Origin of the sequence: Bradyrhizobium sp. LA2.1 (assembly GCF_040547725.1) — a bacterium.
Lineage (GTDB): Bacteria > Pseudomonadota > Alphaproteobacteria > Rhizobiales > Xanthobacteraceae > Bradyrhizobium > Bradyrhizobium barranii.
Map to the genome: position 1 here is coordinate 1 of NZ_JBEPQI010000024.1, position 170,180 is coordinate 170,180.

The following is a 170,180-nucleotide window of genomic DNA, read 5'->3' on the forward strand; positions in this document are numbered from 1 at the left end:
AGGGCGACAACTACAGATCTTGGCAGGCAATTGCCGGGACCAAGGCATTCGCTCCTGACGTCTTCAGCCTCAAGAGCCGATAACGCAACGGGCCCACAAGGGGAGAAGGAAGAAGTCATCACCCCTTCAATCTTTCCGCGTGCCAGTGCAGATGATCGCCCATGAAGGTCGAGATGAAATAATAGCTGTGGTCATATCCCGCCTGCCGCCGCAGCGTCAGCGGGATGCCCGCCTTGGTGCAGGCGGCCTCGAGCAGCTCGGGCCTGAGCTGTTCTTTCAGGAAATTGTCGGCCTCGCCGACGTCGACGAGGAAGCCGGAATATTTCGCGCCGTCCTCGATCAGCGCCACGGTGTCGTGGTTGCGCCAAGTCTCCTTGTTCGGTCCGAGATAGCCGGTCAGCGCCTTGATGCCCCAGGGCACGAGCGAAGGCGCCACGATCGGCGCGAACGCGCTGGCCGCGCGATAGCGGTGCGGATTGCGCAGCGCGACCGTCAGCGCGCCGTGGCCGCCCATCGAATGGCCCATCACCGATTGCCGCTTGGCGTCGACCGGAAAATTCTCCGCCACGAGCTTGGGCAGCTCGTCGGTGACATAGCTCCACATGCGATAGTTGCGCGCGAACGGCTCTTGCGTCGCGTCGACATAGAAGCCGGCGCCGAGGCCGAAATCATAGGCATTGTTGGCATCGCCCGGCACGTCGGGCCCGCGAGGACTGGTGTCCGGCGCGACGAAGATCAGGCCGAGCTCGGCGCAGGCTTTGCGGAATTCGCCCTTCTCGGTGACATTGGCATGGGTGCAGGTGAGGCCGGAGAGATACCAGACCACGGGAAGCTTTGCGCCGGCGGCATGTGGGGGAACATAGACCGAGAACACCATGTCGGTTCCGGTCGCCTGGCTGGCATGGCGGTACACGCCCTGCACGCCGCCATAGGATGTGTTGGTCGAGACAGTCTGGATCGTCATGCCGTTATGCTCCGTGGCATCTAACCACATCAAGATTGCAACGCTTGTGTGACCGAATTCGTGGCGGTGTGTGCGTCAGGCGACGCCGCTGTCGATCGCCAGCCGCACCAGCTCGACCGAGGTCTTCACGCCGAGCTTCTGTCGCATGATCGAGGAGGTGTTGGCGACAGTCTTGTAGGACGACTGCACCAGCCAGGCGATCTCGGACAGGCTCTTTCCGGCGCTGAGCAGCCGCAGGATTTCCATCTCGCGCGCGTTCAGCTTCGACAGCGGGCTTTGCGCCAGCGTCGGTCCTGCAAACGCGATGCTGCGCGCGATCGCGGTCGGCAGATAGGTGCCGCCGCCCCCGACGGCGCGGATCGCCTCGACGAGGTCGTCGGGGTCGCCGGTCTTGGAGACGTAGCCCTTGGCCCCGCACTCGATCGCGCGCGCGGCGAATGCAGGGTCGTCGTTCATGCTGAACATGATGATGCGGGCCTCGGGCGCGCGTTCGAGGATGCGGCGCGCGAGCTCGAAGCCGGAGACGGTCGGCAGGTTGATGTCGATGATGCACAGGTCGGGGCGCTCGACAATGAAGACGCATTCGCCGTCCTCGGCGTCGGCGGCCTCCAAAATCTCGATCTCGCCCTCGTCGGCCAGCACGGCACGGCAGCCGGAGGCGACAATGGGATGATCGTCGACGATCAGAATGCGCATAGGCGTTCCCCGTGACAGCCTCGGCCTGCTTTTCCGCCGCATGATCCGAACAAGAACGCTGCGCGCGTCTCATGTCGCCTCATGCAACCCGGCCGGGATTGCTGTACGCTTTCGATTAGATATCGGGCGCTTCGCCCCTGTCAACGTCATCGGACAGGCGCGGACCAACCTTCGCGAGGCACGGGCGGCACCAATGTGGCAAAATCTATCGTTGCGCGCGCGCATCAACCTTCTGCTGGCGCTGCTGCTGGCGCTGGGGCTCGCCGTCAATATCGGCCGCCAGGTCGCGGAAGCCGGGCCGCGCGTGCAGGCCGAGGACCAGAGCGTGATCCGGCTTGCGCGCGAATTCATCGAGATGATCGTTGCGGATCTGAACGAGGCGCCCGATCCGGATGCCAGGTTGAACCAGATCGCGCGCGATCTGAGCCGCCTGCGCCATGTCAGCATCGCGCTTCAGGACGCCGGCGGTAACCCGCTGACGCCGCCCCGGCCTGCCGACGACGACGCGCGCGGACCGCCGGCCTGGTTCGTCGGCCTGGTTCATCCCGAGCAGACCACGGTGAGCGTGCCGGTCTCGGTCCATGGCAAGCCGGGCTCGCTGGTGATCACCGCGCATCCCGACGACGAGATCGCCGAGATCTGGGACGCCATCGTGACCCAGCTCGAGGTCGGCTCGGTGATCGCGCTCGCGCTGTTCCTGGTGATGATGACGGTGGTCGGCCGCGCGCTCGCGCCGCTGCAGTCGTTGACGCAGACGATGACCGCGATCGAGGGTGGGCATTATGACGCGCGCGCCACGCCGGGCGGTGCGCCCGAGCTGGCCGCGATCTGCGGCAAGCTCAATCATCTCGCGGCGGCGCTCGGCGAGGCGGTGGAGGAAAAGCGGCTCCTGGCCGAGCGTGCGGTGTCGCTCCAGGACGTCGAGCGCAAGGAGATCGCGCGCGAGCTGCACGACGAATTCGGGCCGTATCTGTTCTCGCTGCGCGCGCATGCGAGCGCGCTGGCGAAGCTCGCGGACGGGCGCGCGCCGAATGCCGACTCGGTCCGGAAGCACGGCAGCGCCTTGCTGGAACAGATCAACCAGCTCCAGCAGTTCACCCGCCGGGTGCTGGAGCGGCTCCGGCCCGTCGGCCTTGCCGAGCTCGGCCTGCGCCAGGCGCTGGAATCGCTCTCGCGGCTGTGGCGGGAGTCGCATCCCGACGTCGCGATCGAAACCGTGATCTCCGCCACGCTCGGGGTCACCGGCGAGACGGCCGACCTCACCATCTACCGCATCGTGCAGGAGGCGCTCACCAACGTGTTCCGCCACGCCGGCGCGACGTCGGTCAATGTCGTGATCGAGCCCGTCGAGCAGGCCGGCGGCCGCGGCTATGCGCGCGTGCGGGTCAGCGACAACGGCCGCGGCATGGAGCCGGGCCAGAAGCTCGGCTTCGGCCTCGTCGGCATGCGCGAGCGCATTCTGGCGCTGGGCGGCACGCTCAACGTCGTCTCCGGCGACGGCGGCTTGACCGTGGAGGCGCTGGTTCCGACGGCGGCGTCCTGATTGCATCGGGAAAAATTCCCGATTTGGTCGGGAAAACGGGTGCGGATAGTGCCAGACCTTTTGTGGCTGGCGGACTCACTGCCGCCGAATACACTCATCTCAACCAAACGGCGAAAATCAAAACAGCCGGTGGTCACGGATGGGAAGGCAGGGATGGGCAAGCCTCTTTGGTTCAAGCGTCGTTTGTTGATAGCCTCGGTGTCGACGGGGCTGGTGTCGGGCTTGGTCCTTGCAGGCCCCGCCGCAGCCGCGCAGGATGAGGAAACCAACGTCCAGAATCTGCCGGCGGTCGAGATCACGGCGCCACCGCCGTCGGCCGTGAGGCGCAGTGCGCCAACGCGGCCGGTCGCACGGGTAGGGGCGCCGGCGTCCGCCAGCCCCAGGACGCGCCTTTACGTCTACCCGACCTCACCGGGCACCGGCCGAGGTCTCGATGTCGACAAGGTGCCGTCCGCGATCAATGCGGTCGATGCCAGCCAGATCAGGCGTACCGCCTCGCCGGATATCGCCGTTGCCCTGCAGCAGTACGTGCCTGGTCTCAGCATCAATGAAGTGACCGGCAATCCATTCCAGCCCGATGTGCAGTTTCGCGGCTTCGTCGCTTCACCTCTGGCTGGCACGCCGCAGGGCCTCGCCGTCTACCAGAACGGCGTACGCATCAACGAGGCGTTTTCCGACACTGTTAATTGGGATCTGATCCCGACGGCCGCGATCCGATCGGCAGTGGTCGTAACTAACAATCCGGCATACGGCCTTAACGCGCTCGGCGGCGCCATCGATCTGCAGATGAAGAACGGCTTCAACTATCAAGGGGCCGAGATCGATATCATGGGCGGCTCATTCGGCCGCATCCAGGGCTCCGCACAATGGGGCAAGCAGGTCGACAATAATTGGTCGGTCTACGGAGCGCTCGAAGGCGTTCACGACAATGGTTTCCGCAATTTCTCGCAATCGGATGTCCGGCGCTTCTATGGCGATGTCGGGTATCGCTTCGAAGGCAACGAGTTTCACCTCAATGGCGGCGTCGCCAACAATTCCCTGGCAGGACCCAGCACTGTTCCGGCCGAATTGCTCCAGCAATATTGGGGGGCGACCTACACAACGCCGCAAACCATCTCCAACAAGGTCGGCTATCTCAACCTGACCGGCAAGGTGGAGGCGACGCCGACCTGGACCTTTGAGGGCACGGCGCATGTGCGGAGCTTCAAACAGAGCACCGTGGACGGAAACCCGACCGACGCCCAGGCATGTGCCGATCCAACGCTCCTGTGCTTTGGCAATGATACGGTCCCGGCTTTTGGCCTGAATGGCGTTCAGCTCGCCAATACCTTTGCGCCAGACGCCATCCTCAGCGAGATCGATCGCACCAGCACGAAATCGATCACGTTTGGCGTATCCGGTCAGGCAACCAACACCGACCAGCTGTTCGGTCATGAGAACCGCTTCGTAGTTGGCGCGAGCTATGATGTCAGCAGCACGCGCTTCACCGGCAGCGCTGAATTAGGAACCATAGGCACGAACTATGTCGTCACGGGTAGCGGCATATTCCTGGGTCCCTCCGGTGACCCGACATCGGTTGGTCCCGTGTCGCTTCGCACCGTCAACCAATATCACGGGCTCTATGCGCTTGACACGTTCAACGTGGACGATCGCTTTGCGGTGACGGCAGGCGGGCGATTCAATGCGGCCCGTGTCACGCTGATGGACCAGCTCGGCACCGCACTCAATGGCGATCATACCTATGATCGGTTCAATCCGATCATCGGCGGCACCTACAAGATCACCTCTGAAGTGACTGCCTATGCCGGCTATTCCGAAGCCAACCGGGTGCCCACGCCACTCGAGCTCGGCTGCGCCGATCCGGCGAGGCCATGCATCATCGGGCAGTTCCTGATCGCTGACCCCTCACTGCAGCAAGTCGTATCCAAGACCTTCGAAGCGGGCTTCCGCGGCACCAAGGAATTGAACATCGGCTCGCTCGGCTGGAAAATCGGTGCCTACCGTGCCACCAACTACGACGACATCCTCGCGACCCCAATTCCGGGCCTGACTGGCTTCGGCTTTTTCCAGAACGTCGGCCGGACGCGCAGGCAGGGTATCGAAGCCGAGGTGAGCCTGAAGTCGAATGTCCTTCAGTTCCAAGCGAGCTATGCGTTCCTGGACGCGCGCTTCCTCGACGCGCTGACGCTTGGATCAGAGAGCCCGTTCGCCGACGCCGGCAACATCCAGGTCTTGCCGGGCAATCACATTCCGCGCCTCCCTAGCCACCTTATTAAGGCGAGCATCGAATATGCGGTCACCGATGTCTGGAAGGTCGGGGGTGACGCGCTCTTTGTCTCGAGCCAGTATTTCGTCGGCGACGAGTCCAACCAGTTTCCGCAGTTGCCGTCCTACGCGGTGTTCAATCTCCACACCTCTTACCAGATCACCAAGAACCTGCAGATTTACGGTCGCGTCGCCAACATCTTCGACAACCGCTACTCGACCCTTGGCACCTTCTTCGATAGGGAAGCCTTGCCCAACTTCACCAATGGCGGTGCGCAATTCACCGACCCGCGATCGCTGAGCCCGGCAAGGCCGCGCGCGTTCTATGCGGGCATGCGGATGACGTTCTGAGTGTGGCTCCGTTGAGCCACTAGCGTCGGGCACCGGCGCAGGTTTTGCCCTCTCCCCCTTCTTGTGGGAGAGGGCTGATAAGCCATAGGCGACCTAGGAGTTGGGCGGCCCCCAAACCGTTTCCTCCGTCCAGCCCAGATCGGCAAACTCGGATGCCCTCAACGGCGCTTCGGCGGCCGAAAAGAACTCGTCGAGCTGCGGCGGCTTGATGCGCGTTCCCGATAACATCATATGCGCCTGCCCACGGTGGTGAATTTGATGCTGAATGAGATGCATCAGCAGCCGGTCGCGTCGCTCTATCTGGACACTGGGACCTCGATTGATCCGCACGTCTTCGTTCAACGAGGCGGGTGTCAGGGCATCGCAGACGCCGATGAAGCGGCGGTCCATCGATGCTTGAGCTTCCGAGAGCCCTGCAAGAGCTGGAAATGGGATCGGATCCTCCCAGGCCTTCGGCCCAAGCCATCCGCCCTCGAGTGCATCGACGTAAAAGAGGTCAACGACATAAATATGGTTCAGCGTCCGCTGCAGGCTCGGGAAGAAGCCCGTCCGCTCGACCTCAAATTCGCCTTGGCTCAGCTCGGCGCACGCGCGGAGCAGCCGGTGGTTCGCCCATGCATTGTTGTAGGCGAAGGCGCGATAGCTCTGAACGATCGACATTGCAAACCTCGCGACCTGCTCGGCGCCGCGTTCCTTTACCGATCAGAAACCATAGCAAATGATCTGAAAATTGTAACGAAACGACTTGGCTGTTTCCGGGTAGGTTTGCTGGAGGGCCCGTCCGATGACAGAGCACCAGTTGCGAGAGCAGGAATTCCAGATCGCGCGTTACAGGCTTCTGGAGCGCGAAGTCACCGATCCGCTTGCCGCGTGCCTGCTTCACAGCATCATCGAGGATCTGGAAGCCGAGTTGCGAAGGAACAGACCGGATTCGCACGGGCCGCGCGATTAACCGTTTCTTAGCGCTAATCATGCGGATTATTGGCGAGGGAATGTCAAGGGAGACTGCTCCCATGCTGAAGGACGGCACCTACGCGGCGTGGTACAAGACGCCACTCGACCAGGGTACCGGGATCGTCCATGTCGCAGACGGACAAATCTGGGGCTGCGACAGCCTGATGACCTATCACGGCTCCTGCAAGGTCGATGGAGATCGCTTCACCGCCACCGTGTCGACGAAGCGTCATACCGACGGACGTGCAACGGTCTTCGGCATCGACGACGAGCTCACGCTGGACATCGAGGGAAACTGCCCCGGCAAGGTCGCGACTTACACGGCGAAGGCAGCGCAGATGCCGGGAATGATCCTCCAGGGTACGCTCATTCTCACGGAACAGCAGCCGCCCGCGCGTGAGCGAACCGAGCAGGTAGCCGCGTTCAATCCCGACAAGCTTCCGAAGTTGCCCAAGCGTTCGCGCTGATCGAGCGAGCCGGCGCCCTGGCGCAATCGCGTTGAAAAGCCTTGGGCCACCGAGACCATCTAGGTAATGCCCGGACTGCACAGCTCGCAAAACGGGGGAAGTTAGTGCTATGCGGCTATAGGCGAAGTCGTCCGCTCCGAACCGCAGATTGAAATGCAACGCGGGCTGAGAGCATCCAAGTGGTATCGTATTTGCGTGGCCGGTCGGGGTAGTGTCGTGGTTCTTTGATCAACCGCCACACAGGGGCGAGGGGATCGGCCGGAGACAGGGTATCTAGGCGTTGCGGGTCACATTGCGTGACTAGATTAAATTCCAGCCATCGCAGCCAGCGATAGCCGTCCTCCAAAGGTGGTTCTTGCAAACCCATTGTGTTGGATGAAACGCTGCAAGCCAGGGTCATCGCGGCAGCGAGACTATTTTTGAATGCCAACTCGTTGCCGCTAAGATCCAGTTTGCGGCTTCTATAGCAATATTTTAACTCGCGGAGCGCAGCTATTGCTTGCACATCCTTCGCCGAGAGAAGGCCAAAATCGCGTAAGCGGTGGAACATGGACGAGAATGCAAAGTCGTAAATGCGCCTCGATGCAAGTAGCGAAATAGCTATGTTGCGCACGCTCACGTACGTGATGTCGGCTCCACATAAAGTAGTCCAGTCCACGGTGCGCTGGCCATTGAGGTAGTGTAGTAGCCAAACGCTGTCTTCCATTTCTCTGCGATAGTCCGATTTTGGTTTGAACGACCCCAAAACCTCTTTCAGAAACGCGCCTCCGTCCTCCAAGATGATCCCTTCAAGCTTGAGATGTTGGAGGAACAGCGACCCTCTTTCGCTCATCGAGGTTATCTGATGGTGCGCAAACGGAGAAACCGACCACCCGCCATTGCGCCACCATTTCGCCCGGCTTTCGGCTTCCGCGGCGGTCGGTGCAACAACGAGCAAATCTCGATCACTCAAGTCATCGCAACGCTCTCGGGCCATCGATCCGAAAACGCAAACTGAAATCATCTGTTGGCCCTCAAGGAAGGATTTTACGATAGATCATGGAGGCGAGAATGGCGAACAGCAGAAAACCTAGCATTCCTTCCGCTGCGACCGCGATTCGGCCGAGGTGAGTGCTCGGAGCAATGTCGCCATAGCCGATAGTCGTAAGCGTAATGATTGTGAAATAGAGGGCATCCCAAAAGGAGGCTGTGCCGTCCTTCACGGCCAGACTTAAGCCTAGCTCCTGAGCGAATACGTAATTTGCGAAAGCCAACAATACAGCGCTGGCTAATGCAGTCCGGCAGAAGCTGCCCACGCGTACGCCGAAGCCAAGCAGGATGTCTTCTACAAAATTTAAGCAGATAGCTTTGGCCAGCCGAGCTCGCGTTCTCCAGTCAGAGGCGGCCTTAAGGCGGTAGACTTCCTGATATCGCGTCCATCGTCGGAATAGAAATAGAGCATCTTGAGTGAAGTCCGGTTGCGATTGCCTACGACTGTTGTTGAGTAGTTCTTGGTAAAGATATACGCCTATGTTTTGGTACCTGCTGGGGTCCAGACACTGCTGAAATGACAGAGGATTTATGTAGGTATCCTCGAATTCGATACGATAAGTATTCGTATCGATAAACGAGCATTCCGTGAAGCGGCACCGCTTGATTCTTGTTCCGATAAAGAGGCACCGCAGAAAGGTGCACTTCTTAAACTCAATGTTATCGATGAGTGTTTTCGAGAAACTGAAATCCTCGAACTGACAATTATCGACGAGCGCGCGTTGAGGCTCGCGCGGGCTTATAAGAGTCGGAGGGCGATATATCTTTGAGGAAATCGTACCGCGCTTCGTTGTGAGCAAAAAAAACTGATCTTGATCAATGTCTGTGGGATTTCCTCCTAGTCTGAAGAAGTCTTGATTCGCCATTTCCTCCGCACCCCACCTTGAAAGAAGTACAAGACAGCTCGGAATGAAGCTGCAAGTACGTTCGGTCCATCCGATAGGTTGCGCACGAGTACGTGCTGCCTTCCCCCGGTTTGGTCGACAAAAATCCGACCCATTCAACCAGAGAGAGCGAACTTCGGCTAGTGCTGATCGGTATTCGAGGATTTTGCTGTAACTCAGCTCTTGCTTTTCGGCCCAGCCTCACCTCTCTGCTAGTCTACCCTAACCTCCCATAATCCGAAGGAGACAGTGCGTCCCATCTTTGCATCCTCATCCCCAGCCTCCGCTTCTCAAACGGGCCCGCGACTTGCTATTGTGCGCCTGCAACAAGTTACAAGCGGAGAAGCATCATGTCGGACAAGGCTTCGCGTCGCCAGGTTGACGGGATGTCCGCAGCCGGGCTCGCAATCACTCGGGACAACGCTTGTGAACGGACGTGTACGTCCTTGCGCCATCCCTGGAGGAGCGCCGGATCGTTCTATCGTCCAGAAATTCGATGATTTCGGACGATCGTTCCTGCATTCCCTCACCGTTGCAGATCATGCCTAGTGCGAGACGACGGCCGTTCGGCTTCGCGGTTTGAATCCTGCAATTGTTCTCGTAGCCCAGAAACGTCATGCCATGGAAGGTCAACAGGCCTTCGGTCTCGCCCGGTCTGCCCTTGCAGACGCCTTGATTGTCGAAATACCACTTGCCTTCCAGAGCTTGAACTGACGCAGCGGGTGTTCGCGCTGATGGTGCTGTGCCGGTCCTGAGGCAAGCTCGCAGAGCGTCTATCACCTGCCCGGGATTTTCCAGGTCGATGGACACTTTCTCACGTCCAAGCTCCGTGACCTTGATCTTCTCCGAAGCGACAAAGCTGCCGAGAAAGGCTTGATCCGCCTTCAGGACAACGCCGGGCGTCCCCCTGTATCCATAGGGACTGACGTTGCCCCGTCGGTAGTTGGCGAGAACGATCTCGATTGAGGACGCCTTTTCCTCTGTTCCATCCAGCTTGGTCGAAAACGATCTTGAATTGACGGTGATCAAGAGTGTCAGATCGTCGATGCGTTCGCCGCTGACGGACAGCTCATAACCATCTCCGTACTCCGTGCGAGCTACGCAGCCGGAGCCATGCAGAGCGGTCGATACACTCCACTTTCCCACGGACGCGACTTTCTTGTCCGGCTGCAATTGGGCAGACGCAGGCAGCGAAGCGATCGCCAGCCAGGACAATAGAACCATTGGTCGGAAAAGTAGCTTGGACACCGCTTCGTCGGTCCCGGTCGCATTGGCAGGGGTGCAGTGAGGCGGTGATGAAGAAAAGTACGCTGTGCTGACGTCTTGTTTGCAACGCAGCAGCCGTGCGACGAGGCGCACGGCAGCGCAACCTGACATTTCAAGCATAACCCGACCCCGATACCCCGATTGGATACAATCGCAATCAAGTGGCGAGATCAATAGACGCTCACGGCTCGTGGTCAGGCGAGCACTAGACGTTAGTCGTGTGCGTACGAATGAGTTTCATCTTGCAGCCGCGCAAGAGCGCGAGAAGAAAGGTGCGGGCCTGCTGTATTCTTGTGGGCCGCGAGGCGGCGGGCTTGCCGGGCAGGAGATTTGGGTGAGGCGCATATTTTGTACTTTATTTTTGCTTGTCCTGGCTGGTCCAGCGGCGGCCAAGGACTTCTTCGATGTGTTCGCGGGCGGTTGGAATATCGTCGGCCTTGGCACTGGGGGCCAGGAGATATTCAACTCCGTGAAGTTGGGTGAGGACGACAAGATCGTCTGCTCCGCCACGGCGTCCGGGGATGGCGGGCTTTCAATCTCGTTCTTCTTCGATCTTACCGACGACTACACCTTCATTGCGGTTCGAGAGCCCAAGTGGAATTTCAACGAGTTGAAATTCCCGCACGACGTCGATCTGCAGATTGAGGGCCTTCGCGATGGCATCGTCATCAGAGACGTAAAAGTGTCGGGTGTGTTCGACAAGGCCAACATCCTGGTTGTGCCCGTTCGCCGGGACATTCCTGTCGACATCCTGAGACAGGTCACGACCCTGAGAACCTCGCTACGTTCACTGGAGGGGGCGCAAAACCTCGCCTTCATCAAGAACGGCGATGCGGCTGCCGACAAGCTGCAGATGTGCCTGGCCCGAGGCCAGAAGCTTCTCGACGATCGTGCGATCGCGGCATTCTCAAGGTAGTTTCCAAGGGCTGATGATGCGTCTCTTCTTTGCGGTTCTGTTGCTGGTGTCGTGCCTTCCGGCCCATGCGGGCGAGTTCTATCGTGACAACAAGAACGTCCCGGAAGGGTGGACGGTTCGGGGGACAGACGATCTGGACGTCATGTGCTCGGCGGGCCTTAAGATGCAGAACGGCTCCAGCTTTTCTGTAACAAAGGACTTTTCGAACAAGGTCATTGGCGTTTTCCTGGGCGTCAGGAATGCCGAATGGAATTATCCGGCGACCGACAAGGCGGACAAGATCGACATGATGGGCCTGTCCTATGACGAGGACGGAAAACTTCTCGTCTCGGGAAAGCTGCTCGGCGTTTTGCTGAGCAAGGACACCGTCTCGTTTCCAGTTCCTCCGGCCACGGCCTACAGGATCTTGGGGCGCAGCGCGAAGCTGAAGATCATACCGCCCAACGGCAAGGACCGCGACTTCGTGGTGGATGGTCTGGGCTCGCGAGCTGTGATCAATTCGCTGCTGGCGTGCTTCGATGCGGCTCAGGGCCTGAAAGGCAAAAATAAGGGCAGGGGGTAGATCCGGGGGCGTTCTTCTGCATTTTTGCATCCGCAAGTCCCGGAACTCCCGCTTTTCAAGCCGCTTCCGACACGCCATTGTGCCGCCGCAACAATCGTCTGAAGGGGCAGTATCAATGTCGGACAAGGTCTCGCGTCGCCAGTTTGCCAAGCTGGCGGGATTGTCCGCAGCCGGTATCGCAAATCCGCTGGAGGCCGCCGAGGTTAAGCCGGCACCGGCGCCGCGCGGCATGGATGGCTTTCCGGCGGGCTTTGTCTGGGGCACGGCGACCTCGTCCTATCAGGTCGAGGGTGCGGTCGACGTCGACGGGCGGGGGGCTTCGATCTGGGACAAGTTCGTGCGCATCCCCGGCAAGATCGAGGACGGCACCACCGGCGATCGCGCCGTCGAGCATTATCAGCGCTACAAGGAAGACATCGCGCTCATCAAGGAGCTCGGCTGCAAGGCCTACCGCTTCTCGGTGGCATGGCCGCGGGTGTTTCCGGACGGCGACGGCAAGCCGAACCCGAAGGGGCTCGACTTCTACGATCGTCTCGTCGACGAGCTCCTCAGGAACGGCATAGAGCCGTGGCTGACGCTTTATCACTGGGACCTGCCGCAGTCGCTCCAGGATCGCTTCGGCGGCTGGCGCTCGACCGAGACGTGCAAGATCTTTGGCGACTATGCGGGCTATGTCGCCGAGCGCCTGACCGATCGCGTCAAGAACGTGTTCACGCTGAACGAGAGCGGACGTTTCGTCCAGTTCGGTTATGGCCTCGGCATCGACGCGCCCGGCGTGACGCTGCCGCAAGCGGAGGTCAACCAGGTCAGGCATAACAGCGCGCTCGCGCACGGGCTCGCGGTGCAGGCGGTGCGGGCGCACGGCCGCCCCGGCACCAGGGTCGGGCCGGCCGAGAATATCGACGTCTGCGTTCCCGCAATCGACACGCCCGAGCATGTCCGTGCGGCCGAGATCGCGCTACGCGAGATGAATGCCGGTTATCTCAACGTCATCATGACCGGCCGGTATACCGACGCCTTCCTGAAATACGCGGGCGCCGATGCGCCGAAATACACCGACGCCGAGCTGAAGATCATCTCCTCGCCGGTCGACTTCCTCGGCCTCAACATCTACGCGCCGCAGAACTATGTGGTGCCGTCCGACCAGGGCGCGGGCTTCATGCCGCTGCCGATCCCGAAATCGTTCCCGCACATGAACTCGAACTGGCTCCGCGTCGCGCCGGAGACGATCTACTGGGTGCCGAAGCTGGCCGCAAAGATCTGGAAGACGGATGCGATCTACATCAGCGAGAACGGCACCTCCGGCGACGACGTGGTGACGCCCGACGGCAAGATCTACGATACCGACCGCATCATGTACCTGCGCAACTATCTCGCGCAGCTCCAGCGCGCGACCGCGGAGGGCGTGCCGGTGCGCGGCTACTTCCTCTGGAGCCTGCTGGACAACTTTGAATGGGTGTTCGGGCTCAACAAGCGTTTCGGGCTCTATCACGTCAATTTCGACACGCAGGTGCGCACGCCGAAGCTCAGCGCGACCTTCTACCGCAACGTGATCGCGAAGAACGCGGCGGGGGCGTAGCTTTCTCTCCCTCTCCCGGATTTTCCGCCGCGCGTAAAATCCGACCTCTTCCCGCAGGCGGGGCGAGGTGACGCAAGATCGCGCGGCCACGGCCGTTTAGCCTGACAGGCCAATCGCTTCACCGGTATCACCGCGCCCCATGCGGAACCCGCGCTTCTACTGTGCATGGGGTTGTTTTTCAGCTTTTTGCAAGGAGGCCGCGCGGCACCGCACGTTGACTCCACTCTTCCCCTTATTCAGAAACGACATCAACACCCATAAACAAGAGGACAACGCCAATGGCTGACGCGCTGATCATCGATGCCTGCCGGACCCCGCGGGGCGTCGGCAAGGCCGGCAAGGGAGCACTCTCGGGCATTCATCCGCAGCAGCTCGGCGCGACCGTGCTGCGCGCGCTCGCCGATCGCACCGGCATCGACACCGCCGATGTCGACGACATCGTCTGGGGCTGCAGCGCGCAGGTCGCGACCCAAAGCGGCGACCTCGGCCGCATGTCGGCGCTCGATGCCGGCTACGACGTGCGCGCCAGCGCGGTGACGCTGGACCGCTTCTGCGGAAGCGGCATCACCAGCGTCAACATGGCGGCGGCCTCGATCATGTCGGGCACCGAAGACGTCGTCATCGCCGGCGGCTGCGAGATGATGTCGATGGAAGGACGCCGCGGCGGCGGTCCGATGATGATGGACAGCGGCAATCTGCGCCTGCGTGCGCGGCATCCGCAGTCGCATCAGGGCGTCTGCGCCGACGCGATCGCGACGCTGGAAGGCATCACGCGAAGCGACGTCGACGCGCTCGGTCTCGAAAGCCAGAAGCGCGCAGCGCAAGCGATTGCCGGCGGCCACTTCAAGAAGAGCCTCGTGTCCGTGCATCGCGAGGACGGCAGCCTCGCGCTCGACCATGAAGAGTATCCGCGGCCGCAGACCACGATGGAAGGGCTGAGCGCATTGAAGCCCGCATTCCCTGCGATCGCCGACTATGCGCTCGACGACAAGGGCACGACCTATCGCGGCCTCATCCTGCAGAAATATCCGGACCTCAACATCGACTTCATGCATCACGCCGGCAATTCGTCCGGCGTCGTCGACGGTGCCGCCGCGATATTGCTCGCATCGCCCGCTTATGCCAGCGCGCACGGCCTGAAGCCGCGCGCTCGCGTCGTCGCGATGGCCAACATGGGGGACTCGCCGACCCTGATGCTGAACGCGCCGGTGCCGGCCACGCGCAAGGTGCTGGCGAAGGCGGGGCTCTCCATCGACGACATCGACCTGTTCGAGATCAACGAGGCCTTTGCGGTGGTGGCGGAAAAGTACATCCGTGACCTCAAGCTCGACCGCGCCAAGGTCAACGTCAATGGCGGCTCGATCGCACTCGGCCATCCCATCGGCGCCACCGGCGCGATCCTGATCGGCACCGTGCTCGACGAGCTCGAACGGCGCGACCTGAAGCGCGGTCTCGTCACCATGTGCGCCGCCGGCGGCATGGCTCCCGCGGTCATCATCGAGCGCGTCTAGCCTTATTTTTCAGGGTGAATCGCGACCGGCCTCTCACAAAGAGGCCGGTCGTCGCTTGTCGAAAGCAGCGAATCAGCTTTAGCAAGGCGGCGTGCGGGCCTTTGAAACAAGGCAAAAACCGCTGCCGGAGGCTCCTTCCGCTCTGGAAGCCGCTGAAAAGCAGGGTTTTTTGCCTCAGAGGGCCAAAAAAGCCCGTAAAATCGCGACAAAACTGTGCAGAAGGCTCTGGGCCTTCAACGGTTGGTCTAATATGCAACCGGCAACGAATCAGAGGAGACACGATGCCAACCCAAATGTCCAAATCGCAGCTGATCGAAAAGATTGCGACCGCCACCGAGCTTTCCAAGCGCGACGTCAAGAGCGTCATGGAGACGCTGACCGACGTCGGTCACAAGGAGCTCAAGAAGAACGGCCTGTTCCTGGTGCCGGGCTTCGCCAAGTTCGTGGTCATCAAGAAGCCCGCGACCAAGGCGCGCAAGGGTACCAACCCGTTCACGGGTGAAGAGATGATGTTCAAGGCCAAGCCGGCCCGGAAGATCGTCCGCGCCCGCCCGGTCAAGGCCGCCAAGGACGCGGTGGGCTAACAACGCAAAGGCCCCCTCGGCTAGGAGGGGGCCTTTTGTTTGGGGCTGCCGCGAGGGCTTGAGACGGAGGGCTCAACCCTTGCGGCGCTTCACCCGGACCGGAACGGGCTGAAGCCGCGGCCCCGGTGCCGCCAGCGCATCGCGAACCCGGTCGATCGCACGATCGAGCAGCTGACGCAGCCGCTGCGTCCTCCGCGATCGCCTCGCTTTTTCCAGCAGTTTCTTCATCGTCTTCACTCCGCCGCTTCGACCTTGGCATCAGCCGGCTCGAGCGCTGCGGCGATGGCCTCGTCGACGCGCTCCAGCCAGATGAATTCGAGGTTGTCCCGCGCGCTCTTCGGGATGTCGTCGTAGTCCCGCTTGTTGCGCGCCGGCAGCATCACCCGCTTCAGTCCGGCGGCGGCCGCAGCCACCACCTTCTCCTTGATGCCGCCGACCGGCAGCACCAGACCGCGCAGCGAGATCTCGCCGGTCATCGCGGTGTCGCTGCGCACCGTGCGATTGGTGAGCAGCGACGTCAACGCCGTAAACATCGCAACGCCCGCGCTCGGTCCGTCCTTCGGAGTTGCGCCCGCCGGCACGTGAACGTGGATGTCGCTCTTCTCGAACACCGACGGATCGATGCCGAGCTGCGAGGCTTTGCTCTTCACCAGCGTCATCGCAGCTTGCACGCTCTCGCGCATGACGTCGCCGAGCTGGCCGGTCAGGATCATGCCGCCCCGGCCGGGCACGCGCGAGGCCTCGATGAACAGGATGTCACCGCCGACCGGCGTCCAGGCGAGCCCGGTGGCGACGCCCGGAATGCTGGTGCGCTGCGCAATCTCGCCCTCGAAGCGCGGCTGGCCGAGCACGGTGGCGATGTCCTTCGGGCTCACCACGACCTTGGCAGCCGTGCCCTCGGCGATTTGCACCGCGACATGGCGGAATACCTTGCCGATCTCGCGCTCGAGGTTGCGCACGCCGGCTTCGCGGGTGTAGCCCTTGACGACCAGCTTCAGCGCCTCCGGCTCGATCTCGGCCTGCTCGGCCGTCAGACCGTTGGCCTCGAGCTGACGCCGCACCAGGTAGCGGTGCGCGATCTCCAGCTTCTCCTCCTCGGTGTAGCCGGCGAGGCTGATCAGCTCCATGCGATCCAGCAGCGGACCTGGAATCTGGTCCAGCATGTTGGCGGTCGCGATGAACACCACGCGTGACAGGTCGAACGGCACGGCCAGGTAGTTGTCCCGGAACGTCCCGTTCTGCTCGGGGTCGAGCACCTCCAGCATGGCGGCCGAGGGATCGCCCTGCACACCACGGCCCATCTTGTCGATCTCGTCCAGCATCATGACGCAGTTCCGCGTGCCGGCCTTCTTGATGCCCTGGATGATGTTGCCGGGCAGCGCGCCGATATAGGTGCGCCGGTGACCGCGGATCTCGGCCTCGTCATGCACGCCGCCGAGGCTGACGCGCACGAAGGGGCGATTCATCGCCCGTGCGATGGACTGACCGAGCGAGGTCTTGCCGACGCCGGGCGGGCCGACGAAGCACAGGATCGGCGCCTTGCCATGCGGAGCGAGCTTGCGCACCGCCAGATATTCAATGATCCGGCCCTTGATCTTCTCCAGGCCAAAGTGATCAGCGTCGAGGATGCGACGCGCTTCCTTGATGTCGATCGGCTTCTCCGCGGGCAGCGCCCAAGGCAGCTCGATCAGCCAATCGAGATACGTGCGGACCATGCCGGACTCACCGGCAGCCTCCGGCATGCGCTCGTAGCGGCGCAGCTCCTTCTTGGCGTGCGCCTCCGCTTCCGGCGGCATGTTGGCCTTGGCGATGGCAGCGCTCAGCTCGGCAACCTCGGCCGCCTTGCCGTCGCCTTCGCCGAGCTGGCGCTGAATGGTCGCCATCTGCTCGCGCAGGATCGCCTCGCGCTGCCGCTCGTCGAAGGAGGCCTTGGTCTTCTGGCCGATCTCGTTGGAGATACGCAGCACCTCCAGCCGTTCGGCCAGGTGCTTCGACACCTTCTCGACGCGCAAGGCGAAGTCGATGGTCTCCAGCACCTCCTGCTTGTCCTGCGGCTTGATGTCCATGAACGAGGTCGCCAGGTCGGCCAGCGCGCCGGGCGCGGTGGTGCTCTGGAACATTGCGACCAGCTCGGGCGGCGCCTGCGGCAGCAGCTCGACCGCCTCGATGGCCTGGCGCTGCAGGTTCAGCGCGCGCGCCTCGATCTCGGGCGAGCTCGTAGTCGGCTCGGGGATCTGCTGGAAACGCGCGGCCAGGAACGGCGTTCCCGGCAGGAAGTCGAGGATGCGGGCGCGCTGCACGCCCTGGCAGACGATGTGATGGGTGCCGTCGGGCGCGGTGATGTAGCGCACGATGTTGGCGATGGTCGCGACCCGGTAGAGATCGTCAGGTCCGGGCTCCTCGATCTCGGGGCTGCGCTGCAGGACGATGCCGACCGGCCGCTGCTCGCGCAGCGCCTGCTGCGCGGCGGCGATGGACTTCGCCCGGCCGATCGCGATCGGCGCGATGGCGCCGGGAAACAGCACCATCTCGCGCACCGGGATGACGATCAGCGCGTCTTCGGGAATCTTCACGTCGGGATTATTTTGGGAATTGGTTTGTGCGGTATTCATCTGTTCGGTGGCCATGATCGACCTCAGGATTTGGCGAGGCGCAGCGCGACGCAGCCGTCCATCACGAAGCGGCTGATGGCGTAGCGGCCGACGGGAAGCGCGATGCGCCGCTCGAAGCGGCCCTGCGGCAGCTCGAGCCGGTGGATGCGGGCGTTGCGAAGCTCCGGCGGCAGCGTGCGCTGGCCGGAGATGACGAGCACGCCGTCATGGATCACCGTCTCGACATTGTCAGGATTGACGCCGGGAAGCGCGACCAGGATGAGAAGCTCATGCTCGGTTTCGAGCACGTCGATCGGCGGCTCCCAGCAGGCTTCCTGGCGGCCGAACTGCTGCCGCAGCCGTTCGGCGCGGGTCAGCGAGTCCAGGGCTTCGGACAGCATCCAGTCGAGGGGATTTTTGGGTTGCATGGCAAAACTCGGGGAAGGCGCTGCGGTTGGAAAACGAGCATATGGGGACGGTTCCCCAAAATTCCAGCATGGCGCGTTTGGAGCATGCCTGGCCTCTCCAACCGGAAGAGGCCCTTGTCGTCGCACGCTTCGACGCCGCGGGGATATTCCGCGGCATCGAAGGCAACAGTAGGGCGCGTCGCGCCGATCAGGCCGCGGCGCGGTACTCCTCTTCCGCTTCGAGGTTGATGACCGAGGTCGCAAGCTCGGTCAGCGTGTGATCGGTCGCCTCTTCCTCGTCCAGCGTCTCCTGGAGCAGCCTTGCCGCGTCCGGCATGCCGAGCTCCTCGGCCCAGGTGCGCAGCGTGCCGTAGCGGGAGATCTCGTAGTGCTCGACGGCCTGAGCGGCCGCGAGCAGGCCGGCGTCGAGGGCAGGGGCGTTCTTGAAATCCTTCATGATCTCGGCGCCCTCGTCGGTGATGCCGTTGATCGCTTCGCAGGGCTTTCCGCGGGCCGGCTTGCCCAGCATCTTGAAGATCTGGTCGAGCCGTTTGACCTGGCCCTGCGTCTCGCGCAGATGCTTGTTGAAGGCGGCGGCAAGGTCCTTTGAATGCGCGGCCTTGGCCATCTTCGGCAGCGTCTTGATGATCTTGTTCTCGGCGTAATAGATGTCCTTCAGCGTCTCCAGGAACAGGTCGCTCAACATCTTCGGTGCCTGACGCGGACGGCGCGCCGCGGTCTTTTTCGCGTTCGCACGTTTCTTCGCTCGTTTAGCCATAAATCCTCCTCTTGAGGCGACACGGGAAGGGCGATGCCCTCCTCAATCCTCGCGCGACCAAGACTCTGCGAGGGCAAATGTTCCTCGCGAAGGCCTCCTCCAGCGGTTATGGATTGCGGCTGCACCTCGCGTGAGACCCACCCGCATGCTCGACTTCGCCCTGTCCGCCTTCGTGACGCTGCTGCTGGTGGTCGATCCCGTCGGCCTTGCACCGGCCTTCCTGGCCGCGACCGGAGGCATGCCCGACAAGGTCAAGCGCACGATCGCGCTGCGCGCGCCGCTGATCGCGGCCTCGATCCTGGTGGTGATCTCGCTGGCCGGAAACTGGCTGCTGCGCCAACTCGGGATCGGCATCCCCGCCTTCCAGATCGCCGGCGGACTGCTGCTGTTCGGTGTCTCCTACCAGATGATCTTCGGCGACCGTCCGCATCGCGAGGCGCGCGAGGCCGACAAGGCGACCTCGGAGCACGCCTCCGACGTCGCGGTGTTTCCCTTGGCCATCCCGATGATGGCCGGTCCCGGCGCGATCGCGACCACTCTGCTGCTGACGGGCAATGCCGGCTATGGGGCCAAGCTCGCGATTATCATCGCGGTCGTCGTCTCCGTCTGCCTGCTCTGCATGCTGTGCTTCGTCTCCGCGAGCCTGATCGCGCGCACCCTCGGGCGGACCGGAAATGCCGTGCTCTCACGCGTGCTCGGCATGCTGCTCGCGGCCTATTCGGTGCAGTTCGTGATCAACGGAATTGCGGCCGTCCGGGCGAGCTTTTCGTAAACCTGCGACAATCTGCTAATATACTGATTTTACAACTGGTTTCTTGATGTAACGGTACAGCCGGCAAGGCAGCGGCCAATCCCGGCCGCTTTCTCTTGCACTGCCATATAGCTTTGACGTACTCCCGGTCTAACAAACGCCCATCGCCAAAAAGTCGAGATGAAATCGGGATGTCGATGACAGCGGACGAGCTCGCAAAGAGACAGGCCATCATCGACGCGTGCCGCCGCATGAACGCGCTCGGCATCAACCAGGGCACCTCGGGCAATATCAGCGTCCGGCATGTGGACGGGCTTCTGGTCACGCCGACCAGCGTGCCGTATGACGCCATGACGCCCGACCAGATCGTGTTCATGGCGATGGACGGCTCCCATGCCCCCGGTCAGAAGCCCTCCAGTGAATGGCGCTTCCACCGCGACATCCTGAAATCGCGGCCCGACGTCAACGCCGTCGTCCACGCTCATCCGACCTATTGCACCATCCTGGCGATCATGGGCATGGAGATTCCGCCCGTGCACTACATGATCGCAGCCGCCGGCGGTGACAGTATCCGTTGCGCACCCTATGCCACCTTCGGAACGGCGGAGCTGTCCGAGCATGCGCTGCGGGCGCTGGAGGGCCGGCTCGCCTGCCTGCTCGACCATCACGGCATGATCGCGGTCGGCAAGACGCTGGACAAGGCGATGTGGCTCGCCGTCGAGGTCGAGACGCTGGCGCGGCAGTATCACGGCTGCCTCCAGATCGGAAAACCGCCGCTGCTGTCGAGTGCCGAGATCGAACGGGTCAGCCAGCGCATGGCCGGTTACGGCATGTCGGAAGGGTAGGGCGGGCAAAAAGGTGTTCGCGCGGATCAGACACATCGCCGATCGCAAGGGATCGAACCGCGTCATGGTTCGCCTGCGCGCGCTCTTGCGCAGCAACGAGTTCTACCTGATCCCGCTGGCGCTCGTGATCGGCACGCTTACCGGCGCCATCGTGACGCTGATGGCCGAGATCGCGCAGATTGCCCATATGGTGATCTACGGCATTCCCGTCGACGTTCGCCTATCCGCCCACGCCCGGGTCAGCCCCTGGGCGGCCCTGCTCGCGCCCGCGCTCGGCGGACTGGCGCTCGGTATCATGGAATGGTGGCGACGGCGGCTGAAGATCTCCAACGCGGTCGACCCGATCGAGGCGAACGCGCTGCGCGGCGGCAATCTGTCGATGCGCGACAGCATGGTGGTGTCGAGCCAGACGCTGATCTCGAACGGCTGCGGCGCCTCGGTCGGCCTCGAGGCCGGCTACACCCAGATCGGCTCGGGCATCGCCTCACTGCTCGGCAAGTTCTTCAATCTCCGCCGCAACGATTTGCGCCTGATCGTCGGTTGCGGCGCCGCCGCTGCGATCGCAGCGGCGTTTGGCGCGCCGATCACCGGCGCCTTCTATGCCTGCGAGCTGATCGTCGGCGTCTATTCGGTCGGCAGCGCCGCGCCGATCCTGGCGGCCTCGCTTGCCGGCGCGCTGACCGCGCAATGGCTCGGCGGCGCGCCGTACTCTATCGAGATACCGAAGGTCAGCGCGGTCGGCGTCGAGCAATATCTGGCATTGATCGGGCTTGCGCTCATTACCAGCGGCGTCGGCATCGCCGTGATGCGGTCGTCTTCGATGTTCGAGCGCCTGTTTGTCTGGCTGCCGGTCTGGCTGCGCCCGGTGATCGGCGGCCTTATCGTCGGCAGCTTTGCCATCGTCACGCCGCAGGTGCTCGCGGCCGGCCACGGCGCCATGGTGCTCGATCTCTTTCACGACATGACGATCGGCCTTATCGCGATCATCATCGCCTTGAAGGTGACGGCCTGCCTGATCTCGCTCGCCTCGGGGTTCCGTGGCGGTCTGTTCTTTGCCTCGCTGTTCGTCGGCAGCCTGATCGGAAAGTTCTTCGCTGCGGTTCTTTTGCTCATCAGCCCGGAATTCGTGATCGACCCGCTGGTCGCGATGCTGACGGGTATGGCGACGCTCGGCGTCGCCATCGTCGGCGGTCCCCTGACCATGTCGTTCCTCGTGCTCGAGATGACCCGCAATGTCGACGTTACCGCCGTGGTGTTGGCTGGCTGCATCGTCACCTCGATCTGCGTCCGCTTCATGTTCGGCCATTCCTTCTCGACCTGGCGCCTGCATCTGCGCGGCGAGACCATCCGCAGCGCCAACGACGTCGGCTGGCTGCGCAACCTCACGGTCGAGCGGCTGATGCGCTCCGACGTCGGCAAGGTGCCATCGACCACGACGATCGCCGCCGTGCGCGGTGAATTCGCGCTGGGCTCGCGGCCCGGCATCGTCATCGTCAACAATGCGGACGAATATGTCGGCCTCGTCCTGCTGCCCGACCTGTTCTCCAGCGACCTCGACAGCATCGCCGACGACATCCAGGTGATCGAGCTCGCCCGCCTGACCGAGATCGTGCTGATCCCGGAAATGAATGTGAAGTCGGCGATGGCCGTGTTCGACGAAGCGGAAGCCGAGATGCTGGCGGTGGTCGATTCCACCGACAGCCGCAAGGTGGTCGGCTTCCTCACCGAGACGTTTGCCCGCCGCCGCTATGTCGAGGAGATCGACAAGGCAACGCGCGGCGTGCTCGGGGCGCTGTCGTAGGATCACTCCCGCAGGCGCATGGAAGCGGGACGGCGTGCTTCGTGTGCCGCCGTCCGCGCCGGCTATCGGCCTGGTTGAGATGGGGAAGCGACGACGCACGCCACGATCCGTCGGACCAGTGGCAGCACCATCAGCAGCGTGGGAAAGGCGACGAGCCATGACAGCGCCCAGGCGCCCGGCCAGGTCGCGAGGAACGCCGGCGTCGCGCCGAGGCTCCGGAGCGTCGAAATGACGGACACCACGGCCGTCATGAGGATGGACAGCACAAATGGCATCACGATCGGCGCATAGCGCGCCGGCAGTTTGCGAACCGCAATCATCTGATTTCTCTTGAGGAAAAGGACGCGTCAGTCACGTTGAACCTGCGAAAATGCATCGATCCCGACGGCGTCGGTTGATGCGTTGGTTCACGTGAAACGCTTACGGCGACCGAAAAACGGCGCGGCTGTTCATTATCCGCTCAGGTTGAGTGGTTCAAGCTGGATCTGGTCGTTCGGTTTACAATCGTTCGAAGCGTGGCAGATTGCCGCGATCACGAAACTTTTCAGTGGTTTGCACGTTGTGGATCGTTTCATATTTTGACTTTGGACAAGAACAAAGGACGCCGAGATGAGCGATAGGCCCGTAAATTCAAGGTTCGGCCGCAACACCGCACTGGCCGCGTTTGCGAGTCTGGCTCTGGCGACAGCTTCGGTCTCGCCCTCGTCTGCGGCGCCGGCCGGTTCGCCGACCGTCAGCGCGAACTCTGCGACGTCTGGCAGATCCGTTGCGACCGATTTCAGCGCCGCCCGCCGCCACCGCTACTATCGCCGGGGTCCAAATGCTGCAGGGCTTGCCTTCATGGGCGTGGCGGCAGGTCTGATCGGAGGTGCGATCGCAGAGAGCCGGCGCCAGGAGTACTACGAGAATCGCTATTATGACGGCCCGGGTCCTTACTATGGCGGTCAGGGATATTATGGCGGCGGTCCCTATTACGGTTCGCGTGGCTACTATCAGCCTTATTAGGCGCCTGTTCTCGCCGTAGCCCGGATTGCACGGAGCGTGTCATCGTGCGGCGGCTTCGCGCCGACCTGTTGGCTCCGTCCGGGCTAAGCGGCTCTGTGTTTGCCCGAGGGGTAAAACACCCGGCGGGCTGTCAACCCGCGCGCTATGAGACGAGCTAGCGACATTGAACGGCATGCTCGGGCTGTCGGAACAAGTTAGTTCGGTGTAGGATGGTGTCGCGAAGGAGAATTCACCCACGTATGGGATGAATGAGCCGCGCCATGGAAGACGCGCCATGGAAGAGAAATCTCCTCAAATGAGATTGGCACAGCCGCGGGGGACTGTGCTGACGAATATGGCCGTCGCAGCGTTGATAATTGCTGCGCTCTATTTCGGTCGTGAAATTTTTGTTCCCTTCGCGTTAGCAGTTCTCCTGAGTTTCGTTATGGCGCCCTTCGTGATGCGCTTACGTTCCTGGCGAATTCCGCGCACGATTTCTGTGCTGGTGGTCGTCTTCATCGGATTCTCGATCATATTTAGTCTAGGCGGTCTTATGGTTTCGCAGGCGACCCGGCTCGCCACCAAGCTGCCAGGCTATCAACAAACATTGAGTGACAAGATCGAAAGCCTGCGCGGCTTAATGGGCGGCGGCTCTGGAACATTGGAGCAGGCGTCGACAGTTCTGAAAGAATTGAAGACAGAGTTGCAGAATCGAGATGGGGCCGGTCGACCTACTGACGGCGAACTCACCAGACAGCCCTCAGACAAGCCGATACCCATACCCGTTGAGGTAAGGCAACCCGATCCTGGTGCTCTGTCGACGTTTGGCGCAATCATCCAGCCACTGATTTCACCTTTAACGACGACAGGGATCGTCGTGATCTTTGTTGTCTTTGTCCTGCTGCAACGGGAAGATCTGAGGAATCGGCTTGTCCGACTGGCCGGATCCGCGGATATTCAACGCACGACTGCGGCCCTGGACGACGCCGGTAAGCGTCTGAGCAAGCTCTTTCTTACCCAGATCGCGTTCAATGGCGTGTTCGGTCTTGCAATAGGCTTAGGTCTTGAATTCATCGGTGTCCCCTCGGCTCCGCTATGGGGTCTGATCGCGATGATTATGCGATTTGTACCGTATATCGGTGCATTGATATCTGCGGTATTCCCTCTCATTCTCGCGGCGGCGGTGGGCACGGGCTGGCAGATGCTGATACTTACGGCGGCATTGTTCGTCGTGCTTGAGTTGCTCGCAGGACAGGTCCTCGAACCCTTGATTTTTGGGCATAGCTCGGGTCTTTCCCCGATTGCAATTATCCTGTCAGCGTCATTCTGGACGTGGCTTTGGGGGCCGGTCGGACTGGTGTTGGCCACGCCCTTAACAATTTGTCTCGTCGTCCTTGGGCGGCATGTCGATCGCCTCAAATTTCTTGACGTTATGCTTGGCGACCGACCACCGCTGACGCCGCCGCAACTGGCTTATCAACGAATGCTGGCGGGAGATCCCATTGAAGCGGTGGAACAGGCACATGAATACCTGAATGACTCGTCGCTTGAGAATTATTGTGACGACATCCTCTTGAAAGGCCTGAGACTCGCGGAGGCCGACCGTCAATTGGGTCACCTCGATCAGGACCGATTAAATCGGGTAGTCTCAACGGTGGAAGAATTGGTCGCTGAGCTGGGGGCACGCCATGACGTGGAAGCAACAGGACCCAGTTCCCCGGATCTAAGCTCAAGCCCCGGAGCTGCCATTACCTTCGAGCGAGCAGGCTCCGAGCACGCTTTGATTCCGGAGCCGCCGACCTCGTCTATTTCGGTCGTTTGCATCCCTGGTGCCGGGCGACTCGATGAGGCGACGGCGCTTGTGCTGGCGCAGCTTCTGCGGTACCGCGGGATTCAGGCAATTGCGGAAAAGGCTGATGCTTCATCAATGTCGAAATTGCTTTCGCTCGAATTGGCGAACACCGCGCTTGTATGCGTCTGCTATCTGAGTCAGCCGTCCACCGCCAAGATTCAGCACGTCGTTCGAGGGCTCAGTAAAAGGATTGGCGCAACCCGTATCCTGTTCGCTTTGCTGGGAACGGGAGCCGCAGAAACGGTGGGAAACGCTTCCAACGCGTTGGTAGCAAGCGGGTCGTTCGGTGCAGCCTTGGAAGCAGTCGTTCACGTGACCTCCGCGCAACCTGATGCGTCGGATCAGGCGAAGGCAGCTGCTCCGGCGTAAAAACGAATCTTTTGCTCCTCTGGATTGCCGGGCGTCGCAGAGCGACCATCCGCATCGGTCACCGGGTCCTGTGGAGAGCAAAAGGATTGGCGGGGACCGCGCGACGGTGACCCTTGCGAATATTTGCCATCGCGCATTCCCGATTTTATTTAATACGAACCGGTAGACAAACGGCGGGCGCGATGTGGCGAATGCCGTAATCCGAGGACCGTAAGTGCAGCCCGTTTTGGCGCAAACCGCACATTTGGCCGGACCCAAAGCTTCAGCAGGGACAATAGCGATCATTGCGACACGCGCGTGGAATGTCCACTCACGCCTCACAAGCAAAACTTTCAGTTTGCACGGCCGCCATGACCCTTTGACCTAGGTCAATACTCTCAACGTGGGTTTACCTTGGAAGTAGCAACTATCGGAGCGACCGCACTCTTCGCCTGTATCTTCTGCGTAACGCCGATATCGCTCGTATGTCGCGCAAGGGAAACGTGTGGTTGTCTGTGGCAAGCAGCCTGAGCTAATCACGCAAGGAGGAGCTGTACATGGGTATCCTTGACGAGTTACTGGGCGGTGGGCAACGCCAGAAAGAGTATCGGGATTTCGTTGATCGATACGAACAAGGAAATCCGTCGGAGGGTTATTCCGATCAAGAGGTTCTCAAACGGTATGGTGATGTGTCACACGCCGTGCCGTCTGACCAGTACGCGCAGGCAGCGATAGAAGCGTTGGGCAAGCTTTCGCCGGAAGAACGGGCGGCGTTCGTGAAGATGCTGCAGGAGCGAGCCGCCGCGCGCGGCGTGGCGCTACCGGGACAAGTGGCCCCCGAACCGAAGGAACTGGGCGAGGTGCTCACCGATCTGCATGGGAGGCCCGGTCAGCTCCGGGATATCCTCGCCAGTGGCGATGCCCAGCCTCACGAGCAAGCCCAACCGTCGAACCCGATCATCGACATACTTGCGTCCCCGCAGGCAAAGGCCGTGCTCGCGGGGATCGCGGCCATGGTGGTCAAGCGTGTCATGCAGGGTTCATCCCGAACCGCGTAGCGCATGCGTGAGGCCCGCAGCCAAAGTCCGGTTGGGGTCATTCGGTTGACCTACCGGCAAGTCCGGGCAAGGTTCGCTATGCCGCCAAAAAAGCGGAAGCGAGTTATCCTGTCGCGACGCAACAGGAATGAACACGATGACCGAGAGCGACGGCCCGCCCATCGCCAAAGGTTCTGCGACTGTCAGCGCGTCGGCCATTGGTGCGTCTGCAGCACTCGCTGTCATCGCCCGGCTTGACCGGGCGATCTAGCATTCCAGAGACGGCTGTGATTGAGCCGAGAGGCCGCGGCGTACTGGATTCCCCGCTTTCGCGGGGAATGACAGTGACAATTGGCGGACGACGCCGATGCCTCACTTCCGTCATTGCGAGCGCAGCGCTCTTGCGGTGCGCTGCAGAGCCGGGGCCCATGTCTCCGCGTTCTACTCTCCGCATTGTACCGTGTCGCTTTCTGGGTCCCGGCTCTGCGCAGCAACGCTTGCGCGTTGCAGCGCGTCCGGGACACGAGAGACGTCGCAGCAACCGCGTTCTACGCCCGCATCACCGCCCCGCCGGTACCGACAGCGCGCCGTTGGTGTAGCGCTGCCAGTCGGGTGTGGTCGGCTGCGACGGCCAGAACGCGTTGGAGTCGCGGACCGACTGGGTGATCGGGGCGGGTTGTGCCTTGCTTCTGTGGTGGCGGTCGCTCGCGGCGGCGGTCTGGATGGTGGCGGCGGCAATCAGGGTGACGCCGAGAATGGCAAAGGTCTTTCGCATGGTTGTTTCTCCCGTGACGGCGATTCAGGCTGTGAGAAAAAGGTCGCCTGTGTTCGCGGTCGTGGCTGACATGGCGATGTGCCCTGCCGGATATCAGCCGGGCCGGTTTCACGATCTGAAGCGCGGCCATCACGTTGGGGCGAGCAAATTTTCTGGCCCCGGCCAAATATTCGGCAATCGCGCCCGCAGCGCCGGTGGACTTGCCCCTGGCAATCCGGTTCAATGACGCGAATTGAGTTCTCAGGCGACAACGATGTCGAAATATCTGCTGGTCCTTCTCCTGATCGCGTCGCCGGCGGCCGCGCAGGTGAAGCTCACGCCAAAGACCTCGGCAGCGCATCCAGACCCCTGCGCCCCGATCGGGCGGACCGCGGACGGCAAGCTGGTCTACTCCATGAAATGCGAGAATCTGCCGGCGCCGCCTCCACCTCCGCCACAGGCGGAACTGAAGGAGGCGCCCCCTTCGGCCGCGCCCGCCGCCGAGCCCGAGCCGGAGGTGCGGCGGAGCGGTATTTTCGGCTGGTCCTACGACCGCAGATGACGGGCCGCGCCACTTGCGTGAAGCCTTCTGGAATGCTCTTTGCTTGAAAATTCCCCGTGGGCCTTTGGCCCCCGATCCAGAGAGATGAGATGAGCAAACTCGTTATCCGCGCCGGCGACTTCACCTTCGATGCCCGCTTCGAGGAGCAACTGGCGCCCAAGACCGTCGCTGCGTTCCGCAAGGCGCTGCCGTTCGAAAGCCACATCATCCATGTGCGCTGGAGCGGCGAGGGCGTCTGGATGCCGCTCGGCGATCTCGATTTCGGCGTCGGCTACGAGAACCACACGAGCTATCCCGCGCCGGGTCAGATCATCCTCTATCCCGGCGGTATCAGCGAAACCGAGATCCTGCTCGCCTATGGCGGCGTACACTTCGCCAGCAAAATGGGCCAGCTCGCCGGCAACCATTTCATCACGCTGACCTCGGGCCTCGAGAATCTTGCGACCCTCGGCAAGAGCGTGCTCTGGAAGGGTGCCCTGCCGATCCGCTTCGAGGAAGTCTGAGTGACGGATACTCGCTACCCGCGCGATCTCCGCGGTTACGGCCGCAACCCGCCGCATCCGCAATGGCCTGACAACGCGCGGGTCGCGGTGCAGTTCGTCGTCAACTTCGAGGAAGGCGGCGAGAACAACATCTTGCACGGGGATCGCGCCTCGGAAGCGTTTCTGTCCGACGTCCTCGGCGCGCAGCCCTGGCCGGGCCAGCGCCACGCCAATATCGAGTCGATGTTCGAATATGGCTCGCGCGCCGGCTTCTGGCGGCTGTGGCGGATGTTCAACGAGCGGAAGTGGCCGACCACTGTGTTCGGCGTTGCCACCGCGCTGAAGCGGAATCCCGAAATTGTCGCGGCGATGAAGGAGTCAGGCTGGGACATCGCAAGCCACAGCCTGAAATGGATCGAGCACAAGGACATGATCGAGGCGCAGGAGCGTGCCGAGATCGCCGAGTCCATTCGCGTCCACACCGAGGCGACGGGCTCGCGGCCGCTCGGCTGGTACACCGGGCGCTCCTCGATCAACACCAACCGCCTCCTGATGGAGGAGGGCGGCTTCCTCTATCTCTGCGACTCCTATGCCGACGATCTGCCCTACTGGGTCAAGGGCGCGAACGGCAAGCAGCTCATCATTCCCTATACGCTTGACGCCAACGACATGCGCTTCATCAACCCGCAGGGGTTTGCCGAAGGCGAGCAGTTCTTCACCTATCTGAAGGACGCCTTCGACGTGCTCTATGCCGAGGGCGAGACCGCGCCGAAGATGATGTCGGTGGGGCTGCACTGCCGTCTTGCCGGCCGGCCCGGCCGCGCCGCGGGACTGATCCGCTTCCTCGACTATATCGGCAAGCACGATCGCGTCTGGGTGCCGACGCGGCTCCAGATCGCGCAGCACTGGCACGACAAGCATGCGCATCTTGCCGCCGACGCATTCGAGATCGGGTGAGGACGATGGCGCAAATCTCGCTCGCCGATCTCAATGCTGCTGATCAGGCCGGCTTTGTCGCGGTCCTCGCCAACGTCGTCGAATATTCACCGTGGATTGCGGAGAAACTTGCCGGGCAGCGGCCGTTCGCCGGTATCAACCAGTTGCACTCAGCGCTGATGGCGGCGATCCAGGCTGCCGAGCCCGACGTGCAGCTCGCGCTGATCCGGGCGCATCCTGATCTCGCCAACAAGACTCAGCGTGCAGCGGGGCTCACTGCAGAATCGACCGACGAGCAGAACAGCGCCGGCCTCGACCGTCTCTCAGATGCAGAATACGCCGCGTTCGAGCGCGTCAACTATGCCTATCGCGATAAGTTCGGCTTCCCCTACATCGTCTGCGTGCGCCGTCACACCAGGGATTCCGTGCTGCGCGACTTCGAGACGCGGTTGCGCAATATCGCCAAGACAGAGACGCGGCGCGCGATCGAGGAGATCGGTCGTATCTCCGCGCTGCGGCTCGATCAGCTCGTCGTCGCCGACGACAAGCTGAGAGTGCATGGCCGGCTTTCCACGCATGTGCTCGACAATCACGCCGGAAAGCCTGCAGCCGGCATCCCGGTGGAGCTCGTCGAGCTCGCGAGCCTCGGTGAGAGCCGCGTGATCGCGCGCGCAATCACCAATGCCGATGGCCGCACCGACCAGCCGCTGATCGGCGGTCGTCCGCTGCCGATCGGCCGCTACGAGCTCAAATTCAGCGTTGCCAAATATTACGCCGAGCGCAACGTGCCGTTGTCAGACCCGCCGTTCCTCGACGAGATCCCGCTGCGCTTTGCGATCAGCGAGCCGGAAAGCCACTACCACCTGCCGCTGCTGGTCACGCCGTGGAGCTACTCGACCTATCGTGGAAGTTAATTCCCAAACTTCTCGTGCAGCGCCGGAAACAGCCGGTCCGGCTTGAACGGCGGCGCGGTGAAGCGGATGCCGGTGGCATCCGCGATCGCATTGCCGAGCGCGGCGGTGACCGGATTGTACGGGCTCTCGCTCATCGATTTGGCGCCCAGCGGCCCGATCGTGTCGGACGTCTCGGCAAAGAAGACCTCCGTGCGCGGAACGTCTGCGAAGGAGGGCAGGTGGTAGTCGCGGAATTTCGGGTTGGTGACGCGGCCGGTCGCGTCGATCACCATCTCCTCGTAGAGCGCCGCCCCGATCGCCTGCGCGACGCCGCCCTCGACCTGGCCGCGGCACTGCATGGGATTGGCGACGACGCCGGCGTCCGCCGCCTGCACGCTCCGGAGAATCTTGATCTCGCCGGTGCCCTTGTTCACGGCAACGCGAAAGCCCTGGACGTTGAAGCCGACCGAGCGCGGCGTTCCCTCGGAATTGCCGGTGCCTGCGAACGGCTGCCCGCGTTCGCGCGCGAGCTTCGCCAGCTCCGCAAAGGACATGCGCCGGACGCCGCTGACGACGGCTTCGTCGTCGAGCGTGCAGCTCGCGGCGTCGCACAGCCAGGCGCTGGCGGTTGCAGCTTTTAGCTCGGTCGCAAGCTGCATCGCGGCTGCATGCGTTGCCTTGCCCGCAACGAAGGTGCCCGCACTGCCATAGGCGCCGGTGTCGTGGCCACCATGGGCGGTGTCGGACTGGCGCAGGCGGATGCGGTCGGCGGTGGTTGCCAGCGTCGTCGCCGCGATCTGCCGGTGCACGGTGCTGGTGCCGTTGCCGAACTCGGCGGTGCCGACGGTGAGGTCGAAGCCGCCGTCGTCGTTGAGCGCGATCATCGCATCCGCGAGATGGCCGGCCGGCGGCACCGTGTCGATCATGGTCAGCGCGACGCCGTCGCCGATCAGCCACTCCGGCGACAGGTCCAGCTGCGGGCCATCGGCCTGCATGGCGCGTTCGACAAGGTCGAGGCACTGGTCGAGCCCGTAGGAGCCATAGAGCACGTCGTGAAATTCGGACGGCGGCGGTGACAGCATGGGATCGCCTGGTTTGACGACGTTGCGCCGGCGCATGTCGTAGGGACTGATGCCGAGCTGCCGTGCCAATTCGTCGATCGCGGCTTCGATCGCGATCTGCGTTTGGGGCAGGCCATAGCCGCGAAACGCGCCCGATGGCACCGTGTTGGTGTAGACGGCGAAGCCGTCGACCTTCTTGTTCGGACAGTTGTAGACGGCGATGGACTCGGACAGCGAGTGGAACATCACGGGCCCGGCGTGATTGCCGTAGGCGCCGGTGTTGGAGAGCACCTCGAGCTGGAGCGCGGTGAGCCGGCCGTCGGCATCGGCGCCGGCCTTGATGTGGACCCGCATCGGATGCCGCGTCGAGGTCGCGATGAACTGCTCCTCGCGGGTCAGCTCCAGCTTGACCGGTCGTCCGGTCTTGAGCGTAGCCAGCGCCAGAATGTCCTCGACGAACATCTCCTGCTTGCCGCCAAAGCCGCCGCCGACGCGTTCGCAGAACACGCGGACCTTGTCCAAGGGGAGCTCAAAGATGTCCGACAGCGCGCGGCGGGTCAAGAACGGCACCTGCGTCGAGGTGCGGACATTGAGCACGCCGGAAGCATCAAGCCAGGCGAGGCCGCCATGGGTCTCCAGCGCGGCGTGCTGCACGCGGTGGCTGTGGAAGGTCGCCTCATAGGTGACGGCAGACGTGGCGAGTGCCGCCGCCACGTCGCCGTATTCGCCATGCGTCTCCGCCGCGAGGTTACGCTGGGGATCGGCGATGCGGTTCGCGGTGGTGCGGTCAGGATGAATGACAGGTGCACCCGGCGCCATCGCCTGCTCCGGATCGATCAGCGCAGGCAGGATTTCGTAATCGACCTTCAGCCGCCGGCACGCCTCCTCGGCGGCGGCCTCGCTCTCGGCGACGACGGCGGCGACCTTTTGGCCGATGAAGCGGACGACGTCATCGAGGATGCGGGTATCCTCCGGATCCATCCAGTCCTTCTCGTGCCGCGCGGTCGAGATCAGAACCGATGGCGCATCCTCATGCGTCAGCACCGCCTGCACGCCGGGCACGCGAAGGGCATCCGACTTGTCGATCGCGACGATTTTCGCGTGGGCGTGCGGCGAGCGCAGCAGCTTGATGTGCAGCAGGCCGTCGATGGCGGTGTCGAAGGTGTAGTGCGCCTTACCGCGCACGACATCGGGGCCTGCTGGGGCCGGAAGGCTGCGGCCGAAGGCGGCGCCGGGCTCGACGCTCTCCTCGACATTGGTCTTGCCGAGCAGTGCGTCCTCGATCGAGCGATAGCCGGTGCAGCGGCAGATATTGCCCTTCAGTGCCGATCCGAGATCAGTGCGCTGCGCCTGGTTCAGCGAGGCGCAGGTCAGGATCATGCCGGCGGTGCAGAAGCCGCATTGGAAGCCCTGCGCATCGAGGAAGGCCTGCTGCATCGGATGCGCGCCATGGTCGCCACCGAGGCCTTCGATCGTGGTGACGGCGTGTCCCTCGGCGCGGAACGCCGGGATCAGGCAGCTGTGCACCGGCTCGCCGTCGAGCAGCACGGTGCAGGCACCGCAATCGCCGGCATCGCAGCCCTTCTTCACGCCGAAATGGCCGAGCTCGCGCAAGAACGTGCGCAGGCACTGGCCGGCGCGCGGCTCTTGCGGGAACGTCTTGCCGTTGACCTCGAAGCTCATGACGGCATCGCCCCCAGGAGCTCGCCGCGAATCTCCTCGGCGAGCCGTAGCGTCATATGCTTGCGCCAGAGCGGCTTGCCGTGGATGTCGGTGTGGTACAGATCATCCGGGATCTGCTCTGCGATCGCGTCGCGAAGCGCGCCCGCGTCCGGAGCCTTGCGAAAGGACAGCTGGATCGGTCGCACGGTCGATGCGGTCACCGACAGCGTCAGCGTGCCATCGCTATCCAGGCTGCCGATCAGAAGCGCCGCAGAGCGGCCGACAGGGGCTAGCGAGATCTGGCGAAAGGCCGTGCGGCGCTTCAGCGCGGCAATCGGGATATCGATCTGCCGGATCAGGTCGCCTGGCGTCAGGCGGTTGCGCTGGTTGCCAATAACGAAGTCGACGACGGGTATCTTCTCTTCGCCGCCGCCGGCCCTCCAGATGGTGCAGACGCCGTCCAGCGCTGATGTGAGCGAGATCATCGGTCCCGCCGGCAACGACATGCAGAGATTGCCGCCGACCGTCGCGGTCTTCCAGATCTTGAATGAAGCAAGGAAAGCCCGGCAGCACTGGCCGATCAGCGGGGCTGCGAGCCAGTCGGGCGGGCAGGCGAAACCGTCGAGCTGCGTGATGGTGCAGGTGGCGGAGATGGTGAGATGGGTGTCGGTGATCGTCAGCGCCGGCCATTTCAGGTCAGTGAGATCGATCAGCCGCTTCAGGTGGACCTGGGGCTCCGAGAACAGCCAGGTGCCGCCCGCGAGCCAAGCATCACCTTCCGCCCAGGCGGGCAGTTGTGCGCGCGTTTGCGGATGGGCCACCGTCGTGATGGTATTCAAATCCATGGCTGCGCCAAAGCTTTCGCCCGTGAATCGTACAGATGAGTCTTGCAAGACCGGAGCCAAGTCGCAACAAGCAAGTCGTAGCATGAAGGTGATCGGGCCGGCGGCCGCCTTGCCGGCCTTGTCATCAGCGGATGTGAGGGGACCACGATCATGAGCGATGCAAAGCCGATCTGGATCAGGGATCCCCTCGCCATCCTCGCTGATGGTGCCGAGCGCGGGATCGTGGTGAGGGATGGCCGGATTGTCGAGCTCGTGCCGGCTGGCGGCAGGCCCGCGACGGCGGATGTCGCGGTGTTCGACGCGGGCGAGCATGTCGTGCTGCCGGGCCTGATCAACACGCATCATCATTTCTACCAGACGCTGACGCGAGCGCTGCCGGCGGCGATGGACCGCGAGCTGTTTCCCTGGCTCCAGGCGCTTTATCCGGTGTGGGCGAGGATGACGCCGGAATCGCTCGAGCTCGGCGTCACCGTGGCGATGTCCGAGCTCCTGCTCTCGGGCTGCACCACCACAACGGATCACCACTATGTGTTCCCGGCGGGGCTCGAGGAGTCCGTCGATATCGAGGTCGGAGTCGCAAAACGGCTTGGTGTCCGGGTGCTGCTCACGCGCGGCTCGATGAACCTGTCGCAGCGCGACGGCGGCCTGCCGCCTGACAGCGTCGTACAGGACGAGGACACGATCCTCGCCGACAGCGAGCGGGTGGTTGCAAAGCATCACCAGCGCGGCACGGATGCGATGGTGCAGATCGCGCTGGCGCCATGTTCACCTTTCTCGGTGACGACGTCGCTGATGCGCGCCACCGCCGATCTCGCCGACAAGCTCGACGTCCGCCTGCACACCCATCTCGCCGAGACCGAGGACGAGAACAAATTCTGCCAGCAGATGTATGGCTGCCGCCCGCTCGACTATCTCGAGCAATGCGGCTGGCTCAATGCGCGGACCTGGCTCGCCCACGGCATCTTCTTCAATGCGGAGGAGATGAAGCGGCTCGGCAAGGCCAAGACCACCATCAGCCACTGCGCATGCAGCAATCAAATTCTGGCGTCGGGCTGCTGCCCGGTGTGCGAGATGGAGGAGGCCGGTGTCGGCATCGGCATCGGCGTCGACGGCTCGGCCTCGAACGACGGATCGAATTTGATGCAGGAGGTGCGGGCGGCGTTCCTGCTGCAGCGGGCGCGCTACGGAGTGGCCAAGGTCAGCCACAAGGATGCGCTGCGCTGGGCGACCAAGGGCTCGGCGGCCTGCGTCGGCCGGCCGGAGCTGGGTGAGATCGCCGTCGGCAAGGCTGCCGATCTCGCCCTGTTCAGGCTCGACGAGCTACGCTTCTCCGGTCACGGCGATCCGCTGGCCGCGCTGGTGCTGTGCGGGGCGCATCGGGCCGACCGGGTGATGGTGGCGGGCCAATGGGCCGTGATCGACGGCGCGATCCCGGGACTGGATGTTCCCGATCTCATTCGCCGCCACGGTTCCGCGGCGCGGGCGATGCAGGCGGGATAATCCGGGCAAAAAAGAAAGAGGGGGCGACCACAAGTGCCGGGTGCTTCTGGCCACCCCCTCCGAACCTCCTCCGGGAGGAGCAGGTGATCTAGACAATGCAAGAAGCGTGCTACTTGCCCGGAAGCTTGTCGTCGATGCCTTTGACATAGAAATTCATGCCGAGGATCTGGCCGTCATCGAGGTGATCGCCACCTTTGCACTCGACCGGCTTGCCGTCCTGCCCAACGACCGGGCACTTGAATGGATGCAGCTTGCCCGCTGTGATCGCGGCCTGGGCATCCTCGGCGAGCTTCTTCACGTCGTCAGGCATGTTGGTGTAGGGCGCCATCGCAAACATATGGCTGTCGAGGCCACCCCAGCTGTCCTCGGACTTCCAGGTGCCGGCGAGCTCGGCCTTGACGCGCTCGATGTAGTAAGGGCCCCAGGTGTCCAGGATCGAGGTGAGCTGGGTCTTCGGCCCGAACTTGATCATCTCGGAATCCTGGCCGAAAGCGAGCTTGCCGCGTTCGCTGGCAATCTGCATCGCCGCCGGCGAATCCGTGTGCTGCATGATCACGTCGGCGCCCTGGTCGATCAGCGCCTTGGCGGCGTCGGCCTCCTTGCCCGGGTCGAACCAGGTGTTGGCCCAGATGATCTTGACCTTGATGTTCGGGTTGATGGTCTGCGCCGCGAGGATCGTCGCGTTGATGCCGGAGACGACCTCCGGAATCGGGAACGAGCCGATATAGCCGAGCACGCCGGACTTCGACATCTTGGCCGCGATCAGGCCCTGGATGTAGCGGCCCTGCCACCATTTGGCCGAGTAGGTCGACATGTTCGGGTTGCGCTTGTAGCCGGTGGCGTGCTCGAAATGCACGTTCGGATATTTCTTGGCGACCTTCAGTGTCGGGTCCATGTAGCCGAACGAGGTCGTGAAGATCAGCTTGTTGCCGGCGCGGACGAGCTGCTCGATGGAGCGCTCGGCGTCGGGACCTTCGGGCACGTTCTCGAGATAGGTGGTCTCGATCTTGTCGCCCAGCTCCTTCACCAGGGCCTGGCGCGCGAGGTCGTGCTGGTAGGTCCAGCCCAAGTCTCCGATCGGACCCAGATAGATGAAACCGACTTTCAGCTTGTCGGCGGCGGAGGCTGCACTGACGCTTCCGGCAAGCAAAAGCCCGGCAGCCAGCGCAAGAAGTGATTTCCTCATCATCAATCTCCAAACATCAGGGGAAAGCCACGATCCGCAAGGTGCACGCCCCATCGCGCACGCCGCGGAAATGAAACTCAGCGGTCGGGCACGAACACGGTACCGAGCGCAGCCGGCGCGGTCGAGCCGCCGGTGCGCGCGCGGGAGAGCAGGACCAGGACGATGACGGTTGCGAGGTAAGGCAGTGCCGACATGAACTGCGAGGGGATGCCGACACCCCAGCCCTGCGCGTGCAGTTGCAGGATGGTCACCGCGCCGAACAGGTAGGCGCCGACCACGAGCCGGCCCGGCCGCCAGGACGAAAACACGACCAGCGCCAGCGCGATCCAGCCGCGGCCCGCGGTCATGCCGGGAATGAAGAACGGCGTATAGGCTAGCGGCAGATAGGCGCCGGCGAGGCCTGCGCAGGCGCCGCCGAACATCACGGCGAAGGTGCGGATGCGCAGCACGGGATAGCCGAGCGCATGCGCGGAGACATGGTTGTCGCCGCAGGCGCGGAGGATCAAACCCGCCCGCGTGCGGTACAGGAACCACCAGACGCCGATGACGAGTGCGATGGAGAAATAGACGAAGGCGTCCTCGCCGAACAAGGCCCGGCCAATCAGCGGCATGTCCGTGAGGCCGGGAATATAGAGGTGCATCGCGGGCGTGATGCGCTCGCCGACGAAGCCGGCGCCGATCAGGCCGGACAGGCCGACGCCGAGGATGGTCAGCGCGAGACCCGTTGCAACCTGGTTGACGGCGAGCCCGAGCGTCATCAGCGCGAACACCAGCGACATCAGCGTGCCCGCGACGATGCCGAACAGCGCGCCGATGAAGATCGAGTCGGTGAGCCACGCACCCGCAAAGCCGCAGGCCGCACCAACGATCATCATGCCCTCGACGCCGAGATTGAGGACGCCGGAGCGCTCTGTGACGAGCTCGCCGGTCGCGGCGATCAGGAGCGGCGTCGATGCGGCGAGCACCGCGAGGATGATGGCTTCAACCAGTTCCACTGGCCACCTGTCGGTTCGGGAAAACCAGCTTGAAGCGATAGAGAATGAGCGAATCGCAGGCGAGGACGTAGAACAGCAGGATGCCCTGGAAGACCTTGGTGACGTCCAACGGGATCTTCATCGCGATCTGCGCCTGCTCGCCGCCGATAAAGGTCAATGCGAGAAAAAGGCCTGCAACTAGTATTCCAAGCGGGTTCAGCCGGCCGAGGAAGGCGACGATGATCGCGGTGAAGCCGTAGCCTGGCGAGATGCCGGGCTGGAGATGCCCGACCGGACCCGCGACCTCGATGATGCCGGCGAGCCCGGCGAGCGCGCCCGACACAGCGAAAGTCAGGATGACCAACTGGTTGGCGTTGAAGCCGCCGAACCGTGCGGCGCGCGGCGCCGCGCCGACCACGCGAATCTCAAAGCCCTTGATGGTGCGGCCGAGCAGGATCGCGGCTGCCGCGACGACGAGCAGGGCGATGATCGAGCCGAGATGCAGCCGGCCGCCTTCGATCAGCAGCGGCACCGTTGCGACAGGATCGAACTCCGCGGTGGTCGGGAAGTTGAATCCATGCGGATCGCGCCAGGGTCCACGTACGAGATAGTCGAGGAAGAGGTCGGCAACATAGACCAGCATCAGGCTGGTCAGGATTTCGCTGGCGCCGAACTTCACCTTGCAGATCGCCGGGATCAGCGCATAGAGCGCACCTGCGGCGGCGGCGAGCACGAGCATCGCCGGCAGCACCCAGGCCCCGGCATCGGTGCCCTGCGTCTTCACCGCGATCCAGCTTCCGGCCACCGCGCCGATCAGGAATTGCCCTTCGGCGCCGATGTTCCAGGCATTAGCGAGATAGCAGAGCGACAACCCGATCGCGATCATCACCAGCGGCGTCGCCTTCACCGCGATCTCCTGCAGCGAATAGCCGTCGGTCAACGGCGCGATGAAATAGGCATGCAGAGCGAGAAGCGGATTCTTGCCGAGGATCGCGAACAGGATGGTCATGGTGGCGATCGTCAGCCCGATCGCGATCAGCGGCGAGACCAGCGCGATCGTGTTGGAACGCTCGACGCGCTTCTCAAGCACCAACTGCATGCGCGGCCTCCTTCGGCTCCAGGCTGCTGCCCCCCATCAACAGGCCGAGTTTTTCGCGCGTGGCTTCGCTTGTTGCAAGCGGCGCCGACAGCCGGCCATGGAACATCACGGCGATGCGGTCGGCGATCTCGGCGAGCTCGTCGAGATCCTGGCTGGTGACGAGCACGGCGGCGCCTGCGGTTGCGAGATCAAGCAGCGCCTGACGGATCACGGCGGCGGCGCCGGCATCGACGCCCCAGGTCGGCTGGCTCACCACCAGCACCGCGGGGTTGCGCAGGATCTCGCGGCCGACGATGAACTTTTGCAAATTTCCGCCGGACAGGCTCGCCGCTTCCGGGTCCCGTTTGGCCTTGCGAACGTCGAACGTTTCGGTCGCGCGGTCCACGGTCTTTAGTGTCGCCGCGGTGTCGATGAAGCCGTGATGGACCATGCCGCTGGCGGCGTGCCCGGTCAGTAGCGCGTTCTCCGACAGCTTCATGCGCGGCGCGGTGCCGTGGCCGAGCCGTTCCTCCGGGACGAAGGCCGCGCCCAGCTTGCGGCGCCGGGTGATCGAGAGGTGGCCGGCGGCGATGCCTTCGATCACGACGGTGCCGGGGTCGTTCGACAGGCGCTCGCCGGAGAGCGCGGCGAACAACTCGTCCTGGCCGTTGCCGGCGACGCCGGCGATGCCGAGGATCTCGCCGCCCTTCAGCTCGAACGAGATGTGCTCGAGCCGCACGCCATGCGCCTCGCTCGGCGCGAGTGAAAGGTCGTTGACGACGAGTCGCGGCACGGTGGTCTTCCGGCCTGCCGGTGCCTTCACCTCCCTGATCTCGCCGCCGACCATCATCCGCGCGAGCGAGGCCGCGGTCTCGAGTCGGAGATTGCAGGTCTCGACCTTCTTGCCGCCGCGCAGGATCGTGGCGGTGTCGCAGAGCCGCTTCACTTCGTCGAGCTTGTGGCTGATGTAGAGGATGGCGCGGCCTTCGGCCTTGAGGCGTTCCAGCACGATGAAGAGCTGGTCGGCCTCCTGCGGTGTCAGCACGGCAGTGGGCTCGTCCAGGATCAGGAATTTCGGATCCTGCATCAGCGCGCGGACGATCTCGATGCGCTGGCGCTCGCCGACCGACAATTGCCAGACCTCGCGCCTGGGATCGAGCGGCAGTCCATAGGTCTTCGACACCTGCTCCAGCCGCGCCGACATGTCCTTGAAGGATTCCCTGCCGTCGAGGCCGAGCGCGACGTTCTCGGCAACCGTGAGATTGTCGAACAGCGAGAAATGCTGGAACACCATGCCGATGCCGCGGCTGCGCGCCTCTGATGGACCCGACAACACGATGGGGTGGCCCTGCCAGCGGATCTCGCCGGCGCTGGGCTGGATCAGCCCGTAGATCGCCTTGACCAGCGTCGACTTGCCGGCGCCGTTCTCGCCGAGCAGAGCGTGGATTTCCTTGGGCCAGATACCAATGTCGATGGAATCGTTGGCGAGGAAATCACCATAGCGCTTCGTGAGCCCGATCGTCTGAAGCAGAGGGGGCTCGCCGGAATGCAGGTCGTTGGACGTCTGATCTAACATTCGCGGATGCGCTGGCACGGGGTGAAGTGCCTCAATTGTGGGCTAGTTTGAACCGTCGCGTAAGATGTGAAAAAGCGTCATCCCTTGCTCAACGCTTCGGCAGGCGGTCTGTGTCGCGAGTCGCGGCCCTTGTCAGTCGATGATCGTCGTCAACCCACATTCGGGAGAGCCATTGCGGCGGCTCCTGCGAGAGACGCCTGTTGCAAATTTGTGACGGCTCAAACCAAATCGGAACCCGCTGTGCAGGCCTGACGTGAAGTTGAGCAAAGTCGCGCCGGCGCGCGTATGCAATTCCCGACCGGGCCAACGGTCGCTGTCGTCAATTGTGTCTGCATTCTTGCGCCGCCACGAAAGACAAATGAAATCAAACGGGAATCTTCGGCATCGCGTCACCGCACGCACGCAGCAGCGAAACGGAAAAAATCCTCGAATTCCCGGGTTGAAAGGCCGCCTCCTGCCGAAACAAGCGGCATGCCTTGAAAAAAGTTGAGGCTTCTCACTCCGGGAGATCGGCGCAAGTGTCGCACCCAAGGGGCGTTCATTTTTACGTGTCCAAACTTGGGGGTATTCAGGATGTCGTTTGGTTTCAAGGCAATCGCAGCCGCGGCGCTGTCGATTGCTACACTCGCTACCAGTGGCCTGGCTCAGGCAGCGGACCTGCCGGTCAAGGCTGCCAAGAAAGCGTCGGACGTCCCGTTCTTCCTGGTGATCGACAACCGCGTCACGTTCTCCTGGATGCCCAAGGGCACTGACCCCGGCATGTGGAGCGTCAATCCGAACGGCAGCATCAACGGTACCACCGCCAAGCAGGTCTATTCGTTCACGCACTTCGACCTCTGGGCCTACGGCACCAACTTCTTCACCATCTCCATGTTCAAGTCGGGTCATAACGACCCTGCTTCGCCCTGTATCGCACCTGGTCTGTCCTCCTCCTTCGGTGCAGCCGACTGCGCCGGCGCGACCGAGATCTACGGCCTGTTCCGCTCGACCTTCGGCTGGAACCAGCTCTTCAACACCAAGGCCTTCACCACGGGGCCGCTGCAGAACATCTCGTTTGAAGTCGGTATGGATGGCAATTCCGAGAACACCTTCTTGGCGCCCGCGAAGCGGGACGTCGTTGCCGGTCTCCAGTTCGCCTTCGATCTTCCTTACAAGGGCTACATCAACGTCGCGCCCTTGATGTACTGGGAGTTCTCCAACCACAACGCCTTCACTCAGTGCGGCAGCGGTTTTGCTGGCCCCCTCCCGGGTGTGAGCTGTAATTCCGATGGCAATGTCAGCTACAACCCGACCTGGGCCGTCGAAATCAATTACTACATGGACCTCGGCTTCCTGCCGCCGGGTATGCAGTTCTGGTCCATCAGCGGCCGCGCCGGCTGGTATGGAGCGAAGGGCGACTCGAACGGCCTTCCCGCGCTCTCCGGCCCTGGCCGGTTCTCTACTGCTTCCAAGGTCGAGTTGAACAGCGAACCGATCCGTCTGACCTTCGACGCTTCGAAGGCCGCCTGGGGTGACAAGTACTCGCACTTCGTCGACCTCTGGGTCGCCTACCGCTACTGGCAGAACAAGTTCGGCCTCGACCACAACGCCATGCCCGGCGTCTGCACGGTCGCCGCGACCGGCCAGAGCACCAACAGCTGCACCGAGTCGACGGTTTACGGGGGTATCACTGTGAAGTTCTGATCGGCTGAAGGTCTTCAGGTTAGGATGGCGCCGCGCAGAGATGCGCGGCGTCATCGGCGTTTGTGAGAGCGTAGGGTGGGCAAAGGCGCAACGCGCCGTGCCCACCATCTCTCCGAGCGGTTGGGATTGGTGGGCACGCTTCGCTTTGCCCACCCTACGAAGGCTACGAAGCCGAGTATGTGGCGGCGCCTACTTCGTCCACACGCCGTCGTGCAGCGCTTCGGCCTCGTCCCCCAGCAGCGGCCCCACAACCTCCGTCGGCCGCTGGCCGCTGGCAAAGACCTCGCGGCAGGGCAAATCGAGCGTGGGGTTCTCGGGATGGTTGCCGGTGACGCCGCGCAGCCGGTGCTCGCTGAGGCCGTAGACCACACGGCCGATGCCGGCCCAGTAGATCGCGCCGGCACACATCGCGCAGGGTTCGGCGGAGGAATAGAGCGTGGCCTTCGCCAGCACCTCGCGGTCGAACCTACGGCAGGCCTGCGTGGCCGCGAGGCGCTCGGCATGCGCAGTGCCGTCGTGGTCGGGCATGTAGCCGTTCTCGGTCTCGATCAGTACCTTGCCTGCGGCATCGACGACGACGCAGCCGAACGGATGGTTGCCATGGGTGAGGGAGCGGCGCGCGACCGTAAAGGACAGGCGGAGGAAGTGCTCGTCGCGCTCGGATCCGCCGCTCATCGCTCTTCCCTGGTCAATGCCCCGCCATATGCCGACCGACCACGGTGAGATCGGCTTCGCTGGTTCGTGCTTCATACACGAATTCGCCGTGGAACATCACCACCAGCCGATCGGAGAGTTCGAGCAATTCGTCGAGGTCCTCGCTGACGAGCAGCACGGCGGCGCCACGGTTGCGGGCGGCCATGATCTCGGCGTGGATCTGCGCCACCGCCGCGAAGTCGAGGCCGAAGCAGGGATTGGCCGCGATCAGCACCTCGACGTTGCCGCCAAGCTCGCGCGCCAGCACGGCGCGCTGGACGTTGCCGCCCGACAGCGCCGCGATCGGCGTATCGGGCGTGCGGGTCTTGATCTTGTACTGGGCGATCTTCTTCTTCGCGTCCTCCCGGAAGGCGCCGCGGTTGAGCCACCAGCCGCCGCTGGCGAAGGGCGCGCGGTCGAATTCGCGGAAGGCGATGTTGTCGGCGACGCTCATGCCGCCGACGCAGGCGTTCTTGAGCGGCTCCTCGGGCAGGAGCGACATCTTGTGGCGGCGCATTTCCTCGCGGCTGGCGTGATAGGGATCGCCTGCGACGCGGATCTCGCCGCTCTCGGCTTCGCGCTGGCCGGCCAGCACCTCGACAAGCTGACGCTGGCCGTTGCCGGAGACGCCAGCGATGCCGACGATCTCGCCGGCGCGCACGGTGAGCGAGACGTCATGGACGGCCATGGCGCCGGCATCGTCGAGCGCGCGGAGCTTTTCCAGCTCCAAACGCGCCTTGCCGGCTTCGCCGGTGCGCGGCGGCTGCACGGTCAGTTCTTCGGCGCCGATCATGGTTCGCGCCATCGCATCCGGTGTGAGTTCGGAAACCTTGCCGGCACCTGCGAGCTTGCCGCGGCGCAGGATCGTGACGTCGTCGGCGAAGGCCATGACCTCGCGGAATTTGTGCGTGATCATCAGGATGGTCAGCTCGCCCTTGACGACCATGTCGCGGAGCATGCCGAGCACTTCGTCGGCCTCCGCGGGCGTCAGCACCGAAGTCGGCTCGTCCAGGATCAGGAAGCGGCGCTTCAGATAGAGCTGCTTGAGGATCTCGCATTTCTGCCGCTCCCCGGCGGAGATGTCGGAGACCTTGGCGCCGAGCGGCACCTTGAACGGCATCCGCGCCAGAAAAGCCTCGAGCTCCTTCATCTCCTTTGGCCAGTTCACCACGGCCGGCACATCGTCGCGGGCCAGCACGAGATTTTCCGCGACCGTCATGGCCGGCACCAGGGTAAAATGCTGGTAGACCATGCCGAGGCCGAGCGCGTGGGCGTCCTTTGGATTTGCGACCGCCTGCTCGCGGCCGCCGACGAGGATGTCGCCTTCGGTCGCGTGGTAATAGCCCATGATGCATTTGACGAGCGTCGACTTGCCGGCGCCGTTCTCGCCGAGCAGCGCGTGGAACGAGCCCGGCCGCACCTTCAGCTCGACATTGTCGAGCGCGAGGAAGTCGCCGAAGCGCATGGTCATGGCGATGGCGTCGACGCCGAAGGCGCCTGCTGGCGGCGGCGTTTCGCCGATGATCACGAAATAGCTCCGATGAAGGCGTCCGACGTCGAGACCGCGCCGAACACGCCGCCCTGCATCTTGATCATCTTCAGTGCATGATCGTGATTGCTCTTGTCGGTCGCGCCGCAGCAATCGTGCAGCAGGACGCATTCGAAACCGCGGTCGTTGGCCTCGCGCATGGTGGTGTGAACGCAGACGTCGGTCGTGATGCCCGTCAGTACGATGTTCTCGATGCCGCGCACGCGCAGGATCAGCTCCAGGTCGGTCGCGCAGAACGAGCCCTTGCCGGGCTTGTCGATGATGGGCTCGCCCCGCAGTGGTGCAAGCTCTTCGATGATGTCCCAGCCCGGCTCGCCGCGCACCAGGATACGGCCGCAGGGGCCGGGATCGCCGATGCCGGCGCCGATCTGGCGCGAGCGCCAGCGCTTGTTGGCGGGAAGGTCGGAGAGATCGGGGCGATGGCCCTCGCGGGTATGGATGATGTGAAAGCCTTGGGCGCGCATGGCCGCGAGCAGCTTCTTGATCGGCTCGATCGGCGCCCGCGTCAGCGAGAGGTCGTAGCCCATCTTGTCGACATAGCCGCCGATGCCGCAGAAATCGGTCTGCATGTCGATGATGACGAGCGCGGTGTTTTGGGGGCGGAGATCGCCATTGTAGGGCCAGGCGTAGGGCTCGGACTTGATATATCGCTCGGGCATGATTTCGTTCTCTAACGGGTGATCGACAATTCGGCCGGGGCTCCGGTCAGTGTGCGTTTCGGCGAGCAGGTGATGATCATGATCGCCAGCGTCAGGATGTAGGGGGCGGCGTTGAAGAGGTGATAGCCGGAGGTGACGCCGACCGATTGCAGTGCAGGGCCCAGGGCCGCGGCACCGCCGAAGGCGAGCGAGGCCCACAGGCAGAGCAGAGGATCCCAGCGCGCGAAGATCACGAGCGCCACGGCGGTGATGCCCTGGCCGGAGGACAGGCCCTCGTTCCAGCTGCCGGGATAGAACAGCGACAGGAACGAGCCGCCGATGCCGGCAAGAAAACCTCCGACCATGGTCGCGCGCAGGCGGATCAGCAGCACGGAGTGGCCCATCGCGCGCGCTGCGTCGGAGCTCTCGCCGGCGGTGCGGATCAAAAGGCCCCAGCGCGTGGTGCGGAAGGCCCAATAGAGGATCGGCGCCAGCGCGACGCCGATCAGGAACAGGACGTTGACGCGCAGCGCGGCGCGAACCTGCGGGACGTCGCTCCACCAGCCAAAATCGATCGCGGGCAGGCGCGGCGCGGTGGGCTCGATCAGCGGCTTGCCGAGATAGAAGGCAAGGCCGGTGCCGAACAGCATCAGCGCGATGCCGACCGCGATATCGTTGACGCGCGGCAGCGAGCAGATACCGGCGTGCAGCGCCCCCAGCAGTGCGCCTGTGATGCCGGCGGCGAGCACGCCGAGCCAGGGCGATCCCGTGAGATAGGAGATGCCGTAGGCGCTCATCGCCCCCATCACCAGCGTGCCCTCGAGGCCGAGATTGATGCGGCCGGAGCGCTCGGTGATGCATTCGCCGAGACTCACGAACAGGAACGGCGTCGAGACGCGGATGGCGCCGCCGAGCACGGCGAGCGGGACAGTCCAGAGCCCGATCGATCCGTCTGCCATCTCAGGATTTTCCCTTCAACAATCCAATGCGGCCGTAAAGTGCATCGCTGGCCAGCACGAAGACGAAGATGATGCCCTGAAGCACCAGAACGGATGCGTCGGGCAATCCGAGACGGCGCTGGAGCAGGCCGCCGCTGGCGCTGATGCCGCCGAGCAGGATCGCGACAGGAATGATCGCGAGCGGATTCTGCCGGGCGAGGAAGGCGACGAGAATGCCGGTGAAGCCGTAGCCCGCCGCAAGGTTGGCGTTGGTGCGTCCCTGCACGGCGGCGACCTCGACCATGCCGGCAAGGCCCGCGGCGCCGCCGGCGAGGAAGCAGACGGTCGGGATCAGCTTGCTGACGCCGAGACCGACGATCTTTGCGGCGCGGATGTTGCCGCCGGCGACGCGCGCGGCGAAGCCGAACACGGTGTGATAGATCAGGACGTAGGCAGCGATCGCGGCGATCAGGCCGAAGACGAGGCCCCAATGCACGTCGGTGCCGGGAATGCTGCCGATCATGTTGGCGGCGCCGATCTCGCGCGTCGACGGCTTGTTGAGGCTGGCGGGATCGCGCATCAGCCCCTCAACAAGATGGTTGAGGATCGCGAGCGCGATGTAGACGAGCAGCAGGCTCGAGATGGTCTCGTTGACGCCGCGATACTGGCGCAAGCCGCCCGACAGCATGATCCACAGGCCGCCGCCGATCACGCCGCCGATGACCATGGCAATTTGAACGACGAGCGGCGGCATACCCTGAAGCGCCAGCGCGGCGCTGGTCGCCGACAGCGCGCCGATCAGGAGCGCGCCTTCGCCGCCGATGATGACCATGCCGAGCTGTGCCGGCAGTGCGGTGCAGAGCGCGGTGAGGATCAGCGGCGCGGCACGCGTCAACGTATTCTGCCAGGAGAACCAGGTGCCGAAAGCGCCGTAGTACATGTAGAAATAGAGGTCGAGCGGGTTCTTGCCGAACATCGCGACGAAGATGCCGAAGATCACGAGCGCGCCGGCCAGCGCCGCGCCCGGGATCAGGACGTATTCGATTGTCGCGCCGTGGCGCTGAAGAAAGCCGGGACCGGCGGCCGGGGCAATTGTCCCGGCCGCTTCAGTGGAATCCGCGGCTTCCGTTGTCACGAAGTCGCTCCGATCACGCCGTCGACCAGGTAGTCCATCTTCTCCAGTTCGGGATCCTTCTGGCAGCGATCGGTGCCGGCCGCGATCACCGTCTTGCCCTTGTTGTCGACCAACCCGCCCTTGAAGATGGCGTAGCCCTCCGCCGACAGGAATTTGGCCTTGACCTCGTCGGCGTGCTTGCGCGCTTCGGCGGAGACTGCCTCACTGTAGGGCGAGGTCTTGACGATCTCTTCCTTGAGTCCGCCGCGATAGAAGTTCGGGATGCTTTCGCCGGCGGCGATCATCTTGACGAACTTCGGATAGAGCGCTTCCCAATTCCACTCGGCGCCGGTGAGATACGCCTTCGGCGCCAGCGGCGACTGGTTGGTGTGATAACCGCAGACGAAGGCGCCGCGGCGTGCGGCGTTCTCGACCATGGTCTTCGGACCGTCGACGTGGCAGGTGAGTACGTCGACGCCCTGATCGATCAGGCTGTTGGTGGCTTCGGCCTCCTTGACCGGCATCGACCAATCGCCGGTGAAAATAACCTGGGTGGTGGCCTTGGGATTGGCGAGCCTGGCGCCGAGCGCGAAGGCGTTGATGTTGCGCAGCACCTGCGGGATCGGCTTGGCGGCAACGAAGCCGAGCTTGCCGCTCTTGGAGGTGTAGCCGGCAACGATGCCCGAGATGTACTGGGCCTCGTCGATATAGCCAAAATAGCTGCCGGCGTTCTTCGGATCCTTGTCGCTCCACAGGCCGCCGCAGTGCTCGAAGCGCAGCTTCGGGAACTTGGTGGCCATCTTGATCATGTGAGGGTTGTAGTAGCCGAACGAGGTTGGGAAGAGCAGGGTAGCGCCGTCGAGGTTGATCATGGACTCGATCGTCTTCTCGACCGCGTCGGTCTCCGGCACCTTCTCTTCCTCGACGACCTTCAGCCCCGGAATTTTCTTCAGTGCCGCCGCGCCCTGCGCATGCGCCTGGTTGTAGCCGTAGTCGTCGCGCGAGCCGACATAGATGAAGCCGATGGTGGTATCGGCCGCGAAGGCGGAACGGACGCCCGCCGCCGCACCGAGGGTCAGGGCCGCGCCGCCCTGCAACAAATGACGTCGTGAAATCTTGCCGAAATCCATTGCTCGCTCCCCTTGGCGGATGTCCCGCCTTAATCTCGCGGCCGCGCCGGTCTGGCGGAGCCCGGGGATAAGATGTCGCAAGCTTCGTGCCAGAGGCCACCGAGTGGTCAATTGATCTGAAGCCATTGAAAAATATCGTGTTTATAAATTTTCAGAATCCTGCCGAGTAAGCTGGCAGATTAATTTTTGAGCAAAATATAGAAGTTGTATGCAATGGAGTTGAGCAGCAGGCCAGCTCGCGTGTGCGCGTGACGGGAGCTGCGGTCTGCCGGCAACCCGCATTCATGCTACCCACGCGCGGATCGGGATCGCGTTCGTGATTTTTCGCTGGCACCGAACTTGTATCGATTGCCGCCAGGACCGCCGCCGCCGCGGTCCCAAGAGATGGGAAGCTCGCCGAGATGGTTGCTGGTAACGCCGTTCAGAATGCATCGCTCGGCGAGGAGATCGTGCGACGGATCGACGAGATCGCCGCGATCTCGGAAGACGGCGACAAGCTCACCCGCATCTATCTCACCAACGAGCTGCGCAAGGCCGCTGACATCATCCTGGGCTGGATGCGCGAAGCCGGCATGAGCGCGCATCTCGATGCGATCGGGAATGTCTGCGGACGCTACGAAGGCGAGCAGCCGGGGGCGCCCTGCCTGATGCTCGGCTCGCACTACGACACGGTGCGCGATGCCGGCAAATGGGATGGGCCGCTGGGGGTGATCACGGCGATCGCCTGCGTCGCCGATCTCAATCGCCGCGGCAAGCGCCTGCCGTTCGCGATCGAGGTGATCGGCTTTGCCGACGAAGAGGGGGTACGTTTCGCCTCGACGCTGCTCGGAAGCCGGGCGGTGGCGGGCACCTTCGACGAGAGCGTCCTGAACACGCGCGACCGCGACGGCGTGTCGATGCGCGATGCGCTCGTCGCGTTCGGCCTCGATCCCGATCACATCGGCGCGGCCGCGCGGGCCCGGCGCGAACTGCTCGCCTATCTCGAATTGCACATCGAGCAGGGCCCGGTGCTGGAAGCCCGGAACCTGCCCGTCGGGGTCGTCACTGCGATTGCGGGCGCGACACGGCTCGCTGCGCGGCTGACCGGCATGGCCGGTCATGCCGGCACCGTGCCGATGGCGCTGCGCCGTGATGCGCTCGCCGGCGCAGCCGAATGCATCGGCGCGATCGAGCAGTTTTGCCGCACCGACGCGGGCGGGCTGGTCGGCACCGTCGGCTATATCCAGGCGAGGCCCGGGGCGACCAATGTCATCCCGGGCGACGTGTCGTTCACCATCGACATGCGGGCACCGACCGACATGCATCGCAAGCGCGCGGTCGCCGACGTCGTCCGGCAGATCGAGGCCATCGCCAAGCGCCGGCATTTGGCGCTTCAGCTCGACGTCACTCACGAGAATCGCACCGCGCCTTGCGCACCCTGGCTGAAGGACCAGATCGCGCAGGCGATCGCCGCCGAAGGCGCGTCGGTGTTCGAGCTGCCGAGCGGGGCAGGGCACGACGGCATGGCGATGATCGATATCGCCGATGTCGGCATGATCTTCGTCCGCTGCCGCGGCGGCATCAGCCACCACCCGGACGAGCACGTCGAGCTCGCCGATGCCGACGCCGGCGCGCGCGTGCTGCTGCGGGTGATCGAGAATTTCAGGCCGCAGGAGGGCCGTGCCGGCGCGAACTGATAGCCCGAAGCCCGCAAGTCACCGGGTAGAGATACGAATCAGTCATGTTTAAAATGGTGACCGCCATCACGGGGTCACGAGACATCAGCCGATTGACGCATATGAACAGCGACATCTCTTTTCCATCGCATCGTGAAAACCGGTTCTACCAGGGGATGGCTGCGACCTTCGTCGCCAACGCGCTTCAGGCGGTCAATTTTCTCGGTGATCGCTTCCTGAGACAATCGCATCATGCGTTGTCGGACATCGAGGATCTCTACCGGCACTCGATGGACAGTGCCTTTTCGGTGACCGAGGCCTTCCTCGTCACGGGGGCGCCACATGCTTCCGCCTATTACCCGCGCGACTTCGCCTGGTTTTATCCCGACGTTCTCGATCCCGAAACCATCATGGATTCGCAGGACGCAGTGCGCCGGGCGCGCCTGCTCGAAAAGAGCGTTCGCCTGCTGCTGGAGGCGGTTCGCGCCGACGTGGTCACGACGACGATCGTTCCTGCGGGGCGCGGGCGGTACCTCGGCGTGAATTATTTCTCGCGGCCCTCGGACACGCTGCTCGGCATTCTCGCCGGTCTCCAGCAGATGATTGGTGCCGACGAGAGAGCGTCATCCTATCTGGCGATGTCGCAATGCGCACATGCCGGCCGCCTGCTGCTGGCCGAATATGGCGTCGACCTGAAGCGCGCGATCCTCCGGCTTGCGAGTGAGCTTGAGCCGTTCGACGCCGACGGTACCAGGTATTTGCTGTGCGATGCCGGCGGACCTCGCTCTGCGGCAACGGATACGCGGGCCGAGCGCAGGCGCTTCGTCACCAACGCCTGCGTCTACACGACGTTCGTGTGGGGCGTGCAGCTCGGGATCGTCGACGAGAACGAACTGAAGCGGCTGCTCGGTCGCGACCTTGCGCAGTACAAGAGAGATCTGCTCCGCTTGTTCGGCAAGGACGGCTATATCAGGCATTCGCTTGACGGCCCGGCGGGCGCACCGGTGTCCTTGGTGGCCCTGGATTTCGTCAGCGTGCATCGCGGCTTCTGGGACATGAACGATGCTAGCGAGCGGTCGCTGTTTGCGGCTACGACGGATCTGATCATCGCCGAGCCGCGCTTTCGCATCCCCAGCACGTTCCACTTCCTGGTGTCCGCGGATAATCCACGGAACAAGATGATCCACAAGATCGCGGCGCCGGCCTATCAGGGGCGTTCGTCGTGGCCGACATTCAATGTCGAATTCGCGGATCGGATGCTGGATTTTGATGAAGCCTCAGGGAGCGATACCTATCGGGCTTGCGCGCAGGGGATATTGAAGGACATTCGGACCGCGACCGAGGTCCATGGCGGCTATCAGGAGCTGATCTCGGAGCAGGGGCTCAAGTATCGCACCTGGGCCTATAAGGGCGCCGTGGCGCACTCCTGGTTTCCGCGCTTCCTGTCGGTCTGGAGGAGGGCGTATGGAACGCCGCTCCTCCAGTGGAATGATTGATCCGCGGCCTATCCCGCGGTCACGTCCACCAGTTCGCCGCCCTCCAGCACCTTGGCCGCCTTGGCGCGGTCGAGATCGCCTTCCCAGGCGGCCACCACCACCGTCGCCACGCAATTGCCGACGAGGTTGCCGACCGCGCGGGCCATGCCGATGAACCAATCGACCGACAGCACCAGCACGAGGCCGATGGCGGGAATGCTCGGCACCGCGTTGAGCGTCGCGGCCAGGATCACGATCGCCGAGCCCGGCACGCCGTGCGCGCCCTTCGACGTGATCAGCGAGACGCCGAGCACCAGCAGAAGGTCGCCGAAGGACAGCGGCGTGTTGGTCGCCTGCGCTATGAAGACGACGGCGAGCGTCAGGTAGATCGAGAAAGCGTCGAGGTTGAAGGAATAGCCGGTCGGGATGACGAGGCCGACGACGGAATCCTTCACGCCCATCCGCTCCAGTTTCTTCATGATCTGCGGCAGCACGGCATCGGAGGACGCGGTCGCGAGCACAATGGTCAACTCTTCGCGCAGGTAAGCGAGGAATTTGAGGATGTTGATTCCGGCGAGCGCCATCACGCCGCCGAGCACGCCCAGCACGAAGATGCCGACCGAGACGTAGAACAGCATCACCAGCGAAACGAGCTGCTTCAGCGAGCCGACACCGTATTTGCCGACGGTATAGGCGACCGCGCCGAGCACGCCGAGCGGCGCGACCCGCACGATCAGCCCCATGACCCGAAACAGCACGGTGGAGGCCGCGTCGATGATCGATGTGACCAGCGCGCCCTTCTCACCGCCGACGAGCGCAAGGCCGACACCGAACAGGATCGCGAAGAACAGCACCTGGAGCACGTCGTTGCGCGACAGCGCATCGAAGGAGGTGCTGGGGATCACGTTCATCAGGAAGGCGCCGATGCCGCCGCCGGACAGCTTGTGCGCGTTGTCGGCATAGGTGTTGAGCGCCTTGGCGTCGAGCGTCGAGGGATCGATGTTCATGCCGTGGCCGGGACCGAAGAGATAGGCGAGCAGCAGACCGACCACGAGGGCGACCGTCGTCATCACCTCGAAATAGACCAGCGCCTTGACGCCGACCCGGCCGACCTTCTTGAGGTCGCCGGCACCGGCAATGCCGTGCACGACGACGCAGAACACGATCGGGGCTACGATCATCGAGATCAGCTTCAGGAAGGCGTCGCTGAGGATCTTGAGCCCGATGGCGAAGTCCGGAACGGCCATCCCCAGGATGACGCCAAGCACCAGCGCGGCGAGGACCTGGACGAACAGCGAGGTGTAGAGCGGCTTCGGCTCGGCGGTAGGTGCCGCGGTGATGGTCGACATGGTGGACTCCCCCGGTTTGACGCGTCTTGGACGTCAAAAGGGGCAACAACCGTGCCAGATTGTCGCGGCTTGGTCCTGGAAGTCATCCAGGGCGCCGCATAATCGGGGATTCTTGTGCGCGCTCTTCCGTTTGCAAGTCGGCATCGCAACAGCTATGTCCCGGCTTTCGCAAGAGCCTGATATGACAATCTCGAATGAGAACGATCTGATCTGCCTGAAAGAGGTCGGGCGTATCGTCGCCAATGCCCTTGAGGGGATGGGGAAGGCCCTCGAGCCCGGCATGACCACCGCGGAACTCGACCGGATCGGACGAGCGCTCCTTGAGGTCGCCGGAGCGCGTTCGGCGCCGGAACTGGCCTATGCCTTTCCTGGCGCAACCTGCATCAGCGTGAACGAAGAGATCGCTCATGGCATCCCGGGTGCCCGGCGGATCGAGCGTGGCGACCTCGTCAACATCGACGTCTCGGCCGAGAAGAGCGGCTTCTTTGCCGATACGGGAGCCTCGTTCGCCGTTTCGCCCGTGACCCGTTCGATCGAGCGTCTTTGCAGGGATGGTCGGCGGGCGATGTGGACGGGCCTGCGGCAGGTCGGAGCCGGCAAACCGATTGCCGGCATCGGTCAGGCCATCGGGACGTTTGCGCGGAAAAACGGCTACATGCTCGTCAAGAACCTAGCCAGTCACGGTGTCGGCTTGTCGCTCCACGAGGAGCCGACGGAGATCGCGACATGGCTCGATCGCTCCGAGCGCCGCATCATGAGCGATGGCCTGGTGTTCACCGTCGAGCCGTTCCTGTCGCTTGGCGCGGAGTGGGCCGAGAACGGTGATGACGATCCATGGACGCTCTACAGCAGCCCCGAGGCGCCTACCGTTCAGTACGAGCACACGGTTGTCGCAACCCGAAATGGACCTTTGATCGTTACCTTGGCGGGTTGAGGTCGTCCCCGCGACGCGCTGTCAGCGGGAACGCAAGAGATTGTTTTTCAGGCGATCACGCAGAGCCGTTGCGGGCGGACAGTCTCGTCACGCCACGAGATCCAGTAGCCGGCACGATCCGCGCACCAGCACCTTGCGTCCGGTTGGCGTCATCGAAGGTACGCCGTCATTGACAACAACGAGACCGAGCTTGACGAGACCTTCGACGAGATAGGCCTTCGAGAGGCGACCATTCGACACGGGGTTGCGAAGCGCTTTCAGCGCTTCCCATTGGTCCGGCGAAAGATCGAAGTCGATGTCGTTGCTCATGTTGCCTCAAGCGATAGTCCAAGTTCGCGAGCCCCTGTTAGCGGCACCGCATGAACACCATGCGACGACAATGAGTCGGGAATTCGGTAAGCTGTTTAGAACCTCTCTTCACGAATTGCCGCACGTCATTGCGCCACAACAGTTAAGATCGTTCGCGCACGAAAATCGTCCCGGTCTCCGATCACTAATTGATGATGTGCGCTTGATCGTGCGGCGAGAGTTACCGCAGTGCACGGGAAGCATCACTGTCCCATTGCGCGTCGCGATATGCACAGAAATCGTGAAGCGAGGGCGATTGGACTCTGACTGGACTCTGCTACGTTGATTCGCAGGGGATTGGCTTCACACGACAGGAGTGTGAGTGCATGAACAGGCTGATGGCAATTCGCAGTCAGGAATTCCTCTGCCGAGAGCGGGCGGCGCTGGATTCGGAGCGACGGGCGTTCTGGCTCGCGCAGGCCCAGGAATGGGAGCAGCGCGCGCTCGACGAAATTGCGCATCACTTTCGGGAGTGCAACCTCGTCCAGGCCGAGCTGACTGCCGCCTGACGCCAGCGGCGGACGTGATTGCCGTCTACTGATAAGTCGCCACGATGTCGGATACGGCGCGCTCGAGCTGCTGTGCGGTGGCGCATTGGCGCACGACAGTGCAGAAGGTCGCGTAGCGCGGCATCTCGGAATCACCGAAGCCCCAGGCGAGCCGTCCTTCGGGATTGAGCCAGACCACGCGCTTCGAGCGTTCGGAGATGCGGCGCAGGATGTCGGCGCGCGGGTCGAGATTGTTGCTGCGGGCGTCGCCGAGCACGATCACCGTGGTCTGCGGCGTCAGCGTGCTCATAAACTCCTTCTCGAAATCGACGAGCGAAGAGCCGTAGTCGGATGAGCCGAAGCCGACCTTGGACATGATCTCGGCCATCGCCTCTTCCGGCGACTTCTTCTCCAGGATCTCGCTGACCTCGATCAGATGCGAGGAGAAGGCGAAGGAGTGGACGTCGTCGACCACCTCGTGCAGCGAGTGGATCAGGAGCAGGAAGAAATCGGAGACCTGCGCGACCGAGCCTGAGACGTCGCAGATGGCGACGATCTTCGGCCGGTCGCGGTGCTTGCGCTTCCACGCGGTGAGGAAGGGCACGCCGCCCCAGGCCGCGTTGCGGCGCAGTGTGCGGCGGACGTCGAGATGGCCGCGGCGCTGGCGCTTGCGCGGCTTCGAGTAGCGCTCGCGCAGGCGCCGCGCGATCTGGCGGATGAGCGCGCGCATCTCCGCGACCTGGCGCCGCTCGATGCGGGCGAGAGGCGCGTTGCGCAGGATCTCGTTGCGGAGGTTTTCGGCCTCCTCGCGGGCATAGAGCGCAAGGCCTTGCGAGACCGTGTCGCGGACTGCTTCGCGCAACGCGTCCAGCGCGCCGCGCAGACGCTCGGCCAGCGACGGATTGGTCGCGGTGAGCGCGTCGAGATCGTCGCGCAGGCGCTGAAGGCCCATGGCGTCGAGGATGCGGCTGGAAAAGATCCCGCGCTGAGTCGAATAGCGGATGTCGGACAGCGAAGCCGCACCGGAAGCGCTGGCGATCGCGGCTGCGATCGCGTTGCGATCCTGCGACAGCAGCATCTGCGCAAGCGGGCCTAATGCTTCGGAAGCCTGGCCTTCGCCTGCTTCACTGGCCGAGCCGGGTGAGGGGGTCTGATCCGCGTCCTGCGATGCGTCGTCGTTGTCGTCGGCCTCGGGTTGATCCTGCCGCGGCTCTGGTTGGCTGAAGAAGAGATCAAAGCAGTCGCCGAGGGCGAGCTTCTCGTCCTGCGACTTGGCGAGCGTCAGGAGCAGCGCATCGCGCAGGATGGCCCGGTCGGAAAAGCCGACCTGCTTGACCGCGCGCATCGCATCGATGCTTTCGGCGGGCGAGACATGCACGCCGGCACCGCGCGCCGCTCGAAAGAAACGATGAAGGTTCTCGCGCATCGGCGTCAACCGAAGACGTTGGACCGTGCCGCCTTGGCAATAAAGGTCGTAATCTGGGGCTGAGCCGCCTCGATATCGGCCTCGTATTTCAGGAGCACATTGAGCGTGTCCTTGACGATCTCCGTATCGAGCTCCGAGGCCTGAAGTAGAACCAGAACGCGCGCCCAGTCGATGGTCTCACTGACCGAAGGCAGCTTCTTCAGGTCGAGCGAGCGGATCTCGTGGATGAAGCCGACCATCTGCCGGCGCAGCGCCTGCGAGATGCCGGAGACGCGGCTCTCGACGATGCGTTCTTCGAGCCGCTGCTCGGGGAAGCCGATATGCAGATGCAGGCAGCGCCGCTTCAGGGCGTCGCCGAGGTCACGCTCGCTGTTGGAGGTGAGGATCACCGTCGGCGGCGTGATCGCCGCGACCGTGCCGAGCTCCGGGATCGTGACCTGGAAATCGGAGAGGATTTCCAGCAGCAGCGATTCGAATTCAGCGTCGGACTTGTCGATCTCGTCGATCAGCAGCACGCAGCCGCCCGGCTGCTCCAGCGCCTGGAGCAGCGGCCGCGGCTCGACGAACTCCTTCGAGAAGAACACGTCGCCGAAATCGTGGAGCTGATTGAGTGCGTCATGCAGCGTCTGCGCGCCGCCGAGGACTTCGCCGAGCTTGTCCTTGAGGATCTGGGTATAGAGAAGCTGCTTTGCGTATTTCCACTCGTAGAGCGCCTTGGCCTCGTCGAGGCCCTCGTAGCATTGCAGGCGGATCATCTTCATGCCGCGCCAGGCGGCAATGGCCTTGGCAAGCTCGGTCTTGCCGACGCCCGCGGGGCCTTCGACCAGAATCGGCTTCTCGATCTGCTGCGACAAATAGACGGCGGTCGCGATCTGCCGGCTCGCGATATAGCCTTGCGCGGCGAGGCCGCTCTCCACTGCCTCGATCGAGGTCGAGGCCTTCTGTTCAGCCACGAAAGGGCGCTCCCAAAGGTCTTGCTTGAGGCTTGTTCTGCCTGCGTTCCCGGCAAAGAACAAGCCTCGTTTGGGACGGCCTGACCCGCGCAGAACGTCGCTTTTTCCGTTCAGCGCAAATACTTAAGCGATGGCTGATCGTGCGGTCAGTGCCGCAGCTCCGGCTTGCGGATGGTCTGCCGGACTTCCGCGCCGCAGTCCGCGCATTCATAGACGAAGTCGATCCTGGCAAGGCCCCAATGCGGTTCGACCTCGCGGACGTACATCGGCAGGAACCCCATGCAGGCGGGACAAATTACAGGCGCGATTTCGATGTCCTGATGATGCTGTACATAAGCTGGCATCTCGGCTCTCCTTCGCAGGCGACCACCAAACCCCGCGAAAAGGCTACTGCCGGAACGCGCCGGTGCCGTCATCAACTCTTTCGAACAGAGGCGGAACGGCAGGCGTTTGTCGTTCGCTGTGACATTCTTGTTACGTCTCTGTACTGTAACGGGCCGACCGAATTCCTATTTCACAGGCCGATCCGTTTTCCACGGACCTTCACTGCAACAATAAGGGAGCAACGCCCATGACGCATGCCATTCGCTTTCACAAGACCGGCGGTCCTGAAGTCCTGGTCTGGGAGGAGGTCAGTGTCGGCAAGCCCGGACCTGGCGAGGCGCGCATTCGCCACACGGCGGTCGGCCTCAACTTCGTCGACATCTACAATCGCTCCGGCGTGTATCCGGCACAATTGCCGAGCGGTCTTGGCAGCGAGGCGGCCGGAATCGTCGAGGAAGTCGGCTCGGGTGTCACCGATCTGAAGCCCGGCGATCGCGTTGCCTATGGTGCCTCGCCGCTCGGTGCCTATGCCGAGGCGCGGCTGATCCCGGCCGACCGGCTGTTGAAGCTGCCTGATGGTGTCGATGACAAGACCGCGGCGGCCATGATGCTGAAGGGGCTCACCACCCAATATCTGATCCGGCAGACCTATCGCGTGAAGGCCGGCGACACCATCCTGCTCCATGCCGCGGCCGGCGGCGTCGGTCTGATCCTGAGCCAGTGGGCAAAACATCTCGGCGCGACAGTGATCGGCACCGTCAGCAGCGACGAGAAGGCAAAGCTCGCCAAGGCACATGGCTGCGATCATGTGATCATCTACACGCGCGAGGATTTCGTGAAGCGCGTCGACGAGATCACGGGCGGCAAGAAGGTGCCGGTGGTCTATGATTCCGTCGGCAAGGATACGTTCCTGAAGTCGCTGGATTGTCTTGCGCCGCTCGGTGTTGCCGCGCTGTTCGGTGCGTCCTCCGGCGCTGTCGAGCCGCTCAATCTCGGCCTGCTCGCGCAGAAGGGCTCGCTCTACGTCACCCGTCCGACGCTGTTCACCTACGCTGCCAAGCGCGAGGCCCTGGTCGCGATGGCGAACGAGCTGTTCGACGTCGTGAAGTCCGGCGCGGTCAAGATCGAGGTGCACCAGACCTACCCACTGAAGGATGCCGCCAAAGCGCATGCCGATCTCGCTGCGCGCAAGACCACGGGATCAACCGTTCTCACGGTGTGATATCCGGCCGGGCAGTGACGCAGGCCGTTTGGGCCTGCGTCAGGTCTTCTCGTGCTTACGCAGGTCGCGGTCGTGATCGAGACGGATCGCCTGGAGGTCGACTTCTTCAGGCGGAACCTGGGGGAGGGCGGCCTCGGTCAGGATCGCCTCGGTCACGTCCTCGACCGCATTCTCCGCGATTTCGTGGATGAACGAGATGTTTCGATATTCACCCGAGGCGACGCGGGAGATGACCTCGCGCCTTGTGATTTCGGGATCGACGACCGCCTCGCGTCCGCGCCGCCCATAGTCGATCATCACGACGAAATACTGCATGAAACGATCCTGCCGCGCCCCGTAGCCGGGAGCGCGGCAGAGTATTTTCGAAAAACAGAATTAAGTCAAGGGTGATTTCCAAAAATCGGAAATCGACCTTTATTTGCTCTTCTTGCGAGGGCGTGCCGATTTGGCGCGCAGCCGCTCGAGTTGGCCCTTGGGCATGGACAGGCAGATCTCGCCGACCCACTCGAGCTTGACGCCGACGATCGGCTTGGCGTTGAAGCTGTTGAGATTGACGACGGAGGGAGTTTTCCCGCGTTCGATGGTCTTCAAATAGCGTTCACCGGTCTTTAGCCGGACCACGGCCTCTTCACCGTAGAAGCTCGACAGCGGATGGCGCTGGTCCTTGTAGACGACGATCACGTCGCCGCTCTCGTATTTGGGCAGCATCGAATCGCCGACGATCTCGAAGGCGACGGTCTCTTCCATGATCGGGAACGGCAGCGCGATATCGCCGAGGCCTTCCGGGGGAACCTGTTCATAATCGGGCTCGATCACAGCGCCGGCCCCGACGCGGCCCATGATCGGCGCGAGATTGAGCTCAAGATATTCCATGATCGGAATGATTTCGGACGCCTTCACCAGGCGTTCGCCGCCCAGGATCTCCGACACCGCGCCCGGCCGCACGCCCATGGCCGCCGCCAGGCCGCCCTTGCTCTTGCCCGTCTTCTCCAGGCCCCGCTCGATCATTGCAACGTCCAACATGGTGATTCCCTCGATTGCCCATCGTCCCGCCTCTTGTAATCCGAAATTCGGAATTGATGCAATTATGAATATCAGAATTGTCGCTTGACAGTTGCTTCGGAATACCGGAATGTAGGATCCGCCTCGCGATCGAACGATCGGAGGAGGCGCATCACAGGACAGCAGCATGGAACCGGGTCATTGGCCGTCGGAGCACTCCGACGCGCTTCGCGACTATTTTCTCAAGGGAATGTCTTATGCGGAGATCGGAAGACAGATAAACGGAAGGTTTGGAACGGCTTACACACGCAACGCGGTGGCCGGCCGCGCCAAGCGGCTTGGACTCGCGGCGCCGGCGCGGATGACGAGTCCATCGATCGTGCCGTCCTTGCCGTCAGGAGCCTGTCTCATCGGGCCGCCCCGTGCGGCGGTGCCGAACCTGAACTCGCCACCGAAATCCGCAATGAAACCCGCGCGGGTCAAGTTGCGCTGTGTCGGCGTCCAGCCCCGCTTGGTCGCGCTAGGCGAACTCGGGCGCGACGACTGCCGCTATCCCTATGGTGGCGACAAGGACGGGGAGGGGATCGCCTTCTGTGGCCATCCGCGCCAACCGGGCTCCAGCTATTGCACGCCGCATGCCTGCCTGACGCGAAGGTCTGAGGCTGCGTCCGCTCGCGCCGCCGGTCCCGTCGTCCTGAGGCTGATCTCTGCCGCCTGACGGGACCGCTATTCATTCAATTTGCGAGGAGTATCCGGGTGGCAGGTGCACGACGTAACAAGTCCTACAGATTGACTGGAATCTACGATCGGCGCTCGCGCGAGGTGCCGTTCAATGCCGAGGTGGCGGAGGTCGAGGTCGACAATCCGCTGGCGCTCGATGCCGGCGAGAAGATCGTCGCCGTCCGCTCGATCCGCGGCGATCCGCTCGGCCGGTTGCACGCGCATCACCAGATCGACGAGGCGCAATATCGCGGCGGGCGCGCCTTCCAGAACGACTGGGAGAGGGCGGAGCGCGGGCCCCAGGCGGTGGACCCGACGCGCGAATATGTCGATGGCACGCGCTCGCGCGAGCCCGTCACCGAGGACCAGCGCCAGGCCGTGCTGCGCCTCAACCGGGTCGAGCGCGAACTCGGTACCGATGGCGCCGCGCTGGTGCACGACGTCCTGGTGCTGGGGCTGACCATGGATCAGATCGGGGAGCGGCGCGCTGTTCGTACCCAGCGCTGGAACGACTATTTCGCGCGGCGCTTTCGCGAATGCCTGGACCGGCTGGCGCTGATCTACGGCTTTGCGACGGAAGGCCGGGCTCGGCGCGCCAAGCAGCGTTGAGAGTAGTGGTGCGCCTGCGGGTCTCGCCGCAGGCGCGCCTGGGCCGCTTGTTACGGATGCGGCACGATCTGGTAAGGCGTCGTGTAGGGCTCGACACGGAGAGACGCGTTGGCCAAGAGCCCGATCTTCGCGGTCGGCGCCTGTTGCAATTCACCGTTCGGGCCGCGATGCACGTTGTACTGCCAGACCGTGAGATCGCCCTTCTGCGCCAGCGCGTGCGCAACCGCGCTCGCATCATTGCCGCCGAGCGCCTGGAGCTCCTCCGCCGACAATCCGACGACGATTTCGTCCTTGATGGTGACGATCTTGAACAGATTCATCCTGGTCTCCTGCGCCCATGCGCCTTGTATCGAGAAAGTGAGAAGCGCGATCGCGCCGCCCTTGATGAGATCGCAGCGGGAAAGCATGCTGTCGTCCTTTGGTGCTGAGGCGCGCCCGAATCGAGAAGTCCGTCAGCCATGGCGCCCGTGGTCTGCGTGGCCGCTTCGCAACCGCTTGGTCGTTCCACCTTGAACGACGGTTCATTGGCGGAGATATCTTCGGACCGATAAACCCTGGTGCGGGGAACCGCGTCCGAGCCGAGCAGCCCAAGGGGGCTACACTGGCGGACGGATCAAGACGCTGCAGGCCGGCTGCGAGGCTCGACGTTCATTTCGCCGACGATACAACCGCCGAGGTCGGACTCAACAATTACGTGTATACGCCGAGGAAGCTTTAATCTGGCCTCATTCACACCGGAAACACGGCGAAACGCCGCACCGATTGACAGCGACCGAGGCCGTGTGCGTGAGTGATGCCACTTCTTGACGCAGGTGGGTGACGACGGTCCATATTCCTGTTATCCGGAATTGCCGTGGTGCGATGCGGACGAAGCATCGCTACGGCGACGGATGGGCTTGCCGGAAGGGTTGTTTCTTGACATAATTGCAACCTGTTCGGTTGAGCCAGTCCGTATGGACATGTGGTTCAGAGTGTTAACCCACCGGGTGCCCCGGCCGAGATCTCAGGGTCACCATGGCGTCCGGTCATGGTGTTCGGTTCTCGAGCGAGACCTCGACGTCTGATCACGAGGGCCGATGCTTGTCATAGGTGCGAGATGAAAAACCTCAATTTCGCGGCTGAACTGCACCTTAAGCTCGGCGCGCCTGCGAGCAGCACCGTTGAAAGTCTGCGCCTGCTTCGCGCGTTCCTGAAGCTCGGGCCTCGACAGCGTTTCGAGGTCATCAAGCTGGTCGAAGACCTCGGCACCGAAGAAACCCTTCCCGAGCACCCCCTGTCCTGACCCCCGGCCGCGCGCCGGCCTTACGCCTCGTCCCTCGTTTTCCTGCCGGAGCGGACCGCCCGGCGACGTTTGTCCCCCAGGCTGCCGCTGGAATGCGGTCCGGCAAGTGTGGTATTCAGTTGGGAAAACGGGGAGGAGTATGACCATGATCGAACCGAAGCTCGAAGTCCCGGCCGAACTGCGCGACCTGGCCGAAAAGACGATCGACCAGGCGGAACAGGCATTCGGCATGTTTTTCGAAGCTGCCACCAAGTCGATGACGTCGGTTCCCGGAGCGGGTACCGAAGTGTCCAAGCAGGCGCTCGCGTTCACTGAGCAGAACATGAAGTCGGCGTTCGAGCACGCGCGCAAGCTCGTGCATGCCACCGACCTTCAGGAAGCGATGCGAATCCAGTCCGACTTCCTGCGCAGCCAGTTCACCAGCGCCGGCGACCACATGCGCCAGATGACCGGCAGTTTCATGCAGCCCGGCAAGGGAAAGTCCTGAGTTCCAGTGTGCGCCGCGTGCCCGCAAATTGATCCTGCGTGATGCCGCGCTCAGCCGCAGCACGATCCTGGAAATTGCGAGAGATCGATGCGGGCGATGATCGACCGCAGCAGCTTGCGGGTTGCACGATAGAGATGCCGTGCGATTGCCGGTGTCCTCGCAGCTGGCAGGCCAAGGCCTGCCGTCTCGAGACGTTTCGCATCAAGGCTTTCGATGGAGTGCGACACGTGCCTCTCCGGGATGGTGAGGCCCTTCCTATCGTCGCCGCCCTGGAGCTGCCTTGATCTGCCGCAAAGGGGGCCCGGCTAGTAGTCGCCGGGGTTCATGATCATCGGGCTTCTGGTGTCAGCCGGCGCGAGCGAGCTGCTGGCACTGTCACGTAGGAAGCGGTCGAGTGTCGCCTGGATCTTCTCCTTGACCGCATCGGGACCGCGATCGCTCATCTCGGTGTGCTGAGCACCGGTATGGACGATGTCGATGCCGCGCGCTTTGGCCTCTTCAGGCGTCGGCAGCACGCCCGGGTCGGTTTGGAAATGCGGATCCTTGGAGCGGAACGACAGGATCTTCAGGTTGTCGCTGAGCACGAAGGGCACCCGCAGATTGTCGAGCGTGATCACCTTCGACACGATCTCCGGGTGCTGATGGGCGACATACATCGAGACGTCGCCACCGTTGGAATGGCCGACGAGGGTGATGTGGTCGTAGTCGGTGTTTTCCTGCCGTCGCTTCAGTTCGGCCAGGGCGAAAAGGATGTTGGCCTCGCAGCGGATATAGACCTCGCGCCGCCCGACATATTGCTGACCGACATGGGTCATCAACGGCGGATCGCTCGGCAGGTCCTGCTGGATGCTGGCAACGAGATAACCGCGCGCCGCGAGCACGTTGGCGAGGAAGGAATACTCGGTCGCCTTGACGGTGTTGCCGTTGCTGATGATGGCGAGCGGGAGCTTCCAGAGCCCGAGATTGGCCTTGGTCTCGTAGTCGCGCCGCACCGCGATCTCGACCGAGATCGGCCGTTGGCGCGAGGCATCGAACAGGGTCAAAATCTCATGTCGGATCGCGAACCGGCTGACCACGAAATACTGGCCGACGCCGAGCACGCAGAGAAAGGCCAGGATTGCAAACACCCTCTTCATGGTTCCGTCCCAATCACTTTCGACTGAAAATGGTCATTGCAAGCCCCCGGATCGAGCGATCGTGAGCAGGTTACGGGATTAAATTTAGGCAAGTCTGTGAGCAAGGCCGCAAAAGGGCCGCATGCCGGGTGTGCTCAAAGCGCGGCAGCTAGAGGCAGCCGCCCAAGCCGCGTTCGGGGCAGAGCCGGAATGCGCTCGAGAGGGTGAACAGGAAGCGTGGGCTGCGGCGCTCGTTGTCTGGCGCCCGGTAGCTCAAGGGGACGGCTACGCCGAGATCGGCTTGAAGATCATCCGGCAGAAAGAACCGCACGCCGGCTCCGGCCGATGTCAGCGACAGGCCGTCGCTGAGGCGGTAGCCGTCGTTCCAGACTGCGCCGGCGTCGCCAAAGGCGTAGAGCTGATAGCCGGTCCAGTAGCGGAAATTGAGCTTCTGGTCGAAGCGCAGCTCGAGCGAGCCGGCAAGACCGTTGTCGCCGCTGATCTCGGCTGCGCCATAGCCCCGACCGAAAGCCGCGCCGCCGAGATAGAATTGCTGCGAAATGAACAGCGGCCGCGATGCCGTCTGGCTGGCGGCCGACAGCTTGAGCGACCAGGCGTCGTTGAGGGCCTGGTAGCGCGTGAACCAGAGGTTCAGCACCGAGAAGTTCGACGCGGCGCCGTCGCGCGAGAGCAGATCGTCGTCGAAATGCGAGGCACCGAAGATGTCGAGACCTTGGCGGTAGGTCAGCGTCGCGAAATTGGTGCCGCCGAAGCGATCCTGGAGCCGGTAATCGGCGGTCAGGCTCGCGGTCCTGATGTGGTCGTTGTACCAGGGGCCGTAAAGATCGTGCTCGGACACGTTGCTGAAGGTGCCGGCCAAGGTCAGCGTCAACGCCGATGATTGCGACATGAAGGGCACGGTGCTTGCCCGCAGCTCGAACGCCTCTGTCGTGGTGATGTCGCTGTCGAGGCGGCGGGCGTCACCCGGCCGGACCGCGCTGTACAGGACGGAAGCGCCGAGGCGCACGCCATCGACGCCGACGGGCGCGTCATAGGATAGTCGCGCAAAGCCAAGCTCACGCGGGTCGTTGGCAATCGTCGACAGGTTGACCGCCAGCGTATCGCCGGGCGTGAGGTAGGAGTTGAAAGCGCCGGTCGCGTAGGTCTGCCACGGGCCGACCGACGATGAGCCCAGATTATCCACGCCGAACGACGAGAAGACGTGCCAGGTTTTCAAATGGACGATGAGGCGAAAGCGGCCGGTGGCACCGCCGATCTCCTCGAGCGCGGTGTCGGTGATCCGGATGCCCGGCCCGCTGTTGATGAGGAAGAGCTGACGCTCGAGCGTTGCCAGGCGCGACGGCTGCTCGGCGAGAACCGGCCCCAGCATCGGCCTCACGCCAAACTGCTCGGCGCCGTCGCCTTTCAGCTCGGCCTGCACGATGGCGCCTTCAATCACCTGGATCCGGACGCGACCGTCGGCGATGTCCTGCGGCGGCACGATCGCCCGGCTCAGATGAAAGCCGTCTGCGCGGTAGAGATCGCTGATCGCGCCGGCGATCGCGGCGAGGTCGGCTTGCGAGACCTTCTTGCCGAGATAGGACTGATAGGCTGCGGTGATGCGATCGCGGGGAATGGCTTGGGCGCCGCTGACATCGATCCCGCGCAACACGAATTGTGGTTTCGTATCCCCGCCTGTGTTGGGCCGGCCGACCGCCGGCAGCGTGACCGGAGGACGGCTCAGCGATTCCTGCTCGGTTTGGTTTTCAAAGTATTTCTCGGGCTGCCGCGGATCGAAGCCGGGCTGGTTCGCCTGTTGAGCGAACGCCTGCGAAATTCCCGTGAAAATCGGTGCCGCCAGCACCAGTGCCATAAGGAGATGCCGCTTCTCAATGCGCGCAACGAGCCGCTCCCCGTAGTTTAACGGAGCAGTGCACAAGAGCCGGTAAGAGTTCGTTAGCTGCATGATTTTTCTTAGTTTTTTATGGTCAATGATTGGTTAATGCAGCCATTGGACTTGCCGGTTCCCGCTAATTCTCTCTTGAGTGATTTCGGATACGCCTCAGGACTGGCTGTAATGCGGGACTGAGGATCGTGATGCTGGGCAGAGTTGGAATGCGGTGCGCCTTTGTGGCCGCGCTGATCCTTGGTACGGCCTCGTTCGCATCTGCCGCGGACGATGGCGTCTGGTCAGTCAGCAAGTCCTCGGGTGAGGTCTGGCTTGCCGCCAACGGCGCGCAGCCTGTGTCATTGACCCAGGAAGGGACGCTGAGGGCCGGTGATACCATTCGCACCGGACGCAACGGACGCGTGCTACTCGTCCGCGGCGAGGAATCGATTTTGATCTCCCCGAACTCGGTGGTCGGTTTGCCGGCCGAGAAGAAGGAAGGGCTCTCGACCACCATCATCCAGCAGGCGGGTTCGATCCTGCTCGAGGTCGAGAAGCGCAACGTCAAGCATTTCGAGGTCGAGACGCCGTATCTCGCCGCCGTGGTCAAGGGAACGCAATTCAGCGTCACCGTGAATGCTGGCAGCACCAAGGTCGGCGTGCTCCGCGGCCAGGTTGAAGTCTCCGACTTCAAGTCCGGACAGATCGCACAGGTCATGCCGGGACAGGCCGCCACCTCCTTTGAGCACGGCAAGCCCGGCCTCAGCCTGAGTGGTGCCGGCACCTTCAATCCGATCGAGCACGGCAAGCCGCGCGCCTCGACGATCGAGCGAGTCCCGGTGCCGAAATCGGGCCTGTCGGCACCGCGCAATGCGGCGAGTGGCCATGCGATCCATGCGCTCGGTCCGATCGACAAGGGGACCAAGGCGGCCGGCGCGCCGGCGCAATCGCATCAAGCGGCCGGCGGTCAGGCGCCCAAAGGCGGCGTCGTGCGCATCTCCAGTTCGCTCGGCGAGGTCAAGCTGAACATCCACAAGGTCACGAACGGGCTCGCCCACGGCGCCGTGACAACGGGGCACGTGCGCAACGCGAACGCCAGCACCGGGACCGAGACGGTCTGGAGCGATACGAAGGCGAGCACGACGACCACGGCCGCCAACAGCTCCAACGTCACGGCGGTTACGGTGAGCAGCAGTGCACCCGCGGCCAGTGCCACGTCGACGTCGTCAAACACGACGACGACTGTTGCGACCACCTCTGGTTCGACCAGCGATGTGTCCGGCGGAAGCTCTGGGAGCGCAAGCAACGGGACTGGCGCGACCAGCAACGGAAGCGGTGGCACCGGCAATAATGGCAACAACGGCAACGGGAACAGCGGAAACGGGAATAACGGCAGCAACGGTAACGGCAATCATGGCCACCACTACGGTTGGTATTGGGGCAAAGGCCATCGCTAGGACCGTGTCGTCGGTATAGGGGGAGCGCCTGGCGGCAGGGACCGCCGGTGCAGGGGAGCAAAGTGAAACGTCATCGGCCGCATATTCTCGTCATGATCGCGCTTGCGGTCGTGCTGTCCACGGGGTGGCACGGCGCGCTTCGCAACGCGCTCACCGATCTGCGCTTCGCCTGGCAATCGCGTACGGCCAGCGGCAATGTCGTCGTGGTGGCCATCGACGCCCCCTCGATCGACCAGATCGGGATATGGCCCTGGCCGCGCCGGCTCCACGCGGAACTGTTGCACAGGCTCGAGGCGGCGGGGGCACAGGACGTCGCCTTCGACGTCGATTTCAGCACACCATCGGATCCGGCCTCAGACGAAGCCCTCGTCACCGCGCTTCGGGAGGTCGGCGGTTCGACGATCCTGTCCTCCTTCAAGCAGCCGACGCCGAATGGTGGCGCGGTTCACATCAATCGTCCACTGAAGCCGTTCAGCAACCAGTCGTGGCCGGCCGTCGTCAATGTTGCGATCGAGTCCGACGGGCTCGTGCGCCGCTATCCGGTCGGAGAGAAGCTTGGCGATGCCGTGATGCCGTCGATGGCCGTCGTGCTGGCCGGGCAGGATGCCAATCGGCGGCCACCCTTCCTGATCGATTTCGGCATTCGTGCGGCCTCCATCCCAAGTGTCTCCTATTTTGACGTGCTGCGCGGCGATGCGGCGACCTTGGACAAGCTGAGAGACAAGAAGATCATCGTCGGTGCTACTGCCCTCGAACTGGGCGACCGGTTCAGTGTTCCCAACGGCAAGATCGTCTCTGGGCCCGTCCTCCAGGCCCTGGCGGCGGAATCGATCCTCCAGAACCGGATGCTGCGCTGGACGTCCGATGTCGGCATGATCATTGGCTTGGGCCTGATCTGCCTGGCGATGATGTATTCGTGGCGCCGTTCCGCACCGGGCGTCCGTGTCACCATCCTCGTCGCCGCAGGAGCGGGCGTGGAACTTGCCGCTGCCCTCGTGCAGGCAAGCTGGCCGCTCATCATCGACACGTCGCTGTTTCACATTGCGATCATTGCCTATCTGACGGCGATTGCACTCGACGAGATCGATTTCCGTAGTCTCCTGGGACGTATTGCCGAGAGCCGCTTTCATCGTATCGCGATGTCGCTCGGCGACGGTCTGATCTGCACCGACGAGGATCACCGGATCACGGTGTGGAATCCGGGCGCCAGCGCGATCTTCGGCTACATGCCGACCGAAATGATCGGACGTCCGTTCGAAACGCTCTGTGCGGAGCCCGCCGGCGGTGGCGCAAAGGCATTTGCCATGCGCGATGCTGCGCGCCAGGCGCTGTTGGTGCCCGGCGGTGCCGTCGTCGTCGAGTTCCAGGGGCGGCGGAAGAACGGCGAGACGTTCCCGGTCGAAGCGAGCTTTTCGGGCTGGCAGGGCACGGACGGCTTCCAGTACGGAGCGATCCTGCGCGACATCTCGGTCCGCAAGCGCGAAGCCGAACGCGTCAGGTATCTCGCCGAACATGACGCGTTGACCGGTCTTGCCAACCGCAACATGCTGCATGCGAGCCTCGCCAATCTGATCGCCGCGGCGGAGCCGCGATCGTCCGACGTCGCGCTGCTTGTGCTCGGCCTCGATGGCTTCCAGCAGATCAACGACATGCTTGGACATTCGGCCGGCGACCTCGTGCTGCGGGCCGTCGCGGAGCGCCTCCGGACCAAGGTCGGTGGCAAGGCGGTCGTAGCCCGGCTCAGCGGCGACGAGTTCGCCATCGCGCTTGATTGTACGGAGGCTGGCGAGCCGATTGTGGAGTTTGCCGAGCGAATCGCGCGCGCGTTCGAAGCGCCGCTCGCAACGGGCGCGCGCCAACATCGCGTCAGGATCAGCATCGGCGTCGCCGTCTATCCGGAAGGTGGGCACAACGCCGACGATCTTCTCGGCAATGGTCATCTGGCGCTGAGCAAGGCAAAGATGACGCGGCGCGGCAGCCACGTGATCTTCGAGAGTGCGATCAGGCAGGAGCTGGAGAACCGGCTGACGCTGGAGAGCGAGCTGGCGCTTGCCGCGGATCGCGGCGAGTTCGAACTGTTCTACCAGCCACAGGTTCGGCTGGTCGACGGCAGCTTGCTCGGGGCCGAAGCGCTCATCCGTTGGCGGCATCCCGCGCGCGGCTATGTCTCGCCCGGGGAATTCATGCCGGTGGTCAACACCTCGTCCCTGTCCGAGCGGATCGCGAACTGGGTGATGGAGACCGCCTGCCGGCAGGCGCGAGCCTGGGAATTGTCCGGAAACAGCGTGCGCGTCGCGATCAACCTCTCGCCGTCGCAGCTCGAGTCCGGCGACCTCGCGCATTCCGTTGCGGCGCTGCTCGCGGAGACGGGGCTCACGCCATCGCTGCTCGAGCTCGAAGTCACCGAGGATATCCTGCTGCATGACGAAAGCCACGTGCTCGACATGTTCGAGAGGATCCAGCAGCTCGGCGTCCGCGTTCTGTTCGACGATTTCGGCACGGGCTATGCGAGTCTGAGCTATCTGAAGAAGTTTCCGCTCGACGGGCTCAAGATCGATCGGTCGTTCGTGCTTGACCTGCTCGCCGATTCCGACGACGCCGCGATCGTCGGCTCGACCATCGGTCTCAGCAAGCAGCTCGGGCTCACTGTCGTGGCGGAAGGCATCGAGAACCGTGCCACGGCCGACTTCCTGGTCAGCATGGGATGCGAGGAAGGGCAGGGATATTTCTTCGGCCGCCCGATGCCTGCCGAGGCGTTCGAGAGGCAATTCCTGCCGGCTGAACTCGAAGCCGTCAGCGCGGCCTGAACCGCTTCAAGTCCGACCGCTAGCGCCGGCGTGCGACGGCCACGCCAAAGAGGAAGGCGACGAACAGGCTGGCCAAGGGCGCTTCGCGCGTGATTGCCGCGACTGTCGCGAGCGGCCGGCCGGGTTTTCGTGCTTCGTCGATTGCGGCAGTGAGGCGATCGACCGCGGCGTGCAGGCCGCCTGCCACCTCGCCGATGGTGCGGGACACGTCGGTCGCGGCGTCGATGGCACGCTCGGCCATGCCGGGCGGGGGATTGGGCTGCGGTATGTCCGTGCTCAAGATCGCGACCTCCGGAATTGGCGAAGAGATGGAGGCCGGCACCTTTGGCTATCCGCGCGTGCGCTCGTTTTGAACAGCGGGTCGAGAGACCTTTGGCTATCCGCGACAGGCGCCGTTTTGAACGGCGGATGCCGGCCCTGTAAACAAAATGCGGCGTCCGGGAATTTGTTCCGGGCGCGCGAGCCCTTTCGTCCCGTAATCCCGGGAAACGACAGATGCGAATCTCTGTTAGGCTGGCGGAGGCTTGCTGATCTCAGGAGATTGCCGTGACCGATCGGATCATGACGGATCAAGGCCGGCGCATCGCCTTGCTTGGCGCGCCCATCGACATGGGAGCTTCGCAGCGCGGCACATTGATGGGCCCCGCAGCACTTCGAACAGCCGGCCTTGCGCCACTGCTCGAAGGCCTTGATTTCGAAGTCATCGATTACGGCGATCTCTCGGTGGCGGAGGTCAGGGACCTCGCTGACAGGCCGCCCGAAAAGGCCAATCACTATCGCGAAATCCAGCGCTGGACGCGTCTGCTGAGCCGCAGAGGCCATGAGATCGCGCAGACCGGGGCGTTGCCGATCTTCCTCGGCGGCGATCACACATTGTCGATGGGCTCGGTGAATGCCATGGCGCGCCACTGGCAGGAGCGCGGACGCCAGCTGTTCGTGCTCTGGCTCGACGCCCATGCCGATTACAACACGCCCGAGACGACGATCACCGCCAACATGCACGGCATGTCGGCGGCGTTCTTGTGCGGCGAGCCCGGCCTCGACGGATTGCTCGGCGATGATCCGCGCGCCTCGATTGATCCCGACAGGCTGGACCTGTTCGGCGCGCGTTCGATCGATAAGCTCGAAAGGGAATTGATGCGCACACGCCGGATCAGGGTTGTCGACATGCGTCAGATTGACGAGTTCGGCGTTGCTGTGCTGATCCGGCGCGTCATCGAGCGCGTCAAGGCGTGCGATGGCGTGCTCCATGTCAGCTTCGATGTCGATTTCCTCGATCCGTGTGTGGCGCCGGGAGTCGGCACCACGGTGCCGGGCGGAGCGACCTATCGCGAGGCGCATCTGATCATGGAGCTGCTTCATGATTCAGGCGTGGTCGGATCGGTCGACATCGTCGAACTCAATCCGTTCCTGGACGAGCGCGGTCGCACCGCGCGCACTGCGGTCGAGCTGATCGGTAGCCTGTTCGGACAGCAGATCACCGACCGCCCGACGCCGAGTAACGCGATCGCACCAGGCGAGTGACGCGGAGAGCTGTTTTGCATCGCGAAGAACGGAATGGCTGTCGGGGCTGGCTGATCTAGACCAGTCCTGGTCGAAATCGCCTGTTTTTGAAATATGTGCGGATTGCAAACGCCCTTCGCGGAGGGTTTGATGCGGGTCGCGCTTCGGGAGGATCCGCAATGAGCAGCACGATCGACGCCGCCGGAAAATCCGCGAGAACATCACGCCGTCGCTTCCTGCAGGTCGGCACCGCGGTGGCGGGTGGCGCCGTTCTGGGCGCTGGTACGTCGGCCGCGGCGGAGACGGACAACCTTCCGCCCAACATTCCCGAATGGATGAAGGCGCCGGGCGAGCCGATGGGAGCTCAGCCCTATGGCGCGCCGTCACCGTTCGAGAAGGGCGTCGTCAAGAACATCTCGAAGACTCTCAAGCAGTACATATCGGCCTCAAGCCGGACGCCATTGCAGGAGCTCGACGGCATCATCACGCCGAATGGACTGTTCTACGAGCGGCATCATGGCGGTGTTCCGACCATCGATCCGGCGCAGCATCGGTTGATGCTGCACGGCCTCGTCGAACGGCCTCTGATCTTCACGATGGACGATCTCAGGCGCTTCCCGTCGGAGTCGCGCATCCACTTCCTCGAATGCTCCGGCAATCCCGGTTACACCAAGCCCTATGGCAAGACGGCATCGGACCTCGTGGGTCTGGTGAGTTGCGCCGAATGGACCGGCGTGAGCCTGAAGCTGGTGCTCCAGGAGGCCGGATTGAAACCGGACGCCAAATGGGTCGTCGCCGAAGGCGCTGACGCCGCCGCGCTGACGCGCAGCATTCCGATCGAGAAGTGCCTCGAGGACGCCCTTCTGGTCTACAGCCAGAACGGCGAGCGGTTGCGTCCGCAGCAGGGCTATCCCTTGCGGCTGTTCCTGCCGGGCTTCGAAGGCAATATGAGCGTGAAGTGGCTGCGCCGCCTGCACGTGACCGCGGAGCCCACTTATTCGCGCGAAGAGACCTCGAAATACACCGATCTCTTGCCCGACGGCACGGCGCGCGAGTTTTCCTTCTACATGGAAGCGAAGTCAATCATTACGCGCCCCTCGGGCGGTCATCGCCTGAGCGCGCCCGGCTTCCACGAGATCACCGGCATCGCCTGGAGCGGACATGGCAAGATCAAGCGTGTCGAGGTGTCGGTCGATGACGGCAAGAGCTGGCAGGACGCGCGATTGCAGGAGCCGGTGTTGACGCGCGCCCTCACGCGCTTCCGCCTGCCTTGGCAATGGGACGGCAAGCCAGCCGTGATCCAGAGCCGTGCCGTCGACGAGACCGGCTATGTGCAGCCGACGCTGGCCGAGCTGCTCGCGGTGCGCGGGGAGAACTATTTCTACCACAACAACGCGATCTGGCCCTGGCGCATCGCGGCCGACGGCGAGGTGACCAATGCGCTGGCGTGAGACCTGCGGCGTTGCCGTCGCAATCGCGCTGGGTGCCTTCGCGAGCGAAGCGCAGGCGCAAAGCCCTTATGGCATCGGTCGCCCTGCGACGGCTGCGGAGATCGCGGGCTGGAATATCGATGTCGGACGTGACGGCCGCAATCTACCGCAGGGAGGCGGTTCGGTCAGCCATGGGCGCGAGGTGTTCGCCCAGCAATGTGCCTCCTGCCATGGCGATAAAGGCGAGGGTGGCTTGGGTGACCGGCTCGCCGGTGGGCAGGGCACGATCGGGACCGCCAAGCCGATCCGCACCGTCGGCAGCTATTGGCCTTATGCGCCGACGCTGTTCGATTATATCCGCCGCGCCATGACGCAGAACGCGCCGCAGTCGCTGAGTGACGAGGACGTCTATGCGGTGTCCGCCTATATCCTGAACCTGAACGGGCTGGTGGGAGCCGATGCGACACTCGATGCCAAATCGCTTTCGGCTGTCAAAATGCCGAACCGCGACAGCTTCGTCGGCGATGCGCGCCCGGACGTGAAAAAGTGATCGTATCGGGACGATCAGTTCCGCGCAGTGGCTCGGAACTTGCTTAAGCGAAGCGCGGAACTCGCAGGATGCGTTTGAGTTAACCCGCGAGAGGAAACAGCACGGGTCCTTCGATGACAACACATCGCTTCGCAAACTCCATGTCCTCGGCGCTTCGCCATCCCGGCGTGATCGCGCTGATCGTGGCCGGCTTGACGATTGCTGCGATGGTGATCGTCGATCACGGGCCGTGGAATCGCGCCAAGACGCAGCCGGCTCATGTTGCGATGTATGCAACGACGGGCGAGGCCGCACATGCCGCCGGCGCCAAGGTGCTTCCCACCGCACCGAAGTCGCCGGTCGAGCCGGAGCGGCCGGGGCCGAACACATCTCCGACCGTCAATCCCGTGACGCCGTAATACGGTCCATCAGCGTGCCGGCCGTGCTCGCGGCTTTCATCATCGTCGTCGCGTCGCAGATTTTGGCGCCGCAGATCTTGGCGTCGCAGATCTTGGCGTCGCAGATCTTGGCGTCGCAGGTCTCGTCGTCGCTGTCGCCGGTCCGGTCAGCCGATCGCGGACGAGCCGAGCAGAGCGAGGACGGCCAGCGCCATGATCGCGGTGCCGAGCCAGCCCAGCGCGACCAGCCGTGAGCGGGCCTTGAAGCGGCCCATGATCGCACGGCTCGAGACGATCAGCATCATCATTGCCATGATCGGCACGGCAACGATGCCGTTGAGCACCGCGCTCCATACCAGCATGTGTATCGAGTTGATGCCGGTGAAGCCGAGGCCGAAGCCGATGATGGTTGCGGCCGCGATGATGGTGTAGAAGCCGACCGCTTTTTCCGGCTTCGCCTCCAGCGTGGCGTGCCAGCCGAAAGTCTCCGCGACGGCGTAAGCCGCCGAGCCCGCCAGAACTGGGATCGCCAGAAGGCCGGTGCCGATGATGCCGAGCGCGAACAGAGCGAAGGTGAAGTCGCCGGCGAGCGGACGCAGCGCTTCGGCCGCTTCCGTCGCCGAATTGATCCTGGTGACGCCATTGGCGTTCAGCACGGCCGCCGTGGTCAGGATGATGAAGAAGGCGATGCTGTTGGAGAGCAGCATGCCGACGATGGTGTCGGCCCTGATGCGCGCGATCTCGGGGGCGCCCCCGCTCGGAAGGTCGCGCAGCGGCTTGTCGCGCTGGCCCTGGTTCATCTCCTCGACCTCTTGCGAGGCCTGCCAGAAGAAGAGATAGGGGCTGATGGTGGTGCCGAGCACGGCGACGACCATCAGGAAATAGTCGGCGCTGATCGTCGCCTTCGGCCATACCGCGGCGAGCAACGCGGTGCCCCACGGGATATTCACGGTGAAGGCGGTGGCGACATAGGCGAACAGCGTAAGGGTCAGGAATTTGAGCACTGGCGAATAGCGGCGATAGGGCACGAACACCTGGAGCAAGGTCGAGCCTGCCGCGAAGATCAGCGCGTGCTCGTGATTGAGCCCGCCGATGACCAGCGAGAGCGCCTCCGCCATTGCGGCGATGTCGGCGGCGATGTTGAAGGTGTTGGCGATGACGAGCAGCGAGACGAGCCCCAGCACGATCCAGCGCGGCGCGAGCTGCAGGACATTGGCGGCGAGCCCTTTGCCGGTGACCCGGCCGATGCGGGCGCTGACGAGCTGAATCGCGATCATGAACGGCAGGGTCAGAAACACCGTCCAGAGCAGCCCATAGCCGAATTGCGCACCCGCCTGCGAATAGGTGGCGATGCCCGACGGATCGTCGTCGGCTGCGCCGGTGATGAGCCCGGGCCCCAGCCGTTGCAGCAGCCCCGGTCCGGACTTCGCCGATCCTTCGGCGCTGGCGTGCTTGGCGGCGTGCTGCTTCGATCGGTTTGACAAGGGCTGACCTTCCGGCTTCTGGAATTACGAAGTGTGCTTCAAGCGCGTCATGGCCGCAAAGTTCCTGCCTCCGCCGGCGCCGCGCCGTCCGCTGATGCCAACGCCCCGTCATCCTTTGACACGTCGGGCAAAACACTTGTAGAGTGATACCATCACAGAGATCGTTCGAGCTCGCACCGTCACCGGTTGCGGGCTCTTCCTTTGCCTCCCGTTCAAAGCGGTCGCCATCATCTCGCACGAGAGCATGTCGCCGACGGTCGGCCGATCCCTGGACACGGAAGCCGTCGGCGATCAGGCCGCACTTGCTCCTCTGTCCGCCGTCGCGCAACACGGTCTGGTTCTCATGCCAGTGGCGCCCGCCGGCCGCCGGGGTTATCGTTGCTCTGATTCGCGCCTTCCGAAAACCTGGAACCAAAGATGGATGAGCGCGTTGCGGTGCCGGTTGACGGGCCGTTCCAACCCGCCCCGGCAGCAAAGTCACGGTGCGGTCCTGCCTTGCCCAAGGCGAGGCCGCTCGCCGTACGAGCAAAGAATTTGCAACGACAAAAGGGGGCACATTTGGCCGCCGATCTGGTTTTCAGAATTGCAATTGTCGGGCTGTTTCTGTTTTCAGCGGTGCTCGCTTCGATGCTGTGGCTGAACGTATGAGCCTCGACGCGTGAGCCTCGACCTATGAGTCTCGTCCTGCCGTTTGGAACGGCCGGTCCATGGTGGCGTTTGCTCTTCCATGAGGGAGGAAACGCGATGGACAATCTGACGAAGCGCGGGCAACCGGACCGCAGCAAGATCAACATGCACGAGGCCCACGAGGTCAAGTACTGGACGCACGCGCTCGGCATATCGAAGGAGGAGCTGCAAAAGGCTGTCGACAAGGTCGGCAATTCGGCCGCCGCCGTCCGCAAGGAATTGGCGACGTAACGCGTCCAACGCATGCGCGCCGGGGCGCGTGCTGCTACTTGATGCTGACGAACATGCCCCAGGCGGCGGCCAGCGCGCCGCCGGTGAAGACGACCACCGGGTTGTCGCAGAACGTGCTGCCATAGCTGCACACGTTCGCACCGAACTGGCCGAGCTCGTGATGGCTCGCGGAGTAGAACAGTCCCGACAGCACCAGCAATGCGGCGGCGACGTAATACATCGACGAAATCTCCAGCTTGCCCATGCGCCCTCGCAAGGGACATGTCCCAGCATGACGCGGAGAGATTTCATTCCGCCGAATCCGCTTCGCCGCATTTGGATAAAGTTTGACCCGTTGGGCCAACGATGCCGTGACGCAGAAAATCAACGCGGCTGGTTCAAAGGCCCGCAAGTCAGCGAAGCAATTTTGCCGGACGCATTGAAGGTGAGGATCGCGCTCACGACGCCATCGCGCGCGATATAGGAAATGGATGCTCCATCGTCGGAGCCAGTCAACCGCAGCGGCCATCGGGTGGCCTTATGAACTCGAGGTGAACATCTCCCCTCGTATTGACTTTTTGTTCATTATCTGTTCTTATTGGGCCGTGCCGTCGGTACTGGCCTGCTTCCGTCCTCAGTGGCCTGTTTTGATTTTGGGAGTGGCTTGTTTTGGCAATTAACCCGAGCGTTAATTGGCCATAAAACTGTTACCTCTGAGGGTAACTTCCACGACTCAGTTGCAAAAAGCTTAGATACGCGTATGCGCTAGCTTTTTGAGCACCCTACTGGGCGGCTCGTCGCGAGTCGTCCTATGTCCGTTCTTGCCCGTCACAAGGCTAGGTGTGAAGCTGACCGCTACAGTGCGCGGGCGCAGGCTGTTAAGAATTTGACGCCCCATCTCCCGGAATTCAACTTATCGGGATGGGGTGCGCGGGCCCGGGAGGCATATCTGGCTCAGTGGCGCGGCGGCCCCAAATGCAATTGGGATTGGGAGGACGTGGCGGTGACCGTTATTACCGCAAAGGGGTTTAACATGGTTGAGCTAGCCAAGAAGTTCTTCGGCTGGACCACTGTCCGGCTGGTAGACAAGCCGCTCCCTGAGCCGGAGCCGGTGAATGCTAACGCGCGCCCCATGACTGGTTTCTTTGCGGGCCTTACGCCGGAGCAGAAAAAGAGGGCGCTGGATTATCGCGGTGAGGAAGCCCACGGCGATAAGAGCTTTCTGCACGCATAATCACCCCATTCACCTGTATTTTGGATCAAAGGCCGCCAGAACTGGCGGCCTTTTGTTTCCAGGTACCTGCAATTTCCGGCCACCTCAGTCGGCGCCCTCAGCCCCCGTCTCGCGCCCCCGCATTTCTTTCGCATTGACTATTTGTTCATGATTTGTTCTTATCATGCCATCGTCAGGTGGAGATGGGCCGTGGACAACCGCATCAATGAAATCCGCAACATCGTCAGAGCGCTACGCGTCAGCATGCGAGAGGCCGAGGCCATCATGCACGAGCAGATCAAGCGCGACGAGGACTGCACCTTCGTGGCGGAAGAGATCATGAAGATGCGCGTCGTGATGAGCGGCCTGGTTCAGGAGCGGACACGGCTCGGCGACAGCGAGCCTATTCTCGTGCACAGCCTGTTCGTACCGCGCCGGCCGCCGACAACGCCGCGGACTGGTCTTGCCAAGCGCCGCCTCGTACCGCGCGGAATTGAGCAGCAACGGGGCCACGCACGCCCGTGATCATGGATGGACAATCTCAGGCGGTTTCCGGCGCCGTGGGTCATGATCGCGGAAGAGGAGTGCTTCCGAGTCAAGGACGCGAACGGCTTCACGATCTGCTGCGTTCTTCATCGCGATGATCTGCACTCGTGGGGCTACCAATATGCCCACCAGTATCTATCGCGCGACGAGGCGCGACGGATCGCAACGGCAATCGCGCGATTGCCGGAGCTGTTGAAGCGTCCTCAGTATTGAGCTGTTCGCTTTGCCAGGTCCCCTTTGGAACTTCTTGCTGCAAACTGGAATTAGTTTTGTGGTCGGCCCACCGCCGATGGCCGGCCTGGAATGGCGGCTCCGGCGCCCCCCAGCCCCCCGTCCCGCGCCGGGGCCGTTTTCAGGAGTTAGGGCTGGTCCGACAAAAACACCGGGGCAGGCCCTTTTGCATCGCCGGCAGACCTTCAGCAGGCAACCGTAGATCGTTTTCCGGAGATCGTTTTCGGTCTCGACGAAACACGCCTGAAACATTGCTGAAACCCGATTGTCCTGAACGCCGCGCCCGTTCGCCTCGACCAACGGAGCGAGAAGGAGACAAGTCATGATCCAGGTCGGTTCGAAAGAAGAAGTCGCGTTTCTGCTGGCGCTGTTCGGCACGCACACCCAGCCGGTCAAGCGGCCGAAGCCGAAATCGCAGCAACGCTGAAGGCGGAGCCATGCCCGGTTTGGCCGATTGCCAGAGCCTCTTGCGTCTCTTGATCGCAAGGGGCGATCCGAGGGCCATTCCGCTCGCCAAAGGCGCCATCGATCAATATTTGAACACCGCGCCGGCCAGCCTCCGCGGGCGAGGCCTGCGCGTGCTCCAGCGCGACGCGCTCGACCAGCACGGTGCCGCGGTCGGGGTGCAGCGCTCCTTCGCGGAGACGGTGGACGCCTATATCGAGCGCAAGCTTGCGGAGGAGTGACACCTTCCGGTGCGGCGGTTCAGGCAGCGTGGCTGCCGGTCAGGCTGCGATGGGCGGCGTGGCTTGCGCCAACAACAGCCCGATCTTCCGGTCGAGCTGCCAGACCTCGACGTTGCCCCGGCGCGTGAACTGTTGTGCGACGCGAAGCGCGGATGCATCGGAGTCAGCCTCGAACGCTTCGGCCGAGCGAAACACGCCGTTCTCGCCAACCAGATAGGCGCGGTATTGCCGGCTCATGTCGGCGCCCTCAGGCCCGGCGAATGCAGCCAGGACTCGATCTGCATGGCCGTCTCGTCCTGTCGCGCCCGGCGCAGCAGGATCTCACGGCGCCGTCCCGGCGCAAGCGTCTGAGCCTCCTCGCGAAGGCGAGCGGCCTCGTCAGCGAGCCGCTCCTTGAGAGTTTTGGACTGTTTGTAACGACGTCGCTTCAGCATGGCATTGCTCCCTCGTTCGAGTGGGGCGGGAGCGCAACTGGCGTTCTCATCACCGACCGATGCCAAGTGCCGTGCGGTGATATTTCAACTCTACGCCTCGGGCCGAGGAGAGTCTGTATCATTTGTTAATTGGTTCGAAGAATCTCTCGGGCGTCATCGCAGCTCGGTTTGAGCAGTTTTATTCCTATCGCGTGCAGGTAGTTCCTAAGTTCACTATTGAACGGAAGTGGCGTCGGCGATTGAAGGTCTATCCTCCTTGTCTGCGCCCCGCGCCACGATTTTAAGCGCTTGATCTGACAAAGGCCGTTGGAGCGCCTTAGCCTCGTCCCATGGCGCCCGCAGCCAAACATCTCGTTCTTCGGCCGTCGTCAGGATCGCCGGCATTGCCTTTGGATGAATGGGCTCGACAACGGCATTCGGCGCCGTCGTGAGAAAACCATAGACCTGATGAGGTCCAGGCACGGGCTTTGACTTCGTACCGCGATCGCCCTTGAAAGTTGTCCAGATACCGGCGAACGCGAACAGCGGCCGCGTCTCGTCTATCGCAAACCACACGACGTCTTTCTTCTTTGTTTCCGGATTCGGCTCAGGCGCATACTCAGCAAAACTGTTGACGGGCACGAGACAGCGATGCTCCGGCTTGAGCCATGCGCGCCAGTGCGGCGACGAGGTGTTGCGGATGTTGGTGACGGGCGGGCCGGGCTTGCTCGGTGGTGGCGGCATGCCCCCAACGCATCATCACAATCTCCCGTTCGCCCCCGCCTGCGTCGCGAATGACCGGTGCCGGGTAATCCGGAAATACGCCAGGCATTGGTGGCAAGTTACCCTCGTAGCGACGGACCACGCGGAAGAGCCCGGCGATGGCGGCCTGATTGGTGGTGATCGAATACAGATTGCACATGGAGACGATTATTCCTTATCGCTCGCCCGGCCAAAGGTAGTTTCGAGTGAGGGGGGTCGCTAGTCGTAATGATGTCTGTATTCGCATCAATGGGCAAACAGACGTCAGGTTGGCCTGTGCATTAAGGGCCAATTCCGGGCATTGCTTAGGGGGCCACGGTGCCTTCGTGTGACGCCACCTGTTTCCCGGATGCGTCAGGTGACGTAGAATGCCACTGCCCCTTGAAGCGGGACGTGCCGAAATCACCGTCCGGGCAAACGAGCAGCACTTGTGCCGTCGGCAAGCACGCTCTCTTAGAAGCCGTTCTTTTTTCGGTTTCGTACCACCGTTCACCACGAACTTTGCGCGCTGCTTATGCGGCGGCTCGTTCGGTAACGTCGGGAGAAAGCGATGAGCAAGATCGATCGAAGGTCCGCACTGGGAATCGCGTTGGCTGCAGTTTCGGCTGCCATGGTCAAGCCAGCCGCCGCTCAAGCCACAAGCTACAAGGATACGACGCCTTGGCCAGGTGTCGTGGTGCGTGAATATGAAGGCGAAACACCATCCTTGATCCCAGGTTTTAAGACCGTCTCAATGCGCGATATCATTATGCAGCCGGGGTCAAAGACCATGGGGCCCCCGATGATGAATGCCATGATCTGCCATATCACCGAAGGGGAGCTTCGGCTTGAGCAGGAGGGAAAGACCTTTACGGGCAAGAAGAATTTTGTCTGGACCTGCAACAAGGAAACAAAAGAACAGGCGTTCAACGATGGGAATGTGGTCGCGATTATGCGGATCACCGACCTGAAGGCTTAACGCTCGTTTCTTCGCAAGAGATCGATTGTGGGCGCGGATGGTGCATGCGACAACGCGCCATCCGCGTGCAGGACCGCCTCGGTCAATCGCATCGATCAGCGACCGTGTCGCCTATGTCCGGTCTGCCCAACACAGCGCATTTCTGTGATTGCTCGAGTGCCGCCGGGCTCGTCAGTTTCGGGTACCCCGACTACAAATCTAATGCAGGACCTTGAAGCAGAGTGAACCGTGTACCAACGCGCGGGCCGCGACCGCGCTTTGCGGCAAGGCAGAAGTGATGTAACCTCTCTTGCGAGCTGCCATGAGGACGTGCCGACAGTCCTGTATTCGCCAATTATCTTAGCGGCAGCGCTGATGCCGTCGGCGGGCAATTCCTAGACCTGTAATCTCTGGTCTGTTCAATCGCAGTCAAAACCAAGGCGCGAATGACGTGCACACCGCGTGAGGTGCGCGTGAAGGAAAATGCCGTATTTCACATCAGGAGCTTACAATGGATCGGAAAACCTTTCTGGTCGGCGTTATGGCCGCCGCATGCCTTGTTGCAACCTCTACACTAATACCGGGCACCGGGCACGCCCAAGCGGATCCGAGAGTAACGAAATCGATGGAAACCTTAAAAGCCATGACGGCGAAATTAGGAGCCCCCAAGCTCGAAGGAAGGGAAGCTGTTGGGGGTAAAGACGCACCAGCTCTGTATTTCGGCACGACTAAGATCAATAGCAACTTCGACATCGTCGACGCGGTTGGAAGCGAGGACGGCAAAGGGATGACTGCCACGCTGTTTGCAAAAGACGGAGGCGAATACGTCCGAGTATCTACAAGTGTGCCAAAACCCGATGGAAGCGGCCGAGCAGTTGGCACCGTCCTAGCCGGGCCAGCGCTTGAAGCGATCAAGGCGGGGAAGAGCTATCACGGCGAGGTGCCCATACTAGGTACGCCCTACATAACCGGATACGAACCGATCAAGGACAGTACGGGCGCCGAAATCGGCATCTATTACGTCGGCTACAAGAAGTAGTTGAGAGCCATAAGAAATCGTCTGGCAACACTGGACGCGCGGCCGTAGCTGTCGAGGTCCGAGTTGGGTCAAAACCGGCAATACTCTGGTTGAGCAGAGAATTTCTGCTCAAATCCCAAAAACCGACGTCGCCGATTTGCCGGTTGGAATGACGGCGCCGGCGCGACCCGCACCCGGAGCCGCTTTGGCGTCTTTGACACGTCGGGCAACACACTGGCATAATACTATCATTGAGACGATTTCGTTCGTACCCGCGCCGGAGATTCATCCGCCGCGGGTTTTTTTATTCCCGATCCAGGACTGGATATGATTGCAAAGGGTTTTTCAGATGACCGAATTGGTGAACAAGCGTTCTGAAGTGGCGTTGGCGAGGGAGGCGGCTCGCAGAACTTTGAAGCAGCGAACGATGACTGAGATCAAATCCTTGGCGCGGACGCATACTGTGCACGCCGTGAATACTCTCGTGAAGATCATGCTCGACAAGAATGCTCCAGCGCATGCACGTGTCTCGGCCGCCAATGCCATTCTCGATCGCGGATGGGGCAAGCCGTTGCAGCCCATCGCGAATGAAGACGGTAAGCCCCTTGAGTTCATTCATCGCATCGAGCGGGTCATTGTACATCCCGGCGACGGTCAAACGTTCGACGCCCATGTTGAGGAATCCGTGCTCCGCGAACCGCTAAGCGTTCTTGGAAGCATCGGCGCGACGGGCGATTTCGACGTCTCTCACGAAGAGCTTTGGCTGCGTTCGCAGGAGAATACATGAGCACTGACCTACAGAAGCCGCGCCAACCGCGGATTGAGCCAGATACCCCAGCTCAAGGCATTGCGGAATTGACCGGTTGGCCGCGCTGGATGGCCGACGCGCTTGCATACAGACCACAGAGCCCGGCTCTAGACGTCGGCTCGCCGGGTGAAACGGCTGCATTGGAGGGCAACGCGACCGGTTCGGTGGGCTTGGCGTCTCTCTAGTGCAAGTCTCAAAAGTCCCTGAAAACACCGGCGATCACTACAATATGTTAGGGGGCGTACCCCCCCAAAGGTCAAGTCGAGGCAAGCCGAATTGATGCGACCGTTGTGACAGTGCTGTGACCACAATTTGCCGACGCACGCGCGGCATGGGGGAAACTTGCAAGCGTCAACCTATCTGATGCCCCCACAAAAAAATCCGTCATTTTTCGCAAGCTTAAGTTGGCGCACATCCCAGCGTGTACTTGTCGGACACAGGAGAGCTCGTGCATGAACCCGAATCTTACTCCTGTTACTTCATAACGTGATCGACAACGTGCACCACGCGCACGACGAAGTATGCGAGAGGACGGACCTCGTCGAGCGCGAAGGCGAAATAGATCAGTTCTCAGTTGGTGCGCCTGAAGACATCGCGTTCGATCCACCCAGGATGAACGTGCGAAATGTTGAGGCAGCCCTATCGGTCATGAAAGTCGATCCGGCCAAGGTAAAATGCGTAGCGTCCCAATAAAGCCAATGGCCTGCGTGATACGTTGGGCACGTTTGGTCGCAGAGATAATCGACCGGTTTGAGCAAGTCGACCCTTCCGGGATACTTAGACTGAACGTGAAAGCGCCTGAGGCTGCTCATATGAAGGTGCTCACGCCAAATGACCCTCGGGAAGGGATCAGTTTAGCTGCGGCAGCTAGAAGGGCAGGAAAATCGGAGACCACGATCCGGAATTGGTGTCCTCAACATGGACTTGGCCGGCGGGTCGGTGGTGGCGTTTGGGTCGTCAGTCAAGTTGCACTTGCCATGTTCCTAGACGGGGATGAGGCGGCGCTCGCGGCTTACCATGCGGGCGATCATTCGAACTTGCGAGTGGTGCGGTACTTTGATCGCTTCGGCGTCCCCCTGCCCAAACCCTCCAAATGTCCAGAATAGGTGATTTTCGATAGCGGAATAGAAACGCTTGGAAATAATTAGACACATATCGAAAAACATGCCACGACGCACCTAGGGTGGAACGAGCGGCATGATCCATACTGTGGTTGGAGTGCTTCGCAACGCTACTCAGTTGCGACAGCATTATTCCCGGACGCGGATGCAAGGCGCCCGCAGACAAGCGGAGTTGCTCGACAGTTTTCCGCGAGACGCGCCAACAAAAACATTTGTCGAGTTTGGATCTTATCCAGGGCAGTTCAACCGCGCCGGACGCGCGCCGATCAACACAACTACGCTCGCCCAAAGCTATCGCCCCGATATCGACGGGTTGCGGGCGGTGGCTGTGCTTTTGGTGGTGATCTTCCATGCGTTCCCTAATGAAGCGTGGCTTCCTGGCGGCTTTGTTGGCGTTGACGTGTTTTTTGTCATCTCCGGATATCTCATCTCGAAAATCCTGTTCAGCGAAATCGAGCAGCACCGCTTCTCCTTGGCGGGCTTTTATGGGCGCCGCATCAGGCGCATCTTTCCTGCCCTCGCCGTATGCCTCACCGCCGTCTTGGTATATGGCTTCGTCGTATTGATGCCCTCGCAGCTTGCTAAACTCGGCAAGCAGGTATTTTTCGGGGCCAGCTTCCTGTCTAACATCGCGCTCTGGAGCGAGAGCGGGTACTTCGACGGTGCCGCTACTTCAAAGCCGCTACTGCATCTTTGGTCTTTGGGGATTGAAGAGCAGTTTTATATTCTCTGGCCACCGCTGCTTTGGGTTGCTTTCAAACTAAAGGCTACGATTGGGCGATTGACAGCTGGGTTGCTTGTGGCCTCCTTTGTGGTCAACTTGGCTCTCTCGCTCACTGACACATCGAGCGATTTCTACCTGCCGGTCTCCCGCTTCTGGGAACTACTGGCGGGTGCAGCACTGGCTTGGCGACCGGATATCAATCTCAAAGCAAGCCTCAGGCATGTAATTTCAATTACGGGCATTGCAGCCATTGCAATCTCTGCGGCTTCGTTCGCACCCGAGATGCGCTTTCCCGGATGGCTCGCTTTGCTACCTGTGGCGGGGTCGATCGCGGTCATCATGGCAGGACCAAATGCCATTGTTAACAAAACGATCCTTTCAAACCGCGCTGCGGTATCCATAGGCCTTATCAGCTATCCCCTATACCTTTGGCACTGGCCACTGATCGCTTTCTCCTATGTTATCCGAGGGAAGCCCCCAACCTCTCTTATGGCTTTCGGACTTGTGGTTGCGAGCTTGCTGCTAGCTTGGGCCACGTACCGTTTCGTTGAGCAGCCCGTTCGTCTTAATTCAAATCGCTTTCGATACACTTCCATTGCGGCGGCATGCGTCGCCGTGCTTGGCGCTTCTGGCTTGATGGTATCGATCATAGGTGGTGTGCCTCAACGGTTTCAGGCCAGCCTTGATCTGGAGAAGATGAATGCTGCCACTCTCGACGAGACCTACGCGCCGACGAAGGGCATGAACGTTCTTGAATTTGATCGCCGCAGAAATTCCGTAGTGGCGCAGATCGGACAAGGCGACCGTAAAGTCGCGCTGGCAGGCAATAGCACAATGTTCCACTACGGCCCTCGTTTGCAGCAACTCGAAGACCAAGGGCAGTTGGCGGTCAGCGCTTATTTTGTGACAGGCCCAGCATGCCCGTTGGTGCCTGGCGTGACCGCACGCGATGAATTTGCAGACTGCGGCGTCGTCGTGAACAGATTGTCGGAACTGGTACGAAGAGAGAAAGTGCAAGCGGTCGTTATCAGTCCTCATTATTGGCCAAGGAAACATGCCTTCATCGAACGGGCTGGCACGTCTATCCCTCTGGAGGGAGGAGACGAAGGCAGGCGCGCTTTCTATGCCAATCTCGAAGATTTTGTTCGCGAATTGAAGCGAAACGCGACGGTTTACCTTGTGCTAGGCGCGCCGCAGTCCCCTACCGCTCTAAATCCCCAACGCATGGTCACTCGAAGTGTCACTGGGATTCGTGCCGATCCGAATGCCCAATCATCCGTGCCAATTACCGATTTGCGAGCGCCTTTTGCTCAGCATGACGCAGATCTACGCACCGTCGCGGAGCGCACGGGCGCGAAGTTGCTAGATGTCTTTCCTGACGTTTGCGGTAACGGCGAGATGTGTTCACCCTTTTTTGGAGCGCGCGAGCCGATATTTTCGGACGGCGTCCATTTGCGTCCTGTGTTTGTACGGGAGCATTTGCACTTCCTGGATTTTCTTTTGATGTAGTGCCTCTCTTTTTACCGCAATGTCCGAGTGTCGTCCCTTCTCGGAAGAAGGCAGATCCGAGACCGGCCCAGATGCGCGCCGGAAAGTTCGCGGCTTTCACCAAACTCGTAACACCAGCAGCGTTGGCATGGCCACGCATCATCCATCTCGCGTATTTACAACCTCATGCAGAGCGCATGAGGACAAGAAATGGACGACCCCACCAGGTTTGAACAATTGGTGCAATTTCGTGCGCCGACTGGTTTGTCGGAAGCGATCGACGGCGCGGCCAGACTGAAGTGGCAGTCGAAATCCGAATACATTCGGCAGTCGGTAATCGTAAGACTGAAGGCGGACGGCATCGATCCGCGGCAGTTCGCTGGGGTGGCCTAATGGTGGCCCAAGGCGTAACCATAGCCATTGCTCGAGGATCTTCCACAAGCTGTCCGGTTGTCGCTCTGGGGGAATGGCTCGACGCGGCTGGCATTGAAGCCGGGCCAGTGTTCCGACCGGTCAACAAAGCCGGCACGGTGAGCGTGGGTAGGCTCACTGATCGATCGGTCGCCAACATCGTGAAGGTCTACGCTGGCGCCGCCGGCTTGGACGAAAAGCAATTCTCCGGGCACTCGCTGCGCCGCGGCTTCCTCACCTCGGCTGCTGCTGCGGGAAAGTCCATCTTCCGAATTCGAGACGTGAGCCGGCATAAGTCAATCGAGACGATGAGCGGCTACGTCCAAGAGGCGGAACTTTTTAAGGATCATGCTGGCGCCGGCCTGCTGTAGAGGTGTTCATGATTGTCACGGTCTTATTGGCAACTAGCGTTGCTCAGATGCCTCCTGCCCCGCGGCTTAATCCGGAAATTTACGCCAACGTCCAACGGACCGGCCCAGGCTACATTATCATGAAGGAAATGTGGGTGCTGCCCCGCCTGAAGTTGACTGCTGGTCAGCGCATCCTGCCCGGCCGAGAGGACATGAACGTCGCGGGCCGCCTGCTGACCAATTTGATAGAAAAGACCTGCGCAGCACCTGCCAGTTAGTCGATTTCCGCCCCAGGAATAGTCCCGCTCGCGCAATGGTTGCTCTCGTGTGCTCGTTACGCTTTATTGCCCAATGTTTCTGGGGGCGCTGGCCGGGCGCTGGGACATGGGCAATCAAGCTATTTATAGACCGCACATTGACGGGCTCCGCGCCATCGCGGTTTCGCTGGTCGTCTTGTTCCACGCCTATCCGTCCACCTTCCCAGGCGGGTTCATTGGCGTTGACATCTTTTTCGTCATCTCCGGCTACTTGATCACGGGCATTATTGCTCGGGACGTTGGCGCGGGCCGCTTCGATCTGGCTGGCTTCTACGCAAGGCGAGCTCGCCGAATATTCCCGGCGCTTCTGGTTGTGCTGGCCGCCGCATTGGCCCTCGGCTACAGGTTGATGCTTCCAGACGCCTATCGGCAACTTGGCATCGACACGGCGGCGAGCGCGGCGTTCTCTGCCAATATCGCGCTCATGATGCAGTCCGGCTACTTCGACGTGGAATCGGCGAAGAAGCCACTTCTGCATTTATGGTCGCTCGGCATCGAAGAGCAGTTTTATCTTTTCTGGCCATTGGTTTTAATTGTATTTGCCCGCAAAGGCCTGAGCCTGTTCCGGGCGTCGCTGTTCCTCGGCTTGGCTTCATTCGCGCTAAATTTGGCGCTGATCGGCAATCACCCCATTGCGGCTTTCTATCTGCCGGTCACCCGAGCCTTTGAGCTTTTCGCGGGCGCAGCGCTTGCTTTGGGCTGTCGCGAGGCCTCGGAAGGGCGATGGCAGGACATTCGAGCACTGGCAGGCGCACTGTTGATCGGCTGCACGGTGGCTCTATTCGATAGCGCCACTCCATTTCCTGGCTGGCGGGCTGCGCTGCCCGTTATCGGAACGCTGCTTGTGCTTTCGTCTCCCGGCGCGTGGGGGTGCCGAGTCATTCTTGCCAGCCGACCGATGGTGTGGGGTGGTTTGATCAGTTATCCGCATTACCTCTGGCACTGGCCGCTGCTTGTCTACTTCGCGATGATCAAAACCGCCTCACTGACCGAAATCGAGCGTGGCCTAGTCATCAGCCTCAGCTTGCTGCTGGCATGGGTGACCTATCGGTTCATTGAATTTCCAATCCGGTTCGGCCGCAGCCAACCACTCAAGACCTGCGGCCTAGTCGCGGGGATGATGGCAATCGCGGCCGCCGGCATAATTGTGGTTCGATCGGATGGCTTTGACGGGCGGTTGCCTCCGCAGGTCCGAGCGATAGCTTCCATCCGCACGGATGGCTCTGGCTGGCGAGTCGGCGAATGCCTTCTCGATCTGAGTCAAAAAACAGATTACGCCGAAACGTGCGTCGATCACGGCAAGCGCCCGATGGTTTTCCTATGGGGCGATTCGACGGCCGGTGCGCTTCTGCCTGGACTGCGCCGAGCCCAAGAAACGCGCGAATTTGGCATTGCGCAATTCACTGCCAGCTCTTGCATGCCCGATCTGGACGGCCCTGCGAATTGCCGTGAAAACAATGCACGAGTGCTCGAAATCGCGGTGAAGATGGACCCGGAGGTTGTGCTGCTGCATGCCTACTGGGGTCTAAACTTGGATGGCGTGGCCGGCATTGTCGCGGCCCTGAAACAGCGCACTCACGCCCGTATAGTGGTCCTCGGTCCCGTGCCGGTGTGGCGGCGCGGCCTACCGCAGGAGGTCATTTTGCATTACTTGCAACATCAGGAATTGATCCCCGAAAGATCCAATATAGGAGTTTCCCTGAATTGGCAGGATGCCCCCATGCGGGCGAAGCTGGAACAGCTTGGAGCTGAGTTCATCTCGGCACGGGATGCACTCTGCGACCATCGGGGGTGTTTGACGAGAATTGGACCAACGGCGGCCGATCTCACCTCAAGCGATACAGTTCACCTCACTGACCGCGCATCTATTCTTCTAATGGCGACGGTGATCGATAAGGTGCTTTGGGGTCCACGAGCGCTAGCCTATTGACCTATAGCTTGGGCTCGACCGCTTCAGCCCTGCGAAATCCGGCGGCTGGCTCCTTGTCCGACTCGCTCGTAATCTTGGGCCATGACCAAGGCAGAGAACAGAGCGGCGGCGAGGGATGGGCCTATCGGTGGCATGGGCTATCGCCACTTAAAAACGGCCCCGGCATGGCTTTTGAGGTGTGAAGGCCGGGGCCGTTGGAGTTACCTTGGCGGTAATGGGGTCGCCACGGTGATCACGAGCATAGGAAAAATTGGCATTCAGTTCTGTCCGCTTGTGGACAAAGCGGTATAGTTCCTCATCAGGAACGGAACCGATCGCAATGAAGACATGCAGGCCCAGTTGGAAAAGCTCCGCACGGATGCTGCCGAGTGCGCCTTGATCCGTGATCTGGCAACTGAACCCAAGAAGCGAGACCTGTTCACCAAGCTGGCCGAGCATCTGACGATCCTGGCCGACGAGGTTGAACGCGCCATCGCTGCCGCGGTGCCTGAGCTGAAGCGGAAGGAATGACCGAACGAAGCTGGGGTCGGCGTTTCGAGGATCCGATCAGGATCGGTGATCGCGTACTGGTGACACTACTCGACGCCGGCGAGTACATCGCGGCACTGCCTAAGAAAGAGCACGCCGCACCGGAATGGCAAGCCGCGATGCAAGCGCTGATCCTGGTGGCGGAAGGTGGCGGCCCGACGATGTTTGCCCGCATCGGGGTCATGCGGGCATTGAACCGCCACCACGTCCCCGAGCTTAACCCGAAGGGAAAGGAGCCCCATTGGGGCCGGCGCAAGCTCAAGAGGGATCAGTAGAGAGGCCGCCGACCGACGCGGCCTTACTTTTTGAATAGCAGAATGAACACTACGACGACTGGTATGGCCCCGGCCGCGCAGATGAAAAACCGAAAACCCCATTCCTCACGCATCACCCAACATAGCTGGGACTCTTTTCCTTGGCATGTGCAGCATTGTGCCAATGCGGCGCGAGACAGTGTCGAAAACCGGCAAGTAGGCCAACTGAGGCGGCCTTAATGTCGGCGCCACCGCAGACCAGAGGCCCCGGCCTCAATAGCTCGGCGATCTAGGTAGTTTGCCGCCAAGACGCAGGCCACCACCATCAAATTCGAAACGAGCGCCCAAAAGATCATTCTCTCCGCCTCCCGTTAGTGTCAGCCCCCCGCCGACGTGACGCCGGCGGGGATTCTTGCAGTGAATCGTTTTGGCTTATTCCGGATCAAACGAGAGTCAGCTCAACGGCTTAGACCGCGATTCCACTGACGAAGAGCCCGCCAGCGTGAGCCGGCGGGCCCTCTATACACATGCGGGCCCGCGGTAATTGCATCACCGTCTCCGCCGATCAATCTTACTGTGGCTAAGGAAGAACAAAGCGGCCAGCACGCCAATAGCGGCGGGTATAACAAGGCTGAGACAGTCCATGACGCACCGCCTTTCAGCAAAGGAATCGTCAACCACCGTGAGCAAGCAAAAACCGGCCAGAGGCTTGCAAGGAGCCAGAGCATCAGACCAAAACAGGCCCAAATGCCCATCAACGTAATGACCGCCTGAGGATTTCTGAAGATCATCACGTGCCAACTTAACACCGATCGGAAATCTCCGTACAGAGCCGAATGGGTAGAAAGCTGTGAGAACAAGCCTGCTTCAGTTAGCGGCCCGCCAGTGTCAGCTGACGGGCCCGCATTGTTGTCGATAACTAACGAATCTAGACCGGCTGGTTCACGACCAGAGGCTCTCCGAGACAATCTCGACGCGCGTCATAGTACCGTCGAGATACGCAGGCGCATCGAGCGGCAGCGGTGAACGAATGTCGCCATAGGCTTTCATTGGATTCTCTCTCTTATACTTTCCGACAATCTCCCGTGCCAGCGCGTTAAAGGGGTGATTTTTGAGCGACCCGCTGAGGTCGTGCCTGGCAGCGATATCCCGCTTTACATACCCGAAGACGGTGACTTCGAGTGGCTGTCCAGCTTCCCACCACGTAACCTCCAACAGGACACTCGCAACGATATTGTTGCCGACCTGTGGGTCGAGCTTCGGTGAGATGCGTGATGTCGTGAAGTGAGCCGATCGAAGTCGCGCGTACAAGAGACGCAGCGGCCTCCTGCAAGTCGAGCAAGACTTGCCGCTGAACCTCTATTTTGCGGGCTAATCTCTGCTCTCGCGCGACAGCTTGCCGATACGACCAGAGGGTGCTCGCTTCCGACGCAGGATCTAAACTCCCGTGTTAAATTGAAGGACTTGCAGTTCGCGCGCCGGTTGAGTAGCGTCCGGCGGGGCTGAGAAATGCATAGTCACACGCGCTTTTGGTGCGTGGGCATCCTTGCGATGCTCGCGTCGTATTTTTTGGTTTGGCCGGTCTGGCGGGCTCAATTCCCGATCGAGATTTGGTTCACCGAGTCGTGGAACGCGTTCCATCAGGATATCGCGGCCGCTGGGCTGCCTCTCTATCCAGGCAGCGATCAGCTCGTCGTTAACAACTACCCTCCGCTTTCCTTCTTAGTCATCGGCGAGCTCGGCAAGCTGTTCGGTGACAATCTCTATGTCGGACGGGTGCTCTCGTTCGTTGGGCTGCTAGCGCTGGCCGTGGAGATCACGCTGGCCGTAAGGATCTTGGCCGGGTCGTTCTCTGCCGGCGTCGTCGGCGGGATGTGGTTCGTCGCTCTGATGGCGCACAATGCCGCACTCTATGTTGGAGCGAACGACCCGCAGATTGCGGGGCAGGCGATCATGGGCGCTGCCCTGGTGTGGTTCCTCGCCCGAGAAAAGGCTGGCCGATCAGCGCTTCCGCCGCTGTTGCTGATGGTTCTGGCAGGCTTCTGGAAACACAACATCATCGCGATCCCGGCGGCGGCCGTTCTGTGGCTATGCCTGCGCGACTGGCGCTCTGCTGCACGGCCCGTGCTGATCAGTGGCGGGGCGGCAGCGGCGGGGCTCGCCCTCTGCGGCGCTGTCTTCGGACCTCAGTTCTTCGCCAATCTGCTCACTGCTCGCGCCTATTCGGTGGGGCATCTGGTGAGCCAGTTGGGGCATCTGCAATGGCTGGCACTCGCGGCGATCCTGTGGGGGTCGTGGGCGTGGTTCGACCGGGCCAGCTACGCCGCGCGCTTTACGGCGCTGCATTCCGCTGTTGCGCTGGCCTCCTGCCTCACGCAATGGCTCGGCGATGGCGTCTTCGGGAATGCTGAGTTCGACCTTACGATCGCGCTCGCGATCGGTCTCGGCGCGACCTTGGCGCGGATCGCCGCTTCGCCAATAGCCGCGGCGATCGGCCTAAACCGATCGCGAGTGATGGTGGTTGTCGCGTTGGCGCTGCGGTTGGTCTTGTCCGGCCGACAGGAAAGCGCCCAAGTGCTGCTTGATCCGCAATTCCGCGCCCGCTACGCGACCGCCGCCGCCGCCATGACCGCGGCGGCGGTGAGCGTCTCGAAGATCCCCGGGGCGGTCTACTGCATGAAGAACAACCTCATCTGCCGGGCAGCCGGCAAAAGCTTCGTGGTCGACGACTTCAAGACGGATCAGCTTTTGGCGACGGGGAAGGCGACCGAAGCCGATCTCTCGGCCATGTTCCAGAACCGCGGAATTACGGTGGTCGAAGGCGCGTCGCTGACTTACGCAGCAGCGCCTCTCTGGCAAACTCCTTAGCCTTCGCCATGGCTTGTTCGCTCGTGAGCTGCTCGGGCCGCAGCCGCGAAACTTCTGGGTTACGCAATGACGAATCAGCGAGCGGGCTCAACGTCCCGGGGAGCTAGCGCAGGGCAGGGATTCCGAAATGCACGGGCTGACGCTTTCCACCCATTCGGAAAGTACCACCTATTTGGAAAGAGGGGGGAGCGAAGTCGATCTCAAGGGCTTCGCTTTCGAGGCTGGCGAGGTGTCGAAGGGTTATACAAGCCGCCCAGTCTGGCTCGACATTGCTAAGCTCGCGGATCACTACCGTGAGGTACTCGCCCGCCGCCGCACTGGTCGCAGGACGCGGTCCTGCACATCATGCGAGGCCAGCGGGTTTTCTGGCTTGAAAGAGTTTCCCGTACGAGGCCGCATATAGGTGCCGGGACGGGGCTCAACTTGAGAAACTCTAAGGCCGCTCAACCAGGGTCTTTCGCGGTCGACCAAGCTTCGGACGGGGTGGCCTGGCCTTGGGCTCAGTCGACGGCACGACCTCCAGCCTGACCCGGAAAGTCTCAAAGAGACTTAGGACCCGGCTTAGCGGCGGATCGACGGTTCCTCCGAACGTCTTGTAAACCGTCGTCCGCATAATGCCGAGTTCGCGCGCGAGCGAGGTGACGTTCTGCGATTTGACGACGGTGCTCAGCTCCCGGATGGTGTCAGTCGGATCGTCGAAAGCGAAGGCTTGACTGAGCCGTGTAGCGATCGCGCTCGGGCTGGCGATCCTGGACGCAGGCGTAACCCGGGCCTTTACGTTCAGCGCTTCGAGCAGCCTAAGAACCCGGCTGAGCTGCGGGTCGATTCGACCGCCAAACGTCCTATAGAGGGTGTCGCGTCGAAGGCCCGCGTCCCGTGCCAGGATCTGTACGTTATGAGCTCGCGTGACGAGGCTGAGCGCCGTCTTAGCCTTTAGTATCTCGTTTTCTTCAAAATTATCAGATAGATAGATGGCGATAGCCGCTGGATTGTCGCGGACTAAATTGGCTATATCTTCTTCGTTGCCAGCCAGCATTTCCAGAGCGTTTGTCCGTCACTGTGGCCTTCCAGCTACAGCATTATCGAGCAATACGTCTAGATTACCTCACAGACATCGACGACGCTTCCACTTGGGGTAATTTTGACAATGAAAAAGACTTTGCTCGCTCTCGCCGCGGTTGTGGCGATGACCGGTTCAGCCTCGGCCGCTGACCTGGCTGCCCGTCCTTACGTGAAGGCTCCGATGCCGGCGCCGGTCGCCAACTGGACCGGCTTCTACATTTTCGGCGGTGGCGGTGGCGGCCTCTCGAATGCTGACCAGAGCGTTGTGGATACGGTTTCCGGTACGCCGCTGACGATCACCCAGCGCCAGGGCGGCTCGGGCTGGTTCGGCACCGTGGGCGCCGGTTACGACTGGCAGTTCAGCGGCACCTGGGTCGCTGGCGTCTTCGCCGACGGTCAGTTCGGCAGCATCCGCGCCACCATCCAGGATCCGCTCAACAATATCACGGGCAACCAGAAGCTGGAAACCTCCTGGGCCGCTGGTGTGCGCCTCGGCTGGCTGGCCGCTCCGAACGTTCTCACCTACGTCAACGGCGGTTACTCGGGCGCCCACTTCGGCCAGACCAACTTCACGGACCTCGCCGGCGTTCCCGTCGGTGCCCACCTCAACAGCTACAACCGCAACGGTTGGTTCATCGGTGGCGGCGTCGAGAACAGCCTGAACTTCTTCGGCATCAGCTCGCCGGGCTGGTTCATGAAGACCGAGTATCGTTCGGCCTTCTACGACCAAAAGACCCAGACCGAACTGCTCGACGTTGGCAACGTTCCGCTGGCCAACAGCATCCGTGCCAACAGCTGGAATCAGACGATCTCGACCTCGCTGGTCTACCGCTTCAATTGGACCGGTCCGGTCGTCGCGAAGTACTGATCTGAACTCAACTTCAGACGTCAAAGCCCCGGCATCGCCGGGGCTTTTTCGTTTGTCCTGAACGCTCGTGCAACACGAAGTGCGATGGGATCCAGGCAAACGCCTAGCGCTGGAATATGCAAAATGACCTGCACGATCACATTGAATGCCGAATTGCGCTCGCCCGGACCTCCGCGGCGGGCTTCGTCGTTTCGGCCGGTAATGAAGGTCGGGGGTGCTTCGGCCTCGGCTACGTTGCCGGCGGCTGTGGCTAAGCGTTCTTGGAAGCTTCGGCGCGACGGGCGATTTCGACGAAGAGCTTTGGCTGCGTTTGCAGGAGAATACATGAGCACCAACTGGTAGAGGCCGCATCAACCACGGGTTTCAAAAACTTGATGTCGATCAAGCCTGCGGAATGCCGCGGGCTCTGTTTGTTTCTAGGTGAGGCGCTCATGCGCTACGCCGCGGCAGCCGATCCAAACCAGATGATCAGCGCGTCCTCAAGTCCTCGCTGGCTTTCATCTCCGACCCACGCCACGTGCCCGTCTGGCCGAACCAGCACCGCTTCGGGCGCGGCGACCTGCCCGATGGCGGGGAGCTCCCACGCGCCGTCGTGGCTGGCGTTGATGACTCTGATGCGATCAGCCCTGGATACTATGTCGAAGCCGCCGGTATTGCCGAAATTGATCAGCAGGGCCTGCGCTCCGTGCAGCAGCGTGAACAATCTCTGCGGATGGCCCTCGACGATCAGGTCGAGATCGGGCATCCGGCGCCCGAGCAGCTCGTGTCCTTCGCCGAGATCATAGCGGATATCGAGTCCGCTCATCATCGCGCCAAAACGTTTGCGCGGCTCCTCCATGGCGAGCAGGTCGGACACCACATCGCGCGCTGCCTTGAGGCCGGTCTCGCCGCGGCGGAGCATGGCGATTTGCGCCATCGTGTTGCGCAAGACGCGTGCGGCTACGGGATGACGTTCGGCGTGGTAGGTGTCGAGCAGGCCGTCGGGCGCAATGCCCCTGACCACCTGCGCCAGCTTCCAGCCGAGATTGACCGCGTCCTGCACGCCGGTGTTGAGGCCTTGCCCGCCGACGGAGTGATGGATATGCGCGGCATCGCCGGCGAGCAGCACTCGCTCCCGGCGATAGGACACGGCCTGTCGCGCCGCATCGGTGAAGCGGGAGATCCAGGCGGGGTTTTGGACCCCGAAATCGGTGCCGTATACTGCGACGAGCGCATCGCTGAGATCGCGCAGTCCGGGTTCGCCGGTCTGGTCGAGCGTCGCTTCCGTCACGACGACCAGCACGCGACCGCTCTCCGCTTTGCTGAGGCCATGAAAGCCGATGGCGTCGTGGCGGAGGCCCCATACCGGCTCGTCCCGCATCTCGACTTCGGCCATGAGATTGCTGAGCGTTGGATCGGAGCCGGCGAAATCGATGCCGGCCCGCTTGCGCACCAGGCTGCGACCGCCGTCGCAGCCGACGAGATAGTTTGCGCGCAATGTCTTGCCGCCGGAGAGCGCAACGTCGATGCCGGTCGCGTCCTGAACAAAGCCCGTCACCTCGGAGTTTCGATAGATCGGCACCGCGAGCTCCTCGACCCAGTCGGCCAGGATGCGCTCGATGTGGCTCTGCCGCAGCGCGAGGCCATAAGCGTGCCGGGTGGGGAGATCGCCGATGTCGAGCCTGGTCCAGGCGAAGCCTGCGAGCTGGGTGACTTGCCCCTCGCGCAGGAAGCGCTCCGCGACGCCGCGCTGATCGAGGATCTCGATGGTACGCGCGTGCAATCCGCCGGCCCGCGTACCGACGAGCTCCTGATCCGGGCGCCGCTCGACCACGGCGACGTCGACATCGGCGAGCGCCAGCTCGGCGGCCAGCATCAAACCGGTCGGGCCGCCGCCGGCGATCACCACGGCATGGTGACTCGCGCGGCTGGCGCCGGCCCGCTCGGAACGGCCGCGCGGCCGGGACGACGGAAGCAATACAGGCATGTGGACCCCCTGCTTTGGATGTTCATTGGGTCGGGGGGTCTACGGCAGGGCGGGGGGCTTGAAGCAAGTCTCTTGCGCACCACATATCAAAGTGGGAGGGAGGGCTCCTTCTTCCGCGTTCGCCGCGTTGACACGTCGGGCAAAACACCGGCAGAATGGCATCATCGACATGAGTTTGGTTCGACCCGCGCGGGAGCCCCCGCCGCGGGTTTTCTTTTGGATCTGCGTTCAGCAAACGCCGGTGGTTCGCCGCATGGTGTCGGCGAGCTCCTAGAACGAAAACGGCTTCCGGATCATTGGCAGGCCTCCGCGCCGCGGCTCGCGCCCCGATAATTGCAGGATCTTCAATCCCGGGCGTAGCAGCTTCGCCAGTTCGGCCAGTTCGTGACCATCCATGCCCGGCATATTGATGTCCGTGATAAGGATGGAGATGTTCTCGTTCTGCCCGAGCTGATCGAGCGCATCTGGGCCGCTTTCGGCGCTTGTCACCTCGCAGCCGAGATCTTCCAACATGCCCACGATGACGTCGAGGACGCCGGGATCGTCGTCAACAACCAGTACAGTGTGGCTCATCGCATGCACGTTCCTTTGACTAAAGGAATGAACGCGACGCTCTTCGGGTAAGTTCCGGCACGGTGTGGTCGAACGAGGGATGTTTGACATGTCGAAACACTGGCAAATGACATCATCGAGACGAGTTTGGTTCACCCGCGCCGGAAGCACCCGCCGCGGGTTTTTCGTCTCGATTTTGAGATCGGACGGTGGCCGCGCATCCGGCCACGCACTCGCTAGACCACGTTCAAGGAACGCCGACCGGCGCGGCGCCGGGTCCGTTGCCCGCGCCGGCGCGGTCTCGGGGCTCAGGACATAGGGTTCGCGCCCGAAACGATCGCGCTTGGTCACGCGATCTGCCGCCTTTTTTCTTTTTCGTGGAGAGACGATGACCGCCTAACTGATATCGCTCGCACTCGCGGGCTTGGTTGCAATCGTGTTGTGGGAGACGTTTTCTTGAACGATGAGATCGAAGACGAGCTCGCGAGCGAGCCGGGCCGCCCGCCCGCGCGACGGAAGACGTCTAAGGCGCGGATGCTGACCGAGACTGATTGTATCCTTCTACTTCGCCAAGCGTGGTTTCGAGAACGTTGCAAGGATCATCAACCAGATGATGAAATCAGGGCGATCGTGGCTGAGACACTGGCCGAGCAACACAGGGTGCAACAGGAGAGCATCGATGCCTTCGTACTGAAGGCCGTCGCATCGGTGCTAACTTCCTTCGGAATCGAACATGACGACCGGAAGGAGCTAAGGGCTGATCTCCAACACGTGCGGAGGTGGCGAAAGAGCGTGGAGCAGGCGCAGAGCTACACCTTCAAGGCCGTTATCACGGTGATCGCGACCGGACTGATGGGGGCCGTTTTGCTAGGCGTTAGGGTCGTGCTGGGCAAGTGAGCTCCCACGGTGCCGACATCGCTGCACTTGCACGCACGCTATTTCCCGCAAACGGGCCGTACAAAATTCGCATCGTTGATGCATCCGATGACGACCTCGTCGATACGTTGGCTGATCTGCATCGGTCGACGTTCTTCGACGCGGCGGCCATGCCGCAATTCGAGTTGGGAGCGTGGTGGCTTGCCTAACATGGCGATGAGGCGGTCGCATTTGCCGGCGTCATACCGTCGACGCACATTCGAAACGGCGCTACTTCTCGAGGGTCGGCGTGCTGCGACGGCATTGGGAGCGGGGACTTCAGGGGGCCGCGTATCGAAAGGGATGTCATTGTCTTGAATACGACGGACAACTTCATCCAGGCGGGCTATCGGCTCTTCGAGCCAGAGGTGCCCGAGGCCTCGGCGCACACGCTCTATTGGCGGAAGTGGCTTCGCTGAGCAGGGTTTCCCGTAATGCGGAACGTACTTTTCTCGGCGTAGGATGGCCAATGCGAGACACAGCATAGCTCGCACTCCCAAAATGTTCGGAGGCCCGGCAGCTCGATGGCTGTCGGGCCCTTTTTGCGTATTGAAGCGATGCGGGTGAAGCACTTGCGAAGTTGGTGGTGCCGGGCTTTAAGTTTGCTCTTGCAGGAAATTCGGCAACCATAAGCCGATGTAAGGGAGCGCCGTCGATGCCCACCAAGCCTCAATTACCGGAACGTTCGTCGCGGGCGACGGGCGCGCCTACCGCGCTCGACGGTCTGTTGGTCGTCGATTTTACGCGGGTCGTGGCGGGGCCGGCCTGCACGCAGACGCTTGCCGATTTCGGTGCACGCGTCATCAAGATCGAGAATCCGGATGGTGGCGACGATACGCGGGCCTACGAACACGCCGAAATCGGCGGAGAAAGCGCCGCCTATCTGAGCCTGAACCGCAACAAGCGCGGCATCGCGCTCGACCTGACCATGCCGCAGGCTCGCGAGATCGCACTGGACCTGATCCGGAAGGCGGATGTGGTCGTGGAGAATTTTTCGAGCGGGGTCATGAAGAAGTTCGGCCTCGACTACGAGGCGGTCGCGCCGCTCAACCCGCGGCTGGTCTATTGCTCGATCTCGGCTTACGGACGCTCAGGACCATTTGCCGCGCGGCCCGGCTTCGATCCCATCACGCAGGCGGAAAGCGGCTTCATGTCCCTCAATGGGTTCGCCGATGGGCCTGCGGTTCGTACCGGCCCGCCGATCGTGGACATGGCGACGGGGATGTCCGCCTGCAACGCCATCCTGCTGGCGCTGTTGGCGCGCGATCGGCTCGGCCGTGGGCAGCATGTCGAGGTCGCCCTGTTCGACGTCGCCATGGGCATGACCGGCTTCTACGGCATGGCCTATCTGATCAACGGCGAAAACCCTGGCCGGTTCGGCAATTCGCCGAACGGGTCCCCCACTGTTGGTGTCTATGAAGCTTCCGATGGGCCGATTTACATGGCCTGCGCCAACGACCGGCTCTATCGCCGGCTGGTGGTCGAGGTGCTGAACCGGCCCGATTTGATCACTGATCCGCAGTTCGCGTCGCGCAAAGCGCGCTCTGAGAACAAGGAGCTCCTGCGGGCAGCCATCGCAGAGGTCTTTGCGAGCGATACCCTCGAGAACTGGATGGCGAAGATGAAGCTGGCCAATATCCCGGTCGGCTATCTCCGAACGGTCGAGGAGGGGTTCAATGCGCCCGAGGCCCGCGAGCGCCATCGCCTGAACAGGATTCCGCACCGTACTGCAGAGTGGGTCCCCAATATCGAACCTCCGATCAATATGAGCCTGACGGGAGCGATTGATCCCGTCGCTGCGCCCCTGTTAGGCGAGCATACCGAAGACGTCCTGCGTGATACGCTCGGTTACGACGAGCGCCGGATTTCGGAGTTCACTCAGAAGGGCGTCTTTGGATCAGGCAAGCCATCGACATCAGGCTAAGCCTGAGCGGTCAGCTCCATGGAGCCAGGCATCGCTAAGCTTGCGGATAGCTGCTTTGAGAAGACGGTATAGGCGACATCGCATTCCTGTGAACAGCCGGGGTGCGGGGCGACCACGCAACGTAAACGCTGCCCAGCTTGATTTGGCGAAGTTCCCGCCGCATAACTATGTGAAAGCGAGGGACTCGAATGGCGCCTGGTCAAGAGCCGAGCATGGGCGAGCCGACGGGGCAGGAAGCCGGCGAACGCGCCTATGCGGCCATGATCGCGAGGACCCGGGCGCTCGTGCCGCGGCTGCGAGAGCGGGCTGCCCGCACGGAGGAACTGCGGCATCTTCCGACGGAAACCGAGAAGGATCTCCACGACGCTGGCCTGTTCCGCATGCTGCAGCCGAAGCGCATCGGCGGTGCCGAGCTTGACTATGTCGCTCTTGTCGACTGCGCCGAACTGCTGGGAATGGCGGATGCGTCAGTGGCGTGGAATCTCGCGAACCTGGCGAGCCATCATTGGATGCTCGGCATGTTCGCGCAAAAGGCGCAGGATCTGGTCTGGGACCGCGATCCGGACGCGCTGATTGCGTCCTCGTTCATTTTTCCTGCCGGACGTGCCACGAGGGTCGAGGGCGGTTACAGGTTGCACGGGAGCTGGCCGTTCTCCTCGGGCGTTGCCTCCTGCGAATGGAACATGCTTGCAAGCGTTGTCTATTCTGACGACGAAGCGGACGGGATCGAGTATCGAATCTTCCTGTTGCCGAAAGTCGACTACAAGGTGCTCGACACCTGGAATGTTACGGGACTGCGCGGTACCGGCTCCTGCGACGTCGAAGTCAGGGACACTTTCGTGGCCGACCATATGACGGTCGCGGTTGGTGATCTTGCTGGCGGCCCGACGCCGGGAAGCAAGGTCAATCCCAATCCGCTGTATTCGCTACCTGTGTTCTCGCTTTTTCCTTACGTCCTCTCTGGCGTCGCGCTGGGGAACGCTCAAGTATGTCTCGACGATTATGCGGAGGTCGCGCGTCATCGCATCTCGACCTACAACCGTGCCAAGCTCAGCGACTTTCAAAGCACGCAGATCAAGATCGCGGAAGCTTCGGCCAAGATCGACGCTGCGCGCCTGATCATGCGTTCGGCCTGCGTCAATGCAATGGAAGATGCAAGGCGCGGCCGTATTCCTGATATGGCGACCAAGACCAGATATCGTCGCGATGGCGCATTTTCCGTGAATCTGTGCACCGACGCGGTCTCGATGCTGTTTGCGGCGAGCGGAGCGCGCGGTCTGTTCACGACGGGCGTGTTGCAGCGGCAGTTCCGCGATGCGCACGCGATCAACTCGCATCTTGCGTTCAACTTCGATGCGGCCGGAACCAATTACGGACGGGTGGCTCTGGGCCTGCCGTCCGAGAATCTCACGCTGTGAGGCCGGCCGATGAATGATCTGCCGAAGCAGCCGGCCATTTCCGATCCAGCCAACGAACTCGCCAGCGACAGCTCGCCGATCGATCCTCGTGATTTTCGCAACGCGCTTGGCACATACGGAACGGGCGTAACGATCATCACGGCCATGGCCGCTGATGGAAAGCCCTATGGCATCACCTGCAATTCGTTCGCGTCAGTCTCCCTGAATCCCCCTCTGGTCCTCTGGAGCCTCGGATTCTATTCCTCAAGCCTCCCCGTGTTTCAGAACGCCAGCCATTTCGCCGTTCACATACTCGGCACGTCGCAGCAAACGCTTGCGAACAAATTTGCAAAATCGTCCGAGGACAAGTTCGCCGGGGTCGACTGGACCCCGGGCCTCGGGAACGCGCCGGTGCTTGCCGAGAGTGTCGCCAACTTTCAATGCCGATCGGTCAATCGCTATTATGGGGGTGACCACGTGATCTTTCTCGGCGCGGTCGAGGCCTATGCCTACAGTGCCAAGGAGCCCCTGCTGTTTGCGCGCGGGGGGTATGGCCGGTTCCTGGCGGATGATGAACGCAAGAAGTCGCCATAAGGCGATAAGGACGCTCGTCGGCTCAGCGGTCTGTGGCCGAGAGCTTGTAGATTTCCAAAGCGTCCGCGTCGGCGCCGCGTGCAGCCTTGGCCAGCCTGAATATCTGTCCCGCGAGGGTCGCCATCGGCACCGGCGTTGACGTCGCCTGGGCGACATCGGCGACCGTGTCGAGATCCTTGAGCATTGTCGCGATATGGCCAAGCGGCGGCGAGTGGATGCCCTGGACCATGCGCGGCACGAAGAGCTGAAGCGGGATGGAATCCGCAAAGCCGCCGGCGAGCGCCTCGGGCAGCCGGCCTGCGTCAATCCCTGCATTCGAGGCAAGGCGCGTTGCTTCCGCCAGAACGGCCATCGCGCATCCGACGATCACCTGGTTGCAGAGTTTTGTGGTTTGGCCAGCCCCGATCGGGCCCATGTGGGTGAACCTGCGTGCCATGTGCAGCACATAGGGCCGTGCCCGCTCGATGTCCGCAGCTTCTCCGCCGGCCATGATGGCGAGCGAGCCTTCCTCTGCGCCCTTGGTGCCGCCGGACACCGGCGCATCTATCCAGCCCGCGCCATTCGCGTCTTTCAGCCGCGCTGCAAGATCGCGCGCGGCGTCGGGATGGATCGACGAGAAGTCGACGACGAGCTTGCCTGCGCCGGAAGCCGCTGCAAGACCGTCGGGCCCGAAGATCACTTCTTCGACGGCGGCGGCATCGGTCACGCACATGAAGACGATATCCGCGTTCGCCATCATGTCGCGGGGTGTGGCTGCGCGCCTGGCGCCGGCCGCGACGAGCGGAGCGACCTTGCCCTCCGAACGATTCCAGACAGCGACCTGATGGCCGGCTTCGAGCAGGCGCCGGGTCATCGGCGTTCCCATCAGCCCAAGGCCGAGATAGCCGAGCCTCTCGACGCCTTGCGGGTTTGTCTTGCTCGCATCAGCCATAGGTTGCCTCCGTCTGTCGCAGCGTAAACGCCGCCTTACCATACATTGCAGGTCGGACAGCGAAACCGTCCGGCTCGCATGGCTTGCCTGATTGTTTGAACCATGAAACATTTGAGTGGTCGGGTTGGGCGGCGCCGGTCGGCGCCGGAGCAGCGGAGTGGGCACGATGCGAACCGTTTCGAAGTGGATCCTGGCTTTGGGAGCGGCCGCGGCTGCGAGCGCGGGGGCAGCCCCGTCATGGGCACAGCAGACCATTCGCGTCGGCTGGACCATCCCGGCCGAGGAATCCAAGTACTGGATGATGCGCAGGCCGGCTGAGTTTCCCAATATCGGCAAGGCCTACAACATCGAATGGACCCAATTTCAGGGCACCGCGCCGATGACGCAGGCATTGGCGGCCGGCGCGCTGGATTGCGCGACGCAAGCGCCGCTGTCGCTGGCCAACGGTGTGGTCGGTGGCAATCTCAAGGCCTACATCGTGGCGCAGCACGTCTTCGAGAAGCCCGGCGGTTTCTCGGTCTATTGGGCGGTGATGGATGACTCGCCGATCAAGACGATCGCCGATCTCAAGGGCAAGACGGTCGGCATTTCCGTGATCGGCGGCGGCACGCAAGGCCCCTTCAACCTGTTGCTCAAGCAGAATGGCGTCGATCCGGCCAAGGACATCAAGCTGGTCGAGGTCGGCTTTGCCGTCTCCGAAGATGCGCTGCGCCAGGGCCGTGTCGACGCGGTCAACATGAACCAGCCCTTTGCCGCACGTGCGGAGGCGAAGGGTGGCACAAGAAAGCTGTTCTCATTGTCGCAGGCGATGCCGAACATCGTACACATCCTGGAAGCCTGCCGCGCGGATTTCGTCGACAAGAACCCCGACTTGGTGAAGGCCTACGTGCGTGACATTACCTCAGGTATGAAGAAAGCGCTGGCCAACCGCGAAGAGACGCTAAAGGTCGTGAATGAGGTTCTGAAGGCGCCTATTCCGGTGCTCGAGACCTATCTGCTCAAGGACAACGATTTCGGCCGCGATCCGGGTGCGGCGCCGAACTTCCCCGCGATCCAGAAGATGCTGGACATCTACGCGGAGACCGGAATGCTGCCGAAGCTGGATGCCATGCAGTTCAAGCACGCGACGATCGTCGCGCCGCTGGAATAGGCAACGGGCGAATTGTCCGAACAAGGGGGGCGCGGCGTCCCGGATCATCCCGGACGTTGCATGAAAAAGATGCGCGCATGAAGAAATTGCGATCACGGGTCACGACCGACGGCCTCGACCGGGCCCCGCACCGCGCTTTCATGCGCGCAATGGGGCTCGACGACGCCGCGATCGCCAAGCCGATGGTGGGCGTCGTCAGCATGAAGGGCGAGCAGACGCCCTGCAATATGACCCACGACTTCCAGGTGGCCGCGGCCAAGACGGGAATCGAGGAGGCGGGCGGCACGCCGCGCGAATTCTCCACCGTGTCAGTCTCCGACGGCATCAGCATGAATCACGAGGGAATGAAGTTTTCTCTCTTTTCGCGCGAGCTGATTGCCGATTCGATCGAAGCCGTCGTTCATGGTCTCGCCTATGACGCGCTGATCGGGTACGGCGGATGCGACAAGACGCTTCCCGGCGTGATGATGGGCATGGTTCGTTGCAACGTACCGTCCATTTTCATCTACGGCGGCAGCTCGCTGCCGGGCCGGGTGGATGGGCGGACTCTCACGGTGCTCGACTCCTATGAGGCTGTCGGCAGCTTCATGACCGGAGAGATCGACGGTGCCACGCTCGAGCGGATCGAGCGCGCCTGCCTGCCGACCATCGGCGCGTGCGCAGGCCAGTTTACCGCGAACACGATGGGGATGGTGTCGGAGGCGATGGGGCTGACCATTCCCAACGTCTCGATGGTGCCCGGTGTCTATGCCGAACGTGCACAGATCTCGCGCCGCGCCGGGCGACTGGTGATGGAGATGCTGGAACGTGGCGGCCCGCTGCCGCGGGACCTCGTGACTCGGAAATCCCTCGAGAACGGTGCGGCGATTGTTGCCGCCACGGGCGGCTCGACCAACGCCGCGCTGCATCTGCCGGCGATCGCGAATGAGGCCGGGATCGCATTCACGATTGATGACGTCGGCAAGGTCTTTGCCAGGACGCCGCTGATTGGAAACTTGCGGCCGGGCGGTAAGTACACTGCGAAGGATGTCTACGACATCGGCGGCGCTGCCGTCGTGATCCGCGAGTTGATCCAGAGCGGGCACATCGATGGGAGCTGCTTGTCCATCACGGGGCGCACGCTCGCCGAAGAATATGGCGCGGCCAACGCTCCCGATGGTGAAGTCGTTTACGCGTCTCGTGCGCCGATCATGCCTGATGGTGGCGTGGCGGTTCTGAAGGGCAATCTCTGTCCAGACGGTGCGGTGATCAAGGTCGCAGGTTTGAAGAGTCAGCACTTCGAGGGCGTTGCGCGCGTCTTCGAAGATGAGGAGGCATGTGTCAAAGCGGTCCGTGACCGCGCCTACACGGCGGGCGAGGTGCTGGTGATCCGCAATGAAGGGCCAGTCGGCGGCCCGGGCATGCGCGAGATGCTCGGCGTTACCGCGCTGATCTACGGCCAGGGTATGGGCGAGAAAGTGGCCCTGATCACCGATGGACGGTTCTCCGGCGCTACTCGCGGCATGTGCATCGGCTACGTGTCCCCCGAAGCGTTTGTCGGCGGTCCGTTGGCGCTTGTTCGCGACGGCGACAGGATCCGGATCGATGCCGCAAACCGGCGGATGGATATGCTGGTCGACGACCAGGAACTCACGGCGCGCCGACGCGATTGGAAGCCGAGGCCGCCCCGTCACCGTGCAGGTGCGCTCGCAAAGTATGCGCGGCTGGTCGGACAGGCGCCGGGCGGAGCCGTGACACATGAGGGCCCTGCAGAATGGCCTTGGTTCGAATGATGCGCCGCTCCCGCGCGAGAATGACCGCCTGTCTGGCAAGTTTCTTGCTAAGCTTGAGCTGCTGATGGAGGACATCAGCGGATCGGTTGCGTGACATTCGCGCGTGAATCAAGTGAGAGACGGAATGAGGGTAGTGCCTTCGAGATCGAGCGAATGGGTGAATCCGGTCACGCCACAAAGGCCGGCTTCTGCGATCATCGAGATCGACCGCGTCTCCCAGGTTTTCCAGACCTCGGCGCGCAAGGATCATCTGGCGCTATCGGACATCTCACTGACGATCGAGGAAGGAGCCTTCGTCTCCATCCTTGGTCCGTCCGGTTGCGGCAAGTCGACACTTCTTTATATCGTCGGCGGCTTCGTCAGCCCGACCAGCGGTGTGGCGAGGATGAAGGGACAGACGATCACCGGGCCGGGTCCGGATCGCGGACCGGTGTTTCAGGAGTTCGCTCTGTTTCCCTGGAAGACGGTGCTGGGCAATGTGATGTATGGCCCGCGCCAGCAAGGTGTGCGTGCCGCCGAGGCCGGAGCACAGAGCCGGGCCTTGATCGAGATGGTCGGCCTCAAAGGCTATGAGAACTTTTATCCCAAGGAGCTCTCGGGTGGCATGAAGCAGCGCGTCGCGCTGGCCCGGACATTGGCTTACCACCCTGAAGTTCTGCTGATGGACGAGCCGTTCGGCGCGCTCGACGCGCACACCCGTACACGCCTCCAGAATGATCTCCTGAACATCTGGGAGCGTGACCGCAAGACGGTGCTGTTCGTGACCCATTCGGTCGACGAGGCCGTCTTCCTGTCGGACAAGGTCGTGATGATGTCGAAATCTCCCGGCCGCATTCGGCAGGTGATCGACATCAATCTGCCTCGGCCGCGTCGCCGCAACGAGCTGTTGCTCGATCCGCGCTACCAGAAATACGTCGTCGACATCGAGCGCATGTTCGACGAGGTCGACGAGACTGGATCGCCGTCATGACATCGCTGGCTGCAGCCTCCAGACGCGCCGCCCCGGTGTTCGCTTGTATCGGGCTGCTGGCAGTGTGGCAGGTCGCGTCGCTCGCGCTGAAGAACGACAGCTTTCCGACGGCGATCGAGGCGATCCGCGCGATCCCGGACATCCTTGGCGACAAGGAGTCGCTGATCAATATCCTGGCCTCGCTTCGCCGCATGGCGATCGGGTTCAGTGTAGCCGTGCTGGTTTCGATCCCGCTGGGTCTGTTGATGGGGCGTAGCCGCGCCGTCGCGGCCTTCTTCAACCCGCTTCTGATGGTGATCTATCCGGTGCCGAAAGCGGCGCTGATGCCGATCATCATGCTTTGGCTGGGCGTCGGGGACATCACGAAGACGCTTGTGATCTTCCTCGGCGTCAGCCTCCCCGTGATCTATCACAGCTTTGAGGGCGCCCAAGCCGTCGAAGAGAAGATGCTGTGGTCAGGCGCAGCGATGGGACTGTCACCGCTGCAACGGCTGGTGCGGATCGTGCTGCCGGCGGCATTGCCGGAGATACTGACCGGATGTCGCACAGGTCTGGTGCTGGCGCTGATCACGATGATCACCAGCGAGATGATCGCCCGCCAGTCCGGCGCCGGCAACATTCTGTTCAACGCTTTGGACATGGGCCAATACGACACCGTCTTCGCGATGATCATCATCGTGGGGGCGATGGGAATTTGCCTCGATGCGATTTTCGAGCGGGTCCGCGCACGGCTGGTGCGCTGGTCCGAGCCTCAGTTCGACATGCCGCTGAGCTTCTCATGACATCGCGTCTTACCTCAGCAAACGTCGTTCTCGGGCTCGCGCCGATTGTGCTGGTGATCGCGGTTTGGCAAGGCCTCGTATCGTTCGGCTTTGCGCCTGCGGTCTTGCTGCCGCCCCCGGGATACGTCTTCAGCAGGTTGCTCCAGCAACTCGTGACGTGGACGTTTCAGCAGGAGATCGCGGCGACCCTGATCCGGCTGTTTGCCGGCTTTGCGATTGCGGTCGTGCTCGGTGTAAGTATCGGCATCGCCGCGGCCGCCAATCCAGCGATCAATGCCGTGGTTCGGCCAATCGTGCGCGTATTGGCGCCGTTGCCTAAAGTCGCACTCTATCCGGCGCTGCTGCTTCTGCTCGGCTTCGGTCACGGATCGAAGATCACGCTGGTGGCTGCGGATGCGCTTTTTCCCATTCTGTTGTCCACCTATTACGGCGCGTCGACCGTCGAGCAGAAACTGATCTGGTCGGCGATGGCAGCGGGAACGCCGCGCTATGAAATCTTGTTCAAGGTGGTCTTGCCGGCGGCGATGCCATCGATCCTGACCGGCTGCCGGATCGGCCTTGTCATTTCCTGCATCGTGGTGTTTCTGGCCGAGATGATCACGTCGACGGACGGGTTGGGGCACGTGCTGGTGACGGCGGCCCGAACTTTTCAGGCCGTCGACATGTTCGTGCCGCTGATCACGATTTCGCTGCTGGGGTTGATCCTGAACGGCTTGCTGGGTGCCCTGCGATCGTATCTCTTGCGGGGCTTCCCCGAAGCGTGATCTGACTGAACAAAGAAACCAGAAGACCGGGAGTGAACCATGCTGGCGGATCGCATCGAGGCAAAATGGATCGACGCGTTTTGCGAGATCTTTGAGCGCTGCGCCGTCAGGGCCGGCGATACCGCGGCGATCCTCTCGGAAACTCAATCGCGCGCGCTGAACGTTCATTTGGCGGAGCTCGCCCTGCTGCGGATGGGCGCGCGGCCGTTTCATGTGGTGATGCCGACGCCGCGTAACCGGAATATCGTGCCGGTTCGCTCGACCGGGGCAAGCGAGGCAATCCAGCGGCTTGGTCCGGTCATCACCGCACTCCAGCAGGCCGGCTTTGTGGTGGATTGCACCATCGAGGGCTTGATGCACGCGGTGGAGACGCCGGAGATCCTCAAGGCCGGTGCACGGATATTGGTGATCTCCAACGAACACCCGGAAGCGCTGGAGCGGATGGTGCCGGATCCCGCGCTCGAGAAGCGCGTTCGCGCGGCGGCGAAGTTGTTGCGTGGGACGAAGCGGATGCGCGTGACATCGAAAGCCGGCACGGCGCTCGACGTTGACATGGTCGGTGCGTCCACGGTCGGCGTGTGGGGCTGGACCGACAAGCCGGGCACGCTGGCGCACTGGCCGGGTGGCATTGTGGTTAGCTTTCCCAAGAGCGGAACGATCAACGGGACGTTGGTGATGGCCCCCGGTGACATCAATCTGACCTTCAAGCGCTACCTGGCGTCCCCGGTGAAAATGACGCTGAAGAACGATTATGTTGTCGAGCTGGAGGGCGAGGGCACGGATGCGGCGATGATGCGCGCCTATCTCGCAGCGTGGGGTGATCGCGAGGCCTATGCGGTCTCGCATGTCGGTTTCGGCATGAACCCGGGGGCCCGCTACGAAGCCCTCTCGATGTATGACCAGCGCGACACCAACGGCACTGAAATTCGTGCCGTCTCCGGCAATTTCCTGTTCTCGACCGGCGCGAACGAATTTGCCGGCCGCTACACGGCGGGCCACTTTGATTTGCCGATGATGGGAACGACGATCGAACTCGATGGCGTCGCGGTCGTTCGCGAAGGCGTGCTGCAGGACGTCTTCGGCTAGCTGCGGTCGAGGACCGGCGGGCGCGCGAGGCCGAAATGCCGGAGCAGGTCGACCATGGCCTGAAGCCGCTTCACACGATAGGCATCGACGTCCATGCCTGAATAATCGAGGAAGCCGGCACCCGTTCGCAAGCCGATGCGGCCTTCATGCATATTGCGGGAAATGACGTCCGGGGCGCGATAGCGGTCGCTGCCGAGCGCGCCTTCGAGGTACCGGCTGGCGTAGTACAAGATGTCGCCGCCGCCCCAGTCGATGAACTCGAGCAGTCCGAGCACGGCATAGCGGAAGCCAAAGCCGTAACGGATCGCTTTGTCGATCTCCTCGGCGCTGGCGACGCCTTCCTCGACCATGCGTGCGGCCTCGTTCATCGCCAGCGCCTGGATGCGCGGGACGATGAAGCCAGGCGTCCCCGCGCACACCACGGGGACCTTTCCGATGGCTTCGAGCAGCGCCTTGACCTCATCGATGATGGCGGGGTCAGTGGCTTTGCCGGGCGAAACCTCGACCAGCGGGATTAGATAGGCCGGATTGAGCCAGTGCACATTGAGGAAGCGCCGAGGGTTCACGATCGCCCCAGCGAGATCGTCGACGAGGATGGTCGACGTGGTCGAAGCGATGATCGTATCCGGGCCGACTTGCTTTGAGGCCGCCCCCAGCACCTCGCGCTTGAGCTCGACGACCTCGGGAACGCCCTCGAAGACCATCCCGGCTTCGGCCAGCGCTGCGCTGCTTCGGCTGGCCGGCACCACCGAAACCCGTGCGATGAGCGGAGCAACGTCCGCCTCCGTCAGCAGACCGAGCTTCGACAGGCTGGCAATGGTCTTGCTGACCTCGCCCAGCGAGTCCGCCTCCAGCCTGGCGAAGTCCTCCGCGGAACGGGCCTTGATGTCGATCATCGTGACCGCATGACCCGCATAGGCGAACGCGACGGCGATGCCGCGTCCCATGCGGCCGGCTCCCAGACAGGCGATATTGGCGCGACCGGTCATCGGTTAAAACCCCGTACGGAGAATCGTCTGTAGTTCGGCCTTGCCGAGATTGCCTAGTCCGAGCGTCTCGAGCGTTCGGCCGCCTTGCGCAAAATCCTCACCGCACACAGCGCCGCCGATGGAGAGGAATGCTCTGGCCAGCGGCGTGGATACACCCGCGATGCCGGCGACGGAGACCAGCAGCGACAGCCCAAGCCGCAGATCCTCACGCATATAGCGGTGCTCGGTCAGCACGATCCTCTCACGCCAGTCGCCGGAATCGGTCAGCCGGTCGTGCGAGCCACGGCCATACATCCAGATCTCGCCTTCTTTGGCGTAGTGGTGGGTCAGCGGAAAATGCGGTGCGCCATAGCCAAGCGCTTCGCGCACAGCGATCCGTTCTGCGTCGAGCGCGTCGGTCACGCGGCGGATCGCGGCTTGCGTTCCTTCCTTGTGGATGTCCCATCGTTCGAAATGCTCGATCGGGCCGGCGTTCATTACGATCAGCGGCGGGTGAATGATGGACCCAGCATTCATCAGCGCGCCGGAGAGCGCATCGCCGCAGGGCTCGATCGCATCAGGGAAAGCGCGTCCGATCACTTCGATTGCATGCGCGGCCCGATCGAGCGGAAACACGCCGACCGGCAGCCGCTTGGCACGGATGGTAATCGCGACCTCGAACGGCCCGTGCTTGCGGGTCAGCCAAGGCAGCGTGCCGGTCTCGGCAAAGCTCGCCTTGGCGTGGTTTCCGGCATCCCGCGCGGCTTGGGCGAAGATCATCGAGCCGAATGTGGCGGGCGGCAGGAACACGACCTGGCCGTCCCGCAAATGCGGAGCGAGCAAACGAGCAATGTCCGGCTGCGCGAAGGCAGGGGCGGGGCACAGAATCAGCTCGGTGCCATCAATTGCTTCGGCGATGTCGGTCGTCACCAGCGCGAGCTTCACATCGTGCCGGCCATTATGATCCTTCACCAGGATGCGCGAGCCGGCCGCGCGATGCGCCGTCACCTGATCGGTGTCGCGGCGCCAGAGCCGGACCTCATGCCCCGACAGCGCAAAATCGCCCGCGGCCGCGAAAGAGCCGTTTCCCCCACCCAGAACTGCAATCTTCAAGATGCTTCTCCTTGCGCGCGCGACTGCGCATCAAGCTGCTTCAGCAGGAAATGCTGGACCTTGCCCAGTGCCGTGCGCGGCAGGTCGTCGACGAAGACGATGTCGCGCGGAACCTTGTAACGGGCGAGCTGCGTCTGAAGATGCGCTCTCAATTCCTCCGCTTCGAGCCGGCAGCCGGACCGCCCGATGACATAGGCGATCGGCACCTCGTCCCAGCGCGGGTCCGGCCGGCCGATCACGGCGCATTCGCTGACATCGGGATGTTCGAGCAGGACGCGCTCGACCTCGGCCGGATAGACGTTCTCGCCGCCGGAAATGATCACATTCTTCTTGCGGTCCCGGACCCAGAAATAGCCGTCGGCATCGCACAGGCCGATATCGCCGGTGCGATACCAACCGTCGTGCAGCGCATCGCGCGTGGCATCCGCATTGCCCCAATATTCGAAGAACACGTTGGGCCCGCGTACGGCGATTTCGCCCGGCGTACCCGCAGGGACCTCATTGCCGGCCTGATCGATCACCTTCGCTTCGCAGCACAGGCCGGCAAGTCCAGTCGATCCCGCGCGCGAAAGATCGCCGCCAAGCCGGGTGTAGACTGCGATGGGGCAAGTTTCCGTCGATCCATAGACCTGAAGCACCGGAACATCGCGCGCCACGAAGCGGTCGATCAGGTGCGGTGGCACGATGGTCGAGCCGGTCGAGACGGCTTTGAGCGACGAGAGATCGGTCGTTGTCCAGGCGGGATGCTCGCTCACGGCCTGGAGGATTGCAGGCACCATCACCGTCAGGGTCGGTCTTTCCCGTTCAATGGCCGCGAGCGCAGTATCCGGCGTGAAGCGGGCGTGGATCGTGACGGTCGCGCCAAGCTGCAGCGCCGGCGTGGTCTGGATGTTGAGGCCGCCGACATGGAAGAACGGCAGCACCGTCAGCACGTGATCATCCGACGTCATGTTGTGCATGTGCTGGCTCATGACGCCGTTCCAGAACAAGGCTTCTTGCCGCAGAACAGCGCCCTTCGGCCGTCCCGTCGTTCCAGACGTGTAGACGACGAGCAGCGGGCAGGAGAGATCAGTGTGCGGATTGCGGCCGGTGCCTTCGCTGCGAGCCAGCAGGTCTTCGAATGTCACGCCCCGCGGCGGCGCGAAATCGAGGCCGATGACGGCCGTCCCCGGCGCAAGCTCCGGGAGAACTCCCGCAAATGCCTGCTCGAGTACCAGGACCTTTGCGCCCGCATCGGTGAGAATGAAGCGCTGCTCGGCAACCGCCAGCCGCCAGTTCAGCGGCACCAGCATCGCACCAAGTCGCGCGCATGCGTAGAGCAGAACCAGATAGTCCGGCCGGTTCAGGCTCAGGATTGCGACGCGGTCGCCTCGGCCGACGCCGAGCTCCTGCTTCAACGCCGTGGCGGTCCGCTCGATGCGCGCGGCGAGTGCGGCGTAGCTCAGCCGCTCACCCTCGAAGGCGATCGCCGTCTTGTCTGGCGCGAACGCCGCGTTGCGATCGATCAGACTACAGAGGTCCACGGTCAGTCGTCCGTTTCACCGGCCTCGTACAGCGCCTCGCGCCCGATCCGGTCGAGGCAGAGCTCGGCGGTCCAGGGCAGCATGAGCGAGCCGCAGCGGCTGTCGCGATAGATGCGCTCCAGCGGCAGTGAACGGAGCATGGCCTGACCGCCGCAGGTGCGGATCGCGAGCGCGGCGAGCTCATTGGCGCCCTCCATCACCGAATATTGCGCGGCATAGGCGCGCAATTCCTGCTCCTTGCTTGGATTGGCGCGGGCCTCGGTGACGGCCTGGAACCAGATCGCCTTGATTTGCTCGAGCTTGATCTGCATCTGCGCGACCGCGATCTGCTTGGTGGGGTACATCCGGCGCTTGACCGGCGGCATGCCCGGTACCTCGCCGCGAAGATAGCGCACGGTGAAATCATAGGCGGCTTGCGCCAGGCCCATATAGGTCGGCGACAGCGTCAGGAACATGTGAGGCCAGCGCATCGCCGCCTGGAAATAGACGCCGCGCGGCATCAGCGCGGAATCCTCAGGGACGAACACGTCCTTGAACAGCAGCGTGCGAGAGACTGTACCGCGCATGCCGAGCGGATCCCAGTCGCCGACTACCGAGACACCGTCCGATTTCGCGGAGATCGCGAGGTAAAGGGTGTTGCGGCGCGAGGCTTTTTCGCCCTCCTCCATCTCGGTGCAGAGCACGCCGTAGTAGTCGGCATGACCGGACAGCGATGCAAAGATCTTCTTGCCGTTGACGATCCAACCGCCCTTTACGGGCTTTGCTTCCGTGCCGAACGCGACACCGCCGGCCGCGGCCGCTCCGCCCTCGGAAAAGGGCTGCGAGTAGATCGCGCCATCCTCGACGATACGCTTGTAATGAACCGCGCGCCGCCGCTCGTGCTCGGCGCGGGTCTCCGCGTCCATGTCGAGATCGTCGGCGAGCGGACCTGACCACAGGGTCGAGCAGACGTGCATGTTCCAGGTGAGGGCGGTCGCGCCGCAATAGCGGCCGATTTCCGCTGCTGCCAGTGCGTAAGTTTGATAGTTCGCGCCGAGCCCGCCATGCTTCTTGGGCACCGCGATGCCGAGCAGGCCGACGCGATGCAGGTCGCGATAATTCTCTGTCGGGAAGATCGCCTCGCGATCGTAAGTCGCCGCGCGACCAGCGAACACGCTCTGGCCGATCTCGCGGGCGCGCGCGATGACGCCGGCCTGCTCGTCGTTCAGGCGGAATGCGACGGGATCGAAGATCGGAGCATCCAGCGCGACCTTGTCGGTTGCGCCGATGTTCTTTCTGACTTGCATGGTCATTGCGCAGCCACCCTACGTTTTGGTTGCGACGGAATTCAGGAACCGGCCGAGAGCTTCGTCGAACGCGTCAGGGCGTTCAAGGTTGGCGAGATGGCCGACCCCAGCCAACTCGACATATTCGGCAGAGGGAATGAATGTTGCCGTCTTTGCCATCATGGTAGCAGGCGCGTTGTTGTCCTTGGAGCCGGACAACAACAGCGTCGGGACGGAAATGTCCTTGAGCGTGCTGCGCTGATCGAAGCCCATCAAAGCCAGCATCATGGCGCGATAGCTCGCCTCGGGCACGCTTGCCATGCACTCGCGCGCAAGCTCCATTCCCTTCGGATCAGGATCGTCGCCGACAAGCTCCTTCACCAGGGAAGGAGCCAGCGACTTCATGGTCTCGCCGCGATCGAGCGGCCCAAGCCGCGCCGCGATGAACGATTTTTGCCAATCGCCATCGGCCTTGCCGAAGGCCGGGCTGGTCTGCGCGAGGACGACCGCGCGGGCCAGCTTCGGAGATTGCGCCAGCCATTTCTGGACGATCATGCCACCGATCGAATGGCCGACCAGAATTGGCGTGGTCGCACCAAGCTGCTCAATGAATTGCTGGAGCGCATCGGCAAGGGCCGCGATGCTGACGCTGGCGAGCGGCGCCGATCCGCCGTAGCCCGGCATGTCCCATGCAATGGCGCGGAACTGGGTGCTGAATCTCGCGAGCTGCTGCCGCCAGGCCCGTGCCGCGCCGCCAATGCCATGCAGGAAGATCAGGGGTGTCGCGTCCGGATCGCCCGCGGCTTCATAGGCGAAGCGGCCGTCTTTTGTTATCATTGGCGCAGGCTGCGACACGCGACATCCTTTTGCTCGGCCGGGCGATGCTAACAGGCCTGTGGGGGATGGGAAGCGATAATTTTATACTTAAAGCAATTTTCGGGCCGGTCTCTCGCGCGAAGGCGTTCGCGGCACTGCTGCACCTTCGTTGCAAAAACTTGAAGGTTAAAATATATCGAGGAACGATCAGCAGAGCCAAGGAGCCAGCGCATGTCCGGATTGCCGCACTCGCCGCACGCGCTCGTGACCGGTGGCGGTCGCGGCATTGGCCGCGCCATCGCAGCCTCTCTTGTCGGGGCAGGCGCAACCGTGACGGTGCTCGGCCGGAACGCCGCTGTTCTAGAAGAGGCGGTCAGCGCAGGTGCCGCGCATTTTGCTGCGATCGCCGACGTCTCGAACGAATTATCACTGAAGGCCGCTATCGCTGAAGCGAGCGCGCGAAAGCCGATCGACATCCTGATCGCCAACGCGGGAAGTGCAGAATCCGCGCCGTTCGCGAAATCGGACGCTGCCCTGTTTGCGCGCATGATGGACGTCAATTTCATGGGCGTTGTCCATGCCATCCAGGGCGTTCTGCCGGGCATGAAGGATCGTCCCTATGGCCGCATCGTCGCGATTGCCTCGACGGCGGGGCTCAAGGGCTACGCCTATGTCAGCGCGTATACGGCGGCGAAGCACGCCGTCGTCGGTCTCGTGCGCTCTCTTGCCCTCGAGACGGCCGGAAGCAATGTGACTGTGAATGCGGTGTGTCCGGGCTTCACCGACACCGATCTGGTCGCCGGCAGCATTGAAAACATCATGAAGAAGACCGGCAGGAGCCGCGAGCAGGCGATCGCCGAGCTCGCGAAGCACAATCCGCAGGGACGGCTGATCACGCCTCAAGAGGTGGCTGACGCAGTGCTTTGGTTGTGCGGCGAAGGCGCTGGTGCGATCACCGGGCAGGCGATTGCAGTCGCAGGCGGCGAAATCTAGTAGCGCGGAACAAACATAGTTAGGAGATCGCATGAGCAGACCAGCCAATCCTGTGACCGTGCCGCTCGCAGATTATTCGCCGCAGCACTTCCTGCTGGCGGTGGTCGACGGCGTTGCCACGGTGACGCTCAACCGTCCCGAGCGGAAGAATCCACTGACCTTCGAAAGCTATCGGGAACTGACGGATTTCTTCCGCGCCTGCGCTTTCGATGATGCAGTCAAGGCCATCATCGTCACCGGCGCCGGCGGTAACTTCTCGTCCGGCGGCGATGTGTTCGAGATCATCGGCCCGCTCGTGAAGATGGACACCAAGGGGCTGACCGCCTTCACGCGGATGACCGGCGACCTCGTCAAAGCGATGCGGGCCTGCCCTCAACCCATTGTGGCAGCGGTCGAGGGCATCTGCGCCGGCGCCGGCGCGATCATCGCGATGGCATCGGATATGCGGCTTGCGGCGAGCGGCGCGAAGGTCGCGTTCCTCTTCAACAAAGTCGGCCTTGGCGGCTGCGACATGGGCGCCTGCGCGATCCTGCCGCGGATCATCGGACAGTCGCGCGCCTCCGAGCTGCTCTACACCGGCCGGTTCATGACCGCGGACGAGGGCGAGCGCTGGGGTTTTTTTAGCCGCATCGTCACGCCCGAGCAGGTGCTGCCGCAGGCGCAGTTGCTGGCCAAGCAGGTCGCGGAAGGCCCGACCTTCGGCAACACCATGACCAAGCGGATGCTGGCGATGGAGTGGGCGATGTCGATTGAAGAGGCGATCGAAGCGGAAGCCGTTGCCCAGGCGCTGTGCATGACCACGGCGGATTTCGAGCGCGCCTTTGAAGCGTTCGCCAACAAGGTCAAGCCGGTCTTCAGGGGCGACTGAGCCCCGGACCTGCTGCGGGAAGCCAGCAACGGGGCTCCGCCGCAATACCTGCCCGGAAAGATCAGATTTTCCGCAACAGCGTGCGCGATCGGCAGCATCTCGGGGAGCTGAGAATTAAGGCTAAGCCCAAGACCCGGGCCGAGCCCAAGGCGGAGGCGACAAAGCCGCTTGCGGCGGAGTGACCGCCCGTGCGACTTTAGCCCCATTGCCTCGCGTATTTCGAGTGGAGTTAGGGCGATGAAGGCGATTATCGTCGGTGGCGGTATCGGTGGTCTCACCACGGCATTGATGCTGCGCTCGCGCGGCATCGGGTGCGAGATTTTCGAGCAGGCCGACACGATCCGCGAGCTCGGCGTCGGCATCAACACGCTGCCGCATGCGATGCGGGAGCTTGCCGGCCTCGGTCTCCTCCAGCAGCTCGACGACGTCGCGATCCGCACCGACCAGCTCTATTACCTCAATCGCCACGGCCAGGAGGTCTGGCGCGAAGCCCGCGGCATCGACGCCGGCCATGACGTTCCGCAATTCTCGATTCACCGCGGCCGCCTTCAGGGCGTCATCCATCGCGCCGTCGAGGAGCGGCTCGGGCCCGAGGCAATTCACACCGGCTGCCGCCTCGGCGCCTTCACGCAGGACGAGGGCGGCGTCACCGCTTATTTCTTCGACCGCTCGGGCGCGCACATCCATACTGCGCGCGGCGATATCCTGATCGGCGCTGACGGCATCCATTCACGCGTTCGCGACACGCTGTTCCCGAACGAGGGACCGCCGTGCTGGAACGGCCTGATGCTATGGCGCGGTGCGCGCGATTGGCCGCTGTTCCTCACCGGCAAGTCGATGATCGTGGCCGGCGGCCTCAACGCCAAGGTGGTGATCTATCCGATCGCAGAGGGATCGAGTCCGGCGAGCCGTCTCACCAACTGGGCGGTGCTGGTGAAGGTCGGCGAGGGCAATGCCCCGCCGCCGCGGAAGGAAGACTGGTCGCGGCCCGGCCGGCGCGAGGAGTTGATGCCGCATGTCGCGCGCTTCTCGGTGCCCTATATCGACGTCAAGAGCCTGATCTCGGCAACGCCCGAGTTCTACGAATATCCGACCTGCGACCGCGATCCCTTGCCTTACTGGTCGTCCGGGCGCGTTACGCTGCTCGGCGATGCCGCGCATCCCATGTATCCGGTCGGCTCCAACGGCGCATCTCAGGCGATCCTCGACGCGCGCTGCCTTGCCGATGCGCTGGTGCGCGCCGAGCATCCGCGCCAGGCTTTGCTTGAATATGAGAAGAAGCGTCTGCCGATGACCGCTGACATCGTCCGCTCCAACCGGCGCGGCGGCCCCGAGGGCGTCATCGACGCCGTCGAGCAGCTTGCACCCGATGGCTTCGACAACGTCGACAATGTGCTGAGCTATTCCCAGCGCGAGGCGATCGTGCGCGGCTATGCCACCAAGGCCGGCTTCGCCGCCGTGCCGGGACTTGCGGCGGTGCGCGCTTAAGGCTCGCTGCTAGCCGCCGGGCGGCGGCGGCAGGAAGTGGATGTTGAACTCTGCGGCCATCGCCACCACGTCCTCCGGCTTCTGTTCCTTCATGTTGTGAAGGCCCCAGAACAGGTCGAACAGCTTGCGGGTCGGCGACACCCAGAACAGCACCTTTGCGGTCTGCTCCGACTTGTTGAAGATGCCGTGCGGCACGCCCATGCCGAGGCGGATCAGATCGCCCGCGGTCGCCTGCGACTCCGAATTGCCGAGCACGAAGTCGAGCTTGCCCTCGAGCATGTAGAGATACTCATCCTGGTCGGGATGGATGTGCGGCGGCACGAATGTGCCCGGCGGCAATGTCGCGTGCCAGGAGAAGCTGTGCTCGGTATTGCTCTTCGGCACATAGGTCTGGCCGAGGATGTTCCAGGAAATGCCCTGGATCCCTTCATTGGCCCGTGTGATGCCGGTGATTTCGCTTTTCATTGCAGTCCTCCCGTAATGCGGTGCGGCTTAGTTTGCCGCCTTGCAGTCTTTGGCATAGCGGTCGCCATAGTTCTCGAAGACCTTCTGAACGATCTCGGTCTGGAACTTGCCGTCCGCACGCTTGGCGACCTTGGTCAGATAGAAATCCTGGATCGGATAGCCGTTGGTGTTGAACTTGAAGGCGCCGCGCAGAGAGGTGAAGTCGGCCTTCTTCAGCGCAGCCCCAACCGCATCCTTGTTCGAGAGATCGCCTTTCACGGCCTTGACCGCGCTGTCGATCAGCATCGCGGCGTCATAGGCCTGGAAAGCGTAGGTGCCGGGCACGACGTTGTAGGCGGCTTCATAGGCGGCGACGAACTTCTTGTTCTGGGGATTGTCGAGATTGGGCGCCCAGTTCGCGCCACCAAACATGCCGACGGCCGCATCCTGCTGCGCCGGCAAGGTCGATTCATCCACCGTGAAAGCCGAGAGCACCGGAATGCTGTCGGCAAGGCCGGCCTGCCGGTATTGCTTCACGAGATTGACACCGAGGCCGCCCGGCATGAACGTGAACAGCGCATCGGGCTTCTGCGACGAGATCTTGGAAAGTTCCGGCTGGAAGTCCAGCGTGTTCAGCGGCATGTAGGATTCTTCGACGATCTCGCCCTTGTAGTCGAGCTTGAAGCCCGCCACTGAATCCTTGCCGGCCTGATAGTTCGGCACCATCAGATACATGCGCTTGTAGCCGCGATCCTGCGCGACCTTGCCGAGGATCTCGTGGACCTGGTCGTTTTGATACGACGTCACATAGAAGAACGGGTTGCAGTCCTTACCGGCGAAAGTCGATGGGCCGGCGTTGGGGCTGATCAGGAACGTCTTGGACTCCGTAATGGGGCGGTGGATCGCCTGGAGGATGTTGGAGAAGATCGGGCCCACCACGAAGTCGACCTTGTCGCGCTCCAGAAGGCCCTTGACCTTCGTGACCGCTGCGTCGGGCTTCAACTCGTCATCGGCGACGATCACCTCGACATCTCGGCCGCCCATCTTGCCGCCGAGATCCTTCACGGCGAGCGCAAAGCCGTCGCGGACTTGCTGGCCAAGCGCGGCGGCGGGGCCCGACAGGGTCACGACCACGCCCAGCTTGATCTTCTCCTGGGCGAGGGAAGGGCTCACCGCGGTGCCGAGCAGCAGGGCGGCAGCGGCCAAGGTCATTTGCGTCTTCATGATGTGTCCCCCGTGACGATCGGGCCTGCGCAGCAAGCCGCGTACTCCAATCCAAGCTTATGCCGATGATGGCGGCCGCGGCAAGCAAGCTCAAGGCGTGGCCATCCTGCGGGCGGTGGCGCATGCAAGCGGCGCGCCAATTATTTGAAGCCTAAAGAAATTCGGTGCGGTCGATTGTTGCAGCTTTAGGCTTGCGGCCGGGGCCGATTTATTTGAAGCTCAAAACGTTGGGGAATCCGTGCTGGCGCCAGGGCCGGCCATGAGTGACTGCATCGAGATGCTCGATTCCGAGACCAAGGCCGTCGAGACGCCGGAGGACCACGCCGAAGAGCTTCGGCTGTGGCTGCGTCTGCTCACCTGCACCACCCTGATCGAAGGCGAAGTCCGTGGCCGCCTGCGACAGCGCTTCGACGTCACGCTGCCTCGGTTTGACCTGATGGCGCAGCTCGACAAGGCGCCCGATGGCATGACGCTGTCCGACGTCTCCAAGCGCATGATGGTGTCCAACGGCAACGTCACCGGCCTCGTCGAACGGCTGGTGGAATCGGGCCATCTCGACCGGCGCACCTCGGAGACGGACCGCCGCGTCCAGGTGATCCGCCTCACAAAGCTGGGTCGCGCCGAGTTTCGCAGGATGGCTGCGGAGCACGAGACCTGGATCGCCGATCTCTTCGCCGACCTGACCCCGAAGGACGTCCGCGAATTGATGCGGCTCCTGGCCAAGACAAAGGCGTCGGCGCAGAAATCGGCCGCTCGCCGCCGGCCGTAGTCCGCCAGCGGGGCACCCCGCCAGTCCCACCACCTTGCCGCAGGAAAATGCATGGGATGCCCAAAATCCGCTATTGCGCCGAATTGTTTTAAGCCTAAAATGTTTCCCATATGATGCTGCCGGGTGCTTTCCATGCTGAAAGGAGCGTGCGATGGCCAACGCCGCTAAGGCTGAAGAGTCGGGCTCGTATGACGGCAACGCCGCGACAGCCCACGTCGATACGTTCGCACGGCAGCATCTGCCGCCGCGAGAGTTCTGGCCCGAATTCATCTTCACGCGGCCGGAGCTGCACTACCCGCCGCGATTGAACTGCGTCAGCTATTTTCTCGACCGCTGGGTCGAGCAGGGCCACGGCGACGCGCCGTGCGTCATCAGTCCGGCCGTCAGCTACACCTATCGCGAGCTGCAAGCGCTCGTGAACCGCATCGCCAACGTGCTGGTTCGCAAGCTTGGTCTCGTAACCGGCGGACGCGTGCTGCTGCGCTCCGCCAACAATCCGATGATGGTTGCGACCTATCTCGCGGTGATCAAGGCTGGCGGCATCGTCGTGGCGACCATGCCTCTGCTGCGCGCCAAGGAACTATCTTATCCGATCCAGAAGGCGGAGATTACACTGGCGCTCTGCGATGGAAAACTCTCGGAGGAGATGGAGAAGGCGAAAGCGGCGGCGCCCGGCCTCAAGCACGTGGTCTATTGGGGCAACGGCGCGTCGGACTCGCTCGAGTCGCTGATTGCTGATGCGAGCCCGGAGTTCAAGTCGGTCGATACCGCCGCCGATGACATCTGCCTGATTGCCTTCACGTCGGGCACGACGGGCGATCCCAAGGGTACCATGCATTTCCATCGGGATATGCTGGCGGTCTGCGACGGTTATGCGCACAACATCTTGAGGGCGGAGCAGAAGGATCGCTTCGTCGGTTCAGCGCCGCTCGCCTTTACCTTCGGCTTCGGCGGCGTGCTGTTTCCGATGCATATCGGCGCTTCCTTCGTCGTGCTGGAGAAGACGACGCCGGACGACATGCTGACGGCGATCGAGCAATACAAGACCTCGGTCTGCTTCACCGCGCCGACCGCCTATCGCGCCATGATCGGCAAGCTCGCAGGTCGCGACATTTCCTCGCTGCGAAAGTGCGTCTCTGCGGGCGAGACCCTCCCCAAGCCGACATTCGATGCCTGGCTCAAGTCCACCGGCATCAAGCTGATGGACGGCATCGGTTCGACCGAGCTGCTGCACATCTTCATCAGCGCGACCGTGGACGAGATCCGTCCCGGCGCAACCGGCAAACCCGTGCCGGGTTACGAAGCAAAAATCGTCGATGACGACGGCAATGACCTGCCGCCGGGCACGATGGGGCGGCTCGCGGTGCGTGGCCCGACCGGCTGCCGCTATCTCGCCGACGAGCGGCAGCGCAAATACGTCCAGAACGGCTGGAATATCACCGGCGATACCTATCTGATGGATAGCGACGGCTACTTCTGGTACCAGTCGCGCTCCGACGACATGATCGTGTCAGCCGGGTACAACATCGCGGGCACGGATGTGGAGGCGGCGCTGCTGACGCATCCATCCGTAGCCGAGTGCGGCGTCGTCGGTGCGCCGGACGAGGCGCGTGGCATGATCGTGAAGGCCTATGTCATCGCCGCCCCCGGCGTGACGCCGGACGCTCAACTCGCAGCGGAGTTGCAGGAGCATGTCAAACGTGAGATTGCGCCTTACAAATATCCGCGCGCGATCGAGTTCGTGGCGCAACTGCCGAAGACCGAGACCGGCAAGTTGAAGCGATTTGCCCTGCGGCAGTTGGCGCAGGCTGCAGCGACGTCCTCTGGCGTTGCGGCGGAATAAGAGAAGGATGAAGAATTGTCCGTGACGACGCCGAAAGGCCCGCATCTCGCGGTGCTGCCGACAGCAGCCGAGGACGAAACCGGCTCCAGGGCGCAGGTGCTCCAACCGTCCGGCTGGCCGCTACCGAAAGGCTATGCCAACGGCATGGCCGCCGAGGGGCGCATCGTCGTCACCGGCGGCGTGATCGGCTGGGACGCCGAGGAGCGTCTCGCGGACGGCTTTGTCGCGCAGGTGCGCCAAGCGCTGAGCAACATCGCCGAGATAATGGCGGAGGCGGGTGCGCGGCCCGAGCACCTCGTGCGGCTGACCTGGTACGTCGTCGACATGGACGAATACCTGGCGAACCTGAGGGAGCTCGGCAAGAGCTACCGTGCCACCTTCGGTGCGCACTATCCTGCGATGGCGCTGGTGCAGGTCGTCCGCCTCGTCGAGAAGGCGGCGCGCGTCGAGATCGAAGCCACCGCTGTCATTCCCCGCTAAGCCGCCTTCGGTTCGCGCCTAGCTGGCCCTGGCGAGATCGTCGTCCTCGGGCGAATTCAGATAGACGCCCGATACGGTGTCGACCCAGCACAGATGGTCGTGCACCTTCTTGACGCCCTCGACGTTCTCCGCCGCAACGACGGCGGCCTGACGCGCGCGTTCCTCGGTGATGACACCACTGAGATGAACGATGCCGTCCCGGACGATGACGTTCAGTCCGAACGGGCACCAGTCGTTTTTCTCCATGGTGTCGATGATACGGCCGCGAATGTGATCGTCGTCGGCCGTCGGATCCGGTACCTCGCGGGCGAGCCCCGCCACCGCCTGCAACAAATTCGCGCGCGAGACGATGCCGACGACCTTGTCGCCGCGCACCACCGGCAGCCGCTTTACGTTGTTCCGTTCCATGAGATCAACGATCTCCGCGAGCGCCGTATCCTCGGTGATGGTCACGACCGAGGCGGTCATCACCTCCGAGACCTTGCGGCCATGTTCGTGGACGAAATCGCTGGCGGATGTGCCGGGCCCGAGGATGAACCGCAGCCAGCGGCCTCGCTTGCGCCCGGTGCCGATTTCGCTGCGGCGGACGAAATCCCCCTCGGAGACCACGCCGACCAGCTTGCCGGCATCGTCGACCACGGTGAGGCCGCTGACGTGCCGCTTCAGCATGATGTTTGCCGCCTCGACGATGCTGGTGTGGGGGGCAACCGAGATGACCGAGCGGGTCATGATCTGGTGGGCGCGCATGGGGAAGCTCCGCAAGTTCACACGAATATCGATGTGTGGAGCTTAGGTCACTGGCAGGAAGCTGATTTGACCCAAGTCAAGCTGGTCCGCACCTAATCTTCGGGCTCCGCATTCGGGGCGAGGTCGGAGGAGCGGAACGGCTTGGCCTTGTCCAGTTTCCGGTAGGCGTTCGAGGCGGTCCGCAACAGCTTCTTTTGGCGCTTCCGGTTGAGGAAGCGAATGCCCGCCTCGGGGACGGCCTCGTTCAGTGACGCTGCCAGGGTTTGCCCTCGCGCATCGTCGTTCAATTGCCCGAGGGACTTCTGCGCCTTGCGCAATTGCTTGAGGATCGACTTCTGTTCGGTCAGCGATTCGTCTGCAAACAAATCCTCTAGCGATTCGATCGAATAGGTCAGCCGCTTGTTGAGAAGCCGCAGCTTGTGCCGCTTTTCGACGTCGAGCTTGCGGAGTTTCCGCGCCTTCCTGAGTAGCGTCGTTTCCCATTCCGTGAGCTGCGCCGTCGCGTGGTCGGCAAGCGGGCAGCGGCGCAATCGGATGGCCTCTTTGCTGCGCCGGGTCGACCAAGGACCGCTCTCGATCCAGGCGGAGGTCTGCTCGACAAGACGGCGATACCGCGCCGATTGCAGCGCGCGCGCCAGCAGGCGGTGGCTCTCGGCGCGCTTCTCGTCCCAATGCTGAAGCTCGGCGATCACGTCAAGCTCGCCTCCGCTTTCGGCGATAACCCGCTCGATCGCCACGTCTAGGTCGCGCACCATGCCGAGCTGGCTGTTCAGCCATTTCAGTTCGGCCCAGACATTCGGCCGCAGGGCATCGTCGACCATGGGCGAGAAGAAGCGGATGGCGGTGCGCAGATGCGTCAGTGCGATCCGGATCTGATGCAGCGCCTCCGGATCGCCGTGGCAGGTGCCGTCGTGCTGGGCGAGGACGGCATCGAGGTGGCGGCGGGCGATGATCCGGAACGCGGTGTCGCAGGCCATGCCGGGGCTGAGGCGGCCGGGCAGAACATTGCGCCGCGCCGCAGGCTTGGCGCGAGCGGTCGCCATCGAACTCGTGGTGGGTCGCGCCATCCTAGCCCGCGCCAATCAGATTGCCTTATTTGCCCTCAGCGATTACGTCCCGGCAATTCTGGAGCGTCTGCGCTTGTGTCCCGGATGCATCGATGGTCGCCCAACCGACGTGGCCGATATTATAGTGCTCTTGCTGCGCGGCAACCTCTTGCGTGGCGTCGGACGCGTCGCCCCGGCGACCGCCGATTCGCGCCTTGCGGGTGGCGAGGTCGGCGACGAGGAATAGTCCATTGAGCGGTACGCCGCACTCGCGTGCCAGGGCGGCCATCTCGTCTCGCTCGGTCTCGCGCGCAAAGACGGCGTCGACGATTGCCGAATGGCCTTGCGCCAGAACCTGCCGGGCGCGCTGCATCAGCACCTCGTAGACCTGCGCCGTCACGTCAGGCCGGTACGTGGACGGCGGTAGCCGCTCGGTGTGTCCCACCTGAAACAGCTGCTTGCGAATCACGTCGCTGCGCAGCACGACGGCGCCCGGATGTGGCGCCACGGCGGGCGCCAGCGCGCGGGCGAGCACGGATTTGCCGGTGCCCGACAGTCCGCCAACCGCGATCAGGCGAGGGGCGGGGGGATGAATCAAAGCCTGGGCGAGCTCGAAATAGCGGCGCGCCTCGTCGAGAGTGCCGGGGCCGTCGGCATCAGGCCGCCTCAGCCGCGCCAGCGCCACCTGCGCACGGATCGCCGCGCGAATGGACATGAACAGTGGCAGCGCAGCCAGGGCGTCGAGCGTTTCGCCGGGCGCCGTCATCAGATACTGGTTCAGGACGGCATTGGCCGTGGCTGACTGGTCATGGCGCAGCAGGTCCATCAGCGTGAACGCAAGATCGTAGAGCACGTCCACAGTCGCCATCTGCGCGTCGAATTCGATCGCGTCGAACAGGACAGGCTGCCGATCGATCAACGCGATATTGGCAAGATGCAAGTCGCCGTGACAGCGGCGCACGAAACCGTGGCGCGCGCGTTGTTCCAGTGTAGCGCGGACGCGCAGGAATGCCCGGTGTGAGGCTTCGCAGAGTTGCTCGATCTGGGCTGCCTCGAAATGATCGCCATTGCGCAGGCCGGTGCTGTTGCCATCGATCAGCGCGGGAATGGCGGCAATCCATGCGGTGCCGTCCGCGACGGGCGCTCTCGCATGCGATGCTGCGATCGCATCCGCGATGGCCGGGGCGAGCTCTGCATCCAGCGCGCCGGTTTTGGCCACATGGTCCAGCGTCAGGTCTTCGTCGAAGCGGGACATGTCGACTGCATACTCGACCGGCCGGCCGCGACCGTCGATCTCGATCGATCCATCCGGCTCCTCCGTGATCGCCACGACGCGGTGATAGATTTGCGGCGCGAGCGGCCGGTTGATCCTGATCTCCTCTTCGCAGGCTGCCTTGCGCTTTTCGAGCGTCGAATAGTCGAGGAATGGAAACTTAACAGCCCGTTTGATCTTCAGGGCGCGCGTTCCGTCGAGAAACACCGACGCTGCGTGGGTGTCGATCCGCTTTACGCCAGGACGCGCGTTTAGAGCTTCGAAGACCCGTTCCTGGATTGCAGAATCGTCTGTCATCTCAGCAGGCATTTCCAGATGCGTCAGCGGTGAGGCAGCAGGCTAATCCTTAGAGGCGGATCGGGGCCAGTCCTTGACATCGGTCAAAGCCTGTCGTCGGCTGGCTGCGCGGTGTTCCCGCCTTGAGGAGGATCAAGCTTCCCGGCGAAAGGTGGCTTATCCTAACCGGTAAGGAGAATCCCGATGCCCATCAAGGATGTCTTTCTGCCGCTTGTCGGCCAACCGCGCGGACCGGCCCTCGCTGCGATCGCGACATGCGTGGCTGTCGCCGCCGACCTCGGCGCCAGGATCACCGCGCTCGCGCTCGAGGAAGATGTTTTCGTGCGGCCGAAGGTCATCATCCCTGGCGATTTGGATCCCCCGGAGGCGAGCGGTTCGCGTGAGCTAAGCGACGTGCAGCAACTCCTCAACGCCTTCACCAATGCAGCCTCCCGCGCCAACATTCGTGCCCAAAGCCGATCGGGTAAGGTGCCGACGGACCAGATGGCGTCGATCCTGGCCGAGCATGCGCGCTTCAGCGATCTGACGCTGGTCCCCGTGAGGCCGCATGACAGTCAAACGGAGCGCATCATCGAAACGCTCCTGTTCGAATCCGGCCGGCCGCTGCTGCTCTGCCCGGAACAGCATGTGGACGAGCTGCGACCGGAGTTCGAGAACGTCATGATCGCCTGGGATCACTCCGCCCGTGCCGCGCGGGCCGTCGGCGACGCGCTGCCCATTCTTCAGGCTGCTTCATCCGTCCGGGTGGTCACGGTGGCGGACGACAAGACCGATGCGATCGTGCAATCCGGAACCGCGCTCGTCGACCATCTGAGGGAACACGGGGTCTACGCCTCGTTCGAAACGACGAAGGGCGGCGGCAGCTCGATCGGCAAGGTGCTCGGAAGCTGGGCGAATTCCCATGCGATGGATGCGATCGTGATGGGCGCCTACCATCATTCACGCCTGAACGAGATCGTCTGGGGTGGTGTGACAAAGACTGTCATTGGCCAGCCGCCGTGCTGGGTTATGATCTCGCACTAGGCGCATCGCCAGTTTATCGGCCGATCGTCAACCATCGGAACCGCCACCGACCGGGCGCATTTGCTTCCATGTCAACCTATCGCTTGAAGAATCTGCTGTCGCCGCGTTCGGTTGCGCTCGTCGGCGCGAGCGCTCGCCCGGTCTCGGTCGGACGCGCCGTTCTCGAGAACATTCACAAAGCCGAGTTCAAGGGTCGGTTCGGCCTCGTCAATCCGCGCCATGCCGAGATCGGCGGCATCGCTGCGGTGGGCAGTCTGGACAGGCTGGACTTCGTGCCCGAGCTCGTGGTCATCACCGCGCCGGCGCGAGAGGTTCCCGGCATCATTGACCAGGCCGGACGTCGCGGCTCGGCCGGCGCGCTGATCGTCTCGGCGGGCCTCGGTCACGGATCGGGATCCCTGCACGAGGCCGCGATCGCGGCGGCACGCAAATACGGCATGCGGCTGATTGGGCCGAACTGCCTCGGCATCATGATGCCGGGCGTCAGCCTCAATGCCAGCTTTGCCGCGCACATGCCGGGGGCGGGCAACCTCGCGCTGATCTCTCAATCCGGCGCGATCGCGGCCGGAATGGTGGATTGGGCTGCGCAGCGCGGCGTCGGGTTCTCCGGAATTGTCACGATCGGCGATCAGATCGATGTCGATATTGCCGACCTGCTCGACCATTTCGCGATGGACCCCAAGACCCGCGCGATCCTGCTTTATATCGAAGCCATCAAGGACGCGCGCAAGTTCATGTCGGCGGCACGGGCCGCGGCGCGCGTGAAGCCGGTCGTCGTGGTGAAGTCCGGCCGCATGGCGCAGGGTGCCAAAGCGGCGGCAACCCATACGGGTGCGCTCGCCGGCGCCGACGCCGTCTATGATGCCGCGTTCCGCCGTGCGGGCGTCCTGCGCGTCTCCGATCTGCGCGAGCTGTTCGATTGCGCCGAGACGCTCGGTCGCGTCGAACCGCCGGCGGGAAAGCGTCTCGCCATCCTCACCAATGGCGGCGGCATCGGTGTCCTGGCCGTGGATCGGTTGGTGGACCTTGGTGGAATCCCGGCGTCCATCTCGGTGGAGACGCGCAAGAGGCTCGATGCAGTGCTGCCGCCGACCTGGTCCCGTGCAAATCCCGTCGACATCGTCGGTGATGCCGATGCATCGCGCTACGCGGCGGCGCTGGAGGTGCTGCTCGCAGATCCTGATAATGATGCCGTCCTCGTCCTCAACGTGCAGACCGCGATCGCCCCGGCGGCCGACATCGCCGCGACCGTGACGGAGCTCGTCGGCAAATATCGCGAGCAGCAGCGTCGATGGGCGAAGCCCGTTCTGGCGGCTTGGGTCGGAGCCGATCAGAACATCATTCAGGCGCTCTCCGGCGCGGGCATTCCAAATTATCCGACCGAAGATGATGCGGTGCGCGGCTTCATGCATCTCGTGAGGCATCGCGAGGTCGTGGAGGAGCTGAGCCAGGTTCCTCCCGCGATGCCCGACACGTTCGTGCCTGACGCCCGGGCTGCCAGGCAGATCGTCGCTGCTGCGATCGCGGACGGCCGCAAATGGCTCGAGCCCATCGAGATCAAACACCTGCTCGGAGCCTATGACATCGCGATGGTACCGACTCGTGCTGCGACAGATGTCGAGCAGGCCGTCGCCTACGCCAGCGAGATGTTCGCGCAGGGTGTCACAGTCGTGCTGAAGATCATGTCGCGCGACATCGTCCACAAGTCGGACGTCGGCGGCGTCGTCCTCAATCTGACCACGCCGGAGGCCGTGCGCGCGGCTGCCACCGACATTCTCGCGCGGGCGAGGAAGCTTCGTCCCGAAGCCCGCATCGAAGGCGTCATCGTGCAGGCGATGGTTGTCAAGGCGAAGGCGCGCGAGCTGATCCTGGGTCTTGCCGACGATCCCACCTTTGGCACCGTCGTCGTCTTCGGCCGGGGCGGGACGGCGGTCGAGATCATCAACGACAAGGCACTGGCGCTTCCGCCGCTCGATCTGCAACTCGCCCGCGACCTGATCGGCCGTACGCGCGTATCACGGCTGCTGAAGGCCTATCGCGATGTACCCGCGGTCGAGCAGGACGCCGTCGCGATGGTGTTGGTCAAGCTCGCCCAGATGGCCGCCGACCTTCCCGAGATCCGTGAATTCGACATCAACCCACTGCTTGCGGACGAGACCGGTGTGACCGCGGTCGACGCCCGCGTTGCGGTGGGGCCGCCGCAGCGCAAATTCGCCGGCTCCGGCCCGGCCAACTTCGCCGTCCGGGCCTATCCGTCGCAGTGGGAGCGCCGCCTGGCGCTCAAGGACGACTGGCGCATCTTCGTACGGCCCCTGCGTCCCGAGGACGAGCCGACCATCCACGAATTCCTGCGTCACGTCACGGCGCACGACCTCCGCCTGCGCTTCTTCGCGCCGATGAAGGAGTTCACCCACGAGTTCATCGCGCGCCTGACCCAGCTCGATTATGCCCGCGCAATGGCCTTCATCGCATTCGACGAAGCGACCGGCGAGATGGTCGGCGTGGTCCGGCTCCATTCGGACTCGGTCTATGAGAGCGGCGAATATGCGATCCTGCTGCGCTCCGACCTCAAGGGCAGGGGGCTCGGATGGGCGTTGATGCAGTTGATCATCGACTATGCGAGGTCGGAGGGGCTGAAGACCATCTCGGGTGATGTTCTCAGGGAGAACACCACAATGCTCGAGATGTGCCGCCAACTCGGCTTCGACGTGAAGCCGGATTCGACCGAGCCCGACCTCTGTGACGTCAGGCTCAAGCTCTGAGCATTCCGATCACGAGTGCGCTTCGCGCGATGCGGCGGATTCCGTGGCCGTTTTCCGCAGACTCTTGACGATGATCGCGATCAGCGGCACCAGCACCGGCACAATTGTGCTGAGCGGATGATGGACCGCGCCTGACACCTGGGCCTGGAGCGCCCGCGCCTCGAGCTGCAAGGCTTCGATGGATGCGCCGTGAATTTCATTGGCGAGCTCGATGTCGCGGCCTGATGGAGGACGGCCGGCAACGACGAAGAGAACCGCCGCGATGGCGAAATTGACGGCGCCGAGGATGGCAGCCGCCGCAATTGCGCTCCAGATCTGGACCAGCGCGAAATAGGCCGACAGCTCCAGCATCAGGAGCCCGAATGCTGCGATCAGAGCCGCAAAGGCACGCAGGCCGAGACCCATCAGTAGATGGCGCAGCCTGATGTCCGCGATGATCCTGTCGGTGCGCCACAGCACGCGCAGATGTTTGACGACATTCTCCGTGTTCACCTAGTGTCTCCTCAGCATGAAGCCGACGACCACGCCGAGCGCGAAGGCCGAGGCGAGCGACGTGATCGGGCGATCCGCAATGAGATCCTGAAGCTGTTCCTGCTCGTCACTGACGGTCTCGCCGAGCTCGGCAAGCGCAGCCTTGATCTGATCGGCCAGAGCCTCGGCCCGGTCTTTCGAGCTGTCGAACATCTCTTCGCCTGCGGTGGTCAGCAGACGCGTGACGTCAACCTTCAGCGCTCGCAGTTCTTCGCTCATCCTGTCGCTGTTGAACATGGATTTGAGAACTCCCTTGAATGGAAACAACCCTAGGGCCCGGCGACCCGGCGCCCTTGATTTGCGTCAAGGGATGGCGCGCGGTCCTGGTGTTGAGACAGGTCAACCTGGCCGCCACATGCTGGCCTAGAAGTGGCGGCTGAATGGGGGCCAATTGTCCCGATGAGGTGGAAGCGTGAACTCCGAACCGCTGTTGCTGGCAACGCCCTCCGGCGATGTGCTGAAATTGCGCCCGGAAGGGCCGTGGACGGCAGCCAACGTCTCGGCGCTCGAAACGCTGTCCCGATCGGTTGGAGCGGATGTCGATCGATCCAGTGCCGTGACGCTGGACATGTCTGGCGTCAGTGCGCTCGACACGCTCGGCGCCTGGGTGTTGGAGAAGCTGTCGCGACGGGCCGCATCATCCGGCAGATCGGCCGAATTCGTCGGCGTTGCCGATCATTTCAGCGGCCTGATGGACGAGGTGCGCCAGGTCAACCGCCACACCCCGGCGGCTGCGGCCGCGCCAAACCCGGTCCTGCTCAGGCTCGGCGATCTCGGCAAATCCACGGTTGGCGCGCGCGAAGACGTCACGATCTTTCTTCAAATGCTGGGTGCATTGTTCATCGCCGTGATCGGCGTGCTGCGCCGGCCACGCTCGCTGCGGCTGACATCGCTTGTCTATCAACTCTACCGGATCGGCTGGCAGGCCATTCCGATTGTCGTTCTCATTACCTTCCTGATCGGTGCCATCATCGCCCAGCAGGGGTTCTTTCATTTCCGCAGGTTCGGTGCGGAGTCCTACACTGTCGACATGGTCGGCATCCTGGTGCTGCGCGAGCTGGGTGTGCTGATCGTCGCCATCATGGTCGCGGGACGTTCGGGGAGCGCGTACACCGCCGAGCTCGGCTCGATGAAGATGCGCGAGGAGATCGACGCGCTCTCGATCATGGGCCTCGATCCCGTCCATGTCCTGATATTGCCGCGAGTGGCAGCCCTCGTCATCGCGCTGCCGATCCTCGCGTTCATTGGGGCGGTTGCGGCGCTCTATGGCGGAGGACTGGTTGCGCAGTTCTATGGCGGCATGGCACCGGCGATCTACGTCGCGCGGCTGCATGAGGCCATCTCCGTCACCCATTTCGAGGTCGGCATCCTGAAGGCGCCCTTCATGGCTCTGGTGATCGGGATCGTCGCCTGTAGCGAAGGATTGCGCGTGAAGGGCAGCGCGGAATCGCTCGGGCGGCAGACGACGACGTCGGTGGTGAAGTCGATCTTCCTGGTGATCGTGCTCGACGGCCTGTTCGCGATCTTCTTCGCTTCGATCGGAATGTAACGATGGACGAATCGCAAGAGGTATTGGCGATCCGCGTTCGCGACCTCGTGGTCGGCTTCGGCCGCCAGACCGTGCTCGACCATCTGTCGCTCGACGTCCGCCGAGGCGAGATCCTCGGGCTCGTCGGCGCGTCCGGCGGCGGCAAGTCGGTCTTGATGCGCACCATCATCGGCCTGATCCCGCGCCAGGGCGGGGGCATCGAAGTCATGGGACGGCCGATCGGTGGCCGCAAGGACGGCGCGGCCAAGACGTGGGGCATCCTGTTTCAGCAGGGTGCGCTGTTCTCCTCGCTGACGGTTCGTCAAAACGTGCAGTTTCCGCTCCGCGAAAATCTCGTGCTGTCGCAGGAGCTGATGGACGAGATCGCCATCGCCAAGCTCGAGATGGTCGGGTTGCGAGCGCAGGACGCCGACAAATATCCGTCCGAGCTCTCGGGCGGCATGACCAAACGCGTGGCGCTGGCCCGCGCACTCGCGCTCGATCCGCCGATCCTGTTCCTGGACGAGCCGACCTCCGGTCTCGACCCGATCGCCGCCGGCGATTTTGACGCGCTGATCGGGACGCTGCAGAAGACCCTCGGCCTCACCGTGTTCATGGTCACCCATGATCTTGCGAGCCTCACCACGGTCTGCGACCGCGTAGCCGCGCTCGCCGACGGCAAGATCGTGGCGATCGGCCCGATGCACGAATTGCTGCAATCCGAGCATCCCTGGGTGCGCGCCTATTTCCACGGCAAGCGCTCGCAGATGCTGCAACACCAGATGAGATGAGACATGGAAACCCGCGCTCCCTACGTGCTGATCGGCAGCTTCGTGCTGGCCGCGATCCTCGCGGTGTTCGGCTTCGTCTATTGGCTGAACAACACGGGCGGCATCGGGCCGCGCGCGAACTATCATGTGCAATTCCAGGGTCCGGTGCCGGGCCTGCTGGTCGGTGCCGGCGTGCTGTTCAACGGCATCCGGGTCGGCGAGGTGACGCAGATCGGCCTCGCGTCGGATAATCCGCGCTTCGTCAATGCGACGATTTCGGTTGCCTCGACGACACCCGTGCGTACCGACACCAAGGTCGGGCTCGATTTCCAGGGGCTGACCGGCGTGCCGGTTGTGACGCTGGAGGGCGGCATGATCGTTGCCAAGGCCGGCGGGCCCGTGACCCTGATCGCCGAGGCCGGTGCAGGCCAGAGCATGACGCAGGCTGCGCGCGATGCGCTGCGACGGGTCGATACCGTGCTGGAGGACAATTCCGGTCCGCTGAAGGACACCATCGCGAACCTCAAGACATTCTCCGACGGGCTCGCGCGCAACACCGGCAAAATCGACGGTATTCTGGCAGGCCTGGAAAAGATGACCGGCGGCGGGACGCCGGCGCAGAAGATCACCTACGACCTGCGCACACCGCAGAATCTTGGGCCGGCCGGCAAGACGCTTTCGGCGTCACTGGCGATTCCCGAGCCGACCGCGGTCGCGATGCTCCAGACCCAGCGGATGTTGTTTGCACCCAGCGGGGATAATCCGGGTTTTGCCGAATTCCTCTGGGCCGACAGCATTCCAAAACTGGTGCAGGCGCGGCTGATCGACAGCTTTGAGAATTACGACATCGCCCACGCGCCCTTGCGCACGAGCGATCTCGGGCAGGCGGACTACCAGCTCCTGATCGACATCAGGCGCTTCCGGATCGCCACGGAAGGCGAGGCTCGGGTCGAGATCGGACTGTCGGCACGCATCGTCGACAAGAACGGCAAGGTGGTCGCGTCGCGCCTCGTCGAGACCAGCGAGAAGCTTGACAAGGTCGAGCCGGCCGCAGCGGTCGCAGCGTTCGACACAGCTTTCGCCCGCATTGCAAAGGAGCTGATCGGCTGGACGGTGCAGGCGGTCTAGCAACAGCACAAGACGGCCATGCCCGCCAAAATTGATCTGGGTCAATCGGCTTTGGCGCAGTGCAGTAAAATGCAGCCCGCGCGGTGGGCTCGGCCTGATGCGGGGCAGCCGGTGCTTGGAGCGGTAGATGAAGGCTTCCGTGGTGACGATCGAGCCGAACGGGCATTTCTGTCGCGATTGTGCGGTCCGCGACTTCGCGGTGTGCTCGTCGCTGGACCCGGCCGAGCTCAGGGAATTCGAGCATCTGGGGCGCCGCGTCCTCTTTGACGGGGGCGAGACCGTCTTCTCCGAGGAGGACAGCACGACCTCGTTCTACAATCTCCTCGACGGCGTCATGCGGCTCTACAAGCTATTGCCCGACGGTCGGCGGCAGATCGTGGGATTCGCGTTACCAGGCGATTTCCTGGGGATGAATATTTCCGGCCGTCACAATTTTTCGGCCGATGCGATCGGTGGCGTCACCGTGTGCCAGTTCGCGAAGGCGCCTTTCGGCCGCTTCGTTGAGAGCCGGCCGCATCTCCTCAGGCGGATCAACGAGCTGGCGATTCGCGAGTTGAGCCAGGCGCGCGACCACATGGTCCTGCTCGGCCGCCGATCGGCGGACGAGAAAGTCGCGACGTTTCTGCTTGCCTGGCGCGAGCGGCTATTCTCGCTGAAGGGGGCGTCGGACACGGTTCAGCTGCCGATGAGCCGTCAGGACATTGCCGATTATCTCGGCCTGACCATCGAAACCGTCAGTCGCACCTTCACCAAGCTGGAGCGACACGGGGTGATCGAGATCGTTCATGGCGGCATCAGCCTGCTCGATCCGGCCAAGGTCGAGGCCTTGGCTGCGGCCTGATCCGGCGCTCGCCAATTTTGATCCCAATCAATGACGGCGGTCGTGCGCCGCCAATAATGCCCAAAATAACAGGGGAGGGCATCATGCCGACCGACGCACTGCTGGTGACGATCGCTGTCGTGGTCGTTTTTGTCACATTCGCCGGGGCTTTGGCATGGGCAGACCGGCAAACCAGCGCAGGTCGGCCCGATTCGGACGCCAAGCACTGACGGTCCTGAGATCACAATCGCGTTTGCCGTGCTTGTCGCGGAGGCTTCCACGGCCAGCTCGCGGCCGTTCGGCAGCGCCTCAACGCAATGGTGCGCGCGATAGCTGCAACTCTGCATCGACCGGGACACATTGGCTCATCCCCCGGATGCCGCCTTGGCGCCCGACCGCGGCATTTTCGCCGTATTTGGCTCAAACCGTGCACATGCTTTCCGGTTGAAAAGCCTGCTAACGTTGACTACGCAGGAACTCCAGTGCCTCGCAGTCTTAGGAGCCGAGCGGCGTGCCTCAGGACAAGACCGGCGACCCCCGACAAGCGGCGGGCAACAAATTATCGGTCCTGCGCAAGCACCCGATCTTCGCGGATCTGGAGCCAGATGCGCTCGATCAGCTCTGCCGCTACGCCAAGCACACCACGGTGAAGCGCGGTGCGACGATCGCCGCCAAGGGCGATCCCGGCAACAACCTGTTCGCGGTGATCACGGGAACAGTGAAGATTTCCTCTTCTTCGCCGGATGGAAGGAACGCTATTCTCAATCTGATCGGTCCTGGAGAAATCTTTGGTGAGATCGCGGTTCTCGACGGCGCGCCGCGCTCGGCCGACGCGACTGCCAACACCAATTGCGAACTCTACATCATCGACCGTCGCGACTTCCTGCCATTCGTGAAGAGCCAGCCGGCGCTGGCGATGAAGTTCATCGAGCTGCTTTGCGCGCGCCTGCGCTGGACCAGCCAGCAGGTCGAGCAGGTGATCCTGCAAAATCTGCCGGGCCGGCTTGCGAGCGCGCTGCTCGGTCTCACCGAAGAGCGCAAGTTCGACTCCGGCAGCGGCACGCTCGCCATCACGCAGCAGGAGATCAGCGAGATGGTGGGGATGACGCGCGAGAGCATCAACAAGCAATTGCGCGCCTGGGCCGGCCGCAACTGGGTTCGTCTCGAGCACGGCGCCATCGTCGTGCTGGATACCGATGCGCTGCACGACCTCGCCGAGAGCGGCCTCGACGGCGAGTGAGGTCTCAGACCTGATTGTCGACGATGGCGACCGCTCGGGTCCACCCTGCGGACGCTCGCTCGATCTTCACCGGGAAGCATGAGACCGTGAATCCGGTCGACGGCAGCTTGTCGAGATTGTGCAGTTTCTCGAGATGGCAATAGCCGATGTGTCGTCCCGCCTTGTGACCTTCCCAGATCAGGCCGGCATCTTTTGTTTCGGCATATTTCTTCGCGGTATAGACGAACGGCGCGTCCCAGCTCCAGCCGTCGGTGCCGGTCAGCCGTACGCCGCGTTCAAGCAGGTACATGGTGGCCTCATAGCCCATGCCGCAGCCGGAGTTGACGTAATCGGCCTGGCCGAATTTGGCGCCGGCGCTGGTGTTGACGACCACGATCTCCAGCGGCGACAGCGTGTGCCCGATCCGTTTCAGCTCCTTCTCGACATCGTCGGCAGTCACTACGTACCCATCGGCCAGGTGGCGGAAGTTTCACGCCGGGCTGCAGGCACCATTCGAGCGGCACCTCGTCGATCGTCCATGACCGCTCGCCGCGATTCATGGTCGGGTGGAAGTGCCAGGGCGCGTCGAGATGCGTGCCGTTGTGGGTGGACAGCGAGACCTGCTCGACCGCCCAGCCCTGGCCATCCGGCAAATCCTCCGCCTTGAGGCCGTCGAAGAACTGCAGCATGCGGGGCAGGCCCTGCTGGTGATCAATATACTGGATCGTCGGGTGATTGCCCGGCGGATCGGCCGTCACGTCGTTTCTGAGCGGCACGGAAATATCGATCAGCTTCCGCGGCATGGGCATTTCCCTCGCGATGTTCCGTTTCGGCGCATCTTGGGCGGGCTCTACCTGTGGCGTCAAGTAACGCCCCGGTGCAGGCGATTTCGGAAAAACGGGGGCATTCGCCGATCGCGCCCTCGAAGTGATGCATGACCGATCGATGCAACTCCAGCATTGATCGATGCCGGATTTGGCTTGGACTCAGAATGCCGCCCGCCCTAGGGACGACGTTGGCGACATCGCGCTGATCAGCGCGCATCGCACAAGGATGGGGCGACCGTCACGTCTGCACCTCCAAGCCGCAACCAATAGCGGTCGATTCTAAAACCAGAGGAACGTCCATGGATATGACGAGCATCGTCACCTCGCGTCCGGCATTGGCCGACGGCGAGGCGGGATTAAAGGGAAGCCGGCACCTGCCGCGCCAGTCCCCGCCGGAGAGGGCGCGATGAAGCTCGCACCTTTCCTCGCCGTGATCATCCAACAGTCAAATCCGCTCGACTCCGCCGCGCAATCCTACCAAGGTGGTGCGTTTGTAACGCTTGACTTTACACCTGAAGTGGAGCGACCCAAGGCGGCCTGTAGCATCGGCCCAACAACGACATAATTAACTCAGGAGGAAGCCCCAGATGAAGACACTCACCGGCATCATCGCAGCCGCCGTACTGGCGGTCTCAGCGCCGCTGGCGACCGCACGCGATTTCCGCTCGGCCGACATCCACCCCGCCGATTATCCGACCGTCGAAGCCGTCAAGTTCATGGGCAAGCAGCTCGCAGCCGCGAGCGGCGGCAAGCTCGGTGTGAAGGTGTTTCCCAACGGAGCCCTGGGCTCGGAGAAGGACACCATCGAGCAGCTGAAGATCGGCGCGCTCGACATGATGCGGATCAACGCATCGCCGCTGAACAACTTCGTGCCCGAGACCATCGCGTTGTGCCTGCCCTTCGTGTTCCGGGACACGCAGCACATGCGCACGGTTCTCGATGGTCCGATCGGCGACGAAATCCTGGCGTCCATGGCGCCCGCGGGCCTGATCGGCCTTGCCTATTACGACAGCGGCGCCCGGTCCATTTACACCGTCAAGGCGCCGGTCAAATCGCTCGCCGACCTCAAGGGCCTGAAGATCCGCGTCCAGCAGTCCGACCTCTGGGTCGGCATGATCCAGAGCCTCGGCGCCAACCCGACACCGATGCCGTATGGCGAGGTCTATACCGCGCTCAAGACCGGCCTCGTGGACGCCGCCGAGAACAACTGGCCGTCCTACGAATCCTCGCGTCACTTCGAGGCCGCCAAGTTCTACAACGTCACCGAGCACTCGCTCGCGCCGGAAGTTCTCGTGATGTCCAAGACGGTCTGGGACACGTTGAGCAAGGAGGATCAGGCGATGGTCCGCAAGGCGGCCAAGGAATCGGTGCCCGTCATGCGCAAGCTCTGGGACGAGCGTGAGCAGGCCTCCCGCAAGACCGTCGAGGCGGCCGGCGTTCAGGTCGTCACGATCGCCAACAAGGCGGAATTCGTCGACGCGATGAAGCCGGTGTACGACAAGTTCGCAGGTGACGAAAAGCTGAAGGGCCTGGTCAAGCGGATCCAGGACACGAAGTAGGGCCACAGCGTCGGGTCCGGCGTCGCCGCGAGGCGGCACCGGACCCTCGCGAAGGGGACGCGCAAGGAGACGCCGATGACAGACCCACATGTCGCAAGCCACGAGCAGGAGGTAACCGGCCGACCGTCGACCGGCTTGCTGTCGCGGATCAATGCCGTCGTTGCTCGCCTCGGCATGTATCTGTCCGTGACCGGCCTGCTCGTCATCGTCACCATCGTGTTCTACCAGGTGTTCGGACGTTACGTGCTCAACTCCAGCCCGACCTGGACGGAGAACCTTGCGCTGGTCCTGATCCTGTATGTTACGCTGATCGGCGCCGCCGTCGGCGTTCGCGACGCCGGACACATCGGCATGGACAGTTTGCTGGTGATGCTTCCGGATCATCTGCGAGAGAAGATCGAGCTCGTGATCCACGTTCTGGTGGCCGTGTTCGGCATTGCGATGGCCTACAACGGCTGGATCCTCGGAGCGTCGGTCGGAACCGTGAAGATCCCCAATCTCGGGCTCCCCGAGGTCATCCGCTACGTCCCGCTGATCGCCTCCGGCGTCCTGATCGTCTCCTTTTCAATCGAGCACATCATTGCGCTCCTGCGCGGCGAAGAGGTCGTCCCCTCATGGAACTGATCATTCTCGGCGCAACCTTCTTCGGCTTCCTGATCCTCGGCGTACCCGTTGCCTTCGCGATCGGTCTCTCCGCGATCTGCACCATCCTCTACGAAGGCCTGCCGGTCGCAGTCATCTTCCAGCAGATGATGTCGGGGATGAACATCTTCTCCTTCCTCGCCATTCCGTTCTTCGTCTTCAGCGGTGAGCTGATGCTGCATGGCGGCGTCGCCGACAAGATCGTGCAGCTCGCCAAGAATCTCGTTGGGCACATCCGCGGCGGGCTCGGCATGTCGAACGTGGTCGCCTGCACGCTGTTCGGCGGCGTCTCCGGCTCGCCCGTGGCCGACGTGTCGGCGATGGGCGCGGTGATGATCCCGATGATGAAAAAGGAAGGGTTCGACACCGACTACGCCGTCAACGTCACCACCCACGCTTCGCTGGTCGGAGCGCTGATGCCGACCAGCCACAACATGATCATCTATGCGCTCGCTGCCGGCGGCAAGGTCTCGATCGGCGCGCTGATCGCCGCCGGACTTCTGCCGGCGATCGTGCTGATGGTGTGCATGCTGGTCGCCGCCTACGCGGTCGCGGTGAAGCGCGGCTATCCGGCCGGCAAGTTCCCGGGCTGGGCCGAGGTTTTCCGCTCGTTCGCAGCCGCGCTGCCCGGGCTTCTGATCGTCGGCATCATCCTGGCGGGCATCCTGTCCGGTGTCTTCACCGCAACTGAGTCCGCTGCCGTCGCGGTCACCTACACGATCCTGCTGACCTTCTTCATCTACCGCACCATGACCCTGCCGAACTTCCTGCGGGCTGCCGCCAAGGCCGTGAAGACGACGGGTGTGGTGCTGTTGCTGATCGGCGTCTCCACCATGTTCCAGTACCTGATGGGACTCTACGAGGTGGCCGACTTCGCCGGCGACTTGATGAGCAGGGTGTCCTCGCAGCCCTGGGTCATCTTCCTGCTCATCAACATCATCCTGTTTGTGCTCGGCACGTTCATGGACATGGCGGCGACCATCCTGATCTGCACTCCGATCTTCCTGCCGATTGCGATGAAGGCGGGCATGGACCCCGTGCAATTCGGCATGCTGATGCTGATCAACTGCGCGCTGGGGCTGAACACCCCGCCGGTCGGAACGACGCAATTCGTGGGCTGCGCCATCGGTGGCATCTCGGTGGGTGCGGTGATGCGCACCATCCTGCCGTTCTATGCTGCCCTGATCGCAGCTCTGATGTTCGTGACCTACGTCCCCGCGTTCTCGCTGTGGCTGCCCCGCCTGCTGATGGGCTACAAGGGATAGCAGCAACAGGGAGAATCCGTCCGTGACTGACTATCGCAAGCTCTTCGATCTCACCGGCAAGACCGCCGTGGTGCTCGGCGCCGCCTCGGGCATCGGCAAATCGTCGGCCGAGGCGCTGGCCGGGCTCGGCGCCCGCGTCGTTTGCGCAGATCGCGCGCTTGACGCCGCCGAGGCGACGGCAGCCGGAATTCGCGACAAGGGCGGCTGGGCGGAAGCAGCTAGCTGCGACGCCGCGAGTGCTGCGGACGTCAATGCGCTGGCTAAAATCGTGATGCAGAAATTTGCGCGGCTCGACATCGCCGTGACGACGCCGGGGCTCAACATCCGCAAGACCATCCTCGACTACACCGAGGAGGATCTCGACCGCGTCCTCAACCTCAACGTCAAGGGCACCGTCTGGTTCTTCCAGGCCTTCGGCCGCATCATGGTCGAGCAGAAGGGCGGCAGCATCATCGCCTGCTCCTCGGTGCGCGCGGTGACCATCGAGCCGGGCCTTGGCGTCTACGGCTCGACCAAGGCGGCGATCGGCCTCCTGGTGAAGGGTTTTGCTTCAGAGGTCGGCCACGCTGGCGTCCGCGTTAACGCGATCGCGCCGAGCATTGCGGAGACCGCGCTGACCGGCCCCTTCAAGCAGCGGCCCGATATCTACAATCTCTATGCCGGCCATACCGTGTTCAACCGCTGGAGCAGCGCCGACGAGGTCGCGACCGCCGTGGCCTACCTCGCTTCGGATGCCGCGAGCTATGTCAGCGGCAGCACGCTGTTCGTCGACGGCGGCTGGACCGCGGTCGATGGGCCGCCGACCGGTCTCACCCAGTTGCACAAATAAGGCGGCCGTCGGCACCTAGCCGGTAAAGCCCATGCTCCGGCGCAGCTCCTTCCGGTCAGCGCCGGTCAGCAGAGCGATCAGCGCGGCCGCCTCCCTCGGATGTGTGGCCCGCGCGGTCACGCCGGCCGTGTACATCGTCACGAGCTCGCAGCCCGGCGGCAGCGATCCTGACAGCGCGATGCCGTCGGTCGCGATGATCTCGGTCGCCTGCGTGCATCCGATCGGCCGTGCGGCGGTGGACGACGCAAGCTCCCGCATCGCGGTCGCTCCGTTCGGAAAGATCTTGAGACGCGATGCGACCTCATAGGCGATCCCAAGCTGATCCAGCACTTTTACGACATGCTGTCCCGCGGTCGAGGCTTTGGTGTCCGGAACGTAGATGGCATCCGCGGATCGCAGCACCTCGCGGAGATCGGCCTCAGTCTTCACCGTGACTTTCGGATCGTGGTTACGGACCGCCAGCGCGGTCTCGACCCGGCCGATATCTGCGATCGAGGAGGGGACGACGAGCTTCTCCGCGGCGAGCTTCGCAAGGAGCGCCTGTGTCAGGATCACGAGATCGGCCGGCGTTCCCGCGCGCAGCTTGTCGGCCATGAGACCAACCGCACCGAACTCGCCGTCGATACTGAGGCCGGTCTGCGTCTTGAAGGGCTCGCCGAGGCCGCGCACCAGGCCTTGCGCCGCGCCGCCGCTCAAAATGGTCACTGTCGTCACGATGCAGGCTCCATGGCTGCGATGATCCTGTCGCGCGTGATCGGCAGGTCGCGCACTCGCACGCCGAGGCAATCGTAGACCGCATTGGCGATCGCCGCCGTCACGGGACCGTGCGCGGCCTCGCCGGCGCCGACCGGCTCGATCTCCGGCCGCTGGATGATTTCGACATCCACCGCCGGCACCTCGCTGAAAGTCAGGATCGGATAGTCCGTCCATGACGTTGAGGTGATGCGCGTCCGGTCGAAGCGGACGCGTTCCTTCAGCACCCAGCTCGTGGCCTGGATCGCACCGCCCTCGATCTGGTTGATGACGCCGTCCGGATTGATGGCCTCGCCGACGTCGACCGCAAGCGTCAAGCGCCTGACGCGGATGTCGTCGGTGCCTTCGATCTCGGCGATCGCGGCGCAATAAGCGCCCGTGTTCTTGTAGCGGGCGAAGCCGACGCCATGGCCGATGCCAGACTGTTTTTGCGGTTTCCACTGCGCGCGTCGTGCCGCGGCGCGAATGACGTCGCTGGCGCGCTCGTCGCGGAGATGACGCAGGCGGAACGCGATCGGGGCCTCGCCGCGCAGGACCGCGATCTCGTCGAGCACGGACTCGATCGCGAACACATTGCCTTGCCCGCCCAGGGTCCGCAGCGCCGACGTGCGCACCGGCATCGTCAGCAGCCGGTGGCTCGTGATGGTCCAGGCCGGAAGGTCGTAGAGTGGAACGGAGTTGCGGTCGCCGCCCCCGCCATTGGCGGCCGGTGGATTCGTCGAGATCATGCGCGGGTAGGGGTTCGCGATCTCGGTCGCCCCAAGCAGCGCCGGCTGTGTCGCACGTCCCGGCCGCGCGGCGTGGCCGTTGCTCCAGATCGCATGGCGCCAGCCGACGATCTCGCTGTTCGCATCGAGGTCGGCCTCGATCTCGATGGCCATCGCTGCGCCGAACGGCGCATGAGACATCTCGTCATGGCGCGACCACTGCACCCGCACCGGGCGGCTGCCGGCGGCTTTCGCCAGCAACACGGCGTCGAGCGCGACGTCGTCGGCCGCATTGTGCCCGTAGCAGCCGGCCCCCTCCATATGCTCGACGACGATGTTCTCGGCCGGCAGCTCGAGCACGATCGCAAGATCGGCGCGCAGCAGATAGACGCCCTGGCTGTGGGTCCAGACATGGAGACGATCGCCGTCCCATCGCGCCATGGCGCACGATGGCGCGATCGAGGCATGTGCGATGTAGGGACGGGTGTATTGCCGGCGAAGGGTGCGCGCAGCTTTCTTCGTCGTTGCCGCTGCTCTGGCGTCGATGACGGTGGTTTCGACCGGCTGGCTCTTCAGAAAGCCCGCGAGATCGTCTTCGTCGGGCAACGGCTCGCCGGCCGACCAGGTTGCGCCCCTGCGCAAGGCTTTCAGTGCAGCTTCCGCCGCAGCCTCGCTATCGGCAAGCACGCCGGCAAAGCCGCCGTCGCGGACGATCGCGACGAGGCCGGGAACGGCGCATGCCGCCGTCTCGTCGAGCGCGATCAGTCTGGCAGTCGAGATGTCAGGCCGCAGCACGCGGCCGTGTACCAGGTCCGGCAATGCACAATCGTGAATGAAGCGCGGTCGCGCGAACACCTTGTCGGGAATGTCGACCCGCTGGACCGAATGTCCGGCGACACCGCGTGTGGCAGCGGGCTTCGCGACGGCGCCCGCGGTGGCGTCGCGGTCGAGCGAGACGTCGCCAGCCAGCTCCCAATAGCTGGTCCTGACGTTGCCGGGACCCGAGATCGTGCCGTCATCGACATCGAGCAGCGCCGCATCGACGCCGAGACGCTCCGATGCGGCTGCGAGGAAGCGCTGGCGCACCTCGGCGCAGACGTGTCGCAGCGCGCGGCCGGACTGCTGGACCGAAAGACTGCCCGAGGTGACGCCCTCGTTCGGGCTGGTCGCCGTCGAGGCGCGGATCAGCTCGATCCTGCCGATATCGACGTCGAGCTCGTCTGCGGCGATCTGCGCCAGCGCCGTGACGATGCCCTGGCCGATCTCGACCTTGCCGGGCGAGATTGCGACACCGCCTTCGCCGCTGAACCGCACCCAGGACGACAGCTTTGGATTGGCCGCGAGGCTAACCGGCAGTTTCGGGACGGGGGAGGGCATACTCATGACGTCGCCGTCTCCGCTGCGGCGCGCAGCACGGCGCGGACCATGCGATTATGCGATCCGCAGCGGCACAGATTGCGATCGAGCGCGGCTCTGACCTCAGTCTCCGTCGGCGACGGATTGCGCTTCAGCAGCGCCGCCGCGCTGATCAGGATCCCCGAGACGCAGTAGCCGCATTGCATCGCCTGCTCGGAGACGAAGGCGCGTTGCAGCGGATGCGGCTGCTCGGCGGTGCCGAGGCCTTCCACCGTGACGACGTCCTTGTCCGCCACCGACCACATCGGCATGTCGCAGGAGGCCATCGCGCGGCCATCGACCATGACGTGACAGGCCCCGCATTCTCCGGCCCCGCAGCCGAAATGTGGACCGGTGACGCCGAGCCGGCCGCGCAGCACATCGAGCAGCGTCTGGTCGGGATCGGCCTCCACGGCCATCGCCGCGCCGTTGAGCTGAAATTGAATGGTCGGCATGATCGCTCCGCGACCTCAGGACTTGTCGAACTTCTTGACGACATCGGCCCATTTCTCGATATCGCCGCGAAGGAATTTTTCGAATTCCTCCGGCGTCATGGACATGGGTACGGCACCCTGCTCGGTCCAGAGTTTTACGATGTCCGGTCGCTTCACCATTGCGTTTACGGCGGCATTGAGCTTGTCGATGACAGGCTTCGGCGTGCCGGCCGGGGCCATCAGGCCAAGCCAGATCGTCGCCTCATAGCCTGCTACGCCGGCTTCGCCCGCGGTCGGCACGTTCGGCAGCACGGCCGAGCGCTGCTTGCCGGTGGTCGCGAGCGCGCGGACCTGGTTCTCGCCGATATTCGGCGCCATCGCCGGCACGGCGTCGATCATCATCTGCACCTGACCGCCGATCACGCCGCTGCGCGCCTCGCCGCTGTTGCGGTAGGGCACGTGGACCACGTCGATGCCGGCCATGGCTTTGAACAACTCGCCCGCCATGTGATAGGGCGTGCCCTGGCCGGAGGAGGCGTAGTTCAGCTTGCCCGGCTGCGATTTGGCGAGCGCGATGAACTCCTGCAGCGTCTTCGCCGCGACCTGCGGGTTCACCACGATGACGAGGTCGGAGTAGTTCACCGGTGCGATCGGCGCGAGGTCGCGCATCAGCTCGTATTTGCGCTTGTCCGGCGTCAGCAGCGATTCATTCGCGGTCTGGGTGTTGGACATCATCAGCAGCGTGTAGCCGTCGGCCGGCGACTTCGCCGCTTCGACCGTGCCGATGACGCCGCCCGCGCCGGTGCGGTTCTCGACCACGAAGGGCTGGCCAAAGCTCTCCTGGAGCACGTTGCCGATCAGCCGGGCCGCGACGTCCGCCGGCCCACCGGCGCCAAAGGGGACCACGATCCGGACGGCGTGGGTCGGGTAATCCTGTGCGAATGAGGGGGCCGCGGCGAATGCACCGAACAGACCGGCGAGCGCCAGCATCAATCTTCGGGCCGTCATGCCCACCTCCCTGTTGTCGTTCTTGTTGCCTGGCAATGTAGCGGCAGGAGATACGGACTGTCGACGGCTCACAAAGCCGATAGCGCCGGGAATATCGGGCCGTTTTCGGTGTGGCCGCGCCGCTCTTCGCGGTCGCGGCAGGAACCGGCAGGGCACGTGATCTGAGCAAATCGCATGGGCATTGCCGGATAAATGCCCTCGGCTGGCTGCTATTTTGATGTTACGAACTGGGACATGAACCAGCACGCCAAGATCGAAATCCGCCATTCGACCTGTCCGCACGACTGCCCCTCGGCCTGCGCGCTCGATATCGAGGTGGTCGAAGGCCGCAGCATTGGCCGCGTCCGAGGTTCGAAAAAGCAGACCTACACGGCGGGCGTCGTCTGCGCCAAGGTCGCTCGTTACGCCGAGCGCATCCATCACCCCGAGCGGCTGATGTATCCGATGCGCCGCACCGGGCCGAAGGGCTCCGGGCAGTTCGCGCGGATCTCCTGGGACGAGGCGCTGGACGAGATCGCGGATCGCTTCAACCAGGCCGAGCGCGAGTACGGCGCGGAATCGATCTGGCCTTATTACTACGCCGGCACGATGGGGCTGGTGATGCGCGACGGCCTCAATCGCCTCACGCATGTGAAGAAATATTCGCGCTTCTATCAGACCATCTGCGCCAATGTCGGGCGCATCGGGTTCGCGATCGGCACCGGCAAGATCGCCGGCGTCGATCCGCGCGAGATGGCGCTCTCCGACCTTGTGGTGATCTGGGGCACCAACCCGGTCAACACGCAGGTCAACGTGATGACGCATGCCGCGCGGGCGCGGAAGGAGCGCGGCGCCAAGATCGCAGCGGTCGACATCTACGACAACGAGACCATGAAGCAGGCTGACATCAAGATCATCCTGCGTCCCGGCACCGACGGCGCCTTCGCGTGCGGCGTGATGCATGTCCTATTCCGCGATGGCTACGCCGACCGCGCCTACATGGACAAGTACACGGACTGCCCCGATGAGCTCGAGGCGCACCTGAAGACGCGCACGCCGGAGTGGGCGTCCGCGATCTGCGGCGTGCCGGTATCCGAGATCGAGGCCTTTGCGAAACTGGTCGGCGAGACCAAGCGGACCTTCTTCCGGCTTGGCTACGGCTTCACCCGCTCGCGCAACGGCGCCACGCAAATGCATGCGGCGCTCTGCGTTCCCGCGGTGACCGGCGCCTGGCAGTATGAAGGCGGTGGCGCTTTCTTCAACAATTACGCGCTGTGGCACTTCAATGAATCCCTCATCGAGGGCCACGACGCGATCGATAAGACCACGCGCGCGCTCGACCAGTCGCAGGTCGGCCGCATCCTCACCGGCGATGCCGAAGCCTTGCTCGGCAAGGGGCCGATCAAGGCGATGCTGATCCAGAACACCAATCCGATGACGGTGGCACCGGAGCAGGCGCTGGTGCGTCAGGGGTTTGCGCGCGAGGATCTGTTCGTGGCGGTGCACGAGCAGTTCATGACCGAGACGGCCGAGATGGCCGACATCGTCCTGCCGGCGACCATGTTCATGGAGCATGACGATCTCTATTACGGCGGCGGCCACCAGCACATCTCGGTCGGGCCGAAGCTGATCGACCCGCCCGGCGAATGCCGCTCCAACCATCAGGTCATGCAGGCGCTGGCGCCGCGGCTTGGCGCGAAGCACCCGGGCTTCGAGATGACGCCGCGCGAATTGATCGACGCGACGCTGAAGCTCAGCAACCACGGCGACATCGCTGGTCTCGAAGCCGACATCTGGCGCGACCTGCAACCGGACTTCAGGACCTCGCATTATCTCGACGGCTTTGCCCATGCCGACAAGAAATTCCATTTTAAGGCCGATTGGGCGCATCCGCCGTTCGGCCAGACGATGGGCGATTTCGACAAGATGCCGTCGCTGCCTGACCATTGGGCGGTGATCGAGCATACCGATCACGCCCATCCGTTCCGGCTCGCGACCAGTCCCTCGCGCAGCTTCCTCAACACCACGTTCAACGAGACACCGTCCTCGCAGGCGCGCGAAGGCAGAGCGAGCGTGATGATCCATCCGCTGGATGCGGCCGCGCTCGACATCGCCGACGGCGATGCCGTGACGCTCGGCAACACCCGCGGCGAGACCACGCTGCTCGCAACGCTGTTCGACGGCGTGCGGCGCGGTGTGCTGATCGCGGAATCCGTTCACCCGAACAAGAATCATATCGGCGGCCGCGGCATCAACGTGCTGACTGGAGCCGATACGATCGCGCCGATCGGGGGAGCTGCATTCCACGACAACAAGGTCTGGATCAGGAAAGCGGGCTCGGCCTGAGCGCGCGCTTCGCTCGCCCGCCAATTTGTGTCGAGGCGCTAAAGCAAGGCCTTGTCGCAAATTGCCCTTGCACCTGCCGCCCGAGCTGCCGCAAATGGGTGCAAACGGGAGCAAGGAAGCGAGCGTACCATGACCGACACCACAGCAATCATCACCGAAAAGCGTGGGCAGGCGTTCTGGATCACCATCAACCGGCCGGAGAAGCGCAACGCGCTGAACGGCGAGGTCATCGCCGGCATCACCAAAGGCTATCGCGACGCGCATGACGACAAGGACGTCCGCGTCATCGTGCTGACGGGGGCAGGCGACAAGGCGTTCTGCGCCGGCGCCGACTTGCAGAATTCCGGCGCGGCGTTCGCGATGGATTATTCCAAGCCGAATGTCGACTATGCCGATCTGCTACGGTTGTCGCAGAACGCGACGAAGCCGGCGATTGCGCGGGTCGGCGGCGTCTGCATGGCCGGCGGCATGGGCCTGTTGTGCATGACCGACATGGCGATTGCGGCCGATCACGTCATCTTCGGCCTGCCGGAGGTGAAGGTCGGCGTATTCCCGATGCAGGTGCTGAGCCTGTTGCAGAGCATCGCGCCGCCGCGCCTCGTCAACGAATGGGCGCTCACCGGCGAGCCGTTCGACGCGAAAGCGGCGCAAGCTGCGGGCCTGCTCAACTATGTGGTGCCCACCGCCGAGCTCGATGCCAGGGTCGACTGGCTGATCGGCCGCATCGTCGACAAGTCCCCGACCGCGATCCGCCGCGGCAAATATGCCATGCGCGCCATCGCCTCGATGTCGTTCGACGAGAGCATCGCCTACACCGAAAGCCAGATCGCGTTACTCGCCATGACCGAGGACGCCAAGGAGGGCCTGAAGGCGTTCGGCGAGAAGCGGAAGCCTGCCTGGACAGGGAAATAGCATTCCCACCCCACGGGGTTCAAAGTAGATCGCAATTGCGGGGCGTTCGCCTGTACGTCTCGCGTAAGCTCCAATTATCTCGAGAGCAATCTTCGGTCGTGTAAGCTCTGATGTTGTTGGTGTGGTCGCGACTCCGAACTCGCATCAGTCCTCGTCTGAAGCGCGCCGACAGGAGAGGCTCATCAATGATTGTGGCTCGCGCGAAAACGTTGTCCGTACATTATCGCCGATGGTGCAATCGGCGACGACGCTTGGCCTTAGAGTTTCACGAGCGAGCGGCCTCCGCCCAGTCTCCCCCTTGATTCCGAAGGCGGACTGAGAAGCTTGATCCGTATCGGAAATGACCTTCCGGCAACGGCTTGAGCGTCTGATGGTGTCGAGATAGCGCAACCAAGATGCGTCGAAGCCGATCGGCCGCGGTAGTCGCGAGTTTCGCTCGTCCATTCTCATGAGGGCAAAGTCTTTCGCGGCGCCTCACGCTGCAGAGTCCGTCAGGGTCCCCGGGCGACGAACGCTGTACGTAGAACTTTTGAAACGGGTCGCTCACCCGGTAAATGGACCTCAGGCTTGGCCTTTCAGGGCGAGTTGCTTGGCGGCCTCAAGTAGCAGGCGGCAAAGTATAGCCGCCGAACGCGATAACGTTGCACAAAGCCCTATCGGTCATTGTTATCAGGAAATGATCGCCGGCACGCGGATACAGGGGAGCGCGCTTAGCGCCTGTCAAGTACCAGCCTGAGCCACCACGAGTGAGCTTGATCTCCGTCGAAATCGCCCTGCGATAGGCGTTCGCCGTGAGGCTTGCCGGCCGGAAAATAAGCTTCGCATCAAGGCGATCACGGCTGGGAATTTCGTGCTTATCTAGGTATCTCTCGGTCCGAGCAGCCAGATCCGCAATATCCGTCTCGCCCGTGATGGTAAAGCCGACTGCTTTGCCGTTCACTGCTTCCAGCGCGCGAGTCAGTTCCGCCTTCGTCTCTTCCTTTCATGTTTATTTTCACCATGTTGGGGCCGCCTACGCGACCTATTAACAGACACTCGTCCGTTCGATGACCTCCGGCGATTGCGTCGGTAAGATCTGCCTAGAGCACTACCTTGGAATGCTGCGTTGCATAACCGCAACCGCTGACCATCTGGCCCGCCGGAGACTCTGGTGCCCGGCCGTTGAAAACGGGGACGGCAGCCGGAATCCTGTTAGGCCATCTGTACGTTCGGAGTTAACAGCGTTTTGGCTTGCCGAGATTTGCATGCTTTTGTGTCACGGTGCCGAACGAACTGTAAGGTCTCCGCGCCGTCGGCTGAGGCCTTTCCAGCGGGCATAGAAGCTTAGCTCGCGGCACAGATTCATCTCACCGCGGATACAATCACCGACGCCCTGCTGAGGCCGAGGCGGTGAAGTCCCGCCGGAACCATTCCGCTGCCGCCGTTGGGACGAACGGGGGACCCAAAGTCCGGCCGGAGAGCCGCGTCCTCGAAGGCTTACGTGTTAATCCTCAAGCTCGGGGCCTTGATAACTTGAAGAACACGATTACGCTGCACGCGCGCTGCCTTGGCGCGATCTTCCGACGTTGCATCATCGCCATCTGATCGCGGGAATCGAGCATCGCGAACGGGGATTGCCTGCAGTTTTGGGTACTGCAGGTCGTTGGTTCGAATCCAGCTGCCCCGACCAACAAAATCAATGACTTAGCAAATCGTCACTCTCAAGAAAATCGTTGTGGCAAGGCTGGGGCAAGGAACTGAAAATGCCTGCCCAGAGTGCTTACGGGCTGACGCCGCGCGCGGCACACTCTTCCCTGTAGACTTGCTGGTAGGTCTCGATTTCAGCGGAGCTTCGGCCCGTCTCCGGACCTGTCAGCGAACTCCAAATTTCTTTCAACCATCGCATCGATGCCGATCTGGTCGATGACCTCGAGCAAGATGTCGCCCTCGGAAGAGCCGAGGCGGACCAGCGCGGCCGCACGAGCCTCGACGCGAGCAGGAGCCTCGGTGAGATCGTGGAGATCGGCGGTTGCTGCAATGAGAGCGGCAAGGGCGGGTGAGGGCGTCTTCTCGGTGATCATCGAGCCTCGGTAGGCACGTTCCGACAGAGAAGCAGCAGCGCACCGACGAACTGCGCAAGGCGCTGCTCAACCGGACGCAGTCAGCTCCAACAGATGAAGATGCCTGGTGGGACTCGGTGCTGTCGGATCCTCGCGCCAGGCTGACGACGCCCATTGCCGATCGCGAGCTCGGTCAAATCACTGAGGAGGTGCTGCGCGTCGAGTGCTCGAGATGCATGCGCATCGTCGAGATCACGCGCGCGGATGCGATCAAGCTCTACAGCGCAGGTTCAGTGTGGCGCGCCGTCGGAATGCATCTGCTCGCCGATGGCTGCCAGCACCGCACCGGCAGCCACGAGGAAGACGGCTGCTGGCCGGATTTTCGTTGATGCTAACTAGGTCCGAAGCGGCCCTGTTGGGAGCTCCCAACTTTTCGAGTTTTGAGCCAGCACCGCACCGGCAGCCACGAGGAAGACGGCTGCTGGCCAGATTTTCGTTGATGCTAACTAGGGCCGAGGTGACACCTGTCAATTTTTTGAGTTTTGGCTCCCGGCCTTGTACAGCCGACTGAGTTGGCAGATGCCAACTCAGTCTTCCTGGTTGCGCCGGTGCGCCCACATGGCGACCTTCGCGACCAACAGCCAAACCGATGTCGCGCGGGAGTGCTTCTCGATGCGACCGGTATCTGTCCATGCCCGCACTGCGGTCAGATCGTTGTCTTCCTCACCCACCGTGAACTCGTAGTCGCCAACCCACGCTGAGCCGCCGACATTCGAGATCTCGGCGCGCGCGAGTGTACGGATGAACCTTTCTTGGCCATCTGGAATCAACTCAACTGTCACACGCAGCGTCATCTGAGACCTCCGCGTTTTCTCGACCGAAGAAAACGTTTAGTCGACAAAATCGCCTGAAGTCAAATGCGATCAGGGCAGCTTCACGCGGTCGAATTCGGTGAAGACATCCTTCAACCACTTCTTAACCGTCCCGCTCAGCACGGCCGACTGATTGTTGGCACCGAACGCAGCGAAGCCGGAGTTGGACCTGTCGACCGCCTCGCTCGCCTTGGCGGACAACATCGGGATCTTCACTGCGCCAGCGGGGAAGGCGAACTTGGTGTCATTGATGTGGTTGCCGATCGCGATGTGACGCATGCCGGCGATCTTCTGCACGACCGGCGCCAGCTCATCGATCGACGCCTGGTTGTTGCCGAGCACGTGCATGATCGTGATGCCAAAGCGGCTAGGATCGAGGAAGCCGATATCCTCCAAGGAGCTGCAGCGTCGGCGACAGCAGGTCGGCGCGAACATCGATCACCGTGGCGGTGGCGCCGCTGATCGTGTCGAACACCTTCATCTGGTCGTCGGAGTCGCGCAAGTTCACGATCTCGGTGCGCTCCGGGAAGAAGCGCTTCCGCACGCCTTCGGCGACCTCATTCTCCGTATCGAAGGCTCGGTTGCTGACGCCGCGCGCGTCGAGGAAATCCAGAAAGGCGCGGGTGACGGTGGTCTTGCCGACGCCGCCCTTATCGGCGCCCACGACAAAGATGACGGGCTTGCTGTGCATGGTGGAAGGACCTCCTTGATCCTGCTGCGCGTGAATTCGCGGCAGGCTCGATCGCCTCCATGCCGGTGTGCTCGCAAAGAAGAATCGAGTCGATTTAAGCGAACCTTGAGTCTGGCTGGCGAGCCAACCCACCAGGTGGCTACGCAGCATAGCCGACATCCCGCACCGCGAAGCCCAATGGTGCGCGCTCGATCGCTTGTCTGAATGCACCGGATCTTGGTCATAAGGGTGCGACCCAACCATATTCAGTGAGGTGGCTCGACCCGCTTCGAGGCCTTTGAGCATGCGTCCTGCCGCAGGATCCCGCGGGCACCGGCCGGAACACCGATCCGCCTTTCTTGAACGTTTGCGCCAACTGTCATAGATGGAACGACACATGACTAAACGACTTCAAATGCGTAAACGAGACACCGACCGGCCACAACCGATTGAGAAGACGCGGCTGGCTGCAGTCGCTAGTCTGCTTGGCGCTCCGTCTACTTTTCGAAAGGTTCCCCAAAGCCCGTTGGAGGCGCATGAGATGCTTCTGAACGGGCTTCCGTCCAGAGCACTGTTACATCTGGTTGAGAACCTGGCGTTTCTTCGTTGGGACGACTCTTTCGCCAAAGCGATTGGAATGAGCCATCGCACCTACCAACGCCATGCCTCCGCGGGAGGCAAGCCACTCAGCCCAGAGCAAAGTGGGCGAACATGGAAGCTCGCGGAAGTCCTGGCGAAAGCAACCTCCATTTTCGGTTCCATGCAGGAAGCTGAGCAATGGTTGGAACGGCCGGCTATCGGCTTGAACCAGCATAAGCCAATCGATCTGTTGGCCACACCGGCTGGTGTTGAGTTGGTGGAAGATTTTCTCGTTCGACTTGAGTACGGTGTCTAAGTCTGCGCTCAGCTGATCCGTTCGACATGACATATCATTGAGTGGTGCCGTGGTGATTGATCACGGCAAGGATACCGTCAACGAACGCCTGGCACTCAGCGTGGGTCTTGAATGTGCCTTTGTATTTTCCGAATAGGAAGATGGTTCGTCCGTGGCCCTTTCCGAACAAGTATTGGCCGATCGGCCTCCCGGCTTCGTCTTTAAGTTCAATGCTGTCGACGCTTTGCACTGCCTTGAGGTCGGTCGCGGGAAGCTTAATCTGCATAAGGTGTCTCCGCTGGATTGAGACCAGAACAGCCTCGCACCTGTTTGGTCAAATCCGCTGCTGCCGCGCCGGCAAGCAAGCCGTTTGTGCCATTATTTCTGGTCGTCCTTGCCGATCCAGAGTTAAAAAGTAAGATGCGCATCTGAAAGCCCTCCATACATCCAACCGCAACCAAAGCGAGAGCTCAAGGGGCGCCACCCTCATTAAGCGGTGGATTGCCCCCAATCATCCTTTGACCCGCCGCGACTCAGGCGCGCCCTTCCGCAGCGCAATTATGCGCGTTGTGGAGCCGAGCATATCCCGTGTCAGGGCGCCCTGGCGCCGCCACAGGTGCAGGCGCGCGGGCCGTCCCAAGGACGGTCACGGCTGTTTCTCGCAAACCCAGCCGAGATCGTCACAGTTGATGCACGTCGTGGTCATTGCACCGGCGGCCAGAGGCTAATCCTCACGGGGCATCAGGCGACTCCGCGCAAGGGCAGCGTCAGCTGCATGTCGAAGCGCGTTTGTGGCGTTAGCGGCGATGAAGTCCTGCAGTGCAGGCGAGACCTCCACATCGGTGTCGGCTGCGCGCTGGGCCAGTGCGTCGGCAACGTCGGAAGTCGCATCCCGCGACCAAGGTAGGGCTTACAAGGGCACGTCAACCGCCCGTTCGCCCCCCTGAGGGAGTAAGTCAGCTCCTGAAGGGATTGGACTAGCGCCCGGAGGGAGTGAAAATTGCTGAAACTTGAGATGCGTCAAATCGACGGGGCCCCTCCCATCTAAATTTTCTTCATGTGGGCAAGAACAGTTGTGGGGTTTTCAATCCTTTGTATTTCGGGACCGAGGGCCCGACCTGCCTTGGTGTACCACAAGTTGCGCTCAACTTTCCCTATCATTTCGTCCCTCGCAACGTTCGCGCGGCCCCGGAATATCCCGCCACCGGCGCTAGCTCTCCGCTGCGGCTATTTACGAATTGACATAACGGCCAGAACAGCACGCTCAGTATATGCAAGGCAGGCCTTTGAGTGACCCGGGGATGCTGAACATCGTGCTGGATGGGTGCAAGGCGGAGCTCCAAATTCTCCAGGCCGAGCTTGATGACTTGCTCGGCTCAAATCCGCTGGACGTGACTGCCGTTCAGGACGTCGCACGACGCACGAGCGCGGTTGCCTTAAATCTCGCAGCGGTCAGCTTTGCGATTCTGGCTGGCCGGCCGTCGGGTGATCCTGTGAACTGAGCAGTTCGCTACCCTTGAGGTAATGGACTGGCGCCATCGAAGGGATAAGAGTTGCGCCGCAGTATCGACCCAGAGTGCCGGCATTGTTGCCGATACCAACAAAAAATGCCAACAAGCTGACGCGCCGTGGCAAAAATAAAACAGCAGGCTCCTTGCAGCAGGGAGTGCCCATGCCGCTCCGGTCTCCACAATCGTCCCAACTGGAATCGAACCCGGCTCGGATCGAAATTGCTGCGGGATCGAGCTAACCCAATATCGGGAGGTCAAGGGCGGGTCTTGCCATACGTACCCATCCATTAGGCCCGACGATGTCGAGCGAGACACTTACCTCACAATAGACGACTTTGGCGGTCAGCTCGGTGGCGCATGGCACGAGACCGACGTCGAAAAGCGCTGATCGCGCGACGCTGATCCGCGATATGCTGAACCTACGATAAGAATGGCTCAATAAACGTCCTGACCCGAGAGCGCCACCACAGTCCGCATCATGATGCGGATGTCCAGCCAAATGCTCCAATTTGAGACGTACCATACGTCATACTCGACGCGCTTGTTCATCAGATCGATGGTGGGTGTCTCGCCGCGCAAGCCGTTTACCTGAGCCCAGCCGGTCAGGCCTGGTTTGACGTGACGACGACAGGCGCAATTGCCGATCATCTGATCGTAATAGTTGTCGTGCGCGAGAGCATGGGGCCGCGGACCTACTAGCGACATTTCTCCGCGCACCACATTCCACAACTGGGGCAACTCATCGATACTGGTCTTGCGCAAGATCCGGCCGGCCCTGGTAACGCGCGCGTCCTCCTTGCTTGCCTGCTTGAGTGACAGCGCGTCGGTCGAGCTCTGCTGCCAATTGAAGGCCGATGAATGGATCGAAGTTCGCCGCCCACTCGATATTCTCGGCGAGTTCGGGGCAGGCGTCGGCGACCTCCGCGGCGAGGCGCTTTTCAAGATGATCCGCATTGTCGCGGGCCAGCATCGCATAACGCAGAATTCTTGGAAGGTTACTGTATCGCTGATCGCCCGCCGAATTCGCTGCGGCCCCCGTTACGATGGCTTCGCGTGCGTCGGCAAGCACCTCAGGCGTGTGGCCTCGATTGCTATCTCCCGTCACGAGCCCACCTCGACGACCAAGGCGCCGTCGAAAGTCGGGTTTTCGCCGCCATAACCGTGGGGGTTGCAGACAATACGGGTCTGACCGACGTGATAATCGAACGACTTGTGCACGTGGCCATGCACCCACAGGTTCGGCTGGGTCGTCGCGATCAGCTGGGACAGATCGGAAACGTAGGCCGCCGTCAACCAGTCGTCGCGATAGGCCGGATCCACGGAGTTCAAGTGCACGGCGTGATGCGTTACGACGACGGTCGGGGCGCCGTCGGACGGCGAGTTCAAGGCCTCTTCAAGAAACGAACGTGAGCGATGATGCAGGAGGTCGGCCTCCTGCGGGCGAAAACGTCGCCACGGCGACTTTTGGTAACCAATGCGGCGGTGATCGTTCATGTCGCTGCCGCAAGTCTGCATCACCGGGATCTGCAGGGCATTGCCGAACATGCGATAATCAGTCCAGAGCGTTGCGCCCATGAAGCGGACGCCACCGAGCGTAATCTCGGCGTCCTCCAAGAGATGAATGTTGAACTGAGGCGCGAGCATGCGCGCTTCCTTCAACTCGAGCGGAAGGAAGCGACGATAATACTCGTGATTTCCCATCACCACGATCAGGGGGATGTGCGAAGGCACGATCTGACGCAACCGCGCGAAGGCGCGCGATGCGCCTTCGCAGGTATCGCCGGCGACGATGACGGCATCGATGTTATCGGCGATCGTGACGGGTTTGATCGGGAGCACATCAGCATGCAGATCAGAGAAAATCTGGAGTCGCATGCTCACGTCTCCAAAAAGGCTGCAGCAAGGGCGACTTCGTAGGCTGCGAACTGCTCGCGGCTCATCGGATATGACGTGTGGCGGTCAAGCCAGGCAAGACCCAGGTCTTCGGCGCTAGGATTGCCCCATTCTCCGCGTCCCAGGATATGCGCCAGCAGGAGGACCGCAGCTGGATCGCCGCGAAGCGCGATGGACATCAAGGCCGTCATCGCAATATCGACCTTCAGGTTGATCTCGCGGAGCGGCGCCAGGGAAAGCGCCGACGCGATAGCGGCGGCGGCGTCGCCCGCGAGTGCTGCGGTAAGGTTCTGGTCGGCACCAAAGACCGCGAGCCCGGTCAGCGACTCGTTGATATACAAGCGCTCGGGCTCGCCGAGGAAGCGAGGAGGAATGATGCGCCACCACGAAAGCGGATGGCCATCTGCCGGACGATGAGACACCGCAGGCGGATTGCGAGGTGACTTGCGGCGCGTGCGCGGCGTCTTCGGCGGCATATTCGAGGAGGTCATGTTCGGGCCTCCCTTACATCACGACCAGAATCGGCTGCGCGTGCGGCCGCGGCGCCCAAACGCTGCTGGGAACGTGGGCACCGGTTACGACTTTGCCGGCAATCGAAGCCGACGCGAAGCGGACCCCGACGAGAAGGCGCTCTCGGCCGGACCCCGGAATCACCTCAAGGGCTCCAACACGCTTGAGCTCGTTGCGCCGCGTGGTCACAATCTTGTTGGAGCTCTGGTTGATTGCGCTCCGCAACTCCGCGCCCGGCATGACAACGAAGCTGCCATCCGCTTCCGCATAACCGCGGGCCCAGAGGCCGCAGTAGCGCAGCTCGACCTCGCCGCCGGCCGGCGGGTGCACGAGAACATCGATCTGCATCGGACCTTCGGCGCCGAGATCTTCCTCGGTGTCGGTCGCCACAGTGGTGCGGCACTGGCTCTCGAAGGCGGAATCAAAGGCCCGGCAGCCCGCGTCGAACAACGCCTGGCGGGCGTCCTCGAAATAGCGTTCGAACACGCCCCGTTCGTCTTCGGGGACGAGCGGAAGAGTGGGGGTCTGTTTGTTGACGACGTTCATTAGTCCTGCCGCCTGCGCGGCTGACCAGAAGCGGTGCTGCAAGTAGATGACAGGAAGCTTGCTCGGCCAAGGGGCGGGCCAAGCCGTCACGACCAACCCCTCGCGCGCGAAGGATTTGGTGGCATCGAGCAGGTGCTGAACGATACGGGTTTCGGCACCGGCAGTTTCGCCGAGATAGATCGAGTCGTGATTTTGCAAAACGTAGAACGCAGGCCCGGCCGGCAGCACGACGTTGGCAAGCTCGCGCATCGGGAATACGGTCACAGCGATGCGGCTCGCATTGTTGTGAATACACCGCGGTCCGGCGATTTCGTCGCCGCCGCGGATGACCTTGGACGTGCAGGGGAGGTGGATGGAAGTGGACGACATTGTTCGAAATCCCTTTCTTTTTGTCAGGGATCGCGAGGTCTTGATGATCGCATCGGCGCTGTACTGCCAGTTCCGTCAGTCGGAAAGCAAGCAATCAGGACCCGTCGGATCCGCCACGGCGGACCAGATCGGGGAGCAAAGTGTCGTCGCGATTGATCATTGCGCCGGGACGGCGGCGCAATAAACGAACCTCGCGATCGAGGCCTAGCCGATGTTCGTGCTGAGCGTGGTTACGAATTCCGCCGGAACGTGGAACTCCCAGGCGTGCGAGCCAAACGGCTGCATCGCGTCGGGGCGGGGCGGGGACAAGAGGAAGGGAAGAAAGGACGGCGAATCGGCGTTATAGATGGGCGTAGCCATGGGGATCTCCTACGGGATCGCTGTGGTCAGGCCGTCGCTCGGTATTGCAACTACTGGGCGGCGGCCGCTCGGGATTTTCGCGGCATCACTGAGGTATGGTCCGATTCAACGCGTGTCTACGGTTGGGCGAAAATTCTCGAAGCGCGATGGTTAACGAACGGTTCCGGAGGCTGCTCGATCGAATCGTCAGCCCATGTCGCGCTCGCCCGGACGGTTGTGCCGACGATCGTTATGACAGAGTGTTGCTTTCTGCCACGGCACAAGCGGATTCGGCAGGTCGCGGAAGCGCCCGAGTCTTACTTCGAGCTCAAGGCTGCTCAAATCCCAGATGAATAGCTGGACCTCCCAAATGGTCCAGTTCGTTGGTTCATCCAAGTCAGGCGGCAGATCGAGGTCCGCATCGGGATCGCTCTGCGCGTGCTTGTGCCGAGCGGTGAATCCATCGACTTCCTCACCGGCGTAGTGACGAACAAATGCCTTGGTGATAGGGCTGAACGCGTCCAGCGCCCTTTCCCGGAAGGAGCCGCAATATGGATTTCTTGAGCTGCATAGGTCTTGCAGCAATTTGAGGCCGCTGCGAGCGGAGGCGCTATATGCAAGCCGATTGCGTACCTCCTGCGAAGCAATGATCGGTGCTGGAGTGCTATCCTTTCCGTTCTTGGGCAGCTCTTCCCAAAAAAACTGATCCCCCAGCATGCTCGCGTCGGCGTTCGCGTCGCGACATTGTGTCCGTTGATGCGGGAGCGCGGCGAACAGCGACCGACGGGCAGCCTCGACAAGCTCAAGCTGGTTTCTCGCGATCTGGGGATCGACAAAAATCTTCACGCCGTCGTTATAGCGCGCCGCGAGCAGAAGAGCAGCCCATACCCGGCGCGGATCCGTGGCCTCAATGGTCAATTGGGCAGGGGCCGTGAGACCGAAGGCTTGCCTCAGGGAAATAGCTGCCGCCGGCTGAATGTGGGCGTGGTCAAGCTTAAGGTCGATCACCTGACGCTCGTCCCAGATCATAACGTCAGTTACGCCGCTTGCCCGATCGATAGCGGCGATCTGGAAAAACTCGCCGCATTCGATGGCCTCATTGGAGACCAACTTGTCGGTTGTCACGAACCATTCGCCGACCGAGAGTGCGTCCTGGACGATCGACGGCGCTATAGGAGCGTAGTGAAGACCGGAATGCCCGTAGGCGCCTCGCGCAACATTGTGCGTCGAGACAAGTCGCGTTGGATCGTCGCACACGATAAATTCCAGCTTGTGCGGACGGTGGTCAAGGCGATCGCCGAACGCGATAAAGCCATCGCGCACCATCAGCTCGACGGCGTGCCGCACGAGGCCGGCCCGGAGCAGTCGTCCGGCAACATCCGAAGCGTCCTGCTCCGCCGGAATTTCGGGGCTTGCCAGCACGTCCGCGGCGTAGGCGGCGAGCTGGCGGCGCACTGTTCCGGTCTGGGCGCCTTGAACGTGACCGAGGACCAGCCTGGAGCCGGCCTTTTTCGCGGCCACGATCAACGAAGCCAGCGGCTGGTCTTCGATGAGCTCGGCGTGGGGGACGATCACGGGGCGTCCGGGCCGCAGGGCCAGCGCGTCGGTAATGGCCGTTGATTCCTGCCCGTCGATCCTGAGGAGCCGGGTTTCCGGGTTTGAAAGCACATTCGCGGTGGCCTCGCAGTTGGAGAGCGCTTCTGCGAGGAGGAGGGGGTGGTCAGCCGATGCGTTCTCGCACAGCCGGGCGATCTGCACCACGACAGCGGGCTCATCGGCGCCAGTGGCGGCGACGACTGTGCTCTGTCCCTGCTGATCGAGAATTTCGGTGGCCAGCGTCAGCAGATCGTGGACTGGCCTCGTTGTCACGAAGGCGGCCGTCGACGGCTTGCGAAGATCGGCGTAAGTGACGATTTCCTTGCCCATCAAGATGCGGTCGATATGCGAGTCCCCGCCGTCAACGAAGAATTTTCCGCATAGTTGGCGCACAGCGGCAACCGGAAGGGTGGATCGGCCACGGAGGAGTCCGTCGACGAGCAGGAGGGGCGGCCCTTTGATGATGTCGATGTTGGCGCTGCGGTAGTCGAGACGCGCGGCGGGAAGCTCATTCCTGTCCGTTAGATGCTTCATGGGGCTGGGAGCAATGGGATCGACGATGAGATCGGTGCCAAGCTCGACGAAAAATGCCTGCTGGATCTCCCAGCTAAGGTTCGGCCAGTGGATCCCTTCCTTGACTTCTACCTTGACCTTGGCCTGATCGCCGCGAGGACGGACGCGTGCCACGAAATCGCGCTGCTTCAGACCGAATTCGCCGTTGGCGTCGATCGGCCGAGTGGAGAAAAGATAGTGCGCGTGGCGGTTCGTGCCAGCTTCGTGGATCGCCAGGTGGATAGTCAGACGTGACGATCCACGGACATGTAATGCGATCCTCTGCGTTATCTCGATAGCTTCGTGAAGCGACGCCTCGTGCGGTGCGGGCAGGGCGACAACGAGGGCAAACCCTGCCTGCGGTGGCCGTTGGCGCTCATCGAGGGGCTTGATCACCTTGCTAAGCTCGGCGCTGTCTATCGCGCGTGCAAGAGAGGCGCTGTCATAATGGCTGACGAGGTGAGCGTCCGGCAGCCAGACATCCTGGTAGCTGACGTCGCCCGCGAGGTGGATGTAATCGACGGCTCCTCCGGGGAGGCGTGGATCGTCGATCCGGTCCCGAAGGATATAGGCGACGTTCGTGGTCGCGCCCGCCAACTCGGTCAGCGACACGATGGTAAATCGGGCGTAAGGGATCGCCATCAGAAACTAAGCTTCCAAAGATTGCATATTGAGCGTTTGGCATTCAGCGTTTGGCATTCAGCAGGCCAACAATGGGCAGCCGCCCTGGAAAGCCGCAAGCTCATAGGCCGGCCGTCCCCGCAAATTGAAGTTTTTGCAGGTATCGAGCCCGGCCGCGCGGTGGTGGACCGGCAGCAATCCACACCAATCCACGAAATCTCACACCGCTGGGCGTCTTCTCGTTTTGACCCCGCTGGACGTCGTGCTCCGATACGGCGGTAGACGGAGGGAGATCCCATGAAGAACGAACTCAAACGCATCGATGCAAGGCTGGCGCGTATCAGCGAGGAGCGCGCAGAGCTTGATCGCGACACCGCGGCCGCGAAGGGCGAACGTGAGGCGGTGGTGCTTGCCGGGTTGAAGGAAGCGGGGGTGTGCGAGCTGCCTCCTGCGGAGCTGGAGGCGCTGATCCGGGGCATCCGCGCCGCCGGACAGGTCCAGACCAAGGCTTCCATCGACGAGGCTGGCACCAAGCAGGATTGCGTGAAGGTGAAGGTCCGTCTTAGCCGTAACGCAAGCGAGCAAAAGCAAGGCGCTTTGCGCGCGGCGGGGCTCAGCTGGAATGGTAAGCAGGGGCGGTATGTCGGTCGCGTCAGCAAAGCCACGCTGGCGAAGCTCATCGAGCAGTTTGATGACCGGGTCGAGGTCGAGACCGCCGAAGAACCGCCGCCGGATGGAGGATTGCCGTCCACCGCCTTGCCGAGCGTGGAAGCGCCGTCGGTGGCAGCCGAACCGGCTGGCGAGCCGGCGCCGGAGGGTGCTCTTGAAGCTGACCAGGCGCCGCCGGCGGTGGACCCGTCCACCGCCGCCCCGGCCGCCGAGGAACCGCCGGTGGCCGCCGCTGAGCCCTCGCCGGCGTCTGAGCCGGTTGCTCCCCGCGAGGGCCTCCAGCAGCCTCCGCAGGCGCCCTGGCCCCGCCTGCCGCCGTTGCGCCGCCCGAGCACCTAGAGCGGTTCACGGAATTATTGAATCGGTGCGGCGACGGGCATAAAACGCCCCCACAAAAACGCCCTCCACTTTCGTAGGACACAAAAAGCCCCACCGGCGACGGCGGGGTTTTCCTTTGGGTGATGCGGTTGAACTTGATCGAGAGGCTATCCCTCGAGCTTGTGGGTCCCCTCCAGCCATCCCGGGAGCAATTCCTCAACCACCCCGGACACGCTCGTCTTTTCGCGGGCGGCGAGGTCGCAGAGCGGGACGACGCCATCAGTGCGCTTTCGCATCGCCATTTATCATCATGCGAAATCGAGGTATCTTAGGGTACCCGCCGGCAGCGTGCTGTCGGTTCAAGGGCCCCGGAGGGGAAACCTGAAACGGCCTTTGCTTTGTCTGTTGGGCCTCGCCCCCTGAGAGCCTATGCGGACCATTATTTATGTTGACGGTTTCAACCTTTATTACCGGATGCTTGAAAAGCGTCCCGATCCGAAATGGCTGAACATCAAGCAGCTCTGCGTCCAGTTTCTCAAACCGGAAAATATCATCATTGGTGTTCGCTCTACACCGCGCCGCGTTGATCCGCTCGCTCCAGCCCGGCAGCAGGTCTATTTCGACGCGCTCGCTACCATTCCTGAAATTTCTCTGCACATGGGGAGTTTTCTGAGTGCAAAGAAATTCTCAGGCCTGGTCCACCCGCCGGCGTTCCGTCCGCCGCTCGCCAATCAACTTCTGCAGCCACGGCCAGCCGTCGTCAAGGTTCACAAGACCGAGGAAAAAGGCCGCGACGCAAATCTCGCCTCGCATCTTCTTCTCGGGGCATTTCGAAACGATTACGATGTTGCGGCTGTGCTCTCAAATGACACTGACCTTGTCGAACCTAAGCATGTTGCATCTCAAGATTTTAGCGAGTTGTTGCGATCCTTGAGTAATTCGCAACACGCCTTCTCCAAGAGGGCCCAGACCCTCTGTCTGCGGTGGTGCGCAACCACCATGCACTCGGCCTTACGCGCTGGGTCGCCAGTCAAAGGGTTTGCGGTCTCCGTAATCTCGACATGGTAGTCCGAGCAGTCAGCGAGGTCGCTTACGTTGGATATCTGCATCGAAGCGACGGCGCGGCTCTCCAACTCAATGCCTCCAGGCACCAATTCGATAGTTATCCTCAGCATTTGTTCCGCCTTCTTTGTTTGATGCGGGAAGCTCGGCCCGATGCCGATTGAACGTTGCCCAACCGGAAGCCTGAGCAGTGATCGAAAATTACGACTTTGGAGCGCCCATCGGCATCCGACGAATTGCTGAACCGCAGCAACTCATAGGAGGAGTTGCGCGAATTGCAGGAGAACTTAAACGCCAATAATGGAAGTGCGGTTTGCAGCTTCGCGTACATGGAAGGCTGTCATTCCAGCCCTAACGACGCAGGAGACACATCGGTAAAGCTGTTGGTTTTCGGATCGTATCGTCTGCAAGACAGAATTTGAATCTTGCCGTTGATCTCGCCTCGACGGATGTAAATGTTCTCGAGGCCAGGCTTCATTGGCGCTCGTTCACCCTTAGCGTGAAGGTCGCAAGCGGTTGCAAGGTAACTTCCGCGGCGGTAGAGCCGACCCTCCTCACTGCAGATTTCACACGTGCATGCTGAACACGCACATGCGAGCTCAATCAGCTTATCCACGTTAGCAGTGGTGGATTGCGAAAGTAGCCCATTCCAAGAAACCCGTAGGAGGCCTTGCTCCTCCTTGATCTGCATCAGCTTAATCGTATTGCCTTTACCTTCTTCGTCGAGAAGGTATTGGAGCTGTGTACAGAGCCGATCGAGAATGCCGAGCCATCCTATTCCGCAGTCGGGAAGACCTTCAGCTAACTCCGGATGAGATTCTGGTGGTTGGAAGAGCTTGTAGTGCACCCAGACAAGTTCAGCTCTCCAATCTTCGGGCGCGGGGCACGAAGGCATGCCTTCCTCTTCGAGGTCCAGATTATCATGAGAAAAGACTCGCTCGTCTTCTGCCATCTTCAAATGTCTATGATGAGTTCAGGGTCGAAGTGGCCGCCTTCGACGGGATTGCAGATTACGCGGGTTCGACCGCATTCTACGTGGTAGGGAGCATGAACATGACCGCAGACCCAAAGTTCAGGCCGGACATGATCGGGTAATGTTGGGAGGATGTTTGATGTGTAGAAGGCGGGTGCCCACCAAGGAAGCCGAGCACCTCGATATGCATCGACGCAGGCAGCGAGAGGAGGGTGGTGTGTAACTACTACGGTTGGGCCTTCGTGGATAGAAACGAGTTCGTCAACGAGAATAGCCCTTTCCCGCGCATGCTCGGCTGCGGCATCATATGGGGTCCATCTGCCTCTTTCGGTTGTGATCGCGCCATACTCACGGGGACCGGTCTTTGGATGAACCGCGATAGCGCGCGCGCGGGCTGCCCACTCGATTTCATTGTCAGTGCCCCACATCCAGCGGCTGGCTTGAGCCCAATCCCCCCAAAGCGTCAGCCCGATAAAGCGCGTATCGTCAATTTCGTATGTAGGACTGTCGGCGCTTAGAACGGTGACAACCTTTCGACGAGCCTCGGCGTTTTGTCGATCTGCCTCATTACGCATTAATTTGATGACGTCAGCGATGGTGTGTCCACCGGTCTCATGAGTCCAAAACTCATGATTACCAGGAACAATTAGCGCGGGCTTTCCACGCGCGATTTGCGTGACACACTGAACAGCTTTTTGGGGTTCGCCTTCCCAAATGTCACCGGCGCAGACCAGCACGTCGAATGACTCACTCAGGGACGGTAGTTCGTTTAACGCCCGGCGTTCCAAGTGCAGATCCGAAATAGCGAGTACTCTCATAAGATCGGATCCAGCCGGAATCGCACAATGTGAATACTATAGTCTGTAGTCCTTTAGTGTTCAAGCTCGGACTATCGCGGGGTGACAAACCCCAACATAGCCTTTGGAAAACTGGTCGCTAGTCTACGGCAATCCGCCCAACTCTCTCAGGAGGAGCTTGCGGACCGGGCGGCTATTCATCGAACCTACGTGAGCCAGCTTGAACGTGGTTTAAAATCGCCCACGCTTGTCACACTATTCAGGTTGTCGAAGGCGCTTGGCACAACTCCAAGCAAGCTGGTGCGGCAATTGGAGACCGATCTCGGCGGAATATAGTTCGAGGTCTCTTGGCTGAATGGCGTTTTCCGGAGCATAGGTGGCGAAATATCATTCGTGCACGGCCGCTCACCTCGCTTCAGCTGGTTATCGAGGATGTCCGGTGGTTTGCGGGCGCGCCCGGATACCTTACTAGTCGATGCTAGACCACCGCGCGCCGCTGTGCTTGCCGTACCGGATCCAGTCGGCGGGCACGCCTTGATAACGCTCGACCAGAGCCTCGCGGACCTCCGAATAGTTCAAGGTCGCTTCGGCCACGTGCAGCATGGTCGGAAATCCGACTGCACCTGCCGCAGGTGACCCGCAGCAGGTGCTGCGTGATCTGCGAGAGACGCTGCGTCCGGATAGACGGGTCGGGCCGGCTGGAGTCGGCGCAGGCGTCCCGTAGGAGGGCGTCCCAATACGCAGGCGACAACGGAGCCGCCGGGCCGGCCGCGGGGGCAGCCGGCGCGTTCTTGCCGTCCGAAGACTGCCCGGCCAACTTTTCCATCTCTTTTCTGTTCGGCATGCGCCAGCTTGCGGGTCGATCTGCTGCCATTCCTTACGAGAATATAATGAGAACATTGAGTGCGGTCGGACTTCGACGGCGTGGCTGGGGATTTGGTCCGCGGAGGGGCGACCATCGCGTGCATCTGCGGGCCTGCGCCACTACATGGTAATCGAGGAAATTGCTTGATCTGGACCGAGGTTTCATGGGGAAGAAGGGCGGATCGGAGAAGCTGAAGGATCAGAACCGAAGACAGCTTTGGCTGATCATCGCCGCGAACGCCGTCGTTTTCTATGGGGCGTGTCAGTGGTCGACGTTCGAACTGTCCGGGATCAAAGCGGCACTTACGGCTGCTGCGAACCTCCTGCCTGTGGGCCTTGCCGTCGTGGTCACCACGATCGCGAACGGCCTCCCGAACTCGGCAACGTCTGCTGTTTCTGCGGTGGAGCGACGTTCTGCCCGGCCACCGTGCGTTCAGCGTCCATGCCCGCCAGAGGAAAAAGACGTGGGTGGCGTTTCCGACTTGCCGGCGACCTCCGTGACAACCTGCCGAGCCCAAGGAGCCTGTAATGCCCAAGGTCTACAACAACGCGTCCGCTGAGAGCGTGCTCTCCCGCCTCGTGAATGCCTCCCGTTCGATGGAGGTGTCTCACCAGGCTGCTGCCACGCGCTACGTGTTCGAGCGCTTCCTGGTGCGCCTCGGTGAGTGCGAAATCTGGAACAAGCGCCTCGCGCTGAAGGGCGCGATGGCGCTGATCGGTCTGACGCAGGCTGGCGTCAGCCAGGCGAGTGGCGGCACCGTTTCGTCATACAAGAACAACCAGATCAACTTGAACGGCGTGGACGGCGCACCGCTGCCAGGCTTGAATGCGAATTAAGAACTGAGGACAAGTGCGCTCCCGACAATTGCGCAGCCTCTGGCGTATGCTTCCGCATTCGCATGATTAGGAGGTTGAGCAAGCAAGTCCGCGACCGGTCGGCGTCGACCGTCGCAAAGACCTTGATGTGGTCGACGTCCCCGACCTATTTGACGATGTTTACGTATGCGAAGACGGTCATTGATCCCTCTTGAGCTTGCGCCGGCCCCAATGCGGCCCTTTTCCCTTCGGGTTAGACTCTGGAACGTGGTCCCGGTTCAATGCCCGTATGGTGCCGATCCGGGCGAACATCGTCGGGCCGCCGCGCTCGACTGCCAGCAACAAGGCTTCCATCGCCGCTCGCCACTCCGTCGTGTCGTGCTCCTTCTTCAGCACTGTGCGCCCGGCAGCGGCCAGCGTTCGGGTTGTCTACTGCGGCTGACAAGAGCGACCTAGATCTGTAGGCTGGTCTTCTACATCCAGCTTACCGGTTCTGATGATGAGGGTATTGGCGGTCGTCGCCTTGCTACTACTGCCAACCAATCCGCTCCGCGCCGGCGCCACCATCGTGGGTGCCGGCTCGCAGTCGTGCTCGGCTTGGACGAACAGAACCAAGAATGCGGTAGTAAAGGGCGCTTTCAAATCCTGGGTTGTAGGCTTCATCAGTGGCCTGAATGTTAGCGGCGATAGAGAAATTGTTGGAGGCGGTGACTTTACAGCGATAATTGCTTGGATGGACCAGCGCTGTCGATCTCGTCCGACCGACCAAATTGGAATCGCAGCCCTAGATCTCGCGATGGAATTAGCTGGCAACGCAGCGAAGCGCTGACCCGCCGGTTCACGTTGATGGGCCTGCGCTAATCATTCGTGAGTTGCCCCGTGCCGGACGCCTAGAAATACTAATCCGGCTATGGATCCCATGTTACTAATTACAGGCGTTGTCGCCGTTCTGGTTGTCGGCGTCACGTTCGCGGTGGTCATCTATTTCGATGCTAGAGCTGAACGCAGGCGCCACCGGTAGTCGGCGCAATAGACCAAGACCCCCGCACGCCCATCCCGCGCATGTCGCCGAAAGTGATCTCAATCGCGCGGCCGTCGGCGTGGGTTGGGCGTGTGGCGGCGGAGTGGGTGCATGAAGCGCCGGCGCGGCATCTACAAGAAGCGCGACCGGCAGCGGCTGATGACACACCGCTGGCGGTTGAGGCGGAATCTGCCACTTAGATTGGCTCGCGCGTCCGTCTAAGCTCGATCAGGCTCCGAGCCGCCGCCGGTATCCCTGGTCGCAATCTATAGTCCAAATAAACTCCCCGCCGGCTCACAAGGTCGGCGGGTTTTTCTTTTGACCTTGGGAAACTTACGGGTGGGCGCCGGTTCACGCTGGCGGGCCAGTCCGCGTCGGGGCAAAAACGGTTCCATCGCTGCTGGTGATTCTAGCGGGCTCCCGCGGCTCGACGAAGCTTGCCGCGCGTGCACCGATCCATCTGGCTGCAGCGATTGCCAGGTTGTTTGCCGGAAGGAACAGGACAGCGGCAAGCAGCGAGAGGATCACAACTGCGATGTCGATGACCAGACCAGCCACGATGCTGCCGTTCGCACGCCTCAGCAGGGGCTCCCCCACGAGCCAGATTACAGGGCCATGGATGAGGTAGAGCGGGTAGCAGATCTCACCGAGAAGTCTCGATGTCTTCGATCCGAGCAAGGTGCGCGCGGAGTCAAGGCAAACGCATCCCACGACCAATGCCAGAACGCCGAGCTCCCATCCGATCCAGGAGCGTAAGGGAACGCTCAGGAATCCGGCCAAGATCAAAAGCCATCCTACGGGACGAGGAATGGTATTGAGCCAGCCCCTGAGATGAAGGTCCGCAAGGACGCAGCCGGCGGGAAAAAGCGCCAACATCCGCCAATAGTCGTCCAACACCAAGCTTAAGATGACGGCGATCGCGCTGAACCAAAAGATCCGTGCGGGGGCACGCCGCAAGGCGATGACACCCGCCAGCGCAATAAACGAGCCGAATAGCTCGTACCGCATTGTCCAGAGCGGACCGATATAAGTGTCGCGATAGTCGAAGAAGACACCGTACCAGGAAAAGTAGAACAAGTGCTGCCAGGTCGGAGCAAAAGCCAAACCCTGCTGGAATTTCGGGTGCCTGATCTCACCTGGTGATATTGCTCCCGCAATCATTGCGAGATGGACCACTAAGCAGGCCAGGAAGATCGGGATCGCCAGGCGGAAGTAGCGGCCGGCTACAATTCTTACCCACGACTTCAGATCGCCTCGATCGAGATAATCGATCGAGAGCGAAAATCCAGACACGACGAAAAATATGAAGATTGCCATGATCCCGCTGAAGGGCAGGAACAACTGAAGCAACGCCGCGGCCCTGTCGTCAAACGGGATTGCATCGCAAAAGACGTGATAGAGCAGCACAAAAATAGCTGCCCATCCGCGCAAGCCATCGAGAAACTTAAGCCGTGGCAAATCGTCGTCCCCCTGAAGGTGCCTGATTTACCATGCACGAGCCGGGCGAGAAAATCGGCTCACACTGGAGGCGCGGATCTTGCGCGAGCTAATGCCTGTCGGGGGGGAAGTGAAGCTCCGGCTCTCGTTGGAGGGCCACCATCCCCGCTCTTTCCCTGGCCTGGTGGATTTATTCTTCCACTTCCGTGCACGCTAGCGTGCATTTAGTTCCCGGTAAATGCTTAGTAATAATAAGGAATTTTTGCTAGAGATCTGAGCTGGGTGTTGCGGCTTGGCTACATCAACCTGCGGGCGAACGGAATAGCATCGATCCCGCAGGGGAGCGTCATTGCCTTTTTTGGGGATGGTATGGTGAACGTATCTCTCAGATCTTGGTGCGTGTCGCTCGCTTGGATTGCGCTTCTGGCGTTTGTTGCCTACGAGATCGCTAAACTTCCCTGGTAACGCCTTAAGCAATGCAGGCGCTCAACCCAACGGCCTTTTCTTTGTGCTCAGCGTAGCCACCAGCACCGCTACCAATAAAGCCCAGCCGACGATATCGACAGCACTCATAGAACCGTACCCTCAAGGTTATCAGGGTAGTGCCTTGGCTCCGAGAAAGGTTCAAAATCTTCGTGTCGTCGCTGGCGCGTGCGGTCGCTAGTTCGTGACTGGAATCAGAGCTTTTTTGCTTGATGACGCGCCTCCCCAGGGAATGTCGCGCCTCTTAGGGCGATGTACGCAAGTCCCAATCGTAGGAGCTCCGAATGCGCGCGAGCTACTGCCCGTCGTGGGTGTGGAAAAGCGTCTCCCTCCGGCGAGGGCCGCCTTGTTGGATTAGTCCAATTGGTGCGTAACAGTCCTTATGGACAGCCATAAGCGCAGTACTCAGCTTGAA

The 170,180-nt window shown here is 62.5% G+C and carries 173 protein-coding genes, 1 tRNA gene and 3 pseudogenes; 95 read left to right on the forward strand and 82 right to left on the reverse strand.

All coding sequences use genetic code 11. From position 1 onward, the window contains the following. Window positions 1-118 precede the first annotated feature (118 nt). On the reverse strand, window positions 119-964 hold the full coding sequence (gene fghA, locus ABIB95_RS34950; RefSeq protein WP_208087915.1) for an S-formylglutathione hydrolase: 846 nt from the start codon (window positions 962-964) through the stop codon (window positions 119-121). Between the two features lie 75 nt (window positions 965-1,039). Beyond that, on the reverse strand, window positions 1,040-1,660 hold the full coding sequence (locus tag ABIB95_RS34955; RefSeq protein WP_014493646.1) for a response regulator: 621 nt from the start codon (window positions 1,658-1,660) through the stop codon (window positions 1,040-1,042). Between the two features lie 193 nt (window positions 1,661-1,853). Here ABIB95_RS34955 and ABIB95_RS34960 point away from each other — a divergent pair, with 193 nt between their 5' ends. Together ABIB95_RS34960 and ABIB95_RS34965 are read left to right on the forward strand one after the other, a co-directional pair. Further along, window positions 1,854-3,203: a histidine kinase gene (locus ABIB95_RS34960; RefSeq protein ID WP_354246332.1), complete on the forward strand. Its 1,350-nt coding sequence runs from the start codon at window positions 1,854-1,856 to the stop codon at window positions 3,201-3,203. Between the two features lie 153 nt (window positions 3,204-3,356). Further along, on the forward strand, window positions 3,357-5,819 hold the full coding sequence (locus tag ABIB95_RS34965; protein WP_354246334.1) for a TonB-dependent receptor: 2,463 nt from the start codon (window positions 3,357-3,359) through the stop codon (window positions 5,817-5,819). 93 nt (window positions 5,820-5,912) lie between these two features. On the opposite strand, the gene ABIB95_RS34970 is transcribed toward ABIB95_RS34965, so the two are convergent. Then, a complete protein-coding gene (locus ABIB95_RS34970; protein ID WP_354246337.1) occupies window positions 5,913-6,479 on the reverse strand; it encodes a DinB family protein in 567 nt (188 codons plus the stop codon). 124 nt (window positions 6,480-6,603) lie between these two features. On the opposite strand from ABIB95_RS34970, the gene ABIB95_RS34975 reads away from it, so the two are divergent. Continuing rightward, window positions 6,604-6,771: a hypothetical protein gene (locus tag ABIB95_RS34975; protein ID WP_354246339.1), complete on the forward strand. Its 168-nt coding sequence runs from the start codon at window positions 6,604-6,606 to the stop codon at window positions 6,769-6,771. Window positions 6,772-6,832: 61 nt separating this feature from the next. Then, the gene (locus ABIB95_RS34980; RefSeq protein ID WP_085405692.1) at window positions 6,833-7,240 is read left to right on the forward strand and encodes a hypothetical protein; all 408 of its coding nucleotides are present in this window, start codon (window positions 6,833-6,835) and stop codon (window positions 7,238-7,240) included. A 115-nt stretch (window positions 7,241-7,355) separates the two neighbouring features. On the opposite strand, the gene ABIB95_RS34985 is transcribed toward ABIB95_RS34980, so the two are convergent. The 3 genes from ABIB95_RS34985 to ABIB95_RS34995 all read right to left on the reverse strand — a co-directional run bounded on the left by ABIB95_RS34985 (window position 7,356) and on the right by ABIB95_RS34995 (window position 10,539). Next, window positions 7,356-8,192 (reverse strand): hypothetical protein, encoded by an 837-nt coding sequence (locus ABIB95_RS34985; protein ID WP_354246342.1) that lies wholly within the window; start codon window positions 8,190-8,192, stop codon window positions 7,356-7,358. 61 nt (window positions 8,193-8,253) lie between these two features. Continuing rightward, entirely contained in the window at window positions 8,254-9,135 is an 882-nt protein-coding gene (locus ABIB95_RS34990; protein ID WP_354246345.1) for an ion channel, read from the reverse strand. Window positions 9,136-9,561: 426 nt separating this feature from the next. Beyond that, window positions 9,562-10,539, reverse strand: a complete 978-nt coding sequence (locus ABIB95_RS34995) for a hypothetical protein (RefSeq protein WP_354246349.1) — start codon at window positions 10,537-10,539, stop codon at window positions 9,562-9,564. A 100-nt stretch (window positions 10,540-10,639) separates the two neighbouring features. Between ABIB95_RS34995 and ABIB95_RS35000 the strand changes: the two genes are divergently transcribed. The 5 genes from ABIB95_RS35000 (at window position 10,640) to ABIB95_RS35020 (ending at window position 15,571) form a co-directional block, all read left to right on the forward strand. Next, complete coding sequence (locus ABIB95_RS35000; protein ID WP_354246352.1) at window positions 10,640-11,335, forward strand: hypothetical protein; 696 nt, start codon at window positions 10,640-10,642, stop codon at window positions 11,333-11,335. Further along, window positions 11,310-11,897: a hypothetical protein gene (locus tag ABIB95_RS35005; RefSeq protein WP_354246355.1), complete on the forward strand. Its 588-nt coding sequence runs from the start codon at window positions 11,310-11,312 to the stop codon at window positions 11,895-11,897. The genes ABIB95_RS35000 and ABIB95_RS35005 overlap by 26 nt, the downstream gene beginning before the upstream one ends. 115 nt (window positions 11,898-12,012) lie before the next feature. Further along, window positions 12,013-13,476 carry a GH1 family beta-glucosidase gene (locus ABIB95_RS35010; RefSeq protein WP_354246358.1) on the forward strand — a complete coding sequence of 488 codons (1,464 nt, stop codon included), beginning with the start codon at window positions 12,013-12,015 and terminating at the stop codon, window positions 13,474-13,476. Window positions 13,477-13,754: 278 nt separating this feature from the next. After that, on the forward strand, window positions 13,755-14,987 hold the full coding sequence (locus ABIB95_RS35015) for an acetyl-CoA C-acetyltransferase (RefSeq protein ID WP_354246361.1): 1,233 nt from the start codon (window positions 13,755-13,757) through the stop codon (window positions 14,985-14,987). A gap of 281 nt (window positions 14,988-15,268) precedes the next feature. Beyond that, complete coding sequence (locus ABIB95_RS35020; protein WP_014493658.1) at window positions 15,269-15,571, forward strand: HU family DNA-binding protein; 303 nt, start codon at window positions 15,269-15,271, stop codon at window positions 15,569-15,571. Window positions 15,572-15,643: 72 nt separating this feature from the next. Here the strand turns inward: ABIB95_RS35020 and ABIB95_RS35025 are convergent, their stop codons facing one another. The 4 genes from ABIB95_RS35025 to ABIB95_RS35040 all read right to left on the reverse strand — a co-directional run bounded on the left by ABIB95_RS35025 (window position 15,644) and on the right by ABIB95_RS35040 (window position 19,347). Beyond that, window positions 15,644-15,799: a hypothetical protein gene (locus tag ABIB95_RS35025; protein WP_354114014.1), complete on the reverse strand. Its 156-nt coding sequence runs from the start codon at window positions 15,797-15,799 to the stop codon at window positions 15,644-15,646. 5 nt (window positions 15,800-15,804) lie between these two features. After that, a complete protein-coding gene (gene lon / locus ABIB95_RS35030) occupies window positions 15,805-18,198 on the reverse strand; it encodes an endopeptidase La (protein ID WP_354246364.1) in 2,394 nt (797 codons plus the stop codon). An 8-nt stretch (window positions 18,199-18,206) separates the two neighbouring features. Then, the gene (locus tag ABIB95_RS35035; RefSeq protein WP_007601432.1) at window positions 18,207-18,590 is read right to left on the reverse strand and encodes an Hsp20/alpha crystallin family protein; all 384 of its coding nucleotides are present in this window, start codon (window positions 18,588-18,590) and stop codon (window positions 18,207-18,209) included. 187 nt (window positions 18,591-18,777) lie between these two features. Further along, entirely contained in the window at window positions 18,778-19,347 is a 570-nt protein-coding gene (locus ABIB95_RS35040) for a YciE/YciF ferroxidase family protein (RefSeq protein ID WP_063982009.1), read from the reverse strand. Between the two features lie 145 nt (window positions 19,348-19,492). On the opposite strand from ABIB95_RS35040, the gene ABIB95_RS35045 reads away from it, so the two are divergent. The 3 genes from ABIB95_RS35045 to ABIB95_RS35055 all read left to right on the forward strand — a co-directional run bounded on the left by ABIB95_RS35045 (window position 19,493) and on the right by ABIB95_RS35055 (window position 22,744). Then, a complete protein-coding gene (locus ABIB95_RS35045) occupies window positions 19,493-20,119 on the forward strand; it encodes a MarC family protein (RefSeq protein WP_071911716.1) in 627 nt (208 codons plus the stop codon). A gap of 170 nt (window positions 20,120-20,289) precedes the next feature. Beyond that, a complete protein-coding gene (locus tag ABIB95_RS35050; protein WP_354246368.1) occupies window positions 20,290-20,943 on the forward strand; it encodes an L-fuculose-phosphate aldolase in 654 nt (217 codons plus the stop codon). A gap of 13 nt (window positions 20,944-20,956) precedes the next feature. Next, window positions 20,957-22,744: a chloride channel protein gene (locus tag ABIB95_RS35055; protein WP_354114010.1), complete on the forward strand. Its 1,788-nt coding sequence runs from the start codon at window positions 20,957-20,959 to the stop codon at window positions 22,742-22,744. A 62-nt stretch (window positions 22,745-22,806) separates the two neighbouring features. On the opposite strand, the gene ABIB95_RS35060 is transcribed toward ABIB95_RS35055, so the two are convergent. Continuing rightward, window positions 22,807-23,064, reverse strand: coding sequence for a DUF2798 domain-containing protein (locus tag ABIB95_RS35060; protein WP_014493668.1), 258 nt, complete (start codon window positions 23,062-23,064; stop codon window positions 22,807-22,809). A 289-nt stretch (window positions 23,065-23,353) separates the two neighbouring features. Here ABIB95_RS35060 and ABIB95_RS35065 point away from each other — a divergent pair, with 289 nt between their 5' ends. The 3 genes from ABIB95_RS35065 (at window position 23,354) to ABIB95_RS35075 (ending at window position 26,986) form a co-directional block, all read left to right on the forward strand. Then, window positions 23,354-23,749, forward strand: a complete 396-nt coding sequence (locus ABIB95_RS35065) for a hypothetical protein (protein ID WP_354246372.1) — start codon at window positions 23,354-23,356, stop codon at window positions 23,747-23,749. A gap of 274 nt (window positions 23,750-24,023) precedes the next feature. Beyond that, window positions 24,024-25,949, forward strand: coding sequence for an AI-2E family transporter (locus ABIB95_RS35070; RefSeq protein WP_354246375.1), 1,926 nt, complete (start codon window positions 24,024-24,026; stop codon window positions 25,947-25,949). A gap of 536 nt (window positions 25,950-26,485) precedes the next feature. Next, window positions 26,486-26,986, forward strand: a complete 501-nt coding sequence (locus ABIB95_RS35075) for a hypothetical protein (RefSeq protein WP_063982015.1) — start codon at window positions 26,486-26,488, stop codon at window positions 26,984-26,986. 538 nt (window positions 26,987-27,524) lie between these two features. Here the strand turns inward: ABIB95_RS35075 and ABIB95_RS35080 are convergent. Further along, a complete protein-coding gene (locus ABIB95_RS35080) occupies window positions 27,525-27,740 on the reverse strand; it encodes a hypothetical protein (protein ID WP_354246378.1) in 216 nt (71 codons plus the stop codon). A gap of 253 nt (window positions 27,741-27,993) precedes the next feature. Here ABIB95_RS35080 and ABIB95_RS35085 point away from each other — a divergent pair, with 253 nt between their 5' ends. The 4 genes from ABIB95_RS35085 (at window position 27,994) to uraD (ending at window position 30,613) form a co-directional block, all read left to right on the forward strand. Next, window positions 27,994-28,281 carry a hypothetical protein gene (locus ABIB95_RS35085; RefSeq protein WP_038934641.1) on the forward strand — a complete coding sequence of 96 codons (288 nt, stop codon included), beginning with the start codon at window positions 27,994-27,996 and terminating at the stop codon, window positions 28,279-28,281. Window positions 28,282-28,370: 89 nt separating this feature from the next. Beyond that, window positions 28,371-28,784, forward strand: a complete 414-nt coding sequence (locus ABIB95_RS35090) for a DUF3830 family protein (RefSeq protein ID WP_014493672.1) — start codon at window positions 28,371-28,373, stop codon at window positions 28,782-28,784. Next, window positions 28,785-29,720: an allantoinase PuuE gene (puuE, locus tag ABIB95_RS35095; protein WP_354246381.1), complete on the forward strand. Its 936-nt coding sequence runs from the start codon at window positions 28,785-28,787 to the stop codon at window positions 29,718-29,720. Window positions 29,721-29,725: 5 nt separating this feature from the next. Further along, window positions 29,726-30,613 carry a 2-oxo-4-hydroxy-4-carboxy-5-ureidoimidazoline decarboxylase gene (gene uraD, locus ABIB95_RS35100; protein WP_354246384.1) on the forward strand — a complete coding sequence of 296 codons (888 nt, stop codon included), beginning with the start codon at window positions 29,726-29,728 and terminating at the stop codon, window positions 30,611-30,613. Here the strand turns inward: uraD and ABIB95_RS35105 are convergent. Together ABIB95_RS35105 and ABIB95_RS35110 are read right to left on the reverse strand one after the other, a co-directional pair. After that, entirely contained in the window at window positions 30,610-33,336 is a 2,727-nt protein-coding gene (locus tag ABIB95_RS35105; protein WP_354246387.1) for a molybdopterin-dependent oxidoreductase, read from the reverse strand. The genes uraD and ABIB95_RS35105 overlap by 4 nt on opposite strands. Further along, window positions 33,333-34,160 carry an FAD binding domain-containing protein gene (locus tag ABIB95_RS35110; protein ID WP_354246390.1) on the reverse strand — a complete coding sequence of 276 codons (828 nt, stop codon included), beginning with the start codon at window positions 34,158-34,160 and terminating at the stop codon, window positions 33,333-33,335. Before ABIB95_RS35110 ends, ABIB95_RS35105 begins: the two co-directional genes overlap by 4 nt. A gap of 150 nt (window positions 34,161-34,310) precedes the next feature. Here ABIB95_RS35110 and ABIB95_RS35115 point away from each other — a divergent pair, with 150 nt between their 5' ends. Further along, window positions 34,311-35,660 carry an 8-oxoguanine deaminase gene (locus ABIB95_RS35115; RefSeq protein ID WP_354246393.1) on the forward strand — a complete coding sequence of 450 codons (1,350 nt, stop codon included), beginning with the start codon at window positions 34,311-34,313 and terminating at the stop codon, window positions 35,658-35,660. A 109-nt stretch (window positions 35,661-35,769) separates the two neighbouring features. Here ABIB95_RS35115 and ABIB95_RS35120 read toward each other — a convergent pair whose 3' ends face one another. From ABIB95_RS35120 to ABIB95_RS35135, 4 genes are all read right to left on the reverse strand, one after another. Next, window positions 35,770-36,846: a BMP family ABC transporter substrate-binding protein gene (locus ABIB95_RS35120; protein ID WP_063986211.1), complete on the reverse strand. Its 1,077-nt coding sequence runs from the start codon at window positions 36,844-36,846 to the stop codon at window positions 35,770-35,772. A 77-nt stretch (window positions 36,847-36,923) separates the two neighbouring features. Continuing rightward, window positions 36,924-37,841, reverse strand: coding sequence for an ABC transporter permease (locus tag ABIB95_RS35125; protein ID WP_354246396.1), 918 nt, complete (start codon window positions 37,839-37,841; stop codon window positions 36,924-36,926). Next, complete coding sequence (locus tag ABIB95_RS35130; RefSeq protein ID WP_354246399.1) at window positions 37,828-38,919, reverse strand: ABC transporter permease; 1,092 nt, start codon at window positions 38,917-38,919, stop codon at window positions 37,828-37,830. Before ABIB95_RS35130 ends, ABIB95_RS35125 begins: the two co-directional genes overlap by 14 nt. Continuing rightward, on the reverse strand, window positions 38,903-40,474 hold the full coding sequence (locus ABIB95_RS35135) for an ABC transporter ATP-binding protein (protein WP_354246402.1): 1,572 nt from the start codon (window positions 40,472-40,474) through the stop codon (window positions 38,903-38,905). Before ABIB95_RS35135 ends, ABIB95_RS35130 begins: the two co-directional genes overlap by 17 nt. Before the next feature lie 573 nt (window positions 40,475-41,047). On the opposite strand from ABIB95_RS35135, the gene ABIB95_RS35140 reads away from it, so the two are divergent. Then, complete coding sequence (locus ABIB95_RS35140) at window positions 41,048-42,157, forward strand: hypothetical protein (RefSeq protein ID WP_354246404.1); 1,110 nt, start codon at window positions 41,048-41,050, stop codon at window positions 42,155-42,157. 189 nt (window positions 42,158-42,346) lie between these two features. On the opposite strand, the gene ABIB95_RS35145 is transcribed toward ABIB95_RS35140, so the two are convergent. Genes ABIB95_RS35145 through ABIB95_RS35170 form a run of 6 tightly spaced genes read right to left on the reverse strand, consistent with a single transcriptional unit; the run spans window position 42,347 to window position 48,219 of the window. After that, window positions 42,347-42,832: a nucleoside deaminase gene (locus ABIB95_RS35145; RefSeq protein ID WP_354246407.1), complete on the reverse strand. Its 486-nt coding sequence runs from the start codon at window positions 42,830-42,832 to the stop codon at window positions 42,347-42,349. 13 nt (window positions 42,833-42,845) lie between these two features. Continuing rightward, a complete protein-coding gene (locus tag ABIB95_RS35150) occupies window positions 42,846-44,378 on the reverse strand; it encodes an ABC transporter ATP-binding protein (RefSeq protein ID WP_354246409.1) in 1,533 nt (510 codons plus the stop codon). After that, the gene (gene biuH / locus ABIB95_RS35155; RefSeq protein WP_354246412.1) at window positions 44,375-45,058 is read right to left on the reverse strand and encodes a biuret amidohydrolase; all 684 of its coding nucleotides are present in this window, start codon (window positions 45,056-45,058) and stop codon (window positions 44,375-44,377) included. The genes ABIB95_RS35150 and biuH overlap by 4 nt, the downstream gene beginning before the upstream one ends. A gap of 11 nt (window positions 45,059-45,069) precedes the next feature. After that, entirely contained in the window at window positions 45,070-45,996 is a 927-nt protein-coding gene (locus ABIB95_RS35160) for an ABC transporter permease (RefSeq protein ID WP_038957599.1), read from the reverse strand. Between the two features lies 1 nt (window position 45,997). After that, window positions 45,998-47,110 carry an ABC transporter permease gene (locus tag ABIB95_RS35165; RefSeq protein ID WP_354246415.1) on the reverse strand — a complete coding sequence of 371 codons (1,113 nt, stop codon included), beginning with the start codon at window positions 47,108-47,110 and terminating at the stop codon, window positions 45,998-46,000. Further along, on the reverse strand, window positions 47,107-48,219 hold the full coding sequence (locus tag ABIB95_RS35170; RefSeq protein ID WP_354246418.1) for a BMP family ABC transporter substrate-binding protein: 1,113 nt from the start codon (window positions 48,217-48,219) through the stop codon (window positions 47,107-47,109). Before ABIB95_RS35170 ends, ABIB95_RS35165 begins: the two co-directional genes overlap by 4 nt. Window positions 48,220-48,620: 401 nt before the next feature. Between ABIB95_RS35170 and ABIB95_RS35175 the strand changes: the two genes are divergently transcribed. Together ABIB95_RS35175 and ABIB95_RS35180 are read left to right on the forward strand one after the other, a co-directional pair. Then, a complete protein-coding gene (locus ABIB95_RS35175) occupies window positions 48,621-49,895 on the forward strand; it encodes an allantoate amidohydrolase (RefSeq protein ID WP_354246421.1) in 1,275 nt (424 codons plus the stop codon). Between the two features lie 101 nt (window positions 49,896-49,996). Then, complete coding sequence (locus ABIB95_RS35180) at window positions 49,997-51,370, forward strand: hypothetical protein (RefSeq protein WP_354246641.1); 1,374 nt, start codon at window positions 49,997-49,999, stop codon at window positions 51,368-51,370. 8 nt (window positions 51,371-51,378) lie between these two features. On the opposite strand, the gene ABIB95_RS35185 is transcribed toward ABIB95_RS35180, so the two are convergent. Further along, entirely contained in the window at window positions 51,379-52,698 is a 1,320-nt protein-coding gene (locus ABIB95_RS35185; RefSeq protein WP_354246423.1) for a dicarboxylate/amino acid:cation symporter, read from the reverse strand. A gap of 181 nt (window positions 52,699-52,879) precedes the next feature. Here ABIB95_RS35185 and map point away from each other — a divergent pair, with 181 nt between their 5' ends. Beyond that, window positions 52,880-53,632, forward strand: coding sequence for a type I methionyl aminopeptidase (gene map, locus ABIB95_RS35190; protein WP_354246644.1), 753 nt, complete (start codon window positions 52,880-52,882; stop codon window positions 53,630-53,632). A gap of 87 nt (window positions 53,633-53,719) precedes the next feature. On the opposite strand, the gene ABIB95_RS35195 is transcribed toward map, so the two are convergent. Then, entirely contained in the window at window positions 53,720-53,941 is a 222-nt protein-coding gene (locus tag ABIB95_RS35195; protein WP_028152899.1) for a hypothetical protein, read from the reverse strand. 365 nt (window positions 53,942-54,306) lie between these two features. Between ABIB95_RS35195 and ABIB95_RS35200 the strand changes: the two genes are divergently transcribed. Next, on the forward strand, window positions 54,307-54,489 hold the full coding sequence (locus ABIB95_RS35200; protein WP_028152900.1) for a hypothetical protein: 183 nt from the start codon (window positions 54,307-54,309) through the stop codon (window positions 54,487-54,489). A gap of 25 nt (window positions 54,490-54,514) precedes the next feature. Here the strand turns inward: ABIB95_RS35200 and ABIB95_RS35205 are convergent, their stop codons facing one another. The 3 genes from ABIB95_RS35205 to ABIB95_RS35215 form a co-directional block, all read right to left on the reverse strand. Beyond that, window positions 54,515-55,894: a vWA domain-containing protein gene (locus ABIB95_RS35205; protein WP_354246425.1), complete on the reverse strand. Its 1,380-nt coding sequence runs from the start codon at window positions 55,892-55,894 to the stop codon at window positions 54,515-54,517. A 5-nt stretch (window positions 55,895-55,899) separates the two neighbouring features. Then, window positions 55,900-56,847, reverse strand: a complete 948-nt coding sequence (locus ABIB95_RS35210) for an AAA family ATPase (RefSeq protein WP_354115674.1) — start codon at window positions 56,845-56,847, stop codon at window positions 55,900-55,902. Between the two features lie 146 nt (window positions 56,848-56,993). Then, window positions 56,994-57,191, reverse strand: coding sequence for a hypothetical protein (locus ABIB95_RS35215; protein WP_028152902.1), 198 nt, complete (start codon window positions 57,189-57,191; stop codon window positions 56,994-56,996). 227 nt (window positions 57,192-57,418) lie between these two features. On the opposite strand from ABIB95_RS35215, the gene ABIB95_RS35220 reads away from it, so the two are divergent. Continuing rightward, entirely contained in the window at window positions 57,419-58,393 is a 975-nt protein-coding gene (locus ABIB95_RS35220) for a quinone oxidoreductase family protein (RefSeq protein ID WP_354246428.1), read from the forward strand. 39 nt (window positions 58,394-58,432) lie between these two features. Here ABIB95_RS35220 and ABIB95_RS35225 read toward each other — a convergent pair whose 3' ends face one another. Both ABIB95_RS35225 and ABIB95_RS35230 read right to left on the reverse strand, forming a co-directional pair. Then, window positions 58,433-58,708: a hypothetical protein gene (locus ABIB95_RS35225; protein WP_247303352.1), complete on the reverse strand. Its 276-nt coding sequence runs from the start codon at window positions 58,706-58,708 to the stop codon at window positions 58,433-58,435. A 99-nt stretch (window positions 58,709-58,807) separates the two neighbouring features. After that, window positions 58,808-59,416: a S24 family peptidase gene (locus ABIB95_RS35230; protein WP_028152904.1), complete on the reverse strand. Its 609-nt coding sequence runs from the start codon at window positions 59,414-59,416 to the stop codon at window positions 58,808-58,810. A gap of 166 nt (window positions 59,417-59,582) precedes the next feature. On the opposite strand from ABIB95_RS35230, the gene ABIB95_RS35235 reads away from it, so the two are divergent. Together ABIB95_RS35235 and ABIB95_RS35240 are read left to right on the forward strand one after the other, a co-directional pair. Next, window positions 59,583-60,113, forward strand: a complete 531-nt coding sequence (locus ABIB95_RS35235; RefSeq protein WP_354246430.1) for a GcrA family cell cycle regulator — start codon at window positions 59,583-59,585, stop codon at window positions 60,111-60,113. Window positions 60,114-60,151: 38 nt separating this feature from the next. Next, window positions 60,152-60,724, forward strand: a complete 573-nt coding sequence (locus ABIB95_RS35240) for a hypothetical protein (protein ID WP_063982039.1) — start codon at window positions 60,152-60,154, stop codon at window positions 60,722-60,724. A gap of 50 nt (window positions 60,725-60,774) precedes the next feature. On the opposite strand, the gene ABIB95_RS35245 is transcribed toward ABIB95_RS35240, so the two are convergent. Next, window positions 60,775-61,131, reverse strand: coding sequence for a hypothetical protein (locus tag ABIB95_RS35245; protein WP_028152906.1), 357 nt, complete (start codon window positions 61,129-61,131; stop codon window positions 60,775-60,777). A gap of 689 nt (window positions 61,132-61,820) precedes the next feature. Between ABIB95_RS35245 and ABIB95_RS35250 the strand changes: the two genes are divergently transcribed. Both ABIB95_RS35250 and ABIB95_RS35255 read left to right on the forward strand, forming a co-directional pair. Beyond that, window positions 61,821-62,006 carry a hypothetical protein gene (locus ABIB95_RS35250; RefSeq protein ID WP_063982041.1) on the forward strand — a complete coding sequence of 62 codons (186 nt, stop codon included), beginning with the start codon at window positions 61,821-61,823 and terminating at the stop codon, window positions 62,004-62,006. A 145-nt stretch (window positions 62,007-62,151) separates the two neighbouring features. Beyond that, entirely contained in the window at window positions 62,152-62,493 is a 342-nt protein-coding gene (locus ABIB95_RS35255; protein WP_014493705.1) for a phasin, read from the forward strand. Between the two features lie 50 nt (window positions 62,494-62,543). Here the strand turns inward: ABIB95_RS35255 and ABIB95_RS35260 are convergent, their stop codons facing one another. From ABIB95_RS35260 to ABIB95_RS35270, 3 genes are all read right to left on the reverse strand, one after another. Continuing rightward, the gene (locus ABIB95_RS35260; protein WP_354246433.1) at window positions 62,544-62,720 is read right to left on the reverse strand and encodes a hypothetical protein; all 177 of its coding nucleotides are present in this window, start codon (window positions 62,718-62,720) and stop codon (window positions 62,544-62,546) included. 78 nt (window positions 62,721-62,798) lie between these two features. Next, window positions 62,799-63,629, reverse strand: coding sequence for an alpha/beta hydrolase (locus ABIB95_RS35265; protein ID WP_063982042.1), 831 nt, complete (start codon window positions 63,627-63,629; stop codon window positions 62,799-62,801). Between the two features lie 148 nt (window positions 63,630-63,777). Further along, complete coding sequence (locus ABIB95_RS35270; RefSeq protein WP_354246436.1) at window positions 63,778-65,574, reverse strand: ShlB/FhaC/HecB family hemolysin secretion/activation protein; 1,797 nt, start codon at window positions 65,572-65,574, stop codon at window positions 63,778-63,780. A 131-nt stretch (window positions 65,575-65,705) separates the two neighbouring features. On the opposite strand from ABIB95_RS35270, the gene ABIB95_RS35275 reads away from it, so the two are divergent. Continuing rightward, window positions 65,706-66,953, forward strand: coding sequence for a FecR family protein (locus ABIB95_RS35275; RefSeq protein ID WP_354246439.1), 1,248 nt, complete (start codon window positions 65,706-65,708; stop codon window positions 66,951-66,953). Between the two features lie 62 nt (window positions 66,954-67,015). After that, on the forward strand, window positions 67,016-69,760 hold the full coding sequence (locus ABIB95_RS35280; protein WP_354246441.1) for an EAL domain-containing protein: 2,745 nt from the start codon (window positions 67,016-67,018) through the stop codon (window positions 69,758-69,760). 19 nt (window positions 69,761-69,779) lie between these two features. On the opposite strand, the gene ABIB95_RS35285 is transcribed toward ABIB95_RS35280, so the two are convergent. Continuing rightward, window positions 69,780-70,040 (reverse strand): hypothetical protein, encoded by a 261-nt coding sequence (locus tag ABIB95_RS35285; protein ID WP_071911781.1) that lies wholly within the window; start codon window positions 70,038-70,040, stop codon window positions 69,780-69,782. 266 nt (window positions 70,041-70,306) lie between these two features. Between ABIB95_RS35285 and rocF the strand changes: the two genes are divergently transcribed. From rocF to ABIB95_RS35305, 4 genes are all read left to right on the forward strand, one after another. Next, window positions 70,307-71,284 carry an arginase gene (gene rocF / locus ABIB95_RS35290; RefSeq protein WP_354246444.1) on the forward strand — a complete coding sequence of 326 codons (978 nt, stop codon included), beginning with the start codon at window positions 70,307-70,309 and terminating at the stop codon, window positions 71,282-71,284. A 158-nt stretch (window positions 71,285-71,442) separates the two neighbouring features. Beyond that, complete coding sequence (gene soxC / locus ABIB95_RS35295; RefSeq protein WP_354246446.1) at window positions 71,443-72,714, forward strand: sulfite dehydrogenase; 1,272 nt, start codon at window positions 71,443-71,445, stop codon at window positions 72,712-72,714. Further along, window positions 72,701-73,243 (forward strand): c-type cytochrome, encoded by a 543-nt coding sequence (locus ABIB95_RS35300; RefSeq protein WP_354246449.1) that lies wholly within the window; start codon window positions 72,701-72,703, stop codon window positions 73,241-73,243. Before soxC ends, ABIB95_RS35300 begins: the two co-directional genes overlap by 14 nt. Window positions 73,244-73,356: 113 nt before the next feature. Beyond that, window positions 73,357-73,641 (forward strand): hypothetical protein, encoded by a 285-nt coding sequence (locus ABIB95_RS35305; protein WP_354246452.1) that lies wholly within the window; start codon window positions 73,357-73,359, stop codon window positions 73,639-73,641. A 146-nt stretch (window positions 73,642-73,787) separates the two neighbouring features. On the opposite strand, the gene ABIB95_RS35310 is transcribed toward ABIB95_RS35305, so the two are convergent. Further along, complete coding sequence (locus ABIB95_RS35310) at window positions 73,788-75,104, reverse strand: NRAMP family divalent metal transporter (protein ID WP_502917900.1); 1,317 nt, start codon at window positions 75,102-75,104, stop codon at window positions 73,788-73,790. A gap of 417 nt (window positions 75,105-75,521) precedes the next feature. On the opposite strand from ABIB95_RS35310, the gene ABIB95_RS35315 reads away from it, so the two are divergent. Both ABIB95_RS35315 and ABIB95_RS35320 read left to right on the forward strand, forming a co-directional pair. Then, on the forward strand, window positions 75,522-75,752 hold the full coding sequence (locus tag ABIB95_RS35315; protein WP_354246455.1) for a hypothetical protein: 231 nt from the start codon (window positions 75,522-75,524) through the stop codon (window positions 75,750-75,752). 96 nt (window positions 75,753-75,848) lie between these two features. After that, entirely contained in the window at window positions 75,849-76,022 is a 174-nt protein-coding gene (locus ABIB95_RS35320) for a DUF3606 domain-containing protein (RefSeq protein ID WP_071911790.1), read from the forward strand. Window positions 76,023-76,056: 34 nt separating this feature from the next. On the opposite strand, the gene ABIB95_RS35325 is transcribed toward ABIB95_RS35320, so the two are convergent. Further along, complete coding sequence (locus ABIB95_RS35325; RefSeq protein WP_014493715.1) at window positions 76,057-76,242, reverse strand: hypothetical protein; 186 nt, start codon at window positions 76,240-76,242, stop codon at window positions 76,057-76,059. 570 nt (window positions 76,243-76,812) lie between these two features. On the opposite strand from ABIB95_RS35325, the gene ABIB95_RS35330 reads away from it, so the two are divergent. The 4 genes from ABIB95_RS35330 to ABIB95_RS35345 all read left to right on the forward strand — a co-directional run bounded on the left by ABIB95_RS35330 (window position 76,813) and on the right by ABIB95_RS35345 (window position 78,677). Continuing rightward, window positions 76,813-77,235, forward strand: a complete 423-nt coding sequence (locus ABIB95_RS35330; protein WP_354246458.1) for a hypothetical protein — start codon at window positions 76,813-76,815, stop codon at window positions 77,233-77,235. 189 nt (window positions 77,236-77,424) lie between these two features. Continuing rightward, a complete protein-coding gene (locus tag ABIB95_RS35335) occupies window positions 77,425-77,739 on the forward strand; it encodes a hypothetical protein (RefSeq protein ID WP_354246461.1) in 315 nt (104 codons plus the stop codon). A 42-nt stretch (window positions 77,740-77,781) separates the two neighbouring features. Next, complete coding sequence (locus tag ABIB95_RS35340) at window positions 77,782-77,973, forward strand: hypothetical protein (RefSeq protein ID WP_231142698.1); 192 nt, start codon at window positions 77,782-77,784, stop codon at window positions 77,971-77,973. Window positions 77,974-78,428: 455 nt separating this feature from the next. Next, the gene (locus tag ABIB95_RS35345) at window positions 78,429-78,677 is read left to right on the forward strand and encodes a hypothetical protein (RefSeq protein ID WP_014493719.1); all 249 of its coding nucleotides are present in this window, start codon (window positions 78,429-78,431) and stop codon (window positions 78,675-78,677) included. Window positions 78,678-78,716: 39 nt separating this feature from the next. Here ABIB95_RS35345 and ABIB95_RS35350 read toward each other — a convergent pair whose 3' ends face one another. From ABIB95_RS35350 to ABIB95_RS35360, 3 genes and pseudogenes are all read right to left on the reverse strand, one after another. Next, a complete protein-coding gene (locus ABIB95_RS35350) occupies window positions 78,717-78,914 on the reverse strand; it encodes a hypothetical protein (RefSeq protein ID WP_028153017.1) in 198 nt (65 codons plus the stop codon). After that, window positions 78,911-79,111 (reverse strand): hypothetical protein, encoded by a 201-nt coding sequence (locus tag ABIB95_RS35355; protein WP_166100197.1) that lies wholly within the window; start codon window positions 79,109-79,111, stop codon window positions 78,911-78,913. Before ABIB95_RS35355 ends, ABIB95_RS35350 begins: the two co-directional genes overlap by 4 nt. A gap of 213 nt (window positions 79,112-79,324) precedes the next feature. Continuing rightward, window positions 79,325-80,012, reverse strand: a pseudogene (locus ABIB95_RS35360) (SOS response-associated peptidase). A gap of 390 nt (window positions 80,013-80,402) precedes the next feature. Here ABIB95_RS35360 and ABIB95_RS35365 point away from each other — a divergent pair. The 3 genes from ABIB95_RS35365 (at window position 80,403) to ABIB95_RS35375 (ending at window position 82,594) form a co-directional block, all read left to right on the forward strand. Beyond that, on the forward strand, window positions 80,403-80,810 hold the full coding sequence (locus ABIB95_RS35365) for a hypothetical protein (protein ID WP_085405751.1): 408 nt from the start codon (window positions 80,403-80,405) through the stop codon (window positions 80,808-80,810). Window positions 80,811-81,300: 490 nt separating this feature from the next. Continuing rightward, complete coding sequence (locus tag ABIB95_RS35370) at window positions 81,301-81,828, forward strand: Cache 3/Cache 2 fusion domain-containing protein (protein ID WP_354246466.1); 528 nt, start codon at window positions 81,301-81,303, stop codon at window positions 81,826-81,828. A gap of 328 nt (window positions 81,829-82,156) precedes the next feature. Next, window positions 82,157-82,594: a hypothetical protein gene (locus ABIB95_RS35375; protein ID WP_341850527.1), complete on the forward strand. Its 438-nt coding sequence runs from the start codon at window positions 82,157-82,159 to the stop codon at window positions 82,592-82,594. A 584-nt stretch (window positions 82,595-83,178) separates the two neighbouring features. On the opposite strand, the gene ABIB95_RS35380 is transcribed toward ABIB95_RS35375, so the two are convergent. After that, window positions 83,179-83,427, reverse strand: coding sequence for an SGNH hydrolase domain-containing protein (locus ABIB95_RS35380; RefSeq protein WP_354246469.1), 249 nt, complete (start codon window positions 83,425-83,427; stop codon window positions 83,179-83,181). Window positions 83,428-83,812: 385 nt separating this feature from the next. On the opposite strand from ABIB95_RS35380, the gene ABIB95_RS35385 reads away from it, so the two are divergent. The 7 genes from ABIB95_RS35385 to ABIB95_RS35415 all read left to right on the forward strand — a co-directional run bounded on the left by ABIB95_RS35385 (window position 83,813) and on the right by ABIB95_RS35415 (window position 89,759). Then, a complete protein-coding gene (locus ABIB95_RS35385) occupies window positions 83,813-85,969 on the forward strand; it encodes an acyltransferase family protein (RefSeq protein WP_354246472.1) in 2,157 nt (718 codons plus the stop codon). A 189-nt stretch (window positions 85,970-86,158) separates the two neighbouring features. Continuing rightward, on the forward strand, window positions 86,159-86,341 hold the full coding sequence (locus ABIB95_RS35390; protein WP_166343075.1) for a hypothetical protein: 183 nt from the start codon (window positions 86,159-86,161) through the stop codon (window positions 86,339-86,341). Continuing rightward, window positions 86,341-86,730: a tyrosine-type recombinase/integrase gene (locus ABIB95_RS35395; protein WP_354246475.1), complete on the forward strand. Its 390-nt coding sequence runs from the start codon at window positions 86,341-86,343 to the stop codon at window positions 86,728-86,730. The genes ABIB95_RS35390 and ABIB95_RS35395 overlap by 1 nt, the downstream gene beginning before the upstream one ends. A gap of 8 nt (window positions 86,731-86,738) precedes the next feature. Beyond that, the gene (locus tag ABIB95_RS35400; RefSeq protein ID WP_354246478.1) at window positions 86,739-86,987 is read left to right on the forward strand and encodes a hypothetical protein; all 249 of its coding nucleotides are present in this window, start codon (window positions 86,739-86,741) and stop codon (window positions 86,985-86,987) included. A 106-nt stretch (window positions 86,988-87,093) separates the two neighbouring features. Beyond that, a complete protein-coding gene (locus tag ABIB95_RS35405) occupies window positions 87,094-88,956 on the forward strand; it encodes an acyltransferase family protein (RefSeq protein WP_354246481.1) in 1,863 nt (620 codons plus the stop codon). 327 nt (window positions 88,957-89,283) lie between these two features. Continuing rightward, entirely contained in the window at window positions 89,284-89,466 is a 183-nt protein-coding gene (locus ABIB95_RS35410; protein WP_231142682.1) for a hypothetical protein, read from the forward strand. Next, window positions 89,463-89,759: a hypothetical protein gene (locus ABIB95_RS35415; RefSeq protein ID WP_231142674.1), complete on the forward strand. Its 297-nt coding sequence runs from the start codon at window positions 89,463-89,465 to the stop codon at window positions 89,757-89,759. Before ABIB95_RS35410 ends, ABIB95_RS35415 begins: the two co-directional genes overlap by 4 nt. Before the next feature lie 921 nt (window positions 89,760-90,680). Here ABIB95_RS35415 and ABIB95_RS35420 read toward each other — a convergent pair. Further along, window positions 90,681-91,049 (reverse strand): hypothetical protein, encoded by a 369-nt coding sequence (locus ABIB95_RS35420; RefSeq protein ID WP_354246484.1) that lies wholly within the window; start codon window positions 91,047-91,049, stop codon window positions 90,681-90,683. Window positions 91,050-91,247: 198 nt separating this feature from the next. On the opposite strand from ABIB95_RS35420, the gene ABIB95_RS35425 reads away from it, so the two are divergent. Then, window positions 91,248-92,606 carry a hypothetical protein gene (locus ABIB95_RS35425; RefSeq protein WP_354246487.1) on the forward strand — a complete coding sequence of 453 codons (1,359 nt, stop codon included), beginning with the start codon at window positions 91,248-91,250 and terminating at the stop codon, window positions 92,604-92,606. 433 nt (window positions 92,607-93,039) lie between these two features. Here ABIB95_RS35425 and ABIB95_RS35430 read toward each other — a convergent pair whose 3' ends face one another. Beyond that, window positions 93,040-93,642, reverse strand: a complete 603-nt coding sequence (locus ABIB95_RS35430) for a helix-turn-helix domain-containing transcriptional regulator (protein WP_354246490.1) — start codon at window positions 93,640-93,642, stop codon at window positions 93,040-93,042. 111 nt (window positions 93,643-93,753) lie between these two features. On the opposite strand from ABIB95_RS35430, the gene ABIB95_RS35435 reads away from it, so the two are divergent. Next, entirely contained in the window at window positions 93,754-94,536 is a 783-nt protein-coding gene (locus tag ABIB95_RS35435; RefSeq protein WP_166343066.1) for an outer membrane protein, read from the forward strand. A gap of 436 nt (window positions 94,537-94,972) precedes the next feature. On the opposite strand, the gene ABIB95_RS35440 is transcribed toward ABIB95_RS35435, so the two are convergent. Both ABIB95_RS35440 and ABIB95_RS35445 read right to left on the reverse strand, forming a co-directional pair. Further along, entirely contained in the window at window positions 94,973-96,502 is a 1,530-nt protein-coding gene (locus ABIB95_RS35440; protein ID WP_354246494.1) for an FAD-dependent monooxygenase, read from the reverse strand. 270 nt (window positions 96,503-96,772) lie between these two features. Next, window positions 96,773-97,405 carry a response regulator gene (locus ABIB95_RS35445; protein ID WP_354246497.1) on the reverse strand — a complete coding sequence of 211 codons (633 nt, stop codon included), beginning with the start codon at window positions 97,403-97,405 and terminating at the stop codon, window positions 96,773-96,775. A gap of 204 nt (window positions 97,406-97,609) precedes the next feature. On the opposite strand from ABIB95_RS35445, the gene ABIB95_RS35450 reads away from it, so the two are divergent. From ABIB95_RS35450 to ABIB95_RS35470, 5 genes are all read left to right on the forward strand, one after another. Next, window positions 97,610-97,951 (forward strand): hypothetical protein, encoded by a 342-nt coding sequence (locus ABIB95_RS35450; RefSeq protein ID WP_063986218.1) that lies wholly within the window; start codon window positions 97,610-97,612, stop codon window positions 97,949-97,951. Further along, complete coding sequence (locus ABIB95_RS35455; protein WP_354246498.1) at window positions 97,948-98,139, forward strand: hypothetical protein; 192 nt, start codon at window positions 97,948-97,950, stop codon at window positions 98,137-98,139. The genes ABIB95_RS35450 and ABIB95_RS35455 overlap by 4 nt, the downstream gene beginning before the upstream one ends. 485 nt (window positions 98,140-98,624) lie before the next feature. Further along, window positions 98,625-99,893 (forward strand): CaiB/BaiF CoA transferase family protein, encoded by a 1,269-nt coding sequence (locus tag ABIB95_RS35460; protein WP_354246500.1) that lies wholly within the window; start codon window positions 98,625-98,627, stop codon window positions 99,891-99,893. A 212-nt stretch (window positions 99,894-100,105) separates the two neighbouring features. After that, window positions 100,106-101,311: an acyl-CoA dehydrogenase family protein gene (locus tag ABIB95_RS35465; RefSeq protein ID WP_354246503.1), complete on the forward strand. Its 1,206-nt coding sequence runs from the start codon at window positions 100,106-100,108 to the stop codon at window positions 101,309-101,311. A 9-nt stretch (window positions 101,312-101,320) separates the two neighbouring features. Beyond that, window positions 101,321-101,884 (forward strand): flavin reductase family protein, encoded by a 564-nt coding sequence (locus ABIB95_RS35470; RefSeq protein WP_014493742.1) that lies wholly within the window; start codon window positions 101,321-101,323, stop codon window positions 101,882-101,884. Between the two features lie 22 nt (window positions 101,885-101,906). Here ABIB95_RS35470 and ABIB95_RS35475 read toward each other — a convergent pair whose 3' ends face one another. Next, window positions 101,907-102,815 carry an NAD(P)-dependent oxidoreductase gene (locus tag ABIB95_RS35475; protein ID WP_354246506.1) on the reverse strand — a complete coding sequence of 303 codons (909 nt, stop codon included), beginning with the start codon at window positions 102,813-102,815 and terminating at the stop codon, window positions 101,907-101,909. A gap of 166 nt (window positions 102,816-102,981) precedes the next feature. Here ABIB95_RS35475 and ABIB95_RS35480 point away from each other — a divergent pair, with 166 nt between their 5' ends. From ABIB95_RS35480 to ABIB95_RS35505, 6 genes are all read left to right on the forward strand, one after another. After that, window positions 102,982-103,965, forward strand: coding sequence for an ABC transporter substrate-binding protein (locus ABIB95_RS35480; RefSeq protein WP_085405924.1), 984 nt, complete (start codon window positions 102,982-102,984; stop codon window positions 103,963-103,965). Between the two features lie 77 nt (window positions 103,966-104,042). Beyond that, complete coding sequence (gene ilvD, locus ABIB95_RS35485; protein WP_354246509.1) at window positions 104,043-105,737, forward strand: dihydroxy-acid dehydratase; 1,695 nt, start codon at window positions 104,043-104,045, stop codon at window positions 105,735-105,737. Between the two features lie 124 nt (window positions 105,738-105,861). Further along, complete coding sequence (locus tag ABIB95_RS35490; protein ID WP_354246512.1) at window positions 105,862-106,707, forward strand: ABC transporter ATP-binding protein; 846 nt, start codon at window positions 105,862-105,864, stop codon at window positions 106,705-106,707. Further along, the gene (locus ABIB95_RS35495; protein ID WP_071911826.1) at window positions 106,704-107,489 is read left to right on the forward strand and encodes an ABC transporter permease; all 786 of its coding nucleotides are present in this window, start codon (window positions 106,704-106,706) and stop codon (window positions 107,487-107,489) included. Before ABIB95_RS35490 ends, ABIB95_RS35495 begins: the two co-directional genes overlap by 4 nt. Next, window positions 107,486-108,253, forward strand: a complete 768-nt coding sequence (locus ABIB95_RS35500; protein ID WP_354246515.1) for an ABC transporter permease — start codon at window positions 107,486-107,488, stop codon at window positions 108,251-108,253. Before ABIB95_RS35495 ends, ABIB95_RS35500 begins: the two co-directional genes overlap by 4 nt. A 39-nt stretch (window positions 108,254-108,292) precedes the next feature. Continuing rightward, window positions 108,293-109,339, forward strand: coding sequence for a 2,5-dihydroxypyridine 5,6-dioxygenase NicX family protein (locus tag ABIB95_RS35505; protein ID WP_354246517.1), 1,047 nt, complete (start codon window positions 108,293-108,295; stop codon window positions 109,337-109,339). On the opposite strand, the gene ABIB95_RS35510 is transcribed toward ABIB95_RS35505, so the two are convergent. Genes ABIB95_RS35510 through ABIB95_RS35530 form a run of 5 tightly spaced genes read right to left on the reverse strand, consistent with a single transcriptional unit; the run spans window position 109,336 to window position 115,045 of the window. After that, entirely contained in the window at window positions 109,336-110,328 is a 993-nt protein-coding gene (locus ABIB95_RS35510; RefSeq protein ID WP_354246519.1) for a 3-hydroxybutyryl-CoA dehydrogenase, read from the reverse strand. The two genes, ABIB95_RS35505 and ABIB95_RS35510, sit on opposite strands and share 4 nt — an antisense overlap. Window positions 110,329-110,331: 3 nt before the next feature. Then, window positions 110,332-111,420: an NAD/NADP-dependent octopine/nopaline dehydrogenase family protein gene (locus tag ABIB95_RS35515; RefSeq protein ID WP_354246521.1), complete on the reverse strand. Its 1,089-nt coding sequence runs from the start codon at window positions 111,418-111,420 to the stop codon at window positions 110,332-110,334. Further along, the gene (locus ABIB95_RS35520; protein WP_354246524.1) at window positions 111,417-112,943 is read right to left on the reverse strand and encodes a class I adenylate-forming enzyme family protein; all 1,527 of its coding nucleotides are present in this window, start codon (window positions 112,941-112,943) and stop codon (window positions 111,417-111,419) included. The genes ABIB95_RS35515 and ABIB95_RS35520 overlap by 4 nt, the downstream gene beginning before the upstream one ends. Window positions 112,944-112,945: 2 nt before the next feature. Next, complete coding sequence (locus ABIB95_RS35525; protein ID WP_354246527.1) at window positions 112,946-114,235, reverse strand: acyl-CoA dehydrogenase family protein; 1,290 nt, start codon at window positions 114,233-114,235, stop codon at window positions 112,946-112,948. A 12-nt stretch (window positions 114,236-114,247) separates the two neighbouring features. Then, window positions 114,248-115,045 carry an alpha/beta fold hydrolase gene (locus tag ABIB95_RS35530; RefSeq protein ID WP_354246530.1) on the reverse strand — a complete coding sequence of 266 codons (798 nt, stop codon included), beginning with the start codon at window positions 115,043-115,045 and terminating at the stop codon, window positions 114,248-114,250. A gap of 210 nt (window positions 115,046-115,255) precedes the next feature. Between ABIB95_RS35530 and ABIB95_RS35535 the strand changes: the two genes are divergently transcribed. The 3 genes from ABIB95_RS35535 (at window position 115,256) to ABIB95_RS35545 (ending at window position 118,373) form a co-directional block, all read left to right on the forward strand. Continuing rightward, entirely contained in the window at window positions 115,256-116,017 is a 762-nt protein-coding gene (locus tag ABIB95_RS35535) for an SDR family NAD(P)-dependent oxidoreductase (protein ID WP_014493755.1), read from the forward strand. A 31-nt stretch (window positions 116,018-116,048) separates the two neighbouring features. Continuing rightward, complete coding sequence (locus tag ABIB95_RS35540) at window positions 116,049-116,885, forward strand: enoyl-CoA hydratase family protein (protein ID WP_354246533.1); 837 nt, start codon at window positions 116,049-116,051, stop codon at window positions 116,883-116,885. 237 nt (window positions 116,886-117,122) lie between these two features. Beyond that, window positions 117,123-118,373: a flavin-dependent oxidoreductase gene (locus ABIB95_RS35545; RefSeq protein WP_028156622.1), complete on the forward strand. Its 1,251-nt coding sequence runs from the start codon at window positions 117,123-117,125 to the stop codon at window positions 118,371-118,373. A 9-nt stretch (window positions 118,374-118,382) separates the two neighbouring features. Here the strand turns inward: ABIB95_RS35545 and ABIB95_RS35550 are convergent, their stop codons facing one another. After that, the gene (locus ABIB95_RS35550; RefSeq protein ID WP_028149662.1) at window positions 118,383-118,838 is read right to left on the reverse strand and encodes a cupin domain-containing protein; all 456 of its coding nucleotides are present in this window, start codon (window positions 118,836-118,838) and stop codon (window positions 118,383-118,385) included. Between the two features lie 27 nt (window positions 118,839-118,865). Continuing rightward, entirely contained in the window at window positions 118,866-120,041 is a 1,176-nt protein-coding gene (locus ABIB95_RS35555; protein ID WP_354246536.1) for an ABC transporter substrate-binding protein, read from the reverse strand. A gap of 259 nt (window positions 120,042-120,300) precedes the next feature. On the opposite strand from ABIB95_RS35555, the gene ABIB95_RS35560 reads away from it, so the two are divergent. The 3 genes from ABIB95_RS35560 (at window position 120,301) to ABIB95_RS35570 (ending at window position 123,133) form a co-directional block, all read left to right on the forward strand. Further along, window positions 120,301-120,810 (forward strand): MarR family winged helix-turn-helix transcriptional regulator, encoded by a 510-nt coding sequence (locus ABIB95_RS35560; RefSeq protein WP_231142628.1) that lies wholly within the window; start codon window positions 120,301-120,303, stop codon window positions 120,808-120,810. 151 nt (window positions 120,811-120,961) lie between these two features. Further along, window positions 120,962-122,653 (forward strand): benzoate-CoA ligase family protein, encoded by a 1,692-nt coding sequence (locus ABIB95_RS35565; protein ID WP_354246539.1) that lies wholly within the window; start codon window positions 120,962-120,964, stop codon window positions 122,651-122,653. A 21-nt stretch (window positions 122,654-122,674) separates the two neighbouring features. After that, window positions 122,675-123,133, forward strand: coding sequence for a RidA family protein (locus ABIB95_RS35570; protein ID WP_354246541.1), 459 nt, complete (start codon window positions 122,675-122,677; stop codon window positions 123,131-123,133). A gap of 18 nt (window positions 123,134-123,151) precedes the next feature. On the opposite strand, the gene ABIB95_RS35575 is transcribed toward ABIB95_RS35570, so the two are convergent. The 3 genes from ABIB95_RS35575 to ABIB95_RS35585 form a co-directional block, all read right to left on the reverse strand. Continuing rightward, the gene (locus ABIB95_RS35575) at window positions 123,152-123,880 is read right to left on the reverse strand and encodes a CBS domain-containing protein (protein ID WP_354246544.1); all 729 of its coding nucleotides are present in this window, start codon (window positions 123,878-123,880) and stop codon (window positions 123,152-123,154) included. A gap of 92 nt (window positions 123,881-123,972) precedes the next feature. Beyond that, a complete protein-coding gene (locus ABIB95_RS35580; RefSeq protein WP_354246546.1) occupies window positions 123,973-124,947 on the reverse strand; it encodes a CHAD domain-containing protein in 975 nt (324 codons plus the stop codon). A gap of 25 nt (window positions 124,948-124,972) precedes the next feature. Further along, window positions 124,973-126,496, reverse strand: coding sequence for a bifunctional aminoglycoside phosphotransferase/ATP-binding protein (locus tag ABIB95_RS35585; protein ID WP_354246548.1), 1,524 nt, complete (start codon window positions 126,494-126,496; stop codon window positions 124,973-124,975). Window positions 126,497-126,679: 183 nt separating this feature from the next. On the opposite strand from ABIB95_RS35585, the gene ABIB95_RS35590 reads away from it, so the two are divergent. Together ABIB95_RS35590 and ABIB95_RS35595 are read left to right on the forward strand one after the other, a co-directional pair. Continuing rightward, entirely contained in the window at window positions 126,680-127,519 is an 840-nt protein-coding gene (locus ABIB95_RS35590) for a universal stress protein (protein ID WP_354246551.1), read from the forward strand. Between the two features lie 68 nt (window positions 127,520-127,587). After that, entirely contained in the window at window positions 127,588-130,281 is a 2,694-nt protein-coding gene (locus ABIB95_RS35595; protein WP_354246554.1) for a bifunctional acetate--CoA ligase family protein/GNAT family N-acetyltransferase, read from the forward strand. 9 nt (window positions 130,282-130,290) lie between these two features. On the opposite strand, the gene ABIB95_RS35600 is transcribed toward ABIB95_RS35595, so the two are convergent. Continuing rightward, a complete protein-coding gene (locus ABIB95_RS35600) occupies window positions 130,291-130,773 on the reverse strand; it encodes a phage holin family protein (protein WP_354115030.1) in 483 nt (160 codons plus the stop codon). Continuing rightward, entirely contained in the window at window positions 130,774-131,049 is a 276-nt protein-coding gene (locus tag ABIB95_RS35605) for a hypothetical protein (protein WP_354246557.1), read from the reverse strand. A gap of 175 nt (window positions 131,050-131,224) precedes the next feature. Between ABIB95_RS35605 and ABIB95_RS35610 the strand changes: the two genes are divergently transcribed. The 6 genes from ABIB95_RS35610 to ABIB95_RS35635 all read left to right on the forward strand — a co-directional run bounded on the left by ABIB95_RS35610 (window position 131,225) and on the right by ABIB95_RS35635 (window position 136,298). Next, a complete protein-coding gene (locus ABIB95_RS35610) occupies window positions 131,225-132,361 on the forward strand; it encodes an ABC transporter permease (RefSeq protein WP_354246560.1) in 1,137 nt (378 codons plus the stop codon). A gap of 2 nt (window positions 132,362-132,363) precedes the next feature. Continuing rightward, entirely contained in the window at window positions 132,364-133,131 is a 768-nt protein-coding gene (locus tag ABIB95_RS35615) for an ABC transporter ATP-binding protein (protein WP_354246562.1), read from the forward strand. Between the two features lie 3 nt (window positions 133,132-133,134). Next, the gene (locus ABIB95_RS35620; protein WP_354246565.1) at window positions 133,135-134,238 is read left to right on the forward strand and encodes an ABC-type transport auxiliary lipoprotein family protein; all 1,104 of its coding nucleotides are present in this window, start codon (window positions 133,135-133,137) and stop codon (window positions 134,236-134,238) included. A gap of 127 nt (window positions 134,239-134,365) precedes the next feature. After that, window positions 134,366-135,079 (forward strand): helix-turn-helix domain-containing protein, encoded by a 714-nt coding sequence (locus ABIB95_RS35625; protein WP_208087833.1) that lies wholly within the window; start codon window positions 134,366-134,368, stop codon window positions 135,077-135,079. 83 nt (window positions 135,080-135,162) lie between these two features. Beyond that, a complete protein-coding gene (locus ABIB95_RS35630) occupies window positions 135,163-135,288 on the forward strand; it encodes a hypothetical protein (RefSeq protein WP_256461316.1) in 126 nt (41 codons plus the stop codon). Window positions 135,289-135,569: 281 nt separating this feature from the next. Beyond that, entirely contained in the window at window positions 135,570-136,298 is a 729-nt protein-coding gene (locus ABIB95_RS35635) for a Crp/Fnr family transcriptional regulator (RefSeq protein ID WP_166100054.1), read from the forward strand. 4 nt (window positions 136,299-136,302) lie between these two features. On the opposite strand, the pseudogene ABIB95_RS35640 reads toward ABIB95_RS35635, so the two are convergent. Then, window positions 136,303-137,080 (reverse strand): annotated as a pseudogene (locus ABIB95_RS35640) (cyclase family protein). Between the two features lie 430 nt (window positions 137,081-137,510). Between ABIB95_RS35640 and ABIB95_RS35645 the strand changes: the two are divergent. The 5 genes from ABIB95_RS35645 (at window position 137,511) to ABIB95_RS35665 (ending at window position 141,399) form a co-directional block, all read left to right on the forward strand. Further along, complete coding sequence (locus tag ABIB95_RS35645; RefSeq protein WP_354246568.1) at window positions 137,511-137,669, forward strand: hypothetical protein; 159 nt, start codon at window positions 137,511-137,513, stop codon at window positions 137,667-137,669. Between the two features lie 22 nt (window positions 137,670-137,691). Further along, entirely contained in the window at window positions 137,692-138,663 is a 972-nt protein-coding gene (locus ABIB95_RS35650) for a TRAP transporter substrate-binding protein (RefSeq protein WP_071911867.1), read from the forward strand. Between the two features lie 75 nt (window positions 138,664-138,738). Further along, window positions 138,739-139,287, forward strand: coding sequence for a TRAP transporter small permease (locus ABIB95_RS35655; RefSeq protein WP_014493779.1), 549 nt, complete (start codon window positions 138,739-138,741; stop codon window positions 139,285-139,287). Continuing rightward, window positions 139,278-140,570 carry a TRAP transporter large permease gene (locus tag ABIB95_RS35660; protein ID WP_354246571.1) on the forward strand — a complete coding sequence of 431 codons (1,293 nt, stop codon included), beginning with the start codon at window positions 139,278-139,280 and terminating at the stop codon, window positions 140,568-140,570. The genes ABIB95_RS35655 and ABIB95_RS35660 overlap by 10 nt, the downstream gene beginning before the upstream one ends. 22 nt (window positions 140,571-140,592) lie before the next feature. Then, complete coding sequence (locus tag ABIB95_RS35665; RefSeq protein ID WP_014493781.1) at window positions 140,593-141,399, forward strand: SDR family NAD(P)-dependent oxidoreductase; 807 nt, start codon at window positions 140,593-140,595, stop codon at window positions 141,397-141,399. Window positions 141,400-141,414: 15 nt separating this feature from the next. Here ABIB95_RS35665 and ABIB95_RS35670 read toward each other — a convergent pair whose 3' ends face one another. From ABIB95_RS35670 to ABIB95_RS35685, 4 genes are read right to left on the reverse strand one after another with little or no spacing between them, the layout of a single operon-like run. Then, the gene (locus tag ABIB95_RS35670; RefSeq protein ID WP_354246574.1) at window positions 141,415-142,113 is read right to left on the reverse strand and encodes a molybdate ABC transporter substrate-binding protein; all 699 of its coding nucleotides are present in this window, start codon (window positions 142,111-142,113) and stop codon (window positions 141,415-141,417) included. Beyond that, on the reverse strand, window positions 142,110-144,236 hold the full coding sequence (locus tag ABIB95_RS35675; RefSeq protein ID WP_354246650.1) for a xanthine dehydrogenase family protein molybdopterin-binding subunit: 2,127 nt from the start codon (window positions 144,234-144,236) through the stop codon (window positions 142,110-142,112). Before ABIB95_RS35675 ends, ABIB95_RS35670 begins: the two co-directional genes overlap by 4 nt. 2 nt (window positions 144,237-144,238) lie before the next feature. After that, entirely contained in the window at window positions 144,239-144,709 is a 471-nt protein-coding gene (locus ABIB95_RS35680) for a (2Fe-2S)-binding protein (protein ID WP_354246576.1), read from the reverse strand. A 15-nt stretch (window positions 144,710-144,724) separates the two neighbouring features. After that, window positions 144,725-145,696 carry a tripartite tricarboxylate transporter substrate binding protein gene (locus ABIB95_RS35685; RefSeq protein ID WP_354246578.1) on the reverse strand — a complete coding sequence of 324 codons (972 nt, stop codon included), beginning with the start codon at window positions 145,694-145,696 and terminating at the stop codon, window positions 144,725-144,727. A 234-nt stretch (window positions 145,697-145,930) separates the two neighbouring features. Between ABIB95_RS35685 and ABIB95_RS35690 the strand changes: the two genes are divergently transcribed. Together ABIB95_RS35690 and ABIB95_RS35695 are read left to right on the forward strand one after the other, a co-directional pair. Beyond that, window positions 145,931-148,021: a molybdopterin oxidoreductase family protein gene (locus tag ABIB95_RS35690; RefSeq protein ID WP_354246581.1), complete on the forward strand. Its 2,091-nt coding sequence runs from the start codon at window positions 145,931-145,933 to the stop codon at window positions 148,019-148,021. 129 nt (window positions 148,022-148,150) lie between these two features. Continuing rightward, window positions 148,151-148,933 (forward strand): enoyl-CoA hydratase/isomerase family protein, encoded by a 783-nt coding sequence (locus ABIB95_RS35695; RefSeq protein WP_354246583.1) that lies wholly within the window; start codon window positions 148,151-148,153, stop codon window positions 148,931-148,933. A gap of 598 nt (window positions 148,934-149,531) precedes the next feature. Here the strand turns inward: ABIB95_RS35695 and ABIB95_RS35700 are convergent. After that, window positions 149,532-149,873, reverse strand: coding sequence for a hypothetical protein (locus ABIB95_RS35700; protein WP_354246585.1), 342 nt, complete (start codon window positions 149,871-149,873; stop codon window positions 149,532-149,534). A gap of 647 nt (window positions 149,874-150,520) precedes the next feature. Between ABIB95_RS35700 and ABIB95_RS35705 the strand changes: the two genes are divergently transcribed. Continuing rightward, a tRNA-Pro gene (locus ABIB95_RS35705) sits at window positions 150,521-150,602 on the forward strand. Between the two features lie 151 nt (window positions 150,603-150,753). Here the strand turns inward: ABIB95_RS35705 and ABIB95_RS35710 are convergent. Then, on the reverse strand, window positions 150,754-150,993 hold the full coding sequence (locus ABIB95_RS35710) for a hypothetical protein (RefSeq protein WP_354246588.1): 240 nt from the start codon (window positions 150,991-150,993) through the stop codon (window positions 150,754-150,756). Between the two features lie 116 nt (window positions 150,994-151,109). Here ABIB95_RS35710 and ABIB95_RS35715 point away from each other — a divergent pair, with 116 nt between their 5' ends. Next, a complete protein-coding gene (locus tag ABIB95_RS35715; RefSeq protein WP_354246591.1) occupies window positions 151,110-151,361 on the forward strand; it encodes a hypothetical protein in 252 nt (83 codons plus the stop codon). Between the two features lie 198 nt (window positions 151,362-151,559). On the opposite strand, the gene ABIB95_RS35720 is transcribed toward ABIB95_RS35715, so the two are convergent. The 3 genes from ABIB95_RS35720 to ABIB95_RS35730 form a co-directional block, all read right to left on the reverse strand. Beyond that, window positions 151,560-151,826, reverse strand: coding sequence for a hypothetical protein (locus ABIB95_RS35720; RefSeq protein ID WP_354246594.1), 267 nt, complete (start codon window positions 151,824-151,826; stop codon window positions 151,560-151,562). A 69-nt stretch (window positions 151,827-151,895) separates the two neighbouring features. Continuing rightward, window positions 151,896-152,240, reverse strand: coding sequence for a hypothetical protein (locus ABIB95_RS35725; RefSeq protein ID WP_354246597.1), 345 nt, complete (start codon window positions 152,238-152,240; stop codon window positions 151,896-151,898). Beyond that, window positions 152,212-152,535 carry a P-loop NTPase family protein gene (locus tag ABIB95_RS35730; RefSeq protein WP_354246600.1) on the reverse strand — a complete coding sequence of 108 codons (324 nt, stop codon included), beginning with the start codon at window positions 152,533-152,535 and terminating at the stop codon, window positions 152,212-152,214. The genes ABIB95_RS35725 and ABIB95_RS35730 overlap by 29 nt, the downstream gene beginning before the upstream one ends. A gap of 394 nt (window positions 152,536-152,929) precedes the next feature. Here ABIB95_RS35730 and ABIB95_RS35735 point away from each other — a divergent pair, with 394 nt between their 5' ends. Then, complete coding sequence (locus ABIB95_RS35735; protein ID WP_502917913.1) at window positions 152,930-153,409, forward strand: Xre family toxin-antitoxin system antitoxin; 480 nt, start codon at window positions 152,930-152,932, stop codon at window positions 153,407-153,409. Between the two features lie 34 nt (window positions 153,410-153,443). Here the strand turns inward: ABIB95_RS35735 and ABIB95_RS35740 are convergent, their stop codons facing one another. Then, on the reverse strand, window positions 153,444-153,674 hold the full coding sequence (locus ABIB95_RS35740; protein ID WP_038934721.1) for a hypothetical protein: 231 nt from the start codon (window positions 153,672-153,674) through the stop codon (window positions 153,444-153,446). A 1,015-nt stretch (window positions 153,675-154,689) separates the two neighbouring features. Here ABIB95_RS35740 and ABIB95_RS35745 point away from each other — a divergent pair. Beyond that, on the forward strand, window positions 154,690-154,890 hold the full coding sequence (locus tag ABIB95_RS35745; protein ID WP_282520785.1) for a hypothetical protein: 201 nt from the start codon (window positions 154,690-154,692) through the stop codon (window positions 154,888-154,890). Window positions 154,891-155,334: 444 nt separating this feature from the next. On the opposite strand, the pseudogene ABIB95_RS35750 reads toward ABIB95_RS35745, so the two are convergent. The 5 genes and pseudogenes from ABIB95_RS35750 to ABIB95_RS35770 form a co-directional block, all read right to left on the reverse strand. Beyond that, window positions 155,335-155,715, reverse strand: a pseudogene (locus ABIB95_RS35750) (sugar transferase); the annotation flags it as partial. Next, the gene (locus ABIB95_RS35755; protein WP_354246656.1) at window positions 155,639-156,004 is read right to left on the reverse strand and encodes a hypothetical protein; all 366 of its coding nucleotides are present in this window, start codon (window positions 156,002-156,004) and stop codon (window positions 155,639-155,641) included. The pseudogene ABIB95_RS35750 and the gene ABIB95_RS35755, both read right to left, overlap by 77 nt. Further along, window positions 156,001-156,774, reverse strand: a complete 774-nt coding sequence (locus ABIB95_RS35760) for a metallophosphoesterase family protein (RefSeq protein ID WP_354246606.1) — start codon at window positions 156,772-156,774, stop codon at window positions 156,001-156,003. Before ABIB95_RS35760 ends, ABIB95_RS35755 begins: the two co-directional genes overlap by 4 nt. 2 nt (window positions 156,775-156,776) lie before the next feature. Continuing rightward, window positions 156,777-157,283, reverse strand: coding sequence for a hypothetical protein (locus ABIB95_RS35765; protein WP_354246608.1), 507 nt, complete (start codon window positions 157,281-157,283; stop codon window positions 156,777-156,779). A 13-nt stretch (window positions 157,284-157,296) separates the two neighbouring features. Then, window positions 157,297-158,217, reverse strand: a complete 921-nt coding sequence (locus ABIB95_RS35770; protein ID WP_354246610.1) for a GIY-YIG nuclease family protein — start codon at window positions 158,215-158,217, stop codon at window positions 157,297-157,299. Here ABIB95_RS35770 and ABIB95_RS35775 point away from each other — a divergent pair. Further along, complete coding sequence (locus ABIB95_RS35775; RefSeq protein ID WP_354246613.1) at window positions 158,201-158,401, forward strand: hypothetical protein; 201 nt, start codon at window positions 158,201-158,203, stop codon at window positions 158,399-158,401. The two genes, ABIB95_RS35770 and ABIB95_RS35775, sit on opposite strands and share 17 nt — an antisense overlap. 20 nt (window positions 158,402-158,421) lie before the next feature. Here ABIB95_RS35775 and ABIB95_RS35780 read toward each other — a convergent pair whose 3' ends face one another. Further along, complete coding sequence (locus ABIB95_RS35780) at window positions 158,422-158,577, reverse strand: hypothetical protein (RefSeq protein WP_354246615.1); 156 nt, start codon at window positions 158,575-158,577, stop codon at window positions 158,422-158,424. A 186-nt stretch (window positions 158,578-158,763) separates the two neighbouring features. Next, window positions 158,764-161,346 carry a MobA/MobL family protein gene (locus ABIB95_RS35785; RefSeq protein WP_354246621.1) on the reverse strand — a complete coding sequence of 861 codons (2,583 nt, stop codon included), beginning with the start codon at window positions 161,344-161,346 and terminating at the stop codon, window positions 158,764-158,766. Between the two features lie 276 nt (window positions 161,347-161,622). Here ABIB95_RS35785 and ABIB95_RS35790 point away from each other — a divergent pair, with 276 nt between their 5' ends. Next, window positions 161,623-162,333, forward strand: coding sequence for a hypothetical protein (locus ABIB95_RS35790; RefSeq protein WP_354246623.1), 711 nt, complete (start codon window positions 161,623-161,625; stop codon window positions 162,331-162,333). A gap of 408 nt (window positions 162,334-162,741) precedes the next feature. Then, window positions 162,742-163,380 carry a PIN domain-containing protein gene (locus ABIB95_RS35795; protein ID WP_354246626.1) on the forward strand — a complete coding sequence of 213 codons (639 nt, stop codon included), beginning with the start codon at window positions 162,742-162,744 and terminating at the stop codon, window positions 163,378-163,380. Window positions 163,381-163,714: 334 nt separating this feature from the next. On the opposite strand, the gene ABIB95_RS35800 is transcribed toward ABIB95_RS35795, so the two are convergent. Together ABIB95_RS35800 and ABIB95_RS35805 are read right to left on the reverse strand one after the other, a co-directional pair. Next, window positions 163,715-164,326 (reverse strand): hypothetical protein, encoded by a 612-nt coding sequence (locus ABIB95_RS35800; RefSeq protein ID WP_354134195.1) that lies wholly within the window; start codon window positions 164,324-164,326, stop codon window positions 163,715-163,717. A 2-nt stretch (window positions 164,327-164,328) separates the two neighbouring features. Continuing rightward, on the reverse strand, window positions 164,329-165,165 hold the full coding sequence (locus ABIB95_RS35805; RefSeq protein ID WP_354246630.1) for a metallophosphoesterase family protein: 837 nt from the start codon (window positions 165,163-165,165) through the stop codon (window positions 164,329-164,331). Window positions 165,166-165,246: 81 nt separating this feature from the next. On the opposite strand from ABIB95_RS35805, the gene ABIB95_RS35810 reads away from it, so the two are divergent. Then, window positions 165,247-165,480, forward strand: coding sequence for a helix-turn-helix domain-containing protein (locus tag ABIB95_RS35810; protein WP_038934759.1), 234 nt, complete (start codon window positions 165,247-165,249; stop codon window positions 165,478-165,480). A 132-nt stretch (window positions 165,481-165,612) separates the two neighbouring features. Here the strand turns inward: ABIB95_RS35810 and ABIB95_RS35815 are convergent, their stop codons facing one another. Next, window positions 165,613-165,747: a hypothetical protein gene (locus ABIB95_RS35815; protein WP_354246633.1), complete on the reverse strand. Its 135-nt coding sequence runs from the start codon at window positions 165,745-165,747 to the stop codon at window positions 165,613-165,615. Between the two features lie 789 nt (window positions 165,748-166,536). Between ABIB95_RS35815 and ABIB95_RS35820 the strand changes: the two genes are divergently transcribed. Continuing rightward, window positions 166,537-166,845 (forward strand): hypothetical protein, encoded by a 309-nt coding sequence (locus ABIB95_RS35820; RefSeq protein ID WP_354246636.1) that lies wholly within the window; start codon window positions 166,537-166,539, stop codon window positions 166,843-166,845. A gap of 177 nt (window positions 166,846-167,022) precedes the next feature. Here the strand turns inward: ABIB95_RS35820 and ABIB95_RS35825 are convergent, their stop codons facing one another. Continuing rightward, entirely contained in the window at window positions 167,023-167,220 is a 198-nt protein-coding gene (locus tag ABIB95_RS35825; protein WP_502917912.1) for a hypothetical protein, read from the reverse strand. A 976-nt stretch (window positions 167,221-168,196) separates the two neighbouring features. After that, complete coding sequence (locus tag ABIB95_RS35830; protein ID WP_354246638.1) at window positions 168,197-169,303, reverse strand: acyltransferase family protein; 1,107 nt, start codon at window positions 169,301-169,303, stop codon at window positions 168,197-168,199. Window positions 169,304-170,180: the final 877 nt, after the last annotated feature.

Bases quoted from the DNA above. Each gene is read 5' to 3' on its own strand.
- ABIB95_RS35395 (WP_354246475.1), top strand. From the start codon at position 86,341: ATGGTGGCCCAAGGCGTAACCATAGCCATTGCTCGAGGATCTTCCACA.
- ABIB95_RS35745 (WP_282520785.1), top strand. From the start codon at position 154,690: ATGCTGAACATCGTGCTGGATGGGTGCAAGGCGGAGCTCCAAATTCTC.
- ABIB95_RS35325 (WP_014493715.1), bottom strand. From the start codon at position 76,242: ATGTATTACGTCGCCGCCGCATTGCTGGTGCTGTCGGGACTGTTCTAC.
- ABIB95_RS35430 (WP_354246490.1), bottom strand. From the start codon at position 93,642: ATGCTGGCTGGCAACGAAGAAGATATAGCCAATTTAGTCCGCGACAAT.
- ABIB95_RS35385 (WP_354246472.1), top strand. From the start codon at position 83,813: ATGATCCATACTGTGGTTGGAGTGCTTCGCAACGCTACTCAGTTGCGA.
- ABIB95_RS35180 (WP_354246641.1), top strand. From the start codon at position 49,997: ATGAACAGCGACATCTCTTTTCCATCGCATCGTGAAAACCGGTTCTAC.
- ABIB95_RS35350 (WP_028153017.1), bottom strand. From the start codon at position 78,914: ATGAGCCGGCAATACCGCGCCTATCTGGTTGGCGAGAACGGCGTGTTT.
- ABIB95_RS35015 (WP_354246361.1), top strand. From the start codon at position 13,755: ATGGCTGACGCGCTGATCATCGATGCCTGCCGGACCCCGCGGGGCGTC.
- ABIB95_RS35085 (WP_038934641.1), top strand. From the start codon at position 27,994: ATGTCGAAATATCTGCTGGTCCTTCTCCTGATCGCGTCGCCGGCGGCC.
- ABIB95_RS35605 (WP_354246557.1), bottom strand. From the start codon at position 131,049: ATGTTCAACAGCGACAGGATGAGCGAAGAACTGCGAGCGCTGAAGGTT.
- ABIB95_RS35060 (WP_014493668.1), bottom strand. From the start codon at position 23,064: ATGATTGCGGTTCGCAAACTGCCGGCGCGCTATGCGCCGATCGTGATG.
- ABIB95_RS35500 (WP_354246515.1), top strand. From the start codon at position 107,486: ATGACATCGCGTCTTACCTCAGCAAACGTCGTTCTCGGGCTCGCGCCG.
- ABIB95_RS34960 (WP_354246332.1), top strand. From the start codon at position 1,854: ATGTGGCAAAATCTATCGTTGCGCGCGCGCATCAACCTTCTGCTGGCG.
- ABIB95_RS35090 (WP_014493672.1), top strand. From the start codon at position 28,371: ATGAGCAAACTCGTTATCCGCGCCGGCGACTTCACCTTCGATGCCCGC.
- ABIB95_RS35170 (WP_354246418.1), bottom strand. From the start codon at position 48,219: ATGGATTTCGGCAAGATTTCACGACGTCATTTGTTGCAGGGCGGCGCG.
- ABIB95_RS35275 (WP_354246439.1), top strand. From the start codon at position 65,706: ATGCTGGGCAGAGTTGGAATGCGGTGCGCCTTTGTGGCCGCGCTGATC.
- ABIB95_RS35440 (WP_354246494.1), bottom strand. From the start codon at position 96,502: ATGCCTGTATTGCTTCCGTCGTCCCGGCCGCGCGGCCGTTCCGAGCGG.
- ABIB95_RS35680 (WP_354246576.1), bottom strand. From the start codon at position 144,709: ATGCCGACCATTCAATTTCAGCTCAACGGCGCGGCGATGGCCGTGGAG.
- ABIB95_RS35425 (WP_354246487.1), top strand. From the start codon at position 91,248: ATGCATAGTCACACGCGCTTTTGGTGCGTGGGCATCCTTGCGATGCTC.
- ABIB95_RS35175 (WP_354246421.1), top strand. From the start codon at position 48,621: ATGGTTGCTGGTAACGCCGTTCAGAATGCATCGCTCGGCGAGGAGATC.
- ABIB95_RS35740 (WP_038934721.1), bottom strand. From the start codon at position 153,674: ATGCAGATTAAGCTTCCCGCGACCGACCTCAAGGCAGTGCAAAGCGTC.
- ABIB95_RS35370 (WP_354246466.1), top strand. From the start codon at position 81,301: ATGGATCGGAAAACCTTTCTGGTCGGCGTTATGGCCGCCGCATGCCTT.
- ABIB95_RS35355 (WP_166100197.1), bottom strand. From the start codon at position 79,111: ATGCTGAAGCGACGTCGTTACAAACAGTCCAAAACTCTCAAGGAGCGG.
- ABIB95_RS35800 (WP_354134195.1), bottom strand. From the start codon at position 164,326: ATGGCAGAAGACGAGCGAGTCTTTTCTCATGATAATCTGGACCTCGAA.
- ABIB95_RS35220 (WP_354246428.1), top strand. From the start codon at position 57,419: ATGACGCATGCCATTCGCTTTCACAAGACCGGCGGTCCTGAAGTCCTG.
- ABIB95_RS35535 (WP_014493755.1), top strand. From the start codon at position 115,256: ATGTCCGGATTGCCGCACTCGCCGCACGCGCTCGTGACCGGTGGCGGT.
- ABIB95_RS35305 (WP_354246452.1), top strand. From the start codon at position 73,357: ATGACAACACATCGCTTCGCAAACTCCATGTCCTCGGCGCTTCGCCAT.
- ABIB95_RS35760 (WP_354246606.1), bottom strand. From the start codon at position 156,774: ATGCGACTCCAGATTTTCTCTGATCTGCATGCTGATGTGCTCCCGATC.
- ABIB95_RS35330 (WP_354246458.1), top strand. From the start codon at position 76,813: ATGTCCGTTCTTGCCCGTCACAAGGCTAGGTGTGAAGCTGACCGCTAC.
- map (WP_354246644.1), top strand. From the start codon at position 52,880: ATGACAATCTCGAATGAGAACGATCTGATCTGCCTGAAAGAGGTCGGG.
- soxC (WP_354246446.1), top strand. From the start codon at position 71,443: ATGAGCAGCACGATCGACGCCGCCGGAAAATCCGCGAGAACATCACGC.
- ABIB95_RS34990 (WP_354246345.1), bottom strand. From the start codon at position 9,135: ATGGCGAATCAAGACTTCTTCAGACTAGGAGGAAATCCCACAGACATT.
- ABIB95_RS35795 (WP_354246626.1), top strand. From the start codon at position 162,742: ATGCGGACCATTATTTATGTTGACGGTTTCAACCTTTATTACCGGATG.
- ABIB95_RS35555 (WP_354246536.1), bottom strand. From the start codon at position 120,041: ATGAAGACGCAAATGACCTTGGCCGCTGCCGCCCTGCTGCTCGGCACC.
- ABIB95_RS35505 (WP_354246517.1), top strand. From the start codon at position 108,293: ATGCTGGCGGATCGCATCGAGGCAAAATGGATCGACGCGTTTTGCGAG.
- ABIB95_RS35255 (WP_014493705.1), top strand. From the start codon at position 62,152: ATGATCGAACCGAAGCTCGAAGTCCCGGCCGAACTGCGCGACCTGGCC.
- ABIB95_RS35560 (WP_231142628.1), top strand. From the start codon at position 120,301: ATGAGTGACTGCATCGAGATGCTCGATTCCGAGACCAAGGCCGTCGAG.
- ABIB95_RS35650 (WP_071911867.1), top strand. From the start codon at position 137,692: ATGAAGACACTCACCGGCATCATCGCAGCCGCCGTACTGGCGGTCTCA.
- ABIB95_RS35140 (WP_354246404.1), top strand. From the start codon at position 41,048: ATGTCGTTTGGTTTCAAGGCAATCGCAGCCGCGGCGCTGTCGATTGCT.
- ABIB95_RS35110 (WP_354246390.1), bottom strand. From the start codon at position 34,160: ATGGATTTGAATACCATCACGACGGTGGCCCATCCGCAAACGCGCGCA.
- ABIB95_RS35040 (WP_063982009.1), bottom strand. From the start codon at position 19,347: ATGGCTAAACGAGCGAAGAAACGTGCGAACGCGAAAAAGACCGCGGCG.
- ABIB95_RS34965 (WP_354246334.1), top strand. From the start codon at position 3,357: ATGGGCAAGCCTCTTTGGTTCAAGCGTCGTTTGTTGATAGCCTCGGTG.
- ABIB95_RS35080 (WP_354246378.1), bottom strand. From the start codon at position 27,740: ATGCGAAAGACCTTTGCCATTCTCGGCGTCACCCTGATTGCCGCCGCC.
- ABIB95_RS35050 (WP_354246368.1), top strand. From the start codon at position 20,290: ATGTCGATGACAGCGGACGAGCTCGCAAAGAGACAGGCCATCATCGAC.
- ABIB95_RS35410 (WP_231142682.1), top strand. From the start codon at position 89,284: ATGCAGGCCCAGTTGGAAAAGCTCCGCACGGATGCTGCCGAGTGCGCC.
- ABIB95_RS35615 (WP_354246562.1), top strand. From the start codon at position 132,364: ATGGACGAATCGCAAGAGGTATTGGCGATCCGCGTTCGCGACCTCGTG.
- ABIB95_RS35470 (WP_014493742.1), top strand. From the start codon at position 101,321: ATGAATGATCTGCCGAAGCAGCCGGCCATTTCCGATCCAGCCAACGAA.
- ABIB95_RS35540 (WP_354246533.1), top strand. From the start codon at position 116,049: ATGAGCAGACCAGCCAATCCTGTGACCGTGCCGCTCGCAGATTATTCG.
- ABIB95_RS35525 (WP_354246527.1), bottom strand. From the start codon at position 114,235: ATGACCATGCAAGTCAGAAAGAACATCGGCGCAACCGACAAGGTCGCG.
- ABIB95_RS35195 (WP_028152899.1), bottom strand. From the start codon at position 53,941: ATGAGCAACGACATCGACTTCGATCTTTCGCCGGACCAATGGGAAGCG.
- ABIB95_RS35320 (WP_071911790.1), top strand. From the start codon at position 75,849: ATGGACAATCTGACGAAGCGCGGGCAACCGGACCGCAGCAAGATCAAC.
- ABIB95_RS34980 (WP_085405692.1), top strand. From the start codon at position 6,833: ATGCTGAAGGACGGCACCTACGCGGCGTGGTACAAGACGCCACTCGAC.
- ABIB95_RS35590 (WP_354246551.1), top strand. From the start codon at position 126,680: ATGCCCATCAAGGATGTCTTTCTGCCGCTTGTCGGCCAACCGCGCGGA.
- ABIB95_RS35630 (WP_256461316.1), top strand. From the start codon at position 135,163: ATGCCGACCGACGCACTGCTGGTGACGATCGCTGTCGTGGTCGTTTTT.
- ABIB95_RS35620 (WP_354246565.1), top strand. From the start codon at position 133,135: ATGGAAACCCGCGCTCCCTACGTGCTGATCGGCAGCTTCGTGCTGGCC.
- ABIB95_RS35010 (WP_354246358.1), top strand. From the start codon at position 12,013: ATGTCGGACAAGGTCTCGCGTCGCCAGTTTGCCAAGCTGGCGGGATTG.
- ABIB95_RS35545 (WP_028156622.1), top strand. From the start codon at position 117,123: ATGAAGGCGATTATCGTCGGTGGCGGTATCGGTGGTCTCACCACGGCA.
- ABIB95_RS35805 (WP_354246630.1), bottom strand. From the start codon at position 165,165: ATGAGAGTACTCGCTATTTCGGATCTGCACTTGGAACGCCGGGCGTTA.
- ABIB95_RS35390 (WP_166343075.1), top strand. From the start codon at position 86,159: ATGGACGACCCCACCAGGTTTGAACAATTGGTGCAATTTCGTGCGCCG.
- ABIB95_RS35685 (WP_354246578.1), bottom strand. From the start codon at position 145,696: ATGACGGCCCGAAGATTGATGCTGGCGCTCGCCGGTCTGTTCGGTGCA.
- ABIB95_RS35565 (WP_354246539.1), top strand. From the start codon at position 120,962: ATGGCCAACGCCGCTAAGGCTGAAGAGTCGGGCTCGTATGACGGCAAC.
- ABIB95_RS35065 (WP_354246372.1), top strand. From the start codon at position 23,354: ATGAGCGATAGGCCCGTAAATTCAAGGTTCGGCCGCAACACCGCACTG.
- ABIB95_RS35490 (WP_354246512.1), top strand. From the start codon at position 105,862: ATGAGGGTAGTGCCTTCGAGATCGAGCGAATGGGTGAATCCGGTCACG.
- ABIB95_RS35675 (WP_354246650.1), bottom strand. From the start codon at position 144,236: ATGCCCTCCCCCGTCCCGAAACTGCCGGTTAGCCTCGCGGCCAATCCA.
- ABIB95_RS35265 (WP_063982042.1), bottom strand. From the start codon at position 63,629: ATGAAGAGGGTGTTTGCAATCCTGGCCTTTCTCTGCGTGCTCGGCGTC.
- ABIB95_RS35230 (WP_028152904.1), bottom strand. From the start codon at position 59,416: ATGTTGGACGTTGCAATGATCGAGCGGGGCCTGGAGAAGACGGGCAAG.
- ABIB95_RS35530 (WP_354246530.1), bottom strand. From the start codon at position 115,045: ATGATAACAAAAGACGGCCGCTTCGCCTATGAAGCCGCGGGCGATCCG.
- ABIB95_RS35020 (WP_014493658.1), top strand. From the start codon at position 15,269: ATGCCAACCCAAATGTCCAAATCGCAGCTGATCGAAAAGATTGCGACC.
- ABIB95_RS35415 (WP_231142674.1), top strand. From the start codon at position 89,463: ATGACCGAACGAAGCTGGGGTCGGCGTTTCGAGGATCCGATCAGGATC.
- ABIB95_RS35480 (WP_085405924.1), top strand. From the start codon at position 102,982: ATGCGAACCGTTTCGAAGTGGATCCTGGCTTTGGGAGCGGCCGCGGCT.
- ABIB95_RS35340 (WP_231142698.1), top strand. From the start codon at position 77,782: ATGATCGCGGAAGAGGAGTGCTTCCGAGTCAAGGACGCGAACGGCTTC.
- ABIB95_RS35250 (WP_063982041.1), top strand. From the start codon at position 61,821: ATGAAAAACCTCAATTTCGCGGCTGAACTGCACCTTAAGCTCGGCGCG.
- ABIB95_RS35045 (WP_071911716.1), top strand. From the start codon at position 19,493: ATGCTCGACTTCGCCCTGTCCGCCTTCGTGACGCTGCTGCTGGTGGTC.
- ABIB95_RS34970 (WP_354246337.1), bottom strand. From the start codon at position 6,479: ATGTCGATCGTTCAGAGCTATCGCGCCTTCGCCTACAACAATGCATGG.
- ABIB95_RS35375 (WP_341850527.1), top strand. From the start codon at position 82,157: ATGACCGAATTGGTGAACAAGCGTTCTGAAGTGGCGTTGGCGAGGGAG.
- ABIB95_RS35215 (WP_028152902.1), bottom strand. From the start codon at position 57,191: ATGCCAGCTTATGTACAGCATCATCAGGACATCGAAATCGCGCCTGTA.
- ABIB95_RS35205 (WP_354246425.1), bottom strand. From the start codon at position 55,894: ATGCGCGAGAACCTTCATCGTTTCTTTCGAGCGGCGCGCGGTGCCGGC.
- ABIB95_RS35690 (WP_354246581.1), top strand. From the start codon at position 145,931: ATGAACCAGCACGCCAAGATCGAAATCCGCCATTCGACCTGTCCGCAC.
- lon (WP_354246364.1), bottom strand. From the start codon at position 18,198: ATGGCCACCGAACAGATGAATACCGCACAAACCAATTCCCAAAATAAT.
- ABIB95_RS35145 (WP_354246407.1), bottom strand. From the start codon at position 42,832: ATGAGCGGCGGATCCGAGCGCGACGAGCACTTCCTCCGCCTGTCCTTT.
- ABIB95_RS35775 (WP_354246613.1), top strand. From the start codon at position 158,201: ATGGAAGTGGACGACATTGTTCGAAATCCCTTTCTTTTTGTCAGGGAT.
- ABIB95_RS35380 (WP_354246469.1), bottom strand. From the start codon at position 83,427: ATGAGCAGCCTCAGGCGCTTTCACGTTCAGTCTAAGTATCCCGGAAGG.
- ABIB95_RS35405 (WP_354246481.1), top strand. From the start codon at position 87,094: ATGGGCAATCAAGCTATTTATAGACCGCACATTGACGGGCTCCGCGCC.
- ABIB95_RS35460 (WP_354246500.1), top strand. From the start codon at position 98,625: ATGCCCACCAAGCCTCAATTACCGGAACGTTCGTCGCGGGCGACGGGC.
- ABIB95_RS35465 (WP_354246503.1), top strand. From the start codon at position 100,106: ATGGGCGAGCCGACGGGGCAGGAAGCCGGCGAACGCGCCTATGCGGCC.
- ABIB95_RS35735 (WP_502917913.1), top strand. From the start codon at position 152,930: ATGCGTAAACGAGACACCGACCGGCCACAACCGATTGAGAAGACGCGG.
- ABIB95_RS35655 (WP_014493779.1), top strand. From the start codon at position 138,739: ATGACAGACCCACATGTCGCAAGCCACGAGCAGGAGGTAACCGGCCGA.
- ABIB95_RS35575 (WP_354246544.1), bottom strand. From the start codon at position 123,880: ATGCGCGCCCACCAGATCATGACCCGCTCGGTCATCTCGGTTGCCCCC.
- ABIB95_RS35660 (WP_354246571.1), top strand. From the start codon at position 139,278: ATGGAACTGATCATTCTCGGCGCAACCTTCTTCGGCTTCCTGATCCTC.
- ABIB95_RS35595 (WP_354246554.1), top strand. From the start codon at position 127,588: ATGTCAACCTATCGCTTGAAGAATCTGCTGTCGCCGCGTTCGGTTGCG.
- ABIB95_RS35720 (WP_354246594.1), bottom strand. From the start codon at position 151,826: ATGACGCTGCGTGTGACAGTTGAGTTGATTCCAGATGGCCAAGAAAGG.
- ABIB95_RS35135 (WP_354246402.1), bottom strand. From the start codon at position 40,474: ATGTTAGATCAGACGTCCAACGACCTGCATTCCGGCGAGCCCCCTCTG.
- ABIB95_RS35435 (WP_166343066.1), top strand. From the start codon at position 93,754: ATGAAAAAGACTTTGCTCGCTCTCGCCGCGGTTGTGGCGATGACCGGT.
- ABIB95_RS35710 (WP_354246588.1), bottom strand. From the start codon at position 150,993: ATGATCACCGAGAAGACGCCCTCACCCGCCCTTGCCGCTCTCATTGCA.
- ABIB95_RS35510 (WP_354246519.1), bottom strand. From the start codon at position 110,328: ATGACCGGTCGCGCCAATATCGCCTGTCTGGGAGCCGGCCGCATGGGA.
- ABIB95_RS35780 (WP_354246615.1), bottom strand. From the start codon at position 158,577: ATGGCTACGCCCATCTATAACGCCGATTCGCCGTCCTTTCTTCCCTTC.
- ABIB95_RS35185 (WP_354246423.1), bottom strand. From the start codon at position 52,698: ATGTCGACCATCACCGCGGCACCTACCGCCGAGCCGAAGCCGCTCTAC.
- ABIB95_RS34955 (WP_014493646.1), bottom strand. From the start codon at position 1,660: ATGCGCATTCTGATCGTCGACGATCATCCCATTGTCGCCTCCGGCTGC.
- ABIB95_RS35035 (WP_007601432.1), bottom strand. From the start codon at position 18,590: ATGCAACCCAAAAATCCCCTCGACTGGATGCTGTCCGAAGCCCTGGAC.
- ABIB95_RS34995 (WP_354246349.1), bottom strand. From the start codon at position 10,539: ATGCTTGAAATGTCAGGTTGCGCTGCCGTGCGCCTCGTCGCACGGCTG.
- ABIB95_RS35345 (WP_014493719.1), top strand. From the start codon at position 78,429: ATGCCCGGTTTGGCCGATTGCCAGAGCCTCTTGCGTCTCTTGATCGCA.
- ABIB95_RS35115 (WP_354246393.1), top strand. From the start codon at position 34,311: ATGAGCGATGCAAAGCCGATCTGGATCAGGGATCCCCTCGCCATCCTC.
- ABIB95_RS35580 (WP_354246546.1), bottom strand. From the start codon at position 124,947: ATGGCGCGACCCACCACGAGTTCGATGGCGACCGCTCGCGCCAAGCCT.
- ABIB95_RS35695 (WP_354246583.1), top strand. From the start codon at position 148,151: ATGACCGACACCACAGCAATCATCACCGAAAAGCGTGGGCAGGCGTTC.
- ABIB95_RS35645 (WP_354246568.1), top strand. From the start codon at position 137,511: ATGAAGCTCGCACCTTTCCTCGCCGTGATCATCCAACAGTCAAATCCG.
- ABIB95_RS35585 (WP_354246548.1), bottom strand. From the start codon at position 126,496: ATGACAGACGATTCTGCAATCCAGGAACGGGTCTTCGAAGCTCTAAAC.
- ABIB95_RS35075 (WP_063982015.1), top strand. From the start codon at position 26,486: ATGGGTATCCTTGACGAGTTACTGGGCGGTGGGCAACGCCAGAAAGAG.
- ABIB95_RS35245 (WP_028152906.1), bottom strand. From the start codon at position 61,131: ATGCTTTCCCGCTGCGATCTCATCAAGGGCGGCGCGATCGCGCTTCTC.
- ABIB95_RS35365 (WP_085405751.1), top strand. From the start codon at position 80,403: ATGAGCAAGATCGATCGAAGGTCCGCACTGGGAATCGCGTTGGCTGCA.
- ABIB95_RS35070 (WP_354246375.1), top strand. From the start codon at position 24,024: ATGGAAGAGAAATCTCCTCAAATGAGATTGGCACAGCCGCGGGGGACT.
- ABIB95_RS35160 (WP_038957599.1), bottom strand. From the start codon at position 45,996: ATGGCAGACGGATCGATCGGGCTCTGGACTGTCCCGCTCGCCGTGCTC.
- ABIB95_RS35105 (WP_354246387.1), bottom strand. From the start codon at position 33,336: ATGAGCTTCGAGGTCAACGGCAAGACGTTCCCGCAAGAGCCGCGCGCC.
- ABIB95_RS35815 (WP_354246633.1), bottom strand. From the start codon at position 165,747: ATGCTGCACGTGGCCGAAGCGACCTTGAACTATTCGGAGGTCCGCGAG.
- ABIB95_RS35770 (WP_354246610.1), bottom strand. From the start codon at position 158,217: ATGTCGTCCACTTCCATCCACCTCCCCTGCACGTCCAAGGTCATCCGC.
- ABIB95_RS35025 (WP_354114014.1), bottom strand. From the start codon at position 15,799: ATGAAGAAACTGCTGGAAAAAGCGAGGCGATCGCGGAGGACGCAGCGG.
- ABIB95_RS35270 (WP_354246436.1), bottom strand. From the start codon at position 65,574: ATGCAGCTAACGAACTCTTACCGGCTCTTGTGCACTGCTCCGTTAAAC.
- ABIB95_RS35235 (WP_354246430.1), top strand. From the start codon at position 59,583: ATGGAACCGGGTCATTGGCCGTCGGAGCACTCCGACGCGCTTCGCGAC.
- ilvD (WP_354246509.1), top strand. From the start codon at position 104,043: ATGAAGAAATTGCGATCACGGGTCACGACCGACGGCCTCGACCGGGCC.
- ABIB95_RS35200 (WP_028152900.1), top strand. From the start codon at position 54,307: ATGAACAGGCTGATGGCAATTCGCAGTCAGGAATTCCTCTGCCGAGAG.
- ABIB95_RS35400 (WP_354246478.1), top strand. From the start codon at position 86,739: ATGATTGTCACGGTCTTATTGGCAACTAGCGTTGCTCAGATGCCTCCT.
- fghA (WP_208087915.1), bottom strand. From the start codon at position 964: ATGACGATCCAGACTGTCTCGACCAACACATCCTATGGCGGCGTGCAG.
- ABIB95_RS35130 (WP_354246399.1), bottom strand. From the start codon at position 38,919: ATGCAGTTGGTGCTTGAGAAGCGCGTCGAGCGTTCCAACACGATCGCG.
- ABIB95_RS35225 (WP_247303352.1), bottom strand. From the start codon at position 58,708: ATGCAGTATTTCGTCGTGATGATCGACTATGGGCGGCGCGGACGCGAG.
- ABIB95_RS34975 (WP_354246339.1), top strand. From the start codon at position 6,604: ATGACAGAGCACCAGTTGCGAGAGCAGGAATTCCAGATCGCGCGTTAC.
- ABIB95_RS35550 (WP_028149662.1), bottom strand. From the start codon at position 118,838: ATGAAAAGCGAAATCACCGGCATCACACGGGCCAATGAAGGGATCCAG.
- ABIB95_RS35765 (WP_354246608.1), bottom strand. From the start codon at position 157,283: ATGACCTCCTCGAATATGCCGCCGAAGACGCCGCGCACGCGCCGCAAG.
- ABIB95_RS35730 (WP_354246600.1), bottom strand. From the start codon at position 152,535: ATGCACAGCAAGCCCGTCATCTTTGTCGTGGGCGCCGATAAGGGCGGC.
- uraD (WP_354246384.1), top strand. From the start codon at position 29,726: ATGGCGCAAATCTCGCTCGCCGATCTCAATGCTGCTGATCAGGCCGGC.
- ABIB95_RS35785 (WP_354246621.1), bottom strand. From the start codon at position 161,346: ATGGCGATCCCTTACGCCCGATTTACCATCGTGTCGCTGACCGAGTTG.
- biuH (WP_354246412.1), bottom strand. From the start codon at position 45,058: ATGCCCGAGCGATATATCAAGTCCGAGCCCTACGCCTGGCCCTACAAT.
- ABIB95_RS35120 (WP_063986211.1), bottom strand. From the start codon at position 36,846: ATGAGGAAATCACTTCTTGCGCTGGCTGCCGGGCTTTTGCTTGCCGGA.
- ABIB95_RS35625 (WP_208087833.1), top strand. From the start codon at position 134,366: ATGAAGGCTTCCGTGGTGACGATCGAGCCGAACGGGCATTTCTGTCGC.
- ABIB95_RS35495 (WP_071911826.1), top strand. From the start codon at position 106,704: ATGACATCGCTGGCTGCAGCCTCCAGACGCGCCGCCCCGGTGTTCGCT.
- ABIB95_RS35475 (WP_354246506.1), bottom strand. From the start codon at position 102,815: ATGGCTGATGCGAGCAAGACAAACCCGCAAGGCGTCGAGAGGCTCGGC.
- ABIB95_RS35790 (WP_354246623.1), top strand. From the start codon at position 161,623: ATGAAGAACGAACTCAAACGCATCGATGCAAGGCTGGCGCGTATCAGC.
- ABIB95_RS35315 (WP_354246455.1), top strand. From the start codon at position 75,522: ATGGATGAGCGCGTTGCGGTGCCGGTTGACGGGCCGTTCCAACCCGCC.
- ABIB95_RS35300 (WP_354246449.1), top strand. From the start codon at position 72,701: ATGCGCTGGCGTGAGACCTGCGGCGTTGCCGTCGCAATCGCGCTGGGT.
- ABIB95_RS35820 (WP_354246636.1), top strand. From the start codon at position 166,537: ATGCCCAAGGTCTACAACAACGCGTCCGCTGAGAGCGTGCTCTCCCGC.